Origin of the sequence: Blautia sp. AF26-2 (assembly GCF_003460955.1) — a bacterium.
Taxonomy (GTDB): Bacteria; Bacillota; Clostridia; order Lachnospirales; family Lachnospiraceae; genus Fusicatenibacter; species Fusicatenibacter saccharivorans.
Genome location: NZ_QTWD01000003.1, coordinates 1 through 188,836, shown reverse-complemented (window position 1 = coordinate 188,836; position 188,836 = coordinate 1). Strand labels below are relative to the sequence as shown.

Below are 188,836 nucleotides of genomic sequence, written 5' to 3'. Positions count from 1 at the left end.
TAACCAATGGTGTAGATACCAGGTTGAAGGAACTGCTCACAGAGTATGCTGCAAATCTTTCTGTAGACATTCTGGAAATGGAGATCATGCCGGATCATGTTTATATGCTGCTGGAAGTAGATCCTCAGTTTGGAATCCACAAAGCTGTAAAATCGTTCAAAGGCTATACGTCCAGAATTTTAAGACAGGAATTTCCCTATCTCAAAACGAAAATGCCGACGCTCTGGACAAACAGCTATTTTGTATCTACCGTTGGCGGTGCCCCGCTGGAAGCAGTAAAACAGTATATCGAAAACCAGAAAACATCGCAGAGACAAAAGGATAAGATGGGCTAATGCAAAAAGGGATCAAATTCAGGATCTACCCGAACAGAGAACAGAAAAACTTCATCCACCAGACGCTGGGATGCTGCCGGCTGATCTACAACCGGGGACTTGCCATGCGCAAGGAAAACTGTGAAGAAGGGAAGAAGATTGGATATACCCAGACTTCCGCCATGCTGACCGAACTGAAAAGACAGGAGGAGTTTGCTTTTTTGAAAGCAGCAGATTCCATTGCCTTACAGCAGTCTCTGCGGGATCTCGACCGGAGCTTTGTGAATTTCTTTCAAAAACGTGCTTCCTATCCAACCTTCAAGAGCAAACATAACCGGTTCCAGTCATACAGAACGGTCAATCAAAAAGATAATATCCGTATTGTGGGAAGATATATCAAACTTCCGAAACTTGGATTCGTCAAAATACGCCAGTCGATGGAAGTGGGAAAAATTAATCACGTAACCATTGAGTACACACCGGCCGGAAAATATTTTGCAGTCTTAAATGTTGATTTCGAACCGGAACCACGCCCAAATGCTGGAGGAACGATTGGAATTGATGTCGGAATCAAAGCATTCTATTCTGACAGCAATGGAAATACGGTATCAAATCCCAGATATCTGGAACGCTCCATGCGAAAACTCATAAGAGAACAGCGAAGACTTTCCCGGAAGCAGAAAGATTCCCATAACCGCGGGAAGCAGCGGCTCAGGGTAGCCAGAGTGCATGAGAAAATAGCCAATCAGCGGAATGATTTCCTGCAGAAACAGTCAACGATGCTGGTGCGCGAAAACCAAACCATCTGTATCGAGGATCTGAACGTGAAGGGAATGATCCGGAACCATAAACTGGCAAAATCCATAGCAAGTGTTTCCTGGGCAAAGTTTTTCGAAATGCTGGAATATAAAGTTGCCTGGTATGGAAATGAACTTCACAGAGTACCAACGATGTATCCGAGCAGTCAGACCTGTAGCTCTTGCGGCTACAGAAATCCACGGATAAAAAATCTGAGTATTCGTATCTGGGAGTGCCCGAAATGCCATGCAGTTCATGACCGGGATACGAATGCAGGCATTAATATTCTGAAAAAAGCACTGCAGATGCAGTCTGCATAAAGATGAAAAGCTGTACCGTAGGGCATACGGGAACAGGATAAACATAGCTTGTGGACACTGTGTAAGACATTGCAGTACCGTAAGGTATTCGTCAATGCAGTAGTGGAAGAAACAAGAATCCCCCCTGCTTTAGCTGTGGGGAGTGTCAAGGCGACCTGATGCTGTTTCACCTGGTGATTGGTGCAATGTATCTGGCGAAGGAAGAGATGACATATGAAGGAAAAAATGTTTCTGCGGTCAGAAAGCTGCTGAAACAATATGGGTCAGATCCGTTTGTTCGAAAAACTCTGACGATATGGAATTGCCTGCATTACGTAGTTCAAATCAAATCGGTATTCTGGAAACTATTAAGCTTCACCCTCGTATTATTTTTACGTCTTCACGCATATGGTTTTCTGTCAGCAATCCTCGTTTTCATGTCCGGGCTTGGAATTGACAGTCTGTAGACGATTCCTGACAAATCTTTCTTTTTTCTGAATGTTTTTAACTTTGCTTGTTATTTTTTCATCATTATAGTATGATGAATACAACAGCCAATTTTTTCAGAAAGGGGGAAAAACGCATGGGTATTACAGCTTACCTGCCGGTTTACTGGCTGATCGCACTCGTCGTTTTTTTAGTGATTGAAGCAGCAACACTTGGTCTTGCGACGATCTGGTTTGCAGGTGGGGCGCTTGTTGCTTTGATCGCTGCCATGTGCGGAGCCGGGATTGTAATTCAGATTGTACTGTTTCTTGTTGTATCGCTGGTACTTCTGTTTTTTACACGTCCGCTCGCCGTTCGCTTTCTGAATAAGGATACACTGAAGACGAACGTGGACCGTGTGGTTGGCATGGAAGGAGTCGTGACGGAGGAAATCTCCAATCTTGCGGGAACCGGAAAGGTTTCGCTTGGAGGAAACGTGTGGACTGCGCGTACAGAGAACGAAGGAGGTACGATTCCCGTGGATGCAGTCGTTACGGTGCTCCGTGTGGAAGGCGTCAAGCTGATTGTAAAGGTCAAAGAAAAAGAAGGAGGAAATGAAACATGAGTGGTGGAGGAGTTGCAGGAATTTTATTGATTTTGCTTCTTGTGGTTGCATTGTTTATCGCGGCATCGTGTGTGAAGATCGTACCGCAGGCCAGTGCTTACGTGGTAGAGAGTCTTGGAAAGTACAAAGACACCTGGGCAACTGGTCTTCATTTCAAGGTTCCGTTTATCGAGCGTGTAGCGATTCGCGTGAACTTGAAAGAGCAGGTGGTGGATTTCCCGCCGCAGCCGGTTATCACAAAAGATAATGTTACGATGCAGATTGATACCGTTGTATTCTTCCAGATTACCGATCCGAAGCTGTTTGCATACGGTGTTGTCAATCCGCTGATGGCAATTGAAAACCTGACGGCAACAACGCTTCGAAACATCATCGGAGATCTGGAGCTTGATGAAACGCTGACATCCCGTGAGATCATCAACACGAAGATGCAGGCTGCGCTTGATATCGCGACCGATCCGTGGGGAATTAAAGTAAACCGTGTCGAGCTGAAAAACATTATGCCTCCGGCAGCCATCCAGGAAGCAATGGAGAAACAGATGAAGGCAGAGCGTGAACGCCGTGAAGCAATCCTGATTGCAGAAGGAGAGAAAAAATCGACCATCCTTGTTGCCGAAGGTAAAAAACAGTCGGCCATCCTCGATGCAGAGGCTGAAAAACAGGCGGCGATTCTTCGTGCAGAGGCAGAAAAAGAGAAACGGATCCGTGAGGCAGAAGGCCAGGCAGAGGCAATCCTCAAAGTACAGCAGGCAAATGCCGATGGTATCCGTGCGATCAAAGAAGCAGGTGCGGACGATGCCGTTCTTACCTTAAAGAGCCTTGAGGCACTTGGCGTTCTGGCAAATGGAAAGGCAACAAAGATTGTTGTTCCGTCCGATCTGCAGGGACTGGCAAGTCTGGCTACCACATTCAAAGGTATTGTGGAGGAGCAGAAAGTGCCGGCAGGAAAAGAAGTGCAGAAGTAAAATAGAGATAAATCGATAAGAAAAAGAGAATTCTCCCACAGAAAGCGTGATGCCGGATGTGGGAGATTTTTCATGGACAGCGAACAAAAGTCCGCAGTTACAAGAGCCCCCGGTGACAGCCGTGATAACGGGAAAAATGGAAAGAGAGTGTTTTTAAAGTGCATAAAAATGCATATTATATGAATAATATAAAGAAAATACGTAAAAATATACATTTTCCTCTTGACAGATGAACAGGTCTGTTTCATAATAGAGACTATTCAAGGAAACCAAGGGGCAAAAAACTTTTTGACCCAACATCACAGTATAGGAAATAATAAAATACACCATATGCAGATATAAGGAGGAACAAGCCATGGATTTAAAAGGACGCGATTTTCTGACATTGAAAGATTTTACACCGGAAGAGATTGCCTATCTGCTGGATCTGTCCGCAGAGCTGAAGGAGAAGAAAAAGAAAGGCATTCCGGTGGATACCCTGCGCGGTAAAAACGTTGCACTGATCTTCGAGAAAACCAGCACCAGAACCCGCTGTTCCTTCGAGGTAGCTGCACATGATCTCGGTATGGGAACAACGTATCTGGATCCGACCGGTTCCCAGATCGGCAAAAAAGAGAGCATTAAAGATACAGCCCGCGTTCTTGCCGGTATGTATGAGGGAATTGAATACCGTGGATTTGGTCAGGAGATTGTAGAAGAACTGGCAAAATATTCCAAAGTCCCGGTATGGAACGGACTGACGAACGAGTACCACCCGACCCAGATGCTCGCCGATATGCTGACAATCCAGGAAGAGTTCGGCCACTTAAAAGGCATCAAACTCGTTTACATGGGCGACGCCCGCTACAATATGGGAAATTCCCTGATGATTGCATCTGCCAAGATGGGAATGGATTTTGTGGCCTGTGCACCGAAGAAATACTTCCCGAACGCAGAGCTTGTGGCTCAGTGTGAGGAGTATGCAAAGGAGAGCGGTGCAACCATCACCCTCACCGAGGACGTAAAAGAAGGAACAAAAGATGCCGATGTTATCTATACCGATGTCTGGGTATCTATGGGTGAGCCGGACAGCGTATGGGAGGAGAGAATCCACGATCTGACTCCGTACCGTGTCACAAAAGAAGCAATGGCAAATGCAAAAGATACCGCCGTATTCCTGCACTGCCTGCCGTCCTTCCACGATCTGAAAACAAAGATCGGAAAAGAGATCCACGAACGCTACGGCCTGAATGAGATGGAAGTAACCGATGAAGTATTTGAATCTGCGCAGTCGAGAGTATTCGAAGAAGCAGAGAACCGTATGCATACGATCAAAGCAGTTATGGCAGCGACCCTCGGAGCATAAAGTTTTGGGTGGAAAAACCGGAATAGACTGTGTATAATAGAATAACGAAGAAACACGCACAGCAGCGCTGCGGAAAACTCTTCCGCAGCGCTGCTGTTGATTTTTCGAAATGCATAAAGCGTGCTTCTTATAGTCAGAAAGCAACACAGGGAGTGTGATAATACGATATGCTGGAAAATAAGAGAGCCGAGACGCTGCGTCTTCTGCGGGAATCCGGAAAAAATGTTTCCGGACAGGAGCTGTGTGAACATTTTGGGATTTCCCGCACCGCAGTATGGAAGATGATGAATCAGTTGAAGGAAGAGGGATACGAGATTGAAGCCGTTCAGAATAAGGGATACCGTCTGTTAAATGAGCCGGATCTCGTAACGAAGGATGAGCTGGAAAGCCGCACGCATACGAAATATGTCGGACAGACGGTTTATTACAGCCGTGAGGTGGATTCGACAAACACGTGGGCGAAGCGGTTGGCGGAAGAGGGTGCGCCGAACGGCACACTGACAACGGCCGAGACGCAGACTGCCGGAAAAGGCCGCCGTGGCAGAGTCTGGAAATCGCCGGAGGGAACTTCCGTTTCGATGTCGATTCTGCTGTACCCGGATCTTGAGCCGGCCAAAGCACCGATGCTGACGATTGTAATGGGACTTGCCGTAGTGCAGGGTGTGCAAAGAGCGCTCGGTATCGATACGAAAATCAAATGGCCGAACGACGCGGTGCTGAATGGGAAAAAGCTCTGTGGTATCCTGACAGAGATGAGCGCACAGATTGATTACATCAATTATGTTGTCATCGGAACCGGAATCAATGTCAATCAGATGGAATTTCCGGAAGAAATCGCGGAGATTGCGACCTCACTGGCGATAGAAATGGGTCATCCCGTCAACCGGGCGAAAGTGGTCGCAGCAGTGCTGGAGGCATTTGAGGAGGACTATGAAAAATTCCTGGAAGCAGGGGATCTCTCCGGGCTGAAGGAAGCATATGAGGCTGTGCTTGCAAACAAAGACCAGCCGGTGCGTGTACTCGATCCGAAGGAACCGTTCGAGGGCGTTGCACTTGGCATCACGCCGACCGGTGAGCTGCGCGTGCAAAAAGAGGACGGAACGATCACTGAGGTGCATTCCGGCGAGGTTTCGGTGCGAGGCTTATACAGCTACGTATAGAGAGACCGGAAAAAGGAAGAGAAAGGAAAAATCATGTATTCAGATAATGAAAAAGTAGTGCTCTGCGGAGCAAGTGCATACGAACAGAAATATTATTTTAACCAGGATTTTGCATCCCTGCCACAGTATGTGCAGGATGAGCTTCATGTTATGTGTGTTATGTTTACGGTGGAAATCGGCGGTATTTTTACCATGTGGTTTGACAGCGACGGAAGTCTGCAGTTTGAGACAGAGGCTGTAGACGCGGATGCGATGTATGACGAGATCGGCGGCGCTCTTCGGATTAAGCAGTATCAGGAAGAAAAAAAGGAGCTGCTGGAATCACTGGAGCTGTATTACCGTGTCTTCTTCCTCGGTGAGGAGGTGCCGGAGGAGGCGCTGATGGAAGAGGACGGAGAGAAGCCGAATGGAAAATAAGAAACGTACACTGCAAAAGATGCCGCCGCTGAAAATCGGAAACGTGGAGATGCCAAACCCACTCGTGCTTGCACCGATGGCGGGGGTGACGGATCTGCCGTTTCGTGTTCTGTGCAAGGAGCAGGGCGCGGGCCTGATCTGTATGGAAATGGTGAGCGCGAAGGCAATTTTATATAAGAATAAAAATACCGAGGATCTGATGACGATCGATCCGGGTGAGCATCCGGTGTCCCTGCAGCTTTTCGGCAGTGATCCGGAGATTTTGGGGCAGATTGCCGCTCAGATCGAAGAAAGGCCGTTTGATATTCTGGATTTTAACATGGGCTGTCCGGTGCCAAAGGTTGTCAATAACGGCGAAGGCTCGGCCCTTATGAAGGATCCGCATCTGGTGAGGGAAATCGTGACAAGCATGGTAAAGGCAGTGAAAAAGCCTGTAACCGTAAAGATTCGAAAGGGCTTTAACGAAGAATCGGCGAATGCTGTGGAAATTGCGAAGATCCTCGAGGACTGCGGAGTGGCCGCAATTGCGGTTCATGGAAGAACGAGAGCGCAGTTTTATTCCGGAAAAGCAGACTGGGATATTATCCGCCGGGTAAAAGAGGCAGTATCGATTCCGGTTATCGGAAACGGCGATGTGACAGATGCGGCAAGTGCCGAGGCACTGGTGGAGCAGACCGGCTGTGACGGAATCATGATCGGACGCGGCGCGGAAGGAAATCCGTGGATTTTTAAACAGATTCTTCATTACAGGGAAACCGGAGAAACACTTGCAAAGCCGACGCAGCATGAGGTAAAAGAGATGATGCTTCGCCATGCGCGCATGCAGGTGGAATACAAAGGCGGCGCGATCGGCATCCGCGAGATGCGGAAGCACGTTGCGTGGTACACGGCGGGATTCCCGCACTCGGCGAAACTGCGCGCAGCGATCAACCAGGTGGAGAGCCTGCAGGAGCTGGAACAGATGCTGAATGAGTGGGAACGAGGATAAAAAATAAGTCAAAAAAGTACCTATGATATGCCAATATTGATATATCATGGGTGCTTTTTCTGTGCTATACTGATAAACAGAGGTATTGGGACAAAAAACACTAAAGAGGGAGTGTAGTGTATGACTATCAAGGAACTTTTCGCACCGTCCGACATGACGGTGGGAAAGCCGTGGGAAAAGATTGTAGCTTTTACAATCCCTATGCTGATCGGCAACATTGCCCAGCAGCTCTACAACACGGTTGACAGTATTGTGATCGGAAAATATGTCGGGGACAATGCGCTTGCGGCAGTTGGAAGCGCCAGCCCGATCTTAAACCTGCTTCTGGTTCTGTTCGTCGGAATTTCCGTCGGCGCCGGCGTCATGGTGTCACAGTATTTTGGAGCAAAACAAAGAAAAGAGCTTTCGATGACGATCGGAAACTGCGTCACGCTGACAGCAATTTCCTCCATCATTATTATGATTCTGGGAGCCGTCCTCTCAAGGCCGCTGCTGGAAATGCTGAAAACACCGGATTCCATCATCGACTGGTGTACATCGTATCTGGTGATCCTGATGGTGGGCTGTGCCGGCAGTGCGTACTATAACATTCTATGTGGTATCCTTCGCGGACTCGGCGATTCGATTTCGGCGCTGATTTATCTGCTGGTGGCAACGGTCATCAACATTGTATTGGATATTGTATTCGTTTCCCAGTTCCACATGGGCGTTGCCGGAGTTGCATACGCGACCGTGATTGCGCAGGCAATTTCTGCAGTACTCTGCATGTGGCGTCTGATGCGTATGACCGACATTTTTGATTTCAGACCCAAATACCTGAAAATGAAAAAACAGTATTCGATGGAAATTATCCGCCTTGGTCTGCCGTCCGGTATTACCCAGGCGATCTTCTCCATGGCGATGGTTATCGTACAGTCGCTGACCAACAGCTTCGGTGAAATGGTTATCGCCGCGAATGTTATCATCATGCGTGTCGATGGCTTTGCAATGATGCCGAACTTTTCGTTTGGTACCGCGATGACAACGTATGCCGGTCAGAATGTCGGCGCACGCCGTATGGACCGCGTAGAGCAGGGCGCAAAACAGGGAACACTGATTGCTGTCGGAACCTCAACGACCATTACCCTTTTAATTGTTATTTTCGGCCATCATCTGATGGGAATCTTTACGAATACCACAGAGCTCGTAACATTAAGTGCCAATATGATGAAGATCCTTGCGGTCGGCTATATTGCCATGGCAATAACACAGTCGCTTTCCGGCGTCATGCGTGGAGCAGGCGATACGATGACCCCGATGTGGATTTCGATGGTTGTTACCGTTGTAATCCGTGTGCCGCTGGCATACGGTCTGGCCTTTCTGACCAGAACGCCGGAGCTGCCAAACGGACGATATCAGGTACTCTGGATTTCCATGCTGGTAAGCTGGTGCATGGGTGCGCTTCTGACGCTGATTTTCTATAAAAAAGGAAATTGGAAAAAGAAAGCACTGACAGGAAGCTCATCCGAAAAATAAAGGAAAAATAAGAGAAAGATGCAGGAAGGATTTGTGAAAAAGAAAATCTTTCCTGCGTTTCTTTTTTTCTTGACATTCCGTGGGCAATCCTTTATACTACTTTAATTGTTAGGATAGGCGGAGTCTATCCTTATTTCAACCGGGAATACTGAAAATACAGCGCATTTCCGGAGAGTTTACAGAATAAAATCAGATATGACTGGATACAGAAACGATAGAAAGGGTGTATAAAATGGAACAGAAAAAAACGATTCTTACCTATGCCGGCCTGAAAAAACTGGAGGACGAGCTTCATGACCTCAAAGTAAACAAACGTAGAGAAATTGCCGGTAAAATCAAAGAAGCAAGAGAGCAGGGAGACCTTTCCGAGAACGCCGAGTACGATGCAGCAAAAGATGAGCAGCGTGACATCGAGGCAAGAATTGAAGAGATCGAAAAAATCCTGAAAAACGCAGAGGTTGTTGTTGAGGACGAAGTAGATTCCGATAAGATCAATATCGGATGTAAAGTAGACGTACTGGATCTGGAGTATGACGAAGAAATCGAGTTCCAGATCGTTGGTTCCACCGAGGCAAACAGCCTGGAAGGAAAAATTTCCAATGAGTCTCCGGTAGGAAAAGCTCTGATCGGCGCGCACAAGGATGATATTGTCGATGTAGAAACACCGGCCGGAATTATGCAGTACAAAGTACTTTCTATCCAGAGAAATATCTAATAAAATACAAAGAAAAGGGAGTGAAGAGATTGGCACAGCAGACACAGGAACAGGATATTAACCACTTACTGAAGGTTCGCCGCGAGAAACTCGCAGAGCTGCAGCAGAACGGAAGAGACCCGTTCCAGATTACAAAGTTCGATCAGACACATCATTCGCTTGAGGTGAAAGGTCTTTACGAGGCACATGAGACTGAGCTGTTAAAAGACCGCCAGGAGCCGAACGTAGAGGGAATGGATGAGGAGCAGGCGAAAGAAGCTCTTAAAAAGGATTACGAAGAGAGAAGAAATATCATGGACGCAAGCCCGATCCATGTGGCAATTGCAGGACGTATGATGTTTAAGAGAGTCATGGGCAAGGCATCTTTCTGCAATATCCAGGATTTACAGGGAAACATCCAGGTATACGTTGCAAGAGATGCGATCGGAACAGAGTCTTACGCTGATTTTAAAAAATCTGATATCGGTGATATCTTCGGAGTGGAAGGATTTGCTTTCAGAACAAGAACAGGTGAGATTTCTATCCATGCAGAGAAGGTGACACTCCTCTCCAAGAGCTTACAGATCCTCCCGGAGAAGTTCCACGGTCTGACAGATGTAGATACCCGTTACCGTCAGAGATATGTAGACCTGATCATGAACACAGAGTCTAAAGATACCTTTATCAAGCGTTCCAAGATTCTCAGTGCGATCCGCAAGTACTTAAGCGGAGAAGGATTCATGGAAGTTGAGACTCCAATGCTTGTACAGAACGCAGGTGGAGCAGCAGCAAGACCGTTCGAGACACATTTCAATGCCTTGAACGAAGATCTGAAGCTTCGTATTTCCCTGGAGCTGTACCTGAAGAGACTGATCGTCGGAGGACTCGAGAAGGTATATGAGATCGGACGTGTATTCCGTAATGAGGGTCTTGATACAAGACATAACCCGGAGTTCACTCTGATGGAGCTTTACCAGGCATTTACAGATTACCACGGCATGATGGATCTGACAGAGAACCTGTATCGTTTTGTCGCACAGGAAGTGCTCGGAACGACACAGATCGTATACAAAGGAATCCCGATGGATCTCGGTAAGCCGTTCGAGCGTATCACGATGGTTGACGCAGTGAAGAAGTACGCAGGCGTTGACTGGAATGAAGTTGAGACTCTGGAGCAGGCAAGAGAACTTGCAAAAGAGCATAATATTGAGTTTGAAGAGAGACATAAAAAAGGTGATATCCTGAATCTCTTCTTTGAGGAGTTTGTAGAGGAGCATCTGCTTCAGCCGACGTTCGTTATGGACCACCCGGTTGAGATCTCGCCGCTGACGAAGAAAAAGCCAGAAAATCCAGAATATGTAGAGCGTTTCGAGTTCTTCATGAATGGATGGGAAATGGCAAATGCTTACTCTGAGCTGAACGACCCGATCGACCAGAGAGAACGTTTTAAAGCCCAGGAAGAACTGCTTGCCCAGGGCGATGATGAAGCCAATACAACAGATGAAGACTTCATGAACGCACTGGAGATCGGTATGCCGCCGACCGGTGGTATTGGATTCGGCATTGACCGTATGTGTATGCTTCTGACAGGAGCTGAGGCAATCAGAGACGTGCTGCTCTTCCCGACAATGAAGTCACAGGGTGCTGCTAAGAACGAAGCAAACAATGCTGCACAGGAAACAAAGCCAGTTGAGAAGATTGATTTTTCCAAAGTAAAAGTTGAGCCATTATTCGAAGAAATGGTTGATTTCGATACTTTCAGCAAGTCAGATTTCAGAGCTGTAAAGGTAAAAGCATGTGAAGCAGTTAAGAAATCCAAGAAGCTGTTACAGTTCACTCTGGACGATGGAACAGGCACAGATCGTACCATTTTAAGCGGTATTCACGCTTATTATGAGCCAGAAGAACTGGTTGGAAAAACACTGATCGCTATCACAAACCTGCCGCCAAGAGCTATGATGGGAATTGATTCTTGTGGAATGTTACTTAGTGCAATCCATGAGGAAGAGGGCGAAGAAAAACTTCATCTTCTGATGGTTGATGACCATATCCCGGCTGGTGCAAAGTTGTACTAAAAATCAAAAAATGTGTTTGTAAAAGTTGCATACTACAACAGAAGTACAACAAATTTTTGTTGTATAATACGTGATAACACTTGATATTACGTTGTTGTGCTTATGAATTGAGCTTTATAAATGTATCGCAAGGACATTTTCCTAAGAGAAATTTTAGGGAAGTGTCCTTTTTTTGTTGTAGTCGAAATCCAAATTAAAGTAAAAAATAACAATTTAAAGGAGAAGAAGCAATGGCAAACACAGCGTTAAGAGCAGAGAATAGCAATTCTCGCACAATTACTTTCAAGAGCAAGGAACACGAAAAATTTTATGAGGAATATCTGGAAAAATGCAGATATCAGGATGTTTATCATCAGGCTCTGGTTTATTGCCTGGGTATCGACAGAGACACAAGAGAAAATGTGAATAAAATCTATAATTTTAAAACTGGATGTGTAAAAACGGAATGCCTGCAGGAAGGCTGGCAGACCAGTGGAAGTTTACGGATCGTCCGCATGGCATTTAATCTTTACTGTAATGGGACACCAAGTGTCGGAGATTATGAAGCAGAGGAAGATCAGTTAAAAGAGTGCCAGTATTATACCGTAGAAGATCTGTTTTGCTGCGGATATGCCCGGTATTTTTGGGAAGCCATTAAAATCCGTTATCCAGAGTATTGTTTTTACAAAGACTGGGAGGATATGTATGCTGAAAATTAGATTACAGGGTACTTTAAAGGATATTCAATGGTTCCGCCGTATTTTGGAAAAGCATAAGGAACTGGATGTCCTGGAAGTATCAGAGGCTTATGCAAATAAAGGAACAAGCAAATATTTTCGTGTTTATGTTGAAGTAGAAGAAAAAGAGTAAATCGGAGGAAAGTATATGTGTAAAGTAATTGCTATTGCAAATCAGAAAGGCGGAGTAGCCAAAACAACGACAACAATTAATCTGGGAGCCGGACTGGTGAAGTCAGGGAAAAAAGTAGTTCTGGTAGATGCTGATCCACAGGGGCATTTGACAATGGGATTGGGATTTCCAAAGAATCTCAAGGTAACATTAAAGAGCATGATGGAGAACATCATCATGGGTCTGGAATTTGATCCGAAAGAGGCGATTCTTCACCATGAAGAAGGTGTTGACCTGATCCCATCCAATAAACTGCTTGCAGGTATGGATATGTCCTTATTTACGGTGGAGGACAGAGAAAAGGTGTTGAAAGAGTATCTGGAACTGCTGAAAGATGAGTATGATTATATTCTGATTGACTGTATGCCATCCCTTGGGATGCTGACGATCAATGCGTTGAGTGCAGCGGACAGTGTTCTGATTCCGGTGCAGCCACAATATTATGCGGCAGATGGACTCATGGAATTACTCAAAGTGGTAAAGGGAATCCATCAGAGGTTCAATCCAGATTTACAGATAGAAGGCATTTTATTCACAATGGATAATTGCCGTTACAACAATGCAAAGAGAAATAAGCAGGCAATCATAAGCACATATGGAGATGATATTAAGATTTTTGAGCAGACGATTCCAAGAACGGAAAGCCTTGCAGAAACAGCATCTGAAGGTGTAAGCATATTTGCTTATGATGGAAAAAGCAAAGGGGCAGACAGTTACAGGGAACTGGTTCAGGAGGTGTTGAAACATGCGTAGACCGAAAAAAGAGATTCAGCTTACCTCTTATGATGAGTTACTGGGATTAGAAGAATCACCGGAAAAGAGTATGAACCAGGTTATGGAAATAGAACTGGAAAAGCTCTATCCTTTTAAAAATCATCCGTTCCATGTAAACGATGATGAAAAAATGGCAGAAACCGTAGAGAGCATTAAAACATACGGTGTTTTGACTCCTGCATTGGTAAGACCTCGACCAGATGGCGGATATGAGATGATTTCCGGGCATAGAAGAAAAAGAGGCTGTGAACTGTGTGGAAAGACTACATTGCCAGCTCTTGTCCGAAATTATACGGATGATGAAGCGGTCATTATTATGGTCGATTCCAACATTCAGCGTGAAAATCTACTGCCAAGTGAGAAAGCTCATGCCTATAAGATGAAATATGATGCAATGAAGCATCAGGGAAGTAAAGGTGAGAAATATACAGCAGATATGGTTGGGGAAGCCGCAGGGGACAGTGGAAGAACTGTGCAGAGATATATCCGTCTGGCGGCATTATCAGATGCTTTGCTGGAATATGTGGACAATAATAAAATTCCTATGATTGTGGGAGAAAAGCTGTCTTATCTGAAGCCAGAGGAACAGGAGTGGCTTCTGGAAGTGATTACCAACAGCAGCATTTTTCCGACAAAACAACAGGCAGAACAGTTAAAAGAATGCAGTGCAAATGGAAAATTAAACCAGAGTTATATCTATGCTGTTTTATTAAAAAAGGAAAGCAGTAAGATCAATGTGACGATTCCGGCAAAGAAAATTGGAAATTATTTTCCGGAGACATATTCTAAAGAACAGATAGAAGAAGTCATTTTTATGCTTTTGGATAAATGGAAAGAAAACAAAGAAGGAGTAGCAGATGCAGAAGATACAGTTTGATTATTTTACGGGGATGGAAGCGGAACAATACAGCTTTTATCGTGTCCCTAAAGTGCTGTTTACCGAATCATGCTTTAAAACTCTTTCTTGTGAAGCAAAGGTATTATACGGTCTGATGCTAGACCGTATGAGCCTGAGCATTAAGAACAGATGGCTGGATTCAGAGGACAGAGTATACATTATTTTCACTGTGGAAGAAATTGCAGAGTTGATGAACTGCGGAACTCAAAAGGCAGTGAAACTGGTAAAAGAGCTGGACAGCAGTAATGGGATTGGATTGATAGAGAAGAAACGTCTGGGACTGGGAAAACCGAATGTTATTTATGTGAAAAATTTTATGATCAGAGAGGTTCCAGATCAAAAGCCGACAGGTAATTGTGCAAATCTGCAATCTGAGCAGGAAGATCATAAAAAAAATGCAGATTTGCAATCGAAACAGGAAAGACATAAGGAATGTGCAGATTTGCGACAAGAAGCAGAAAACAAGGGGAAAACAGGCATTTCTCTGAATTGTGAAAATCATCATTCAGGAGTAGTGAAAACCACAATTCAGGATTATGGGGAATCACAATTCCAGAATAGTGAAAATCACAATTCAAGAATGGTGGAAACCACAAATCCAGAATTTCCAGAATCACAATTCCAAAATAGTGAAAATCATCATTCCGGAATAGTGGAAATCACAAATCCAGAATGCCCGAAATCACAATCTAATAATACTGATATTAACAAGACTGATATTAGTGAAACTGAGATAAATCAATCTTATCCAATCACATCAGGTAATTCCAAAAGGAAAAAAGATGTGATGGAGGAGATGAGAGCATATCGTGAAGTAATTCATGAAAACATAGATTATCAATATCATGCCAAAGAAGATGTAGATGAACTGGTAGAACTGATAATTGAAGTTATGATGATGCCGGAGGACAGTATGATTCGGATTGCAGGAGTAGAAAAATCAGTTGCTTTGGTGAAAAGCAGGTTTATGAAACTGAACTATTCACATATCGAATATGTGCTGTTCTGCCTGAACCGGAATACGACCAAGGTTGGGAATATTAAAGCATATCTTTTGACCGCCCTGTATAATGCCCCGGCAACGATAAACAGTTATTATCAGGCAGAAGTTAATCACGATATGTATGGAGGATAAAGGAACATGAAGAAGATGATTAAAAAAGTGATAGCACCAGTGCTGGTGATTACGGTACTGTTTGCAGTATTAAGACCGTTTTGTATCCAGGATGGGGAGTGCAATTATTTCTTGCTGTTACTTCTGATGGGGATACCGTTTGGAATCGGAAAAATGTGTGTCTGGATAGTTCCAAGAGGTTTTGACCTTGGAGGGACACTGGCAGTATGGACAATGAATCTTCTGATTGGAGGATTGATCGGAAGCATCATTCTCCTGGCAATGGTCGGACAGGCGATTATTTATCTCTGCATTTTTCTGATTACGGTTCTTACAGGGGTACATAAAATACCGAGAATAAAATGAAATAGATTTTTTTAAGCAGCTAAGACAAAGATTAGCTGCTTTTTTTCTGGAAACTTTGCGACACAATGGCGTAAAGTTGGGACAAATTGCAGGAAAGGAGACACCGTATTGAGCAATCGTGCAATTTCCACAGAACTTATTGAATTGGGAGAACGGATCAGAAAACGGAGACAGGAAATGAAGTTATCACAGGAATCTTTTGCGGAAAAAGCAGGTATCAGTGTCAATACGGTCAGCAGGATTGAAGGCGGACAAACGGCAATGTCTATTGAGATTTTCAGGAAGATGATTGAGATATTGGAAACGGATGCCAATGTCCTGTTGGGGAAAGAGGAAGGTGGTACAGAAAAGCAGGAATCATTTCAGGAAGTGCTTTACCGTATTCAGAAGATGGAATGGAAAGAGCAGAAAATTATCATGCAGACCATAGATTCTCTGATAGACAGTTTTAATGAATACAGGTGAAATTTCACCATATATGGGGTGCAAAATAAAAAAACTCCCCATATATGCTAAGGATAATAGAACCCTGTGTTGCTAAAATGGAAAACAGAGAGAAAAAGAAACGAGGAAGGGAGATAGGATTGATGACCAGAGAAGAAAATTTACTCTATCGGAGGCAGTGCCCCTATGATGCAATGGGAGATTATTCTGTTTTGGTGGAAAATGAAAAGAACATAAAAGCAGAAAGAAATGCAAAAAAGTCTGATCCAGGCATCCGACGGAAAATAAAATAGAGGATGTTGTAACGATTAGAAAGGGCAGTAAGGAAGTTTCAGGCTCTCGTTAAAAAAAAACGGGTGTACCGGAAGCTGTTTTTTACTGCCCTTTTGTCAGTAGATCAGTAAGAATCCTGTCCTTTCTGCCGATGGGCACCTGTTGCCAGCAGGCAGAAGGGTGGTAATTATGCTGACATTGCAGGAATTGAAACAGGTTGTAAGTAACAGGGAAGAAAGAAGAAAGGTTCCGTCCGCTAAATATTTAAGAGAAAACGGTGTAGCAGTTGCGAGACAGAGGCTGGTGGACTGTGCGGAAATTATCGCATATCAGACAGGATATGTTCTCTACTGTGTGGGCGACTATGCAACGGTATTTCCTTTATTTACCTGTCGAGATTATGTGTATGAAGCAGGAAGAAAAATAGCAGTTGTTGAGGAGAAGTTTTTCAATGATCAGCCTTGGTATGTAAGGCTGATATTAGAAGGCGAAGACCGGCTGTGCAGAAACCGGGAAACACGAGAGCGTAATAATTGCATTTCGTATAGCTGTATTTCCGAAGAATGGTGCGAATTGGCAGATAAAGGACAATGTCTGCTTGAAAGAATCATTGCAGAGGAAACAGTCAGGGAGTTGATGAATCTGCTGACGGAGCGACAGAGACAGATAATCCAGCGTATTTATTTTAAGGAGCAGACACAAAAAGAAATCTCACATGAACTGGGCATTACAGTCCCGGCAGTGTCAAAGTGTATTTCACAGGCAATGCAGAAAATGCGGAACAATTCGGATGACTCTGCCAGAGCATTGGAAAAGGGAGACTGGAAGTATGCCTGGTAGAAAGCCAAAAGAAAGACAACGCTACATGTTGCGTGTAAACGATACTCTTGTTGAAGTTAGCAGGGCAGTATATCTGGCCTGGTACCAGGCTGGAAGAAAAGAGAGATACCAGGTTGAAAAAATGCAGAGGTATGGGGTATGCAGCATGGAGGAATTACAGGAAAAAGGCTACGACTGCTCTTTTTCGGTAGTATCACCGGAAGAAACCGTTATCAGGATGTCAGAGATACAGGAACTCGAAGAAGCTATGAGATGTTTAGTTAAAGAAGAGGCAGAACTGATAACGCTATTGTTTTTTGAAGAAGTTACAGTAAAAGAAACAGCACAGTATTTTGGGTGCTGTCCAAAGACAATCAGAAACCGGAGAAAGAAGGTGTTGGAGAAATTAAAAGAACAACTGGAAAAGCTATAAAAACATATTGGAATAAAAAGTTCTAAGAATTTTTTCAAACAGGTTAATTTTTGCCCTTTCACACATGCGGTTAGTGAAGGGGCAAATGTCTATTTGCAATTCAAGACGAGAAATCCCCTTAAAAATTGCACCTTGACAATTTCATACCAGCAGCGAGAGGATACCCGGAATTTTTCAGCTACGCATTTTTGCGGCGGGAATCCGGTGAAAACGTGAAGGGATACAGATGGGAGGCACCCTTTGCAGGAATGGTTACGAATTACCTCTTGCGGCTTAATGCTTGATCCTGAACTTTACCTGAGTGTCATTCCTGTTTTACAGGATGATAGCAGATACCATGTGGCGGTGTTTCAGAAAAAAGGCACTGCCATATGAATGTGCTGTTATCAGAGTTATTTCTGTGCCAGCAATAAAATGTGGGAGGTGGTTCCAATGATTGAATAATGCAGGTGTGAGCCTGCATGAAAACAGAGTAAATAATAGAAGAAAGAGAGGATTCAGTTAAAATGAAAATGAGATTCAAAAGATTCTTGTCCGGATTTATGGCAGTCGCAACACTGGCTTCTGTCATCATCCAGCCAGTCGCAGTTTCAGCTTCTGAATTAGAACCGGAAGAAATACCATTTGAACAGCAGTATGCAGAGTTAAAAGATGTTCAGGATTCCCTTGATCCAGATGAAATCGTAAAGGCAAATGATATTGAACTTTCCTATGGACAGGAATTTGATGTAGAGGTTGATCTGTCCGGGATTGAGGGCGTAGATGAAAGTAAGATCAAGGTTTTATTCCATGAAGCGAAGAATGAAGCTGGCACAGATTTTGACACACATACACCGGATACTTACAAAGCTGTCTATGCAGTAGAGCCAGTCAGTGACCATCCTGCTTATAGAATCAGCAGAAACATTACAGTGAAAGAACCGGAAACAGAAGTACAGTCAGAGCATTCTTCAGAAAGTGCAGTGAATATTGACGATGACACTGGAGATTCGGAGCAGAGCGAGGAGGATTCGGAGTCGCACCGGGAAATCCAGAATCCGGAAAATACCGTAGAGCCGGAATCCGAATTAACTGTTTCAGAAGCACTGGAGCAGGCTGAAAGTAATGGAATTGACCTGTATGCAATGAATGAAGGCGAAACAGTAACCTTTATGGCTGCGGCAGGTAATGCCAGAAGTTCACAGCAGGTTTCTGTGACAAGAGGGGCAGAATACCGATATGCAGATTATGGATATGGAACATATCTGACTTATCAGTATACTGTAAAATTTGGAAATATATCTGCGACAGCATACTGTGTGCAGCCGTCCAAGCCAGGGCCTGGAAGTGGAACCTATACGATCAATAAAGTTGGCGATGGGAAAGCACTTGCGAAAGTGTGTTATTACGGTACAAAGGCTTCCGGTGATGATGGATTTTTTACAGAAGAAAACGGATACGGAAATTTAAGTACAGGAGCCAGATTTATTCTGGTACATCTGGCAGCATCTTATGCAAATGGAAGCGGGGATGCCTTTTCTGGAGCAAACAGTACGGCACAAAATCTGGCAATGAAACTGTATAATTACTGTATTTCACAGCCTGAAATCCCGGATGTGGCAATGTCCTTTTCGGATGCAGATGTAAAAGCCTATGTGGATGGTAACAGTCAGAGAACAAAGGATATCACATTTAATGCGGATGCGTTACAGACCATTACTATGAAACTTCCGGCAGGCGTACAGCTTCATAACCTGACAACAGGAAAAACAAGTAAAGCCGGAGAAAGCGTAGAAATTAGTGGCGGTACAAAGTTTTATCTGTCCGCACCATTAACACAGGTGAGTGATGTGGCAGGAAGCTGGTCAGCAACCATGAAAGGAAGCATTACCAAGGATTATTCTGCCTACAAGATTTCAACAGGTTCCGGAAACCAGGATCTGGCTCTGGTATTTGGCGAAGGTGTTGATGATGAGAAATATGTAGATTTTAAAGTATCCTGGGTACAGCAGGCAAGTGTTAAGGTAATCAAGAAAGATGCCAAGTCAGACGCAAAGCTGGCTGGTGCTGTGTTTGGATTATACAGTGATGCTGAATGCACCAAACTGATCACAAAGTTACCTGCGACGGATGAAAATGGTGAAGCGTCCGTACAGATCACCAAGACACAGGATACCGTATATCTGAAAGAGATTACAGCTCCAAGCGGATACCGTATCAATGCAACAGCTTACAATGTGAAACTGGAGGTCAGCAAGACCACAACCGTTACCGTTCCAGATGAAGAACAGATGGGACAGCTTACCGTTTATAAAGAAGGTGAGGTTCTGGTTGGTGCTGATGTAACAGAAAATGGCACGACATTTAAGTATGAGAAACGCAGACAGAATGGGGCTGTTTACAATGTGTACGCTGGAGCAGATATTAAAACTGCCTATGGTACAAAGGTTTACAGCAAGGGTGATCTGGTAAAAGAGAATCTGACAACAGATACAAATGGAGCTACTGTTCTTAAAAATCTGTATCTTGGTACATATATCGTAAAAGAGAAACAGGCTCCGACAGGATTTTATAATGGCGGGGAGGAAAAGACAGTAACATTATCCTATGCAGGACAGAACGTGGATGTTGTTTTCTCTGAGACAACCTTTACCAATGACAGACAGAAAGTAGAAGTAATGGTAACAAAACAGGATGAAGACACAGAAAATCCTCTGGATGGAGGAATCTTTGGACTTTATGCTGCAAGTGACATTACCAACGTGGATGGAACCGTCATTGTAAAGAAAGGGACACTGATCCAGAAAGCGACAACAGGAGCAGACGGAACAACGAAGTTTACAGCAGACCTGCCGCTTGGATTTTCTTATGATGTGAAAGAAGTGCAGGCACCGGAAGGGTATGTGAGAAACATAGATGATGTTTATACGTTTGCTTTCTCTTATACGAATGATAAAGAAGCAAAACAGACATTCAAGCATACATTCAAAAATGAACGTGTGACAGCTAAGATTTCTCTGCAGAAGCAGGATAAAGAAACCAAAAAAGCAGTTCCACAGGGGGATGCCACTCTGGAAAAAGCAGTTTATGGACTGTATGCTCGTGAGGATATTGTGCATCCGGACGGTGCTACTGGTGTGATCTATAAAGCAGGAGAACAGGTTGCCACTCTTACCACAGATAAGAATGGACAGGCTTCTGTGAATGGATTATATCTTGGCAATTATTATGCGAAAGAGATCACTCCTCCAACCGGTTATCTGGCAGATGAGGAAGAACATGATCTGGTCTGCAATTATGGGGGAGACCTTGTAGCAGAAGTAAATCGTGAGTGTCTGTCTCTGGAGCAGGTGATGAAACAGCCATTCCAGATCATCAAAGCAGCAAACAATGGAAAAACAGATGCAGACTTACTGAAAGGTGCAGGATTTACTGCTTATCTGGTATCCTCCCTGAAAGTAAAAGAGGATGGTAGTTATGATTTTGATTCTGCAAAACCGGTAGTGATCGGGGAAAATGGTGCAACAGAAATCTTTACAGATGAAAAAGGTTATGCCTGCAGTATTGCGATTCCTTATGGAACTTATATTGTTCGTGAAACCACAACACCTCATAATTATACTCCGGTAGATGATTTTACAGTGCGTATCACTGAGAATAACCCGAACCAGCCACAGACATGGAGAGTGCTTCTGGATGACGAGTTTGAAGCGAAGCTGAAAATCATCAAACAGGATGATGAAACCAAGAAACCAGTATTACAGAAAAATACAGAGTTTAAGATTTATGACCTGGATCATAAGAAATATGTAGAACAGGTTACAACCTACCCGACAACGGTTAAGCATAAATCTTATTTTACAGATGAGCAGGGATATTTGATTCTTCCACAGAATCTGAAAATTGGCAATTACCGTATTGAGGAAGTCAATGCACCGTTTGGTTATACACTGAACGAAAATTACTATGAGGTAACAGTTGATTCCAATACTGCATACCAGATGGATGGAACTTCCGGGGATGTGATCATTGAAGCAGTTTATGAGAACCATCCAGTTAAGGGAGAACTGACTATCGTGAAAAAGGGCGAAGTTCTGGACGGATTCAAGGATGATTTTACATATCAGACAGAAAATCTGGAAGGGGCAGAGTTTGAGATTTACGCTGCCGAGGACATCTATACTGCAGATTTCCAGAAAGATGATAATGGAAACCGTATTCTGGAATATGCTGCCGGAACACTGGTAAAAACGGTTACAACTGATAAAGATGGGAAAGCAGTCCTGAAAAATCTGCCGCTTGGAAGTTATAAGATTGTAGAAAAGACAGCTCCGGATGGATTTGTTTTAAACGGCGAAGCACAGACTATAACTTTTTCTTACAAAGATCAGGAAACACCTGTCATTGAGCAGACAGCTACTTTTGAAAATGAACGTCAGAAAGTAGAAATTTCAGTGGTAAAACAGGATGCTGATACAGAAAAAGCAGTTGCAGGGGCAGAATTTGGACTTTATGCAAAGAATGACATGGAAGCTCATGGAACTGTGATTGTGAAAGCAGACACACTTCTTGGAAAAGCTGTTTCCGGAGAAGATGGAAAGGCTGTATTTACACAGGATCTGCCATTTGGTGAGTATTATATCAAAGAACTGGCAGCACCAGATGGTTATGTATCTTCTGATGAAGTTCTGGAAGTAAAAGCAGAATATCAGGGACAGAATATTAAAGTCGTGCAGTTATCTTCTGTATTTAAGAACCAGCCTACAAAGGTTGTGGTTTCCAAGTCTGATTTAACTACTGGCGTGGAACTGTCAGGTGCGACACTTACTGTTCTGGACAAAGATGGAAATGTAGTTGATACATGGAAATCCGTAAAAGGCGAGCAGCATCTGATTGAACGACTTACCGTAGGGGAAACCTATACTCTCAGAGAAGAGATGGCACCTTATGGATACCTCAAAGCAGAGGAGATCACCTTTACGCTTGAGGATACCGGGGAAATCCAGAAAGTGGAAATGAAAGATGATGTGCCGACAGGAACGATCATTATCAATAAAAATGGAGAATTTCTGGATAAAGTAACTGCACTGGATTCTGTTGGAGGCTGGATCAGCCATTTATTCCAGTATGTAACAGGCAGCCTGAAAGATGTTACCTTTGAAGTATACGCTTTAGAAGATGTGAAGTCTGCTGACGGAGAAAGTGAAGATTATTATAAAAAAGATGAACTTGTAGCAACCATTACAACAGATGATACCGGTATTGCAAAGATATCCGGACTTCCGCTTGGCAAATACTATGTAAAAGAAAAAGCTACAGTGGACGGTTTTGTTCTGGATGATGAAGCAAGAGAGATTGATCTGACATACCGGGATCAGGATACTGCAGAAGTTACCTATTCTGCTGACTGGCAGAATAACCGCCAGAAAGCGGAAGTGGAGGTTGTGAAAAAAGAGAAAGATTCTGATCGTGTACTGGAAGGTGCGGTATTTGCCCTTTGTGCCAAAGAGGATATTACAGGAACAGACGGAAAAGTGATTCTGAAAGCAGATACTGTGATCGAGGAGCTGGCAACAGACAAAGAAGGAAAGCTGACTTTTAAGGCAGATTTACCGATTGGTTTTGCGTATTATATCAAAGAAACGTCACCGGCACCTGGATTTGCAACGACAGATGAAACGCAGGAGTTCACGTTTGCGTATGAAGGTGCAGAAAAGGAAAAAGTATCTTATGCTTTTACCTTTGAGGACGAGCCGACTGTAATCGAGATCACCAAGACTTCCCTGACAGACGGAAAAGAACTGGAAGGAGCTAAGTTACAGGTAACTGACGAAAGTGGTAAAGTTGTAGATTCCTGGACTTCCGGTAAAGAAGCTCATATCATCAAAGAACTGGTAGTTGGACAGAAATATACTCTGACAGAAACAAAACCTGCAGATGGTTATGTGACAGCAGAAAGCATCACATTTACAGTTGAAGATACTGCAAAGTCACAGAAAATCGAAATGAAAGATGATGTGACTAAGGTAGAAATTTCCAAAACAGATATTTCCGGTAAGGAACTTCCAGGAGCAAAACTGACCATTCTTGACAAGGACGGTAAGACAGTAGAGAGCTGGACTTCTGAGGAAAAACCACATTACATAGAAATGCTTCCGATTGGAGAGTATACACTTCGTGAAGAGTCTGCCCCTGACGGATATCTGGTATCTGAAGATGTGAAATTTACAGTGAAGGATACCGGGGAGATCCAGAAAGTAGTGATGAAAGATGAAGTAAAACCGGAAGAAACATCAACACCGGAAACACCGTCTACACAGGTAACAGATACACCGAAAACCGGAGATGATACACACATGCTGATTTGGATTCTGCTTGCGATTGCAGGTATGGCAGGCAGTGTATCAGCAGTCTGGATTGCGAAAAAAAGAAAATAAAAGTTGATGGAGGGGCATTTATGGGTAGCAAAGTCATAGATGCCCTTTTGAATGATGAAAGGGGTATAAAATGAGACAGTTATTGATTATTGCGGGGATTCTTCTGGTGTTAGCAGTCAACTTTGTTCTGTACTGCTGTATCCGGGTAGGAGCAAAGGAAGACCGTCTGTTGGAAGATCATAGAAAGGAACAGATTGATGCAGGAAGAAGTGAATGAAAAAACAGTGTCCCTGTGTATTACCGGTGGAAAAGTGACAGTCCGCTTATTGAAACAGGCAATGATGCGTTTTCTGGCAGCAATGGAGAAAGAAAAAGCAGAGAAAGCAAGAAAACAGCAGGTAAAGGGTCCGCCAGACAAAGATTATCATGGAAAGCAGAGTTTAAAGAAGCTGGCACAGCAGAATGTTCAGCTTTCCAACATTGAGATTACAGATAATAACATTAAGGCTTTTGAAAAAGTGGCAAAGAAATATGGCATTGATTTTAGCCTGAAACGTGATAAGTCCGTAGATCCACCGAGATATTTTGTTTTCTTCAAGGCAAGGGATGTAGATGTTATGACAGCAGCATTCCGGGAATTTACCGGAAAGACACTGAATAAAACGAAGAAACCGTCTGTCCGTAAGAAATTACAGCAGGCAATCGCAGCCCGTAGCCAGGATAAACAGAGAGAACGGGAAAAATCGAAAGAAAAACAGAAGGAGCCGACCTTATGAGTGGGATAAAAAATATAAAGAAGAAACTGAAAGGATTTCAGGTACGTCCCCCGAATGTGGAAGTGGTAAAAAAGGTTTTATTACATATTCCGTATGTGGTTGTGTTTTATGTGGTAAATAAATGTACCTGGCTGTATCAGTATTGCAGGGGCAGTACAGTAGTGGACAGGCTGATGGTTCTTTTTATGAATTATCTGTTGGCATTTAAAAAGCCATTGCCAAGCATACAACTGGAAAGTCTGGCTGCGGGGACAATCGCAGCAGTTGGTATATGGGCAGTGGTATATTTCAAGGGAAAGAATGGAAAGAAGTTTCGTCAGGGAGAGGAGTATGGATCTGCCCGATGGGGAAATGAAAAGGATATAGCTCCTTTTATTGATCCGGTTTTTGAGAATAATATCCTGCTGACACAGACAGAACGCCTGACCATGAACAGCAGACCGAAGAAACCGAAGTATGCCAGAAACAAGAATGTCATTGTAATTGGTGGTTCCGGAAGCGGTAAGACCAGATTTTATGTGAAACCGCAGCTTATGCAGATGCCGGATAATGTGAGCTTTGTGGTCACCGATCCAAAGGGGACGATCATCGTGGAATGTGGTAAAATGCTGGCACGAGGAACGCCGAAGAAAGATAAGAACGGTAAAATCCTGCGTGATAAAAATGGCAGAGTGGTAATGGCTCCGTACAAAATCAAGGTGCTGAATACCATAAACTTTGCAAAGAGTATGCACTATAACCCGTTTCATTATATCCGGTCTGAAAAGGACATTCTGAAACTGGTAAATACGATCATGGTAAATACCAAGGGAGAGGGAGAAAAAGCCTCAGAGGATTTCTGGACGAAAGCGGAACGCCTGTTATACTGTGCTTTGATTGGTTATATTTATTATGAAGCACCGGAGGAAGAGCAGAACTTTTCAACTCTGCTGGAATTTATCAATGCCAGTGAAACCAGGGAAGAAGATGAAGAATTTAAAAATGCGGTGGACTTGTTGTTTGAAGAGCTGGAAAGAGATGAGCCGAACCATTTTGCAGTAAGGCAGTATAAAAAATACAAACTGGCTGCAGGAAAGACAGCAAAAAGTATTTTGATTAGTTGTGGTGCAAGACTCGCACCCTTTGATATTGCAGAGCTGCGGGAGCTTATGTCTTATGATGAGATGGAGTTGGATATGATTGGAGATCAAAGAACAGCATTGTTTATTGTAATCTCTGATACGGATGATACTTTTAACTTTGTGGTTGCCATGATGTACAGTCAGCTTTTTAACCTGTTATGTGACAGGGCCGATGACGTTCATCATGGAAGACTACCTTATCATGTGAGAATCCTCTGTGACGAGTTCGCAAATATTGGACAAATTCCGAAGTTCGATAAGCTGATTGCAACGATCCGAAGCAGAGAAATCTCCGCATCTATTATTCTGCAGTCACAGTCACAGCTCAAGACCATTTATAAGGATGCAGCGGAAACCATCACAGGAAACTGTGATACCATGCTGTTCCTTGGTGGAAAGGAAAGTACCACTCTGAAAGAAATTTCAGAGACACTGGGAAAGGAAACAATTGATTTATATAACACTTCTGATACAAGAGGCCAGAGCAGATCTTATGGTCTGAACTATCAGAAAACGGGAAAAGAACTGATGAGCCGGGATGAACTGGCAGTCATGGACGGCAACAAGTGTATTTTGCAGCTTCGTGGTGTCCGTCCGTTTTACAGTGATAAATTTGATATTACAAAACATAAACGGTATAAGCAATTATCCGATTATGATAAAAAGAATGAGTTTCATGTGGAAGAATATATGAAACATCAGATGGAAGTCCGGTTAAGTCCGGAAGAAGCGTTCGACCTTTATGTGTATGAAGGCAGTGAACTGGAAAAACAATCAAATAATGAAAATGAAGGCATAGAGCATGTAACGTAAAACATACATAGCTCTTTTTTTATGCCCTTTTGGGAGGTAGCGATATGCGTGAGCATGAAAGACCGCCCATCAGGGCGGAACCCTCCGAGTAGTGACCGTTTGAAAATCACAATGAAACAGCAGTTACGAAAGGAGAACATAGATTATGGCGTTTTTTACATCCGCAATTAATATTTTACAGACTCTGGTTGTTGCAATCGGAGCTGGTCTGGCAGTTTGGGGAGTTATCAATCTCCTGGAGGGGTATGGAAATGACAATCCCGGAGCCAAGTCACAGGGAATCAAGCAGCTTATGGCAGGTGGAGGTGTCGTTCTGATCGGTACACAGCTTGTACCATTACTGGCGAATTTGTTTTAGCCGGGGCAGTAGGAAAGGAGAACACGCATGGATAAGATTTTTGAGTCCATAGAAGAATGGATGCGTAACCTCCTTACAGGCATGGTCAGCTCAAACCTGACGAACATGTTTACCGATGTGAATGAAAAAACCGGTGATATTGCAAGTCAGGTTGGGCAAACGCCCCAGGGCTGGAGTGGCAGTATTTTCAGCTTGATCCAAAATCTGTCGGATTCTGTGATCGTACCGATTGCCGGAATGATCATAACCTTTGTGTTGTGCTATGAGCTGATTTCCATGCTCACCGAAAAGAATAACATGCATGATATAGATACATGGATGTTTTTCAAATATTTCTTCAAGATGTGGGTTGCAGTATGGTTCGTAAGCAATGCTTTTACGATCACAATGGCAATTTTTGATGTTGGACAGAATGTAGTGAACCGGGCTGCAGGTGTTATCAACCAGCAGACGGCAATCAATATTGATTCGGTAATCACCTCGATGGAGACAGCAATGGAATCAATGGAAATAGGGGAGCTGATTATACTGGCACTGGAAACGCTTCTGGCGAGCCTGTGCTTAAAGGTTATATCCGTTTTTATAACGGTCATTTTATATGGCCGTATGATAGAAATTTATCTGTATTCGTCAATCGGTGCAATTCCATTTGCCACTATGAGCAACCGGGAATGGGGACAGATTGGCAGCAATTATTTAAGAGGATTGTTCGCACTGGCATTCCAGGGATTTTTTATCATGGTGTGCGTGGGCATTTATTCTGTGCTGGTTGCAAACATACAGGTATCAGACAATGTGCATACGGCACTGCTCAGTGTAATGGCATATACGGTGATACTGTGTTTCAGTCTTATGAAAACAGCTAATTTCTCAAAGAGCATTTTTAATGCACACTAAATGTGGAAAAGGAGACGATGAAAATGGCTTTTGTATCAGTACCAAAAGATCTGACAAAAGTAAAAAATAAAATTATTCTCAACCTTACAAAACGACAGCTTATCTGCCTTGGTATTGCAGCGGCAGTAGGGCTTCCGTTTTATTTCCTGTCAAGGGAATTGATTGGTTCGAGTAATGCGGCAACCGGAATGTGTCTGTTGATGCTTCCGGCTTTTTTATTTGCAATATATGAGAAAGATGGACTTCCTTTAGAGAAAGTCCTCAAAAATGTGATCGTAGTGAAATTTATCCGTCCTCCGGTACGGAAATATGAAGTGGAAAACCTGTATGAAAAAAAGAGGATTGTGACAAAAGCGAAAGGAGGAACCGTTCGTGGAAAAAGAAAGAAACGATAAGAATCTTCCAGGGCAGATAGAGGATTCTTCTTATCCGGATGACTGGTGGCTGGATGAAGAAGATTCTGCTGATGGTTTGCCGGTATTTGATCCGGATAAGGCACAAAATTATGCAAAGTCTGGGGAGCCGATGATTACGGGCTACGAAGCTCTGGAAAGACGCAGAGGTATCCGCAGACCGGAACGCAAATTAAGCAGACGGGAAAAGCGTGCCTGGAAAAAAGCACAGAAATATGAACTGAAATTACATAAGGCACACGAAAAGGAAGAAAGAAAACTTGCGAAGCAGGCGGCAAAACAGGCTGCTCGTGAAGAAAAAGAGGCACAGAAACAGGCGAAGAAAGCAGAAAAGCACATAAAAAAGACAAAGCCGCCTGGCTCATTAAAATCCAATGGGAAAAAGGGCACTGTAAAAAAAGTATCCAGCACAAATAAAAACAGTAAAGGTAAAAATCTTACTGCACAGCAGTCCATTCCTTACAGGGAAATGGGAAAAGACGGGATCTGTCGTGTGGAGGATGGGTATTATTCAAAGACGATTCGTTTTTATGACATTAACTATCAGTTGGCACAAAACGAAGATAAAAATACCATTTTTGAGAACTGGTGTGATTTCCTGAATTATTTTGACAGTACCATCCATTTTCAGTTGTCCTTTATCAATCATTACAGCAATATGACGGAATATGAAGATGTGATCCGTATCAAAAAGCAGAATGACAGTTTTGATGATCTGCGTATGGAGTTTGCCCAGATGCTTAAAAGCCAGTTGGCAAAGGGAAATAATGGTCTTGTCAGAACCAAGTATATTACATTTGGAATTGAAGCTGACAATATCCGGGAAGCAAAACCAAAACTGGAACGTATCGAAACAGATATACTCAATAATTTTAAGGCTTTCGGGGTATCTGCGTATCCATTAAATGGTGCGGAGCGTTTGCAGATCATGTATGAAACATTCAACCAGAATGTCAAAGTGCCATTCAAGTTCAGCTATGATGATATGCTGCGTACCGGGTTGAATACAAAGGATTATATTGCACCATCCAGTTTCCTGTTCAAAAATGGAAAGGATTTTCAGATGGGAGATACCATCGGAGCAGTATCCTATCTGCAGATACTGGCACCAGAGCTGACGGATAAAATGCTTGCCGAATTTCTGGAAATGGACTGTAATCTGCTTGTGAATCTGCATATCCAGTCCATTGACCAGATGAAAGCAATCAAGCTGGTAAAGAGTAAGGTTACGGACATTAACCGTATGAAAATCGAGGAACAGAAAAAAGCGGTACGTTCCGGATATGATATGGATATTATCCCATCTGATCTGAACACATACGGAGGGGAAGCGAAAAGACTTCTGGAAGATTTACAGTCAAGGAATGAGAGAATGTTCCTTGTGACTGTGGTGTTCTTAAATACAGCGAAAAATAAACAGGAGCTGGAAAATGTGGTATTTCAGACCGCAGGTATTGCACAGAAATATAACTGTGCGTTGAAAAGACTGGACTATCAGCAGGAACAGGGACTTATGAGCAGCTTGCCGCTGGGAAGAAACTGGATTCCGATCAAGCGGGCCTTAACTACCACGTCAACAGCTATTTTTGTCCCTTTTACAACGCAGGAACTGTTTATGGGTGGGGAATCTATCTATTATGGATTAAATGCCCTGTCTAATAACCTGATCATGGCAGACCGGAAAAAGCTGAAAAATCCAAATGGTCTGATACTTGGTACTCCTGGATCTGGTAAATCTTTTGCGGCAAAAAGAGAGATTACCAATGTATTTATTATCACAAAAGACGACATTATCATCTGTGATCCGGAGGGTGAATATTTTCCGTTAGTCCGGGCATTTAACGGGCAGGTTATCCGTATTTCTCCGACCAGTCACGATTACATCAATCCAATGGATATTAACATCAATTATGCGGATGATGATGATCCGCTATCTTTAAAATCAGATTTTATCCTTTCGCTTTGTGAACTGGTAGTAGGAGGAAAAAACGGTCTGGAACCAGTGGAAAAAACAATCATTGACCGATGTGTACGTCTGGTATATCAGGACTATCTTGCTGATCCGATTCCAGAGAAAATGCCAATCCTGGAAGATTTATATAATCTGCTTCGCAAACAGGAAGAGGCAGAGTCGCAGAGGCTGGCAACTGCACTGGAAATCTATGTAAATGGTTCCCTGAAGGTGTTTAATCACCGCACAAATGTAGAGTTGAACAATCGTCTGGTATGTTTCGATATTAAAGACCTTGGTAAACAGCTTAAAAAACTTGGCATGTTGATCGTTCAGGATCAGGTTTGGAACAGGGTAACAGTCAACCGTTCTGCTCATAAATCCACCAGATATTATATTGATGAGTTCCATCTGTTGCTGAAAGAGGAACAGACAGCAGCATACAGTGTGGAAATCTGGAAGAGATTCCGTAAGTGGGGCGGTATCCCGACTGGTATCACGCAGAATGTAAAAGATCTGCTTGCTTCAAGGGAAATCGAGAATATCTTTGAAAACTCAGATTTTATCCTGATGCTCAACCAGGCATCCGGGGATCGACAGATTCTGGCAAAACAGCTTAATATTTCAACACACCAGCTTTCCTATGTAACAAACAGTGGAGAGGGAGAAGGGCTGATTTTTTATGGAAATACAATTATTCCATTTAAGGACAGATTCGATAATACCCTTATGCTTTATGCGTTAATGTCATCGAAACCAGAAGATGTAGAGAAGCGTGAAAAACTCGGCATCAAAGGCAGAGACGATAGTTAAAGGGGTGACAGCAGAGCATGAGAAAATGGGTGGCAGGATTGTTACTTTCTATATCTGTTATATTGCTTACGATCAGTCTGGATTTTTTAATGGGATTTTTTATGCAGGAAAGACAGGATAATCAGTTACAGCAGGAACTGCAGGAGCTAATGCAGAAAAGAGAGGATGAACCGGAAGAAGATGTTTCCGGCGATTCTTTGATAGAGGTGGATGCTGGAATTTTGGCATTGCATGAAGAAAATCCGGATTGTATTGGCTGGCTGACCATTGATGGAACGAGAATAGACTATCCGGTCATGTACCGGCCGGGAGATAAAAATTATTATCTGCATCGGGATTTCAACGGGGAATATTCTGCAAATGGATGTTTATTTCTGGCAGAGGAATGTGTACTAGGGGATTCGGACAATCTGATCATATATGGACATCACATGAACAGTGGGAAGATGTTTGCTGACCTTGAGAAATATAAGGACGAAGGATTTTACGAAGAACATCCGACAATCCTGTTCCGCACGATATGGGGAAATGAACAGTATCAGATATTTGCAGCATTTACAACGCCTGTTTATACAGGAAATGATTTTGATTATTACAGTTTTATCAAAGCTGGAACAGTGGCTGATTATAAAAAATTTGTTGTTTCCGTTAAGGAAAAATCACTTTATCAAACAGGAACAACAGCAAAATACAGAGATAAGTTACTTACACTGTCTACTTGTGAGTATTCCCAGAAAAATGGACGTATGGTATTGGTTGCAAAGAAAAATAACGGAAAGGAATAAAACGGAAAATTACCAGAGATCAGGAGATGATGACCATGCAGGAGCATGAATATAAAGCAAGGGATAAGACTGTCCAGAAGATGAGCCGGGATGGACTCCGGGAAAAAAATCTCCGCAGTAAAAAGGAAAAGCGGATTACCGGGCGTGAGGCAGATGAGAAGAAAACAGCCGGACACAGGGAACAGGAGCTGGACTTTGGAAAGGTCAGAAAAACTCATACTGCAGAAGAAACAGTTGAGGGAGTGAAAGAAGGAAAACACAGACTGCAGTCCAGACACGCTTTTCTGGAACAGGAAGAAATTGCGGAAACAGAAGAAATGGAAAACTCAGAAATGAGTGATGATAAAGCAGGCGGGGAGAAACCTCCGCCTGTTTCACGTTCCAGACTTCGGAAAGATAGTATCCGGGGGCATCCGGAACGGAAATTTGAACGTGATTCTGAAATAACAGAACCAGACAGGCAGAACCGAAAGAAAAAGATGGTCACAGCCTATGCAGCAAAAGAGCAGAAACGCTACCATGAAAAGGCAGAAGTTGATGAAAAATCAATGGAAGACTTTCGGGAAGAGATCAAAGGCAAGACAAAAAGGGAACAGATACGAAAAGAACAGAAGAAATCAAAATCCCGGCTTTCCTTTGAAGATGAAAGCAAGGGTGTGATTCCTAGCAGTGGGATGGCAAAAAGGGGAGCTTCCGCCGTTTCGGAAACGGTATCTGGTTATGGTCAGAAAAAGGTCAGAGAAGATACCGATGATAATGCTGCTCTTGATGCGGCTGATCAGATGGAGCTTGCAGGAGAAAGCCTTGCAAGAAAGTCAATTTACGTTCGGGAACGATTGAAAGAGAATCGCCAGAGAAATAACCGGTTAAGGGAATCTGTTCTGGAAGAAACAGAAAAATCCCGCCTGCAGTTTGGCACCAGTGCTTCCAATGAAGCAAAAAGGGCGGTTGAGAAAGAAACGAAACAGAAAAAACAGTCTGCCTTAAAGAAATTATTGCAGAAAAAGCGTTACCAGAAGCAGTATCAGGCTGCGAAACAGGGAAAGGCTGTGAAAGATGCAGTGCTTGTAAATGCACAGCGATTTACAGAAAAAGCCAAAGCTGCGGTCAAGGAGCTTGTGGCACAGAACAGGAATATCCTCCTGTCCATAGGAGTTCTGGTTCTGCTGTTTGCGTTGATGGCGACGAGTCTGTCAAGCTGTGCTGCGTTATTCCAAGGCAGTTCTAATGCTATTATTTCTACCAGTTATTCCAGCGAGGATGCAGATATTTATGCTGCGGAAAATGCTTATGTGGCATTGGAAAATGCACTGAATGAACAGATCAATCAGATGAAAGCAAACCATTCCGACTATGATGAGTTCCAGTTTCAGATTGATGAGATCGGACACAACCCGTATCAGCTTATTTCTTATCTGACAGTCAAGTATGGCGGTTTTACCTATGCAGAGGTTGCAGATGAGATTCAGGAGATTTTTAAGGAACAGTATGGATTATATACGGATTCGACACGAGAAACCGTAACAGAAAAGAAAACGGTCAGGGTTGGAGAATCACTGGGACAGGTTGTAACCAGTGGATATTGTAACTGCCCAATCTGTTGTGGACAATGGAGTGGAGGCCCGACAGCAAGTGGAGCTTATCCACAGGCAAATCACACGATTGCGGTAGATGCCTCCAATCCATTTGTGCCAATGGGAACCCATGTCATTATGAATGGCGTGGAGTATGTAGTTGAGGATACCGGAAATTTTGCACAGTATGGTGTTCAGTTTGATGTATTTTATGGCGATCACGCTTCTGCATCAGCACATGGGCATCAGACCTGGGAAGCATACATAGCAGACAGCAATGGAAGTCAGGAAGTGGAAGTAACGACAACAAGAGAAGTGAACCGGCTGGATGTAACACTTACGAACCATAACCTGGATGCAGTTTTAAGAAAACGTATGACAGATAAGGAACAGGAGCAGTATGACGCTTACAACAAATACTATGGAAATCGTGATTATCTGTTTGACCTTAACACAATTCCGACAGGTGGGGCAGGCTTTGGATATGATATTCCGGCAGAAGCACTTTCTGATCCGCAGTTTGCCAAGATGATCCGGGAAGCGGAAAAATATCTTGGTTATCCGTATGTCTGGGGCGGTGCATCGCCATCTACCAGTTTTGACTGCTCTGGTTTTGTATGCTGGGTAATCAATAATTGCGGAAATGGATGGAACGTGGGAAGAACAACAGCGGACGGGCTTCGTTCTTATTGTTCCTATGTATCTCCATCTGATGCAAAGCCGGGAGATCTAATCTTTTTCCAGGGAACTTATGATACGCCGGGAGCGAGCCATGTTGGAATTTATGTAGGAAATAACATGATGATTCATTGTGGAAATCCGATTCAATATACAAGCATTGCAAGTTCTTACTGGCAGCAACATTTTATGGCATTTGGCAGACTTCACTAGAAGGGAGTAAACAAGAGATGAATATGCGGTTAAAAAAGGTTCTGGATGACATTCAGAAAACTGAAAACAAGATTCTGGAACTGCAGGAGCATGTAAGGCAACTGAGAATCCAGAAAAAGCAGATGGAAGATGCAGAAATCATTAAGGCAATCCGTTCCATGAAGATGGACAGCCGTAAGATGCTGACTTTTCTGGAAGGGATTCAGAATGGAACAGTTACCATGCAGTTTGATGAAGAGGGCAATCTTTCTATGGATAGTTCTGAAACAGGTATAAAGAAAGAAGAAAATATGGACAGAGAAATGTCAACCGAACTGATAGAAGAAAGAGAGGATTTGGAAGATGAAGAATAAAGTAATGAAAAAAATTTTGATGATTATGTTGTCATCAACAATACTGATGGGTTCTGCCAGTGTGACCGCTTTTGCACAGGCAAATGAAAACGCAGAGCAGACTGAAACTGCGGAACAGGTGATAGAAGAACTGCCGGCGGAGCAGCCTGCCACAGAGGGAACACCGTTTTCCACGCCGGGAAACGGACAGCTTGTGGATGATAAGGAGAATGACAGTTCCAAGCAGTTTCTGACGGTACAGACAAAGAATGGAAATACCTTTTATATGGTCATTGACCGTTCCGGTACTTCCGAGAACGTGTACATGATGTCACTGGTAGATGAAAATGATCTGGCAGAGTTCTTAGATGAAAACGAGGAAACCGAGAAAAAAGAGGAACCAGCAGTTGTACTTCCGGAAACGACTGCAACACCAGAACCAGAAACTACCGTACAGCCAGAAACAGAAGTGAATCTAGAATCCGGTGGTAATAAAATGTTGGGTTCTGCAGTCTTGGGCGGCGGCATTGTACTGGTATTTGGTGGTTTAGCTGCTTTTGCTTTAAGTAAATTCCGAAAGAAAAAAGAGGACGGTATTGTAGAGGAAGGTCTGGAATTTGCTGATGACAGTTACATCAATGAAGATGAAGAAAATGCAGAAGATCAGCAGAAATAACAAAAATTTATAAGGTATGGAGAAAGGGCAGTTCTTTATGGACTGCCTTTTTGACAGGAACAGGAGGAAAATATGGCGAAATTTTTAGTAATTGCAGAGAAACCGAGCGTGGCACAGAGTCTTGCAAAAAATTTATCTGCTTATCAGAGAAAGGACGGGTATCTGGAGGGGAACAGTTGCATTGTCAGTTGGTGTCTGGGACACCTGGCAGAATATGCACCACCGGAAATTTATGATGAAAAATATGCAAAATGGCAGTTTGAGGATTTGCCGATCATCCCGAAAGTATGGAAAGTACAGGTATCAGAAGATAAAAAGAAGCAGTTTGATGTGCTATGCAACTTAATAAACCGGGCAGATGTAGCATATCTGGTCAATGGCTGTGATGCCGGAAGAGAAGGAGAACTGATTTTTAAAAGAGTTTATGATCTGGCAGGCTGTCAGAAACCAGTGAAGCGTCTGTGGATCAGTTCAATGGAAGATGAAGCCATTCAGAAAGGATTTCAGTCCCTAACTGACGGGAGAGAATATGCAGGGCTTTGTAATGCTGCGGTATGCAGGGCACAGGCGGATTGGTTGATTGGAATGAACGCAACGAGAGCCTACACAACCAGATATTTTAAGCGTTTGGTAGTTGGCAGGGTACAGACACCGACGCTTGCCATGCTGACGGAAAGAAAAGAGAAGATCGAGCATTTCAAGAAAGAAGCCTATTATAAGGTTTCTCTGTCAGATGGGAAACTTGCGGTAATTTCAGAAAATATTCAGTCTGAAACAGAAGCGGAAGAATTAAGAAAACTCTGTGATGGAACAGAAGCTGTTGTAACCAGAGTGAAAAGAGAACAGAAAAAGATTTCCCCGCCCAAACTTTATGACCTGACCAGTCTGCAGAGGGAAGCAAACCGATTTTTCGGATATACTGCACAGAAAACATTGGATATGCTGCAGGAACTGTATGAAGAAAAGATGGTTACATATCCGAGAACAGACAGTCAGTATGTAACCGAGGATATGAAAGAAACTGTAAAAATGCTTGCTAAAGGCATGACAGATTTTCTTCCGTTTCTGGAATCTGGACAGACTGGAGAAAACATAGATCGTGTGGTTAATAATGCAAAGGTATCTGATCATCATGCAATCCTGCCGACGAAAGAAACAATAGAAAAGGGAATGGGAGGACTTTCCAGTGGAAAGAAAAATCTGCTGATGCTGATCGGACAGCAGCTTGTTCAGGCAACAGGGGAAGATTATCTTTATGAGCAGACAGAAATTTTCGTACAGTGCAAAGAACATGAATTTGCTGCAAAAGGAAAGCTGCCTGTGCAGATGGGATTTAAAGAAGTGGAAGAAGCCTTTCGGAAATATTGTGTAAAGGATAAGAAATCTGACGAACCGGATAATAAGGCAAAACTTCCAGAGGGATATAAAGAGGGAAGGACGCTTGCTTCTGTGAAAGCAGAGAAGAGTACCCATTATACTGCCCCGCCGAAGATGTTTACCGAAGATACCCTGCTTGCGGCAATGGAAACAGCAGGGAATAGAGAATTTGATTCGGAAACAGAGAAAAAGGGACTTGGTACACCGGCAACCAGGGCAAATATCATTGAGAAGCTGGTATCTTCCGGGTATGCAGAACGTAAGGGAAAACAGATTCTTCCTACAGTGGCAGGCTGCGAGCTGATCCATGTAATGCCTGAGAATCTGAAATCCGCAAGTCTGACAGCAGAATGGGAAAATCAGCTTTTGATGATGGAAAAGGGAAAAATCCAGGAAGATGAATTTATGGATGGGATTGTATCCATGATCACTGAGATTCTTTCCGTATGCAGGGCGATTCCGGAAGAAGAACGGAACCGTTTTCAGACTGCAAGGGAAGTGATTGGAAAATGTCCGGTGTGTGGTTCTGACGTATATGAAGGAAAGACAAATTATTACTGTGCTGACAGAAACTGCCCGTTTGCATTGTGGAAGGCGAACCGTTTTCTGGAAAGCATGAAAAAGTCGATGGATAAAAAGATGGCTGTGGAACTTTTGAAAAAGGGGCGTACCCATGTGAAAGGTTTGTATTCCCAGAAAAAGGACAGCAAGTTTGATGCAGATCTGGTACTGGGCGTGGAAGATGGAAAAGCCAGATTCAGCCTGGAATTTCCTAAAAAGAAAAAATAAAGCACAGTCAGAAGGAGGAATAGGTTATGGCTCATTTAGATGAGATACGTGGACTTGCGGAATATCATGCAACCCGTATCAGCAGTTCACCAAGGGACTGGATGAATTATCTGGATACCGCAGCCAGGTTGTACAGGTATCCATTTATGGATCAGCTTTTGATCCACGCACAGCGTCCAAAAGCAACTGCCTGTGCTTCGTTGGAATTGTGGAATGAAAAAATGCTGCGGTGGGTAAACCGAGGAGCAAAGGGAATTGCTCTTTTGGATGAAACCATGCAGAAAACAAGACTCCGATATGTATTTGATATTCAGGATACTCATAAGGTAAAAGGTGGAAGGACACCTTACCTGTGGCAGTTGCAGGAGAAACAACAGGAGGCATTATTAAACCATTTAGAAGAGGCTTACGGACTGGAAGCCAAAGATACAGGAAGTCTTTCTGATGCACTGATGGCAACAGCGAAGTATATGGTAGAAGAAAATCTGGATGAATACCTGGATGGCTTGACGTATGTGACGGAAGGAACGTACCTGGAGGAACTGGAAGAAGATACCATCCGCAGTGAATTTCGCAGCCTGTTGACAGACAGTATTTATTATACCCTGGCGTCCAGGTGCGGATTTGATCCGCTGGAACGGCAGGAAGAAATGGACTTCGTACATATCACAGATTATAACAGTCTTTCGGTGTTGACATTTATTGGAAATGCAACAAGCATGGCCAGTGAGTCTGTGTTAGTGGATATTGGAAGATTTGTACACCGTATTTCATTAGAAGAAATGAAAAAGGGTATTGAAAATACGGAAGAAAAGAATTATAATGAATTTAACACGTTAATTCGTGAAAGTAAAGAAAACAACAACAGAATCATAGAAAACGAATATTCACAGGAAAATCAAGGAGGAAATGAGTATGGAACTGACATATCATCGCAAAGGGGATTATCTGTTTCCGAACCTGACAATCCAGGAGACAGAGGTACAGATCGGGAAATACGGAATGCTGCGGAGGACATTTCTGAAGGAACACAAGAACAGCCTGTATCAGAGCCTGTTACTGACCGGGAAACTGAACAGCCATCTGGAGGAGATCGAGAAAACAGCACAGAAGAGATTGGAAGTACAGATGGAGAAACTGTTGGAGAAGAATCCGGCACCGTCGAAAGAGGAGAATCCGATGGCGTGGACAGCACATATGAACAGTCTGACGGCAACAGCGGAAGAGAGCATCTTGACGGAATTGGTATACAGCTAATTGAAGACACAAGTGAAGATCAGTTAAGTAAAGCAGAGGAAGAAATTGCCTCTGCTTTATCTTTGCCCGAATTTCCGTCTGTAAATGAACAGAAAAGGGAAATTGAAAACAGATTAGCAGCCCTCTATGCCGGGGAGATTGCGATTCCAAGTGAAGTAGTCGATGAGATTTTAAGAACCGGAGGAAACCGAAGCAAGAGCCAGCTTCGTATTATTTATAATTTTATGAGTGAACAGACACCGGAAGAATATACGGAGTTTGTGAAACGAGAGTATGGGACTGGTGGAAAAGGTTTTGAGATCAATGGAATGGAATACTCAGTCTGGTTTGATGAAACAGGATTGCAGATTGCAGTAGGACATACCGTTACCGATCAGATTCTGGATAAGGCGTTTTTATCCTGGGAGGATGTGAGTGGACGTATCCATCAGCTCTTGAAACAAGGGGAATATGCACCGCAGTCCGTACTTGATATTGCAAGGGAAAATACAGTAAAGGAACATGCCCAGGTACTTGCCTATATGAAGGCAGATATGGCAGAGGGTGTAGCAGAACTTGTCTTTGCTGAAGAAGATTTACCGCATCTTCGCAGTATTTATCCAGAGATAACAGACTATCTGGAAGAAAAACTGGCAGATCCACAGTGGCTGACAGATTTGAATGAGCGTCTGGAAGGACTGGCAATGGCTTATGCGGAAGATAAAAGCATTATGCGGTTCCGCACCTATAATCCAATCAGGATATCCGGTCAGTTCCAGAAATTTGCTGCAGAAGTGGTTCCGTACAGTGCCAGGGGTGAATTTGTATGGCAGGAACATAAGGTGTTTATTACTCAGGATGAAATAGATGCTTTTCTTGCCGGGGGAGGTCCGTATTCGGATGGAAGGCTTTCTACCTATTCTTTTTATCTTCTGAATGAAGATGATAAAGCAAGAACAGATTTTATCAAGGAAAGATATGGAACAGGTGGCTGCAGCCATGCTTTATGTGGGGCAGATGATTCACATGCAGATTATGATGGAAAAGGTTTGAAGCTGGAGAGAGGGGACTATGGAAATCCAGATACTTCGGTGCTGCTTCCCTGGGCAAAAGTGGCAAAAAGAATCGGATATCTGATTGATAACCAGCAGTTCTTACATTCTACAGATTATTCCCGTATGCCAGACTATGAGAGGGAAAGGATTGCAGGGAAAGTGATAAGCTTTTATGCAAGACTTCCGGAAGAAATTGAGCGTCCGTTTAAACAGGATTTCTTTAATGAAGAAGCAAGAAAAGAACTTCCTGTTATGCTGAATGATTCAGAGCAGACGCAGAAATTGTTACAGGCGATGGATGATGCCCTGGCAATGCTGCCATTGGATTTTGAAGCAGTGGGATATACCTATGAACAGAAATTACAGCTTTTGACGGAAGTACATCAGTATGTGGAGGGAAGCTACACGATTTTTCCAGAGCAGAAAGTACCAGATCAGGCAGATGGCTTAAATGGATACCAGATGTCTTTATTTGATATTGTGAGTGCTTCCGAACCAGAAGAAAATACAGAAGAACCAGAAGTGGAAGAATCGGCTGCAGAAGTGGAGGAGGTACAAAAAGGAGAACCAGAATCAGAATTTGAGTCGGAATCCGTAATTGTGCAGGAAGAATGGGACGAGAATGTATTTGAATATCAGGGGTATCATTTTGAAGCAGTGGGGGTTCTTCCTCAAGGTCTGGAAGGAAAAGAACTGGTAAACCAGACAAGAGGAAATACAGAATTGCACTTGACTACCTACGAGCGAGAAGATGATATTTTATATTCCTATGCAGGATTCTACGAGGCAAGTGGTTCATCAAAAGCTGATATTTTCCGGTGTATGGAAACTGGACGAAATTATATTCCAGGGGAGAACGAATTATTTGGCTATGAGGGAGAATTTTTACCATATCTGCAGAATGAACAGGTGCAGGAACAGGAACCGCATAATTTCCATATTACAGATGATGACCTTGGTGCTGGCGGTCCGAAAGCAAAGTTTAAAGCAAATATGGAAGCTATCCGGCTGCTGAAAGAACTGGAACAGGATCAGAGATTAGCAACACCGGAAGAACAGGAAGTGTTGTCGAGATATGTTGGATGGGGCGGTATTCCACAGGCTTTTGAAGAGAGAAACAGTGCCTGGGCAGAGGAATACACGCAGTTAAAAGGAATCCTCACACCAGAAGAATACAGTGCAGCAAGGGCATCAACGCTGAATGCCTTTTATACTTCTCCGACAGTCGTCAAAGCAATGTATGAAGCACTTGGAAATATGGGACTGAAACAGGGAAATATCCTGGAACCGTCCTGTGGAGTTGGTAACTTTATGGGACTTTTACCGGAAAGCATGAGTGCTGCAAATATGTATGGTGTGGAGCTTGATCCGGTTTCTGGGCAGATTGCAAAGCAGCTTTACCAGAAGAACAGGATTGCGGTACAGGGATTTGAGGAAACCAGTTATCCGGACAGCTTTTTTGACTGTGTGATTGGAAATGTACCATTTGGGGCATATCAGGTCAGTGACCGCAAATATGACAGATACCATTTTATGATCCATGATTATTTTATTGCAAAATCCTTAGATATGGTGCGTCCGGGCGGAGTGGTGGCAGTTGTCACGTCAAGCGGTACGATGGATAAACAGAATCCGGAAGTCCGACAGTATTTTGCAAACCGGGCAGATCTGCTAGGGGCAATCCGCTTACCGAACAATGCTTTCCAGAGAAATGCCAATACCAGTGTGGTTGCGGATATCCTGTTTTTCCAGAAAAGGGACAGGGCTGCGATCACAGAGCCAGACTGGGTACAGTTAAAAACCACGCCAGAAGGCTATACAGTCAATTCCTATTTTGCAGACCATCCGGAAATGGTACTTGGAGATTTTACAACAGAAAGTACCCAGTACGGAAAACAGGAAGTAACGGTAAAGGCAAAAGAGGGAGCAGATCTGGCAGAACAGTTAAAAGAAGCGGTGAAACATATCCAGGGAACCATCACAGAGCAGGAGATTTCGGATACGGAACTGGAAGAACAGGTGGTATCCATACCGGCAGATCCGAGCATTAAGAATTTCAGCTTTGCACTTGTAGGAGAGGACATTTATTACAGGGAAAATTCTGTTATGAATAAGACGGAAATTCCCATTGTGACAGGCGAGCGTGTCAGAGGCATGGTTGCTATCCGGGATGCAACAAACAGACTTCTGGAACGGCAGTTGGAAGAATGCAGTGATGAAGAGGTTGCCAGCTTACAGGCTGAATTGAACCAGGTTTATGACAGTTTTACCGCAAAGTATGGACTACTCAGCAGCAATGCCAATAAAAGAGCGTTCAGCATGGACAGCAGCTATTGCCTTTTGACTTCCCTTGAATTTCTGGACGAAAAGGGCGAGTTGAAGCGGAAAGCAGACATATTTACGAAAAGGACGATCCACAGGGCAGAGCCGGTAACATCGGTAGATACTGCAAGTGAAGCACTGGCGGTATCTATCGGGGAAAAGGCAAAAGTGGATATTCCTTATATGATGGAGCTTACCGGGAAAACAGAGGAAGAGGTCACAGAGGAGCTTACAGGCGTTATCTTCAAAAATCCCCTTACAGATAAATGGGAGCCATCCGACGAGTATCTTTCAGGAAACGTCAGGGAGAAGCTGAACATTGCAAGGCAGTTTGCAGAAAACCATCCGGAATATATGGTCAATGTACAGGCACTGGAACGGGTACAGCCAAAAGATCTGGACGCTTCCGAGATTGAAGCAAGGCTTGGTGCAACATGGATTTCGCCGGACTATATTACAGAGTTCATGGCAGAAACATTCCATACACCACGACAGCATATCAATTATGAGCGTATCAAAGTACAGTATGCGGAAGTGACCGGACAATGGAACGTAAAAGGAAAGAACGTGGACAGCAGCAATAACCCGCTTTCCACCGCAACTTACGGAACACAGAGGGCAAATGCTTACAGACTGTTGGAGGATGCTCTGAATCTGCGTGACACAAAAATCTATGACACAATACATGATGCGGATGGGGAACACCGGGTACTGAACCGGAAAGAAACCACCCTGGCACAGCAGAAGCAGGAACTGATCCGGGAGGAATTTAAAGAGTGGATCTTTAAGGATATGCGCCGACGGGAAACGCTCTGCAAAATTTATAATGAACGGTTTAACAGCATCCGGCCAAGGGAATATGATGGCAGTCATATCCAGTTTGTCGGAATGAATCCGGAAATTAAGCTGATGGAGCATCAGAAAAATGCGGTGGCACATATCCTTTATGGAAATAATACCCTGCTTGCACATTGCGTAGGTGCGGGCAAGACGTTTCAGATGATTGCAGCCGGTATGGAGAGCAAGCGTCTGGGACTGGCACAAAAGAGCCTTTATGTGGTTCCAAACCATTTGCTGGAACAGTGGGGAAGTGATTTTTTACGGCTGTATCCGGGAGCGAATATTCTGGTGGCAACAAAGAAAGATTTTGAACCTGCAAACAGAAAACGGTTCTGTTCCAGAATCGCAACCGGGGATTATGATGCGGTCATTATTGGACACAGCCAGTTTGAGAAAATTCCGCTTTCCAGGGAAAGGCAGATTGCATTGCTGGAAGATCAGATTGCAGACATTACCTATTCTATTGAAGCAGCAAAAGAGGAAACAGGACAACAGTATACGGTTAAGCAGATGGAAAAGACAAAGAAAACCCTGAAAGCAAAACTGGAAAAACTGAATGATCAGACACGAAAGGATGATGTTGTGACTTTTGAGCAATTAGGCGTGGACAGGCTGTTTGTGGACGAGTCACATTATTACAAAAACCTTTTTTTATACACAAAAATGCGGAATGTGGCAGGCATTTCACAGACCGATGCACAGAAAAGCTCAGATATGTTTATGAAATGCAGGTACATGGATGAGATTACCGGGGGAAAGGGAATCACGTTTGCAACGGGAACACCGGTATCAAACAGTATGACGGAATTATACACCATTATGAGATACCTCCAGTATGATACTTTAATGAATATGGGAATGGGACATTTTGATTCGTGGGCAGCGACTTTTGGAGAAACAGTTACAGCAATCGAATTGTCACCGGAAGGGACGGGCTATCGTGCAAAAACACGATTTGCCCGTTTCTTTAATCTTCCAGAGCTGATATCCATATTTAAGGAAGCAGCGGATATTCAGACTGCAGATATGCTGAATCTCCCTGTACCGGAAGCAGAATATATCAATGAAGTATTAAAGCCGAGTGAGGAACAGAAAGAAATGGTGGAAGCCTTTTCAGAACGTGCAGAACAGGTTCGTGGCGGTGCGGTAGATCCAAGGGTAGATAACATGCTCAAGATTACCAACGATGGAAGAAAATGTGCATTAGACCAGAGGCTTTTAAATGATATGTTGCCGGATGCAGGGGAAAGTAAGGTAAATGCTTGTGTGGAGAATGCTTTCCAGGTATGGGAGGACGGAAAAGATACACAGGCTACCCAGTTGATCTTCTGTGACCTCAGCACACCGAAAACTGACGGAACATTCAATGTTTATGATGATGTGAGAAATAAGCTGGTGGAACGGGGAATCCCGAAAGAGCAGATCGCATTTATCCATGAGTATAATACGGAAGTAAAAAAAGCGGAGCTGTTTGCAAAGGTGCGGGCCGGGCAGGTAAGAATCCTGATGGGTTCCACTCCAAAACTCGGTGCTGGTACCAACGTCCAGGACAGATTACTTGCGCTGCATCATCTGGACTGCCCTTGGAAACCGTCTGACCTGGAACAGCAGGAGGGACGTATTCTCAGACAGGGAAACCAGAATGACAAGGTAAAAATCTTCCGGTATGTAACGGAAAATACATTCGATTCGTACATGTGGCAGATTCTGGAAAACAAGCAGAAGTTTATTTCACAGATTATGACCAGTAAATCCCCGGTTCGTGCCTGTGAGGATGTAGATGATACGGCATTGTCCTATGCAGAGATTAAAGCACTGGCAACAGGAAACGAGTACATCAAGGAAAAAATGGATCTGGATGTGCAGGTAAGTAAACTGAAACTTCTGAAAGCAAACCACACCAGTCAGATCTATCGTCTGGAATCGGATATTGCAAAACGGTATCCGGTACAGATCACAGCATTAAAAGAGAAGATTGCCGGTATGTGTGTAGATGCAGATGTAGTAAAAGGAATAGATTTACAGGATAATGACCACTTTGCAATGACAGTCGGTGGAAAGCTGTATACCGATAAAAAAGAAGCGGGAGTTGCACTGATTTCAGCAGCATCTAGTCTGAGGTCTGTAAAATCAGCCGGACAGATCGGGGAATATCATGGTTTTGCTCTTTTTTCAGAATATAATTTCCTGTCGAATACCTATACCATGACGATCAAGGGAAAATGCTCTTATAAGATTGAGTTCGGAAAGGATACTCTGGGCAATATCCAGAGGATTCATAATGCACTTTCTGCAATCGAGAAAAAGCTGGCAGATACCGAGCAGAATCTGGAAACGGTACAACAACAGTTAAAGACAGCACAGGAAGAGGTGCGGAAACCATTCCCAAAAGAAGCGGAACTGAGTGAAAAAATGGAACGTCTGGCGGAATTAAATGCCATGCTCAATATGGATGAGAAAGGGGGAGAAAATCTTCTGGCAGACGAGGGTATCGGGGAAAATCCGGAAGTAAACGTGCCAGAGGAGCGACAGGACAGAATTGCAGACAGTGTTCATAAAACATCTATTCTGGAAAGACTGAAAGAACAGAAACAGCAGGAGCAGACAGGCGAAACACATCAGAAACCAAAAAAGAAACACGAACAGGAGTTATAAAGGGTATCCCGTCAGAGTAACCAGAGCTTTGGCGGGATTTTTCTATGGAGGATTTGATTATGGCAAACAGAGAAGAACAGTTAAAGCAGATTACAGAGCAGTTGGAACAGGGTGTTGCAGAAATATTCACATCAGAAAAATATACGGAATATCTGAACACAATGGCAAAGTTCCATAATTACAGTTTCAATAATACTCTGCTAATCACCATGCAGAAACCGGAAGCGACACTGGTAGCCGGGTATCAGGCATGGCAAAAGAAATTTAACCGGCAGGTAAAAAGAGGAGAAAAAGGCATCCAGATCATTGCCCCGGCTCCGTATAAAGAGAAACAGGAGATTGAGAAAACAGATCCGGAAACAGGCGAGATTGTGATCAGGGAAGATGGACAGCCGGAAACAGAAGTGGTAGAGCGTGTCATTACAAAATTTCGGGTTACGACAGTATTTGATGTCAGCCAGACCACAGGAGAACCAATTCCAGAGTTTGAGGTATCAGAACTGGAGGGGGATGTTCTGATTTACCATGATTTTATGGAAGCACTGAAAACGGTTGCCCCAGTTCCCATCAGTTTTATTGAAATTGATGGGGAAGCGAAAGGCTTTTATCAGATTGTAGATAAATATATTGCTGTTCAGCCTGGTATGAGTGAGGCACAGACCATGAAAACTGCGGTGCATGAAACCGCACATGCAGTATTGCATGATCGTGACCAGATGGAAGCAGAGGGTGTCGTAAAAGACCAGCTTACAAAAGAAGTGGAGGCAGAAAGTGTTGCTTATGTGGTATGTAATCATTTTGGACTGGACACATCGGAGTATTCCTTTTCCTATATTGCAAGCTGGTCTTCTGGTAAAAATATGAAAGAGCTTCGTGCTTCCATGGACACCATTCGTAAGACTTCTGCTGATATGATCGGACAGATTGAGGAAAAACTCAAAGAATTTCAGATAGAAATACCGGAGCAGGCAGAAGAATTGAGTGCCATGCAGTATGCGGAGCAGACCATCAACCGTCTGGAACAGGAACGGACGATTTTCAGCAATGACCAGAGAAACCTTATCGTGAATTTTGCTTATAAACTGGATAATAGGGAAGCAACGGAAAAACTGTCAGAGAGCCTTGCAGAGTCTATTCTGGATGGAAACAGAGAAGAAGTATTAAAACTGCTTGGAGAAGCGGAGGAGCAGATTGAGAGTCTGCCGGATTCGCTGATCGGCTTATCCGAACTGCATGAAGCTGGATTTTATTCGGAAAGTATGCTTCCGCTTACTAGGGAACGGGCAGTGGAACTGCACCATGAGGGAGTAACGGTTTACGGGCTGACCGGCGCAGTTGACGTTCAGGAGCAGTCGCAAAGAGTTATGAATTTGGAACGGGATATTTTACAGCATGACGGGTTATTCGGAGTGACGAAATTTGAATGGGAAAATTATCGGAGAAGTCAGGAGACGGTTATGACACCGGAAGAAAAGGCAAAAATCAAAGAAACACTTCTTTTAGAGAGTGATGGAAACCGTTATGGTATTTATCAGATCAACAGTGGCCAGGAAGAAAGAGGGTATCAGTTTTTTAGTCTGGAAGCGGCAAAAGAAATGGGATTTACTGTAGATGGCAAAGACTATCAGATGGTTTACAGTGAAAGATTGAGAGATGCTACGACGCTGGACAATCTTTTTGAGCGTTTTAATATAGAACGACCAAACGATTTTACCGGACATTCCATGTCAGTCAGTGATGTGATCATTATGAACCGGGGCGGCAGATTAACCGCATACTATGTAGATTCTTTTGGATTTACAGAACTGCCGGACTTTGTGGCACAGAGAGTCGAGATGTTAAATGCCAATCCTGTAAAAGCGTATCCGGAAGTTTATATGGGAACTTTGGAAAAGGCTATGCAGGAGAGAAATGTAGATGCTTATCTGGATTCCAGAAAACTGAATATTGATTGTAAAAATGCAATCGAACAGGCAATCGCAGAGGGATTCGACGGTATGCGTTTAAATCCAGATGCGGCAGTAAGCGTGGTTGAAAAATATGGGGAAGAACGGGTTGCTTTTGTTCTGGCAAATACATTGAAACAGCTTTCCTATGATGGAAGATTTTCTGATGGTAATAAACGTTGGGCAGATGGCATTGATATTCCGGAAAACATCAGCCGGGGAATGGATCTAAACAGGGACTATATTGTGGGCAGTCATCCTGCAGTCCTGAATGGTTTCATTGATATGGCAAGAAAAGAAATCCGTACCCGGAAACTGGAAGAGGTGCTTGGTGTGAAAAATCAGCATATCACTGAAACTACAAGAGGATATGAAGCAGACGGACATACAGGCACCTGGTATGCAATGGATATGAAAACGTATCATGGGGAGCGATTCTTCCAGATGCGGAATGAGGAATACGGTCAGGACGTGGCAGATATTATCGTATCGGAAAATGGAACACTGGTGGCAGAGGACATCTGGGATGGATTTGATGAAGGAGCCAGGGAAGCTATTTCAGAATATCTGGAAGAAAATGGTGCAACGGTATATGACCTGATGGAGCTTCCAGACCAGGCAACAGTTATCTTAGCAGACGGAACAGTTATGAAAATCATGGAACAGCAGCCAATCAGTACGGATACATGGGAGCCGACACTGACCGGACAGAATCTGCATGGGGAAGAACAGAAATTCAGTTTTTTCGAGATTCATAAAGTCAGAGAAAATAATGGTATTGATCTGAAAATGCCAGAAAATCATTATATTGACAAATATTATGTGATCGAAGATCTGGCAGCAAAAGGTGGAATGAAGATTGAGCGATATAAGGATCTTGGGGCTGCCCTTGGAGCATATTACTCTCTGCCTAATCATAAAATGAAAGCTCTTGGAATTGAAAATACGGCACCGCTGCGAGGCAGTCTTGATTTTATCCAGTGCAAGAATGGAATAGATACGCTGATCTATGATTGTCAGAAAGTGGAGGGATGGCTGAATCCGCAGATATACAATACTTTTAAAGAGATAGGCAACAGTCTGGAAGTGCATGATACAGAGATAGCATACCAGATTGGAGTTCAGTATTTTACAATCCAGACAGCAGAAGATGGTTACGATTATACATTTTATGATAAGGACTATCTGGAACTGGATGGTGGTGTCTACGATAATCCGGATATTTCTATTTCAGAAGCAATGGAGAACATTTTAGAGGAAGAAGGATTGCCCCTGGAAGATGCAAATGTGATGGATTATGAAGAACTGTATGCAGAAATTGAATATGCAGAAGAAGAGAGAATGGAGAAGATACAGTTTGAACGTAATTGTCCAAAGGCTTTTTTTGATGGTTATGACAGGGAAGCGGCATTAAAAAATTATGAGGGAATAACCGTACAATTTAAAATGTCTGGTATGTATTTGACAGTGCAACCGACTGAGGAAGGCTATAAATACCTGGTTTATGATCAGAAACTTCATGAAATTTCAGAAGATGCCTGTGGAAATCCAGAAGATTCTATTCAGAAAGCAATGTATGTCAGTCTGAAAAATGAAGGCTTGGAAGATGTTGAATGTGTAAAAGCTGATGACAGGGAGTTTCGGGATAAGGTAATCAATCATTCTAAAGAAGTGCTGGCTAGTGGAGATGTTCGATTCACTTCGGAACTTGGCAGATGTGAAACAGCATTGAATGGAATGGGCAGGGCAGAAATTGAATATGAAGTTTTATTTCATGCAAGAGCTGTTCTGGAAGAAATGGGACTGGAAAATGAAGTTACATTGATTGGGGCGAGAGTACATGGTTCCAGAAGCAGAGATGACCTGTATCGTGCAGATTCTGATCTTGATGTGGTGCTTTCTTATCGGGGAAATATTCGGGAGGATAGTTTTTTTAACGAATTGAATTCCTATGGTATGGCAATAGCAGGTATTAAAGTAGATATTAACCCAATCACAGAAGAAAGAATTACTCTGGCAGAGTATATAAAGGAATCGGAAATCTATCTTGACCAGCAGGAAATCAAGAAACTCGCAGTGGACTTGGATAATTTTAGTTATGAATATGATACTTATGAATACAAGGATACCGTTGAAAATAGGGAAGAACAGGTTGAAAAACTCGCAGAGGATATTTTGAACAAGGATACAGCAGGTTTAAAAGACTGGCTGACTGAGGTGTCGGAAGAATCGGATATAGACAGTGATGTAGTCACTGCCCGGTCATTACTTTCACGTCTGGAAAATGCAGAAGCATTCTCTGTTTTTACCAGGCAACCAGAGCAGAAACAGCCAGAAGCTACGATTACTTTTTATGTTGCGGAGTGTATGGAATTTCCTGTTATGGGTGAGTATCATGAGAATCTTACCCTGGAAGAAGCCCTACGCATTTATGAAACAATTCCTGCAGATCGCATGAATGGAATAAAAGGTATTGGGTTTGAACTGCATGATGGAAGTGATTATGACGGATCGTATGATCTTATGCGACTGGGAAAAGTTGACCGGGAAGATGTGGATATGATTCAGCATTATAAGGAAAGTCCATTAGTACAAAAAGCAATGGATGATGTGGAAAAATATTTTGCCCAAAAGCAGGAGCTTACGAAAATAGAGGAGAAGACTATACAAAAAGAAAACGTTCCGCAACCAAAGAGCAGAAAAGAATCCGTTCTTCAGGCACTCAGAGAGCGTCAGGCGAAAATAAAAGAGCAGGGGCAGAATACGTCGAAAGAAAAATCCAAGGCACATAAGAAGGGAGATGTAACATTATGATGGTAAGGTTTGAGGAAGATGAATATATAGCAGTGGCAATTTTTGATGCAGGAAACCGGATTCAGACAATGGAAGCGATGGATGAGATTTTTTCCTACCTGGACGAAGATATGAAACTGCTGATTTTTACAACGATTCAGAAGCTCTACTATCTTAGCGATGAGGGATATGAAGAATTGCAGAAAACGGTAGAAATTTATAAAGCAGATCTGGAGGTGGATGGAGAATGAGTACAAGTCAGTTTGCAGTTTATCAGCTAAAAAAGAAACCGGAATTGAGAAATCTTCTTTTCCGAACCTATGAGGAACTTGCAAAGGATCAGATTCCTGTGCAGATGGAAAATTATGAGCAGGTGTATCTGGGAACAATGAAGCCGGGAGAAACACCGGAGCAGATAAAAAAGGAGTTGGGGAAGAAACAGCCACACAATTATAAAGGTCATGCAGTCAGTACCAGTGATGTGCTGATCCTTAATGATAAGGGTGTTATGACCACTTACTATGTAAACAAAGATACCTTTATAGAAATTTCTGATTTTATGAAAGTCACATCTTCAGAAGGCGGTGGACTTACAAAAGATACAGTGGGATATGAAATAGCTGGAAAAGACGGAACATGGGAAGTAATAGATTATCTGCTGGTAGAAGGCAAGAATTATTTCCTTATGGAACATGAGCAGTATGGGAAAGATGTTGCGTATGTAGTCTTAGATCAGAAAGGGAATGTACTTGTAGACGGTACTTACAATGGATTTGATGATGTAGTAAAACAGAAGATTCTTGATTCTCTGTATCCACCAGTGCAGGAGCAGGCAGAAGGCTATAAACCGAAACTGGATAACTGGCAAAAGTACATGGAGAATGGGGAATACCTGCGAAGTGCGGAAATCACAGAGGAAGCAAATTACAATATGATTGATGGACTTAAAAATAATGCAGCACCAAAAGATAAAAAGAATCGTCCAAAAGAATCTGTCCTTGCAAAACTGAATGAGAAAAAGGAAGAAATTGCAAGACGTAGTGGACAGAAAGATATGCAGCAGGTAATGGAAGAAGATATAGAACGCAAGAAAAGATAGGTTCTTTTATTAATGGATTTGAATTATAGATTCGAAGTCTTATATTTAGGTTGATGAAAGATTGTTATGTAGGTAGTCTTTCCTGCACTTTTTAATTTAGCTAATACTTTGTGTTTTCAGAAAATATTATTTTTTTATCAAAATTTGTAAATTAATGTCACTATTATGGGCGGGTATTCGTATTATGATTAAAAGAGAAAACAAAGGGGGTGAATCCAATGGGAAAGATATTCGGAAGTCGGAGCAAAAAAGATAATATTTCTAATAAGGGAGGAATTACATGAAAAAACAAAAGAATGAGTTTTAAACGTTTATTATTCACATTTATGGTTATGGTATGCCTTTGTGTTCCGTCGTCGATTGTTTTTGCACAAACAGATAAAGAGATGACTCAAGAAGCGGATAAAGGTGTTCCGGAAGTGCGTTTTACAGGCGATGTTAACGGACATGAAGAATTTAAATTTGTACCTGTTGCCAGAACAACTCAAGAACCAACATCAAAATGGTCTTGGAGTGATGGAAAATATTATGTAGATGGTAGTAGTAATTATTCAACATTATATACAAATTATTATTTTACGAGCGTTAAAGGTAAAAAATTTAGTTTTTCTGCAGGCTCAAGTAATAAAGTAAAGGTTGATTTGGTACATAAAGGAACTATTGTTCAAACGGTTGTAAGTAGTTGGACAATTAGTGCGGGTGGTAGTAAATCACATACGATTACAGCTGATGATCTTGGCGGATACAGCAATAGTGATAAATTTTATTTTCGTTTTAATAGCAGCCCTATAGGTAACCGTTATTCTATTTCAGGTTATTTTGGCTAATGTTTTGTAAAAGCCCTTCTATGCAATTGATAGAAGGGCTTTTACACTTTTGAATTTATAGGGGGATTTATGGAAAGGATTAAGAACAATATATTTTTTAATTTAAGTAATACAATGCTTAAAATAATAGGATTAGTATGTATGACCATTGATCATTTGTATTTATATGTATTTGCAAACACTACGATAAATGTTAGTATTTTTAGAATTGTGGGTCGAATTGCAGCACCGTTATTTCTTTTTGCTGTGATACAGGCTATGCGGTATTCATCAGATAAAAAAAGTTATATTTTCAGATTGTATAAATATCATATATGTATTTGCATTCTTGAAATTGTTTTATCGTATTTATTACATTCGGAAATCTCATTTAATGTAATTCCAGAATGGCTTTTTACAGCAATTTATATTTATTTGATTGATATGATTATAAAGAAAGAACATATTATAAGGCATATAGTTTTAATGCTTATACCTATTTTGGTAGGGATAGGAAGTCTTATAATAGGGCCTAGTTGTTCAGTAATAAATGTATTTTTACCTAATATTTTTACGATTCAGTATTCTCCATTTTTTCTGATCTTAGGAATTGGATGGTATTATATGAAAAAAAAGAAAAATCAGATTGTAGCATTGATTTTCTTTTCAGTATTTGTATTAATAGGTTCTTATATTGTAAGTGCATCTCAGTATTGGGTTTACCCAGGGTTGTTTAATTATACCCAGGCATGGATGGTTCTTGCAGCACCATTTATTGCATTATATAATAATCGCAAAGGGAAAAATTTGAAAAAATTTTTTTATATATATTATCCAACACATATTTGTATTTTTTTATTGCTTGGGAGATTTGTACATTAAACAATATTTGATGAGTGCAAATTAAAAGGTGAAAAAATACTATATAAAGTTGTCACCTTTTGGAATTCTGAAACGTTTTACTGTAAAGGGACTAAAGTTGGGAGGTGAGAGGCATGATTGAAACATCTTCAGTTGAGGAGATATTTCAGAAATATGGAGAAATGATGTATAAACTATGTATTGTAATGCTTAAAAAAACGTATGATGCAGAAGACACGGTGCAAGATGCATTGATAAAATATATGCTAAAAAAGCCTCTCTTTGAAACCTATGAACACGAAAAGGCATGGTTAATTAGAGTTACAATAAATCTTTGCAAAGATAAATTGCGTTTTTATAAACAACATCCACATATAAATATTGAAACAATTAAGACTACATATCCTGAGGATAGTATAGATAGTCAGATATTTGATGTCCTTTTAGAATTACCATCTAAATATAAGACGGTGCTTTTTTTATATTATGTAGAAGGATATAAATGTTTTGAAATAAGTAAGATTTTGAAAATTACAGAATCGACTGTGAAAAAGCGTTTGGAACGGGGACGAAATCTATTAAAAAAAAATTTGGGAGTGAATGAGTGTGGATAAAAATATAATTAAAAAGGCTGTGACAGGAATCGAATTTACGGAAGAATCGAAGCAGAGAATATTTGAGGGATTTGAAAGAAAAAAAACTCTGAAAAAAATTTTTTATATGAAAAGAATTACAGTTGGAGTAATTGTAACAGCTATGTTATTTTTATGCGTGTTCATGAATATTATGTTAAAAAACAAAATGACAATTACTGTTTATGCAATGACACAGGATGGAAATGTGAAAAGTTCCGTTTTAATTCCGGAGCATAAAGAAACATTAAAATTGATGGAAACACCGGTAGGAAATGGTTATATTTTTCAAATAGATATACCAGAAAATTATATGTATGATTGCAAATCATTAGGAAAAGAAAGCAATATTTTTACGATTTACCAGAATGAAAAAAATATATACTGGATTCCTGAGAAAAATATGCTTGGTCAAATCTATAGTAATGAAAATGAGAAGTTAGCAAATAATACTCCAGATTATGTAGACGAATGTGAATTTGAAATAGTAGTTTATGATGAAAGTAAAGAAATTTCATATAGTGAAATTATAAAATTTGAATTAATAAATGAAGAATGTATTGTTATGTTAAAGAAGTAAACTGCTGTTGGAAATATCCTATTAATACTTTAGAAAGAGAGCTGATTGGTTATGAGAAGAAAAACAAAAGTGTTATTTATGGCATTAAGTATGTGTTGCATGTTGCTTATAAATTCGTCATATGTAATGGCAGCAAATCCCGATAATAACTTTTCAAAAATGGAAGAAAAAGTTGATGGGAAAATATATAATGAAAAAGGAGATGTACTGAATTTATCTTATATTGAATTTAAAAGTAATTGCACGCATGCTTCTGGTAATCGTGTAACTGATACTGTATGGCAGCATAGACATACCGGATCAAGATGTGATGTATATAAAGCAAATGCAACATGGTGTAAAAAATGTAATACTATTTTAAAATATAATAGTGCTTGGGTGTATTCATATACACATTACGGATGTAACAAATAAATATTTACGGATATTTCCTAGTGGAGAAAATAGAATAATATTATTTATATAGAAAAAAGAACTTTAGAAAGATGGTGCATAGCACCATCTTTTCATGTATTACAGAAAAATATAAAAACTTAAGTACCTTACAGATATATGCTACTCTGGTTTGGTGAGATAGTCATATTCTTTCGGAAAGGTAATGGTATCCCAGTCGATTTTTTTGGCCTTATAAACTAATTCCTGATAAGGGGAAGCTGAATTTTTTCGACGATATGTAGCGATTACCTGCTGTGAAATTTTGGTAACTGTGCGAATATCTGTATTCAGTACTGTATTTGGCACATATTCAGCACGATGAGTTTTTACAAAACCAAGGCAGGCTTTTACGCCACCAGCTAATTTTTCTGTATATAATTTTGGATTGCATCCGTTAAAATCTCCAACCATTTTAGCTGATATATTTTTAAGCATAAGTTGTGGAAGAATTTCAAGTTTTAACTGAGTAGTTCCATCAGATGCGAAGGAAAAATCTTCAGGACTTAATTTATGGTTTAAACAGCGCTTGTAAAAATCAGTAGCAGTAGTGCCATCAATTAATTTAATGCCTGTAAGGTGAAGAAAATTATATGGATAAAAACTTACTTCCAGAGAAGAAATATGTTTATGCTTGTCTTTTAAAATAAATAAGAGCTGATAGCCATTGAGATTTTCTTCGTATTTGGCAGCACAATCTATAATGATAGAAATGGCCTGCTGTTTGTTGTATTTTGTCATATTATGACCTCTGCAATATGTATAAAATATTTAAAGGGAGATTACAATACCGTAGCATTGTGCATCTCCCTTATAGACTGATTTTTCTGTTGTCCGCCAACACTCCAGCCCATATGTCTGGCTTTGCTTTCAGGTTTTTCTGTTGCCTGCCAACTCTCCGATTCATGTTCGGCTTTCGTTTCGGATTTTAGGTGTCAGCCACACCAACAGGATGTCGCCTGTTTTCCTACTTGTAGTATATGCGATAAAATGAATTTAGTCAACGGATAAAATGAAAAATAATTTGAAAATTTTTTCATTGAGATTTTTAGCGGAAGTAGGAATGCTCTTGTGAGGTTTCATGTAGAGTTTCTTGGATATGCGGGTGCCTAAGAATAATATTTACATTAGAGCATACTGTACGAAGTTCCCGTTCATATTCCCGTCGGGTGTTAAACTTATCCCGCTGTACTGTCTGCAATTCTGTTAAACGATTCTTTTCTTCACGCAACATTTTCAGAGTAGGGAGTTTTTTGCCCTGTGCTTTTTCTTTGAGTATTCGGAGAGCAGACTCATAAAGGGTGAGTTCTGCCCGGTGATCTTCATAAAATTTTTCTTTATTTCGACTTTTTCGGTAATCGAAATAGATGGATTTATTGGCAAGGTACTGTCCGGTGTAATGAATCTGTTCATTTATACTTTTTAAAGAGTCATCTGTGGATTTCAGAGTATTTCTGGCATCAGTGCTTTGGGCAGAGGCATTGGAAAGGGCAGTATCTAAATCTTCCTTGCTCTGGAAACCATGTTCCTGTATATAGGCAACTGTCTGAGCCATCATCTTAAGATTAGACAGCTTTACTTTTTGTGCGTATGCCTGACTTTGCTGTGCCTTAATACAGTGCTGCAAATCTGTTACAAGTCGTAAATCAGATTTTATAAAAAGGAAAGAGTGTGTAGTTTCGTCAGTTTGGACAGAAGCTGACGATTTTGACTGTTCTGAAAAGTCTGTGACTGGTCTTGGCCTGTCAGTAGAATGTGACTTTTCTGCGTGTTGCCTGTTGGAGTTCTCCTGGAATACCAGCAGAAGATAATTCTCTTCATAAAGCGTTCCGAGATTTCTTCCTGTGATGTATTTTTGACGATCAGGATGGAGGTAGCTGTATCTGCCACGACTGACTTTGAATGTAATATTATATTTTTCAGACAGCAATCTGGAAAATTCTTCTTGTGATGTTGCTTGTGAAGCAACCGTATCAATTGCATCACGAAGATATTGCTTTTCCGTTTGAAATGTTGTCTGTCTTGGAGTAAGTCCTTTCTTTTTCAGTTCTGCATTGTGTTCATCGAGCTTTTTTTGACATCTGCGTTTTGCCCAGTATTCTTTTTCGGATATTTTTCTTTCAGCAGGTGTCAGAAGATCTACCTGGTTTAGTCCATTGGAATGACATATATCCATAACTTTTTGTTTTAAGTAAATTCGGTATCTGTCAGAAAGATGATGTTTATATCCAGCTTTTGAATCCCGGTCAAATTCCATATAGGGCTGTGGCTCTGTATTATATTTTCGCACACTGTTGATTACAATATGCACATGAATATTTCCGCTGCCGTTATGACCATCAGTGTGGGTGCAAACAAGAGCCTGGTGTCCGGGAAAACTCTCTCTGGCATATTCCACGCCAACTTTCTGTGCCTGCTCTCCGGTCAGACCATGTTCTTCCTGATCTTTAGGATCAAAGCTGATGATGTAGTGATGCGACTTAATATCATTAAAAGATTGATTTTTATGAAAGAAAGCGTTAGTTTCCCGGCATTCCACATCAAATGTAAACGGATCACAGTTTATACCATCCAGATAATATTCTTCACGAAGAAGCATATTCCCATTATCATCAAGAATTGGTTTTTGCGTATATTCATCATGTTGGAAAATCAGATAGCGTTCAGCTTCTCCATAGTCGGTATTCTTGCTTGCAATATGTTTCAGGATTGCCATATTAGTTTTCTCCTGTGTTATTTCTATTATTTGCATTGACAGTGGTAAAATCTCCAGCCAGTTTTATTACTTCGTATTTTAATTTATAAATTTCAGCAATGCTCTTTTTGATTTCGTTGCGCATTTCTTGGGAATGGAGTCCACCAGTATTAAAGTAACGAGCTATCTGGTTCAGATTGCTACCAATCTTTCCAAATTCAGCAATTAATTTTTTCAACTCCGGCAGATCTGCCACAATTTCATATTTCACAATTGCTTTTTTATTTGTTATCTGTTTACGGACATACTCTGCTAACGGGAGGCTTGCTGCTTTTGCGTTTTCTGCAATTATTTCATATTCAGTATTGGTGAGACGGAGCATGATATGACGAGTATGTCGTAAGTTTTTATCTTTCTTTGGTCGTGCCATTTTATAGTTCCTTTCAAAATAAAGATATTTCTATATATAAAGCCGATTTAAAAATATCAGGCGGTAACACAATAAAAATATTTATGGATTTTTCGTGATAGATATGATCACGATGCGACTGTTTTTTTACAGGAGCCAAGTATGCATATTAGTGAAAATATATTATCTGAGGGTATGGGGAGCAGAATCCCCATCAAGATTGCCGGAAAATCGAAAGTCACGAAGTGAGTTTTGAGTTACTCAGGCGAAACTTGCTCTTAATTTGTTACAGTAAAAGTACAGATTATTACAGTTATTTATTTTATATAAATTTTGTCTGTTAAAATAAATATGTAAATAAGAAATAGGGTAGGATTTTATAGAGGAAGAAAAATGAAAGCAGTAATACCAGCAGCTGGAGAAGGAAAAAGATTTAATAAGGATTCTACTTATATGCATAAATGTCTTGTACCAATTAATGGTAAAGCTTTATTGCTATACACTTTGGAAAACCTTACAAATATAAAAGAAATAACGGAATGTATAGTTATTATTGGAGAGAATCATGAAAAGATTATAGATACTATTGGAACAAAAGTTAATGATACGCCGATTTTGTTTTGTAAACAAAAACAATCTGTAAAAGGAGTTGTCGGTGCAATAGAAAGTGCAGTGGAAGAGATTGGCAATGATGATTTTATCTTGGTGTTAGCAGATGAATTTGTATATGAAAATAATTATGCAGAGGCGATTGAAAAATTTAAAACAAGTACTAACGAATGTATGGTTGGATTATACTATGAGAAGCACTTGGAATATGTAAAAAAAAATTATACATTTATAAAGTCTCCAGATGGTTTTCTGTATAATTTTATAGAAAAACCTCAGATTGTTTATAATAATTGCAGTGGAACCGGTAATATTATATTTAAAAATACAGTGTTAGGTGCTATTAAGAAAGTTAAAGAAAATAAAGAGCGACATGAAAAAGAATTAGTTGACTTATTAAATTTAATTTGTGCTACGGGGAAAATACAATCTTTTGTTGTGGGAAATTATTATTGTAATGTAAATAATATGAACGATTACTTGCGAATAATTGAGTTTTTAGAAGGTGAAAGAAATGAAAAATAACACTATTTTCTTTTTAACGATTCCGTTATACGGGCATGTATTTCCTGTGCTTGATGTAATAAATAAAGTTGGAAAAGAGGGATATAATACATATTGCTTTGTAAATGATTTTTTTGCAGAGTACATTAAGAATGATAATGTGAGTGTTATTTGCTATCCAGAAAAAGTAATTGCTAATTTTAATACAAAAAGTAGTAATTTACTTGAAGATGAACATATTTCTTATTATCACTTAAATTATACAAGTAATAATATAGAATGGAGTGCTATTTCTTCAAAATACTTATATGAATATATGTATGATTATATGATGAAGTATGTGAAAAAATATAATCCTCAAGTAATAATATATGATTCATTGGCAAAATGGGGCGGTCTGTTAGCAAAAAAATTTAATATACACAGTATTGCAATAGAAGTAGCGACAGATATTGAAGAAGCAAATTGTTTTTATGAAAAATTTTATAATGAGGTGGTTCTTGAAGAAATTAGATTGGATGAGGAACAGGGGAAAATAAAGAAAAATGAACTTTTAGAAATAAATAATTGGAATGAATTTTTAGAATACTATGACAAAGTGCAAATGTATGTCTATAGAAAATTTAAGACATTAATGAATTTTAATGAAAGAAAAATATTACCAGACAAACTATTTGTATACAGTACTAGAAATTTGTATGAATCATATTCAAATCATATGAAAAATGTTGAATTTTGTGGATACGATAGTAATATTTTGTCTCAGCTAGATTTAAAAGAGAAGTCGGGTGCTTATGTGACTAGGGGAACATCTATAGACTATTATTCCCAAAATATATTAAGAAATATTTTAAGTGAAATAAAAAGTATGGAGATAAATATAGATATAACTGTTGGTAATGATAAGAAGGTAATGGAAAGATTAAGCGCAGAGTATGAACATGTAAGAAACATACATTTTTATAATTTTGTGGATCAATGGAAAATGTTAGCAAATCATGAAATATTTATATCACATGGGGGATTGTCTGGAGTACGGGAGGCTATCTTATGTGAAACACCGATGATTGTATATCCGTCAAATTATCATGATTATCAAGTGGGATTAGCTATCGAAAGAAATAATATAGGGATTATGATTAAGGATAGAAAATTGTCACATGGTAATACATGTGAAGTGAAAAATGCAATATATAAGATATTATCAACAGATCGGTATACAAAAAAAATAAAAGAAGTTAAAGAGGAATTTACTGATTTATACAAGAAAGATAAAATAATTAGTTATTTGAATGAAATAAGAATTAATTAATAAAAAAGAAAAAAATGAGTGAATTGCAGAAATGCACTTCATCTCTAAGAGTATAGCATACAGACCTTGGAGATGATCTATAAATACTACTATATTATATGAGGAGGAATAACATGACAAATTTTTTTGCAGCCGGAATTGATGTAACAAATAAGTGCACATTAAGATGTCTACATTGTTTTAATTCTAGTGGAGGTTTAAAAAACCAGAGAATGGATGAAATGAGTGATGAGGAATTAGAAAGAATGGCATATGATGTAATTGATTGTAGGCCAGTTTCTATATGTATGTGTGGAGGAGAACCACTTTTAAGAAAGGAAAGTATTTATAAGATTGCAAATTATTCAAAGAACACTTGTGTTGATGTGAATATGGTAACAAATGGAGAGTTAATGACTAAAGAAATTGCAAAAAAGCTTTGGCAGTCAGGAATATCTAGTATACAAGTTAGTTTAGACGGTAGCACAGAAGAAGTGGTGGACTGGTTACGAAACAAAAAAGGAGCATATAAAAATGCAATAAATGCAATAAAATATCTGGATGATACAAGACAGGAATTGGGTATAAATAGAAAAATATCCGTATCATTTATTCCGCATAAAAAAAATTTTGAGCAGTTAGAAGAAGTTATATATTTGTGTGAAACTCTCAATGTTGACTCGTTTAGAGCACAACCCTTAATGCTATTAGGGCGTGCAATGGATAATTTAAATACATACAAATTGAACTACAAGGAATACCAAATAGTGGCTCAAAAAATAAGTAAAAAAAATAGTGAAAACCAGTCTATGGGTAAAAAAATGGATTTGATATGGGGAGATCCAATTGATCATTTGTTAAATGATGATATAGATCACGGAAAATTTACACAAATTAGTGCAAATGGAGATATATTAATTTCTGCTTATATACCAATTGCTATTGGAAATATTAAAAAACATAAATTTAGTGAATATGTAAACAAAAATTGGGAGGAAGTTTGGAATCATAGATTATTTGCGTATTTAAGAAATAAGATGGTTTCACCTGAAAAAATGAATTTAGGTGGCATAGAAGGAATGCCGGAATTGGGATATGGAAAAATTTTATTTGATATTTTGGAACCTGAATGGAGTCAAGAAATGGACAAGTTTTATTTGAAATTGATAAGTGAAGAGAGGAAAAATGAGAGGTAGTGATATAAATATAGATATAACAAGAAAATGTACACTAAAATGCAGACATTGCTATAATCACAGTGGAGAAATGAACAATGATGAGTTAGCATCAGATGAATTATTTCGCATAATGAATGATTTAGCTTCTACTAGACCTGATAATTTTTGTATTTGTGGAGGGGAACCTTTATTAAAAAAAGAAATAATTTTTCGATTTATTGATCACCAAAAAAAAATAAATAGCGAAATGAATATTGGAATGGTAACAAATGGAGAACTGTTAACGGAATCTATTGGTGAAAAATTAATTTATTACGGATTAAATAATATTCAATTTAGTATAGATGGAGCTACAGAGAATTCACATGATTGGTTGCGTAATAAAAAAGGTTTATTTGAAAATTTATTACATACAATTATGCAATTTAATATTCTTAGAAGAAAAGCTAAATCAGATATTAAAATTTCAGCAGTATGTTGTCTTAATAAAAGAAATTACGAAGAATTGCCAAAGATAATTGAATTATGTACGCGTTTGGGCATTGATATCTTACGTGTACAACCTTTAATGAAGATGGGAAGAGCTAAAGAAGGGTTAGATGCGTATAGTTTAAGTAAAAATGAGTATATACAAGCCGCTAATTATTTGTTGGTTAACCGATATAAAAATATTCAAAAAGACGGAATTTCTATTGAATGGTGTGATTCATTAGAACATTTATTTATGGAACAACTAGATTTTATCCAGGTTAATGAAAAAGGTGAACTTTTGTTAAGTCCATATATTCCAATTATAATTGGGGATTTAAAAAAACATAGTATTTCAGAATATTTAAAGAAAAACTATGGAGAATTATGGAATCATCAATTAATAAGAACTTTTAGAAAAAATATAGGTTCTGCTAATGAAATAATACTAGGAAAAGATTTTCCAGCAGAAGTAGGAATGAATTACATGAAATTTGATGTATTTAGTGAAGAAAATATGGAACAAATAAATAAATGTTATGCAGAGCTAATTAAGAGCTATGGAGGTCAAAATGTATTGTGAAATTTTAAGTGATAAAGTTATTGATATTTCAATGTTTATAAAAGAAAAATGTGTTAGTGAAAATTGTAATTATATATATAGTGTGGATTTTAATTCTAATGAATATAGTTCACGTTGGTTAAGAAAACGTTTTTTTGATCATGAATTGGTTGCATTTGCAGACATTCAAAACGATGAGATTAAGGATATGATTTTAATTGAAAAGAAACAGTGCGAAGACTTGAGCTATTGCAATCTTCTAATTTTTCCGTGGAATAAAAAAACATTATTAAATTATGCTATAGCTGAAATCTATAAAGAAAATCATCAACTAACGAAGTTAAAATTAGTTATAGTGAAGCGGGACTTAAATAAATGTAATATTGAAGAGTTAGGCTTTGAACTGGAATTGTGTATTAGAAGATTCAATAATAGTTGTAGAGATATTGTATCATATGCATATATGATACAGGAATGTTAAAAATATGGGATGATGAAAGTTACGGAATGGAGAGAAATATGAATAGAATTACATCAGAAGTAATGAGAAATTCAAGACCAATCAAAATGGATGAGAATATGCGTAATATTAAAGTAGAAGGAGATAATAGTTTTTCTTTTGTTTCAACATTTTTTAGTGTTTTAGGCAGGATAATGATTAATAAAGCTGCTTTTAATATTCTGGAATACTGTGACGGAGACAATAGTGTGCAAGATATTTGTCATCTGTTAAACACAAAGTACGATATAGATGAAGACATAATTTATAAAGACGTTGATAAAACATTACAGCTATTTTGGAGATTAAAGGTTATTAAAATGACAGGAGAAAATTATTTGCTTGACAGGTTTGTCTACATATCTGACAAACTTAAAATTAAATATTTGCAGTATGAAGAGCTATTAGATCTTGTTTCTAATATAGATAGTTTAAAAGATTCATTGGTTATTGCAGAGGAAGGATTAGGCTTATTAAATAATGAGAATATTCTTAAATTAGTTTGGAGTAGTGGAATTATCAGCGGATTTTCTATGGAAGATAATAATGGAAATGTTGCGAAGATAATAATTCAACCTAATATTAAATATAAAATATTTGAGATTATATACATAGAGGATGAAGATAAGTTACCGGAGAGATGGACAAATATTTTAATAAGTTTCATGAAAAAATTATATCGAGAAACTCTTGAAGCTAAAACATTAGTAGAAGATGGAGAAAAAGTTGTTTTGATATATAAAGCATTTAATAAAGTGGTATTAGATTCTTCATTTAAAGCAATCGGAATACTGAAAAAGGAGTATCAACAAAAAGATGTTTATGTTTATTCCTCTGAACAATAAAAATAAAACATTTTTGATTTAAAAATTATTGAAATATTATAATTTTTAAATAAAAATATTAGAAAGGAGGCTACATATGGAAGATTACGAAAGACCTGAGATCAAAGTAGAAAACTTATCAGGCGATGGACCGTCTACACATTCGGCTGCAATAGGACCTGTAATGGTTGCAGGAGCTGTATATTTAGTGGTTGCCGTGTTTGGTGGAGCTTTTGTGTATTTAACTGCCACATGGAACAATGATTGGGCTTCTGGCTAAAGAAAATTGATTTCAGACATTAAGCAAAGGCGCCTTTTCATTATTTTATATATAGGGAAGGCGTCTTTGATTTTTATTAATAAAGGATTGCTGAGCGTATAGAAAAACAACAATTATTAATTAATAGTGGTGAAAAATATGGAAAATATATCTGATATAAAAAATAATTTATCTTCTTTTTGTGCAAGTATAATAAGATGTAATTTAAAGGGATTTATCTTGATATTATTATTTAGTACCATTATATCAAGTATAGGACTTGCTAATACATATTTGATGTCTCAAATTTTAGATGTTTTATCTCAGGGTGCGACAAAACATATGGTAGTTAATTTTATTATTATTTTTATTATTGTACAATCAGTTAAGGCATTAGTTACATATATATTTCAATATATAGTCATGAAATATAATATGAAGATTTCTAATTCATTAGTAAAAATGATTGTAAACCGCTTACACGGGGTGAAAATTTTAAGTGTGAAAAAATATGATAGCGTCTATTTAGCAGAACGACTTGATTCGGATACAATGTTGATAACTAATTTTGTGATTTCATCGCTTCCCAGTATTTGTATGAATATAATTATTTTATTATTGGTGTTCAATTTAGTCGTGCTGATAGAGTTAAAGTATGGGATAATCTTAGCTTGTATTTGTGGATTGTATATTTTACTGTATTTATTATTTAAAAATGGTTTATATATAAAGATGCTAAATTACAGAAATGCAAAATCTAGATATTTACAGTCTATTAATGAGCAAATAGCATTTATAGATTATGTACAAATTCATGTTATATATAGAGCATTCTTAAAAAGATTAGAGAAATATTATGATGTATTTTATAAAAAGGGGATTTTATTACAGAAAAATAGCAATTTGTATGTTCTTGTTCAAAGTGTTATATATTTAGTAGGATTTAGTTTGGTGATTTATTTTGCAGGAACTGATTTAGCAAATGGTAGGATAACAGTTGGGCAATTTACTATAATATTTACATATATGGGGATAGCTCTCAGTAATACAAATCTGATATTGACCTTTGGGCAAACATATCAAAACACAAAAACTTCATACAATAGAATAAAAGAATTATATCAATTAGAACTGAGAGAAGATGGTTTATTAAAAAAAGAAACAGTTAACTTTATTGAAGCAAAGGATATTTCTTATATTTTTGAAAATGGAAATGGATTAAATAAAATTTCAGCTGATTTTCAAAAAGGTAAAAGATATCTTATTTGTGGATCAAATGGTGCAGGAAAAACAACATTTATTAATATTTTAATAAGACAGTATAAAAGTCTTTCTGGAGACATATTCATTGATAATATCAATATAAAAAAAATTAATTATGAACAATTACGTTTAAACTGTTTTTCTGTAATGAATCAAGAACAGAAGTTTCCTTCTGTATCTGTAGTTGAGTATATAAACCTATCAAATAATACAGAGTATTCTACTCGTGAAATAATTGATAGATTAATTATGAAAGATATGTACAATATAGCTATGGATATACACGAGGTGTTAGAAAAGGAGACTCAAAATATCAATATGCTGTCTGGTGGTGAAAAACAAAAAGTGGAATTGGTAAAGACTATATTAAAAGATGCGGATGTATATTTTTTTGATGAACCAACAGCACATTTGGATCAAGAGTCTCGAGATGAATATTATCAGTATTTAAAAAAACAAAAAGATAAAATTATTGTTGTAGTTTCACATAATAGTCAAGAGAGGCAATATTTTGATGTTATATATGAAGTATGAGTTTCCAATTTGACAAATTTAATATTTACAAAAATGTTTGAATTATCGATAAAAAGATGGTATATTGAAATAAAAATGAGTTTTATACTGGATAAAATTGAAAGCTTTATTTGTTCTTGGAGGAAGAAGTTAAGAAAAGTGCTATTAGAAAAGTATTGTTTTGAATTGTAAACTTTTATTTCTTACAAAGTGTGAGGTGATTATGATGAAAGATGTTATAGTTGAGCTACTTATAATGGCTTTTTTTCTACTTATAGGTTGTTTATTATTTAATGGAAGAGGCGGATGTTTTATACCGATATACAATGCACTCTCAGAAAAAGAACAGAATAGCTATAACAAGAAAGTGCTTTTCAAAGGAGTGGGCATATGCTATTTGGTATGTTCAATGTCTGTAGGATTAATGATTATCAGTAAATTATTTGAGGTTGTATGGTTGCCATATATTTCAGCTATAGTTATAGTTATAAGTGTTGTACTACTCAATATATGGATGTGTTTGAGTAAAAATATAAGAAACTATAAATGAGCAAGTTCGTGATTTTTCATAAAAGAAAGACACCTTAGAGTATGAAAATTTTTTGTGAAATAATGTTTAGAAGGTTCTTCTATGATAAATAAATGTCATTAGGAGAGCCTTTTATTATGAGACTGTGAGAAAAGTCTGTAAATAGGATTCTTCTATGATAAGAAAGGGTGATCAGCTTAAAAACCAGCTTTTCACCCTTGTTTTATATATAACAGTTATTAAATGGTATGTCAGTCAAGCGCAGGCGGCCCTCCGCCTGTTTTTTTTTATTATTCTAGAAGCCGTCCTTCATACAGAATACTCAGTTCACCATGTACCTGCGCCCAATTCCGGATTGTACTGGCCCATTTTTTATAGCTTCAAATGTAGCAAGATACAATGCCTTTAAAAGGGGGGTATCACTTGGAAATACGCTCCTCTGACGGTTCAGTTTCCGGTAGGTAGAATTCAGGGATTCGATGGCATTTGTAGTATAAATCACTTTTCTGACAGTTGCTGAAAATTTGAAAATTGGAGAGATTGCATCCCAGTTATCTTTCCAGCGTTTCATGGAATTCGGATATTTCGGTGCCCATTTTTCTGTTACACGGTCTAAGGCTGCCAGGGCTTTTTTCGTCAGACGCCTGATAAATGGTCTTCAGGTCCGTGTCAAATGTTTTCCTGTCCTTATCAGGGACATATTTTAAGGTGTTTTTTACCTGGTGAACGATACAGCACTGATATTCGGTTTTAGGGAAAGCTGCAGCAATAGCTTTTTTGATGCCGGTTAAGCCATCCGCGCAGATGACCAGTACATTTTTTTCGCTCCGGTTTTTCAGCTCGTTCATAACAGAAAGCCGGTATTTTGCACTTTCATTATCACCCACACTAATAGTCAGAACTTCCTTCTTTCCTTCTGTGTTAATTCCCAGAATTACGTAAGCTGCAAGCTTTCGGATCACGCCGTTGTCCCTTATAGAGTAGAGGATCGCATCGATGTAGAGAATGGGATATACTACGTCCAGCGGTCGGTTCTGCCAGTCTTCAATCTGTGGCAGGATCTTATCGGTCGCATCAGAAATAAAGCTTTCCAAAGTCTCAAATCCATATATATCCTCGATAGTTTCTGAAATCTGCCGGATAGTCATTCCCTTGGCATACATGGAAATGATCTTCTGGTCGATATCGGAAATGTCTTTCTGACGTTTCTTTACTACCTGTGGCTCGAATGTTGATTTGCGATCCTGCGGCATTTCGATTTCCATAGAGCCGTACCGGATGTTGACCTGTTTACGTTTATAACCATTGCGATAATCATCATTATCTGAGTGCTCTGATTTTTCATAGCCGAGATGATCATCCATTTTTGCTTCCATCTTTCCTTAATGGTACCGCCCAAGAGATCTTTGAGTGCGTCCTGAATATCTTCAGCAGATTGGATATCATACTCTTCAAGGAGCTGATAGATAATATTTCGTTTTCCCTCTGTCATTTATACTCGATGTACAGGTTTCTTTTGTCTTGCCATAATAAAAGGCCTCCTATGATTTTAATATTTTATCATAGAAGACCTTGATGATGTTTATTTTACAGAGATTTTTTCACCGGCTCGTTTTTTGAACAATATATTCTTAACAAATCAATTTACATGTAATTTTTTAATTCGCTTAATAAAATTCTCGCAACTTCCATATTTTTCACTGTTTGTTATAAGGTCAATACCTATAATGAGTAAATTCTTTCTAAATGCAATGTTATTACCTTTTTCATCCATAATTGACACCTCTTTTGCTAATGCAATGCCAATAGTTCTTCGTATAATTTCAGTTCCTGCATATGCAGCACTATCAATCATTATAGTTTTATAATTTTTTGGTATTTTTTCTGATAAATCTTTTTCGAAGGTTGATAATATATTGTAAATTATTTTAATAATAAACAAACAGTATTCTTCATTATTTGTCAAATGAAATAAATAATCAATTATTAAATTTGCCAAAAGACATCCAAGATCAAACCCTATTGGTCCCCAACAGGCAAATTCTGGGTCGATTACTTTTACTTGATCATTATTTACCATAAATGAACCCGTGTGTAAATCTCCATGAATAATAGATTGTTCCTCATTTTCAAAAACTTCCCGTAAACTTTCTACTTTAGCGTTCAATCTATCATTATGATATATGTGTTCTTTTACCCAACTTTCTAATTCAGCAGGAACTTTATTTCTCTTTTTTATATTATTGTACGGTTCGATAAAAATAAGTTGCTTTGTTAATTCTGACAACCTATTTCCTCGAAACTTATATCTGAGTTTTTCTAGTTTATCGTTTGGGTTAAATGTTGCATTTTCAATTAATACGCAACGTAAATACATTGATATATTATCAGAAATACATTGGTATTTTTTCATAGAAATAAGAGCTTCTCTCAAACTACAATAATCTACTAAATCTTCCATAACGATTATTCCAGTTTGAGGATTTGCATATAAAATCTGCGGCGAAAAATTTGATTTTTTTACTGTTTCTAAACTATAATAGGAATATTCAAAATAACTTCTGGAAATATCCAATAGTATATCTTTAGATATTCTACTTTCATATTGTGCAACTTTTATTATAATGGATTTTTGGGTCCCTATTTCTTTTATCCTATAGATATAATTTAAATTGCCATCGCCAATTTCGCTTATGAGAACTTTGTTACTTTTAAATGAAATTTGTGGTAATACACTATCAATAATATCCTGAATATGATTATTTGGCATTTTTATCCCCCTTTTTAATATATCGTTTTCTATTTCCAAATACCTAGAAGTATTAACATTTTGTAGTTGCATATAAATTTTTACAATTTTTTTATCTTTAAATTTTGTAGATGACGTGATTTGATTTCTTGGCGATATTTTTTTGCAACATACAATACTTCATTATTTTTCAATTTTAATTGATCACATTTAATGCTGGCAATTTCTGTCAGGTTTACAATGCAAGATATATGAATAGCTGCAAATTTCGACGGATTTAACTGTTCCCAAATTTTTTCCAATGTGATATTACATTGATAAACTCTTGCATCAGTTGTATGGATAAAGGCTTTTCTTCCTAACTTTTCAATATATAGAATAGATTGACATAATATACTATAGTTACATTTGCGATAACTGAATAAAAATAGCCTTTTAGTTCTGTATAAATAATTAAATGCGTTATATAATGTTGTGCTAAATTTATTGTAAGTTAAAGGTTTTAGCAAAAAAGCAAATGTAAAAACTTCGAAAACATCAAAAACGCATTTTGCATCATTTGATACAAAAATAATCAAAGCTTCTTGAGAATCTTCACGTAATTTTCTGGCCACTTCCAACCCCAACATGTCTTCCAATTCTATGCTTAATATATATATGTCAAAGTTTTCATGGTGTTGTGTTTGATACTTATATAATTCTTTTGCGTTTTCAAAAACTTCATAATCAAAATTAAAGAATTTTATATTCTCCAAGTATTTTTCCATTTGTTCGATATCATTTAATGATTTATCACAAATAGCTAAATGTAACATAAGGTTTATCATCTCCATCCATAATATGAATATTCTTGCGTCAAGAAACCTTGATTCCGGCGTAGTGGAAACCAACTTTGATTGGCTTGATTACCTATAATAAGAAATAGAGCCTATGTCAAGTCCAGAACCGCTTTGCGGGGCGTTAGCCGACTTTACATTGGTAACTTGTATTCTATATACTTGCCAATCGGTTTCCTAATCACCGGACAGCATGGACATCCAAGCCGGAATATTCAATAATATAACGATTATAGATATTGTATTGGTGAAATATCTTGCAATTTATTGATAAAATATACACTTATACAAAATCTAACTCTTTAATATAATTTCGAAAATTTTAATGCTTACACTATAATAATACTTTTATAATATGTTGTTTTTTCCTTGATGTAATAATATCGAATAATCATGACATTTTTACATAGTAAGGAAGTGGGGAGATGTATAGGAGAAGAAAATAGAAATGTTTCCAAAGATGAACTTGCAGATATAATTTACACAAGTATTTATTTGGAGTCCATTCAGTTTGTATGGTTGTATGATTAATTAATAAAAATAGTAAGATAATCGAGAAAATGTTCTTGTTTATCTTACTATTTATATTGTTATGGTAAGGTTATGCTTTCTAAACCCATATTTTTGGTTGCTTCCCAAAATGTAGCCTTAGAAAAGAAATAAAACATCTGTTAGTGATGCGACAAGGGAGGTCGCTCAAATTAGCATTGACAGTCTATCATATACAACATGGAATTGTAAATAACATATAGGATAAGGGTATTAGAATTTATAATATATTTAAAATTCAAAAGTACATATATAATTTTCGAGAGATATGCAAAGTTAGAATATAAATATGGAAATAGATATTTTGAGTGTAGTGTGGTGGATATTATGTAAATGTAGTAGAAAAAATGCAAAGAAGATAGAAAGAATATATAGACCCGTTTACGAGTGAGCCAGTGAAAAAAATGAGCCTAGAGCGTGTTTGAAAAATCATTCCCGCAATCTGTACGCCCCACTTTGCGATATATTTTGCCCGAATTCGGTTATCGTAGCCCGCTACGATGCCCTCATCCGAACAAAATCTCCTACAAATTGTGATGCACATCTTGCAGAAAGCCTTTTTCAAACACGCTCTAGGGGAGTTAGTAAATAAATGATATTGTACAGTTGGCAAACATTTTAATGATTTTCAAGATCCGGAAACGTGCTTTATATCAGGAAAAAACAAGCTAGAGGCTAAGACAACAACACTAATCAATGTAAATGAATACTTCTATTATTTGTATCATGAAAACAAGAAAAGAGTAGCATGATATTAGAATAAAAATAAGGAGTATGGGATTATGGAAAGTCGTATAAAAAATCTTCGGGAAAAAAGAGGAATCATACAAGAAATATTAGCTGCAGAATTGGGAATTACTCAGCAGATGCTTAGTAAATATGAGAAAGATGTGACAGTGATTAAAGTTGATATTCTCAAAAGGCTGGCAGAGTATTTTAATGTGACAACAGACTATCTGTTAGGGATGTCAGATGTAAAAAGGGATTTAACAGGACAGATTAAACTCAATGAAACATTGGATGAGTATTATGATATGATTGAAGTCTACAAGACATTAGATCAATATGATCAAGAATTGGTCTGGTCGCTTTTGCAGATTGTTAGAAAAAATGAAGAGAAAAAGAAAAAGGACAGGGAAAATGATAAATGTAGCAATCTGTGATGATGTTGTTTCTACAACAGGGAAAATAGAAACTATGTTGCAAAACATAGCAAAAAGAAATTTTATGCCAGTAGATACGGATGTTTTTTGGAAAGGAGAACATTTGGTTGATTCTGTAGAAATGGGTAATTCTTTTGATATTATCTTTCTGGATATAGAGATGGGACAGGAAGACGGCATTACAGTAGCACGGAGAATTCGGAAGATTGATAAAAGTGTTTTGATTGTTTATGTTACAAGCCATGAAAATTATATGATGGAGTCGTTTGAAATCAGACCTTTTCGTTTTCTGGTGAAGCCTGTCAGTAGAGAAATGATGGAACGGTGTTTGCAAGCAGCCTATGAAGAAATAAGTAGTACTGACAGTTATTTTCGATATAGTTACCAACGGATCAATCATAAAATCCCAATCGGGGAAATCCTTTATTTCGAGAGTAATCGAAGAAAGGTAAAGATAATTACAGAAAAAGAAAATTTTGAACTTTATGGAAAGCTTAATGATATTGAAAAAAGTTTGGAACGGAGTAAAGTGGCATTTTTGCGGGTGCATCAGTCTTTTTTGGTAAGTTATAAACATGTAGAAGAAATAGGATATGATTTTGTAGTGTTGAATAATGGAAAAAGAATACCTATTAGCGAAGACAGGCGGAAGATTATCAGTGGACAGTACTGTGAAATGGAGGACACTTTTTATGTTGATGTATAAATAGATTATGGTAAGGTTGATATACTTCGTATATTATTTTCTTAGTGTATCTGCTTTGGCTTTTTCCATATTTTTAATAGGAAAAAAGGAGTCTCGATAACAGTTAGCATGGACTACTTTGCGGATAGAAACTTTGGTAATAATTCATATGATTTCCATAATGAAAAGAAGATTTCAATTAGTGAAGATAGAAGAATAAACAGTACTGTTCGATGGGGGATACGTTTTATGTTGGTGAATAAAATGTTGCTGAATGTGATAGCGATATTGCTTGTAATATTTGCGATATTGCTTTTTTCTTACTATTTTTCAATGTTTTTTACAAGAAGAAAGAAAAAAATAGCAATTGTGATTGGATACATCATTTTTGTAGTTTGGCAGTTGCTGCTTTTGAATGCTAGTACATTACCGGTTTATATAAATATAATCATTACTATTGTAATAACATTTGTTTCAGTGATGTGTATTTATGAAGGAAGAGGTTGGAACAAATGCATTTTTGTTCTGGCGTTTAACGCAATTTGGATGATGATAGAAACGGTAAGCGGATATATACTCTCAATCTATTGTAATCAATTTATGTATTCTCAGATGTATGGAATCTTGGGATCAATTATATCGAAAATATTATTTTTATTAATTATTTTTGCTTTAAGGAAGGTATTTTTAACAGGTGGAATTACAGAGTTTTCTGTTAAACACAGTATTATGTTAATTCTGATTCCAATTGGAAGTATCTATGTTATGAATGAAATTTTTTTGTTTAGTTACAAAATAAATAATGATCGTGCATATTTTCATTCGGCAATTGCAGCAATTATTTTGCTGTGCTTAAATGTACTGATTTTTTATATTTATGTAAAATTGATGGATGATTTACAACTAAGACGAATGACTTCTGTTTATGAACAACAGTTGGAATTATGTGAACGTCATCAACAAGAAAGAGAACTTTCTATGTTGCAATTAAGGGACATAAAACATAATATGAAAAATAATCTAGTATCTATTCTTGCTTATGCAGAGAAAGGAGAAGATGAGAAAATCATAGAATTTATCCAAGATATAATGGAAGAAAGTGGCTTATCAATATCGGAGGTTGCAAATAGTGGTAACATTGTAATTGATTCTCTACTTGGATATTGGTATGTAACAGCTCAAAAGAAAGGGATAGATTTCTCCTTGAACATAAAGGTTCCTATGAAGATGGAGTTTAAGGGTGCAGATATATGTCTAATACTTGGGAATTTATTAGAAAATGCTGTAGAAGCGGCTGAAAAGGCAAAAAAGAAGAAGTACATAAAAATCCAAATGAAATATGATAGAGGTAATCTGTTGATATTTTTAATGAATAGTTACCAGGGGCGATTAATCAAAATGAAGGATAAGAGACTGAAATCTACGAAATCCGATGCTGGAAATCATGGTGTTGGTTTGCCGTCGGTTTACCGAGCTGTAGCAAAGTACAATGGAACGGTTACAGTTGACGATTCTATACCAGAAAGATTTCTAGTGAGAGTTGTGTTGTATGGAGAAAAGGAATAATTACATGAATAGCGGAATTATTACCACGTAAATAATATTTGAAATAACATGATAAAATATAAAAATAATTTTACGATTTGAATGTCATGGTAGGGTAAAATGAAAAAAATATTATTATTTAGTGACCATAGAGAAATATTTAAAACTACAAGTAAAATAACAAAAGGAAAATATAAATTGAGGTGGTGTACCTATGATTGGTTGAACGATGATAAGCATTTTAATCCAGATGTTATTATTATGTATTTTAATAAAAAAATGGTTGAAAAAGGAACATTTGAATTTATTATCAGAGTAAAAGGAATGTTGGGAAATACAATTCCAATTCTTGCTCTGATTGAAAATGGGACAAAGCAGGATATTTTTTCAATACTGAAGGCTGGAGTGTATGATTATTTGGAGAATGTGGAGGATTTACAGGAATATCAAAAAAAAATAGAAGAGATATTATTGTGGGTATGGTACTTGAAAAAATATGGTTCTCAAAAAGGTTGTAATGATCAATGAATTCATTGCAACCTTTTTTGTTAGGAAATATTGATGTTTGTGGTGTCCCAGGGAAAAGTTACATGAATACTCGTTTTTTTTACAGAAAAAGAAATGGAATGTATTTTTGTAGTATTGTTTTAAAAAGAAAACGAAAGGAGAGTTTTACTATGACTATGAAAAATGTAAAAGCTCAGTCAGCGAAAGCACTGGCAAATGTATCTTTAAAACTTGGAAAAGTGTCAGTGGATAGTGCATGTTGCTATATCTTTCACCAGCCGAAAGTTCCGAAGGACTTGAAAAAACTTAAAAAGATTTGAAATGAGACGGCTGTCAGAAAAATTAACAGAATATGTTATTAAGACCGGCGCAGTTTCTTCGGAATCATATGACATATACCAATATGGCTTTCAGATTGGACTTGAGATGCTATGCTGTTTTGTAACTTGTTTGAGTATAGCAATATATATGCATATGATTCCGGAATTCGCAATATTTACTGGGATTTTTATGTTGCTACGGACTTATGCCGGTGGCGTGCATCTTAACAGTTTTGGATCATGTTTTATATGTTCAGTCACTGTACAGATAATAGCAATGTATTTTAACAGTAAATATAAGTTTACGGTAGGTACAGCGTGGATTCTTATATTAGTAAGTGCGATACTGATATTGAAAGCTGCACCAGTAGAGTGCATTAATCGAGAACTCGATGATGCTGAAAAAGAACACTGCAAAAAAGTAACCATGAAAGTCTTAATTGCTGTTATTGTATTTGCTGGTTGTTGTACACTTGCAAGAATACCAGATATACTTTCCTTAGTTGCACTGACTTCCTTTATAATTTTAATCTCTCAGTATGTTGGTATTTTGAAATATAAAATTGAAAAGAGCAAGAATAAGCGGAGATGATAAAAAATTGTTTCCGCTTTTTTTATTATATGGAATGGAGGGAGAAAATTATTTTTGAATATTAGATTATTTATATGAAAACGTCCAATGGATTTCAATCCATAGGGACGTTTTTTTGTATATCATAAGAACTTTTTATAGAGTTTTTCTTTTAAACCCGAACAATGGGGGCTTCCCAATCGGGATAAGGGTGAAAGGGAAAAAGACCTTTGCTCATATCTGATGGTCGGGGAGGAGGTGAACTCTATGGAGCAATCTTCTTCCTATGATGAGAAAACGGTAATGCACCAGTTTGATCGAAAATGCAAACTGGCATTAAAGGGCGAAATAGTGGATTATGAAAGACATTTAGCCTATCTTAGAAAACATGAAACTTTGTTTTCAGAACTATCCGAACAAGAGATGGAGAGCCTTTCTATATTTGATGAATATGAATTGGAAAAAAGTTATTTTCGGGCAGGTGGTTATGATGTGGAGGTAAAAAATGCTCTATTGGCAGAAGCATTAACTGCGCTGACAGAGAGAAAAAGGGACATTATTCTTTTGTCATACTTTATGGAAATGAATGATGCGGATATAGCAAGAAAACTGAATCTTGTCAGAAGTACGGTACATGAGCATCGTACACGATCGCTTGAAATACTAAAGATTATGCTGGAGGAAAATGCAGGTGAAAACGGAAGAAAAAAGCGTAAATAATAAAAAATTGATACCGTTTTGGGTAATCGAAAGAGCATTGGAGGGTGACATTCAGGCGATAAATAAAATTCTGAAACATTATGAAGGATATATTGCAAAATTATCGGTTAGAAAAATGTATGATGAGTATGGCTGTGTTCATTATTGTGTAGATGAAACACTTCGTAGACGTCTGGAAACAAAATTGATAAAAACAATTATTGGATTTAAAATAGTTCGCTAAAAAACATTTGAAAGCATCCCTTTCTGCTGAAAAGGCTATTTAGCGTTGTTTGTACCTTGAAAATTTAATATTTATCCTGCAGGACATATGAAACAGAGGAGCTGTATAGCAAATACGCCAAGACTGTCTGCATTATAACTTTGCGACATCGTGACGCAAAGTGGAAATGTTGTAAACGAAGAAATATCAAAATGATATTGAAGTAAAGGCACGAGCGATAAATATTTGACTGTAATCAGGAAGTGGGACTTTTGTGGCGAAGATACTGTTTCTGATAATGATACTTCCGGGAAAGCTGCCCGGTCTGGAAAGATGGTGAAATACCAATGAAGCTGTTACCCGATAGCTGCCTGTGGGATTGTTATAAATTGGGAAAGGAGCGAAAGAATGCAAAGACATATTATAAATAGGAAAAGATTTGTTCGTTATAAGGAAGGTGCAGAAATGTACAGCATGTGTCAAAGCAAGTTTGAAAAAATGGCAAAGGAAGCAAATGCTGTCTATAAGCTGGATAAATTGGTACTGGTGAATTGTGATATTTTCGAGGCATATCTGGAAACATTCCGAACTGGTATTTAGTGATGAATAGTATTGCAAGAGTTTTTGTGCTACGAAAAGTATTGACTTTTTGCATGACAAAAAGTATAATGTAATCAAGCTATGAAGGAGGTGCATACGGTGGCTAAAATGGGGAGACCGAAAGCAGAATCCCCTAAGAAGAAAAATGTAAGTTTCCGATTGACAGAAGAAGAATATCAGAAATTGTCAGAGTATGCAGCGAAGCATGAGCTGACTACAACACAAGCGATACAAAAAGGTATTGATCTTTTATATCAGATGCCAGAAAAGTAACACAAGGACTCCTTGCTACATTAGGAAGGAGTTACAGTGGCAAAAGCAAGAAAAGATAACAGAGGCAGAGCCTTACGCAAAGGTGAGAGCCAACGCCAGTCCGACCTGATGTACATATACACTTATACAGATCCATTTGGAAAAAGAAAATATACATATTCCAAGGATTTAATTAAGTTAAGGGAAAAAGAGCAGAAATTGTTAAAAGACCAATTAGATGGTCTTGATGTGTATGCTGCGGGAAATGCCAATCTTAATTTTGTATTTGATAGATATATTTCTACGAAAACAGAGTTGAGGCGAACAACTTATACCAATTATATGTACATGTATGATCATTACGTCAGAGACAGTTTTGGAAAGAAGAAAATCGGTGAAATCAAATATTCAGATGTATTGTACTTTTATTATCATTTGATAAATGAAAGAAAATTACAAGTTAATACATTAGAAACGATTCATACGGTGCTTCATCCAACATTTCAGTTAGCAGTGAGAGATGATATTATCCGAAACAATCCATCTCATGGTGTAATGTCAGAAATAAAAAAGAAACCAGGGAGGAATCATGGAGTGAGACATGCATTGACAGTAGAACAGCAGAGAGCATTTATGAATTATACATCGAACAGTCCGGTATTTAATCATTGGGCACCATTGTTTACCGTTCTTTTAGGTACAGGATGCCGTATAGGTGAGATTATTGGGATTCGATGGGAAGATATTGATTTAGAGAAACGACTGATCAATATCAATCACAGTGTTACATATTATCCACGCAGAGCAGAAACAACCAAATGCGAATTTGCTGTTTCATTACCTAAAACAGAGGCAGGCATTCGTACAGTTCCGATGATGGAGCCTGTATATAATGCTTTTATGGAAGAATACGAATATCAAAAAGAAAATGGATTCAGTACCGTTACACTCGACGGTATGGAGGGATTTATTTTTACAAATCGGTTTGGCAATCTTCATAATCCGCAGGCAGTCAACCGGACGATCAAACGCATTCGGGAAAACTATAATGCAGAAGAAATTTTAAAAGCAAAAAAAGAAAAAAGAGAGCCGATCATTATCCCGCATTTTTCCTGCCATCATTTGAGACATACTTTTTGTACGAGATTCTGCGAAAATGAAACGAATATTAAGGTGATACAGGCAGTTATGGGACATGCAAATATTGAGACAACGATGGATATATACGCCGAAGTCACCGATATGAAAAAAACAGAAGCAATAGAAAAATTATCACATAATTTAGACATATTCTAGGAAAGAGTCCTTGTGGGCTTGATTCTATGAGGTGCAACAGAATTATGTGGTGTGCAACAGAACTACAACAAATACATACTGAATAATACCTTATAATAGGTTGAAGTCTTTTTGAAAATAATGTATAATACCCGACAGTACAGGATAGTATGGTAAGCGAATCAGTTTTCCCGACAATGAAATCACAGGGCGCTGCTAAGAACGAAGCAAACAACGCAGCTCAGTCTGGTGCAGCAGCTCCGGCAGAGACAAAAGTAGCTGAGAAGGTTGATTTCTCCAATGTGAAGATTGAACCAATCTTTGAAGAGATGGTAGATTTCGATACATTTGCAAAATCTGATTTCCGTGCAGTTAAGATTCTGGCTTGTGAAGCAGTTCCGAAATCCAAAAAGCTTCTGAAGTTTGTACTGGATGATGGAGAACGCAAGGATCGCGTGATCTTAAGCGGTATTCATGAGTATTACGAGCCGGAAGAACTGGTTGGTAAGACAGCAATCGCTATCGTGAACCTGCCACCGAGAAAGATGATGGGAATTGATTCCGAGGGTATGCTGATTTCAGCCGTACACGAGGAAGATGGTCACGAGGGACTGAACCTTCTGATGGTAAATGACAGAATCCCAGCAGGTGCTAAGCTCTATTAAGATGATGTAAAGATGTACCGTTTTACCAAATAGACGGGACGTACTTCATTTGATAAAAAACTAAAAAAACAGCGATTTACATCAAACTTACATCAATTGATGCAGAAATCGGTGCAAGCAAGAAAAAATCGCATAATTAGTGCAATGAGTGGGCAATTCCAATCGGAGTTGCCCATTTTCTAAAATGAATGGAAATGCAAATCGGTATTTAATGCTTAACGAGGAGGAATAAACATGGCGAAGAAAGAAGAAAGATTTGAAGTTATATTTAGAGATGGAAGTTCGCTTAAAGATGAAGGGATTCGACAAATTCTTGTAGATAAGGAGACTGGAGTTAATTATCTTTGTTGGAAATCTGGATACGGGGCTGGTATTACACCTCTTCTGGATTCTGAAGGAAAAGTCATAGTTACTAAGTAAAATTAAAGTTTGTAGAATTAAGAAAATCGGAATTTATTAAGGAGGATATGGATGAAACTGTTTTTATGTTCGCACTTTTCAAGTGTAGGAAGTTTGATAAAAGAAGAAATTGATAACAAGAAAGTCGCATTTATTCCCACAGCTTCGCTGCGTGAAGGCTATACCGGTTATGTCGGCTCGGCTCGAAAGCTATTCAATAAACTGGGAGCAACCGTAACGGAAATTGATATTTCAACGGAGGCTTATTTAACGATACAGTCCGTTTTTGAAGATGCGGATGTGATCTATTTTACTGGTGGAAATTCTTTCTTCCTTATGGATCAGCTCCGTAAAACGAGAACGGATGAGCTATTGAAGAAGGAATTGGCAAAGGGAAAACTGATGATTGGTGAATCGGCGGGTGCGATTATATGCGCTCCAACTATCCAATATATTGAACAAATGGATGAAAAGCCGGAGGACTACTCACAAGAAGATGATGCAGGGCTTGATTTGATTGATTTCTATGTTCTTCCGCATTATCTTACAGCACCATTTAAGAAAGTTACTGAGAAAATAATGACTGAATTTTCGGATTTGAATCTATGCCCAATTAACAACCGTCAGGGAATTGTAATCGATGGTGAAGGTTCAAAGGTTATTTGCAAAGACTAATTTGAAAATTCCAGTTTTTGAAACTGAGAAATCGGAATTTGGGGAGGTAAAGAGAATGATTACAAAGCATGTTGTTGTGCTACCTTATGATGAACACTGGACACGGGATTTTTGTGAAATCAAGAGTGAAATCCAGGAAGCTCTTGATCAACTGGCTCTTGTGATAGAACATGTTGGCAGCACTTCAGTGCATGGTTTATCAGCGAAACCGATTATTGATATTGATGTCGTCATTAAAGATTACTCCATGCTTGACGCTGTAATCTCTGCCTTAGAAAGAATCGACTATCACCATGAAGGAAACCTTGGTATTGCCGGACGGGAAGCATTTAAATATGAAGGCAAAACCCATTTGCGGAAGCATCATCTATATGTATGCCCGCGAGATTCTGAGGAACTGAAAAGGCATATTGCTTTCCGTGAATATTTGCGTTCTCATCCGGAAGCTGTGCGTGAATACAGTAGAATTAAAGAAGAAGGCGCTGCACTCTATCCATTTGATATTGAGAAGTATATCGAGCATAAGTCACCGTTTGTCGAAAAAATCTACTCAGAAATAGGGATATGACAAATTCCCGTTTATTGGGAAGTCGTAGAGAACGAAAAATCGGAATTTGTCAAAGAAACTTGATGACAATTAAGTGATAGTATTGCAGAAATGACAATCTGAAATTGAGGAGATAAATAAGTATGAATACAAAACAGAAACAAATTTTAGCATGGGTTCTCCTTAGTTGTGGAGTTATTATCGCCGGTGTAATACTTGGTGGTATTACCGGAAAACTTGTTTTAGACCACATCATATAAGGAGAAATGTCATGTTCAGTACAAATAAAAATCGTAAAATAGGTATGTTGATATTTCTGTTTGTTGTATCCTTTATTGTGGGTATGCTCATCAACATTCAACGTCTTGGGTCTTTACCGATGAAGCTTATCCAAGTTGAATGGAATGATACAGTAGGATGTGTGTATGAAAATCTTGATTATGAAAATCCGAGCGACCACAAATATGATTTATATGTGCCGAAAAATCTTGATACGCCAGAGTCAAAATGCCTGATTCTTTATATACACGGAGGAAGTTTTAATTCCGGGAGCAAAGAAGATGGCGATGCGTGGTGCAAATATTATACGTCAAAAGGATACGTAACAGCAACGGTTGATTATACATTGCAATCAAAGAAGGGAAAAAGTGAAGAAGAATTACTCAACGCCAGTCTTGAGTTAATGAATGAAGAAATTCTAAGCTGTGTTGCCGCAATCAAGGAGCAGGCATCGCAGCTTGGAATTGATTTAACACAAATGGCTACCTGTGGGGTGTCAGCAGGTGGAACACTTGCGATGAACTATGCATATAAAAATGCTGACATTTCTGCAATCCCAGTAAAGTTTGTCTTTCAACTCGCAGGTCCTGCTTCATTTGAGCCATCCGATTGGAGTTTGCTGAAATCGATAGACCATATAACCACAGATGCGGATTTTGCAACCATGATGACAGGGGTTAGAATTACAGATGAAATGATGGCATCAAAAGAGTATCTTCCGTATATTTACTCTGTTTCGCCTACATATTTGGTGGATGCAAACTCGGTGCCGACCTTGATGGGGTATGGACTAATCGACCATTGTGTGCCGACTCAACTTAAATACCCTTTAATAGATGCATTGAAAGAGAATGGTGTGCCATACGATTATGTTGAATTTCCAAAATCGAACCATGGAATGTATAATGATATTGATAAATTGCAGGAGTTTATCAATCTATCACTTGAATACTGTGATAAGTATTTTGATAAATAAGATAAAGACAAATTCCAGTTTGCCGAAATATATTTCTAACTTTCCCTATTTTACAGACATTCCAGCCCATTCATTAGTGAAATGATATGTATTTTCCCTTATTTTTGCCCTTATGAGATAATCGTAAGGGAAATAAGGGAAAGTTTTATTTAGTCGTTGCCTGCCACTTTATCAAGTAACTTTGCGGATTCCCGCTTGGCTTTTCTTGTGGAATGGGCGTAGACATTCATTGTGGTACTGACATCTGAGTGTCCTAACAGTTCCTGTACATCTTTCGGAGCTGCTCCATTTGCCAGAAGGTTGCTTGTGTAGGTGTGTCGCAACTGGTGAAAATGAAATCCTTCAAATCCATCCAGTTTCTGAGCAATCTTCCTGCAAACAATTCCTAACGTGCTTGGCAGTTCCAAACTTCCATCCGGTCTTAAGCAGACAAAGGATATTTCCTTATAATCTTCTGGAACATTCTCTGTTCCGTCCAAATGATAGAACTCATAGTAAACTCTGTTTTTGTCTTTTACTTCTCTGTAGTAGTTTTTGTGGTAAAGTTCTCCGTACTGCATTCGGTTTTTAAGCTGTTCCTTTTGGGCATTACGAAGAATCTCTGCCAGTGTATCTCCAAAATCAACAATCCTTACCTTTTTTCGTTTGGTTGGTCCGATGATATTCTTGTGCCTTGAACCATCATAGCGGATACTGCGTCTGATTGTAAGGCACTGTTCTTCAAGATTTACATCCTGCCATGCCAGACCACAGGCTTCACCGATACGAAGTCCTGCATAATAAGCTATCTGGATTGGAAGTATTGCCGGTGGATTGTAATCCTGTAGAAATTCAATCAGTCTTTCATAATCCTCTCGTGGAATTGGCTGTATATCGCCATCCATGTCATCATCAGAAAACAGGTCAACCTCATCCGTCTGGTATTTCAGCTTAATATACTGCATCGGATTGAAAGTGATATATTGCTTTGGTGATACTGCAAACCGGAATGACTGCTGTAATACTGCCGAGAAAGAACGAATGTAATCTTTGCTATAACCTTTTCTTTCTGAACCATCTGGATAAGTGCCACCAAAGGAAAGCAGATCGAAGAAGGCTTGTAAATGCTCAGATGTTACATTTTTCAACTTTCTCTCTGAAATTGGATGCTTCTTGATGTTGGTAATTGCACCGAGGTAATTCTGGACTGTCCCATTACTGAGAGTACCGGTCTTTAATTCTTCCTCTGCCCATATATCAAGTAATTCTCCAACTGTAATATTTTCCGACTTTGCAATGAATTTTTTGCTTTCGTAATCGTCCATTGCCTGACGGAGCAGTTTTTCCGTTTCACTTTTGCTTTCTGTTCCAGCGTATTCTTTCTGAACTAGATTGCCGCTTGCATCTTCTACATAGAAGCGGTAGTACCATTTCTTTCCTTTTTTTCTTACAGATCCTTTTGCCATAATCGTGTGTCTCCTTTCGATATCAGACAATCGGAACTGATGAAATGCTTCTTGCGTGTAAGTATATCATAACTCCGGTTGTCGTTCTATACCGAATCGGAATCTTCATACAAAACTTCTGATAAAAGATTTTCAAGCCTTTGTTCTGCCATTTCCGGTTTCTTGGAATAGAGCCTTACAATATCTGCCATGTCATTAAAGGCATTAACAGTATGGGTGATCTCCCGGAGAAACATAATCTCGTTATATTCATCATTCGATTCAAACCCCATTACCTTTGCAATATCCGATTCATTCGTGCTGCCCTTGTAATTCTTGCAGGCAAACTGGAATGATTCCAGAAACAGGTTATATTGCTTTAACATTAACAGCAGTAAATCTTTTGAAAAAGCATCTTCCTTTTTACTAAGGTCGAGAGGTAGCTGTTTGAGAATATCGCCCATTGCATCACGAATCTGTAATTCTTTCTTATCCGTAATATCGGTTTCGTATTCATCGGTTTCACCTCTGAGCCATTCAATAGATACATGAAGTGCTTCCGAAAGACCTTCCAGCACCATCTTTTTGGTATTGTCAATCGAACCATTCTCATAACGCAGGATTGTGGAAGCTGTAACTCCCATCTTCTCTGCAACATAAGGCTGTGTCAGATTTAATTCCAGACGACGCTGTTTTGCCCTGCTGCCTATCAGCTTGCGTAATTCTTTATCTTTCATGCTGATTGCCTCCTTTTTCGGTATGTATGAATTATAGCATGTACCTCACGTAATTGCAATATGCAATATAATAATTATTTTTAAAATTTCATAACGCTTGACAACACAATATAAAACCGCTATACTAACAGCACAACAAAAATTGCATAATGCAATTTATAAGGAGGTGACAAGATGACGGAAAGAAAGATTGCATTATCCATCGAGGAAGCAGCCGACTATACAGGAATTGGCAGAAACACTTTGAGAAAGCTGGTTGAATGGAAGAAGCTTCCGGTATTAAAGGTCGGAAGAAAAGTCCTTATTAAAACTGACATTCTGGAAAAGTTCATGGAAGCCAACGAGGGGCGTGATCTGAGGGATAAAGGAAATGTAAAAGCTGTCACAAGAAATGTGGCAACTTAAAAAGGCGGCTTCCTAAGAAACCGCCAAAGGTTCTATCAGACCGAAGCCATGATATACCTACACGCAAGAGGATTATACCATGTGCTTCTCCTGATATGCAACCGGGAACTGTTGTTTATCGGAAAAAGAAAGGATGAAGACGATATGGCGAAATCAACAAAGACTTATGAAGAAAGAATACGTGCATTAGAGAAAAAGGAACAGGAAAGCATTGAAGCTACAAAAAAGCTCATTGCACAGCGGAAGGAACTGGAAAAGCGAAAGAAAGCAGAGGAAAGTAAAAAACGAACCCATAGGCTCTGTCAGATTGGTGGCGCAGTGGAATCGGTTCTTGGCTGTCCGATTGAGGAGGAAGATTTACCAAAGTTGATAGGCTTCTTAAAAAGGCAGGAAACAAACGGAAAGTTTTTCTCAAAGGCGATGCAGAAAGAGCCACTTACAGATATGGAGGAAGTGTAATGGCGGAGGGAGTGGTTTTTCCATTCCCTTCATTGCCTTTGAATGAAGGGCGCACTTATGGACAACCAGAGGTCGTCCTTATAAGTTTGCCACAAGTGGCAACCGGTCTGCGCTTACGCTTGCCGGGCTCGTTCCGTCGGCGGGGCTTTCAGCCAGACCTGCTCATGCCGCAGGGGGCACTCTTGCGCAGAGGGCGTTCCGACAGTTTCACTTCTGCCAAACCAGAAGAAGATGCTGTCGGAAATCAATGCCGGATACGGCAGAAAGGGGGAATCGTATCATGGCGATATTTCACTTTACAGTAAAGATTGTCGGGCGCAGTAAAGGAAAATCTGTCATATCCGCATCGGCATATCTTAATGGAGATGTGATGAAGAATGAGGAAACAGGCAGAATCAGTTACTATACTTCCAAAAAGGAAGTCGTCTACACCAGTCTGATGATGTGCGAAAATGCACCTCCTGAATGGCTGCATGTACCGGAAGAAAATATAAAAAGGTTTCAACAGTCTATCCGTTATAAAAGAGCGGATGATAAAGATGCCGCACTGGAAAAGTTTAAAATCACATTTCAGAAACAGCGTCTATGGAATGAGGTATTGAAGATAGAAAAAAATGCAGATGCACAGCTTGGACGCTCATTTGAATTTTCCCTGCCGAAAGAATGGAGCAGACAGGAACAGATTGATTATACAACCGAATATATTCAAAAGACTTTCGTGGATAAGGGAATGTGTGTCGACTGGAGCATACACGATAAGGGCGATGGAAACCCACATGTGCATTTACTTGTAACCATGCGACCATTCAATCTGGATCATTCATGGGGCAGCAAAGAAGTCAAGGACTGGGATTTTGCCAGAGATACTGACGGAAATATCGTGGTTGATGAATCCCACCCGGACTGGTGGCAGGATAAGAAAAATCCTGACCGGCATGGAATCCGCATTCCGGTACTTGATGAAAACGGAGTACAGAAAGTCGGGGCAAGAAACCGAAAACAATGGAAACGGGTTCTGACCGATGCTACCGGCTGGAATAATCCAAAGAATTGTGAGTTATGGCGAAGCGAATGGGCTGGGATGTGTAACCGGCATTTATCCATAGACAATCAGATTGACCACCGCTCTTATGAAAGACAGGGCAAATTAAAAATCCCTACGATTCATGAGGGTGCGGATGCAAGAAAGATTGAGGAAAAATATCTCACCGGACAGATATGGAATGGTTCATGGAAGGTAGAGGAAAACCAGATGATTAAAAAACAAAATGCACTATTGCAAAAGGTAATTGAAACCTTTGGTAAGGTATCCGGTGCATTGTCGATGTGGAGGGAGTGGTTGAATGACATTAGAAGAAAGCAAAGAAGTAATTCCCATGATGGAAGCAATGATTACACAGATAGAGGAACAGCAGAATATCATGGCAGAGATGCTTCAGGAAATACAGGAAAAGGACGAGAAGCTGATGTGCTTTCAGGAGCAGGAAGAACGATTGCAGCAATTAGAGAGCGAATTATCAGAACTGCTTCAAATCTTGCCGGATACAGAAGAACTGTTGATACTTCTGGAAGAAAAGACAGACCAGATACAGAAGCTTACAGACGAAAATCAGCAATGGCAGGAATTGGCACAGAAATTAAACAGCGAGAACCGGCTATTGCAGAAACAGAACAGCGAATTACTGAACTTGAACAGCAATTAGAGAAAGGAAGGTCGATTGATGAACGAATTAAGAAACTCAAAGAGCGACGATCAACTGGAAGAGTTGCTTCTGCTGACAGAGCAGATGCAGGAAGAACTCGACCAGAAAGACAGGACTATCCGGGAACTGAAAATGCAGCTCGACGAATCGCTGACCTTGAACGAGAGGTTAAACAGCGAGAACAGAGCAGGGAACATTCAAGCCTTAAAGAACGACTTGAGGAAAACAAAAGAATTGTTGCAGAGAGAGAAAGAGAAAACGCACGCTGCCGAAATCATGACAGAGGAATGTCAAGATAAGCTAAGGCAGGCAGAACAGGAACGGGACTATGCACTCTCTCATCAGAAAAAAGTAGAGATACCGGTTGAAAAGCCAGTACTCTATCAAAAGTGTGGGAACTGTAACCTGACAGCTTATCTGAAAGCCAAGGAAAAGTATGATACGCAGAGAGAAAAACTGGCAGGCAGATATAAAACAAAAACAGCCATGTATGAAGCATTGATGTTTCTGCTGATATGGTATTCCGTATCAACTACTCTTTTTCAGATGATACGGTCAAAAATATTTATTTCTGATTGCGTGGTATTCTTTGATACAATCGCCACTTTTATACAGACCATTGCAGGGTGGATTATACTGACAGGAAAGAACATGGCACAGATTAGTAATGGAATATCCAATCCTGTCGTTGCCGGAATTGTATATTGGCTGATAAGAATACTGATCTGCGGTGGATGTTTGGTGGGTGCTGGAATACTTGTAGCATTTATAGAGATAAAGATTGCAGAGTTATATAAGAAGTGCTGTTGGGATATGATTACCATAATGGTAATACTTATAAGCATGGCAACAGCTATCTACTTTGGGAAGTGGATAAAGACAACATTGCCAATCAATCTGCTATTTCTCTTATTATTCGTGCAACTGGTATATGTTGGAATCAGGTGGTATGTAAAGGGATGGCGAGAAACAAGGGGATATCATTAAAACAAAAATACCGATATTTTATTGGTACTATATGTCTTTACTTTCGTGCTAATATATATTATCATATTAGCACGAAAGGAGAAAGCATATGACTCAGTTTGAAAAATTAGATTTGTTGTTGCGTGAATGTGGAGGGACAATTCAGACATTTCAAGTTCTAAATAATGGAATTAGTAAGTCTGTGTTTTATGCATATGTGAAGGAACGAGGATTAGAACAAGCTGCTCATGGTGTGTATGTATCGCCGGATACGTGGACAGATGCAATGTACCTTTTGCATTTACGTTGTGGTCAAGCTGTATTTTCTCATGAAACTGCATTGTTTTTTCATGATTTAACGGACAGAGAGCCTTTGAAATACACCATAACAGTAAGAACTGGATATAATCCAAGTCGTTTGCAGGAAGACGGTTTTCAAGTGTACACAGTAAAAAAGGATTTACATGAAATAGGAATCATAGCTATGCAGACATCATTCGGACATTCCGTTCCCGTTTATGACATGGAGAGAACAATTTGTGATCTGCTTCGTAGCAGAAAAAATGTTGAAATGCAGGTCTTTCAAGACGCATTGAAACAATATGCAAAACGTAAGGATAAAAACTTACGGATGCTTATGAAATACGCAGCTATGTTTCATGTTGAAAACATACTTAGACCATATTTGGAGGTGTTACTTTAGATGATAACAACGGCAAGACAATTAAAGGATTTAATTCGTAATATGTCAAAGAAAAAATCCGCAGATGCACAGATTTTGATGCGGAATTATATGATGGAACGTTTTTTAGAACGAATTTCTTTATCAGAGTATAAAAACCAGTTTATATTAAAAGGTGGAATGCTTGTGGCGGCAATGGTTGGTCTGGATGCCAGAGCTACTATGGATCTGGATGCTACCATAAAAGGCACTAATGTTAGTGTGGAGGATGTAGAAATGATTATATCCCAAATTATATCAATTCCACTGGACGATGGTGTTTCATTTCGGGTCAAACGGATATCGGAAATCATGGAAGAAGCAGATTATCCTGGTGTTCGTGTAAGCATGGAAACGAAATTTGATGGTGTAATCACACCATTAAAGATTGATATTTCTACAGGGGATGTAATTACACCAAGAGAAATCAAGTACAAATTTAATCTTATGCTTGAAGACCGCACTATTGAGGTATGGGCATATAATCTGGAAACGGTATTGGCTGAAAAATTGGAAACTGTTGTTAGTCGAAACGTTACAAATACACGAATGAGAGATTTTTATGATATTTATATTTTACAAAAGTTGTATGGAGAACAACTCCAAAAACAAGTTTTATGGACTGCACTTGTGGCTACAGCCAAAAAAAGGGGAACATTAGACCTGATAGAAGCTGAGGATATAAGAGAAATATTTGATGAAATTGAATCAAGTCCGGTTATGGAGACCTTATGGAAAACATATCAAAAAAATTATTCTTATGCTGCTGATATTTCATGGCATGCAATTGTGAAGTCAATCTGTGCATTATATGGAAGTATATTGGAGAATATGTATGACACATAAAAAACTGATATGTAAATTACGTTAGCATTTTGAGTTGCCTAAATTCGAAAGTTAGGAAAATCTTAATAATTTCTCAGGCAATCCATTGTGAATTTAGATGTTGTATTTGCTATACTTAATTGGAAATATGAGCAAAGGAGTTGAAAATATGTCTGAAAAGATATTGATTATAGATGACGAGCAAGATATAGCGGATCTGTTGGAGGTCTACTTGAAAAACGAAAATTACGTCGTTTATAAATTTTACTGCGCAACGGATGCCATGTCGTGTATTGAAAGCGGCGACATTGATCTTGCCATTCTGGATATTATGCTCCCGGATATGAACGGCTTTTCACTTTGCCAGCTTATCCGAAAGAAATACACTTATCCAATCATAATGCTAACGGCTAAAATTGAGGAAACGGATAAAATAACGGGGCTGACATTTGCTGGGGTTAGATAGCGATACTTTTTACATCTACCATGTTGCGGCGGTCATGGTTGACAACTTGCGTCGGCTCCTGCTCGGTATCAACCTGTCCGACAAAGCTATAATGGATTTCGATTTTCCGGGTGTTGGTTTCCCGGTCTAATTCATGTATCAAAATACGGTCGATAAACTCATGGACGTTTTCATAGGTCAATTCCTGTATGTCGCTGTATTTCCCGACAATCTGAATAAACCTTGATATATCCCTTTTTCGCTCGGTAACGGTTGCGATCTGCTGTTGTAACTCGTCTATCCTTGCGGCAAGGGATTTCTTTTCGTCCTCATAGCCGGAAGTTAGAAACACAAACCGTTCATCTGTCAGTCTGCCTAATGCGTTGTCCTCATACAGCTTGCGGAAAAGCGTGTCAAGTTCGGTCATACGCGCCTGTGCTTTGAAAAGTTCCTTTTGCTGCTGCGCTAATGCCTTTCTCGCTTCCATGTCGCCGTACTCGGTAGCTTTACAGATAAAGTCCTGTTCGTGTTCCTTAACATACCGCAAAACCCGCCGCATATCTTCCAGCACTAAATCAAGAAGTACGTTTTTGCGGATATAATGAGAGGTACACTCGCTGCCTGTCCTTGCCCTGTTGCGCCATGCGCCGCAAGAATAGGAAAACTTGCGCGGCTCGATATTTACGCCCTGTTGGTAATACATCTTATGTCTGCAACCAGCGCAAAACAGCAAGCCGGAAAAAATATCAATCTCCGCTGCTTTTGTCGGGCGGTGGCGGGTAGCAATCCGCTTTTGCGCAAGTTCAAAGGTTTCCTCGTCAACAAGCGGCTCATGGGTGTTTGGGAAGAAATAGCGTTGTTCTTCTTCGTTCTTCCGGGTCTTTTTCGACTTGTAGGATACCTTGTGAGTTTTCGCGGTTATGGTATGCCCTAAATATTCCTGCCTTGCTAATATGTCATAGAGCGTTTTGTCCGGCCAAGTATAGGGGGCGATCATTGCCCGCTGATACCGCGCCTGTCCTGTACGCTGATAGCGCAACGCTCCAATCGTCAAGACTTTGTTTTCCGCAAGCCATTTTTGGATTTCGCACATACGCACGCCGCTAACAAACATAGCGAAAACCTGTTTGACAATCGGCGCGGTTTCCGGGTCGGGTATAAGGTGGTGGCGGTTGTTCGGGTCTGGGATATAGCCGTATGGATATTCCCCGTTGACGCGCTCGCCTTTTTGCGCCTGTGCCTGTTTAACTGCGCGGATTTTCTTGCTTGTGTCGCGGGCGTAAAACTCGTTAAACCAGTTCCGCAAGGGGGTAAACTCGTTATCCTCCCGCGCTGTGTCAACTCCGTCGTTGATCGCGATATAGCGTACTCCGTTTTCGGGAAATACAATCTCTATGAGTTCGCCCGTTTTCAGATAGTTTCTGCCAAGACGGGAAAGGTCTTTGGTAATGACCGTCGCCACTCGTCCGGCTTCCACTTCCTGCAACATCGCTTGCAGCCCCTCGCGCTCAAAACTCACGCCGGAAAATCCGTCGTCCACAAAAAACTTTGTGTTCAAAAAATGGTGTTCGTCCGCATAGCGTTGAAGTATCATTTTTTGGTGCTGTATGCTTCCGCTTTCTCCGGCTTGCATATCCTCTTGACTTAAACGGCAGTAAAGGGCGGTGATTTTATTCGACTGTAACATTAGTCCTCCTTTCCGACAGCCGAATAAACAGGTATAATGTGTTGCTATCATTATACCATATCCCGCCGCCTAATGCACTACTCGGACGCTAAAAATCCCGGATTTCCGGGCTTTTTCTGCAAATCCTTTACAATGAGTTTCTCAATCTTTTTATGGATTGTATCGGTTGCCTTTTCACTCGGCAACGCTTGAACAAGATAGGTGATTTTCCCTATTTTGCGTTCGGTTGTAATTGTCTGTTTTTTATCCATTAGAAAAACCTCCTTTTCCTGTATGGATAAACTATATTCGTCAAAAGGCAAAAACGGGCGGTTGTTAGCTGCAACCTCACGGGAGTTTCACCCCGGCCCATGCTTATGGGTGCGCCGCGCAATACTTTGAGGGTGTTCAACGCGGGAGTATCATTGTGCCGCCTTGTATGTCGTCGCCCACAAGCTGCTAAACCTGTTTTACGGCGCGGTAGTTCTCGCTCGGCTTTTCCCCTATGGGGAAAAGCTGTCATGGCGTACCCGCCGACTGGCTCGGTACAGACGGAATGTACCCGTTTGCCTGTTATGCTGCGCACCAAAGGCCGCTTTCTTTGTCAAAGAACAATAGGCTTTGTCGGCCTGCAAAAGCACATCAACAGCGGATATGCTTTTGCGGAACGACAAATAGCCCATAACGGGAAGCGTGGAAAGGGGACACGCTCCCCGCATGGGCTAAAAGATTATCCTACATGAAAAGCAAGGGTGCGGGTAATAAGGCGCACTTGCAGCCTGTTACGCATTTCCTCGTCCACATAGGAATAGGTATTGCCCGCGTCGTCTTTCAGCGTGCGGGTACAAAGTTTCGCTATGTAACCCTCGTAGTGCTTCAAGATCGCGCACATGGCGGTTGTGTCGCCGTTTGCCGCTGCGGAAATGACAGGGAACGGCAACAGATTTTCAGACTTCCTAACGGTATTCATCATCTGCTTTTCCCTCCAAATACTGTTTGATTTTCGCAAGCGCGGATTTCCTGTGCCGGAAAACCGTCGTGCGTACAACATTCAGCAGTTCGCCAATTTCCGCGTCGCTCATATCCAAGAAGTAGGACAAAAGGATAATGTCGCGTTTCCTTTCGGGCAAAGCGTTAAGGGCTTCGGCAAGCAGTTCATTTTTGACGAGTACATCAAAGCCGGACACTTGAAAACGGAAATAATCGCTTTCGTATTCGTCCGTTGTGAAAAGCTGCGCGAGTTCGCTTTCGCTCAAATCCGAAAAAGTAACTTCGCGTGCTGCGCGTTTCGCAAGAGTGCGGCGGTGGCTTTTCGCTTCGCCGACCAAAGTTTTCTTTGCTAATGCGTCGTACTGATGTTGTATTCTTTCCTTGTCGGAAGAAGATAGCTCCATAGAGTTCACCTCCTTCCCGCGTGGAGTAGAGGACGGGAGTTAAGGGCTTGTCCTCTCTGCCCCTTTCGCTCCGTACCCGTTCGGGAGATGGCTCTTGAGTGCGCTTTTCAGAAAAAAGTTGAAAAAAGCAAAATGCGCCCGTCCGCAAGACGCGGACGGGCGCAAAGGAAATGTAAGCAGTAGCTAAATGTATTGACAGTTCACATTCATAGCCGGAATATCCCGCTTGCGGAGCATAGCTTTTTTTGACCGCAAAGCATTAGGCGGGTTACAGTAAATAAAAATGGACACGGCGATACCTCCCCGATACCGCCGTATCCTTAAAAAAGGGCGACTTTAATACACTACCCGCAATCCATTCTATAATAGGGAACAGCGGCTTTTGCGCAATATTAAATAAAAAAGCCGATAACACATAGGTTTTTTGACCTAATGCGTTATCGGCTCTGCGTCTATGCGTCTGGCACTTTTAATCATTTTTTTTTGAATTTATTATATGTGTTAGCTAACTGTCCACAAGCCGCGTTAATCTCTCTGCCATGAGAAACTCTCATAGTAACTTCAAGTCCTGCTTGCTCTAATTGATGTTTGAATGCAACTATTTCCCGTTTCTGTGGTGCTTTAATTCTTGAATTGCTTGTTGGGTTGTATTGTAACACGTTAATCATAACTTTTTTGCCCCGAAACCATTTTGCAAGTTGTCTTACATCTGAGGGCCGGTCATTTATACCCGGTAAAAGCAAATACGCAAAGACAATTTTGCGATTATGCCTTTCAGAATAGGATAAGGCTTGCTTAACAACATCTTCAATAGCATATATGCGCATGTGAGGAATAATACGATTTCTTGCAGATTGTGTTGCTGCGTGTAAAGATATTGTCAACTGAATTTTAAGATGTTCCTCGCGCAATTTTTTTAATTGATCGACCGGACCAACTGTTGATATGGTAATGCCGTCGGTTGGAAAGTTGAGCCCATATCTATCTCGGAGAATATGGATTGCTTTTATCAAGTTGTCATAATTGAATAAAGGCTCTCCCATACCCATAAAAACGATACGGTTTACTTTTCGACGCAACAATATAATCTGTTGTACGATTTCTGACGATGTTAGATTACGAACAAAGCCATTTCGCCCGGACTCACAAAAAATACAACCAACAGGACAACCGACTTGTGTGCTCACGCAAACAGTTCCACCATCTCGCCGCTTGATAAAAACCGTTTCAATGTATTTGTTGTCTTTCAGTTCGTAAACATACTTTTCAGTATCACTGCTTTTGCAAATATTTTTTACCAACATTGATAGATTTTTTTTGCGTGGTAATTGCTTATATAATTCTTCATATAAGGCTTTTGCTTCATTCTCGCCAATAACTTCCGACATTTCTTTGTAAGTAAATCCGTATGGATCATTCCGTACTTCCGCAGGCGTATATTTAGGTAAACGTTTCATTTTTATATCCTTTCTTCTAAATAATAAAAGTTTGTTTTTCTGTATTTTTGATTACAATCTCTAATTTTTCTACATCAATGATATGCGTCAATTTGCATTTAGGGCAGAAAAGAGGAAAATCTTTTAATACAGTATTATGAAATACTTGAACTCTCGTCTTTCCGTTACAAATCGGACATTTTATCCAATATTTTTTAAGCATTATATTTCACTCGTCCTTTTTACACAAAAAAATGCAGGTCAATCCTCAACATGAGCATTGACCTGCATTTATAATGCACAGAGCAGTACAACAAAACTAAGGCATAGCTTGCACTATGTCTATACTATATCTATACGTCGTTAGTTTTTTGTATAGCATCCGCAAAATAAGCATGACAAAAAAGCCCATGTTGAAAATGGGAAAATCCTTTTTTTCAATGCTTATCTAATACGCATGCTATGCAACATAAACGCCACCTCCTTTTACATAAATTTTATTTTATCAGAAAATCAGTCTACTGTCAATACACAACAGGAAGTATTTAACCTAATGATATGAATTGTGTGGACATATCCAAAAAGAAAGGTGAACTGTAAAATGTAACAGGGTGAATGAAAATGGCAAAAAGACCCGTACCATTGTACGACTTTAAGGCTTTCGGGGCAGCTATAAAAGCCGCGAGAAATGAATACGGCGAGAGCCGCAAAAAGGTAAGCGACGAGTTATATATTTCCCCGCGCTACCTTGCGAATATCGAGAACAAGGGACAACAGCCGAGTTTACAGGTATTCTATGACCTTGTAACCCGGTATCATATTTCGGTAGATCAATTTTTCTTCCCGAACAGCAATGCGGAGAAATCCACCGGGCGGCGGCAGCTTGACGCGCTGCTGGACGGTATGAGCGATAAAGGCATACGGATTGTAACCGCAACAGCAAGGGAGATAACGGAAGTCGAAAAAGCAGAGGATTAACCTCACAATATGAGAAATCGGGAGATTGCAGCGCATGGCGGCTGCAATCTTTTTTTGCGTCCAAAATCAAAGGAACGCGCAACAAATACCGCCTTTCGGTGGGGGTATGGAGTAGATAGCAAGCACAGCAAACGAGTACCCGTTTGCGGAAAATGCTTGTTGGGATAATCCCAAACCCTTATACCGAAAGGCGGTGCGGAAATGGAAAACCGAAAGAGAAATATACAGATGAAGTTTTACGTTACGGAAGAAGAAAAGCGGCTGATCGACGAGAAGATGAAGCAGCTTCCCATAAAGCAGTATGGGGCATACTTCCGTAAAATGGCGATAGACGGGTATATTCTTGTCGTTGACCGAAGCGACACAAAAGCATATATCCGGGAACTGCAAGCGGTGAGCCGGAACATCAACCAAATTGCAAAACGCGCCAATGCGACGGGGACGGTTTACAGGCAGGATATAGAGGACATTAAAAAGGCGGTGGACGAGATATGGCGGTTACAAAGACGCACCCTATTAAATCAACCTTAAAGGCTGCGATAGACTATATCTTAAATCCCGAAAAGACAGACGGGAAGCTGCTTGCGTCCTCTTTCGGCTGCGGGCTGGAAACCGCCGATATTGAGTTTGCATGGACGCGGGAAGCTGCCGGAGATCGCGGCACACATTTAGGGCGGCACTTGATACAATCCTTTGCGGTGGGAGAACAGTCAATGCGGAGCATATAGCCAACAGAGGTGTAAACATCAATACTGTTGCGCTTGGGATTGTATTCTGCAAATATTGTTCTCATCGTATTAAATCTCCTTATCGTTAAATCAATCATTTGTTGCAAAAATCAGAAGCATTTCAATCAGTTCACAATGTCACTTTTATTTTGTGTTATACTGTTTTATATAATTTTCTTGCCCTTGTTTTTGCCCTTATCAGAGTTCGTAAACACTGGTGGGACGATATAACGCAAGGGAAACAATAAGGGAAAGCTCACCTGCGATAAACTTTGTGTTTTCAAGGGATTGAGAGATATTTGATAATAAAATATAACAGTTATTAAATCCCTTGGAATATATGAAATCTCAATTCCAGTTTGTAGGGCAGATAAGCTGTTTATTTGAGTAGAAAAAAGAATTACAATTAATAACGCCGGTGCGGGATTTTGATATCCAGTACCGGCGTTATTGATTCTACAGGGGCTTGGGGGTGTAGCCACCAAATATACTATTCGTTTTCTGCTTCGGCAAGTTTGTTAAGGATCCACTCCCGATTGATAACAATGTCCTCATCATCGCGGAGATCCTTGAAATCATTGCAGTGTGAAGAAGCAAATTCATACATATTGTCAATGTCAACTGCACCAGTGATCTTACCCTTATTAATGATGGTTTATTCCATACGAGAATAAAAATAGAGTAGACGAATTATTTAGCAATCTTCATCAAATCTTTATTTTTTTCTGTTAGGTTATATTTCAGTAAGAAATGAAATATGGAAGGAAGGATAGTAAAGATGGAAATGATGTTGCAGACACAAAATTTGTGTAAATATTTTAGAAAGCAGAAAGCGGTAAATAATGTTTCACTTAATATAGAAAAGAAACAGATTTATGGACTGCTTGGACCGAATGGTGCGGGAAAATCTACCACATTGAAAATGTTGACTGGTATGATGAAACCAACTGCAGGAAAGATTTACTTTGATGGAAAACTTTTGGATAGGAAAGATTTATCAAAAATAGGAGCGTTAATTGAGAATCCGCCTATTTATGAAAATCTTTCCGCCAGAGAGAATTTGAAGGTAAGACAATTATTGCTTGGTACAGATGAAAACAGAATTGATGAGGTCTTGCAGATTGTATCACTTACAAACACCGGAAAGAAGAAAGCAGGACAGTTTTCTTTGGGAATGAAGCAAAGACTAGGCATTGCAATGGCATTGCTTGGAGAACCGGAACTTTTGATATTGGATGAACCTACGAATGGATTAGATCCAATAGGAATCGAGGAATTACGAGAGCTGATCCGGTCTTTTCCGGAACAGGGAATCACTGTAATTCTCTCCAGTCATATTCTCTCAGAGGTACAGTTACTTGCAGATAAAGTCGGGATTATTTCAGGTGGAATCTTAGGATACGAAGGAGCATTAAAGCAGGGAGATAATCTTGAAGATTTGTTTATGAATGTGGTAAGAAAAAACCAGAAAGCAGGTGAAATCCATGGTTAATATTATAAAAGCAGAACATCAAAAAGCCAAAAGAACCATGCGAAAAAAGTTTATCTGGGGATTTCCTCTTCTTACATTTGTCATGGCATTTATATTTACTCTTGGGATGACAAATGCTTATGCAGAAAGTGTTTGGAACTGGTGGTATACACTTTTGCTGCCGGGGATGATTGCTCTATTTTGTTATCTTTCTGTGGCGCAGGAGAAAAAGATAAAATACTATCATTTAATGACTATTCCCACAGATAGAAGAAAATTGTTGCTGGGGAAAATTATTTATATTGGGTACATGATTTTGTTTTCTAATGTGATTGTGTTTGCAGGAGCAACGCTTGGAGGCTTTCTTCTAACGACACATGTTCCAGTTGGAGGAGCGTTGATTGCAGTATTGTTTCTGACGGTTTCTGAGTTATGGGAGATTCCGGTAGCTTTATTTTTAAGTGAACGATTTGGAATGATTGTAAACCTGTTCGTCTGCCTGTTTATTACCGTCAGCGGTGTGGTAATATCACAAACCAGAATCTGGTATGTACTTGTTTCTGCAATCCCTATGCGAATGATGTGCCCGTTGCTTCATGTTTTACCAAATGGACTTGCCGCAGAAGCAGGGAATCCTCTTTTGGATACGGGAGTCATTGTTCCGGGAATGTGTCTCTCAATCATCTGGTTTGTTTTTGTAACGGTTCTGTTTTTGAAATGGTTTGAGAGAAGAGAGGTGAAATAAGATGATTGGAAGATCTCTTAATGCAGACTTGCGAAAGATGAAAGGAACATCTGTGATTCTGGCACACTTACTGATTCCGATTATAACCAGCGTTATATTTTTAATATATTACTTTTTTTCACCATGGAATGAAAATATGAAAGTGATTGCATTTTATCAGGCAATAGGAGCAGGACTTCCGGTACTTATTGGAATTTTTACAGCAAGTGTGATGGAACAAGAACAAAATGCAGGTAATTTTCAAAACCTGTTGTCTTTACCGGATAAACCTGCAGCATTTTTATCGAAACTGTTGATGCTACTGGTTTTGTGTCTGTGCTCTATCCTATTGACAGCAATCATATTCGGAATTGGATTTGGAAGAATCGCATCAAGCGATATCGAAATCATGAAAGGATGTATATTTGCAGCATTGCTGCTGTGGGGAAGCAGTGTTCCACTTTATCTGTGGCAGCTGATTCTGGCTTTTCAGTTTGGAAAAGGGGTATCCATTGGAGCAGGGATTATATCAGGACTAATTAGTGCATTGATGCTTACCGGACTTGGAGATTATGTGTGGAAATATGTATTTGTCTGCTGGACGGGTAGAGTACCATATACTTATCTGCAATCTGTATTGGGAGAAACTAGTGTAGGTGAATGGTTGTCATTCATACCAGGTTGCTTAATATTTACAGGGATTAGTATGGTATACTATTTTTGGTGGGTAAACCACTGGGAAGGAAACAGAATATCGGAATAGAATCGAGGGAAACTATGGCAAAAATACTGGCAGTTGATGATGAACCGGCAATTTTGGAAATGATAGAAAGCATTTTGAATAAGGATGGACATCTGGTTACCAAAGTAAGTAATCCACTAAAAATTAATATGGAAGAATTACATCGTTATGACCTGATTTTACTGGACATTATGATGCCTGGAATTGATGGCTTCGAATTATGCAAAAGAATCAGGGCACTTGTGGATTGTCCGATTTTGTTTCTTACGGCAAAAACGGAGGAAAACAGTCTGGTAAACGGACTTTCTTTAGGAGCAGATGATTATATTTCAAAGCCATTTGGAGTGATGGAACTTCGGGCAAGGATCAATGCACATCTTAGAAGAGAGCACAGGGAACATTCTGTCCGGATGGTTTTAGGGAGAGTCTGCATTCAGATGTCTCAAAAGAAACTGTTGATGGATGATAAAGAACTTCCGTTTACGAAAGCAGAGTACGAAATCTGTGAATTTCTGGCTAAAAACAGAGGACAGGTTTTCTCGAAGGAACAGATATTGGAAGCGGTCTTTGGCTTTGACAATGAGAGTAATGACAGTACTATAATCACGCATATCAAAAATATAAGAGCAAAATTTGCGGATTATGATTATATGCCGATAAAAACAGTCTGGGGGATTGGATATAAATGGGAAGAGTAAAGAGAAGCAATGCACTCAGCAGGATTTTTATGAGATATGTACTGGTCATGCTTGGATCATTAGTTGGTTTGGTGATTGTTGCTTATCTGCTGCTGTGCCTTTTGATTAGTGTGGGCTGTATTTATCCGGCAAATTATGCAGAGCAAAAGATTAATGAAGCATATGATACGATTCTACGTGCAGATAAAGTGACTGCTGAGATGATTCCCGCACTTTGTGATTATGTAATCTTTTCAGAGAATGGAGAGAAAATAGGTGGAGATCTGTCAGAACAATACGAACAGATAGCATGGAATGTTGCAAAGTACGGAAACGCATCCGGGAAATATTTTTATAAAGTAATTGTAAGGGAAAATGAATATGTTGTATTGCAATATCGCCTGACACCTCAATATCATTCAGCTTTTTTGAGGGAGCATTTTATAGGACCACAGAATGTGATGAGTATTATGTCAGTGATTGGAGCGGTAGCGATTATCATCATTCCGTCCATACGTTTTGGAAAAAGAATCAAAAAGCAGATGCAGCCTGTATTAGACGCAATCAGACAAATAAAGGATCAAAATCTGGAATATGAGACATCCTGTTCCGGTATCAAAGAGTTTGATGACTGTTTATCGGCAATCGATGATATGCGAGATGCATTGCGAGAATCTTTAGAAAAGCAGTGGAAAACAGAGCAGGAAAAGAAACAACAGATGTCTGCTTTGGCGCATGATATTAAAACACCTCTTACGATTGTACGGGGAAATGCAGAACTACTTTCAGAGACTGAACTGACCACAGAACAGAAGAATAATATCACTTATGTTTTGAACGGCACAACACAGATACAAAGTTATGTAAAACAGTTGATAGATGTCACAAAATCATGGAATTGCAGTGATGTTACCTATACAACGGTGAGGTTAGAAGATTTTTTCGCAGATATAAAGGAACAGGCACTCGGACTGGTAGAAATCTATCACCAGAAAATAGATTGGAAGGCGGGACAAAGTGATAAAAAGGTAACGATTGCTTATGATCCAATGTTCCGAGCCGTAATGAATGTGATTCAGAATGCAGTGGAGCATACAAAAGAAAATGGAATCATTTATATTGACGCAAAGGAGCAGGATGGCCGGCTGACATTCATTGTGGAGGATAGCGGATCAGGATTTACAAAAGAAGCATTATTGCATGGCACAGAGCAGTTTTTTATGGATGACACAAGTAGAAATGGCGAAGCCCATTATGGAATGGGACTATTTTTTGCAAAAACTGTGGCTGAAAAATATGGTGGAGGTATTAAACTTTCAAATTCTGAAAATACAGGTGGGGCGAGGGTAGAAATATTTTTCCTGAGTAGTCAAGAAACAAGCTAAATGAAAAGTCTAATCCCCCAGCATAGCTGGGGGATTAGACTTTTCATTTATACGGATATTCGCAAACTACAAGATAAAGCCAAAACTTCATATACTCTAACAGTTAGCGAAAGATGCCAGAGCAGTATACCATGTCAAACGAATTGTGTTAGTTAATCTGGATCTTATTGATGAATATCTGGAAGCATTCCGTGATGAAGAATTTTGATGAAAGAACAGGAGGAACAACTATTCCTCGAAAATTGAGAATTACATATGTTCAATTCTTTGTATTAGGTATATATTTTGAAAAGTTATCCGGTTATACTGACAATATCAAAAGGCAGAACTGTTAGAATGAGGTGAGCAGATGGATACAGCACAGAGAATAAGGATAATTCGGATGATTGAAAAAATAGAGAAGAACCCAGAATTCAGTAGTAAAATCGGTGTGAGAAATACATCTGAGTTTATATCAAGTAAACAATCAAAAAAATGAATGATTCAAATCATAACAGGAGTCAGAAGGAGTAGAATATGTTATCGTTATTATTTGCTATATGCATGATCTGGTTTATTGGAAAATTTTTTATATTTGGTGTAAAAGCATCCTGGGGAATCTTAAAGCTGCTCTGTACAGTTGTATTTTTCCCGGTGATTTTGATAGGAATGGTTGTTGGCGGACTGATTTATATTGCACTTCCATTGTTGATCATCGGCGGAATCATTGCACTTATATCATCTAACTCATAAAAATACGAGGAGGGAAGAAATTATGGGATATGATATAGAAAAAGAGAAACGAGAAGCGATTGAAGCAGGACAACGTGCGTTAAGTAGTCTTCGGACAGCAAAAGAGAACCTGAACAGTGCAAAGAATTGGGGCTTGGTGGATATGTTTGGCGGTGGATTCTTTTCTACGATGTTGAAACACTCCAAGATGGATCAGGCCAGACAAAATATGGAACAGGCGAAATATGATCTTCGTAATTTCAGTAGGGAATTAAATGATGTGAACATGGCTTGTAATTTAAACATCAATACTGGAGACTTCTTATCCTTTGCAGATTATTTTTTTGATGGATTTGTTGTGGATTGGATGGTGCAGGATCGAATCAATAATGCCAGACATCAGGTGGAAGAAGCTATCCGCAAAACGGAATACATCATAAACCAGTTACAGCATATGTAAAGGAAAGAGGCAGTGAACCATAAATAGGTTCGCTGCCTTGTTTTTTCATACTTATTTCTGTTTCTTTTTTTCTTCTCTGAGCAATTCGATGTTTAGTCCCTGCTCTCCGGCTGTTTTATCAACCCAGAGATTCAGAGAATCTATTGCCAGAGAAATTTCATCCAGTTTGTTACTGATAAAAGCAAAATCCTTGATCTCATCATCACTGATCTTACCGTCACGGGCAATCTGGATCAGACGTGTGGTAAGAGGATTAATCTCATTCAGACTGGCAATGGTTTCCAGGATTATATTGGACAAGTCAGAAACTTCGACTTCCGGGACATAACGGTGACCGATTTCGCATTTATGAGAGCAGTAATAATTGCAGAGATCTGGTCGCCCGTAAGCGTCTGCCATCTGGATAATATCATAAGGTGTAGGTTCCTGCATTTCATATTCAAATTTTTCAATTTTAGAATCAGAAACAGCAGTCATTTTTTCGCTGGCTTCTAATCTGGTAAGACCGGCTTCTTCCCGGCAAATCTGATAAATTGTTTTATTTTCTCTTGTAGATTGTTTCCCCATGAGAATAACCTCCCCGTATATCGCCGAACATGAGAATTATCAGGTGTTAAGTCCACATGCTGTGCGTGTATTTTCTTTATAGATTTTATTATACTTGAAGCATCAGTAAACAACAAGTGCATTGTTGATACGGAATTATGAAAGGAAGAAAAACATGAGGAAAACTAGAAGTGATTGTAGAGTAGGAACATTTGAAAAGAAGCATGGTCTTCCACCGGGGACTATTAGAAACAAAAATGGAAGAGATACCAGAAGTGACAAAAAAATTGGCACCATTCGCAAAGAAGCAAAGTAGGAACATAATCATGGAAAAGAAAATAAGAAAAAGATATCATTCAGAAGAAGCTGTAAAAAAAGCGTTAAAAATTGAATCATTTCGAAATTTAACAAAGGATAAAGTGATGGAGTTTACATCTATGATTCCATATATGGAAAAGGAAGTGGCGCTTGAAATAATAAAGCAGTTCCCAGTATATGTAGAGTTTGTGGAATCAGCAATAGAAAATTATACACAGTTATGCAAAACAATTTTAGAAACAAATAAAGAAGAATATGAACAAGCAGTTCATGCACATCAGTATGTTCTTGAGACCTTCGCAAATCAGCTGGAACAAGAAAACTTAACAGAGGAGGAAAGAAGGGAATTTTCTGAAAAAATGATGGAAGAAGCTGATAAAATAACGGAATTATATTTACAGCAGCAGAAATTTCATGAGCGAGTGTTCAAGACGATTGGGGGAGTTGTAACATTAGCTTTGGGAGTGACGGTAACAATGTTAGGTTTAAAAGCAATTGGTAGCGATGAAGATTTACCTCAACTAGATGATGAGAATCAGAATGTTGCATAATAGCTTTATCTATAATTGAAAACAACAAGATGGAAAGGCTCAGGAAAAAGTATTCTGGGCCTTTTGTCTTAGAAGGATAGCAGTATAAAAGAGCAGGGATTTTTATACCCCACCTATTGATATACACTGTAACCATCAAAGAAGATTAAATCATAAAATTCAAAGAAATGGAGGAGTTGGCAATGAAAGGTTTTAACACTGGTGATGGTTACATGGGATTGGAGACTGTGAGAAAAAGTCTGTAACACTTTTTCTATGCGAACTCTACAAAAATATTAGAAGAATAACGTATGCAAAACTTCCTGTTTGCCAACTTGCCCTTTGAGAGAGGAAAAATCCTTTTCTCAAAGGGCTTTTTTGTTTATACGGATATTCGCAAACTTACAAGATAAAGCTAAAACTTCATATACTCTAAGCACAAGGAGGTTGAGGTTTATGAGCCAAACAGCACAGTGTCTAAGGCATATAAGCCACGAACCTGGTATACATTCTGCCAAATGGGAACAATGACGCAGGGTATCTGTAAATTAAAAAATAATGAAAAGAAGAATAAAAAAATACAACACGAAAGGATGCGTCAAGGTAATGCAAGAATTATCGTGATACATCCTTTTGTATTTGGATTGAGTATTTTTCTTTCCCTGCTTGTCAAAAGTAATGGATGGAATGTATAATATTGTTAATGATCCAGAGATATTTATTTTGGAAACAGCTTAATCAATTTGGAGGTATAAAATGAAAGCACATAAGTATTGGTCAATCGGAGCGTTAATTACTATGATTGGAACTTTTTATACTGGATATAAAGGATCCAAATCAGGTCATAGGTATTTTGCGTGTAGCACTCTTATATGTATGATCATGTCTATGTATACGGGACATAAAATGATTTCAGGTAATAAAAGAACAAGAAAACAGGTGGAAAATACAAAAGCGGAGGAATAGTAAATGTTAGAGTTAGGAAAAAAAGCACCGGACTTTGAATTGCCGGATCAGAATGGAGAAATGCATAAATTAAGCGATTATGCAGGAAAAAAAGTGATCTTATATTTTTATCCAAAGGATAATACACCAGGATGTACGAAGCAGGCATGTGGCTTTTCTGAGCGTTATCCACAGTTTACTGAGAAGGGAGCTGTTATTCTCGGAGTAAGCAAGGACTCTGTAGCGTCTCACAAGAGATTTGAAGAAAAATACGGACTGGCATTTACGCTATTAGCAGATCCGGAGCGTAAAGTTATTGAAGCATATGATGTCTGGAAAGAAAAGAAAAATTATGGAAAAGTATCTATGGGTGTAGTAAGAACTACATATCTTATTGATGAGCATGGAATCATTATAAAGGCAAATGATAAAGTCAAGGCGGCAGATGATCCTGAAAATATGCTTAAGGAATTGGCATAATGAAGATTATTTTATCACCTGCAAAAAAGATGATTGTAGATACCGATAACTTAGCACCGGTTGAACTGCCTGTCTATATTGATAAGACAGCAGAAGTATTAAACTGGATGAAAAGCAAATCAAAAGAAGAACTGAAAGCTATCTGGAAATGTAATGACAAGATTGCAGAGCAGAACTTTAACAGATTGGAAAATATGGATCTTTATAACAGGCTTACTCCGGCTGTTTTAGCATATGAAGGGATTGCATTTCAATATATGGCACCATCTGTGTTTGAAATCCAGCAGTTTGAGTATTTGCAAAATCATTTAAGAATCTTGTCCGCGTTTTATGGCATTTTAAAACCAATGGATGGTGTGACTCCTTATCGTCTTGAAATGCAGGCAAAGGTTGGAATTGGAGATGCAAAAAATCTGTATGAGTACTGGGGAGAATTGTTATACCGCTCAATAATCGATGACAGGAGGATTATCATTAATCTTGCATCAAAAGAATACTCAAAATGTATAGAAAAGTATCTGACATCACAGGACAGATATATTACGATTGTATTTTGTGAGTTATCCGGAGATAAATTGGTAACAAAAGGTACCTATGCCAAGATGGCTCGTGGTGAAATGGTCAGATTCATAGCGGAAAATAATATTGAAAATCCGGTGGAGATTCAGAAATTTGACAGACTCGGATATTCGTTTAGGTCTGATTTATCTTCAGATTCAGAATATGTATTTGAACGCAAAATAAAATAGTTATTCAGGTAAAAGATGCTCAGTTTGGCAGTTTTTGTAATAATGAGAATTATTACTATTTTTATTGATAGCAGGATGATGGTGGTATATAATCCTTATTAAGAACTAATCCTAATAAGGAGGACGAATGACAAGTAGGAGAAATACCATTCAAAAAGATCTCGTAAGAAATACCGTATACGAAATGAGAAGACACGTTACGGCAAATGAAGTGTATGAATTTATAAAAGAAGCATATCCAACAATTGGAAAAGGAACTGTATATAGAAATCTTGATATATTGGTAGAGGAAGGTGCATTAAGAAAGGTTGAAGTTCCGAATGGACCGAACCGATTTGATTTTACATTGAAAAATCATTACCATGTAAGATGTATAAAGTGCGGTGAAATTTTTGATGTGGATATGGATCAAATACCGGATTTACTGGAAAGAATTCATAACACTCATGGAATTGAATTTGTGGATTATGATATTTCATTTAAAGGCATTTGCCCGAAATGCAGGGAGAAGGTAAAGGAGGAACAGCATGGATAGGAAAGCAATGTATAAGTTGAGTTATGGACTGTTTATATTGACCGCTAAAGAAGCAGAAAAAGATAACGGATGCGTCATTAATACAGCCATTCAGGCAGCTTCGGAACCAAACCAGTTAAGTATCTGTGTAAATAAGGCAAATTATACGCATGATATGATTCAAAGAACCGGAAAATTTACTGTATCAGTTTTAAGTCAGAAGGCACAATTTGAATTGTTCAAACATTTTGGCTTCCAATCAGGAAGGGATACCAATAAGTTTGAAGCATTTGAGCAGTGTGCCAGGGGCACAAATGGTATTTATTATATTACAGAAGGTACAAATGCATACATTTCTGTGACAGTTACTAAAACAGAGGACTTGGGTTCACATACGATGTTTATCGGTGAGATAACCGATATGGAAGTTTTAAGCAATGTTCCTTCAGTAACATATGATTATTATCAGAATAATATTAAGCCTAAGCCACAGGAGGTTGGAAAAACAGAGGACAGTCAGACAATATGGCGTTGCAGAATTTGCGGATATGAATATGTAGGCGAGGAATTACCAGATGACTTTATATGTCCTTTGTGCAAGCACCCGGCATCAGATTTTGAAAAAGCAGTAAAGAAACGGAGGTAAAAGAGATGGCGGCAAACGAATATGCAGGAACACAGACAGAGAAGAATTTACAGGAGGCATTTGCAGGGGAATCACAGGCAAGAAATAAGTATACCTATTTTGCTTCTGTAGCGAAAAAGGAAGGTTAGTATAAGAAGGTATGATGGTATGAAGATATTAGTAATTCCTGATGTTCATCTTAAACCGCAGATGTTTAAACAGGCTACAGCTCTTATGCATCAGGGAATTGCCGATCGAGCGGTATGTCTGATGGACATCCCTGATGATTGGGACAAGCAATATAATGTCGGACTTTATGAAGAAACTTATGATGAGGCTGTTCGGTTTGCAAAAGCATTTCCGGAAACAGCCTGGTGCTACGGGAATCACGATTTGAGTTATCTGTGGCATTGTCTGGAGAGCGGTTATAGCTCCATGGCTTCAATGACAGTGCAAAGAAAGTTGTTGGATTTGCGAGAGGCTGTTCCAGAAGATAATCCCATTAAATATGTTCAGAGAATAGACAATGTTCTCTTTTCTCATGGAGGCGTACTGAATTTCTTTGTAGAGGAATATGTTCCGCGAGCAAAATATAATGATGTGGATGCTGTGCTAGAGACGATTAATCAGCTCGGAAGAATCGAGATGTGGAATGATGCATCGCCGATCTGGCTGAGACCACAGCATTCAAAAATGAGATTATATAAGCCACGTAAGTTGTTGCAGGTTGTAGGTCATACACCTATGGATGCAATTACGAAAGAGGGAAATCTGATTAGCACGGATGTGTTTTCAACTTACAGAGATGGAAAGCCAATTGGAACAGAGGAGTTCCTCTTGCTCGATACAGTGACATGGGAATACTGCGGAATTAAGATGTAGAATCCGATACGTAATTGGATGCATATTATGTCTGCGTCTCAAATACGCTGCTTCTTTTTCATACTCTGTAATGGAAAACCAACGAAAATCTCTTTTTACCTCAAAAGAAAGTAATAGCCACCAAAAATATCGGAAAAACTTTGTGAAAAAATAGAATTGTGTTTCGCAAGGGTCCCCTGTAAAATAGCGGCAGGAGGAAAAGAGAGAAAAGGAGCTTCTTAATCTTATGGGAACAAATGAAAAGAATATGACTGCGGGATCCCCCGGAAAACTGATCATAACGTTTGCCATACCACTGATGCTCGGAAATATTTTCCAGCAGTTTTATACGATGGCGGACACCATGATTGTTGGCCAGGTGGTAGGAGTAGAAGCGTTGGCGGCAGTAGGCGCCGGAGACTGGCTGGTCTGGCTGGTGCTGGGCATCATGACAGGTATCACACAGGGCTTTTCGATTCTTGTATCGCAGTACTATGGAGCAGGGGAAAAGGAAAATCTGAAATGTGCGGTGGCGAAAAGCTATATTATGACAGCATTACTGTCTGTGATTGTACTCGCAGTAAGTGAAGGAGCAGTTTATCACGTTCTTTTATTTTTGCAGACACCGGATAATGTTATTGATCTGACGATGCTATATTTACGGCTGATTTTTGCGGGAGTCCCGATTATAGCTGCCTATAATATCTTTGCGGCGATCCTGAGGGCACTTGGAAACAGCAGATCTCCATTGATTGCAATGACCGTGGCAGCAGTGATCAATGTGGGACTTGACTTGCTGTTTGTGGCAGTTTTTGGCTGGGGCGTAGCCGGAGCAGCCATAGCGACCGTTATTGCACAGGGATTTTCAGCCTTGTACTGTCTGCTTGTATTACGGAAAATCAGGGATATCCGACTGGAAAAGGAGGATTTTTACAGGCAGCCGTCTATGAGTCTGCGGCTTTTGAAGCTGGGGACTCCTCTTGCCATACAGAACGTGATCATTTCTGTGGGAGGACTTACGGTGCAGTATGTGATCAATGGCTTTGGCTTTCTGTTTGTAGCCGGATTTACGGCAACGAACAAGCTGTATGGAATTTTGGAGATGGCAGCCGTTTCCTATGGATATGCGATTACAACGTATGTAGGGCAGAATCTTGGCGCAAAGAAATATCAGAGAATCCGAAAAGGTGTGCGCAGCGGTACGTATATGGCAGTGCTCACTTCTGTTTTCATTTCCGGTATGATGGTGCTGATTGGGCGTAATATATTGTCTCTGTTTGTATCCGGTGAACCGGAGCAGATCCGACAGGTGTTAGATATTGCATATAAGTATTTGTTTATCATGGCTGTCTTTTTGTGGATACTGTATTTGCTGCATGTGTATCGTTCCGCGATCCAGGGGCTGGGCAATACTTTGATTCCGCTTGCCAGCGGCATTGCGGAATTTGTGATGCGTGTCAGCGTTGCGCTGCTGCTGCCGAAATGGATCGGCGAAGAGGGAATATACTATGCCGAGATCTGTGCATGGAGCAGTGCAGCTGTTTTACTGATCATAAGCTATATGATTCTGATGCGAAAATATAAAGATGCTAAAACGTCAGAAAGCTGATGCAGTCTCGCCTGCAAGAGGATTTTAGAGCTCTTACCCCGCTTAAAGCATAAGTAAGAAATAATACAAAAAAAGCAGTGCTGCAGAACGCAAACTACAGGAAACAGATTGGAAGGCGTACCCGAGGTACGACGAAAATCTGTCATGCAGTAATTTGCGCTCTGTGGGACTGCTTTTTTGCATGATTCTTGGAGTTTTGGGGAATTACGACAAGAAATAACCAAAAATTTCAATAACTAATCCAAAAATATTCTATTTTTTTTCAGACCGCTTGTGATTATAATGAATTCATCAGCTAGGAACGAAGCGAATCTAGCAAAATCACCAAACGGGAGGAATAAAAATGAAAAGAAAAGCATTAGCAGCAATTATGGCAGTAGCTATGGCAGTATCCATGGCTGGTTGTGGCGGATCCCCATCAGAGTCTAAAGATTCTACCCAGAAAACAGAAACAGCAGATTCTACGGCATCAACGGGCGGAAGCGTAGAAAACAAGGACAAACCTCTGTGCTGGTTCAACCGTCAGCCATCCAGCAGTGCTACCGGCGAACTGGACAAAGATGCTCTGAACTTCAACGGAAATACTTATTATGTAGGTTTCGATGCAAACCAGGGTGCTGAACTGCAGGGACAGATGGTTCTGGATTACATCAAGAAAAACGCAGACACGATCGACAGAAACGGTGACGGCGTAATCGGATATGTTCTGGCAATCGGTGATATCGGACATAACGATTCTATCGCCCGTACACGTGGTGTTCGTTCCGCACTTGGAACAGGTGTAGATGCAGACGGCGGAGTAGATTCTACACCGGCCGGAACAAACGTAGACGGAAAAGCAAAGGTTGTGCAGGATGCAACTCTGGATGTAGACGGAAAAACATATACCATCCGTGAGCTGGCTTCTCAGGAAATGAAAAACTCAGCAGGTGCAACATGGGATGCTGCAACAGCTGGTAACGCGATCGGAACATGGACAGCTTCCTTCGGTGATCAGATCGATGTTGTAGTTTCCAATAACGATGGTATGGGAATGTCAATGTTCAATGCATGGGCAAAAGACAACAAAGTTCCTACCTTCGGTTACGATGCAAACAGCGATGCTGTAGCAGCAATCGGTGAAGGATATGGCGGAACAATTTCTCAGCATGCAGACGTTCAGGCTTACCTGACACTGAGAGTTCTGCGTAACGCACTGGACGGTGTAGACATTGATACCGGTATCGGTACAGCAGATGAAGCCGGCAACTGCCTGACAGGGGGTGAAGATTACAGATACAGCGAAGAAGAGAGATCTTACTACGCATTAAATATTGCTGTAACAGCCGATAACTACAACGATTTCACAGATTCCACAAAAGTTTACGATAAAGTTGCAAAACAGCTGGATGAAAGCAAGAGCCCATCCAAAAAAGTATGGCTGAATATCTACAACGCATCGGATAACTTCCTGAGCTCTACCTATCAGCCTCTGCTGGAGAAATATGATGATCTGCTGAACCTGAAGGTAGATTACATCGGTGGAGACGGACAGACAGAGTCCAATATCACAAACCGTCTTGGAAACCCGAGCGAGTATGATGCTTTTGCAATTAACATGGTTAAGACCGATAATGCAGCAGCATATACATCACTTCTCTCCAAATAATTTGAGACAGAATAAAAGTGTAAATGGCAACGGTTCAGAGCCATGCGAAATCGAGATGAGGTTTCTGAATCGTTACCGTAAATGAATGAAATTATAGAGGGGTGTCAGCAATGATACCCTTCTTTACTAAGAAAAGGAAGCGCAGCTATGACAGAAGATAAGAATAAATATATCTTATCGATTAACGGCATGAGCAAATCGTTCGGTAGAAATAAGGTTCTGAAACATATTAGCATGAATGTCAAACCTGGAACCATTATGGGACTGATGGGTGAAAACGGTGCCGGAAAATCGACAATGATGAAATGCCTCTTTGGAACCTATCAGAAAGATGAAGGAACCATCGTATTGGACGGAAAAGAAGTGAATTTCTCCGGTCCGAAGGATGCACTGGAAAACGGAGTGGCAATGGTACACCAGGAGTTGAACCAGTGTCTTGAAAGAAGTGTTGTAGATAACATGTTCCTTGGAAGATACCCAAAGAATTCCGTTGGAGTGATCGACGAAGGAAGAATGAAAAAAGAAACATCAGACCTGTTCAGAAAACTGGGAATTACAGTTGATCTGACGCAGCCAATGAAGAAAATGTCTGTATCTCAGAGACAGATGTGTGAGATCGCAAAAGCGATTTCCTATCATTCCAAAGTCATTGTACTGGATGAACCTACATCATCCCTGACTGCACCAGAGGTTGAAAAACTCTTTAAGATGATGCGTCAGCTGAAGGCGCAGGGAATTGCCCTGATCTACATTTCACATAAAATGGATGAAATATTTGAAATCTGTGACGAAATATCCGTACTGCGAGACGGAAGCCTGGTCATGACCAAGCCAAGTAAAGAAACGGATATGAACGAACTGATCGCCGCCATGGTTGGACGTTCTCTGGACAACAGATTTCCGCCTGTAGACAATACACCGGGAGAAACGATTCTTTCCGTACAGAATATATCAACAAAATATGCACCGAAACTGCAGAATATTTCTTTTGATATCAAAAAAGGAGAAATTTTCGGATTCTATGGTCTGGTCGGTGCCGGTCGTACGGAACTTCTGGAGACAATCTTCGGAATTCGTACAAAAGCAGAAGGAAATATCGTATATGATGGAAAAGTACTGAACTTCTCCTCCCCGAAGGATGCCATGGATCACGGATTTGCTCTGATTACAGAGGAAAGAAAAGCCAATGGTCTGTTCCTGAAGGGCGATATTACATTCAATACTACCATTGCGAATATGAAACATTATAAGAGCGGAATCGCATTGTCGCATGACAAGATGGTGCGTGCAACGGCTGAAGAAATCAAGATCATGCATACAAAATGTATGGGACCGGATGATATGATCGCCAACCTTTCCGGTGGTAATCAGCAGAAGGTTATCTTTGGTAAATGGCTGGAACGTTCACCGAGCGTATTCATGATGGATGACCCGACACGAGGAATCGATGTTGGAGCAAAATATGAAATCTATGAACTGATTATCAATATGGCGAAACAGGGAAAAACAATCATCGTTGTTTCTTCCGAAATGCCGGAGATTCTTGGTATTACCAACCGAATCGGTGTTATGTCTAACGGACGTCTGGCCGGAATCGTAAATACCAAAGAAACAAACCAGGAAGAATTATTGAGACTCAGTGCTAAATACCTGTAACAGGAGGAAAATTGGAAATGGCAGAAAACAGCGTTATTATTTCGTCGGAAGAAGAAGCAAAGCTTTTGAAGCCGATCGATGAATATGTGGAAGAAATCCAGAAAAAAATCGATGCATTACGTGCAGACGGCTTTGACAAAGTGAGCGATCTGAAAAAACAGATCGCGATCGCAAAAGAAAACAAGAACTTATCCGCAACACAGAGAGATAAGATCATTGAAAACAGCAAAAAAGAGCTGGAAAATGCAAAAAAAGTAGAAGCAGACAACAAAGAAGAAATCAAAAAGCTGATCGCAGAGGCAGAAAGCTATCTGGCCGCGCATTACAAAAAGGATTATTACGACGTAGTAAACAAAAGCTGCAAAGCTGCAAAAGCAGAAGAAAACAGCAGATATGAGAAGGTCAAAGCAGATCTAAAGAGCGAGCATCAGAAAAAGGTTGCTTCTCTGAAGGATGCAGAAGAGATTAAGGCTGAGAAATATGTGCTCAAAAATAAATTGTTTGATGCACAGATGGCTCACGAATCGAAGCTTCAGGAGATCAAGGACAGAAGACATGAAGCATTCATGCATAAATATCACCTGATCGACCTGTTGCGGGCTTCCAAATTTACATTCCCGCAGCAGAGAATACAGAAACTGGAAAATTACAGATATACCTTCGATTTATCTCAGTTCCTGTACAAAAACGGTCTGTATATCGTAATCATTCTGATCTTCATCGCACTGTGTATCATCACACCGATCGTTAAAAATACACAGCTGCTGACTGTTACCAACATCCTGAATATCTTACAGCAGGCATCCCCGCGTATGTTCCTTGCACTTGGTGTTGCCGGTCTGATCCTGTTAACAGGTACCGACCTTTCCGTGGGACGTATGGTTGGTATGGGTATGGTTACAGCAACCATCATCATGCATAACGGAATCAATACAGGTGCCGTATTCGGACATGTATTTGACTTCTCCGCTATGCCTGCTACAGCGAAAGCACTGTTTGCACTGTTAATGTGTGTAATCCTTACGACAGCATTTGCCATGATTGCCGGATTCTTCATGGCGAGATTCAAAATGCATCCGTTTATCTCTACCATGGCGAACATGCTGATCATCTTCGGTCTGGTTACCTATGCGACCAAGGGTGTATCCTTCGGTGCGATTGATTCTGCCATCCCGAATACTTTCATTCCGCAGATCGGAAAATTCCCGACCATCATTCTGTGGGCTGTTGCAGCAGTTGCCATTGTATGGTTTATCTGGAACAAAACAACTTTTGGCAAAAACCTGTATGCGGTAGGTGGAAACCCGGAAGCGGCAGCAGTATCCGGTATCTCTGTATTTAAAGTAACAATGGGAGCATTTATGCTGGCAGGTATCCTGTATGGCTTCGGTTCCTGGCTGGAATGTAACCGTATGGTTGGTTCCGGTAGTGCAGCTTACGGACAGGGATGGGATATGGATGCCATCGCAGCCTGCGTAGTTGGTGGTGTATCCTTTACCGGTGGTATCGGTAAGATCTCCGGAGTTGTAACCGGTGTACTGATCTTTACCTCCCTGACATACGCACTGACAATTCTTGGTATTGATACTAACCTTCAGTTCATCTTCGAAGGTATCATTATCCTGGCAGCCGTAACACTTGACTGTCTGAAATATGTACAGAAAAAATAATGAAAGATTCATAAACAGATAGAATATAAGACAGCCCGGTCGTCCGATGGATGACTAGGGCGGTCTTTTATTCTGTTCTGGCAAAATTTGTAACTATTCAGAGCCATGCGAAATGGAAGAAAAATCGCGAATCATGTTTACATGAATGAGCTATTTTTCTGGAATTTCATATGGCGAGAAGCAACATCGAGATGCAGCGTAAGCGGAATCGAGATGGGGCTCTGAATAATTACAAAATTTTTGTAACTATTCATTCAGCAGAGAGCAATCTTCTGCTATAATGAAGGAACAACAACGTACTCCGGAAAACAGGGGGATAAGAATGGAACAATATAAAGTGATTCTTGTCGATGATGAAGTAGAGGTCATCGATGTTATGAAAAAAAAGATCCATTGGAATGATCTGGGATTTGACGTAGTGGGAAGTGCCACCAACGGCGTGAAGGCTTTGGAGCTGGTGGAAAAACTTCAGCCGGATGTGGTACTGACGGACATTAAAATGCCTTACATGGATGGACTGGAGCTGGCAAGAAAACTGAACCAGGACTATCCCAATATTTACATTATGCTTTGCACCGGTTTTGACGAATTTGAATATGCGAAAGAGGCCGTCCATCTGGAGATCAAGGAATATATGCTGAAACCCATCAGCGCCATCGAACTGTCAGAAAGCCTGATGAAGCTGAAAACCACACTGGACAGGGAACGGGAAGAAAAGTTAAATGTAAAAAAACTGGAAGACTATTTCCAGGAGGTATTACCAAAGCTGCAGTCCAATTTCTTTATTTCCCTGATCGAGGGAAGGGTCAGAGAAGAGGATTATGAACGATTCCTTTTGGACTATCGGGTGGATATGAAGGGACCTTTGTTTTGCTGCATGATTTTTCATACATCGGAAAATGATGTGCCGGATGGCATGAATCCCTTATTGTTATCCATGTCCGTGGAGCGGGAGATCAAACAGCGGCTGATGGAGAACTGTAATTGCCAGGAGTTCATCTATATGGGTAATACCATTCTGATTATGGAACTCCATTCAGAAGATGAGATAGCTCAATTGACGGACAAGTGTGACCGGTTCTGCCGCTGGGCATGGAGAATTATGGGGGCGGCGGTTACCGCAGGGATCGGAACCGTCTGCAACAGTCTGTACGATATCAGTATTTCCTACGAGGGAGCCAGAGAGGCGGTATCCTACCGTGTCCTGTACGGAACGAAAAGAGCCATCAATATCGCGGAGATCGTTCCCAAAGAGTCAAAAAAGGCGGTTCCCTTAGAAGAGACAAGGATGCAGGAGCTGTTTCGTGCCATCCATGTAGGGGATCAGGAGAAGATCCGGAAAGAAGCCATCAAGGAGACAGAAAAGCTCCATAAGAATGCAGCCACCATCAGCCAGTACAATCTGGCTACCATGGAGATTGTCAGCGGCTTTTTCAAATTTTGTGCCAATAATTCCATGGATTTCAATGAAATTTCCGGAAATGTACAGAATCTTTACGAAAGAGTGACTCAGCTGGATGAAAGCTCTATGACAAACTGGATTATCAATATGTCTATGGCGATCAGCGAAAAACTGAGAAGTACCAGAAACAGTACCTCCAGACGGATCATCACCGATGCACAGAACATCGTAAAAGACAGATATATGGAACCGGCGCTCTCGCTGGATGATGTGTGCGCAGATCTTGGTGTGTCCAATTCTTACTTTTCGTCCATCTTTAAAAAGGAAACCGGTCAGTCCTTTGTCTCCTATCTTACCGATTACCGAATGGACAGGGCAGAAGAAATGGTGCTGAACACCGATGAAAAAAGCTATAAGATCGCAGAAAAAGTGGGATATCAGGATGCGAACTACTTCAGCTATGTATTCAAAAAGAAATTCGGTGTTTCCCCTTCCAAATACAGAGCTTCCGGAAAATAGGGAACAGGTGAAAGGGAAAATACATGAAAGATAGAAAAAGAAAGCCGGATTCCAGGAAGAACATCGTATTTAACATACAGTCGATTATCCTGTCTGTCCTTATGGCGATTTCACTGGTTACGATCATTGTAATGGGATTGCTGCTTTACCATCGATTCAAGCTGGCATTGGAAAAAACAGCAGTGGACAACACGGAAGCTACTGTAGAGGCTACCGTGGACCGGTTAGATGCAGACCTGCTGGATATCCGGCAGATTATAAACGGGGCAAACTACAACGTGGTCCAGCAGTTTGATATATCCAGCGGGGAATTCTCGGAGCAGTTCAGTCTGCTCTATGAGACCAACTCCGATAAGATCCAGAGCCTGGCTTTGTATGACCCCAAAGGAAATCTGATTGCATCGGAGCCGGTGGCGGCAGAAAAGAAAAATGTGAAGGTGCAGACGCAGGAATGGTATAAAAATGCGGAAGATGCCATTGAAAATATACACTTTTCCACACCGCATATCCAGGAGCTGTTTGAGGACGGCTCTTATCGGTACCAATGGGTCGTTTCCCTGAGCAGGTATGTAGATGTCAACAAGGGAGAGACACCGGAAACCGGTATTCTTTTACTGGATATGAAATATTCTGTGATCAGGGACGTGATGAAGCAGATCAATGACTGTTCCGGCGGAATCTACTATTATCTGACCAGTCAGGACGGAGAGATGATCTATCATCCACGGGGAACGGAGTTAAACCGCGGATTATTTGAAGAAAACAGTCTGGACGCGGCAAAATACGAGGACGGAACCTACGAGATCCGTTCCGGCGGTCAGAACGAGACCGTGATCGTCGGCAGCGTAGCCTATACAGGCTGGAAGATGATCGGTGTTGTGCCAGAGAGCGTGCAGGCGGCAAACTACAAGAACTTCCGTTACTATGTATTTGCCACGATTCTGGTTCTTCTGGTCATGCTTTTGGAGGGAAATCAGCTGGTATCCCGGAAGATATCCAAACCGATCCGGGAGCTGGATGCTTCCGTCAAGGCCCATGAGGCAGGAGGAAAACCGGATATCTATATCGGCGGCTCCTCGGAGATCCGCCATCTGGGACATTCTGTGCAGAAGTCCTATGAACAGATCGAAAAACTGATGGACGAGATCATCCGGCAGCAAAATGAACGAAGAAAAAGTGAACTGGATGCCCTGCAAAGCCAGATCAACCCCCATTTTCTGTATAATACACTGGAGTCCATCACATGGATGGTGGAAGCCCAGGAAAATGAAGCAGCGGTTCGTATGATTTCCGAACTGGCAAAATTACTTCGTGTCAGTCTGTCACGGGGTAAGACCATCATTCCCATTAAGGATGAGCTGCAGCACAGCAGAAGCTATATGAATATCCAGCTGGCCCGGTACAAAGAGCGATTTAAAACAGAATTCCGGATTGAGGAAGAGATTGAAAACTACTGCATTGTAAAGCTGGTGATCCAGCCTATCCTGGAAAATGCCATCTATTATGGCGTTGGCAATATGGATGAGGATGATGGCGGCATGATCATCGTCAGCGGAAAAAAGAAAGACGAGGACATTCTGATCACCATCGAAGACAATGGGATGGGCATGCGGGAAGAAGTCCTGGAAAATATTCTGACGGATAACAGCAAGGTTCCGAAGCACGGTTCCGGCGTGGGTGTGATCAATGTGCATTCCAGAATCCGGCTGATGTTTGGCGAAGAATACGGACTTTCCATAGAAAGCGAACCGGACGAAGGAACAAGGGTTACGATCCGTATTCCGGCAATCCCATATACACCGGAAAACGCAGAAGCATTGGAATTACAAAAATACATACAGAGGAGACCGGGCGGATGAAAAAGAACAGAATGAAATTTCTTATAATTGAGTTTCTTTTGCTGCTGCTGGCAGTATTCTTTGTATGGAAAATTTTCGATCAGAACGTAGCAGAGCCCCGGATTGCGGTGATTCTTCCGGAGTCCGGTGACAAACGCTGGGATGCCCTGATCAAGGGAATGAAGCAGGCTGCGGCAGAGAACAACGTTCATATGATCATCTGCAATACGGAAGAGATCGACGGGCCGGAGGCGGAAAGAGAATTTATCAGGGAACAGAAGGACAACGATATTGATGGCTTTATCATATATCCGGCACCCGGTCATGAGACGGAAAATATGCTGAAAAAAGAGTGTGGAAATAAACCGTATCTGCTGATTGCAGATGGTCTGGCGGTAAAAGAAGGGAAAACTGCCAGTCCCACGATCCAGCCGGATTACCGGGAGATCGGAAGATGGCTGGGAGAACGGCTGAGAACAAAAAAGCAGAAGATCGGAATTATCGCCGACTGGAAAATGTCCGAGGCTGTACAGGCGGAGATTTGTGGATTGAACGAGGCGCTGGAAGGCAGCGAAAGCAAGATCAGCTGGTGTATTTACCGGAGAAAAGAACAGGACATTGTGGAGCGGATGAAGAAGGAAACAGAGGCGGATGCTCTTGTCATCCTGGATGCAGGAATATTGGAAGAGTTTGGAGAGCAGGCAGAAAATGGAACATACGAGGGCGCGGAGCTTTATGGAGTGGGTTACAGTCTGAAGACGATTGCACTTCTGGATAACGGAAACATTCAGGGGCTGGCTGTGCCGGACGGATATGAAATCGGCTATAAAAGTGTGGAAGAAATAACCAAAAGGATCGAGCACAGGTCTTATAAAATGCAAGGATATATAACCGAATATCAGGTACTTGGCAAGGAAAATTTCTCTATGGACGAAGATTTAGAAAGGTTTTTATATTCCTATGAATAAAAAGAAAAGAAGGGTGGCAGTATTATTATCTGCCACGATAGGGAGTGCGGTGCTTGTGCTGTCGGGGTGTTCCGGCAAGTCGGACCAGACAGAGAAAACCCTGCGGGTCGGAGTGATAACCTACACTCAGGATGATCCTTTTATCAATGGATTGACGGATGAACTGAAGGCGCAGCTGAAAGCCATGGAAAACAAAGAACGAAGGATTATCGTATCGACAAAAAGCGGAAACGACGATCAGCAGGAACAGAACGAAAAGGTGGAAGAGATGATTGATGCCGGCTGTGATGTGCTCTGTATCAATCTTGTGGACCGGACAGCTCCGTCCCGGATCATCCGAATGGCAAGGAATGAAGACATTCCTGTGATCTTTTTTAACAGGGAACCGGTAAGGGAAGACCTGATGCAGTGGGAAAAGCTGTATTATGTGGGCTGTGATGCAGAACAGTCCGGGATTATGCAGGGCGAGATTGCAGAAGAATACATCAAGAGCCATCCGGAAGTCGATAAAAATCAGGATGGAAAGATCCAATACGTGCTTCTGGAAGGAGAAGCAGGCCATCAGGATGCCATCAGCAGAACAGAGTATTCCGTAAAGACACTGATGAAGAATGATGTTATACTGGAAAAGCTAAGCTATCAGTTAGCGGACTGGAACCGGGGACAGGCGGAAAACCGCATGAACCGTCTGATCAGCCAGTACGGAAAAAAGATTGAACTTGTTATGTCCAACAACGATGAGATGGCACTTGGGGCTGTGGAGGCCTATCGGAAAGCAGGCTATGTCCGTGAAGAATGGCCGGTGATCTTCGGAATTGATGGCCTGGAAGAGGCTCTGGAAGCCGTAAAGGCAGGAGAGATGCAGGGCAGCATCCTAAATGACAGAGTGGATCAGGCAAAGAAAATGGCGAAAATGGCAGTGGAGCTGTTCGAGGGAGAGGAATTTGACCAGGAAAGCCTGAAAGAAGGCCGGTATTATTTTTCAGAATATCAGAAGGTAGACGGCAGCAACATCGATGAGTACCTGAACGCAGAAGAGACGATTTCCCACTCCGAAATGTAAGCAGGAAGACTGCGTTTGCAGGCAGAAAGAGTAAGTGAAGACGTGTCTTTATTTTAAACCAATCAAGCAAGCAGCGAAGCGGATTGCGAATATCCGCCTGACAGAATGAGGAAAAACAGATGGAACATACATGGACCAAAGATTTTTATCAGGAGACAGATCCGGCAAAACGGCAGCAGATCTTAAAAGAATATATCGGAGAGGAGGAAGCCTGGGAAGAAGAATACCGGGCTCGGCTCTGGACGGCTCGATACGGAAAACGGAGGCTCCAGAAGGATGAATTTGTCAAATGCCTGATGGAACTGAAGTATCTGGCGGAAGGAACCTCTCTGGATCTGGGAGGCGACAGAAGAAAGATGGGAGCCCGGATTCTCTCCACGTTGTGCCTGGCGGAAGCCATGCAGTCAGAGGAGAGATATCAGAAAATTCTTGAGGATGAACTGTACAATGTATTCCTGAAGTTTATTCAGGTCAGCAGAGGAGGCAGAGGATTCACCTCTCTGGTATTCGGCATGGGACAATTATCCGAAGAAGGAATCGCGAAAAAAATCGCCGAGCAGATCAGTGTGATCGCCTTTAAGGCGCCCCGCCTGCTTCGTATGGAAAAAGAATTCACCCTGCTCCGGGAAGCCGCGCTCCGGGCATATCGGCAGGAGTATCCGAACAGGGAGCATTTCCTGAACAAATATTGAGATGATTGCAGGAAATATCTGAAAAGTGGCAGACGGAAAGAGAAAGGAGAACAAAATGGAATACAGAAAATTTGACAATGTCATAGTAGCAAGGATTGACAAAGACGAGGAAATACTGGAGCAGCTGAAGGTAATTGCCATAAAGGAGAATATAAAGCTTGCCAGTATCCAGGCTCTTGGAGCGATCAACGATTTCACAGTTGGAGTATATAAGACAGACAAAAAGAAATATGATGCAAACAGCTTCCAAGGGTATTATGAAATTACATCACTGACAGGTACAATCAATACAATGGACGGAGAATATTATGCACACCTTCATATGAGCGCCGGAAATCAGAACGGCGAGGTGGTTGGAGGACACCTGAACAGAGCGATTGTCAGTGCAACCTGTGAGATGGTCATCACGGTAATTGGCGGAAGAGTGGACAGAGTTCATGATGAAGAAACCGGACTTAATATTTTTAAGTTTAACTGAAGCTGCAAAGCAGCTATTCGGTTATGAGCAAGTAGCGAAGCGGATTGCGAATATCCGCTTGACTTAAAAGCCTGAGAGGAAATAGTGAGAAGCAACATCGGGATGCAGCGTAAGCGAAATCGAGATGTGATCTGAAGAGATAATACAATTTACGAAAAAGTGGATTTTCCACATAAATACCTGAACTGGAGGTGTAGGGGCTATGATAAAAGAACATTATTCGATCCTGTTTTGCAGCTTAACGGGTAATACAAAGAAGCTGGCTGATGCAATCTATGAAACGTTGCCAAAGGACAAATGCGATTATTTTGGCACAAACGATTCGCAGGTACCGCAATCCGACGTATGCTATATCGGATTTTGGACGGACAAAGGGAATGCAGATCAAAAGACATTAGAATTGTTGTCGAAATTAAAAAATAAAAAGATTTTCCTGTTTGGAACAGCTGGATTTGGCGGAAGTGATGCCTATTTTGAAAAGATTCTCGGACAAGTCAAACAGTCGATCGATGCAAGCAATACGGTCATCGGTGAGTATATGTGCCAGGGAAAGATGCCACAGTCTGTGCGCGAACGGTATATGAAAATGAAAGAAAACCCGGAACATCCGGCCAATCTTGATCTGCTGATTCAGAATTTTGACCGTGCTTTGTCACACCCGGACAGCGAAGATTTGGAAAGACTGAAAAAGTCATTATGAGATAGAAAAGTATGTTGTGCTTGATAAAAATAATCAGATAAGAGCAAGATTCGCGAAATAATTGCAATGGATCGTCAAATGGAATAGAATGGAGAGAAAAAAGAAAGGTGTGGAAAAGGCAGGGCTGGCAAAGCATATCCGGCAGATGAGGTCATGCAGAAACAAAAACAATGAAAACTACAACAAAACAAACTCATTTATACAGTAACACGGATCTTCGCAAGCTTTTAATTCCAATCATCATTGAACAATTGCTTTCTTCCCTGATGGGAACTGTCGACACGATGATGGTCAGCAATGTCGGGTCTGCCGCAATTTCGGCAGTCTCGCTGGTGGATTCCATTAATATCTTAGTCATTCAGGCGCTTTCTGCGCTGGCGGCAGGAGGAGCGATTCTCTGTTCGCAGTATATTGGAAGCGAAAAACGGGATGGAGCAATCCGTTCGGCACAACAGGTGCTTTTTGTTATGACAGTTTTGTCCGTCGCATTATCCGCGGGCTGTCTGATTTTCCGTGTTCCGCTGCTGCGCGTGATTTTCGGGGCAGTGGAAGCGGATGTTATGAAAAATTCACAGGTGTATTTCCTGTTTACGCTGCTGTCATTCCCGTTTATCGGTCTTTACGATGCGGGCGCATCCATTCTGCGGGCGCAGAACAACAGCCGCAGTCCGATGGTGATTTCGGTGATTTCCAACTTTATGAACATCGGCGGAAATGCCATTCTTATTTTCGGCTTCCATATGGGTGTCGAAGGAGCCGCGATTTCGACTTTAATTTCGCGTATTTTCTGTGCGGTTGTCGTACTGTGGAAGCTTCGGGATGAAAGCAAACCGATTTTTGTGAAGCAGTATCTTTCCATTCGGCCGGACTTTGGTTTGATCAAAAAAATACTGTTCATCGGTATTCCATCGGGAATCGAGAACAGTATGTTCCAGTTTGGAAAGCTGGCGATTCAGTCCACTGTGTCCACACTTGGCACGGTTGCCATTGCCGCACAGGCGATGACGAACATCCTTGAGAACCTGAACGGTGTCGCTGCGATTGGTGTCGGCATCGGACTGATGACGGTAGTCGGTCAGTGTCTCGGCGCGGGCCGGAAGGATGAAGCAATCTACTATATTAAAAAACTGTGCTGGCTGTCAGAAGTGGTTATCGTTGCAAGCTGTCTGCTGGTATTTGTGCTGACAAAACCGATTACGATGATCGGCGGTATGGAGGCAGAGAGTGCAAAGCTCTGCATGCAGATGATGATCTTTATCACGATTGTAAAGCCGCTCTGCTGGGTCATGGCGTTTGTCCCGGGATACGGCATGCGGGCTGCCGGAGATGTAAAATTCTCCATGATCACGTCCTGCTGTACGATGTGGCTGTGCCGTGTGAGTCTCTGCATTTATCTGTGCCGCGTATGGGGATTCGGCCCGATCGCGGTCTGGATCGGTATGGCGGCAGACTGGAGCCTGCGGTCCATTCTCTTTACCATCCGGTTCAAATCAGGAAAATGGCTGAATCATCATTTAATAGAAGAAAAGAAACAGGAGAGCTAAACATCTTCTTCCGGTAAAAAGGAAAGCGCATATGCAAGAGAGTCGTTGAGATGAGATTTTTGACCGCGGCTGGAAGCCGTACCGGATCAATCACCTGAGCTGGTGGAAAGAGGAGCTTGCATCCGAAGAAGAGATGGAAGAGGGACGGAACAATCTTGCAGCACATGACAATCGGAATGTAGATGAAAAGAAAATCCTTTTGTACGAACAGATCACTCGGGTTGTGTAGAAACAGGAAGAAAAAACTGGATTTTTCCAGTACCGGATGATAAGATAAAACTGTGTTTCGGGATGGCTTAAACATATGGAGGTGCAGGATGGAACCAATTTATTTGTCAATCCAGCAGAAAGAAACTGGCAGCCGCATCAAATCCCTTCTTCGTGAAAGCGGATACACCGTGAGAGACATTCAGAATGCCATGGGTTTTGAAAATCCACAGGCGGTCTATAAATGGATTTCCGGCAAGTGCCTGCCAAGTCTGGACAACTTTCTCATTTTAAGCAGATTATTAAACACAAGCATCGAAGATATCCTCGTCATTGACGGGGATATTCCTCGCTTCAGGATAATTTTAAACTACACACAACGGTGGCAGGAAAGTCTCCACCGGCTCCGTTGACTTTATATGTGCAAACTGATAAGATACTCATAAGTATGTTCTTATGGGTATCTTATTTTTGTATTTCAAAAAGAAAAGGGGAAATTAAATAATGACAAAAAAGAAAATCATTGGCCTTTGCATCGGCGCTGTCGTTCTTGCCGTGGCTGCGGCCGGTGTGAAGGAAGGCAGCTGGCTGATGAAGCATCGCCGGATGCAGAATGAGTTTACGCATGAGATGAATGCATTCACGACTAAAACAAACGCTGAGCTGATCCAGCCGACGATTGTTGCGGAGGATGATATCTACGGCTGGCTTTTCCATGAGGAAGATGACGGGCTGTACATGAATCTCTATTACCGGATCAAAAACGAGTCCAATCAGCACGAAATTGCATCCAGTGAATTTCCTGTGAAGATCAAAAAGGAGCTTCTTGCGGATGATGAAGTGTGGAGCAGAACGACGCGGACCGCGAAAAATCAGGTTCACGCGGAATACCTGGAAGGAGAAGATGACATGACGGTTTCGTTTGACGTCTATTACCAGTGTGAGGGTTCCTGCGGGGAATATTTTGCGGATATTACCGTGACGGACAGTGAGACCGGAAAGCTCTACTACAGCAGTGAAGCAGAAAATGAAGCGGCAGAATAGGAGGAGCGATGGCCGAAAAAGAAAGCAAAAATAAATGGCATACACCGGCGGAGCGGATTATGATGCTGGGGTTTGCTGCGGTGATTCTGCTGGGGACAATTCTTCTTTGCCTGCCGGTTTCTGCGGCGGACGGAAAAAGCGTTTACTGGCTCGACGCCCTGTTTACCGCAACGACATCTGTCTGCGTGACGGGCCTTGTCACCGTTCCGACGGCGACGACATGGAGTACCTTTGGAAAAATTGTGATCCTCGGGTTGATTCAGTTCGGAGGTCTTGGCATCATGGCGTGCCTGACGATGGTGTTTCTGATCCTGCGCCGGAAAATCAGTCTGCAGAGCCGTAAACTGATCCAGGACACTTACAATCTGCCGGTTTTAAAGGGCAGCGTCGGTATTGTGCGGAAGCTGCTGATCGGCACGGCGGCGGTGGAGCTGGCGGGAGCCTTTTTCTACAGCTTCTGGTTTGTGCCGGAATACGGTTTCTGGAAGGGAATCGGCTACAGCCTGTTCCACTCCGTATCCGCCTTCTGCAACGCCGGAATTGACCTCGTCGGGGAATCCTCGTTCGCCCCGTTTGTGACGAACCCTCTCATCAACTTTACGACGATGGGCCTGATTTTCTTAAGCGGCCTTGGCTTTCCGGTCTGGTGGGAAGTTCTGGAGCGCGTGCAGGATCTTGTAAAAGGAAAACGGACCCGGAAAAACTTCGTGCGCGGCTTCACGCTCCACACCAAACTGGTTCTGACGACAACCGTCATTCTTCTGTTCGGCGGGGCGCTTCTGATCCTCGCGCTGGACTGGAACAACGCATCCTCGCTTGGCAGCTTAAAACCGGCGCAGAAGGCTATGGCGGCCTTCTTCCAGTCCGTGACGACGCGAACCGCCGGCTTTGAGACGATCCCGCAGGCAAACTTCTCGGACGGCTCCGCGATGGTAAGTATGATCCTCATGTTCATCGGCGGCTCTCCGATGGGAACGGCGGGCGGTGTCAAGACGACGACTGTTGCGATTCTGCTCGTGGTCGTCGCATCCTACATCCGCGGCGATTCCGACACCGTGGTCTGGGGACGGAAGGTCATGGAAGAAAACATCCGCACCGCGGTCGTTATTTTCTTCTTCGCACTGACGATGGCATTCACCGCGACGGTGCTTCTGATCTCTGTCACCGGAAGTCCTCTGCTGGACTGCCTGTATGAGATCGTTTCCGCTGTGGCAACCGTGGGACTGACGCGGTCGCTTACGCCGACACTTCCGGCGGCGGGAAAAATCATCGTAATTCTGGTCATGTTCATGGGACGTCTTGGACCGGTTACGCTGGCCATTGCACTGCGGCGGAGAAGCGGAAGAAAAGATGTGGATATCCAGCGCCCGGAACAGCGGGTGCTGATTGGATAAAAGAGGAGAAAAAACATGAGTAAACAATACGCAGTCATCGGACTTGGAAAATTCGGCTTCGCCGTGGCGACGACACTGGCGCAGGCAGGAAAAGAAGTGCTCGCGGTCGATAAAGACCCGGAGCTGGTACAGGAGATCGCCGATCTCGTCACATATGCGGCGCGCGCGGACATCACCGACAGCCGTGTTTTTGCATCGCTTGGCATCAGCAACATGGATGTCGTGATCGTCGGCATCTCTGAAAATATGGAGTCGAGCATCCTCGCCACCCTGCAGGCAAAAGAGGCGGGCGTGCCGCTCGTCATCGCAAAGGGCATGAGCCAGATGCATGCCAATATTTTGAAAAAAGTCGGCGCGGACCGCGTCGTGATGGCGGAGAGTGAGACGGGCATCCGCCTCGGAAAAAGCCTGATTTCCGGCGGCTTCCAGGACTTCTTCATGCTGTCGGATTCGTTCTCCATGGTAGAGCTTCCCGTGCCGGAAGAGTGGACGGGGCATAACCTCGAGGAGCTGGATCTGCGGAAGAAATACAGTATCAACGTAATCGCCGTCAAGGACGGGGAAGACATCCGTGTCACGGTCAATCCGAAGACGCTGCTCCGCGCAGAGGAAGTGCTGATTCTGATCGGCGAAAACAAAGAACTTGCCAAATTGATGAAAAACAGGAAATGAGGGGACCATTCATGATTACAAGCAGCAGCAATGCACAGGTAAAAAACATTATTGCGCTGAACAAAAAAGCAAAAGAACGCCGGGAGCAGGACGTTTTCGTGGCGGAGGGCTGGAAAATGTTCCAGGAAGCGCCGCGGGAATGGCTGAAAAAAGTATATGTGTCTGAGAGCGGCAGCAAAATGCATGAAATGCCGTCCGACGGGACAGAATACGAAGTAGTGGACGACCGCGTGTTCCAGTCCATGTGCGACACGAAGACGCCGCAGGGTGTTTTAAGTGTGATCCGCATGCCGCATTACACCGAAGAGGAGGTGATGGACAACGGAAAGACACCGCTTCTGATGGTACTTGAGGATCTGCAGGACCCTGGAAATGTCGGAACAATCATCCGCACCGCAGAGGGCGCAGGAGTCACCGGCATCATCATGAGCCGCGGTACCGCGGATATCTTCAATCCGAAAACGATTCGCTCGACGATGGGCTCGATTTACCGTATGCCGTTTCTGATCGTCGACGATGCGGTCGGATTTGTAAAAGGCTTAAAAGCGCGGAAGATCTGTACGTACGCGGCACATCTGCACGGCGTGCATTCCTACCGCGAGGAGGATTACACAAAAGGAACGGCATTCCTGATCGGAAATGAGGGAAACGGCCTGACCGATGCAATGGCAGAGGCCGCCGAGTGCCTGATCCGTATTCCGATGGAAGGAAAAGTGGAGTCGTTAAACGCAGCGATTGCATCCGCCGTTCTCATGTATGAGGCACACGGCCAGCGCGCATAAAAGAAAGAGCGTTACCGGTTTTCTTACATTTCTCTTAACCTGCCGGAAACCTACTCGACAGAACCGGTATTTTGAGCTAAAATAGAAAGAGCAGAGTCCGGGCTGAATTTCTGTCAGTCCGGTAAAACTGTAATATTTGCCAGAAAAGCAAAAGCTGTTTTGGGAGGAAGGAAAAATGAGTGAGAAAAAAAACATCAGTAAAAAGGAGCTCCGAAGAAGAAAGCGGAAGCGTGCGCTGATGATCAAAACAGGAATTCTATGTGTTCTGCTTGTCATCTTCGGCATTGGAATCTGGGCTTTGGCCGGAGGAACAGAAAAAATCCAGCAGAAAGCACAGGAAAAAGAGGATCAGAAAACAGCAGAGGTGGACGGTTCCATATCGTCGGACAGCACGGGAAGTGCTGAAGCGCCGACAACGAAAGCACAGATTATGGCGGAAGCCGATGCACTTGCGCAGACATACGATTACGATGGAGCCATTGAAAAGCTCCAGAGCGTAGAGGGCGCAGCGACCGACGCGGATATCATCACAAAAGTAGCAGAGTACACCAGCACGAGAGATGCCTGTGTGCGCGTCAACGTCAACGAAGTAACCCACATTTTCTATCATTCTCTTGTAGTCGATCCGCAGAAAGCGTTCTATCAGGACAACGCACAGACCGCAGGCTTCTGCCAGTGGATGACCACCGTGGATGAGTTCAACGCGATCACCCAGCAGATGTACGACAGAGGATATGTCATGGTTTCGATCAACGATCTCGTGAAAAAGACCGTAGATGATGACGGAACCGTTCATTACGAGGAAGGGGACATTTACCTGCCGGAGGGCAAGAAAGCATTCGTTCTTTCTCTGGATGACCTTTCCTATTACCACTCTTACGACGGACGCGGCATTGCCAGCAAGATGGTAGTCGGCGACGACGGAAAACCGACCTGCGAATATATTCAGGATGACGGAACTGTTGTGACCGGTGCTTACGACTGCATCCCGCTGATGGATCAGTTTATCGAAGCGCATCCGGATGCCGTATACCACAATGCGCGCGGAACCGTAGCACTGACCGGCTACGATGGAATCCTCGGATACCGCACCGACGGTGATTACAAGACGAGAGAAGATCTGACGGATGATCAGGTAGCATGGCTTGATGCACACCCGGATTTCGACTGGGATAAAGAGTGCGAGGAGGCGAAAAAAGTAGCCGATGCGATCAAAGCAGACGGCTGGACATTCGCAAGCCATACCTGGGGCCATATCCGTGTCGGCGACAAACCGATCGAGACGATCCAGGCGGATACCGAGAAATGGCTGACGTATGTTGCACCGCTCATCGGCGGAAGCGATATCATCATCTTTGCACATGGACAGGATCTTTCCGACTGGCACGATTACACGATGGACAATGAGAAGTTTGCTTACTTAAAGAGTCAGGGCTTCAACATCTACTGCAACGTAGATTCCTCCCAGTATTTCGTTCAGGTAAGAGACAATTACCTGCGTATGGGACGAAGAAACCTGGATGGATACCGTCTGTACCAGAACCTCTACGGAGGCGGCGAGGACAGAACAAGCGATCTGTTTGATTCTGCCTCTGTTATTGATCCGCAGCGGCCGACAGATCCATCTCTTTACAATTTAGGTTAAAGAATTTTGAAAATGAAAAAGATCTCACAGAACTTTCTATTATTTATAGAAGAAAGTCTGTGGGATCTTTTTTTCAGCAGGGCGAACCGTTTACAGATATTTTTCTACGAGCGGAAACGGCAGAGGCCCGAGACGGAGCAGTTTTTCATGGAAACCGATCAATGAGAATGAGTCACCTTCCTGTTCCTGCACTTCCGAGAGGAGCTGTGAAAACGAGAGCGATCCGACACAGTATTTCAGATAGTTCGCCGGTGTCTCGAGAATATACTGATATAAAGAGGCAGCGGCCGACGCATCCGTGATGCCGAACTGCGCCAGAAAGGCTGACGCATCCGAGAGGAGCCATCCCTGGCTGTGGATTCCGAGATCCAGCAGCGAGCAGAGGGTAAGATGCACCGAGCGGTTCAGATACCAGAGACGGCAGAGCGCCTGCGTGTTTGCATCGAGATTACGTGCGGCGTAGCGGCAGGCATATGATTCAACGTAGGTTGCCCATCCTTCCACATAACCCGACGGCGCGTAGAGATGGCGGATCAGAAGCGGGTCGGAGCGCGAGAACGAGACGGTCTGGTACAGATGGCCGGGAAAGCCCTCGTGGGCAAGTGTGGAATACAGTTCGATGCCGGTCATCTCATCCGCGGGATTCAGGTAAATGGAGTTGGGTGAATTGATATCGGCGGGCGGTGTGAGATAAAAGGCGGGGCTTAAAAAATCCTTGAGGGAGTCATCCACGGTCTTTACTTCGTATGCGATACCCGAAAGAACGGGAAAATCTTCAGAAACGGCATTCTGCAGATCGGCAAGCATTTCCTCCGGCGTGGAGAACGGCAGCACGAGCGCCTGCTCGGAGAGGGAGAGCGACGGATTCTGATCGAGAATGATCTGCATTTCGGCACACTGGTCCGCAAGCTGCTGTGTTAAAAGGCGGGTCAGCTCCTCCGGTGAAGCATCAACACCGACGCGGCTGCGGAGAAGATACGCATAGTAGGAAAGTCCGCCTTCCTGCCGGGAAAGACCACCGGCGTTCTGTGTTCCTTTGCCGCGGAGTGAAGAAAGCGCATCGGAAAGAGAGCGGTAGGCGGGAAAAACACAGGAGGTAAGGAGTTTTTCATGCGTCTGCAGACAGAGATTCCTTTCCGCCTCAGAAAACAGTGAAGACGCCTGCAGTTTATTCTGAAAAACGGTGTGGAGCAGATGGATTTCCGGTGTATCCGCGTCGGCGAGAAAAGCACTGCACTGGTGGATAATGCCATCGACCGCAAGGTCATTCTGAAACACGCCCTGCCGGGATTTTTCCTGCTCGAGTGCGATGAGGTCGGAGAAATAGCGCGGGAGATCCTGCAGAAGATGGAGGTAGTCGGCGATATCCTGCTGTGTGCGGAACGGGTACTCCGCGAGCAGAATGGGAAGCTGTGCCTGAATCCCGAGCGACGGACCGAGCGGTTCCGCAAGAAGGCTGGTGCTGCCCGGCATTTTCTCGCAGTCCAGCTCGTAGAGCAGAAGATCGAGCGTGATCTGATTTTCCGCGGAGAGGCGGTTGCGATGAAAGGATGTGAGCGTTGTTTCCACACTCTGCAGCAGGGCATCATACGAGGTGCGGTCAGGGATGGAAACCGTGCCGAACGAGGCGGTGCCGGGGGCAATTCCGCGGGAAGCCGGATCGGCGAGGGTATAGTGGAGCGTGATGGCAGAAGAGGTTACCTCGGAGTGGAACCGTTCCTCCACATACGCGGAAAACCGGCGGTTCTCACCAGGGGAAAAGAACGGGGAAAAATACCAGAACAGCAGGGCGAAAAGAAGTCCGCCGCACAGAAGCAGAGGGAACAGGATGCGGCGGTGCAGAGAAGCTGGTTTCATAGAATAGGCTCCGGTGCGGACAGTTATCATAAAGTATGTAAAAAATGCTGATTTTATGCGCTTTTTCCGTGGCCTTTCATTTGACTTTCCAAAACGGCTTTGCTATAATCAGTAACGAATGAAATAAGGGACTTTTCAGTGCAGAACGGATTTGAAAAAGAATCCGCGAAGGTAAAAGAGAATCAGGTGGAAATCCTGAGCGATCCGGTCACTGTAAGCAGGGAGTGTTAGCTGCAGAAATGCCATTGTGCGAAACGCATGAGAAGGCGCGGCTGCCGTGAAGATCTGCGAGTCAGGAAACCTGCTGGAAAGGTTAGTGAATCGCTTCCGATGAAAGCATATATTCATGGAAAGATGTACGAAGTAAAATCGGACATCTGCTTTTTTGTCGCCATGCGTCCGAAAAAGAGCTCCGGTGGAGAAACTCTTTTGCAGAAAAAGCAGATGTCTGTTTGTCTTTTCGCAGAAAAAATGTGTCCTCAAAAACAAGATTACTTGCAGGGAGACATCATTGACGGGGACAGGCACCGCCCAGCTGCCTGAAAAAGTCAGACGGAATCCGGAGCAGATGCGCGAAGGAGATCCGAAGAAAAGGAGAAGTTATGAAAGGAAATTCAAGCAAATTTCTGGCACTGCTGCTGTCGGCGTCCATGATCATGAGCCCGACTGCCAGCGTATTAGCAGATACGCAGGAAAAAGCAGCACAGACAGAAAGCAGCGCAGCCGCAGAGGAAGCGCCGCAGAGCGAAGAAACAGCAGAGACGGCAGAACCGGAAACAACACCGGCAGAAACCGAGAGCAGTGAAAGCACTGCAGAGACTCCGGCAGAAGAGCCGACGGAAACACCGGCCGCGCCTGCAGAGGATCAGACACCGGCAGGATCTGACGAGACCGAGACACCATCCGCAGATGAGGATGCTTCGGAAGATACTGCAGAGGACACTGCAAAAGACGGTGAAGAGACTGCCGATACCACAGAAAAAGAGCCGGAAGCAGCAGATGAGACTTCCCAAGATGCTGAAAAAGAAACACCGGCAAAAGAAGAAACCAAAGATGCTGTAAAAGAGAATACCAGTCCGGCGGCAGAACAGCCGAAAACGGAAGTAAAAGAAACAACCAAAAATGAGGCATCCAATACAGCCGAGGAGAAAGAAACAAAAGCAGCGGAAGCAGCAAAACCGGCAGATGGTGAGTATGAGACTTCTGCAGAAGCAACCGGAAGCATGTTCCGTGTGATTTCTTCCAGACTCATCGTAAAAGATGGAAAACTGAAAGCATCCATTCTGCTGAGTGGAACCGGCTATGATTACCTGTATACGGGAACAGCAGCAGAAGCTGCCGCAGCAGATGAAAAGAGCTGGATTGCTCCGACAGGAAGCGAAACCTATACGGATACGAAGACCGGTGCAGAAAAGACCGGATATCGTTTTGAAATTCCGGTGGAAGAGCTTGACAAACAGATGGATGTTGCCGTTCGCTCAGCCAAGAAAAAAACATGGGCTGATAAAACCGTTACGATCCACAGCACCGATGCAATCCCGACGGTAACACCGGAACCAACCGAGACTCCAAGCGAAAATCCAGGTGAGGATTCCTCGAATAAGCCAGCCAGTGTAGAAGCACCGGTTACCAAAGAGGACGGCAGCGTATTCAAAATGTTCGTCATCTCCGAGGCAACAATGATCAACAAGGGCGATAAACTCGTTCTTACACTGAAAACAAACAACGTATCATTTGATAAACTGTATCTTGGAAAGAACGATGACCTTGCAAAAACACCGGCTATCCAGGGAATGCAGGAAGCAAACGGCGGTTATTCCTTTACATTTGAAGTAGATGCGGACAAAGCCGGCACAACCGTTCCGATCGTTCTTGGAAAGAAAGACGGAACCTGGTACACCAAACAGCAGCTTTATCTTGCAGTTCCGGGAAGCAAAACACCGGAAGTAACTCCGATACCGGAGCCGACCGAGACTCCGGTCCCGACTGCAACCCCGACTCCGAGTGAGACTCCGGTTCCAACCGCAACTCCAACTCCGGAACCGGCGAAAGTAGAAAACGGTATCTACAGCGGAACCGCGGAGACCGGCGCAGCTATGTTCAAAGTAGTCGGCGTAGAGCTGACCGTAAAAGACGGCGACATGAAAGCACGCATCACGTTAAGTGGTGTTGCCTACGATTATCTGTACATGGGAACACCGGAAGAGGCAGCTGCCACAGACAAGAGTGCATGGATTGCAGGCGTCGGCACCGTTGATTACACAACAGCAGACGGCGAGACGAAAACAGGAATGCAGTATGATATTCCGGTAGCAGCACTCGATCAGGCACTTGTTGTTTCTTCCCATTCTGCAAAACGGGATAAATGGTATGCAAGAACCATTACTATTGCATCTTCCAGTCTGAAAAAGACCGCAGATCTTCCGGCAGATGAGACCAATAAAGTAGCAGATGGTATTTACAGTGCAGAGGCAACAACTAATGCAGCAATGTTCAAGGTAGTCGGCGTAAAACTGACCGCGAAAAACGGAAAAATGACAGCAGTTATCACCTTAAGCGGAAGCGGCTATGATTATCTGTATATGGGAACCGGAAAAGATGCGGCAGCAGAGAGCGGCGCATGGATCGCTTCCACCGGAAAAGTGGACTACACCTTAGACGGTGAAACCAAAACCGGAATGCAGTTTGAAATCCCGGTAGAGGCACTTGATCAGGAATTTGCTGTAGCAGCTCATGCAGTAAAGAGCGGCAAATGGTACGACAGAGCCATCACGATTGCATCTTCCAGCCTGAAAAAGACCGGAGACCTTCCGTCGGATGACAACAAGGGCGATACTCCGAAACCAACCCTCGTTCCGACCAATACCCCAACCGTATCTCCATCTGAGACACCGGTTGTAAAACCCACCAGCACCCCGACTCCGGCACCGACCCAGAAACCGGCCGATACCAAACCGGAGCAGGAATCCAAATATGAGTCTGACTTAAGCGGCGGCACATCCAAAGTAGACAGTGCAACCACACTGGCAGACGGCGTTTACACACCAGACGGGTTCTCCTTCTCCGGCGGATCCGGAAAGGTAACCATCTCCTGCAGCAAGATTACTGTAACGAACGGACAGGCTTATGCAACGATCGCATTCAGCAGTCCGTACTACGGATATGTAAAAGCAAACGGAAATAAATACATGGCAAATGTCAGCGGCGGAAGCAGCATCTTCACCATTCCGGTTGAGCTGAACAAGAACAATACCATCATCGGTATGACCACCAGAATGTCCGTTGCCCATGAGATTTCCTACAACATCTTCATCTCCTTGGCAGCAGCAAAGAAGGGCGGCAGCACTTCTTCCAGCACAGGATTTGTAAAAGCAGACGGAACAATCTCCACGATCAGCACCGATAACTCCAAGCTGGATACCACCGCTCCAGAGATCATGGGACTGGAATACAAAGCAGAGACAAAACTTGCTTACGCAGAGTACTTCAAGATGTATCATTACGACGAAGGCATCACCCTGCTGGAGATCGATATGACAAAAGATACCGAGCGTGATCCGGAGAAACAGAACGAGGACGACAAGAAAGCAGAAGATACCGATACCGCAGCAGCGGAGGATACCGCAGCAGCAACCGACGAGGAAGAAGCGGCAGCAGCATCCGATTCCAAAAAGACCAGCACTGAGAAAGCGAAAGATCTGACCGAAAAGACAAAAGAGCTGTACGAAGGCAATGTTGTCAAATATCTGATCGTTCCGAAAGATGTTGAGATTCCGGCAGGACTGGACAAAGATATGATCGTGATCCAGCTTCCGGTTGAGAAAACATACGTAGCATCTGAGGATGCCCTGAAACTTCTCGATGAGCAGTTAGACGCAGCAGAGAGCATCAAAGCAGTCGGCATGGAGCAGAAAGACTGCCAGATCGAAAACATTGCAAAAGCAATGGAAGACAAAAAAATCTCCTTCGACGGAGCATTCGATGATCTGGACTACAAAGCTCTGGTAAAAGACGAAATCGATTTTGCAATTCTTCCGTCTGAGTTCCTTCCGGGAAATGCAAAAGATGAGGAAGATGCTGATGCAGCCGACGAGACCGCAGATACCAAAGCTGAGGATCAGAAGGACGATAAAGACGATAAGACAACGGATGAGAAAGCAGACGAAGACAAGACTCCGGAAGAACTTCTGAAAGAGGAAAATGAGCGTCTGTCCGACACCGCAGAGCGTCTGGCAACCCTGACCATTCCGATGCTGGTTGACCGTTCCGCAGACGAGAAGACCGATCTTGCGAAAGCAGAGTGGCTGAAAGTCTACGGCGTGATCTTCGGATGCGAGGATCAGGCAAACGAGCTGTTCCAGCAGATGGTAAAGGCAGAAGAGAATAAATAAGTACAATAATTTGCAGCAAAAAATGAGAAAGGGCTGCTGCCGTATGGCAGCGGCTTTTTCTTTAAGAAAGGAATATCAAATGACAGGAAAAAACGAAAGAAAGCTGAAAAAATGGGCTGCACTTTTTCTTGCAGCAGCGATGTCACTGACGGCCTGCGGCAGCACCGCATCAACGGGAAGCAGCACATCGTCCGCGTCGGGCACTTCGGCAGTTTCTCAGAGCAGCACATCCACAGCATCCGCAGCAGATGTTTCCGAAAGCCAGACGGAGAGCACATCCGTCTCGGAAAGTACGGCTGAAAGTGAAAGCACCTCCGAAGCCACTGCTGCGAGCAGCACCTCCGGGAGTGATACCGCATCCGCGGATGGTTTCGCAACGACAGACGATGTCAGCGACGCACCGGACATCACCGGAATCACCATCGAGAGCAAGATGGTCCTGAATTACGCCGAGTGCTTTAACGTATACTACTGCACAGACGGCTATAAACTGATCGATGTCAAAGACGGCGCGCAGTATCTGCTCGTCCCGGACGGAAAAGAGGCGCCGGATGACCTCGATTCCGACGTAATTGTAATCCATCAGCCGCTGGAACGCATCTACATGGCAGCAACCTCTCCGATGGCGCTGTTCGATGCCATCGACTCCCTCGATACGATTCGTCTCTCCGGTGAAACCGCAGACAACTGGTACGTACAGGATGCCGTTGACGCGATGAATGCCGGAACGATGATCTTCGCCGGAAAATACAGTGAGCCGGATTACGAACTTCTGGTCAGTGAGAACTGTGACCTGGCCATTGAATCCACGATGATCCTCCATTCCCCGAAGGTACAGGAGATGATCGAGATGCTCGATATTCCGGTCTTCATCGACCGTTCCAGCTACGAATCCCAGCCTCTTGGCAGAACCGAATGGATCAAACTCTACGGTGCCATGCTGGACAAAGAGGAGGAGGCAGCCGACTTCTTTGCAAGTCAGGCAAGTGTTGTGGAAAATCTGAAGGATTTCCAGAATACCGAAAAAACGGTCGCTTTCTTCTATATTAATACGAGCGGAGCTGCCGTTGTGCGGAACCCGGAGGACTATATTTCCAACATGATCGAGCTTGGCGGTGCGCGCAACGCCTTCCGTGATCTCCAGGACGACAGCGGAAAAACATCCGTGCCGATCACGATGGAGCAGTTCTACGATACGGCCGAAGATGCGGACTACCTGATCTACAACGCAAGCATCGATTCCACCGTCAAAACCCTGGACGACCTGCTGGCAAAGGATTCTATGTTTGCCGATTACAAAGCAGTCAAAGAGGGCAATGTCTGGACAACCGAGAAATCGATGTATCAGGCAACCGATAAAATTGCACAGTTTACCAACGACATTAACCTTCTGGTAACGGGCGGCGATCCGGATCAGATGGTATTCTTAAGAAAATTATCCTGATGGAGGAACGTATGTCAGAGAAAAAAAATATGACAGGAAAAGAGAACAGTTTCCATATGGAAAACTTCCGGCGCCGTTCGCGGTATGCCGCTGTGTTCCTGGTGCTGATTCTGGCGTTCGCCGCCATCACCGTGCTGAATATCAATTCCGGAAACGTAAATATTTCGATTCCGGAAATTTTCCGGATTCTGCTGCGGCGGACCGGAGAGGGGAAAGCGTACAATATTATCTGGAAAATCCGCCTTCCGCGTATTCTGATGGCGGCAATCCTGGGCGGTGCTCTGTCCCTGTCGGGCTTCCTTTTACAGACTTTCTTTGAAAACCCGATTGCCGGTCCGTTTGTTCTTGGAATTTCCTCGGGAGCCAAAATGGTCGTGGCGCTGACCATGATCTTTTATCTGGAGCGGGCGCGCAATATCACATCTTACACGATGATTGTTGCAGCATTCTTAGGATCCCTTCTCTCCGTCAGCTTCATTCTGCTGATGTCCCGGCGGATCAAAAATATGGCAGGACTTCTCGTCGGCGGTATTATGATCGGTTACATCTGCTCGGCGGTCACGGATTTTGTTGTCACCTTCGCGGAGGATTCCGATATCGTCAACCTCCACGGCTGGTCACAGGGAAGCTTCTCCGGCATGAGCTGGAGCAACGTAGCGATCTCTGCGGCTGTGATCGGCATCACCTTTGTCATCACGTTCCTGATGGCAAAACCGATCGGTGCATATCAGCTCGGTGAGGCGTATGCGCAGAGCATGGGTGTCAACATCAAAGTATTCCGCATCGCGCTGATTCTGCTTTCGAGTATTCTCTCCGCATGCGTCACCGCATTTGCCGGTCCGATTTCGTTTGTCGGCATTGCCGTCCCGTTCCTCGTTAAACAGAGCCTCGGCACATCGCGTCCGCTCGTCGTAATCCCGGGAACGTTCCTCGGCGGAGCCGTCTTCTGTATGATGTGCGACCTGATCGCGCGTATGGCGTTTGCACCGCTGGAGCTGTCCATCAGTACGGTCACATCAATCTTTGGTGCGCCGGTCGTCATTTTCATGATGCTGCGCCGGAAAAGGGGGTAAGAGAATATGAATGAATATTATTTTCATCTGGACCACCTGACGGTCGGCTATGATAAGAAGCCGCTGATCAAAGATATCTGCATCGGCATCGAAAAAGGCGAGATCGTTACGCTGATCGGACCGAACGGTTCCGGTAAATCAACGATTCTGAAAAGCATCACCCGCCAGTTAAAGCTGGTCGGCGGAAATGTGGAGTTTGACGGGAAAAACCTGCATGAGCTTTCGTTCCGCGAGTTGTCCACGAAGATGGCCGTTGTGCTGACGGAGCGCATGAAGCCGGAGCTGATGACCTGCCACGATATTGTGGCAACGGGCCGCTATCCGTACACCGGACGGCTCGGCATGCTGACCCGCGAGGATGAGGAGAAGGTCGAGAAGGCGATGCGCGCCGTTCATGCCGAAGAGCTCGGCGGCCGCGATTTCAACGCCATCAGCGACGGCCAGCGCCAGAGAGTGCTTCTTGCGCGTGCGATCTGTCAGGAGCCGGAGGTCATCATCCTCGACGAGCCAACTTCTTTCCTCGATATCCGCCACAAGCTGGAACTGCTCGCGATTCTGCGCCGCATGGCAAAGGAGAAGGGCATCACCGTCATCATGTCGCTGCATGAGATCGATCTGGCACAGAAAATTTCAGATAAGATCATCTGCGTCAAGGGCGATGCTATTTCCCATTTCGGCGCACCGGAGACAATTTTCCGCGAGGATATCATCCGCGAACTATACGAGATTGACAATGGTTCGTTTGACCCGTGCTTCGGAAGCATCGAGCTGCCGCGGCCGGAGGGAACACCGCGCGTCTTTGTCCTCGCAGGCGGCGGAACGGGAATCCCGGTGTTCCGGAAACTGCAGAAGGAAAATGTCCCGTTTGCGGCAGGCGTCCTGTATACGAACGATATCGATTACCAGCTCGCCCGCATTCTGGCGATGGAGACGGTAACCGAAGCACCGTTCCAGGAGATCAGCGACGAGGCATTTGCCCGCGCCTGCGAGCTGATGAAGAGCTGTGAACGTGTCATCGACACCGGCGTCCCGGTGGGCATGTGCAACCGCCGGATCGAAGAGCTGAGGGCAGAAGCAAAGCGGCTTGGAAAGCTGGCAGAGTAAAACAAAGAAAAATCCAATCAAAATCTCCTGTCTGGGAACGAAACAATCGTTTTCCGAACAGGAGATTTTCTTTTTGCAGCCATTGTAAAAACAGCAAAAGAACACGAAAAATGTAATATTAAATTGTACGAAAAATTCACACAATTCAAGTCAAAAACCAACAGAGATTGACACTTAAAAAGTCAAGTGCTTTATAAAATCTTTTGGCGAAATAACGGTTTTCTCTGTTATGACCAAAACACGCGTTCTGATTTCGCAAGATTTAAACACATGCTTTCCACACCGTTTTTCGTGGATAATGTGGATAACTCGGTGTATAACTTGTTTTTAGGCATGTTTTCGGTGGTTAACTATGTGGATAACTTGTGGACGGGATGTTTATAAAATTGGCCCGTGTGGGAAAAAACCGGTTTCTTTGTGCAATTTCGACAAAAAGAGGTTTTAAAGTTTTACACGACTGACATGAAAGGTTTTTCAGATTTCAGAAACTACGGAAAAACAGAAAAAAGCAGGCAGTTCTCCGTACAATACGAAGAATGCCTGCTTTTGCCGTATTCTATTCGAAAGAAGCCATCAGTGGCTGATCAGATATTTCTCTACCGAAGTCACACAGTTCGCGCCGTCGGCGGCTGCAGTGATGATCTGACGGAGCTGCTTCGTGCGGACATCGCCTGCGGCGAACACGCCCGGCACGCTCGTCACACCGTCTTCGCCGGCTTTGATGTAGCCAGCCTCATCGGTTTCTACGATGCCTGCGATCAGTGCGGAGACCGGAACGATGCCGACGGCAATAAACACGCCGTCTACCGTGATCACACCGGCTTCCCCTGCCTTTTTGTTCGTTACCTTCACGCCGGACACCATCTCGTTTCCTTCGATGGAATCCACAACCGTATCCCACACCATTTCCACATTCGGCAGTGCCAGCAGTGCATCCTGGAGAACACCGGCTGCCCGCAGTTCATCGCGGCGGTGGATCACGTAAACCTTTTTGCACGTTCTGGCAAGGAAAATCGCATCCTCCACGGCGACATCGCCGCCGCCGATAACGGCAACGGTTTTGTCTTTGAAAAATGCGCCGTCACACGTTGCACAGTAAGAGACGCCCATGCCGGAGAGCTCCTTTTCACCAGGTACATTTAACGCGCGGTGCTCCGCACCGGTTGCAAGAATGACCGTTTTGGCATGATACTCATTTTTTCTCGTGCGGACAATCTTGATCTCTTCGTCAAGAACAAGCTCCTTCACACGCTCACGGGAAAATTCCGCGCCCATTTTTTCAGCGTGTGCGCGCAGCGTGCTTCCGAGATCCATGCCGCTGATGCCCGGAAGGCCGGGATAGTTGTCTACTTCATAGGTATTCAGCACCTGGCCGCCGCTTGCAAAGTTTGCCTCAATCGTAAGAGAGGAGAGCTTTGCGCGTTTCGCATAAATCGCGGCAGAAAGACCCGCCGGGCCGGAGCCGATGATGATAACGTCGTATAAGTTTTCCATAAAAATCCTCGTTTTCGTCTGTAGTAAGCTGCCATGCAGCCATTTTTCTGAAAGTATCGTTACGGAGCCGGTGTTTCGGACGGTTCCTGACTGTCGGAAACGGAAGATGAATCTTCCGCGGAAGTTTTTTTGGCTTCTTCTTCCGGCGCTTCCGGCTGGTTGTGAACCACCTTGATGCTGCGTACCAGCTTCAGATCGTTGTCGATGCCGATTTCAGTGTAGTCCAGCTTTTCGTCATCACTATAGAATGTGTAGAGTGTCAGGTTACTATCCTCTTTTTCCGTTTTTTCTGATTTGGCATCCCCTGCCTTCGCCAGAAAATCGCTCTCGGAAGTGCCGAGCGTGATGCCGTTTGTGATTGAAATCGGAATCTTTGTCGTATCGAGATCGCCGTACAGCGAAGTAACAAAACAGTTGCGTACTGTCGTCGCCTCCGCGCCGTAATTATGTACGGTGCAGTAAAGCTTCTGACCGCCCTTTTCCAGCGTGACGTAGCCGTATTTTCCGTTTAAAACGGCCGTATCGGACTCTTTCGTATTGACGGTCCAGTCGTGGTCCAGAAGTTCACTGACCGGAACGGGAAGATGATAGAGTACATCGTCAAAGCGGACGGTCCAGTCGTTGATTTTACTGCTGTCGGCTTCCGGTGCCTGGTAGGCCTCCACTTCCGGTGTTGTGGCATCGCTGACACCATCGAGCGCTTCTGCATCAGCCGTGGTCGTAAAGTTCTGCATATCGAGGGAATACAGAATTCCCGTTTCGTTATCGAAGCCGAGCGTGATCGTCTGGTACAGCCCGTATTCATACGTGAACTGCACAGAGGTATCGGCCTCATAACGGTCCTTTGGCGCACCGTAGATGCTTTCCACATCCTCCATCAGCGACTGCTGCAGGGTGACGCCGTTCGGCAGGCCGACATAGATATTCTGACCCTCAGCGGTCGAGGTATCGATGTGAATGCCTCCGATCAGGCATTCCGCCACTGGCTTTGCCGTGGTGTCCGGATTGGCAATATCGACGGTAATCTGGTTTCCGTCCTTTTCAAAGCTTTCGCCCTCTGAGAAGGATTCCGGCTGGATTTCCTTTGTGTCGTCGCCGCTGTAGACCCAGCCAAGCGCTGTAAAATCCGCGTAGGATTCCGGAACTTCGTATGTATCGCCCCAGATGGCAAGCTGAAAACTGTTCAGGTTCTTCGAGAGATCCACATCGTATTCCGGAATCTCATCGGAATCGCCGGAGGCCGCCAGATTGTCTTTGGGGTCGTCATCGTCGGTACTCTGACTGATGGTTGTGATCGGAATCGTTTCTGTTTTCTTTCCGCAGCCGCTCGTTCCCACGAGGAAAGCGGCAAATACTGCTGTTAAAACCCAACGGTATTTTTTCATCAAAACCTCCTCATAATAAATGGTTAAAAATATTTGAGAGTTACTTCATGTAAGTAACGATATCAGTTCCCCCTATTCTATCACATTCCGCTTCGTTTTCCAATGTCTGAAGCGGATTTGAGAAAAATGGTTTTTCAAAAGCGCGGTACGGAATACATATTTAGTAAGGAACTGGAAAGGGCAGAAGTCTGGGAGGAGGCTGTGTATGCGTTTTACAAAAATGCAGGGCTGCGGAAATGATTATATCTATGTAAATGCCATGGAGGAGCGGGTGGAGAGTCCGGGACGGCTGGCAAAAGCGGTAAGTGACCGCCATTTCGGCATCGGCGCGGACGGGCTGATTCTGATCGGGGCATCCAAAACAGCAGATTTTTCGATGGAAATGTACAACGCCGACGGCTCGAAGGGCGCGATGTGCGGCAACGGCATCCGCTGTGTGGGAAAATACGTGTACGAGCATGGGCTGACGAGAAAAACGACGCTGACTATCGAAACCGGCAGCGGAAACCGTGTGATTCATCTGCAGACGGGGGAGAATCCGAATAAGATCTGTCAGGTGACAGTGGAGATGGGAACGCCGGAATTCCGCGCCGCACAGATCCCCGTTGTTTCTCTGGGGGAATATGTGCTGGAGCATAAAATTACCGTGTGCGGGGAAAATTATACGATGACCTGCCTTTCGATGGGAAATCCGCATGCGGTGATTCCGGTGGAAGATGTGGAAAAAATATCCATTGCAAAGACCGGTTCCGCTTTTGAACACCTTTCCTGCTTCCCGGACCGTATCAATACAGAGTTTATCCAGACTTTAGATCAACACACAATAAAAATGAGAGTCTGGGAACGTGGGAGCGGTGAAACGCTGTCCTGCGGAACGGGAGCGTGTGCGGCAGCCGTCGCGGCGAGGCTTTCCGGCTGTGTTTCGGAGGGAGAAACTGCCGTAGAACTGCGCGGCGGCAGGCTTTTCGTTACATGGGACCGGACGAAAAATAAGGTCCTTCTGACCGGCCCGGCCGAGACCGTTTTTGAAGGAACGCTTGCAGAACGAATTTGAAAAATGCAGATTTCTGTCTGCACGAAAGAGCAGTATGCAATATTCTGAAAATAAAAACTTACAGGAAATGCCTTTTCTTTTCAAAAGAAACATGCTACAATATGTGGTGCCCGCTACAAGAAAAGGGTGGGGGACACACAAGATATAGTGTTTGAATTGGAGGACACCACAATGGTTTATATTATCAAAAAGGACGGCACCAAAGAAGAATTCGACGCGCAGAAGATCGTCCGTGCCGTAAATAAATCCGCACAGAGAATCCTGTATACCTTCTCACAGCAGGAGATTGACTTTATCTGTAAGTTCGCAACCGAGCACGTATATTCCCTTGGAAAGACCGAAATTCCGATCAGCGATATGCACAATATCGTGGAGGGAGCACTCGAAAAAGTAAACCCGGCTGTGGCAAAAAGCTACCGCGATTACCGCAATTACAAAACTGATTTTATCCATATGATGGACGAGGTCTACACGAAGAGCCAGTCCATCCGCTACATCGGCGACAAGAGCAATGCCAACACCGACAGCGCCCTCGTTGCAACGAAGCGAAGCCTGATTTTCAACGAGCTGAACAAAGAGCTGTACCGCAAGTTCTTCATGAACCGCAACGAGCTGCAGGCCTGTAAGGACGGTTACATCTACATCCACGACCAGTCCGCACGTCTCGATACCATGAACTGCTGTCTGTTCGATGTCGGAAACGTTTTAAAAGGCGGTTTCGAGATGGGAAATGTCTGGTACAACGAGCCGAAGACACTCGACACCGCATTTGATGTCATGGGCGATATCGTCCTCAGCACCGCTGCACAGCAGTACGGCGGCTTTACCGTGCCGGAGGTGGACAAGATCCTTGCTCCGTACGCACAGAAGAGCTACGATTACTACGTAAAAGAGTTCCTGAAATATACCGACGCATCCTGGGAGGGTGCACAGGAGAAAGCCATCGAGTATGCGATCGACAAAGTAAGAAGAGAGTGCGATCAGGGATGGCAGGGAATTGAGTATAAACTGAACACTGTTGGATCTTCCCGCGGTGATTATCCGTTCGTTACCGTGACCCTCGGCCTTGGAACGAGCATGTTCGAGAAGATGATTTCCATCTCCCTTCTTGAGGTCCACAAAAACGGACAGGGCAAGAAAGGCCACAAAAAGCCGGTGCTCTTCCCGAAAATCGTCTTCTTATATGACAAGGCAATTCACGGAGAGGGCGGCATCGCAGAAGATGTCTTTGAGGCAGGACTTGACTGTTCCTCTAAAACCATGTATCCGGACTGGCTGTCGATGAGCGGCGAGGGCTACATCGCCGAGATGTACAAGAAATACAAGAGAGTCATCAGCCCGATGGGATGCCGTGCTTTCCTTAGCCCGTGGTACGAGCGCGGAGGCATGGAGCCGGCAGATGAGAACGACAAACCGGTCTTTGTCGGACGTTTCAACATCGGAGCCGTTTCCCTTCATCTTCCGATGATCCTGGCAAAATCCCGTTCCGAGAACCGCGATTTCCACGAAGTGCTTGATTTCTACCTCGAGATGATCCGCGATCTGCACAAACGGACCTACGATTACCTCGGCGAGATGCGTGCATCCACGAACCCGCTGGCTTACTGTGAGGGAGGTTTCTACGGCGGCCACTTAAAACCGTCCGACAAGATCCGCCCGCTGTTAAAGCCGATGACCGCATCGTTCGGTATCACGGCGCTGAACGAGCTGCAGGAGCTGTACAACGGAAAATCTCTTGTTGAGGACGGACAGTTCGCACTTGACACGCTGAAATATATCAACGACAAGGTTGCCGAGTTTAAGAAAGAGGACGGCATCCTCTATGCGATCTACGGCACACCGGCAGAATCCCTGTGCGGCCTGCAGATAGAGCAGTTCCGCAAACAGTACGGCATCGTCCGCAACGTTTCGGACCGCCCGTATGTGAGCAACAGTTTCCACTGCCACGTAACCGAGGACATTACCCCGATCCAGAAACAGGATCTCGAGGGACGTTTCTGGGAGCTCTGCAACGGCGGAAAAATCCAGTACGTGCGCTATCCGGTCGGCTATAACAAAGGCGCGATCAAGACACTGATCGAGCGTGCGATGGAGCTTGGCTACTACGAGGGCGTCAACCTGTCCCTGGCTTACTGCGATGACTGCGGCCACCAGGAACTCGACATGGATGTCTGCCCGGTCTGCGGTTCCAAGAACCTGACAAAGATCGACCGTATGAACGGCTATCTTTCCTACAGCCGTGTCCATGGCGACACACGTCTGAATGAAGCAAAGATGGCGGAAATTGCAGAGAGAAAATCCATGTAATCATCCATGAAATAATCAATGGAACAATCAATGGAATAATCAAAAGCCTCTGAGAAAAGTCCGGTGTGAATGTGACTTTCCTCAGAGGCTTTTTGGGTATTGTATCCGGTGGAAGCTGCCGGCGGCAGGGACTGCAGATGATGTGAGAATTAATCTTCGACATCGCGGGTAATATTTCGAACCCAGATGTACTTTTTATAATGATGATAAACGGCAGGAAGCTTTACAATTTCATCGAGATTTACAATGCAGTAAACCACCATAACCGGAAGCTTCAGCCAGAATGCGGCAAGAAAGCCAAGCGGTACAGAAAAGCACCACATAGCGCCGATGTTTCCCTGCATATCAAATTTCGCATCGCCTCCGGCACAAAAGATACCGTCGAGAACGGTGGTGTTGACCGATTGTGCCATCAGGTTCAGACCGCAGAAGAGAAGCATGTACTGCAGGTACTCGGCTGCGGTATCGGAAAGTGGGGCAAAATGAACGATGGCTGGGGAAATAAGCATCAGCAGGCCGCCGGTCACAATGCCGATGGCAATGGAGAGATGGCTTAAACGTCCTCCATACTCACGGGCTTTTTCCAGCTCGTTCGCGCCGAGCAGATTTCCGATCAGAACCCCGGCACCACCGCTCACACCGCGGATCAGGCAGGAGAGAAGGCTCTTGGCAATCGAGGCGATGGAGTTTGCCGCAACGGCATCGCTTCCCATATGTCCCATGATAACGGAGTACAGAACGTAGGCAATTCCCCAGACGAGGGAGGCCGCAAGCACGGGAAGCGTGTAGCGCCAGAAGTCTTCTGAAAGTATTTTCCCTGCGGAAGAGAAGAGGCGGTTCCAGAGAATCCGTACACGCTCCGGTTTCTTTGTCTCGAGATAAGCCCAGATCAGTTCCACAACGCGGGCAGCTACCGTTGCATAAGCTGCTCCGCGGATCCCAAGTGCCGGAGCACCGCAAAGACCGTAGATGAGGATGGCATTTAAAATGATGTTCAGTACAACCGCAGTGGAACTGATGCGGGAGCTGACTGCTGCATGACCGGTGTTTTTCAGCAGGATCAGATAGACCTGCGAAATACCGCAGAGTACGTAGGAGAGTGCAACAGCGCGTAAATACTGGCTTCCGCTTGCAACCAGGGCCGCATCATTTGTAAAGATGCGCATCAGCATTTCGGGACAGAAACCGGCAAGGATGGTAAACAGGCCGGAGAACAGCAGGTTGGTGCGAAGTGCGATCGGAATCACTTTTTCGATCGAAGCGGCATCCTGTTTCCCCCAGTACTGCGCTGCCATAATACCGGCGCCCGCCGCGATGCCTGAGATAAAAAGGCTCAAAACAAACTGCACCTGCCCGGCCAGCGAAACCGCCGACAGCGAGGTCTGGTCAATCCATCCCAGCATGATTGCGTCCGTCGCGCTGACGAGAGCCAGCATAAAGTTCTGAATCGCAATCGGGAGGACGAGGAGCTTTAATTTCTGGTAAAACTCATCCTTGAAATTCATTCGTGTTTTCATAAAATTCCCCCAAAATAGTAAGTGATATTAGATGGTATTCTGCTGTATTATAACGGAAAGAAAATGGGAAAACAATGGCTAAAACAAGCTATTTTCTGGTCATTTTTGACATTCCCTGTATAATATAGAAGAAAAAGAACTTTTCCGGTGCCCGTGTCCGGTACGCCGGAAAGTGGAGAAGAAGTTTGATCAGAAAATCAGGTTTCCTTCAGCAGAAACTCCAGGATTTCTGCTATCAGAATAAATATGCCGGCAGCGGCTGTCTTTATAAAATCCAGAAATCCATGCAGGAGCTGGAGAAGCTTTTGAAAAAGAAAGATAAGAAACGGAAGTAGGTTCGGCTGCCATTGGAGCCGTCATCGAAACAAACGGAAATATACGAAAAAATTGTGAAATTTAATAGAATTATAAGACCTGTTTTCGCTGTTTTTAACAAAAGTAAAGAAACAGTGAAAAAAAGGTTGCTTTTTTCGGCAGAATCCTTTATAATCTTATTTGTGTTCAGCGAGTGGATCATCCAATGAAACACAGAAAAACAAAAGTAAGCGCCTTTAGCTCAGTTGGTAGAGCAGTAGACTCTTAATCTATTTGTCCAGGGTTCGAGTCCCTGAAGGCGCATCGAAAGCACTGTTTTTGCAGACCTGAGAGCTGCGGGGACGGTGTTTTTCTTGTTTTACAAGCAAAATACCAAAAGTCTGTGTATCAACTTTTTTACATTGCGATAGAAACAGAGAAAAACCGGCAGCGGAGCGGTCTTACTTTTCAAGAGACCGTTCTGCTGCCGGTTTGTATTTTGGATGGGAATCAAATCATTTGCGAAAGCATTCCGCTACAGAAACCGTGCCTCCATCTTACAGATCGGGTTTCCAATTGAGGAAAACTTCTCCTCATATTCCGTCATTACATTTCCTTCTGAGAGAACCACATCGTGGTGCAGATCGTATGTGAATGCAGTGAGTTCCCATCCCTCTGCATTTTTCATCTCTTCAAGAGAGAAGTCAAACAGATCTTTATTATCGGTTTTGAATTCCAGTGTTCCGTCCTTCTTTAAAATCTTCTCGTACCGTGCAAGAAACTCATGTGACGTCAGTCTCCGCTTCGCATGGCGGTCCTTCGGCCACGGATCGGAGAAGTTGAGGTAAATGCGGTCTACCTCGCCCTCAGCAAACACTTCCGGAAGCTGGCGTGCATCCATGCGGATAAAGAACAGGTTTTTGATTTCCGTCTCCAGTTTTTCCCGTTTCTGTACTGCGCGGAGCAGCACGCTGTCGTACATTTCAATGCCGACGTAGTTGATTTCCGGATGCAGAACCGCCATATCCATCAAAAAGCGGCCCTTTCCCATACCGACCTCAATATGAATCGGATTTTCATTTCCAAAAATTTCAGCCCACCGTCCCCGGCAGCTCTCCGGCTCCTGCACAACGAACGGACAGGAAGCAATCACATCTTTTGATCCTCTGATATTTCTAAGGCGCATATGCGTAAAATTCCTTTCTTAAGTGATAAATATTAGAATAAAAGCCGATCATATCCAGTATATCATAGCTCCCGAAAAAGCAAAACAGAAAAATCCCGTTTTCAAATTTTCAAAGTTTTCAAAATACTGTATACAATATCAACCTGCACATAGCATTTCTTATCAGCAATATGACAATCGGATTGGATCCATATCGAAATCATATGAGGGACCATCTTTTGGCTATTGAGATTGGAAGAAAAAATATGACCCATTGTCTATTTTTAATTAAAAAGTCGATCGAAATCCCACTTTTTTTTACGATTTCAATATGTCAACTTTGGAAAAAAAGGTGTAGAATACTAACAGCAAAGATGCGGGGAGTTTTCCTCGTCTTTGTTGTCTTTTAAATAAATAAGGAGGGAAAGCGATGCTATGGAATCTGTAATTAACAAACTTGCAGAGATCGAAACGGCTGCTACTAAGATTATGCAGGCTGCCGAGAATCAGAAGAAGCTCCAGGACGAGCAGCAGGAAGAGCGGATTGCAAAATTCGATGCAGATCTGGAAGCGGAAACGGCAAAGCGGATTGAAGAGATCACAACAAAACTTCATTCTACTACAGATGCGGATCAGAAAAAGCAGCGGGACTCTGCCGCCGAACTTCTATCTTCACTGGACGCTTATTACGAACAGAATCACGGAACACTGTCCACGCAGATTTACGAAAACATTATAAGGAAGTGAAACGATGAGCGGTCTATTATCCTACAGCGGCCTTACCACAAAGATAAGAGCCATGCAGAGCCATCTTTTAAACGACCAGAATTTTCGGGAAATCGTGGAACTGGAGAGTGTACCGCAGGCAGTTTCTTACCTCAAGCAGCATAAAGGCTATGAGGATCTGTTTGAGGGCTACAACGAAGCTGACCTTCACCGAGGTCAGATCGAGAAAATGCTGCGCCTGACGGTATACCGGGATTTTTCCAAGCTGTACCGTTTTGCAAATGTGGAGCAGAGAAAGTTCCTTGCGCTCTACTTTAAACGATACGAAGTGTCCGTTATCAAAGAATGCCTGAACACGGTATTTGATCACCGTGATGTGGTATTGAACCTGTCCATATTCGACGAGTTCTTTAACAAGCATTCCCAGCTGGACATCAATCTTCTGGCGTCCTCCAGGACGATCGAAGAACTGATTGCGAACCTGAAAGGGACAGAATATTATGCCCCGTTGTCGCAGCTCGCGGATATCGAGCGTCCGACCCTGTTCGACTATGAGATGACCCTGGATCTGTATTACTTTGCACAGATGTGGAAAGACAGATCAAAAGTAGTGACAAAGCGGGATCTGGAAGAGCTGACCGCTGCATGGGGAAGCAAGTTTGACATGCTGAACCTTCAGTGGATCTACCGTTCCAAACGCTATTATCACATGACCAGCGCACAAATCTACGCCCTGCTGATTCCGGTTCATCACCGGCTGAAAAAGGATGTGGTAAAGGCACTGGTAGAAGCCGAGAATATGAGTGCATTTTCCCAGCTGCTGGAACAAACCTATTATGCGAAACGGTATGATTCCTTCAAGGTCGATACGCTGGAATCCATGTATGCAGCCATTATGAAGCACATACTTTCCAGTGAATCCAGACAGGATCCTTATTCCGTTGCCACAATATACTCATACCTCTATCACAAAGAGCACGAGGTAAACCGGCTTATTATTGCACTCGAGTGCGTACGTTACCGTATCAGCGCTGACGAGGCAATGCAGCATATCGCAAAAACTTAATACACGGGGAGGTGTACTCATTGATTGTCAAGATGAAATTTTTGAGCATCACCGGGCCGAAAGCCGACATTGACCGTGTGGTCAACACTTATCTCTCAAAATATGAGATACATCTGGAAAACGCTCTGACGGAGCTGTCTACGATGCAGAATATCACACCGTATATCCAGATCAACCCATACAAAGAGACCTTAAAACAGGCGGAAGATTTTACAGCACTTCTGCCGGAAGACAAGCGTACCACCACGAAAAGACTTTCCCTGGAAGATGCCATCAACTGTGTCCATGGTTTGGATCACACCCTTGGCCAGTTGAACCAGGAGCGTACAGAACTGGAAGCAAAAAAGAAAGACTTGATGGAAAAAGCACAGAAAATCGAGCCGTTCCAGGATCTGCACTGCAATCTTTCCTCCATTCTGGATTTCCACTTTATTAAATTCAGATTCGGAAAGATCACAAAAGAGTATTACAACAAATTTGAGAGCTACTGCTATGAGAACAGCGATACGGTATTCTACCGCTGCCATTCCGATGAGCAGTATGTATGGGGCATTTACTTCTGCCCAAGAGATCAGGTCACGAAAGTGGACGCCGTATTCTCATCCCTGCACTTCGAAAGAATCTACGTTCCGGACGAGTACAGCGGAACGCCGGAGGATGCTTACGCAGCACTTCAGGCAGAAATCAAAAAGACAGACGATGCACTCAGCGAGTGCTCACGGAAACTGGCAAAATGCCTTTCGGATTCCGCAGAGGATCTGGTTGCAGCAAAAGAGCAGCTAGAGCAGCTCTCCGGCAACTTTGATGTCCGTCGCCTGGCAGCCTGCACGAAATCCAAGAAGGAAACCTTCTATATTCTGTGCGGCTGGATGTCGGAAAAAGATGCCGCTTCCTTCCAGAAGGACATCGAAAATGACACAAATCTCTTCTGCTTCATCGAGGATGATGCAAACAACGTTCTGCGTCAGCCGCCGACAAAGCTGAAAAATCCGAAAATCTTCCGTCCGTTTGAGATGTACGTGAAGATGTACGGACTGCCAAATTACAATGAAATTGACCCTACGATTATCGTAGGACTCACCTATGCCTTTATTTTCGGAATCATGTTTGCCGATGTAGGACAGGGATTGTGTCTGCTGATTGGCGGCGCACTGCTGTACCACTACAAGAAGATGGATCTGGCAGCGATCATGAGTACCTGCGCGGTATTCTCTGTGATCTTCGGATTCTTGTTCGGCAGCTTCTTCGGATTTGAGAATGTCATACCGGCCCTCTGGCTGCATCCGAAGGAAGCGATGACAACGCTTCCGTTCATCGGTTCGATGAACACCGTATTTGTCGCAGCGGTTGCATTTGGTATGTTCATGATTCTGACAGGAATGGTTCTGCATATGATCAATGCAGCAAGAAACCATAAGCTCGGCGAGCTTCTGTTCAGCCAGAACTCCCTGGCAGGCTTCATTTTCTACGGAGCCCTTGCCGTTACACTCGTTCTCCTGTTCAGCGGCCATAAAGCTCCGGCTGTCGGCGTGATGGTAGTCATGTTCGGTATTCCGCTTCTTGCGATCTTCTTAAAAGAGCCACTGGAGCGTATGGTAGAGAAGAAGGGCAATGCATTTCCGGAGACCGGAAAGGGAATGTTCTTTGTACAGGCATTCTTCGAACTCTTCGATGTGCTTTTGAGCTACTTCTCCAACACAATTTCCTTTGTCCGTGTCGGCGCATATGCAGTCAGCCATGCGGCTATGATGGAGGTTGTCCTGATGCTCGGCGGAGCAACAGGCGGCGGCAGCATCAGCTGGCCGGTTATTGTTCTCGGAAATGTCTTCGTTGCCTGCCTTGAGGCACTGCTGGTAGCGATCCAGGTACTGCGTCTGGAGTATTACGAGATGTTCAGCCGGTTCTATGAAGGAGATGGAAAACCGTTTGTTCCGTTTTTGAAAAAAGGCGAGAAATAAAAGAGGATTCAGAGCCATGCAAAATGGAAGCGAATATGGCGGGAAGCTGTATCGGGAAAAAGTGAAAATGGCTCCGGATCGCAGCAAAGAGTAAATTTAATGAATTAACTTCAGGAGGAAAACTATTATGAACTCAGCATTTGTACAGGTACTTACTGCAATCGCAATGGTATTAACCATCGTTGTTCCTATGACTTATTACTTCAAAGGTGAGCACAACAAAAATCGTTACAAAAAATCTCTGGCAGCCAATGTAAGCGGCTTCTTCGGCCTTCTGCTGATCGCAACCGTTGTTTCCTTCGCAGGCGCAACAACTGCATCTGCTGCAACAGAAGCAGGCGCTGGTCTTGCAACCGGTCTTGGTTACATCGGTGCAGCTCTTGTTACAGGTCTTTCCGGTATTGGTTCCGGTATCGCCGTTGCATCTTCCGCAAGCGCAGCTCTTGGAGCAATCAGCGAAGACGGCAGCATCTTTGGTAAATCCATGATCTTCGTAGCTATGGCCGAAGGTATCGCTCTGTATGGTCTGATCATCTCCTTCATGATTCTTGGTAAACTTTGATTCCAAAACCGGAAGGTATTGATCTTCACCTTAAGTTGGAGGAATCATAAATGAAAATGTTCTTGATCAGTGATAACGTAGACACTCAGACGGGCATGCGCCTGGCCGGAGTGGAAGGCGTTGTCGTTCATGAGCGCGAGGAGCTTTATGATACACTGCAGAAAACACTGGCAGACAAAGAGATCGGAATTATTCTCCTTACAGAAAAGTTCGGGAAGGAATTCCCGGACATTCTGGAGGATGTCCGCCTCAACCATAAGCTTCCGCTGCTCATTGAAATTCCGGACCGTCACGGTACCGGAAGAGCGCCGGACTTTATCACTTCCTTTGTAAATGAATCTATTGGATTAAAACTGTAAGAATGCCCTGGAGGTGACACACATTGACTACTGAGGAAAAACTTCAGAATTTTTATAATCATTCCCTGGACAGTGCAAACCGTGAAGCAGAACGTGTGATCGGCGATCACCAGAAAGCTCTGGATAAGATCTTCGAGGAGCATAAAGCAACCGCAAGACGTCAGGCAGAAGAAGAAGTTGCTGCCGAGACCGAGAAAGCAAAACGTGATGTCAACAAGACACTGTCTGCGGATCAGCTTCATATCAGACGGAAGCTGTCCCGTAAAAATCTGGAATTAAAAGAAAAACTGTTTAAAGAAGTTCGTGAAAAACTTACCGCTTATAAAAAGGATCCATCCTATGAGGAGTATCTGGAGCGCAAAATCCGCGAAGCCGTTACGTTTGCCGGAAATGACAAACTGACCTTATATCTGGATCCGTCAGACGAAGCTCATAAGGCTTCCCTGGAGCAGAAACTCTCCGTAACCCTTACCATTTCGGCCATGCCGTTCCTTGGCGGCGTGCGCGCGGTCATTCCGGAGAAAAATATTCTGATCGATAATTCCTTCGAGACCCTTCTGAACGAAGAGCGGGAGAATTTCATCTTTCACGGAGGTGTAGAGCATGAATAAAACCGGAGTTATCTATGGAATCAACGGTCCGGTCGTATATCTGAAAGGAAACACCGGATTTAAAATGTCCGAGATGGTTTACGTTGGTAAAGAACGTCTGGTCGGCGAGGTTATTGCCCTGACAAAGGATACCACTACAGTACAGGTTTTCGAGGAAACCACAGGACTGAAACCAGGCGAAACAGTTACCGCATCCGGAGATGCCCTCTCTGTTACACTGGGACCTGGAATCCTGAACAACATTTTTGACGGTATTGAGCGTCCGCTGTCCGAGATTGCAAAGCAGTCCGGTAAATATATCAGCCGCGGTCTTACCGTAGATTCTCTGGATACAGAGAAAAAATGGGATGTCCATGTAACTGTTTCAGAAGGCGAAGAGCTGATGGGCGGCGCAATCATTGCAGAGACACAGGAGACCCGTTCCATCGTACACAAATCGATGGTTCCGCCGGATGTCAACGGCACGGTTATCTGGGCTGCCAAAGACGGAAAGTACACCATCCTTGACCCGATTGTAAAACTGAAACTGGAAGATGGCACCGAAAAAGAGATCACACTGGCACAGAAATGGCCGATCCGTGTACCGCGTCCAACCCTGAAAAGATATCCGGCATCCGTTCCGCTGATCACAGGACAGCGTATCCTGGATACGATGTTCCCGATCGCAAAAGGCGGCACAGCAGCCATCCCTGGCGGATTCGGTACCGGAAAAACCATGACCCAGCACCAGATCGCAAAATGGTCTGATGCCGATATCATCATCTATATCGGATGTGGAGAGCGTGGAAACGAGATGACACAGGTTCTGGAGGAGTTCCAGGAACTGATCGACCCGAAGAGCGGCAACCCGCTGATGGACCGTACCACCCTGATCGCCAACACATCCAACATGCCTGTTGCAGCCCGTGAGGCATCTCTGTATTCCGGACTGACACTGGCTGAGTATTACCGCGATATGGGCTACGATGTAGCAATCATGGCAGACTCCACATCCCGTTGGGCAGAGGCACTTCGTGAGCTGTCCGGCCGTCTGGAGGAAATGCCTGCCGAGGAAGGTTTCCCGGCATATCTGGCATCCCGTCTGTCCGCTTTCTATGAGCGTGCCGGCATGATGCAGACCCTTTGCGGCGCAGAGGGAAGCGTATCTATCATCGGAGCCGTATCTCCGCAGGGTGGTGACTTCTCCGAGCCTGTTACCATGAACACCAAACGTTTCGTCCGCTGCTTCTGGGGACTGGACAAATCTCTGGCTTACGCCCGTCATTTCCCGGCGATCCACTGGCTGACCAGCTACAGTGAATACCTGCAGGATCTGTCGCCGTGGTACAAAGATCACGTAAACAAAAACTTTGTAGATATGCGGAACCAGTTAATGGGAATCCTGAACTCCGAGAGCTCCCTGATGGAAATTGTAAAACTGATCGGTAGCGATGTTCTTCCGGATGACCAGAAGCTGACCCTGGAAATCGCCAGAGTTATTCGACTGGGCTTCCTGCAGCAGAACGCATTCCATCCGGATGACACCTGCGTATCTCTGGAAAAACAGTACAAGATGATGGAAGTTATTCTTTATCTGTACAAGAAATCCAAAGCGCTCGTGACGATGGGCATGCCAATGTCCGTACTGAAAGAGGACAAGATCTTCGACCGCGTCGTTTCTATTAAATACGATGTACCGAATGACCGTCTGGATCTGTTTGACACATACAAAAAAGATATCGACACCTTCTACGATAAGGTACTCGAGAAGAATGGTTAAGGAGGGAATTCATCATGGCAATTGAATATTTAGGCCTTAGTGAGGTCAATGGCCCTCTGGTTGTTCTGGAAGGTGTAAAAAATGCTTCCTACGAGGAAATCGTAGAATTTACCGTAGACGGCAATGAGAAAAAACTGGGACGTATCGTTGCCGTATACGAAGATAAAGCCGTTATTCAGGTATTTGAGGGAACTTCAAGCATGTCTCTTACCAATACCCATACCCGTCTGACCGGACATCCGATGGAGATCGGACTTTCCGAGGAAATCCTGGGACGTACCTTTGACGGTATCGGAAAACCGATCGACCGCATGGGACCGATTGACGCAGAGGTAAGAAGAAACGTCAACGGCCTGCCGCTGAACCCGGTTACCCGTAAATACCCAAGAAACTATATCCATACCGGTATCTCTGCAATCGACGGTCTGACCACCCTGATTCGTGGACAGAAGCTGCCGATTTTCTCCGGAAACGGACTTCCGCACGACCAGCTGGCAGCACAGATCGTACAGCAGGCATCCCTGGGAGATTCTGATGAAAAGTTCGCAATCGTATTTGCCGCTATGGGTGTTAAATACGACGTAGCAGAGTTCTTCCGCCGGACCTTCGAGGAAAGCGGTGTATCTGACCACGTTGTTATGTTCCTGAACCTGGCAAATGACCCGGTTGTAGAGCGTCTGATCACTCCGAAGGTAGCGCTGACAGCTGCCGAGTACCTTGCATTCGAGAAAGGCATGCATATCCTGGTTATCCTGACCGATATCACATCCTTCTGCGAGGCTATGCGTGAGGTTTCCTCCTCCCGTGGAGAGATTCCTTCCCGTAAAGGTTATCCTGGATACTTGTACAGTGAGCTGGCTACGCTGTATGAGCGCGCCGGAATCGTACAGGGCGTAGAGGGATCCGTAACACAGATTCCGATCCTGACCATGCCAAACGATGATATCACGCACCCGATCCCTGACCTGACCGGTTACATCACCGAGGGTCAGATCGTACTGGACCGCCAGCTTCACGGCCAGTCTATTTACCCGCCAATCAGCGTGCTGCCGAGTCTTTCCCGTCTGATGAAGGACGGTATCGGTGAGGGCTACACAAGAGCCGATCATCAGGACGTAGCGAACCAGCTGTTCTCCTGCTATGCAAAGGTAGGAGATGCGCGTTCCCTGGCATCCGTTATCGGTGAGGATGAGCTTTCTCCGATCGATAAACAGTACCTGGTATTCGGTAATGAATTCGAGCATGAATTCATCGGCCAGGGAATGGATGAAAACCGTTCCATGGAAGATACGCTGAACAAGGCATGGGAGCTTCTTGGACTGCTTCCGAGAGAAGAGCTCGACCGTGTCAACACCAAGGTTCTGGATCAGTATTATCATCCGACCACCATTGATGCAGTAGCAAAAGCAAAGGCAGAAGCCGATGCCATGAATGAGTAAGCGAGAGGAGTGAGATCGGAATGGACCCGAATACCTTTCCTACCAAGGGAAACCTGATTCTTGCAAAGAACTCTCTGAAACTTGCCCACATGGGTTACGAGCTGATGGACAAGAAGCGGAATATTCTGATCCGCGAGCTCATGGGCCTGATCGATGAGGCGAAGGATATTCAGCGTCAGATTGATGTGACGTTCCGCGAAGCATATGCGGCGCTGCAGATTGCTAACATGGAGATCGGTATCACCAACGTACAGACCGTGTCCTATACCGTTCCGGTGGAGGAATCCATCCGGATCAAGACAAGGAGTATCATGGGCGTGGAAATTCCGCTGGTAGAGGCTGATACGTCCGGACAGGCCCCGACGTATGCTTACTACAGCACGAAGGAGTCCCTGGATCAGGCAAGACAGGCCTTTGAAAAAGTAAAAGACCTGACCTTAAACCTTTCCATGATAGAGAACTCGGCGTACCGCCTTGCTGCGGCAATCAAGAAAACACAGAAGCGTGCCAACGCGCTGAAGAACATCACGATTCCGCATTACACCCAGCTGTCCAAGGATATCGCGGACGCACTGGAGGAGAAGGAGCGCGAGGAGTTCACACGACTGAAGGTCATCAAACAGAGAAAGAACAAGGCAAGCTGATAAGGCTTTCCCGGAATAGAGATGAAAAACCCGCTTGGGCCGCGAAGAGATTTGCGGTGCCGGGCGGGTTTTTATGTGTCATGCAAAAAATATGTTTTTGGCTGTACTTTTTGTGCAAAAATTTTATAAAAATTTTCTATCTTTTTAAAACGGTCTTTGCTATAATACGTAAGGCGATTGTAAAAAAAGTTAAGATTTTGTAAGCTGTAATGCTTTTTGGAGGCAGGAAGATGAAACACAAGAAACAGAAAAAAACGAAAAAAGCAGGGCGCATTCTGCTGGCTGTGTTTGCAGTGTTGATCGGAACGCTTGGCGTGCTGCTGTTTACGTCCGAGCGCTGGATGCGGAAAACATGGCCGAATCTGAGCATGGAAGAGCTTGTTTACCAGTTAAAGGCCCCGATTGCCGGAACCAGCCATGATCTTCTGATGAGTTATGTCTGCTCAAGTGCGCTGATCGCAGCGGCAGCACTCATCCTTCTGATTCTGGTCAGCATTTTTCTTCGGGAAAAACGCAAAGCCCATGTGGCGTTCGGGATGATCTGTATCGCGGCAGGAGCCGCCAGCATCGTCTATTCCATCAATGACGTGTGGGCAGCACTGGACGTAAAAGATTATCTGAAAAATCAGAGCACGTACAATACCGTGGTAGAAGACAACTACGTAGATCCGGACCGCGTGAATATCACGTTCCCGGAACAGAAACGAAATCTGATCTATCTCTATCTGGAATCCATGGAGAGCACCTACGCAGACAAAGCCTCCGGCGGAGCATTCGATAAAAACTATATCCCGGAGCTGACCCAGCTTGCCGCAGACAACATCAGCTTTTCCAACACGGAGCTGCTTGGCGGCGGCCAGCCTACCGTAAACGCAACCTGGACCATTGCCGGAATTTTCGCACAGACCTCCGGTCTGCCTCTCAGCATCGGAATCCAGCGAAATGAGATGGCATATCAGGCCAGCTTCTTCCCGGAAATCAATACCCTGGGTGATGTCCTGGCGGATGAAGGCTACAAGCAGTATTTCTTCATCGGTTCAATCGGACAGTTCGGCGGCCGGGAAGAGTACTTTAAAGAGCACGGTGACTACGAAGTAGACGATTACAGCTGGGCTATGGAAAAAGGCCTGATCCCGGAAGGATATTACGAATGGTGGGGCTATGAGGATGAAAAACTCTTTTCCTTTGCCAAAGACCGCCTGACCGAAATCGCAGCAGAGGGAGAGCCGTTCAACTTCACCATGCTGACCGCAGACACCCATTTTGAGGATGGCTATCCGTGTGAGCTCTGCGATGAAGAAAACGACGGTGACAACCAGTACGGAATGGTTCTGCACTGCTCCAGCAAGCAGGTCACCGAGTTCGTTTCCTGGATTCAGCAGCAGGATTTCTACGAGAACACAACGATCGTAATTTCTGGCGACCATCTGACGATGGATTCCGATTTCTGTGAGAACATTGATCCGGACTACACCAGAACCGTATACAACGTGATCATCAACTCTCCGATCCAGCCGCAGCAGGAGAAAAACAGAAGTTTCACCACCATGGACATGTTCCCGACCACGCTTGCCAGCCTCGGCGCCACCATCGAGGGCGACCGCCTCGGCCTTGGAACCAACCTGTTCTCCGGCGAGCAGACACTTGCTGAGAAGCTGACCTTTGACCAGTTCAATGATGACCTCTCCCAGAAATCCAAATTCTTCGAGAAAATGGAAGAGCAGGTAACCTCCATCTGGACCAAAACCGATGAGGGCTGGAAGTTCTACATCGAAGACGAAGACCGCTGGGCCAAAGGCGAATGGGTATCCCTGAACCCGCACCGCTATGCGAATGACACCGAGCAGAGATACTACATCGATGCAAACGGCTATGCTGTCAAGGGATGGAAGCTGATCGACGGAAAGTGGTACTACTTCTCCGTCAAGGGAAGCTACCGCCTCCTTGAAGGACCTTGCGACGAACCGTTTGATGTGGATGAGTCGCAGTATTCTTAAAAAATAGAACATATAAAAACACCGGCTTCCCGGAGACAGATAAAAATCTGTTTCCGGAGAAGGCCGGTGTTTTTTGTTAATTCAGAGAGAGACTACAAAAGAGTGATGTATGATTCGATTATCTTGCCTGGAAACGGTCATAAACGGTTTGCACAATTTCTACTGCACGATCAACATTCATCTGCTTCAGCTGAGCGATAAAATCATCATATTCATCCATAGAAATAACACCTGTGATAAACTGAGATGTTTTTTCGTTTACAATTGTCGTAACATCAGTCATGATTTTGCTGTATTCTTTGTTTTCGTCTGAAGAAATACCCATAGCACTGACATCAGGCAGACAGTTTTCGGTGCCAGCTTCTGCCCAGATATCATAGGAAACAAGATCTTTTTCCGGAACGGCGGCAAGCTCACGTTTCCAGTCCTGCAGGCAGACACGGGAAGGTGGCATAGTGAAATAAGCCATTGCCTGTGCAAAAGTATAATCTTCGTTGGCAGTTACTTTGGAGGTGAAAACTGGAGTTCCGTCTTCCTGATATTCAAAAGTATCGCCCTCGGTACCATAGTTGGCTAAAAGAGCACCTTCCTCGCTGAAGAGATAATCCAGCCATTTTACACAGAGCTCGGCATTTGGAGAATCTGCGGAAACTGTGATGCACGGACCGAGCAGATAATACATATTTAATTTTACAGTATCTTCAGCATTTACTTTCGGGGCAGGAACAGGAACGTACTCGGCATTTGGATCTGAGTTTGCACCTTCGTATGCTGCGATTAATGTGTAAATAGAGCAAAATGCACCGGTTTTTCCTGTGGTAACCATTGCATTGTCCGGAAGGACTGCGTTTGTAGACATAAAGTCAGGATCAATTAATCCCTCACTGTACCAGCGATGCATCATTTCAACATAATCTTTCCAGCCGCTTTCAATCGGTCCGTATTTAACAACGCCGTTTTCCTGATAGAAAGTATTGGAAACTCCATAACCGGCATTTAAGGCATTGGCAAATACATCATATCCAGTATAAGAAAGCGTCAGCGGAGCAGTTGCACCTTCCTGGTCTTTAAAAGCAGTAAGCATGGTTTCCCAGTCATCGTAGGTGACCGGAGTATCCATACCGAGGTCATCGAGCCAGTCTTTGCGGACATACATGCCGGCATATGGTCCCTGCTGTTCTGACATGATCTGATAGATACCGACCATACGTCCGTCATTGGTATAAGCACTGCGCTTCAGATTTTCATCTTCTTCTCCGGCCTTTTCGAGAGCAGCCATATAATGAGGAGCATACTTCTGGATGAGATCTGTCAGGTCCATATAATAGCCATCGTCTACAGCGGCATCAAGACCGTCAGGATAAACATAGGAAGGGCCACTGTTTTTGATCATATCCGGCAGTTCGCCGCCTGCGATCATAAGATTGTAAGCAGATGCTTCGTCTCCAATGGCGGGATGCTGAAATTCAATATGTACATTCGTTTTTTCTTCCAGCTTTTGAAAAAATTCTGTATCACCGAGAGAATCTACAATACTTGCAGCATTGGCATCCATAGGAGTCCAGAGAGTTAATGTTGTTTTCTCATCCACTAATGGAAGAGAAACTTCAGTATCTGCAGCAGAAGTGTCAGAACTTACAGAAGAAGCTGCAGAAGAAGTATTAGAAGAAGCAGAGGTGGAACTGCCGGAAGAAGTGCTGCCGTTAGCACCGCATCCTGCCAGAAGAACAACGCTCTGTAATAAGGCGCCCATGCGTATAGCCTGTCGTATTCTTTTTTTCATACTTGAAATCTCCTTTTCTTTTGATTTTCGTTCTAATGTTCGTGCACGTTACCTGTATTATAAGAGAAAGGTGGGAAAAAAGAAAAGAACCAGTTTTTGCGTCAGGTGCAGTTTGCCGTCAGAATCAGAATTGCCAGAATGTGTTTTGATTGCCGTTTTGCGTGATCCTTGGGCAATTTTGAGACTTTTCCGGGGGTGCGTGCTATAATTTAAGGAAGAAAATGCATGGGGGATGCAAAAGATGAAAGAGAAAAAAATATTTTTATCCGTGATGAAAACGTATCTGGTGTTGGTGATGATCCTGTTGATTGTACTGATTGGCTGTTCTTTTTATTCCTATCAGAGTTTTAAGAGCAATACGAAAAATGCGCAGGTTGCATTATTAAATCAGGTACAGCATGAGATGGACATTCGGCTGGAAAATATTTCAAAGATCAGCCAGCTTCTGGCGGATCATCCGATTGTTCAGGAAATAGCGGAACTGGAAGATGAGCAGCCGGAGTATCAGCTGAAGTATACAGAATTGAATCAGGTTCTGCGCAATGAAAATACGATGCAGCAAAGTGAAGCAGAAACGGTATTGTATTTTAAAAACAGCAACGCTGTGTTTACTGGAAACTATCGGTACCAGGACGAAAATTTGGATGCATTTTTGAAAAAGAAAGGAATTTCTGAAGAAGAATTTCAGAATCTGGTTTCCCTGGAAAGAAATAAGGGAGCATATCAGATTTTAAAATCGGGCACAAAAAGTGCGGTACTGATCCATTTAAACCCAATTTTGGATAAAAGCTATCATCGGGCTGGTGTAGTTATTACGTTTGTTTCTGTCAGAGAGTTTGAAAAAATATTAAACCTGAGTGACTATATTGAGCAGAGTATTTGCTGCATGGCAAACGGAGATCGCTCCCTGATGATTGGTACCGTTCCGGAGGGACAGGATGTGCTGCAGCAGAACAGTTATGAAGAGATTGTGTGCAATTCCGAACCTGTGATGCAGGAAATACAGGGAAAACGATATATTACAATGGGAATATCTTCCCAAAGCGGAGTATGGAACTATTATTTTTCTATTCCAATGTCGATTTTTTATCAGCAGAACAGAACATATTTTATCATTATTGCGGGTGCTGTTCTGATGAGCCTGTTGGCAGGCGTTTTTCTGGCATGGCATTACAGTAAAGCATTTTCAGAACCAATCCAGGAGATTCTGGATACGTTTCGGATGGATGGAGCAGACAGTTATCCTGAAATGATGAAATCCTTGGAAAAAACAATGCTTGTCTATGTGTATAGGCTGCATGACATACAGAAACAGTTAAGAGGAAGTATGCAGCAGCAAAAAGATGAGTTTCTGTTTTCCATGTGCAGAGGTAATATCAATGAGAAAAAAGTACAGGAAAAACTGAGTAAATATGAGATTTCATTAAAAAATGCTCCGTTCGAATTTATGATGTTCCAATACAGGGAGATCGAAGAATCTACATTTTGTGTGAATGGTACGGTAGATTATGATCTGCTGTTGTTTGTAAGTCAAAATGTTATTGAGGAGTTGCTTTGTAAGAACGGAGGGGCTGCATTTCGTCATGACAGAATGATCTTGTGTATCTGTCAGCCGGTGGAAGAGGCTGATGTACTCAATCAGCTGCTGAACCAGATCGTTGATTTCCACAAGGATGTTATTCATGCAGAACTGTGTGTGTTCCGCGGAGGCCAGGGCAGTGAGCTAAGCGATATTCCAGAGCTGTTTTTAAATGCGGAGGAAATGGCAAACTATAAGACTTTCTGGGAAAAGGATATTCCGAATATTTTAGACTATCGTGACAGCAAATCCAGGAAAGCGCTGGAAGAAGATTCTATTTCGCTGGATATTCAGAAACGCTTTTTAAATCTGCTGTCCATCAAAGACTACACGAATGCGTATGAACTGCTGACAGAACAGTTAAATATGGTGGAACAGGGAGAAATCAAAAACTTTCAGTTGGAGCGATACAAAATTTATGGTTTGGTAAGCAATCTGTTGGAAGGAATTCCACATGTGGATCAGCTCGAGAAAAACAGCACGGAAGAAGCAAGACAGATCGGTGAGATTCTGGAATCACTTTCTAATGTAAGATCACTGCAGGAGATCAGGGAAAAAATTGATCTTCTGTTTGAAAAAATTATTTCCTATCAGAAGGGAACGGAGAAAGAAGGCTTTCCATGGGTATGGGAAGTGCAGAGTTACATTGAGAAAAACTATGCAGACCCGCAGATGGATGTGCAGTATCTGGCGGAAAAGTTCCATCTGTCAACATCACATCTGAGCAGAAACTATAAAAAAGTAACGTCAATTGGTGTGAGAGACAACATTCATATCGTGCGGATTGCGAAGGCAAAAGAACTTTTGATGCAGGGAATGAGCGTGCAGGAAATTGCGGAAAAGGTAGGATATGTGGAATCCAGAGCATTGATTCGTACGTTTAAACGGTATGAAGGAGTGACTCCGGGCCAATATCGGGAAACTATGGTGCAGAAATAGCAGAAAATGAGTACCACCACAAGAAAAGGCCATAAAAAAGCAGCAGAAAAAGGAGGGAAGCCACAAAAAGTGGTTCTTTCGAACCGGCAGGGAAGACGATACAATCAGATTAATGATAAGTCCGGCGGGAAGAAAGGAGCACATATGAAAACAAAAAAATTTACAAGGAAGGAAATCGTAAAAGACTGGAAGAAAAACAAACTGCTGTATCTTATGGCGGTTCCGTTGATTGCATTTTTTATCGTATTTGCATATCTTCCAATGGGAGGCATCCTGATGGCATTTGAAAATTACAAGCCAAAACTTGGAATTCTCAGAAGCCAATGGGTAGGTCTGGAAAATTTTAAAGACTTTTTTCAATCGGTATTTGCGTGGCGTGTCATTCGGAATACGGTTGTGCTGAGTATGTTGCAGCTGATCATTGAGTTTCCGCTCACGATCATTTTTGCGCTGCTTCTGAATGAACTGAAGGATTCCATTTTCAAAAAAGGTGTACAGATGATTACCTATATGCCGTATTTTATTTCCATGGTCGTTCTGGCAGGTATCATTGTAGACTTTACCAAAAGTACAGGTGTCCTGTCGCAGATCGTTACCTTTTTTAGTGGAAAACAGGTAAATCTGTTATCCGATCCGGCGTGCTGGCGTCCTTTGTACATTGTTTCGGATTTATGGCAGGGACTTGGCTTTGGAAGTATTATTTATGTAGCAGCACTTTCCGGCGTGGATCAGGAACTGTATGAGGCAGCAAAAATTGACGGAGCAAACCGCTGGAAACAGACACTGCATGTAACACTGCCTGGAATTTCCTCCACCATTATTATTATGTTGATTCTGCGAATCGGTTCCATCATGTCGGTTGGATATGAGAAGACCATTCTTTTATATAACCCTCAGGTTTATGAAACCGCAGATATTATTTCCAGTTTTGTTTACCGAAAAGGTCTGGAAGAGTTTAACTATGGATACAGTACGGCTGTCAGTCTGTTCAACTCTGTGATTAACTTCATTATGCTTGTAAGTGCAAATGTTATCAGCCGGAAGTACTCGGAAACAAGTCTGTTTTAGGAGGAAAAAACATGAAAAAAACAAAAACGTCTCTGGCGCGAAAAATATTTATTGTATTTGACTATCTGGTTCTAATTTTTCTTGCAGTTGTATGTTTGCTGCCGATTCTTCATGTGGCGTTTGCATCGGTTTCTGATCCCAACTGGGTCATGAACCAGAGCGGATTGATTTTAAAATCACATGGTTTTACGCTGGAGGGATATAAGCTGGTATTTCAGACAAGACAGTTGATGGGAAGCTATGGAAATACTCTTTTTTATGTGTTTGCATCGACAGCACTTGGAATGCTGATTACTGTATTGGGAGCGTATCCGCTTTCGAAAAGCGATCTGCTCTGGTCGAATGCACTGATGCTGATTATTTCCTTTACCATGATGTTCAGCGGAGGAATTATCACGTTCTATATGGTAGTAAGAAGCCTTGGAATGTACAATACCCGCCTTGCGGTTATTCTTCCGACGTGTGTCAGCGCATTTAACCTTATTCTGGTCAGAACGGCAATGGCAACGCTTCCGAAAGAACTGGAAGAATCTGCGCGTCTGGATGGGGCAGGACCAATTGCTGTACTTTTTAAGATTGTTCTTCCATTGATAAAAGCAACGCTTGCAACAGTAACGCTGTACTATGTAGTTGCAAACTGGAATTCCTGGTTCAATGCATCCATTTTCCTGACAGACCGGGACAAATATCCACTGCAGCTGATTCTGCGGGAAGTACTGATCCGAAACGATACAAGTTCGGCAACATCCGCATCTTCAGGAGAACTTGCAGGACTTGCGGATTCTTATAAGCAAATTATAAAATACTGCACCATTATGGTGGCATCTGTTCCAATTTTATGTTTTTATCCGTTTGTTATGAAGTATTTTAAAAAGGGTGTTATGGTAGGATCAATCAAAGGCTAAGGAGGAAGATCATGGAATTTTACGAAAAAGTCAATCGAATTGCGAAAACAGAAAAAGGAGAAATTGAGGGGATTCCGGGAAATATTCCACAGTATACGGTATTTAAAGGGATTCCTTATGCAAAAGCCCCAGTTGGAGAGCTCCGCTGGAGAGAGCCGCAGGAAACAGAAAAGTGGGAAGGCGTTTATCATGCAGATCATTTCGGACCGATTGCGCCGCAGATGCGCCACCCGAAAGGCAGTTTGTATGGTGATGAATTTTTCCAGTCCGCAGAAGATATGAGTGAAGACTGTCTGTACCTGAACATCTGGACGCCGGAAGTGAAGGAGGAGAAAAAACTGCCGGTTCTGTTCTGGGTACATGGCGGCGGACTCACAGGTGGATATGGATTTGAACCGGAGTTTGACGGAGAAGCTTTTTGCAAAGAAGGCGTGATTCTGGTAACGTTTAATTATCGTCTGGGCGTTCTTGGATTCCTCTGCCACGAGGATCTGGCAAAAGAAAGTGAGCATGGTGTTTCTGGAAACTATGGTCATCTTGACCAGATTGCCGCACTCAAATGGGTAAGAAAAAACATTGGTGCGTTTGGCGGAGATCCGGATAATATTACAATTTTTGGACAGTCTGCGGGTGCATTCAGTGTGCAGACAATGCTTGTGTCACCGCTTACCAGAGGAGATATTGCCGGAAGTATTATTATGAGCTGTGCGGATATCAACTGGCCGGATCCAGGCATGGGGCAGAAACCGATGGAAACAGCAGAAAAACAGGGCGCTGAATTTATGAAAGATGCAGGATGCCATTCCATAGACGAACTGCGCGGCAAGAGTGCAGATGAGCTAATGGCAGTTATGATGAAGGGATTTATGAAATATCCGATGGGAACGGTGATCGATCATTATCTGCTGGATGAGGCAGTATCCGACAGTTATTATCAGGGAAATTACCCGGATCTGCCGATGATGATTGGAAACACCGCCGGGGAATGGACTCTGGTATTCGGCGTACCGGAAGACCCGGAAGTCTGGAAAGAACAGCAGCGTCAGATGATGGGACCTGCAGCGGAAAAATACCTGGAACTGCTGCAGGTAGAGAAAAAAGAAGACATTATGCGCGCGATTCAGGAAAGCCATTCCTGGATGGTAAAAAACAGAGTATTGTGTGAGCTGAATATCAGACATGATCATAAACCGTGCTATCTGTATCTGTTTGACCACGATCTTCCAGGGAACGAGGCAGGATCCTTCCATTCCTCCGAGCTGTGGTATGTATTTGGAACTGTTGCACGCTGCTGGCGTCCAATGACGGGAATGGATTATGATATTTCCAGAGTTATGACAAAAAGCTGGGCGAATTTTGCAAAACAGAAAAATCCAAATGGAGAGGGTGTACCGGAATGGAAGCCATATCAGCCGGAGAATCCTCAGAACATGGTATTTTCGGAAAAGACAGAATGCAAAGAAATCAAAGAACTGGAAGTACAGCGGTATTTAAAAGAAATTATGCTGGAACATGCATAAAAGGCTGAAAGAAAAGGAACCTGGGCAGAAAAAGCAGGTTCCTTTTCTACATAAAAAGACAAATTCCAGGGAAAAATTCTCCGCTCCGCCTTTTGGCGGAATTTTCTGCATTTTTTGGTACAAAACGTATAAAGATTGTGAAATAAATAATTATCAATTGAATCATCTTACAAAACATGGTAAAATATGGCTATCAATCGGCGGACAAAGCGGAAAAAAGAAAGGGGATTTGAAAACAATGGGTTACAAATCAGACATTGAAATTGCACAGGAATGTACCATGCAGCCGATCACAGCGATCGCAGAAAAAGCAGGTATTGATGACAAATATCTGGAGCAGTACGGAAAGTACAAAGCAAAAATTGATTACAACCTGTTAAAAGACACCAATGCGGAGGATGGAAAACTGATCCTCGTTACAGCCATCAACCCGACACCGGCAGGAGAAGGAAAAACAACAACTTCTGTAGGTCTGGTAGACGGACTTTCCAGAATCGGTAAAAAAGCAATGGTTGCACTTCGCGAGCCATCTCTTGGACCGGTCTTCGGTGTAAAAGGCGGAGCAGCAGGCGGCGGATACGCACAGGTTGTTCCAATGGAAGATATCAACCTTCACTTCACCGGTGACTTCCATGCAATCGGTGCAGCAAACAACCTGCTGGCAGCTATGATCGACAACCACATTTTCCAGGGAAACGCTCTGAATATCGATCCGAGAAAGATCACCTGGAAACGATGCGTAGATATGAATGACCGTCAGCTTCGAAGCGTTGTAGACGGCCTTGGCGGAAGAACAAACGGAATGCCGAGAGAAGACGGCTATGACATCACCGTAGCATCTGAGGTTATGGCAGTTCTGTGTCTGGCAAGCGACATCACAGATCTGAAAGAAAGACTTTCCAAGATCATCATCGGATATACCTACGGAAAAGTATCCGAGCAGAAACCGGTAACCGCAGGTGACCTGCACGCAGAAGGCGCTATGGCAGCACTCTTAAAAGATGCCCTGAAACCAAACCTGGTACAGACTCTGGAAGGAACTCCGGCTATCGTTCACGGCGGACCATTCGCAAACATCGCACACGGCTGCAACTCTGTAACAGCAACCAAAATGTGCCTGAAATTAGCAGATTACACTATCACAGAGGCAGGCTTCGGTGCTGACCTTGGTGCTGAGAAATTCCTCGACATCAAATGCCGTATGGCAGGCCTGAAACCGAATGCAGTTGTAGTCGTAGCAACTGTTCGTGCCCTGAAATACAACGGCGGCGTTCCGAAAGCAGAACTGAACGGCGAGAACCTGGAAGCTCTGGAGAAAGGTATGCCGAACCTTCTGAAACACGTAAGCAACATCACAAACGTATACAAACTGCCATGTGTCGTTGCCATCAACGCATTCCCGACCGATACCGAAGCAGAGCTGAAGCTGGTTGAGGAGAAATGCAAAGAGCTCGGTGTCAACGTTGTTCTGTCCGAGGTATGGGCAAAAGGCGGCGAGGGCGGCGTAGCCCTGGCAGAAGAAGTTGTCCGTCTTTGCGAGCAGCCGAACGATTTCACCTATGCATACGATCTGGAAGGCTCCATCGAAGAGAAACTGAACGCCATCGTTCAGAAGATCTACGGCGGAAGCAGAGTTGTCCTGACCGCAAATGCACAGAAACAGGCAAAACAGTTAGAGGCTCTCGGATTTGGCAACTGCCCGATCTGTATGGCAAAAACCCAGTACAGCTTGACCGATGATCAGACCAAACTCGGCGCACCGACCGGATTCGAAGTTACCGTACGTAACCTGAAAATCTCCGCAGGTGCAGGCTTCATCGTAGCCCTGACCGGTGACATCATGACCATGCCAGGTCTGCCGAAAGTTCCGGCAGCAGAGCGTATCGATGTAGACGCTACTGGAAAGATTACAGGATTGTTCTAATAACACAGGATATTGTCTTGAAAAGACAGAATAAAGCGTGAAATAAAACACAGAAAAAAAGAGACATTCCTTCGTGAATGTCTCTTTTTTTACGTTTTTATTGCAAAATATTACAAAAGATAATATAATTTCTAATGATAACATGGAGAGAAAAGCAGATATAATATAGTAAGGGAGTTACTTGCCAATGACATCGAAGAAAAAATTGAGAAGTCTTCTGGGCGGTACACTTTTTATGGTGCTGATGCTCAGCGTACATCCGACGACTGTTTCCGCGAGTGCTGTGGGGAGCAGCACGGTGATGGACCAGTCTGTGGAGACAGAGGATCAGCAGAGCGGGATACAGAGTGAAACGCAGACACAGGCTTCACAGGACAGCGGTGCTGCTGTGCGGGCCAGTCAGAATGGCTGGGTTAAGGCAGGCGACGGCGGCTGGTATTTTTATGAGAACGGACAGCTGAAAACAGGATGGCTTTACCGGAATGGAAACTGGTACTGGCTGGATCCGGACCGGAACGGCCGCATGGCAGAAAACAGCTGGTTCACATACGATAATAATTTTTATTATGCCAAGGGAGACGGAGCAATCTATAAAAATGGTTTTCAGGAAGTAGATGGAAACCTTTATTATTTCCAGAGCTGGGGCGGCATTCAGAGAAATGTGTATCTCAGCATCAGTGGAAAAATGTACTATGTACAGGAAAATGGTATCGTTGCCCGTGGAATAGTCAGAACAATGAATGGACATGGTGATCTCTGCGCATTTGATGATACTACGGGAGCGCAGATCACACAAAAAGGCTGGCTGAAAAAAGGCACATCATATTATTGGGTAAGAGAAGACGGCGTCCTGCAGACCGGCTGGCTGCTGTACGATGATAACTGGTACTGGTTTGATGATAATGGTGTCATGATGGCATCCGGCTGGAAAGAAATCAACAACAATCTGTATTACTTCCAGAGCTGGGGCGGCATTTATAAAAACGGTTTCCAGAGCATCGGAGGAAACGAGTATTATTTCCGGAGCTGGGGTGGTGTATATCGAAACACCTTCTTTACCGTAAAAGGAAAAACCTACATAGCGCAGAATGACGGATCGATCTATCATGCCAGCCAGACCGGCTGGGTTCAGCTGGGAGATCAGACTTACTGGATCAATCAGGATGGTTCTGTTCAGACCGGCTGGCTGAAGCTGGAAGGCAAATGGTACTGGCTGAAAGCGGACGGCACACGTGCTGCATCTGAATGGATCACGTATGACAACAACCGATACTATTTCGACGGTGACGGTGTGATGTACACCGGAATGAAAGAGGTTGACGGAACAAGATATTATTTCCACAGCTGGGGCGGCGTTTACCATAACGAATCTTTTACTTGGCAGGGAAAGAAATACTGGGCAAAGGATGACGGAACCTTCTATACAGGTGTCTGCGATATCAATGGAAAGAAATACTATTTTCTGGAAGACGGCGAGCAGATTACAAAAGAGGGCTGGTATCTGACCAACGGAACGTATTACTGGATCAACAAGGATACGTCGCTTCAGACCGGCTGGGTGAAATATGACAACAACTGGTACTGGATGAAAGAAGACGGTACGATGGCATCGTCTGAATGGATCACCTACGACAAAAACCGCTACTATTTCCGAAGCTGGGGCGGCATGTACACCGGAATTCATACCATCGGCGGAACAAAATACGCATTCCAGAGCTGGGGCGGTCTGTACCATGATCAGACATTTACCATCGGCGGTAAAACATACTATGCCAATTCAGATGGAACATTTGCCACCGGCTGGGTGCAGAACGGCGGAAAAACGTATTATTTCGATGAGGACGGCACAAGCCATACGGGCTGGCTGCTTCTGGACGGAACGCATTACTGGATCAACGCCAATGGAACCAGAAGAGATGACGAGCTGTTTCAGTACGACGGAAACTATTATTATGTAGACAAAAACGGCGTTATGGCGACAAGCGGCTGGGTATACTGGGATTATAACTATTATTATCCGAGAAGCTGGGGCGGCATGTACAAGAATGCGTTTATTACCTATGATAATAACCTCTATTACCTTGGATCTGACTCGAAAATGGCAATCGGCTGGCAGTCGATTGGCGGAAATACATACTATTTCCGAAACTGGGGCGGCATGATAACCGGAAAACAGGTGATCGACGGAAAAACGTATGTGTTCGATGAGGACGGCAAGCTGGTACAGAGTCCGGACGGATTTGAACCGTCCGCGCAGATCGGTGTCCGCACCGTACGGAACTTTCTGAAAAATGCACTGCTTCCGCTTGGAAACACCCTGTATATCTGGGGAGGCGGCCACACAGACGCAGAGGCAGAGAGTTACGGCGTCAATGCGCAGTGGAAACAATTCTTCAATACACAGAATTCCACCTACAACTATTCCGATCATCTGTATGAGTACGGAAAAGGTCTTGACTGTTCCGGCTATGTCGGATGGACCGCACATCAGGTGACGAAAGAGTATGCAACGACAACCTCCACTGGAATGCCGGCCTACTTTGCAAGAAAAGGCTGGGGAACCTGCGTGACAGGCGATACGTCCCAGAAATTTACGCCGGGTGATGTGGTCAGCAAGAGCGGTCATGTCTGGATTGTCATTGGCCAGTGCTCGGACGGCAGCGTGGTTGTCATTCATGCGACACCGCCGTATATTCAGCTTGGCGGAACCGTTTCTTCAACAGGAAGCATTAACAGTGAAGCTATTGAGCTGGCAAATGAATACATGAAAATGTATTATCCGGTTGCGTATGAGCGGTATGGTGTAAAAGTTCTTGACCGGTCCTATCTGACCGGTGTGAATCATTTCACCTGGGGCAGCAGTATCTTAAGTGACAGTGAAGGCTACCGCAGGAAGAAACCGGCAGAAATCCTGAACGATCTGTTCCAGTAAAATATCTTCTATAAAAAATAAGAGAGAATACAAAAAAACTTTGTAGTTCGTGTATTCTCTCTTTCTTTTTGCGCTGGAATTGTCTATACTAGAAGGTGCGTGAAAGACGCAGATCAGAAATACAAAAGAAAAAATCTGGAAAATAAAAATACAAGGGGAGTAAACATGCGAAAGAGCTGGAAATGGGCGCTCTGTCTTGGCGCAGTGTCGTTGCTGCTGCTGGGCGGCTGCGGAAAAGAAAAGACGGAACCAGTGGATCTGGTGCTGGTAACCGACGGCAGTGAGGTAGCTTCCGATGCCGTGTATCAGTCAGCATGGAACGGTCTTGCGCAGTATGGAGACGAGAGCGGTCTGAAATATGAAGCAAGTGTTCCGGCAGGACGGACAACAGAGGACTATGAAAACACCATCAAAGAGGCGGCGCAGAAGGGAGCATCCGTTATCGTCTGTGCCGGAACGAGCATGAGCCGCGCCGTTTACGATGCACAGCGCGACTGGAAGGATGTCCGTTTTCTGCTGCTGGAGGCAGAACCGGTCAGTGAGAGCGGCCGCAGCCGTCTCCGCGGAAATACAGAAAGCCTGGAAATTGATGTATCAGAGGCCGGCTACCTGGCAGGATATGCGGCAGTACAGGCCGGCTACACGCACCTGGGCTATATCGGACAGAAAAACGAAGAGAACGGAACAAAGTACGGGACAGGTTATGCACTCGGTGCAGAGGCGGCCGCTGCGGATCTGGGACTTGGAGAAAACAGCATCACGCTGGATTATACGTATCGGAAAAGCAGCAGCGTATCACCGTCGTATTTGGAAAAAATCAAAAGCTGGTATGGTGAGGGCGGACAGATTCTCTTCTCGGACGGTGCATCGTATCAGAATGTACTTGGCGCAGCAGCATCTGCGGCAGGCGGAGCACTGATCGCAAACGGCGGCGTGGAGGAGTACGCCAATGCCGTGTTGAAAGTACGTCTGGATTATGGAACTGCAGTTTACAATGCGTTAAAAGAAATGAAACAAAAGGATTTTGAAGGCGGGAAAATTGTAACGCGCGGCGTGACCGATCAGGAAATCAGTCTGGAATGGAATCAGGATGCGGTGCCGTACTTTACAGAGGATCAGTACCGGGCACTCTGTGCGAAATTCTCCGCAGAGGACTTTTCAATCCCTGACGGCGATGCGCTTTCCTCGCCGGATCAATACAAATTGAGTTGTGTGAGTGTACAGAAGGTAAAATAACATGTATCGTTACTGTTCACGAATTGTTTACAAAAAGTCGGGATATTTTTCCTTGCATCCATTTGTGAATTGTGATATTATGTAAAAGAATTGGGAAAAATATTTCAAAATTGTTACAGAATAATTGAATTTCTAAGAAACAGGGAAACCTGAAACAAAGAAACCTACATACAACGAATCAATTTGGGAGTGAAAGAATGAGAAAAAAATTTCTTGCCTTAAGTTTAGCAGTGATCGTAAGTGCAGCTCAGGTAATGACAGTAAGCGCCTCGAAACAGGAGCAGTTACAGCAGCAGCAGGCAGCACAGGCAGAGACCAGCGCACAGCTTGACAACGCAAAAGCAGAAATCGACGATCTGGAAACCAAAAAGAATCAGATTACCGGCGAGATTGATGACCTGGACGCACAGCTTGTCGTAACCATGGCATCCGTGGAAAATCTGAAAAATGAAATTGCAGAGAAACAGACAGAAATTGAAACAACACAGGAAAAACTGGCACAGTCCCAGGCTGAAGAGGACGAGCAGTACGAGCTGATGAAAAAACGAATCCAGTTCCTCTATGAGAGCGGCGGAGACAACGGCTGGGCAGCACTTCTTCTGGAGGGAAAAGATTTAAGCAGCATTCTCAACCAGGCTGAGTACACCCAGAAATTATACAAATACGACAGAGAGTGCCTGCAGGAGTACATGGATCTTGTACAGCAGGTAACAGACTACAGCAATCAGCTTGCAGATGAAAAAGCAGATCTCGAAGCTAGTGAGGCAGAGCAGGAAGCACAGCAGCAGTCCCTTGAGGCAATGCTTGAGCAGAAAAAAGCCGTTTCCGATGACTACGAAAACCAGATCGCAGACCTGAACGACATGGCTGCACAGTACAACGCAGTACTGGCAGAGCAGAACGCAAAGATCCAGCAGATCCAGGAGGAGATTGCAGCCGAAGAGGCAGCAAGAAAAGCCGAAGAGGCCCGTCAGGCAGCAGAAGCAGCCGAGGCAGCCCGCCAGGCAGAAGCAGCAAGACAGGCAGCAGCAGAAGCAGCCGCAAGCAGTGCTGCAAATAATACAACAACGGCAGACAACACACCGTCCAGCACAGGAAGCTCCACCACGACAACAACACCGTCTAACGGAGGAAGCTCTTACGATGATTCTTCGTCCAGCGATACCAGCAGCTCGGATGATTCCAGCAGCTCCAGCAGCACCGGAAGTGCAACAGGAAGCGCCATCGTATCCTATGCAACCCAGTTTATTGGAAATCCATACGTATGGGGCGGCACAAGCCTTACCAACGGAGCTGACTGCTCTGGTTTTATCATGAGCGTTTACGCACACTTCGGATACGACCTTCCGCATTCCTCCAGTGCACTGCGTGGTGTAGGACGCGGTGTATCTTATGCAGAGGCTCAGCCGGGCGATATTATCTGCTACAGCGGCCACGTAGCCATCTACATCGGCGGCGGTGCAATCGTACACGCAAGCAATGAGCGCGACGGTATCAAGATCAGCAGCAACGCAGCGTATACCACGATTCTTGCGGTAAGACGTGTGGTTTAAAAAAGAATTACATAGTAAGAATTTTCAGATCCCGGGAGAGAAAAATCCCGGGATCTTTTGCGTTTTGCTTAAAATTGAGTGCATTCGCGTTAAAACTGTGATATACTAAAGCACATCGGAGATACAAGGGCGTATTGACCAACAGAAGGTCAGTATGCCCTTTTGCTTGTTAGGAAGAAGGGAGAATCGTTATGAAACTGGAAAATTATTTTCGTCGTTTCGGTATTCGGAACGGATCTGGTGCGGAAAGTAGCGTCAGTGCTGTCCATCTGCATTATTGCCGGTCTGCTGATCGTCTACGTCCCGAACATCATCGCCGGAGCCGGAAAGATCGGCGATACTGTAAACGCCATGAAAACCGCAGACCTCCCATTCGGCAAAGCCCTGTACGCCGCATTCCTCTACGGAACCTTCCAGCTTGCCAATGTCGCAGTCTTCGTCCAGCATGCCAAATCCTTCGAAAAACCGCAGGATGCCGGAAAGAGCATGGCAGTCGGTGCCGTATTAAATGCCCTTCTGATGATCATGGTCGTCCTCGGAATCATGACCGTATACCAGAACCCGGAAATGATCCAGCAGAGCGTCCCGACATTATTTATGGTTCAGCAGGGCGTCGGCAGTAAATTCATGACACCGCTGATTTCCGTACTGATCATCCTCGGTGCCGTATCCACAGCCGTCAACATGGTTGCCGCCATGGTCAAACGAATCCACGCCGGTCTCGCTGAACGAAGCAGCAGAACAGAAACCGCAGGCAAAATCAGCCGCACCCAGATCCTTGCCGCGCTTGTCTGCTGCATCGCGGACTTCCTTATCGCACAGTTTGGTCTGCTGACGCTGATCCAGAAGGTGTACAGCATCCTGGCATACCTGGCAATCCCGGTCATCTTGGTGCCGTACGTGGTGCACATGGCGGTGATGCGGTTTGATACGAAAAAATAGAAAAGAACAATAAAAAATTTGTAACAAAAATTTACACCGCAGAAAGAGAGATTTGCTTCTGGAGAATGGAAGTATTTCGCAGACAGCAGAAAAAAGAAGATTCATGCAGAGCAGATGTGAGTCATAAAGAAATGACATGCGTCTGCCTTTTTTCTGTGCGTCTGGCAGAGTATGTGTCGGTGACAAAGCAGAAAACAGGAACTCTTCTTTGGGACTCGATTGTGCCGTCAAAATATGGTATACTGCAAAAAGGATCAAAAAGCGGATATTGATATTTCACGGGAGGGGAAGAAGATGAAAAATGCACCGGCTTATGTGAAGGTTTACAGCAGACTGAAAAACGAGATCAATAAGGGAACATATCCTGTCGGGGGATTTCTGCCGAAGGAGTGTGAACTGGAGAAAATCTATCAGGTCAGCCGTACTACGGTACGGAATGCAGTAAAGATGCTGGTGCAGGAGGGACTGGTTGAGGTTCGCCAGGGTTCTGGAACGAGGGTGCTGAATCATAAGGCAATTCAGAATTATAACAAGGTCACATCGGTCACGGAATCCCTGATGAAAAAAGGATATCGGGTAACGACGTCAGATATGATGATCGACATCATTTCGGCGGACAAACAGCTCGCCGATGAACTGGAAATTCCGGAGGGAACCAGCGTGGCGAGGATTCAGCGGCTGCAGCTTGCGGATGAAGAGCCTGTTACGCTGATGGAAAATTATATCGAATATGCGAAAGTCCCTGGCATCGAGGCGTATGAGAATCAGTTTGTAGCGCTGTATCAGTTTCTGGAGGAGAAATTCGGCTTGCAGATTGATGAGACACGAGACAGAATTTCAGCGAAATCCGCGACCTTTATGGAAGCCCAGGTTCTGAAAACGGAGCCGAAGGATGCGCTTCTTGTGGTGCACAGAGTCACCTACTGGCAGAACCGGCCGGTGAGCATTGACCACGTGCGGATCATCGGAAGCAAGTACGAGGTGGAGATTTCGGGAAAAGGACGGAGTAAATGAGCGATGAGACAGAAGAACAGAAGAAACTGATGCGGCAGATTGATATCAGCTGTGTACAGGCATTTCATACAATGGATGAAATTGATGCGATGGTGGAGCTGGCAAAGAAATATCGTCTGGCTGCTGTGTTTACCTTGCCGGCGTTCAGCGCCCATGTGGCAGAACGGCTGCAGGACACCAGAGAAATCCATGCGGGAGGCGTGGTAAGCTTTCCGGGCGGCGGAGATACGACCGGACAGAAGAAGCGGCAGGCAAAAGAACTGTGGGAGGCTGGCTGCCGGGAAATCGACATGGTGATGAATCTTACGGCATTCAGAAGCCACGAATTTTCTTATGTAAAAGAAGAACTTCTGGCCATCCGGGAGCAGGTGCCTTCGGCGATTTTTAAGGTGATCATCGAGGCACCGCAGCTGACGGAGCAGGAAATCTGCCAGGCAGTGGATCTGTGTGTGGAAGGCCGTGCGGATTATGTAAAGACGAGCACCGGATGGTATCCCGGCTGTCCTTCCACCGTGGAGCAGGTTCGAATCATGAGCCGTGAAGCCGCCGGTCGCATTCAGATCAAGGCCGCCGGTGGAATCCGCAGTCTGGAAACTATACAGGAAATGCAGAAAGCCGGCTGTAGCCGTTTCGGTATGGGAATGCGGTCGGTACAGAATTTGATAAAAAGTATCTATAAGTAATCTATTGTGCAAAAGCTATAAAAAAGTCACGGAATATTCTACGATATTCCGTGACTTTTCTGTTGAATTAGTAACCTATTAGTGATATATTCGAATCATAGGAATCGATAAATCATTAACAATCTGAAAGGAGAGCAAAAGATATGAAAGGTTATGCAATGCTGAAAATCGGTGAATCCGGATGGATCGAGAAAGAACGCCCGAAATGCGGGCCGATGGATGCCATTTGCCGTCCACTGGCAGTTGCCATCTGCACATCAGATGTCCACACTTTATGGGAAGGGGCCATCGGTGACCGTCATAACATGATTCTGGGCCATGAGTGCTGTGCAGAGGTTGTGGAAGTCGGAGAGCTCGTAAAAGATTTCAAACCGGGAGACCGGGTTCTTGTGCCGGCCATCACTCCGGACTGGAATTCTCTGGAAGCACAGGCTGGTTATTCCATGCACTCCGGCGGAATGCTGGCAGGCTGGAAATTCTCCAACTTCAAAGATGGTGTCTTTTCTGAATTCTTTCATGTAAATGATGCCGATGGAAACCTTGCGCTGCTTCCGAAAAACATCAATGTTGTCGACGCGTGCATGCTTTCCGATATGGTGCCGACCGGATTCCACGGCGTAGAGCTTGCCGATGTACAGTTTGGTGATACAGTTCTTGTCATCGGAATCGGACCAGTTGGTCTGATGTCGGTAGCCGGAACGAATATGCGCGGCGCATCGAGAATCATTGCTGTCGGAACGAGACCGGTCTGCGTAGAAACGGCAAAAAAATACGGCGCAACGGATTTTGTCAGCTACAAGAACGGACCGATTTTCCAGCAGGTACTTGATATGACAGATGGAAAAGGTGTTGATAAAGTAGTCATCGCCGGCGGTGGTGTAGAAACCTTTGCAGAAGCAGTAAAATGCCTGAAACCGGGCGGAAAGATCGGAAATGTAAACTATCTTGGATCCGGTGACAACATTGATATTCCGCGTGTAGAGTGGGGCGTTGGAATGGGTCACAAACAGATTAACGGAGGCCTGATGCCTGGCGGAAGACTCCGCATGGAAAAACTGGGAGCTCTTGTTTCGGCAGGCAAGCTGGATGTCAGCCCGCTGTCCACACATGTGTTTGATGGATGGGATCATCTGGAAGAAGCACTGTTCCTCATGAGAGATAAACCGAAGGATTTAATCAAACCAGTCGTTAAATTGGCTGACTGATGATTTGAAAATTTGACTGAAAAAGGAAACGTATGAAAATATTGATCGTATCCGGCTTTTTGGGCGCGGGAAAAACAACATTTATCAAACGGCTGGCCAGGAACGTCGATCAGCGGTTTGCCATACTGGAAAATGAATATGGAGCCGCAGGAATCGACGGCGCACGTCTTGGCCAGAACCGGCAAGGAACGCAGAAAAATGTATGGGAAATGACAGAGCAGTGCATCTGCTGCATCGGGAAAAAGGATTTTGCAGCATCCGTGCTGACCATTGCCAATGTGGTAGACCCGGAATACCTGATCGTAGAACCGACAGGCGTCGGAAGTCTCGCCCGGATTATAGAAAATCTGCGTCAGATCGAGTACGAGAGAATTCAGCTTCTCTCGCCGGTCACTATTGTGGATGTTTACAGTTACCGCCGCTATATGGCGGAATATCCCGAGCTGTATCAGGATCAGATCCGAAGCGCGGATACGATCATTGTTTCCAAAACAGAAGCATGCCAGGCGGAAGAAAAACAGCGCATCCAGAAATTTCTGCAGGAAATTAACCCGCAGGCAAAAATCATCACGGATTATGCATCCACGATGACACGGGAAGATTACCAGAGCCTGCTGCTGGGCGGCCGATATGAGAAAGAAGTACAGGATACGCAGAGCGGCGAAAAGATGCCGGAGACCTTCTCCTTCGAAAATATCCGAATGGAGGCACCGGAAACCCTGTGGTGTTTTCTGGAACAGATCATTCGCGGAGCGTTTGGAAATATCATCCGTGCAAAAGGACAGTTCGCAGCCGGAGACCAGTTTCTCCAATTTGATGTCGCCGATCACCGCTACAGCATCACCGGCACAGAACAGAAAAACGCCGGCCAGGCTGTGTTTATCGGAAACGATATGAACGAAGATGCGATCCGGCAGTATTTTAAGAAATGCGCCGGAAACCAGAAAATGAAATATGCTGCCCGTCATGTATCATAAAGTAAATAGGAAAAAGAGATTGCGGAGTCCTGCCAAAACAGGGTTTCGCAATTTTGGTTTTTACAGAAAGATTCAACTGAAAAACGAAGGATAGGCAAAAACGAAAAATTACGCTAAAATAAACATACAAGTATTTCAAATAAAACAAAAGAAAAATCAGGGGGATCTGATATGGAGGAACAGAAAAGAAGACGGGAAAGAAAATCAGCGGCATACTGGTTGAGCAAAAGCTCGATTTTATATCCGATCTGTATCTTGTATGTGATGTATGTGAAACAGGTTGAGGTATATATTACAGAATGTTCCGTCCATATTTCGTCGGGGACAATGCTTTTTGCCTATGCGCTGTGCCTGATTTTGTGGCTGGCCTCACCCATTCGAAGCTACTGCGCAGATGGAACTGCAAATGAAGTTTTATTCTATACATTTCCGCCGAGCATACTGATGCTGTTTTTATTTGCCCAATATTCACTGAAAATTGTGTTGTTTCTTGCAGTGCTGGATGGGATATTTCTTGTTACGGTTTTAAGAGATTTACATAGAAAAAAACGAAAATATTCTCCGAAAAAATTCTGGAGATTAAAAAGAAGTGACTTAAACGCATTTCTGTTTGTTTCAGTATGCGTGAGTATGGTACCGACTTGTATGATGATATATTGGAAGCTTGAGTCTCCGTCCGGAGTGGCAGAACTTTACGAACGAAAAAAGGACTATAATCTCGTCCAGAATCAGGAGAACATTTTTCAGGAAAATAAAGAATTTCTGCTGAGCTTAAAGGAGAGCGAATGGAGGCAAAAAACACTGGAAGAAAGAACAATTGCAGCGCAGAAGATGGTACGGCTTGAAACAGAACGACTTGGAATTCCCGAAATTCCGCTGTATGTGAAAGAGACAGGATCATCGAATTGCGTTGCATTATATAATAATGAAGAGAACGAAATATGGTATGCTCCAGAGCATTTAACATCTCAGACAGCAGAAGAATTTTTTACGGGAATTTGCGAAGAATGTTATCATGGAATGGAGTATTATCTGCTGGAGCGAATGGACTGGAATTCGGAAATGGCGAATACTGCTTATTTTGAAGAAATGAGGAAGTGGAAACTAAATGATAATCGCTACATATCTGGACGCGACGAGGGCGATTCGTTTGAAGCATATCAATCACAGCCGCTGGAAGCATCTGCCAAAAAGTATGCCAGTTCCGAAACAGAGGCACTGATTCATTTTATTGCTGTGTACGGCGATGAATAAAAATCTTTTAGGGGGGGGAGGGAGAAAAGGAGCGTCGGGAAAAATAAAAAAAATTAGCACTCACCTCTTGACAGTGCTAATAACTAGTGTTATAGTACGACTAGAACAAAGAAAGAAAAGAAAATTCACATCAACGCTCTTTTTGTTCGGAGCGAATGTTAGCACCCAAATAGATAAGGAGGAAGCCGATTATGAATATCAGTAAATTCACACAAAAATCGCTGCAGGCTGTACAGGACCTGGAAAAGACCGCATACGATTTCGGCAACCAGGAAATAGAGCAGGAGCATCTGTTGTATAACCTCCTGCATCAGGACGACAGCCTGATTCTGAAAATGATCGAAAAGATGGAAATCAACAAAGATCATTTTCTGAACCGTGTCGAGACGGCGCTGAACGACCGCGTCAAAGTATCCGGCGGTCAGCCGTATATCGGTCAGTATCTGAATAAAGCATTGATAAATGCTGAGGATGAGGCGAAAGCCATGGGAGACGAGTATGTTTCCGTAGAACACCTCTTCCTGGCAATGCTGAAAAACCCAAGCCCGTCCATGAAAAAACTGTTTCAGGAGTACGGCATCACAAGAGAACGTTTCCTGCAGGCATTAAGCACCGTGCGCGGAAACCAGAGAGTTACCACCGACAACCCGGAGGCAACATACGACACCCTGGAAAAATATGGACAGGATATCGTAGAAAAAGCCAGAAACCAGAAAATGGACCCGGTTATCGGCCGTGATACCGAAATTCGGAACGTTGTCCGTATCCTGTCCCGTAAGACAAAAAACAATCCGGTTCTGATCGGTGAGCCTGGTGTTGGTAAAACCGCAGTCGTAGAAGGCCTGGCCCAGCGAATCGCCAACGGCGATGTACCGGAGAGCCTGAAAGATAAAACCATTTTCTCCCTCGATATGGGAGCCCTGGTAGCCGGAGCAAAATACCGCGGCGAATTCGAGGAGCGTCTGAAAGCCGTTCTGGAGGAAGTCAGAAAGAGCGACGGAAAAATCATTCTGTTTATCGATGAGCTGCACCTGATCGTCGGCGCCGGAAAGACCGACGGCGCGATGGATGCCGGAAACATGCTGAAACCTATGCTGGCACGAGGCGAACTGCACTGCATCGGTGCCACAACGCTGGATGAGTACCGCCAGTACATCGAAAAAGATGCCGCCCTGGAGCGCCGTTTCCAGCCGGTTCAGGTTGATGAGCCGACCGTAGAGGATACGATTTCCATCCTGCGTGGCTTAAAAGAGCGCTACGAAGTTTACCACGGCGTAAAAATCACCGACGGTGCCCTCGTTGCAGCCGCAACCCTTTCGAACCGTTACATCAGCGACCGTTTCCTGCCGGATAAAGCAATCGACCTGGTCGACGAGGCATGCGCTCTGATCAAGACAGAACTGGATTCCATGCCGGCCGAGCTGGATGAGCAGCGCCGTAAGATTCTGCAGATGCAGATCGAGGAAGCCGCACTGAAAAAAGAGACCGACAATCTGAGCCGCGAGCGTCTGGAAACACTGCAGAAAGAGCTGGCTGAGTTAAAGGATACCTTCAATTCTGCAAAGGCACAGTGGGAAAATGAAAAGAGTTCCGTTGAGAAACTGTCCAAACTGCGTGAGCAGATCGAGGACATGAACCGCCAGATCCAGAAAGCAAAGAATGATTACGATCTGAACCGCGCCGCTGAACTGCAGTACGGTGAACTCCCGAAATTACAGCAGATGCTGGAAGCAGAAGAGAAAAAAGTTAAAAATGAAGATCTCTCACTGGTACACGAGAGTGTAACGGATGAAGAGATTGCCAGAATTGTCTCCCGCTGGACCGGAATCCCGGTTGCAAAACTGACCGAAGGCGAGAGAACTAAGATCCTCGGCCTGGAAGATGAACTTCACACGAGAGTTATCGGCCAGAATGAAGCAGTCACCAAGGTTTCGGATGCGATCATCCGTTCCAAAGCCGGAATCAAGGATCCGACAAAACCGATCGGTTCGTTCCTGTTCCTTGGACCTACCGGTGTCGGTAAAACAGAGCTTGCGAAAACGTTGGCAGAAAAGCTGTTTGATGATGAGAACAACATGGTTCGAATCGATATGAGTGAATACATGGAGAAATACTCCGTCTCCCGTCTGATCGGAGCGCCTCCGGGATATGTAGGCTACGAGGAGGGCGGCCAGCTGACTGAGGCAGTGCGCAGAAAACCATATTCTGTTGTTCTGTTCGATGAGATCGAGAAAGCGCATCCGGACGTCTTCAACGTTCTGCTGCAGGTACTCGATGACGGCCGTATCACCGACTCCCAGGGCCGTACCGTAGACTTTAAAAATACGATCCTGATCATGACCTCCAATATCGGATCCCAGTATCTGCTGGACGGCATTCAGGATGACGGCAGCATCTCCGAAGAGGCGAGAAACCTGGTCATGCAGGATCTGCGTGCACACTTCCGTCCGGAGTTCCTGAACCGTCTGGATGAAACAATTATGTTCAAACCATTGACAAAAGACAACATTGGTCATATCGTAGATCTGTTGCTGAAAGGACTGAACAAACGTCTGGCAGACCAGGAGCTTACCGTCGAACTGAGCCCGGCTGCAAAACAGTTTGTCATTGAGGGCGGCTACGACCCTGTTTACGGCGCCCGTCCATTGAAACGTTTCGTACAGAAAGAGGTAGAAACCAGCACCGCAAAACTGATCCTTGGCGGTCAGGTCAGCGAGGGCGATACGATCCTTCTGGATGTGGAAAACGGCGGCCTGAAGGCAATGATCAAACCAGGTGTGGAGGTAGTAGACGAATGATGCCGAAAGATCCCGTAATGCTGCTGAGCTATGTCAATACGCAGTTAAGAGATTTTTACCCGTCGCTCGCAGAATTCTGCGCGGCCATGCAGACAGAGGAATCCGATCTGCGGGAAAAACTGGCGCTCATCGACTATGAGTACGATGAGAAAACGAACCAGTTTGTGTAAGAATAACCAGGCCCTGAAAAAAATGGCGGAAAAAGGCGTTCCGTATGTGGAAAAAACACATACGGGGCGCCTTTTTTACGCAAAGCGTGTTTCTTATAACTGACAGGAAAAATCATATCTATAATAGAAGAAATGTGGTAAAATGGAGGAAAAGAAAATCCGCTGAAAATGGGGAAACAGCGGATCTGGAGAAGGAGGAAACCAATATGTATTTTGGTGTACAGATGTATGGGGTATCCAAAGAATGGAAACAGGATCCCGAAGGATTTTTAAAGAAAATCTATGAGGCAGGCTACCGCCAGATCGAGCCGTGTCTCGGATTCCGTGTTGATGCCAGGGACTACGGTTTCTGGATCCCGGAGGATCTGGAGCAGGCAATGCCGTTGCTTGCAAAATACCACATTGAGGTTCATGCGGTCCACATTTTCCTGGATGAATACCACTATGAAAGAGAACTTGCCATTCTTACAGAACTGGCGCAGAAATACCACATTTCCTGGTTTGTCGTAAAGAGCCCGGCACGCCTGACAAAAGATGTTCTGGACGAAACCGCTGCAAGATACCGCGAACTGGCAGAAGAACTGGAAAAAGCCGGAGCAGGTCTTCTGATTCACAACGAAAAAGAAGATATCTGTATCCGCGTGAATGGAAAAACAGCGTACGAATATCTCCTGGAAGCCTGCGGTGAAAAAGTCGGAGCAGAAGTAGATGTCGGCTGGATGTACTGCGGCGGCGTCGACCCGGAAGAGTTCCTCTGGGCGCATGCGGACCGAGTCAAAGCCGTTCATTATAAAGATATGAAAATCACCGGCCAGGAAGCGCCGCTTGGAAAAGGCATGGTTGATCTGAAAGCCTGCTTCCAGTTCGCCCGTGCAAACGGTGCACTGCAGATTGTGGATATGGATGCGGCAACACTGGAGGATACCTGCCGCGCCGGAAAAATGCTCTCCGGATGGACAGGGGACAGAGACAACACCGACAGCATTCTCTGCACGATGGATGTGGAGACCGGAGAAGAAACCGTGCTGCATGAGTTTCCGGGAATCATCGAGGCACCGAACTGGCTGAACGATGGAAACACCCTGCTTTATAATGCGGATGGAAAAATCTACCGCTATGAGATCGACAAAGACCATGTGGAGCAGGTTGATACCGGTTTCTGCGTGCAGTGCAACAATGACCACATTCCGTCACCGGACAACCAGCTGCTGGCGGTAAGCTGCATGCCGCCGGAACTCACAGATGGAACGTATGAATCCCACATCTACGTGCTCCCGATGACAGGCGGTGAACCAAAAGACCTCACCGGACCGGGTCTCAGCTATCTGCACGGCTGGTCGCCGGACGGAAAAGAGCTTGCGTACTGTGCCTTCCGCAAAAAGCCGGAGGAGGAGACTATGCGCATTGAGATCTGTACGATTCCATCAGACGGCGGCGAGGAAACCTGCCTGACGGACGGCAAAGGCTACAACGACGGTCCGGAGTATTCACCGGACGGAAAGCACATCTGGTTCAACAGCACCAGAAGCGGTCTGATGCAGGTATGGCGGATGAACCGTGACGGCAGCGGTCTCACCCAGATGACCGATTTCGATGCCAACAACTGGTTCGGCCACGTTTCGCCGGATGGAAAACACGTCATTTACCTGACCTTCGCTAAAGGTGAGCTGGAACCGAATGAGCATCTGCCGAACATGTATGTATCGCTTGGAATGATGGATTATGACGGACAGAATAAGAAAAAAGTGCTGGATCTTTTCGGCGGCCAGGGCAGTATCAACGTCAACTCCTGGGCACCGGACAGCCGCAGAATTGCGTATGTGAAATATGTGCTTCATCACAAATAAAGGAATATCTTAAGAAAATCTGACGGGCCGTAAAAATTCATGGAAGTATTGTGAAAAAACGTTGAAAGTATTTTAGCGGAAATGCACAAGAATTCTTACGAATTTTTACGGCCCGTTGACTCTTTTTCTGACACACGTATAATGAAAGTAACAAGAGAAACTGTGGCCCCTGGCGGCTGCAAAACAATCAAAAGGAAAGGAGGATTTGTGTTATGAAGAAAACGAAAAAAATGCTTTCGTTTGTACTGTCCATGCTTCTGATCGTGACGATGTTCCCAACCATGGCATTCGCAAAAGAGGAAGCCAAAACGTGGAAGTTCGGAGAGCTTTCGCTGAAAGCAGGCGACGTTCTCGGCAAAGATACGGAGATTAAAAATGATGCAGAGAACAGAGAAATCCGAATACTTTCAGAAAAAACAAATCCGGATGAAAAGAAAGATCAGAAAGATGACAAAGAAAGAATAAAAACAGAAAAAGAGGCTGTGATCGCAGCGGCGGCTTCCTGGAATCTGAAGGATCTTACGGAAAAGGCCAAAAAGGCTCCGGCAGATTATCTGCTTAAAAAGGCAGACAGCTGGAACGGAAGCTGGATTGTAACAAAGATCGCAGAAACGGAAACAAAAGATGCCATTGAAATCCAGATAAGAACCTATGAGTACGCAGCTGTAACAGAAATCCAGGGCATACCGAAAGAAATCCCGGGAACCACCGCACTGACGGGCAAAGCAGTTCCAGAAAATGCAGATCAGAAACAGATCACATGGGAAATCACGGATGCCGGAATGACAGGTGCTGTTTTAGACGGCACAAACCTGAAAGTAACGAATGCCGGAACCGTAAAACTTCTGGCGACAATCAAAGACGGAAAGAAAACCGGCGTTGACTTCACACAGGAATTCACTGTGATTGTAAAAGCCGCAGATTACACCAAAGTAACAGAAGCGCTGGCGCTGATACCGGAGGACATGGGCCGGTATACAGAAGAAAGCGCGGCAGCTGTTCAGAAAGCAAAAGATGCGGTAAAAGAGAACCTGCCATCAGCTGAACAGGAAACCGTAAATGGTTATGCGGCAGCCATTCAGACAGCAGTAAACACACTGACGCTTCTTGGCGCAGATTACACAGAAGTTGATGCAGTACTTGCCAAAGTTCCGGGAGATCTTTCTATCTATACGGAAGAGAGCGTGGAAGCACTGAATGCAGTCATTGCATCCATCGACCGCACCAAAACGATAGAAGAGCAGCAGGCAGTTGATGCTTATGCGGAAGCACTGGAGAATGCAATTGCAGCACTGGTACGCAAACCGGTTCCGGCAGATTATCAGGGAGTGGAAGAACTCCTGGGAAAGATTCCGAAAGACTTATCCATTTATACCGAAAAGAGTGTAAAAGCACTGAATGCGGCAAAAGAAGCCATTGTATGGGATCTGGATGACAGCAGGCAGGAGGAAGTCGATCAGTTTGCAGAGAACCTGAAAGCAGCTCTTGACGGACTGACCCTGAAACCGGCGGACTACAGCACCGTAGACGCGGCTCTTGCCAAAGTTTCGAATGATCTGAGTATTTATACGGAAGAAAGCATTCAGCCGCTTCAGACAGCGATCAACAGCGTAGAAAGTGGAAAAACCATTCTGGATCAGGCAGAAGTAGACGGCTGGGCAGCAGCAATTGAAAATGCACTGGCAGGACTGCAGGTTCGGAAAGCAGATTATTCCAAAGTAGAGGAAGCCATCAAAAAGATTCCGGCGGACCTCCGTCTGTATACCGATGCGTCTGTAAAAGCACTGGAAGATGCAAAGAACAGCGTCGTAACCGAGCGGCCGGTCACAGAGCAGGAGAGCGTAGACGGTTACGCAAAAAAGATCGAGGCAGCGATTGCCGGCCTTACGTATAAAGATGCGGACTACAGCAAAGTAGATGCCGCAGTGAAGAAGATTCCAAACGATCTGAAGAAATACACGGACGAGAGCGTAAAAGCAGTCAATGATGCAAAAGCAGCGATTGTACGCGGAAAGAATATCACGGAGCAGAAGACGGTGGATGGTTATGCGGCAGCGCTGGAAAAAGCGATTGCCGGCCTGAAACAGAAACCGATGACTGCGCAGAATCTTCCGAAGATTACCAAAGGAGTCAATCAGTCAGGTATGCAGGGCAAGGAGCTTTCCTTCACCGCAGATTTTGAAGCAAAGGATCTCAAAAAGGTTCTCATCGACCAGAAAGAGATTGATGCGAAGAATTATGTGACGGCTGGAAAAGAGAATACGCAGGTTACGCTGAAGGCAGAGTATACAAAGAGTCTGGCAGAAGGCAAGCATACGATTTCGATCGTTTCAAGCAAGGGCCAGGCGGATACCGTATTCTATCTGAAGAAAGCAACAAAGAGTCCGGACACGGGAGACCGCACACAGGTGATGCTGTGGGTGATCCTGCTCGGCGTTTCTGCAGCAGCAGTGGTCGGAGCAGTTGTTTATCGTAAACGTGAGAAATAAGAGTTGAAAGGGAAAGGGCGCCGGAAGGCGCCTTTTCTTTTGGACGGTTTCGGATAGATTGTAAATAGTCAGATAAAATACAAAATATGCAGAATTAACTATATTTTTCTAAAAATAAGAAAATTCGAAAAAAGGTGTTGACTTTTGCTTTGGGCGGTGTTATTATAACTAAGCTGTCAGCGAGAGCTGATGCGAATGAGTTTCTTTGAAACAGAAAAACCTAGTTCGGAGCCGGGTGGCTGCCGCGGGTTGGAAAAACTGCTTCAAAAAAACCTGAAAAAAGTTCTTGACAAAAGCAAACGAGTTTGATAGAATAAACGAGTTGCTGATCGAGAGAACAGCAAAGAAGTTCGAAAGAGCTTCAAAAAATAAATTAAAAAAGTTCTTGACAAACGAAAAGCTCTGTGATAAAATAAACGAGCTGATCCGAGTCGGAACGGCAGAGATCCTTGATAATTAAACAGTGAAACACATCCTCGAAAGTTCTGAATAAGTAATTCAAAACGATCGAAAGATCCTTTAAAACAGTAAAAGGGATAAATTAGCTAGTATGTTGATTTTGAACTTGGAACAAATCTTTTATCAGAGAGTTTGATCCTGGCTCAGGATGAACGCTGGCGGCGTGCTTAACACATGCAAGTCGAGCGAAGCGGCTGAATTGATTCTTCGGATGATTTTCAGTTGACTGAGCGGCGGACGGGTGAGTAACGCGTGGGTGACCTGCCCCAT

167 protein-coding genes, 1 tRNA gene, 1 rRNA gene, 7 pseudogenes and 1 riboswitch are annotated in these 188,836 nt (G+C 43.0%); of the genes and pseudogenes, 153 read left to right on the top strand and 23 right to left on the bottom strand.

Translation table 11 applies throughout. The features are described 5' to 3' along the window. The 44 genes from tnpA to DWY63_RS17860 all read left to right on the top strand — a co-directional run. Positions 1–335 (top strand): IS200/IS605 family transposase (gene tnpA, locus DWY63_RS06045; RefSeq protein ID WP_243001851.1); only part of this gene is annotated, 335 nt, incomplete at its 5' end. Next, positions 335–1,432 (top strand): IS200/IS605 family element RNA-guided endonuclease TnpB, encoded by a 1,098-nt coding sequence (gene tnpB / locus DWY63_RS06040; protein ID WP_117801613.1) that lies wholly within the window; start codon positions 335–337, stop codon positions 1,430–1,432. The genes tnpA and tnpB, both read left to right, overlap by 1 nt. Positions 1,433–1,590: 158 nt before the next feature. Then, complete coding sequence (locus DWY63_RS06035) at positions 1,591–1,878, top strand: hypothetical protein (RefSeq protein WP_117801612.1); 288 nt, start codon at positions 1,591–1,593, stop codon at positions 1,876–1,878. A 116-nt stretch (positions 1,879–1,994) separates the two neighbouring features. Further along, complete coding sequence (locus DWY63_RS06030; RefSeq protein ID WP_117761277.1) at positions 1,995–2,462, top strand: NfeD family protein; 468 nt, start codon at positions 1,995–1,997, stop codon at positions 2,460–2,462. Next, positions 2,459–3,427: an SPFH domain-containing protein gene (locus DWY63_RS06025; protein WP_117510131.1), complete on the top strand. Its 969-nt coding sequence runs from the start codon at positions 2,459–2,461 to the stop codon at positions 3,425–3,427. The genes DWY63_RS06030 and DWY63_RS06025 overlap by 4 nt, the downstream gene beginning before the upstream one ends. Before the next feature lie 355 nt (positions 3,428–3,782). Next, complete coding sequence (gene argF, locus DWY63_RS06020; protein ID WP_117801611.1) at positions 3,783–4,772, top strand: ornithine carbamoyltransferase; 990 nt, start codon at positions 3,783–3,785, stop codon at positions 4,770–4,772. A gap of 167 nt (positions 4,773–4,939) precedes the next feature. Beyond that, positions 4,940–5,932, top strand: coding sequence for a biotin--[acetyl-CoA-carboxylase] ligase (locus DWY63_RS06015; RefSeq protein ID WP_117801610.1), 993 nt, complete (start codon positions 4,940–4,942; stop codon positions 5,930–5,932). A gap of 33 nt (positions 5,933–5,965) precedes the next feature. Next, positions 5,966–6,349, top strand: a complete 384-nt coding sequence (locus tag DWY63_RS06010) for a DUF6145 family protein (protein WP_117801609.1) — start codon at positions 5,966–5,968, stop codon at positions 6,347–6,349. Further along, the gene (dusB, locus tag DWY63_RS06005; protein WP_243001850.1) at positions 6,339–7,337 is read left to right on the top strand and encodes a tRNA dihydrouridine synthase DusB; all 999 of its coding nucleotides are present in this window, start codon (positions 6,339–6,341) and stop codon (positions 7,335–7,337) included. Before DWY63_RS06010 ends, dusB begins: the two co-directional genes overlap by 11 nt. 120 nt (positions 7,338–7,457) lie before the next feature. Continuing rightward, positions 7,458–8,852, top strand: coding sequence for an MATE family efflux transporter (locus DWY63_RS06000; protein WP_055267420.1), 1,395 nt, complete (start codon positions 7,458–7,460; stop codon positions 8,850–8,852). A gap of 232 nt (positions 8,853–9,084) precedes the next feature. Continuing rightward, positions 9,085–9,567 (top strand): transcription elongation factor GreA, encoded by a 483-nt coding sequence (gene greA / locus DWY63_RS05995; protein WP_022461080.1) that lies wholly within the window; start codon positions 9,085–9,087, stop codon positions 9,565–9,567. Between the two features lie 29 nt (positions 9,568–9,596). Then, complete coding sequence (lysS, locus tag DWY63_RS05990) at positions 9,597–11,621, top strand: lysine--tRNA ligase (protein ID WP_117801608.1); 2,025 nt, start codon at positions 9,597–9,599, stop codon at positions 11,619–11,621. Positions 11,622–11,851: 230 nt separating this feature from the next. Next, entirely contained in the window at positions 11,852–12,319 is a 468-nt protein-coding gene (locus tag DWY63_RS05985; protein WP_117801607.1) for a DUF6075 family protein, read from the top strand. After that, positions 12,306–12,470, top strand: a complete 165-nt coding sequence (locus tag DWY63_RS18130; protein ID WP_199607190.1) for a hypothetical protein — start codon at positions 12,306–12,308, stop codon at positions 12,468–12,470. Before DWY63_RS05985 ends, DWY63_RS18130 begins: the two co-directional genes overlap by 14 nt. Positions 12,471–12,485: 15 nt before the next feature. Beyond that, positions 12,486–13,262, top strand: a complete 777-nt coding sequence (locus DWY63_RS05980) for a ParA family protein (RefSeq protein WP_117801606.1) — start codon at positions 12,486–12,488, stop codon at positions 13,260–13,262. Further along, complete coding sequence (locus tag DWY63_RS05975) at positions 13,255–14,160, top strand: ParB/RepB/Spo0J family partition protein (protein ID WP_117801605.1); 906 nt, start codon at positions 13,255–13,257, stop codon at positions 14,158–14,160. The genes DWY63_RS05980 and DWY63_RS05975 overlap by 8 nt, the downstream gene beginning before the upstream one ends. After that, positions 14,141–15,316 (top strand): DUF6017 domain-containing protein, encoded by a 1,176-nt coding sequence (locus tag DWY63_RS05970; protein ID WP_117801604.1) that lies wholly within the window; start codon positions 14,141–14,143, stop codon positions 15,314–15,316. Before DWY63_RS05975 ends, DWY63_RS05970 begins: the two co-directional genes overlap by 20 nt. A 6-nt stretch (positions 15,317–15,322) precedes the next feature. Further along, positions 15,323–15,661 (top strand): DUF6050 family protein, encoded by a 339-nt coding sequence (locus tag DWY63_RS05965; protein WP_117801603.1) that lies wholly within the window; start codon positions 15,323–15,325, stop codon positions 15,659–15,661. A gap of 177 nt (positions 15,662–15,838) precedes the next feature. Next, the gene (locus tag DWY63_RS05960) at positions 15,839–16,126 is read left to right on the top strand and encodes a helix-turn-helix domain-containing protein (protein WP_243001849.1); all 288 of its coding nucleotides are present in this window, start codon (positions 15,839–15,841) and stop codon (positions 16,124–16,126) included. A 122-nt stretch (positions 16,127–16,248) separates the two neighbouring features. Next, on the top strand, positions 16,249–16,398 hold the full coding sequence (locus tag DWY63_RS18125; protein WP_199607188.1) for a hypothetical protein: 150 nt from the start codon (positions 16,249–16,251) through the stop codon (positions 16,396–16,398). A 169-nt stretch (positions 16,399–16,567) separates the two neighbouring features. Further along, positions 16,568–17,218, top strand: a complete 651-nt coding sequence (locus DWY63_RS05955; protein WP_117801601.1) for a sigma-70 family RNA polymerase sigma factor — start codon at positions 16,568–16,570, stop codon at positions 17,216–17,218. Beyond that, a complete protein-coding gene (locus DWY63_RS05950) occupies positions 17,208–17,630 on the top strand; it encodes a sigma factor-like helix-turn-helix DNA-binding protein (protein ID WP_117801600.1) in 423 nt (140 codons plus the stop codon). Before DWY63_RS05955 ends, DWY63_RS05950 begins: the two co-directional genes overlap by 11 nt. A 506-nt stretch (positions 17,631–18,136) precedes the next feature. Continuing rightward, complete coding sequence (locus DWY63_RS05945) at positions 18,137–24,046, top strand: SpaA isopeptide-forming pilin-related protein (protein WP_117801599.1); 5,910 nt, start codon at positions 18,137–18,139, stop codon at positions 24,044–24,046. A 70-nt stretch (positions 24,047–24,116) separates the two neighbouring features. Then, entirely contained in the window at positions 24,117–24,263 is a 147-nt protein-coding gene (locus DWY63_RS18120) for a hypothetical protein (RefSeq protein WP_015543446.1), read from the top strand. After that, positions 24,244–24,762, top strand: a complete 519-nt coding sequence (locus DWY63_RS05940; protein WP_015543447.1) for a PcfB family protein — start codon at positions 24,244–24,246, stop codon at positions 24,760–24,762. Before DWY63_RS18120 ends, DWY63_RS05940 begins: the two co-directional genes overlap by 20 nt. Continuing rightward, on the top strand, positions 24,759–26,696 hold the full coding sequence (locus DWY63_RS05935; RefSeq protein ID WP_117801598.1) for a VirD4-like conjugal transfer protein, CD1115 family: 1,938 nt from the start codon (positions 24,759–24,761) through the stop codon (positions 26,694–26,696). The genes DWY63_RS05940 and DWY63_RS05935 overlap by 4 nt, the downstream gene beginning before the upstream one ends. A gap of 145 nt (positions 26,697–26,841) precedes the next feature. After that, a complete protein-coding gene (locus tag DWY63_RS05930) occupies positions 26,842–27,054 on the top strand; it encodes a Maff2 family mobile element protein (protein ID WP_005421639.1) in 213 nt (70 codons plus the stop codon). Between the two features lie 27 nt (positions 27,055–27,081). After that, entirely contained in the window at positions 27,082–27,951 is an 870-nt protein-coding gene (locus DWY63_RS05925; protein ID WP_117801597.1) for a VirB6/TrbL-like conjugal transfer protein, CD1112 family, read from the top strand. A gap of 23 nt (positions 27,952–27,974) precedes the next feature. Then, positions 27,975–28,346 carry a PrgI family protein gene (locus DWY63_RS05920; RefSeq protein ID WP_117801596.1) on the top strand — a complete coding sequence of 124 codons (372 nt, stop codon included), beginning with the start codon at positions 27,975–27,977 and terminating at the stop codon, positions 28,344–28,346. After that, positions 28,324–31,128 (top strand): VirB4-like conjugal transfer ATPase, CD1110 family, encoded by a 2,805-nt coding sequence (locus tag DWY63_RS05915; protein WP_117801595.1) that lies wholly within the window; start codon positions 28,324–28,326, stop codon positions 31,126–31,128. The genes DWY63_RS05920 and DWY63_RS05915 overlap by 23 nt, the downstream gene beginning before the upstream one ends. A gap of 17 nt (positions 31,129–31,145) precedes the next feature. Continuing rightward, on the top strand, positions 31,146–31,913 hold the full coding sequence (gene srtB, locus DWY63_RS05910) for a class B sortase (RefSeq protein ID WP_117801594.1): 768 nt from the start codon (positions 31,146–31,148) through the stop codon (positions 31,911–31,913). A 35-nt stretch (positions 31,914–31,948) separates the two neighbouring features. Then, the gene (locus DWY63_RS05905) at positions 31,949–34,378 is read left to right on the top strand and encodes a CD1108 family mobile element protein (protein WP_117801593.1); all 2,430 of its coding nucleotides are present in this window, start codon (positions 31,949–31,951) and stop codon (positions 34,376–34,378) included. A 17-nt stretch (positions 34,379–34,395) separates the two neighbouring features. After that, the gene (locus DWY63_RS05900) at positions 34,396–34,731 is read left to right on the top strand and encodes a DUF4315 family protein (protein ID WP_117801592.1); all 336 of its coding nucleotides are present in this window, start codon (positions 34,396–34,398) and stop codon (positions 34,729–34,731) included. Then, entirely contained in the window at positions 34,721–35,386 is a 666-nt protein-coding gene (locus tag DWY63_RS05895; protein WP_117801591.1) for a CD1107 family mobile element protein, read from the top strand. The genes DWY63_RS05900 and DWY63_RS05895 overlap by 11 nt, the downstream gene beginning before the upstream one ends. Before the next feature lie 72 nt (positions 35,387–35,458). After that, complete coding sequence (locus tag DWY63_RS05890) at positions 35,459–37,552, top strand: type IA DNA topoisomerase (RefSeq protein ID WP_117801590.1); 2,094 nt, start codon at positions 35,459–35,461, stop codon at positions 37,550–37,552. Positions 37,553–37,578: 26 nt separating this feature from the next. Further along, positions 37,579–45,660: a DEAD/DEAH box helicase family protein gene (locus DWY63_RS05885; protein WP_117801589.1), complete on the top strand. Its 8,082-nt coding sequence runs from the start codon at positions 37,579–37,581 to the stop codon at positions 45,658–45,660. A gap of 59 nt (positions 45,661–45,719) precedes the next feature. Then, positions 45,720–50,420, top strand: a complete 4,701-nt coding sequence (locus DWY63_RS05880; protein WP_117801588.1) for a DUF3849 domain-containing protein — start codon at positions 45,720–45,722, stop codon at positions 50,418–50,420. Then, positions 50,417–50,650, top strand: coding sequence for a transposon-transfer assisting family protein (locus DWY63_RS05875; RefSeq protein ID WP_005421654.1), 234 nt, complete (start codon positions 50,417–50,419; stop codon positions 50,648–50,650). The genes DWY63_RS05880 and DWY63_RS05875 overlap by 4 nt, the downstream gene beginning before the upstream one ends. Further along, on the top strand, positions 50,647–51,498 hold the full coding sequence (locus DWY63_RS05870) for a YodL domain-containing protein (protein WP_117801587.1): 852 nt from the start codon (positions 50,647–50,649) through the stop codon (positions 51,496–51,498). The genes DWY63_RS05875 and DWY63_RS05870 overlap by 4 nt, the downstream gene beginning before the upstream one ends. 296 nt (positions 51,499–51,794) lie before the next feature. Next, positions 51,795–52,325 (top strand): hypothetical protein, encoded by a 531-nt coding sequence (locus DWY63_RS05865; protein WP_117801586.1) that lies wholly within the window; start codon positions 51,795–51,797, stop codon positions 52,323–52,325. A 69-nt stretch (positions 52,326–52,394) separates the two neighbouring features. Then, positions 52,395–53,186 carry a conjugal transfer protein TraX gene (locus DWY63_RS05860; RefSeq protein WP_015543470.1) on the top strand — a complete coding sequence of 264 codons (792 nt, stop codon included), beginning with the start codon at positions 52,395–52,397 and terminating at the stop codon, positions 53,184–53,186. A 113-nt stretch (positions 53,187–53,299) separates the two neighbouring features. Next, positions 53,300–53,779: an RNA polymerase sigma factor gene (locus DWY63_RS05855; protein ID WP_117801585.1), complete on the top strand. Its 480-nt coding sequence runs from the start codon at positions 53,300–53,302 to the stop codon at positions 53,777–53,779. Beyond that, positions 53,772–54,377, top strand: coding sequence for a hypothetical protein (locus DWY63_RS05850; protein ID WP_117801584.1), 606 nt, complete (start codon positions 53,772–53,774; stop codon positions 54,375–54,377). Before DWY63_RS05855 ends, DWY63_RS05850 begins: the two co-directional genes overlap by 8 nt. 51 nt (positions 54,378–54,428) lie before the next feature. Beyond that, positions 54,429–54,791, top strand: a complete 363-nt coding sequence (locus DWY63_RS17860; protein ID WP_117963932.1) for a hypothetical protein — start codon at positions 54,429–54,431, stop codon at positions 54,789–54,791. A gap of 141 nt (positions 54,792–54,932) precedes the next feature. Here DWY63_RS17860 and DWY63_RS05845 read toward each other — a convergent pair whose 3' ends face one another. The 3 genes from DWY63_RS05845 to DWY63_RS05835 form a co-directional block, all read right to left on the bottom strand. After that, positions 54,933–55,550: a PBECR4 domain-containing protein gene (locus tag DWY63_RS05845; protein WP_015543473.1), complete on the bottom strand. Its 618-nt coding sequence runs from the start codon at positions 55,548–55,550 to the stop codon at positions 54,933–54,935. Positions 55,551–55,857: 307 nt separating this feature from the next. Continuing rightward, positions 55,858–57,525 (bottom strand): relaxase/mobilization nuclease domain-containing protein, encoded by a 1,668-nt coding sequence (locus DWY63_RS05840; protein ID WP_117801583.1) that lies wholly within the window; start codon positions 57,523–57,525, stop codon positions 55,858–55,860. Position 57,526: 1 nt separating this feature from the next. Further along, complete coding sequence (locus tag DWY63_RS05835; protein ID WP_117801582.1) at positions 57,527–57,934, bottom strand: plasmid mobilization protein; 408 nt, start codon at positions 57,932–57,934, stop codon at positions 57,527–57,529. A 372-nt stretch (positions 57,935–58,306) separates the two neighbouring features. Between DWY63_RS05835 and DWY63_RS05830 the strand changes: the two genes are divergently transcribed. The 9 genes from DWY63_RS05830 to DWY63_RS05790 all read left to right on the top strand — a co-directional run bounded on the left by DWY63_RS05830 (position 58,307) and on the right by DWY63_RS05790 (position 66,433). Further along, a complete protein-coding gene (locus tag DWY63_RS05830) occupies positions 58,307–59,047 on the top strand; it encodes a sugar phosphate nucleotidyltransferase (protein ID WP_117801581.1) in 741 nt (246 codons plus the stop codon). Beyond that, positions 59,037–60,338: a glycosyltransferase gene (locus tag DWY63_RS05825; RefSeq protein WP_117801580.1), complete on the top strand. Its 1,302-nt coding sequence runs from the start codon at positions 59,037–59,039 to the stop codon at positions 60,336–60,338. The genes DWY63_RS05830 and DWY63_RS05825 overlap by 11 nt, the downstream gene beginning before the upstream one ends. Positions 60,339–60,451: 113 nt before the next feature. Then, positions 60,452–61,513, top strand: a complete 1,062-nt coding sequence (locus DWY63_RS05820; protein ID WP_158568332.1) for a radical SAM protein — start codon at positions 60,452–60,454, stop codon at positions 61,511–61,513. Further along, positions 61,503–62,546 carry a radical SAM protein gene (locus DWY63_RS05815; RefSeq protein WP_117801578.1) on the top strand — a complete coding sequence of 348 codons (1,044 nt, stop codon included), beginning with the start codon at positions 61,503–61,505 and terminating at the stop codon, positions 62,544–62,546. The genes DWY63_RS05820 and DWY63_RS05815 overlap by 11 nt, the downstream gene beginning before the upstream one ends. Further along, positions 62,536–63,006 (top strand): hypothetical protein, encoded by a 471-nt coding sequence (locus DWY63_RS05810; RefSeq protein ID WP_117801577.1) that lies wholly within the window; start codon positions 62,536–62,538, stop codon positions 63,004–63,006. The genes DWY63_RS05815 and DWY63_RS05810 overlap by 11 nt, the downstream gene beginning before the upstream one ends. Before the next feature lie 38 nt (positions 63,007–63,044). After that, the gene (locus DWY63_RS05805) at positions 63,045–63,869 is read left to right on the top strand and encodes a PqqD family protein (RefSeq protein ID WP_158568331.1); all 825 of its coding nucleotides are present in this window, start codon (positions 63,045–63,047) and stop codon (positions 63,867–63,869) included. 76 nt (positions 63,870–63,945) lie between these two features. After that, entirely contained in the window at positions 63,946–64,128 is a 183-nt protein-coding gene (locus tag DWY63_RS05800) for a hypothetical protein (RefSeq protein WP_117801575.1), read from the top strand. A 138-nt stretch (positions 64,129–64,266) separates the two neighbouring features. After that, positions 64,267–65,904, top strand: a complete 1,638-nt coding sequence (locus DWY63_RS05795) for an ATP-binding cassette domain-containing protein (protein ID WP_117801574.1) — start codon at positions 64,267–64,269, stop codon at positions 65,902–65,904. A 202-nt stretch (positions 65,905–66,106) separates the two neighbouring features. Further along, positions 66,107–66,433: a DUF3784 domain-containing protein gene (locus tag DWY63_RS05790; RefSeq protein WP_117801573.1), complete on the top strand. Its 327-nt coding sequence runs from the start codon at positions 66,107–66,109 to the stop codon at positions 66,431–66,433. Between the two features lie 269 nt (positions 66,434–66,702). Here the strand turns inward: DWY63_RS05790 and DWY63_RS05785 are convergent. The 4 genes and pseudogenes from DWY63_RS05785 to DWY63_RS18865 all read right to left on the bottom strand — a co-directional run. Then, positions 66,703–67,904, bottom strand: a pseudogene (locus DWY63_RS05785) (IS256 family transposase). A 147-nt stretch (positions 67,905–68,051) separates the two neighbouring features. Further along, a complete protein-coding gene (locus DWY63_RS05780) occupies positions 68,052–69,182 on the bottom strand; it encodes a phosphotransferase (protein WP_158568330.1) in 1,131 nt (376 codons plus the stop codon). Positions 69,183–69,262: 80 nt separating this feature from the next. Beyond that, positions 69,263–69,976: a LytR/AlgR family response regulator transcription factor gene (locus DWY63_RS05775; protein ID WP_158568329.1), complete on the bottom strand. Its 714-nt coding sequence runs from the start codon at positions 69,974–69,976 to the stop codon at positions 69,263–69,265. Between the two features lie 895 nt (positions 69,977–70,871). Then, a pseudogene (locus tag DWY63_RS18865) lies at positions 70,872–71,051 on the bottom strand (DUF6783 domain-containing protein); the annotation flags it as partial. Here DWY63_RS18865 and DWY63_RS18860 point away from each other — a divergent pair. The 17 genes and pseudogenes from DWY63_RS18860 to DWY63_RS05690 all read left to right on the top strand — a co-directional run bounded on the left by DWY63_RS18860 (position 70,989) and on the right by DWY63_RS05690 (position 81,927). Continuing rightward, positions 70,989–71,138, top strand: a complete 150-nt coding sequence (locus DWY63_RS18860; RefSeq protein ID WP_334294730.1) for a DUF6783 domain-containing protein — start codon at positions 70,989–70,991, stop codon at positions 71,136–71,138. The pseudogene DWY63_RS18865 and the gene DWY63_RS18860 overlap by 63 nt on opposite strands. Before the next feature lie 190 nt (positions 71,139–71,328). Then, entirely contained in the window at positions 71,329–71,709 is a 381-nt protein-coding gene (locus DWY63_RS05770; protein ID WP_117801570.1) for a helix-turn-helix domain-containing protein, read from the top strand. Beyond that, positions 71,687–72,415, top strand: a complete 729-nt coding sequence (locus tag DWY63_RS05765; RefSeq protein WP_117801569.1) for a LytR/AlgR family response regulator transcription factor — start codon at positions 71,687–71,689, stop codon at positions 72,413–72,415. The genes DWY63_RS05770 and DWY63_RS05765 overlap by 23 nt, the downstream gene beginning before the upstream one ends. A 108-nt stretch (positions 72,416–72,523) precedes the next feature. Further along, the gene (locus DWY63_RS05760; protein ID WP_243001847.1) at positions 72,524–73,960 is read left to right on the top strand and encodes a sensor histidine kinase; all 1,437 of its coding nucleotides are present in this window, start codon (positions 72,524–72,526) and stop codon (positions 73,958–73,960) included. Positions 73,961–74,059: 99 nt separating this feature from the next. Beyond that, positions 74,060–74,467, top strand: coding sequence for a response regulator (locus tag DWY63_RS05755; RefSeq protein WP_117801568.1), 408 nt, complete (start codon positions 74,060–74,062; stop codon positions 74,465–74,467). Beyond that, a complete protein-coding gene (locus DWY63_RS18325) occupies positions 74,464–74,766 on the top strand; it encodes a cyclic lactone autoinducer peptide (protein ID WP_243001846.1) in 303 nt (100 codons plus the stop codon). Before DWY63_RS05755 ends, DWY63_RS18325 begins: the two co-directional genes overlap by 4 nt. Before the next feature lies 1 nt (position 74,767). Next, positions 74,768–75,358: an accessory gene regulator ArgB-like protein gene (locus DWY63_RS05745; RefSeq protein ID WP_117801566.1), complete on the top strand. Its 591-nt coding sequence runs from the start codon at positions 74,768–74,770 to the stop codon at positions 75,356–75,358. 246 nt (positions 75,359–75,604) lie between these two features. Further along, positions 75,605–76,057, top strand: a complete 453-nt coding sequence (locus tag DWY63_RS05740) for a sigma factor-like helix-turn-helix DNA-binding protein (protein ID WP_117801565.1) — start codon at positions 75,605–75,607, stop codon at positions 76,055–76,057. Then, complete coding sequence (locus DWY63_RS05735; RefSeq protein WP_005421685.1) at positions 76,023–76,280, top strand: helix-turn-helix domain-containing protein; 258 nt, start codon at positions 76,023–76,025, stop codon at positions 76,278–76,280. Before DWY63_RS05740 ends, DWY63_RS05735 begins: the two co-directional genes overlap by 35 nt. A gap of 387 nt (positions 76,281–76,667) precedes the next feature. Further along, positions 76,668–76,859, top strand: coding sequence for a DUF6462 family protein (locus DWY63_RS05730; RefSeq protein ID WP_015543500.1), 192 nt, complete (start codon positions 76,668–76,670; stop codon positions 76,857–76,859). A gap of 108 nt (positions 76,860–76,967) precedes the next feature. After that, the gene (locus tag DWY63_RS05725; RefSeq protein WP_243176484.1) at positions 76,968–77,132 is read left to right on the top strand and encodes a CopG family transcriptional regulator; all 165 of its coding nucleotides are present in this window, start codon (positions 76,968–76,970) and stop codon (positions 77,130–77,132) included. 36 nt (positions 77,133–77,168) lie between these two features. Beyond that, a complete protein-coding gene (locus tag DWY63_RS05720; RefSeq protein WP_117801563.1) occupies positions 77,169–78,407 on the top strand; it encodes a site-specific integrase in 1,239 nt (412 codons plus the stop codon). A gap of 164 nt (positions 78,408–78,571) precedes the next feature. Beyond that, positions 78,572–79,051, top strand: a pseudogene (gene metG / locus DWY63_RS05715) (methionine--tRNA ligase subunit beta); the annotation flags it as partial. Positions 79,052–79,285: 234 nt separating this feature from the next. Next, a complete protein-coding gene (locus DWY63_RS05705) occupies positions 79,286–79,471 on the top strand; it encodes a DUF6440 family protein (protein ID WP_055267402.1) in 186 nt (61 codons plus the stop codon). A 51-nt stretch (positions 79,472–79,522) separates the two neighbouring features. Then, positions 79,523–80,125, top strand: a complete 603-nt coding sequence (locus tag DWY63_RS05700) for a Type 1 glutamine amidotransferase-like domain-containing protein (protein WP_055267400.1) — start codon at positions 79,523–79,525, stop codon at positions 80,123–80,125. A 55-nt stretch (positions 80,126–80,180) separates the two neighbouring features. Next, positions 80,181–80,693 (top strand): GrpB family protein, encoded by a 513-nt coding sequence (locus DWY63_RS05695; protein ID WP_117510125.1) that lies wholly within the window; start codon positions 80,181–80,183, stop codon positions 80,691–80,693. 250 nt (positions 80,694–80,943) lie between these two features. Beyond that, positions 80,944–81,927 (top strand): alpha/beta hydrolase, encoded by a 984-nt coding sequence (locus tag DWY63_RS05690; RefSeq protein ID WP_117801562.1) that lies wholly within the window; start codon positions 80,944–80,946, stop codon positions 81,925–81,927. A 149-nt stretch (positions 81,928–82,076) separates the two neighbouring features. Here DWY63_RS05690 and DWY63_RS05685 read toward each other — a convergent pair whose 3' ends face one another. Together DWY63_RS05685 and DWY63_RS05680 are read right to left on the bottom strand one after the other, a co-directional pair. Continuing rightward, positions 82,077–83,372 (bottom strand): tyrosine-type recombinase/integrase, encoded by a 1,296-nt coding sequence (locus DWY63_RS05685; protein WP_015520977.1) that lies wholly within the window; start codon positions 83,370–83,372, stop codon positions 82,077–82,079. 86 nt (positions 83,373–83,458) lie between these two features. Then, complete coding sequence (locus DWY63_RS05680) at positions 83,459–84,088, bottom strand: helix-turn-helix domain-containing protein (RefSeq protein ID WP_015520978.1); 630 nt, start codon at positions 84,086–84,088, stop codon at positions 83,459–83,461. Between the two features lie 174 nt (positions 84,089–84,262). Between DWY63_RS05680 and DWY63_RS05675 the strand changes: the two genes are divergently transcribed. The 8 genes and pseudogenes from DWY63_RS05675 to DWY63_RS05640 form a co-directional block, all read left to right on the top strand. After that, positions 84,263–84,493 (top strand): helix-turn-helix domain-containing protein, encoded by a 231-nt coding sequence (locus DWY63_RS05675; RefSeq protein ID WP_003505382.1) that lies wholly within the window; start codon positions 84,263–84,265, stop codon positions 84,491–84,493. A gap of 144 nt (positions 84,494–84,637) precedes the next feature. Continuing rightward, positions 84,638–84,952 carry a hypothetical protein gene (locus DWY63_RS05670; protein ID WP_014080633.1) on the top strand — a complete coding sequence of 105 codons (315 nt, stop codon included), beginning with the start codon at positions 84,638–84,640 and terminating at the stop codon, positions 84,950–84,952. Then, positions 84,952–85,257 carry a hypothetical protein gene (locus tag DWY63_RS05665; RefSeq protein ID WP_005345966.1) on the top strand — a complete coding sequence of 102 codons (306 nt, stop codon included), beginning with the start codon at positions 84,952–84,954 and terminating at the stop codon, positions 85,255–85,257. Before DWY63_RS05670 ends, DWY63_RS05665 begins: the two co-directional genes overlap by 1 nt. After that, entirely contained in the window at positions 85,233–86,954 is a 1,722-nt protein-coding gene (locus DWY63_RS05660; RefSeq protein WP_117607065.1) for a MobA/MobL family protein, read from the top strand. Before DWY63_RS05665 ends, DWY63_RS05660 begins: the two co-directional genes overlap by 25 nt. Then, positions 86,932–87,642: a DUF6040 family protein gene (locus tag DWY63_RS05655; protein ID WP_003505369.1), complete on the top strand. Its 711-nt coding sequence runs from the start codon at positions 86,932–86,934 to the stop codon at positions 87,640–87,642. Before DWY63_RS05660 ends, DWY63_RS05655 begins: the two co-directional genes overlap by 23 nt. A gap of 88 nt (positions 87,643–87,730) precedes the next feature. Then, positions 87,731–88,324 (top strand): type IV toxin-antitoxin system AbiEi family antitoxin domain-containing protein, encoded by a 594-nt coding sequence (locus tag DWY63_RS05650; RefSeq protein WP_003505367.1) that lies wholly within the window; start codon positions 87,731–87,733, stop codon positions 88,322–88,324. Further along, positions 88,325–89,188 (top strand): nucleotidyl transferase AbiEii/AbiGii toxin family protein, encoded by an 864-nt coding sequence (locus DWY63_RS05645; RefSeq protein ID WP_003505363.1) that lies wholly within the window; start codon positions 88,325–88,327, stop codon positions 89,186–89,188. Positions 89,189–89,336: 148 nt separating this feature from the next. Beyond that, positions 89,337–89,615: pseudogene (locus DWY63_RS05640) on the top strand (response regulator); the annotation flags it as partial. Positions 89,616–89,625: 10 nt separating this feature from the next. Here the strand turns inward: DWY63_RS05640 and DWY63_RS05635 are convergent. The 6 genes from DWY63_RS05635 to DWY63_RS05605 all read right to left on the bottom strand — a co-directional run bounded on the left by DWY63_RS05635 (position 89,626) and on the right by DWY63_RS05605 (position 94,331). After that, complete coding sequence (locus DWY63_RS05635; protein WP_002604471.1) at positions 89,626–91,299, bottom strand: recombinase family protein; 1,674 nt, start codon at positions 91,297–91,299, stop codon at positions 89,626–89,628. A gap of 77 nt (positions 91,300–91,376) precedes the next feature. Then, positions 91,377–91,550 carry a transposon-encoded TnpW family protein gene (locus tag DWY63_RS05630; RefSeq protein WP_002604472.1) on the bottom strand — a complete coding sequence of 58 codons (174 nt, stop codon included), beginning with the start codon at positions 91,548–91,550 and terminating at the stop codon, positions 91,377–91,379. Between the two features lie 458 nt (positions 91,551–92,008). Next, positions 92,009–92,251, bottom strand: a complete 243-nt coding sequence (locus DWY63_RS05620) for a helix-turn-helix domain-containing protein (RefSeq protein ID WP_002604473.1) — start codon at positions 92,249–92,251, stop codon at positions 92,009–92,011. Further along, positions 92,235–92,672 (bottom strand): sigma-70 family RNA polymerase sigma factor, encoded by a 438-nt coding sequence (locus DWY63_RS05615; protein WP_002604474.1) that lies wholly within the window; start codon positions 92,670–92,672, stop codon positions 92,235–92,237. The genes DWY63_RS05620 and DWY63_RS05615 overlap by 17 nt, the downstream gene beginning before the upstream one ends. A 473-nt stretch (positions 92,673–93,145) precedes the next feature. Then, positions 93,146–94,129, bottom strand: a complete 984-nt coding sequence (rlmN, locus tag DWY63_RS05610; protein ID WP_002584956.1) for a 23S rRNA (adenine(2503)-C(2))-methyltransferase RlmN — start codon at positions 94,127–94,129, stop codon at positions 93,146–93,148. A 16-nt stretch (positions 94,130–94,145) separates the two neighbouring features. Beyond that, the gene (locus DWY63_RS05605; RefSeq protein WP_003431289.1) at positions 94,146–94,331 is read right to left on the bottom strand and encodes a cysteine-rich KTR domain-containing protein; all 186 of its coding nucleotides are present in this window, start codon (positions 94,329–94,331) and stop codon (positions 94,146–94,148) included. Positions 94,332–94,729: 398 nt separating this feature from the next. On the opposite strand from DWY63_RS05605, the gene DWY63_RS05600 reads away from it, so the two are divergent. The 3 genes from DWY63_RS05600 to DWY63_RS19060 all read left to right on the top strand — a co-directional run bounded on the left by DWY63_RS05600 (position 94,730) and on the right by DWY63_RS19060 (position 95,814). After that, positions 94,730–95,086, top strand: coding sequence for a helix-turn-helix transcriptional regulator (locus DWY63_RS05600; protein ID WP_002584957.1), 357 nt, complete (start codon positions 94,730–94,732; stop codon positions 95,084–95,086). Between the two features lie 201 nt (positions 95,087–95,287). Then, positions 95,288–95,617, top strand: a complete 330-nt coding sequence (locus DWY63_RS05595) for a plasmid mobilization protein (protein WP_002584958.1) — start codon at positions 95,288–95,290, stop codon at positions 95,615–95,617. Then, positions 95,578–95,814 (top strand): relaxase/mobilization nuclease domain-containing protein, encoded by a 237-nt coding sequence (locus tag DWY63_RS19060; protein WP_416386143.1) that lies wholly within the window; start codon positions 95,578–95,580, stop codon positions 95,812–95,814. Before DWY63_RS05595 ends, DWY63_RS19060 begins: the two co-directional genes overlap by 40 nt. Here the strand turns inward: DWY63_RS19060 and DWY63_RS19055 are convergent. Next, positions 95,775–95,879, bottom strand: a pseudogene (locus DWY63_RS19055) (DUF6061 family protein); the annotation flags it as partial. The gene DWY63_RS19060 and the pseudogene DWY63_RS19055 sit on opposite strands and share 40 nt — an antisense overlap. A 713-nt stretch (positions 95,880–96,592) precedes the next feature. On the opposite strand from DWY63_RS19055, the gene DWY63_RS05580 reads away from it, so the two are divergent. From DWY63_RS05580 to DWY63_RS05550, 8 genes and pseudogenes are all read left to right on the top strand, one after another. Continuing rightward, positions 96,593–97,306: a lantibiotic protection ABC transporter ATP-binding protein gene (locus DWY63_RS05580; RefSeq protein WP_044999424.1), complete on the top strand. Its 714-nt coding sequence runs from the start codon at positions 96,593–96,595 to the stop codon at positions 97,304–97,306. After that, a complete protein-coding gene (locus DWY63_RS05575) occupies positions 97,299–98,030 on the top strand; it encodes a lantibiotic immunity ABC transporter MutE/EpiE family permease subunit (protein WP_004853398.1) in 732 nt (243 codons plus the stop codon). Before DWY63_RS05580 ends, DWY63_RS05575 begins: the two co-directional genes overlap by 8 nt. A 1-nt stretch (position 98,031) precedes the next feature. Further along, positions 98,032–98,772, top strand: a complete 741-nt coding sequence (locus DWY63_RS05570; RefSeq protein ID WP_055040007.1) for a lantibiotic immunity ABC transporter MutG family permease subunit — start codon at positions 98,032–98,034, stop codon at positions 98,770–98,772. A 14-nt stretch (positions 98,773–98,786) separates the two neighbouring features. Continuing rightward, complete coding sequence (locus DWY63_RS05565) at positions 98,787–99,449, top strand: response regulator transcription factor (protein WP_015512795.1); 663 nt, start codon at positions 98,787–98,789, stop codon at positions 99,447–99,449. Beyond that, positions 99,437–100,813 (top strand): sensor histidine kinase, encoded by a 1,377-nt coding sequence (locus tag DWY63_RS05560; protein WP_055267396.1) that lies wholly within the window; start codon positions 99,437–99,439, stop codon positions 100,811–100,813. The genes DWY63_RS05565 and DWY63_RS05560 overlap by 13 nt, the downstream gene beginning before the upstream one ends. A 112-nt stretch (positions 100,814–100,925) precedes the next feature. Next, a pseudogene (locus DWY63_RS18320) lies at positions 100,926–101,021 on the top strand (DUF6462 family protein); the annotation flags it as partial. A gap of 308 nt (positions 101,022–101,329) precedes the next feature. Further along, entirely contained in the window at positions 101,330–101,545 is a 216-nt protein-coding gene (locus DWY63_RS05555) for a hypothetical protein (RefSeq protein WP_055221652.1), read from the top strand. Positions 101,546–101,567: 22 nt separating this feature from the next. Continuing rightward, positions 101,568–101,984, top strand: coding sequence for a hypothetical protein (locus DWY63_RS05550; RefSeq protein ID WP_117801561.1), 417 nt, complete (start codon positions 101,568–101,570; stop codon positions 101,982–101,984). A 51-nt stretch (positions 101,985–102,035) separates the two neighbouring features. Here the strand turns inward: DWY63_RS05550 and DWY63_RS05545 are convergent, their stop codons facing one another. Next, complete coding sequence (locus DWY63_RS05545; protein WP_055182202.1) at positions 102,036–102,551, bottom strand: helix-turn-helix domain-containing protein; 516 nt, start codon at positions 102,549–102,551, stop codon at positions 102,036–102,038. Between the two features lie 305 nt (positions 102,552–102,856). On the opposite strand from DWY63_RS05545, the gene DWY63_RS05540 reads away from it, so the two are divergent. The 26 genes and pseudogenes from DWY63_RS05540 to DWY63_RS05410 all read left to right on the top strand — a co-directional run bounded on the left by DWY63_RS05540 (position 102,857) and on the right by DWY63_RS05410 (position 129,083). Beyond that, the gene (locus tag DWY63_RS05540; RefSeq protein ID WP_070103728.1) at positions 102,857–103,399 is read left to right on the top strand and encodes a hypothetical protein; all 543 of its coding nucleotides are present in this window, start codon (positions 102,857–102,859) and stop codon (positions 103,397–103,399) included. A gap of 735 nt (positions 103,400–104,134) precedes the next feature. After that, positions 104,135–104,344 (top strand): DUF6219 family protein, encoded by a 210-nt coding sequence (locus tag DWY63_RS18315; RefSeq protein WP_021737557.1) that lies wholly within the window; start codon positions 104,135–104,137, stop codon positions 104,342–104,344. A gap of 3 nt (positions 104,345–104,347) precedes the next feature. Beyond that, positions 104,348–104,803 (top strand): thioredoxin-dependent thiol peroxidase, encoded by a 456-nt coding sequence (gene bcp / locus DWY63_RS05525; protein WP_117801560.1) that lies wholly within the window; start codon positions 104,348–104,350, stop codon positions 104,801–104,803. Then, positions 104,803–105,552 carry a peroxide stress protein YaaA gene (gene yaaA / locus DWY63_RS05520; RefSeq protein ID WP_055267392.1) on the top strand — a complete coding sequence of 250 codons (750 nt, stop codon included), beginning with the start codon at positions 104,803–104,805 and terminating at the stop codon, positions 105,550–105,552. Before bcp ends, yaaA begins: the two co-directional genes overlap by 1 nt. 127 nt (positions 105,553–105,679) lie before the next feature. Continuing rightward, complete coding sequence (locus DWY63_RS05515; RefSeq protein WP_055225693.1) at positions 105,680–106,087, top strand: Fur family transcriptional regulator; 408 nt, start codon at positions 105,680–105,682, stop codon at positions 106,085–106,087. Next, positions 106,080–106,712 (top strand): flavin reductase, encoded by a 633-nt coding sequence (locus DWY63_RS05510; protein WP_117801559.1) that lies wholly within the window; start codon positions 106,080–106,082, stop codon positions 106,710–106,712. Before DWY63_RS05515 ends, DWY63_RS05510 begins: the two co-directional genes overlap by 8 nt. A 5-nt stretch (positions 106,713–106,717) precedes the next feature. Next, positions 106,718–106,837: pseudogene (locus DWY63_RS05505) on the top strand (ferritin family protein); the annotation flags it as partial. Positions 106,838–106,859: 22 nt separating this feature from the next. Beyond that, entirely contained in the window at positions 106,860–107,573 is a 714-nt protein-coding gene (locus tag DWY63_RS05500; protein WP_117510120.1) for a metallophosphoesterase, read from the top strand. 226 nt (positions 107,574–107,799) lie between these two features. Continuing rightward, the gene (locus DWY63_RS05495) at positions 107,800–109,161 is read left to right on the top strand and encodes an MATE family efflux transporter (protein ID WP_117801558.1); all 1,362 of its coding nucleotides are present in this window, start codon (positions 107,800–107,802) and stop codon (positions 109,159–109,161) included. Between the two features lie 343 nt (positions 109,162–109,504). Beyond that, positions 109,505–110,809 carry a substrate-binding domain-containing protein gene (locus DWY63_RS05490; RefSeq protein ID WP_117801557.1) on the top strand — a complete coding sequence of 435 codons (1,305 nt, stop codon included), beginning with the start codon at positions 109,505–109,507 and terminating at the stop codon, positions 110,807–110,809. Between the two features lie 147 nt (positions 110,810–110,956). After that, complete coding sequence (locus DWY63_RS05485; protein ID WP_117801556.1) at positions 110,957–112,465, top strand: sugar ABC transporter ATP-binding protein; 1,509 nt, start codon at positions 110,957–110,959, stop codon at positions 112,463–112,465. A 17-nt stretch (positions 112,466–112,482) separates the two neighbouring features. After that, a complete protein-coding gene (locus DWY63_RS05480; protein ID WP_117510117.1) occupies positions 112,483–114,135 on the top strand; it encodes a galactose/methyl galactoside ABC transporter permease MglC in 1,653 nt (550 codons plus the stop codon). Between the two features lie 322 nt (positions 114,136–114,457). Beyond that, positions 114,458–116,056: a response regulator gene (locus DWY63_RS05475; RefSeq protein ID WP_117510116.1), complete on the top strand. Its 1,599-nt coding sequence runs from the start codon at positions 114,458–114,460 to the stop codon at positions 116,054–116,056. Positions 116,057–116,079: 23 nt separating this feature from the next. Beyond that, positions 116,080–117,915: a cache domain-containing sensor histidine kinase gene (locus DWY63_RS05470; RefSeq protein WP_117801555.1), complete on the top strand. Its 1,836-nt coding sequence runs from the start codon at positions 116,080–116,082 to the stop codon at positions 117,913–117,915. Beyond that, positions 117,912–118,862, top strand: a complete 951-nt coding sequence (locus DWY63_RS05465; protein ID WP_055267736.1) for a substrate-binding domain-containing protein — start codon at positions 117,912–117,914, stop codon at positions 118,860–118,862. The genes DWY63_RS05470 and DWY63_RS05465 overlap by 4 nt, the downstream gene beginning before the upstream one ends. 13 nt (positions 118,863–118,875) lie before the next feature. Then, a complete protein-coding gene (locus tag DWY63_RS05460) occupies positions 118,876–119,925 on the top strand; it encodes a galactose ABC transporter substrate-binding protein (RefSeq protein ID WP_330411482.1) in 1,050 nt (349 codons plus the stop codon). A gap of 119 nt (positions 119,926–120,044) precedes the next feature. Further along, positions 120,045–120,617: a DUF6553 family protein gene (locus DWY63_RS05455; protein ID WP_117801553.1), complete on the top strand. Its 573-nt coding sequence runs from the start codon at positions 120,045–120,047 to the stop codon at positions 120,615–120,617. A 55-nt stretch (positions 120,618–120,672) separates the two neighbouring features. Continuing rightward, on the top strand, positions 120,673–121,095 hold the full coding sequence (locus DWY63_RS05450) for a PPC domain-containing DNA-binding protein (RefSeq protein ID WP_117801656.1): 423 nt from the start codon (positions 120,673–120,675) through the stop codon (positions 121,093–121,095). Positions 121,096–121,297: 202 nt separating this feature from the next. Beyond that, complete coding sequence (gene bilS, locus DWY63_RS05445; protein ID WP_022461714.1) at positions 121,298–121,795, top strand: flavodoxin family protein BilS; 498 nt, start codon at positions 121,298–121,300, stop codon at positions 121,793–121,795. Between the two features lie 170 nt (positions 121,796–121,965). After that, a complete protein-coding gene (locus DWY63_RS05440) occupies positions 121,966–123,339 on the top strand; it encodes an MATE family efflux transporter (RefSeq protein ID WP_117761992.1) in 1,374 nt (457 codons plus the stop codon). 317 nt (positions 123,340–123,656) lie between these two features. Then, on the top strand, positions 123,657–123,959 hold the full coding sequence (locus DWY63_RS05435; protein WP_055220202.1) for a helix-turn-helix domain-containing protein: 303 nt from the start codon (positions 123,657–123,659) through the stop codon (positions 123,957–123,959). 91 nt (positions 123,960–124,050) lie between these two features. Continuing rightward, positions 124,051–124,590: a hypothetical protein gene (locus tag DWY63_RS05430; RefSeq protein WP_055267721.1), complete on the top strand. Its 540-nt coding sequence runs from the start codon at positions 124,051–124,053 to the stop codon at positions 124,588–124,590. Between the two features lie 8 nt (positions 124,591–124,598). Further along, positions 124,599–125,984 carry a TrkH family potassium uptake protein gene (locus DWY63_RS05425; RefSeq protein WP_117801552.1) on the top strand — a complete coding sequence of 462 codons (1,386 nt, stop codon included), beginning with the start codon at positions 124,599–124,601 and terminating at the stop codon, positions 125,982–125,984. Between the two features lie 15 nt (positions 125,985–125,999). Next, positions 126,000–126,656, top strand: coding sequence for a potassium channel family protein (locus DWY63_RS05420; protein ID WP_055267716.1), 657 nt, complete (start codon positions 126,000–126,002; stop codon positions 126,654–126,656). 11 nt (positions 126,657–126,667) lie between these two features. Further along, positions 126,668–127,438 (top strand): TrmH family RNA methyltransferase, encoded by a 771-nt coding sequence (locus DWY63_RS05415; protein WP_055228546.1) that lies wholly within the window; start codon positions 126,668–126,670, stop codon positions 127,436–127,438. Positions 127,439–127,613: 175 nt separating this feature from the next. Continuing rightward, the gene (locus DWY63_RS05410; RefSeq protein WP_117801551.1) at positions 127,614–129,083 is read left to right on the top strand and encodes a polysaccharide deacetylase; all 1,470 of its coding nucleotides are present in this window, start codon (positions 127,614–127,616) and stop codon (positions 129,081–129,083) included. Positions 129,084–129,173: 90 nt separating this feature from the next. On the opposite strand, the gene DWY63_RS05405 is transcribed toward DWY63_RS05410, so the two are convergent. Beyond that, complete coding sequence (locus tag DWY63_RS05405; protein WP_158568328.1) at positions 129,174–130,940, bottom strand: DUF885 domain-containing protein; 1,767 nt, start codon at positions 130,938–130,940, stop codon at positions 129,174–129,176. Positions 130,941–131,059: 119 nt separating this feature from the next. Further along, positions 131,060–131,263, top strand: a riboswitch (cobalamin riboswitch). Positions 131,264–131,542: 279 nt separating this feature from the next. Between DWY63_RS05405 and DWY63_RS05400 the strand changes: the two genes are divergently transcribed. The 4 genes from DWY63_RS05400 (at position 131,543) to DWY63_RS05385 (ending at position 138,952) form a co-directional block, all read left to right on the top strand. Continuing rightward, positions 131,543–135,331 carry a hypothetical protein gene (locus DWY63_RS05400; RefSeq protein ID WP_117801549.1) on the top strand — a complete coding sequence of 1,263 codons (3,789 nt, stop codon included), beginning with the start codon at positions 131,543–131,545 and terminating at the stop codon, positions 135,329–135,331. 79 nt (positions 135,332–135,410) lie between these two features. Continuing rightward, a complete protein-coding gene (locus DWY63_RS05395) occupies positions 135,411–136,775 on the top strand; it encodes an ABC transporter substrate-binding protein (protein ID WP_243001845.1) in 1,365 nt (454 codons plus the stop codon). 11 nt (positions 136,776–136,786) lie between these two features. Then, positions 136,787–137,848 carry a FecCD family ABC transporter permease gene (locus tag DWY63_RS05390; protein WP_243001844.1) on the top strand — a complete coding sequence of 354 codons (1,062 nt, stop codon included), beginning with the start codon at positions 136,787–136,789 and terminating at the stop codon, positions 137,846–137,848. A gap of 6 nt (positions 137,849–137,854) precedes the next feature. Next, entirely contained in the window at positions 137,855–138,952 is a 1,098-nt protein-coding gene (locus DWY63_RS05385) for an ABC transporter ATP-binding protein (RefSeq protein ID WP_055220215.1), read from the top strand. 573 nt (positions 138,953–139,525) lie between these two features. Here the strand turns inward: DWY63_RS05385 and trxB are convergent. Continuing rightward, entirely contained in the window at positions 139,526–140,446 is a 921-nt protein-coding gene (trxB, locus tag DWY63_RS05380) for a thioredoxin-disulfide reductase (RefSeq protein WP_117510103.1), read from the bottom strand. Positions 140,447–140,505: 59 nt separating this feature from the next. Then, a complete protein-coding gene (locus DWY63_RS05375) occupies positions 140,506–141,831 on the bottom strand; it encodes a hypothetical protein (RefSeq protein WP_117801548.1) in 1,326 nt (441 codons plus the stop codon). A gap of 205 nt (positions 141,832–142,036) precedes the next feature. On the opposite strand from DWY63_RS05375, the gene dapF reads away from it, so the two are divergent. Both dapF and nrdD read left to right on the top strand, forming a co-directional pair. Then, positions 142,037–142,885, top strand: coding sequence for a diaminopimelate epimerase (dapF, locus tag DWY63_RS05370; RefSeq protein ID WP_117801547.1), 849 nt, complete (start codon positions 142,037–142,039; stop codon positions 142,883–142,885). A 171-nt stretch (positions 142,886–143,056) separates the two neighbouring features. After that, positions 143,057–145,192: an anaerobic ribonucleoside-triphosphate reductase gene (nrdD, locus tag DWY63_RS05365; protein ID WP_022461695.1), complete on the top strand. Its 2,136-nt coding sequence runs from the start codon at positions 143,057–143,059 to the stop codon at positions 145,190–145,192. Between the two features lie 149 nt (positions 145,193–145,341). Here nrdD and DWY63_RS05360 read toward each other — a convergent pair whose 3' ends face one another. Next, positions 145,342–146,709, bottom strand: coding sequence for an MATE family efflux transporter (locus DWY63_RS05360; RefSeq protein WP_117801546.1), 1,368 nt, complete (start codon positions 146,707–146,709; stop codon positions 145,342–145,344). 185 nt (positions 146,710–146,894) lie between these two features. Here DWY63_RS05360 and DWY63_RS17940 point away from each other — a divergent pair, with 185 nt between their 5' ends. Beyond that, complete coding sequence (locus DWY63_RS17940; RefSeq protein WP_156327623.1) at positions 146,895–147,044, top strand: hypothetical protein; 150 nt, start codon at positions 146,895–146,897, stop codon at positions 147,042–147,044. 210 nt (positions 147,045–147,254) lie between these two features. Then, a tRNA-Lys gene (locus DWY63_RS05355) sits at positions 147,255–147,327 on the top strand. A 211-nt stretch (positions 147,328–147,538) separates the two neighbouring features. Here the strand turns inward: DWY63_RS05355 and trmB are convergent. After that, positions 147,539–148,189 (bottom strand): tRNA (guanosine(46)-N7)-methyltransferase TrmB, encoded by a 651-nt coding sequence (trmB, locus tag DWY63_RS05350; protein WP_117801545.1) that lies wholly within the window; start codon positions 148,187–148,189, stop codon positions 147,539–147,541. A 414-nt stretch (positions 148,190–148,603) separates the two neighbouring features. On the opposite strand from trmB, the gene DWY63_RS05345 reads away from it, so the two are divergent. The 10 genes from DWY63_RS05345 (at position 148,604) to DWY63_RS05300 (ending at position 159,289) form a co-directional block, all read left to right on the top strand. Continuing rightward, on the top strand, positions 148,604–148,915 hold the full coding sequence (locus DWY63_RS05345) for a hypothetical protein (RefSeq protein ID WP_022461691.1): 312 nt from the start codon (positions 148,604–148,606) through the stop codon (positions 148,913–148,915). 4 nt (positions 148,916–148,919) lie between these two features. Then, on the top strand, positions 148,920–149,960 hold the full coding sequence (locus DWY63_RS05340; protein ID WP_022461690.1) for a V0D/AC39 family V-type ATPase subunit: 1,041 nt from the start codon (positions 148,920–148,922) through the stop codon (positions 149,958–149,960). Between the two features lie 11 nt (positions 149,961–149,971). After that, positions 149,972–151,918 carry a V-type ATP synthase subunit I gene (locus tag DWY63_RS05335; RefSeq protein ID WP_308054128.1) on the top strand — a complete coding sequence of 649 codons (1,947 nt, stop codon included), beginning with the start codon at positions 149,972–149,974 and terminating at the stop codon, positions 151,916–151,918. Between the two features lie 127 nt (positions 151,919–152,045). Next, on the top strand, positions 152,046–152,480 hold the full coding sequence (locus DWY63_RS05330) for an ATP synthase subunit C (protein WP_022461688.1): 435 nt from the start codon (positions 152,046–152,048) through the stop codon (positions 152,478–152,480). A 50-nt stretch (positions 152,481–152,530) separates the two neighbouring features. Continuing rightward, on the top strand, positions 152,531–152,839 hold the full coding sequence (locus DWY63_RS05325) for a V-type ATP synthase subunit F (protein WP_055220228.1): 309 nt from the start codon (positions 152,531–152,533) through the stop codon (positions 152,837–152,839). 23 nt (positions 152,840–152,862) lie between these two features. Further along, positions 152,863–153,450 carry a V-type ATP synthase subunit E gene (locus tag DWY63_RS05320; protein WP_055220230.1) on the top strand — a complete coding sequence of 196 codons (588 nt, stop codon included), beginning with the start codon at positions 152,863–152,865 and terminating at the stop codon, positions 153,448–153,450. Next, positions 153,443–155,209, top strand: a complete 1,767-nt coding sequence (locus DWY63_RS05315; RefSeq protein WP_022461685.1) for a V-type ATP synthase subunit A — start codon at positions 153,443–153,445, stop codon at positions 155,207–155,209. The genes DWY63_RS05320 and DWY63_RS05315 overlap by 8 nt, the downstream gene beginning before the upstream one ends. Before the next feature lie 14 nt (positions 155,210–155,223). Then, the gene (locus tag DWY63_RS05310) at positions 155,224–156,648 is read left to right on the top strand and encodes a V-type ATP synthase subunit B (protein ID WP_022461684.1); all 1,425 of its coding nucleotides are present in this window, start codon (positions 155,224–155,226) and stop codon (positions 156,646–156,648) included. Positions 156,649–156,668: 20 nt separating this feature from the next. After that, entirely contained in the window at positions 156,669–157,292 is a 624-nt protein-coding gene (locus DWY63_RS05305) for a V-type ATP synthase subunit D (protein ID WP_117801544.1), read from the top strand. A 230-nt stretch (positions 157,293–157,522) separates the two neighbouring features. Beyond that, positions 157,523–159,289: a sulfatase-like hydrolase/transferase gene (locus tag DWY63_RS05300; protein ID WP_117801543.1), complete on the top strand. Its 1,767-nt coding sequence runs from the start codon at positions 157,523–157,525 to the stop codon at positions 159,287–159,289. Between the two features lie 118 nt (positions 159,290–159,407). Here DWY63_RS05300 and DWY63_RS05295 read toward each other — a convergent pair whose 3' ends face one another. Continuing rightward, on the bottom strand, positions 159,408–161,072 hold the full coding sequence (locus tag DWY63_RS05295) for an extracellular solute-binding protein (protein WP_055267699.1): 1,665 nt from the start codon (positions 161,070–161,072) through the stop codon (positions 159,408–159,410). 241 nt (positions 161,073–161,313) lie between these two features. Between DWY63_RS05295 and DWY63_RS05290 the strand changes: the two genes are divergently transcribed. The 20 genes from DWY63_RS05290 to DWY63_RS05190 form a co-directional block, all read left to right on the top strand. Continuing rightward, positions 161,314–163,590, top strand: a complete 2,277-nt coding sequence (locus DWY63_RS05290) for a helix-turn-helix transcriptional regulator (protein WP_158568327.1) — start codon at positions 161,314–161,316, stop codon at positions 163,588–163,590. A gap of 144 nt (positions 163,591–163,734) precedes the next feature. Then, the gene (locus DWY63_RS05285) at positions 163,735–164,658 is read left to right on the top strand and encodes an ABC transporter permease (protein ID WP_055267750.1); all 924 of its coding nucleotides are present in this window, start codon (positions 163,735–163,737) and stop codon (positions 164,656–164,658) included. A gap of 11 nt (positions 164,659–164,669) precedes the next feature. Further along, complete coding sequence (locus DWY63_RS05280; protein ID WP_117801541.1) at positions 164,670–165,563, top strand: carbohydrate ABC transporter permease; 894 nt, start codon at positions 164,670–164,672, stop codon at positions 165,561–165,563. Positions 165,564–165,574: 11 nt separating this feature from the next. Further along, complete coding sequence (locus DWY63_RS05275; protein WP_117801540.1) at positions 165,575–167,083, top strand: carboxylesterase/lipase family protein; 1,509 nt, start codon at positions 165,575–165,577, stop codon at positions 167,081–167,083. A gap of 238 nt (positions 167,084–167,321) precedes the next feature. Then, positions 167,322–169,007, top strand: a complete 1,686-nt coding sequence (locus DWY63_RS05270; protein WP_022461681.1) for a formate--tetrahydrofolate ligase — start codon at positions 167,322–167,324, stop codon at positions 169,005–169,007. A gap of 187 nt (positions 169,008–169,194) precedes the next feature. Next, a complete protein-coding gene (locus DWY63_RS05265) occupies positions 169,195–171,939 on the top strand; it encodes a hypothetical protein (RefSeq protein WP_117801539.1) in 2,745 nt (914 codons plus the stop codon). Positions 171,940–172,104: 165 nt separating this feature from the next. Then, positions 172,105–173,175 carry a BMP family ABC transporter substrate-binding protein gene (locus DWY63_RS05260; RefSeq protein WP_147343055.1) on the top strand — a complete coding sequence of 357 codons (1,071 nt, stop codon included), beginning with the start codon at positions 172,105–172,107 and terminating at the stop codon, positions 173,173–173,175. A gap of 197 nt (positions 173,176–173,372) precedes the next feature. Continuing rightward, positions 173,373–174,728 carry a C40 family peptidase gene (locus DWY63_RS05255; protein ID WP_117510092.1) on the top strand — a complete coding sequence of 452 codons (1,356 nt, stop codon included), beginning with the start codon at positions 173,373–173,375 and terminating at the stop codon, positions 174,726–174,728. Positions 174,729–174,968: 240 nt separating this feature from the next. Continuing rightward, positions 174,969–175,670, top strand: coding sequence for a hypothetical protein (locus DWY63_RS05250; protein WP_173816457.1), 702 nt, complete (start codon positions 174,969–174,971; stop codon positions 175,668–175,670). Positions 175,671–175,964: 294 nt separating this feature from the next. Continuing rightward, the gene (locus DWY63_RS05240) at positions 175,965–176,684 is read left to right on the top strand and encodes a GntR family transcriptional regulator (protein WP_055220242.1); all 720 of its coding nucleotides are present in this window, start codon (positions 175,965–175,967) and stop codon (positions 176,682–176,684) included. Further along, complete coding sequence (deoC, locus tag DWY63_RS05235) at positions 176,681–177,367, top strand: deoxyribose-phosphate aldolase (protein ID WP_055220244.1); 687 nt, start codon at positions 176,681–176,683, stop codon at positions 177,365–177,367. Before DWY63_RS05240 ends, deoC begins: the two co-directional genes overlap by 4 nt. Before the next feature lie 143 nt (positions 177,368–177,510). Further along, the gene (locus DWY63_RS05230) at positions 177,511–178,572 is read left to right on the top strand and encodes an NAD(P)-dependent alcohol dehydrogenase (RefSeq protein ID WP_055220247.1); all 1,062 of its coding nucleotides are present in this window, start codon (positions 177,511–177,513) and stop codon (positions 178,570–178,572) included. A 32-nt stretch (positions 178,573–178,604) separates the two neighbouring features. Beyond that, entirely contained in the window at positions 178,605–179,549 is a 945-nt protein-coding gene (locus DWY63_RS05225) for a CobW family GTP-binding protein (protein ID WP_055267686.1), read from the top strand. 171 nt (positions 179,550–179,720) lie between these two features. Next, on the top strand, positions 179,721–180,803 hold the full coding sequence (locus DWY63_RS05220; RefSeq protein WP_117510090.1) for a hypothetical protein: 1,083 nt from the start codon (positions 179,721–179,723) through the stop codon (positions 180,801–180,803). 191 nt (positions 180,804–180,994) lie between these two features. Continuing rightward, a complete protein-coding gene (gene clpB / locus DWY63_RS05210; protein WP_055220290.1) occupies positions 180,995–183,601 on the top strand; it encodes an ATP-dependent chaperone ClpB in 2,607 nt (868 codons plus the stop codon). Beyond that, positions 183,598–183,771 (top strand): DUF4250 domain-containing protein, encoded by a 174-nt coding sequence (locus DWY63_RS05205; protein WP_022461670.1) that lies wholly within the window; start codon positions 183,598–183,600, stop codon positions 183,769–183,771. Before clpB ends, DWY63_RS05205 begins: the two co-directional genes overlap by 4 nt. A 206-nt stretch (positions 183,772–183,977) precedes the next feature. Further along, a complete protein-coding gene (locus DWY63_RS05200; RefSeq protein WP_158555011.1) occupies positions 183,978–185,618 on the top strand; it encodes a TIM barrel protein in 1,641 nt (546 codons plus the stop codon). 212 nt (positions 185,619–185,830) lie between these two features. Continuing rightward, complete coding sequence (locus DWY63_RS05195; RefSeq protein WP_117801536.1) at positions 185,831–188,107, top strand: hypothetical protein; 2,277 nt, start codon at positions 185,831–185,833, stop codon at positions 188,105–188,107. A gap of 286 nt (positions 188,108–188,393) precedes the next feature. Further along, positions 188,394–188,567, top strand: coding sequence for a hypothetical protein (locus tag DWY63_RS17935; protein WP_158568326.1), 174 nt, complete (start codon positions 188,394–188,396; stop codon positions 188,565–188,567). A 119-nt stretch (positions 188,568–188,686) separates the two neighbouring features. Then, positions 188,687–188,836: ribosomal RNA gene (locus tag DWY63_RS05190) — 16S ribosomal RNA — on the top strand; the annotation flags it as partial.

Excerpts from the sequence above, each read along its gene's own strand:
- tnpB (WP_117801613.1), top strand. The coding sequence starts at position 335 with ATGCAAAAAGGGATCAAATTCAGGATCTACCCGAACAGAGAACAGAAA.
- DWY63_RS06035 (WP_117801612.1), top strand. The coding sequence starts at position 1,591 with ATGCTGTTTCACCTGGTGATTGGTGCAATGTATCTGGCGAAGGAAGAG.
- DWY63_RS06030 (WP_117761277.1), top strand. The coding sequence starts at position 1,995 with ATGGGTATTACAGCTTACCTGCCGGTTTACTGGCTGATCGCACTCGTC.
- DWY63_RS06025 (WP_117510131.1), top strand. The coding sequence starts at position 2,459 with ATGAGTGGTGGAGGAGTTGCAGGAATTTTATTGATTTTGCTTCTTGTG.
- argF (WP_117801611.1), top strand. The coding sequence starts at position 3,783 with ATGGATTTAAAAGGACGCGATTTTCTGACATTGAAAGATTTTACACCG.
- DWY63_RS06015 (WP_117801610.1), top strand. The coding sequence starts at position 4,940 with ATGCTGGAAAATAAGAGAGCCGAGACGCTGCGTCTTCTGCGGGAATCC.
- DWY63_RS06010 (WP_117801609.1), top strand. The coding sequence starts at position 5,966 with ATGTATTCAGATAATGAAAAAGTAGTGCTCTGCGGAGCAAGTGCATAC.
- dusB (WP_243001850.1), top strand. The coding sequence starts at position 6,339 with ATGGAAAATAAGAAACGTACACTGCAAAAGATGCCGCCGCTGAAAATC.
- DWY63_RS06000 (WP_055267420.1), top strand. The coding sequence starts at position 7,458 with ATGACTATCAAGGAACTTTTCGCACCGTCCGACATGACGGTGGGAAAG.
- greA (WP_022461080.1), top strand. The coding sequence starts at position 9,085 with ATGGAACAGAAAAAAACGATTCTTACCTATGCCGGCCTGAAAAAACTG.
- DWY63_RS05985 (WP_117801607.1), top strand. The coding sequence starts at position 11,852 with ATGGCAAACACAGCGTTAAGAGCAGAGAATAGCAATTCTCGCACAATT.
- DWY63_RS18130 (WP_199607190.1), top strand. The coding sequence starts at position 12,306 with ATGCTGAAAATTAGATTACAGGGTACTTTAAAGGATATTCAATGGTTC.
- DWY63_RS05980 (WP_117801606.1), top strand. The coding sequence starts at position 12,486 with ATGTGTAAAGTAATTGCTATTGCAAATCAGAAAGGCGGAGTAGCCAAA.
- DWY63_RS05975 (WP_117801605.1), top strand. The coding sequence starts at position 13,255 with ATGCGTAGACCGAAAAAAGAGATTCAGCTTACCTCTTATGATGAGTTA.
- DWY63_RS05970 (WP_117801604.1), top strand. The coding sequence starts at position 14,141 with ATGCAGAAGATACAGTTTGATTATTTTACGGGGATGGAAGCGGAACAA.
- DWY63_RS05965 (WP_117801603.1), top strand. The coding sequence starts at position 15,323 with ATGAAGAAGATGATTAAAAAAGTGATAGCACCAGTGCTGGTGATTACG.
- DWY63_RS05960 (WP_243001849.1), top strand. The coding sequence starts at position 15,839 with ATGAAGTTATCACAGGAATCTTTTGCGGAAAAAGCAGGTATCAGTGTC.
- DWY63_RS18125 (WP_199607188.1), top strand. The coding sequence starts at position 16,249 with ATGACCAGAGAAGAAAATTTACTCTATCGGAGGCAGTGCCCCTATGAT.
- DWY63_RS05955 (WP_117801601.1), top strand. The coding sequence starts at position 16,568 with ATGCTGACATTGCAGGAATTGAAACAGGTTGTAAGTAACAGGGAAGAA.
- DWY63_RS05950 (WP_117801600.1), top strand. The coding sequence starts at position 17,208 with ATGCCTGGTAGAAAGCCAAAAGAAAGACAACGCTACATGTTGCGTGTA.
- DWY63_RS05945 (WP_117801599.1), top strand. The coding sequence starts at position 18,137 with ATGAAAATGAGATTCAAAAGATTCTTGTCCGGATTTATGGCAGTCGCA.
- DWY63_RS18120 (WP_015543446.1), top strand. The coding sequence starts at position 24,117 with ATGAGACAGTTATTGATTATTGCGGGGATTCTTCTGGTGTTAGCAGTC.
- DWY63_RS05940 (WP_015543447.1), top strand. The coding sequence starts at position 24,244 with ATGCAGGAAGAAGTGAATGAAAAAACAGTGTCCCTGTGTATTACCGGT.
- DWY63_RS05935 (WP_117801598.1), top strand. The coding sequence starts at position 24,759 with ATGAGTGGGATAAAAAATATAAAGAAGAAACTGAAAGGATTTCAGGTA.
- DWY63_RS05930 (WP_005421639.1), top strand. The coding sequence starts at position 26,842 with ATGGCGTTTTTTACATCCGCAATTAATATTTTACAGACTCTGGTTGTT.
- DWY63_RS05925 (WP_117801597.1), top strand. The coding sequence starts at position 27,082 with ATGGATAAGATTTTTGAGTCCATAGAAGAATGGATGCGTAACCTCCTT.
- DWY63_RS05920 (WP_117801596.1), top strand. The coding sequence starts at position 27,975 with ATGGCTTTTGTATCAGTACCAAAAGATCTGACAAAAGTAAAAAATAAA.
- srtB (WP_117801594.1), top strand. The coding sequence starts at position 31,146 with ATGAGAAAATGGGTGGCAGGATTGTTACTTTCTATATCTGTTATATTG.
- DWY63_RS05905 (WP_117801593.1), top strand. The coding sequence starts at position 31,949 with ATGCAGGAGCATGAATATAAAGCAAGGGATAAGACTGTCCAGAAGATG.
- DWY63_RS05900 (WP_117801592.1), top strand. The coding sequence starts at position 34,396 with ATGAATATGCGGTTAAAAAAGGTTCTGGATGACATTCAGAAAACTGAA.
- DWY63_RS05895 (WP_117801591.1), top strand. The coding sequence starts at position 34,721 with ATGAAGAATAAAGTAATGAAAAAAATTTTGATGATTATGTTGTCATCA.
- DWY63_RS05890 (WP_117801590.1), top strand. The coding sequence starts at position 35,459 with ATGGCGAAATTTTTAGTAATTGCAGAGAAACCGAGCGTGGCACAGAGT.
- DWY63_RS05885 (WP_117801589.1), top strand. The coding sequence starts at position 37,579 with ATGGCTCATTTAGATGAGATACGTGGACTTGCGGAATATCATGCAACC.
- DWY63_RS05880 (WP_117801588.1), top strand. The coding sequence starts at position 45,720 with ATGGCAAACAGAGAAGAACAGTTAAAGCAGATTACAGAGCAGTTGGAA.
- DWY63_RS05875 (WP_005421654.1), top strand. The coding sequence starts at position 50,417 with ATGATGGTAAGGTTTGAGGAAGATGAATATATAGCAGTGGCAATTTTT.
- DWY63_RS05870 (WP_117801587.1), top strand. The coding sequence starts at position 50,647 with ATGAGTACAAGTCAGTTTGCAGTTTATCAGCTAAAAAAGAAACCGGAA.
- DWY63_RS05865 (WP_117801586.1), top strand. The coding sequence starts at position 51,795 with ATGAGTTTTAAACGTTTATTATTCACATTTATGGTTATGGTATGCCTT.
- DWY63_RS05860 (WP_015543470.1), top strand. The coding sequence starts at position 52,395 with ATGGAAAGGATTAAGAACAATATATTTTTTAATTTAAGTAATACAATG.
- DWY63_RS05855 (WP_117801585.1), top strand. The coding sequence starts at position 53,300 with ATGATTGAAACATCTTCAGTTGAGGAGATATTTCAGAAATATGGAGAA.
- DWY63_RS17860 (WP_117963932.1), top strand. The coding sequence starts at position 54,429 with ATGAGAAGAAAAACAAAAGTGTTATTTATGGCATTAAGTATGTGTTGC.
- DWY63_RS05845 (WP_015543473.1), bottom strand. The coding sequence starts at position 55,550 with ATGACAAAATACAACAAACAGCAGGCCATTTCTATCATTATAGATTGT.
- DWY63_RS05840 (WP_117801583.1), bottom strand. The coding sequence starts at position 57,525 with ATGGCAATCCTGAAACATATTGCAAGCAAGAATACCGACTATGGAGAA.
- DWY63_RS05835 (WP_117801582.1), bottom strand. The coding sequence starts at position 57,934 with ATGGCACGACCAAAGAAAGATAAAAACTTACGACATACTCGTCATATC.
- DWY63_RS05830 (WP_117801581.1), top strand. The coding sequence starts at position 58,307 with ATGAAAGCAGTAATACCAGCAGCTGGAGAAGGAAAAAGATTTAATAAG.
- DWY63_RS05825 (WP_117801580.1), top strand. The coding sequence starts at position 59,037 with ATGAAAAATAACACTATTTTCTTTTTAACGATTCCGTTATACGGGCAT.
- DWY63_RS05820 (WP_158568332.1), top strand. The coding sequence starts at position 60,452 with ATGACAAATTTTTTTGCAGCCGGAATTGATGTAACAAATAAGTGCACA.
- DWY63_RS05815 (WP_117801578.1), top strand. The coding sequence starts at position 61,503 with ATGAGAGGTAGTGATATAAATATAGATATAACAAGAAAATGTACACTA.
- DWY63_RS05810 (WP_117801577.1), top strand. The coding sequence starts at position 62,536 with ATGTATTGTGAAATTTTAAGTGATAAAGTTATTGATATTTCAATGTTT.
- DWY63_RS05805 (WP_158568331.1), top strand. The coding sequence starts at position 63,045 with ATGAATAGAATTACATCAGAAGTAATGAGAAATTCAAGACCAATCAAA.
- DWY63_RS05800 (WP_117801575.1), top strand. The coding sequence starts at position 63,946 with ATGGAAGATTACGAAAGACCTGAGATCAAAGTAGAAAACTTATCAGGC.
- DWY63_RS05795 (WP_117801574.1), top strand. The coding sequence starts at position 64,267 with ATGGAAAATATATCTGATATAAAAAATAATTTATCTTCTTTTTGTGCA.
- DWY63_RS05790 (WP_117801573.1), top strand. The coding sequence starts at position 66,107 with ATGATGAAAGATGTTATAGTTGAGCTACTTATAATGGCTTTTTTTCTA.
- DWY63_RS05780 (WP_158568330.1), bottom strand. The coding sequence starts at position 69,182 with ATGCCAAATAATCATATTCAGGATATTATTGATAGTGTATTACCACAA.
- DWY63_RS05775 (WP_158568329.1), bottom strand. The coding sequence starts at position 69,976 with ATGTTACATTTAGCTATTTGTGATAAATCATTAAATGATATCGAACAA.
- DWY63_RS05770 (WP_117801570.1), top strand. The coding sequence starts at position 71,329 with ATGGAAAGTCGTATAAAAAATCTTCGGGAAAAAAGAGGAATCATACAA.
- DWY63_RS05765 (WP_117801569.1), top strand. The coding sequence starts at position 71,687 with ATGATAAATGTAGCAATCTGTGATGATGTTGTTTCTACAACAGGGAAA.
- DWY63_RS05760 (WP_243001847.1), top strand. The coding sequence starts at position 72,524 with ATGGACTACTTTGCGGATAGAAACTTTGGTAATAATTCATATGATTTC.
- DWY63_RS05755 (WP_117801568.1), top strand. The coding sequence starts at position 74,060 with ATGAAAAAAATATTATTATTTAGTGACCATAGAGAAATATTTAAAACT.
- DWY63_RS18325 (WP_243001846.1), top strand. The coding sequence starts at position 74,464 with ATGAATTCATTGCAACCTTTTTTGTTAGGAAATATTGATGTTTGTGGT.
- DWY63_RS05745 (WP_117801566.1), top strand. The coding sequence starts at position 74,768 with ATGAGACGGCTGTCAGAAAAATTAACAGAATATGTTATTAAGACCGGC.
- DWY63_RS05740 (WP_117801565.1), top strand. The coding sequence starts at position 75,605 with ATGGAGCAATCTTCTTCCTATGATGAGAAAACGGTAATGCACCAGTTT.
- DWY63_RS05735 (WP_005421685.1), top strand. The coding sequence starts at position 76,023 with ATGCAGGTGAAAACGGAAGAAAAAAGCGTAAATAATAAAAAATTGATA.
- DWY63_RS05730 (WP_015543500.1), top strand. The coding sequence starts at position 76,668 with ATGCAAAGACATATTATAAATAGGAAAAGATTTGTTCGTTATAAGGAA.
- DWY63_RS05725 (WP_243176484.1), top strand. The coding sequence starts at position 76,968 with ATGGGGAGACCGAAAGCAGAATCCCCTAAGAAGAAAAATGTAAGTTTC.
- DWY63_RS05705 (WP_055267402.1), top strand. The coding sequence starts at position 79,286 with ATGGCGAAGAAAGAAGAAAGATTTGAAGTTATATTTAGAGATGGAAGT.
- DWY63_RS05700 (WP_055267400.1), top strand. The coding sequence starts at position 79,523 with ATGAAACTGTTTTTATGTTCGCACTTTTCAAGTGTAGGAAGTTTGATA.
- DWY63_RS05695 (WP_117510125.1), top strand. The coding sequence starts at position 80,181 with ATGATTACAAAGCATGTTGTTGTGCTACCTTATGATGAACACTGGACA.
- DWY63_RS05690 (WP_117801562.1), top strand. The coding sequence starts at position 80,944 with ATGTTCAGTACAAATAAAAATCGTAAAATAGGTATGTTGATATTTCTG.
- DWY63_RS05685 (WP_015520977.1), bottom strand. The coding sequence starts at position 83,372 with ATGGCAAAAGGATCTGTAAGAAAAAAAGGAAAGAAATGGTACTACCGC.
- DWY63_RS05680 (WP_015520978.1), bottom strand. The coding sequence starts at position 84,088 with ATGAAAGATAAAGAATTACGCAAGCTGATAGGCAGCAGGGCAAAACAG.
- DWY63_RS05675 (WP_003505382.1), top strand. The coding sequence starts at position 84,263 with ATGACGGAAAGAAAGATTGCATTATCCATCGAGGAAGCAGCCGACTAT.
- DWY63_RS05670 (WP_014080633.1), top strand. The coding sequence starts at position 84,638 with ATGGCGAAATCAACAAAGACTTATGAAGAAAGAATACGTGCATTAGAG.
- DWY63_RS05665 (WP_005345966.1), top strand. The coding sequence starts at position 84,952 with ATGGCGGAGGGAGTGGTTTTTCCATTCCCTTCATTGCCTTTGAATGAA.
- DWY63_RS05660 (WP_117607065.1), top strand. The coding sequence starts at position 85,233 with ATGGCGATATTTCACTTTACAGTAAAGATTGTCGGGCGCAGTAAAGGA.
- DWY63_RS05655 (WP_003505369.1), top strand. The coding sequence starts at position 86,932 with ATGACAGAGGAATGTCAAGATAAGCTAAGGCAGGCAGAACAGGAACGG.
- DWY63_RS05650 (WP_003505367.1), top strand. The coding sequence starts at position 87,731 with ATGACTCAGTTTGAAAAATTAGATTTGTTGTTGCGTGAATGTGGAGGG.
- DWY63_RS05645 (WP_003505363.1), top strand. The coding sequence starts at position 88,325 with ATGATAACAACGGCAAGACAATTAAAGGATTTAATTCGTAATATGTCA.
- DWY63_RS05635 (WP_002604471.1), bottom strand. The coding sequence starts at position 91,299 with ATGTTACAGTCGAATAAAATCACCGCCCTTTACTGCCGTTTAAGTCAA.
- DWY63_RS05630 (WP_002604472.1), bottom strand. The coding sequence starts at position 91,550 with ATGGATAAAAAACAGACAATTACAACCGAACGCAAAATAGGGAAAATC.
- DWY63_RS05620 (WP_002604473.1), bottom strand. The coding sequence starts at position 92,251 with ATGATGAATACCGTTAGGAAGTCTGAAAATCTGTTGCCGTTCCCTGTC.
- DWY63_RS05615 (WP_002604474.1), bottom strand. The coding sequence starts at position 92,672 with ATGGAGCTATCTTCTTCCGACAAGGAAAGAATACAACATCAGTACGAC.
- rlmN (WP_002584956.1), bottom strand. The coding sequence starts at position 94,129 with ATGAAACGTTTACCTAAATATACGCCTGCGGAAGTACGGAATGATCCA.
- DWY63_RS05605 (WP_003431289.1), bottom strand. The coding sequence starts at position 94,331 with ATGCTTAAAAAATATTGGATAAAATGTCCGATTTGTAACGGAAAGACG.
- DWY63_RS05600 (WP_002584957.1), top strand. The coding sequence starts at position 94,730 with ATGGCAAAAAGACCCGTACCATTGTACGACTTTAAGGCTTTCGGGGCA.
- DWY63_RS05595 (WP_002584958.1), top strand. The coding sequence starts at position 95,288 with ATGGAAAACCGAAAGAGAAATATACAGATGAAGTTTTACGTTACGGAA.
- DWY63_RS19060 (WP_416386143.1), top strand. The coding sequence starts at position 95,578 with ATGGCGGTTACAAAGACGCACCCTATTAAATCAACCTTAAAGGCTGCG.
- DWY63_RS05580 (WP_044999424.1), top strand. The coding sequence starts at position 96,593 with ATGGAAATGATGTTGCAGACACAAAATTTGTGTAAATATTTTAGAAAG.
- DWY63_RS05575 (WP_004853398.1), top strand. The coding sequence starts at position 97,299 with ATGGTTAATATTATAAAAGCAGAACATCAAAAAGCCAAAAGAACCATG.
- DWY63_RS05570 (WP_055040007.1), top strand. The coding sequence starts at position 98,032 with ATGATTGGAAGATCTCTTAATGCAGACTTGCGAAAGATGAAAGGAACA.
- DWY63_RS05565 (WP_015512795.1), top strand. The coding sequence starts at position 98,787 with ATGGCAAAAATACTGGCAGTTGATGATGAACCGGCAATTTTGGAAATG.
- DWY63_RS05560 (WP_055267396.1), top strand. The coding sequence starts at position 99,437 with ATGGGAAGAGTAAAGAGAAGCAATGCACTCAGCAGGATTTTTATGAGA.
- DWY63_RS05555 (WP_055221652.1), top strand. The coding sequence starts at position 101,330 with ATGTTATCGTTATTATTTGCTATATGCATGATCTGGTTTATTGGAAAA.
- DWY63_RS05550 (WP_117801561.1), top strand. The coding sequence starts at position 101,568 with ATGGGATATGATATAGAAAAAGAGAAACGAGAAGCGATTGAAGCAGGA.
- DWY63_RS05545 (WP_055182202.1), bottom strand. The coding sequence starts at position 102,551 with ATGGGGAAACAATCTACAAGAGAAAATAAAACAATTTATCAGATTTGC.
- DWY63_RS05540 (WP_070103728.1), top strand. The coding sequence starts at position 102,857 with ATGGAAAAGAAAATAAGAAAAAGATATCATTCAGAAGAAGCTGTAAAA.
- DWY63_RS18315 (WP_021737557.1), top strand. The coding sequence starts at position 104,135 with ATGAAAGCACATAAGTATTGGTCAATCGGAGCGTTAATTACTATGATT.
- bcp (WP_117801560.1), top strand. The coding sequence starts at position 104,348 with ATGTTAGAGTTAGGAAAAAAAGCACCGGACTTTGAATTGCCGGATCAG.
- yaaA (WP_055267392.1), top strand. The coding sequence starts at position 104,803 with ATGAAGATTATTTTATCACCTGCAAAAAAGATGATTGTAGATACCGAT.
- DWY63_RS05515 (WP_055225693.1), top strand. The coding sequence starts at position 105,680 with ATGACAAGTAGGAGAAATACCATTCAAAAAGATCTCGTAAGAAATACC.
- DWY63_RS05510 (WP_117801559.1), top strand. The coding sequence starts at position 106,080 with ATGGATAGGAAAGCAATGTATAAGTTGAGTTATGGACTGTTTATATTG.
- DWY63_RS05500 (WP_117510120.1), top strand. The coding sequence starts at position 106,860 with ATGAAGATATTAGTAATTCCTGATGTTCATCTTAAACCGCAGATGTTT.
- DWY63_RS05495 (WP_117801558.1), top strand. The coding sequence starts at position 107,800 with ATGGGAACAAATGAAAAGAATATGACTGCGGGATCCCCCGGAAAACTG.
- DWY63_RS05490 (WP_117801557.1), top strand. The coding sequence starts at position 109,505 with ATGAAAAGAAAAGCATTAGCAGCAATTATGGCAGTAGCTATGGCAGTA.
- DWY63_RS05485 (WP_117801556.1), top strand. The coding sequence starts at position 110,957 with ATGACAGAAGATAAGAATAAATATATCTTATCGATTAACGGCATGAGC.
- DWY63_RS05480 (WP_117510117.1), top strand. The coding sequence starts at position 112,483 with ATGGCAGAAAACAGCGTTATTATTTCGTCGGAAGAAGAAGCAAAGCTT.
- DWY63_RS05475 (WP_117510116.1), top strand. The coding sequence starts at position 114,458 with ATGGAACAATATAAAGTGATTCTTGTCGATGATGAAGTAGAGGTCATC.
- DWY63_RS05470 (WP_117801555.1), top strand. The coding sequence starts at position 116,080 with ATGAAAGATAGAAAAAGAAAGCCGGATTCCAGGAAGAACATCGTATTT.
- DWY63_RS05465 (WP_055267736.1), top strand. The coding sequence starts at position 117,912 with ATGAAAAAGAACAGAATGAAATTTCTTATAATTGAGTTTCTTTTGCTG.
- DWY63_RS05455 (WP_117801553.1), top strand. The coding sequence starts at position 120,045 with ATGGAACATACATGGACCAAAGATTTTTATCAGGAGACAGATCCGGCA.
- DWY63_RS05450 (WP_117801656.1), top strand. The coding sequence starts at position 120,673 with ATGGAATACAGAAAATTTGACAATGTCATAGTAGCAAGGATTGACAAA.
- bilS (WP_022461714.1), top strand. The coding sequence starts at position 121,298 with ATGATAAAAGAACATTATTCGATCCTGTTTTGCAGCTTAACGGGTAAT.
- DWY63_RS05440 (WP_117761992.1), top strand. The coding sequence starts at position 121,966 with ATGAAAACTACAACAAAACAAACTCATTTATACAGTAACACGGATCTT.
- DWY63_RS05435 (WP_055220202.1), top strand. The coding sequence starts at position 123,657 with ATGGAACCAATTTATTTGTCAATCCAGCAGAAAGAAACTGGCAGCCGC.
- DWY63_RS05430 (WP_055267721.1), top strand. The coding sequence starts at position 124,051 with ATGACAAAAAAGAAAATCATTGGCCTTTGCATCGGCGCTGTCGTTCTT.
- DWY63_RS05425 (WP_117801552.1), top strand. The coding sequence starts at position 124,599 with ATGGCCGAAAAAGAAAGCAAAAATAAATGGCATACACCGGCGGAGCGG.
- DWY63_RS05420 (WP_055267716.1), top strand. The coding sequence starts at position 126,000 with ATGAGTAAACAATACGCAGTCATCGGACTTGGAAAATTCGGCTTCGCC.
- DWY63_RS05415 (WP_055228546.1), top strand. The coding sequence starts at position 126,668 with ATGATTACAAGCAGCAGCAATGCACAGGTAAAAAACATTATTGCGCTG.
- DWY63_RS05410 (WP_117801551.1), top strand. The coding sequence starts at position 127,614 with ATGAGTGAGAAAAAAAACATCAGTAAAAAGGAGCTCCGAAGAAGAAAG.
- DWY63_RS05405 (WP_158568328.1), bottom strand. The coding sequence starts at position 130,940 with ATGAAACCAGCTTCTCTGCACCGCCGCATCCTGTTCCCTCTGCTTCTG.
- DWY63_RS05400 (WP_117801549.1), top strand. The coding sequence starts at position 131,543 with ATGAAAGGAAATTCAAGCAAATTTCTGGCACTGCTGCTGTCGGCGTCC.
- DWY63_RS05395 (WP_243001845.1), top strand. The coding sequence starts at position 135,411 with ATGACAGGAAAAAACGAAAGAAAGCTGAAAAAATGGGCTGCACTTTTT.
- DWY63_RS05390 (WP_243001844.1), top strand. The coding sequence starts at position 136,787 with ATGTCAGAGAAAAAAAATATGACAGGAAAAGAGAACAGTTTCCATATG.
- DWY63_RS05385 (WP_055220215.1), top strand. The coding sequence starts at position 137,855 with ATGAATGAATATTATTTTCATCTGGACCACCTGACGGTCGGCTATGAT.
- trxB (WP_117510103.1), bottom strand. The coding sequence starts at position 140,446 with ATGGAAAACTTATACGACGTTATCATCATCGGCTCCGGCCCGGCGGGT.
- DWY63_RS05375 (WP_117801548.1), bottom strand. The coding sequence starts at position 141,831 with ATGAAAAAATACCGTTGGGTTTTAACAGCAGTATTTGCCGCTTTCCTC.
- dapF (WP_117801547.1), top strand. The coding sequence starts at position 142,037 with ATGCGTTTTACAAAAATGCAGGGCTGCGGAAATGATTATATCTATGTA.
- nrdD (WP_022461695.1), top strand. The coding sequence starts at position 143,057 with ATGGTTTATATTATCAAAAAGGACGGCACCAAAGAAGAATTCGACGCG.
- DWY63_RS05360 (WP_117801546.1), bottom strand. The coding sequence starts at position 146,709 with ATGAAAACACGAATGAATTTCAAGGATGAGTTTTACCAGAAATTAAAG.
- trmB (WP_117801545.1), bottom strand. The coding sequence starts at position 148,189 with ATGCGCCTTAGAAATATCAGAGGATCAAAAGATGTGATTGCTTCCTGT.
- DWY63_RS05345 (WP_022461691.1), top strand. The coding sequence starts at position 148,604 with ATGGAATCTGTAATTAACAAACTTGCAGAGATCGAAACGGCTGCTACT.
- DWY63_RS05340 (WP_022461690.1), top strand. The coding sequence starts at position 148,920 with ATGAGCGGTCTATTATCCTACAGCGGCCTTACCACAAAGATAAGAGCC.
- DWY63_RS05330 (WP_022461688.1), top strand. The coding sequence starts at position 152,046 with ATGAACTCAGCATTTGTACAGGTACTTACTGCAATCGCAATGGTATTA.
- DWY63_RS05325 (WP_055220228.1), top strand. The coding sequence starts at position 152,531 with ATGAAAATGTTCTTGATCAGTGATAACGTAGACACTCAGACGGGCATG.
- DWY63_RS05315 (WP_022461685.1), top strand. The coding sequence starts at position 153,443 with ATGAATAAAACCGGAGTTATCTATGGAATCAACGGTCCGGTCGTATAT.
- DWY63_RS05310 (WP_022461684.1), top strand. The coding sequence starts at position 155,224 with ATGGCAATTGAATATTTAGGCCTTAGTGAGGTCAATGGCCCTCTGGTT.
- DWY63_RS05305 (WP_117801544.1), top strand. The coding sequence starts at position 156,669 with ATGGACCCGAATACCTTTCCTACCAAGGGAAACCTGATTCTTGCAAAG.
- DWY63_RS05300 (WP_117801543.1), top strand. The coding sequence starts at position 157,523 with ATGAAACACAAGAAACAGAAAAAAACGAAAAAAGCAGGGCGCATTCTG.
- DWY63_RS05295 (WP_055267699.1), bottom strand. The coding sequence starts at position 161,072 with ATGAAAAAAAGAATACGACAGGCTATACGCATGGGCGCCTTATTACAG.
- DWY63_RS05290 (WP_158568327.1), top strand. The coding sequence starts at position 161,314 with ATGAAAGAGAAAAAAATATTTTTATCCGTGATGAAAACGTATCTGGTG.
- DWY63_RS05285 (WP_055267750.1), top strand. The coding sequence starts at position 163,735 with ATGAAAACAAAAAAATTTACAAGGAAGGAAATCGTAAAAGACTGGAAG.
- DWY63_RS05280 (WP_117801541.1), top strand. The coding sequence starts at position 164,670 with ATGAAAAAAACAAAAACGTCTCTGGCGCGAAAAATATTTATTGTATTT.
- DWY63_RS05275 (WP_117801540.1), top strand. The coding sequence starts at position 165,575 with ATGGAATTTTACGAAAAAGTCAATCGAATTGCGAAAACAGAAAAAGGA.
- DWY63_RS05270 (WP_022461681.1), top strand. The coding sequence starts at position 167,322 with ATGGGTTACAAATCAGACATTGAAATTGCACAGGAATGTACCATGCAG.
- DWY63_RS05265 (WP_117801539.1), top strand. The coding sequence starts at position 169,195 with ATGACATCGAAGAAAAAATTGAGAAGTCTTCTGGGCGGTACACTTTTT.
- DWY63_RS05260 (WP_147343055.1), top strand. The coding sequence starts at position 172,105 with ATGCGAAAGAGCTGGAAATGGGCGCTCTGTCTTGGCGCAGTGTCGTTG.
- DWY63_RS05255 (WP_117510092.1), top strand. The coding sequence starts at position 173,373 with ATGAGAAAAAAATTTCTTGCCTTAAGTTTAGCAGTGATCGTAAGTGCA.
- DWY63_RS05240 (WP_055220242.1), top strand. The coding sequence starts at position 175,965 with ATGAAAAATGCACCGGCTTATGTGAAGGTTTACAGCAGACTGAAAAAC.
- deoC (WP_055220244.1), top strand. The coding sequence starts at position 176,681 with ATGAGCGATGAGACAGAAGAACAGAAGAAACTGATGCGGCAGATTGAT.
- DWY63_RS05230 (WP_055220247.1), top strand. The coding sequence starts at position 177,511 with ATGAAAGGTTATGCAATGCTGAAAATCGGTGAATCCGGATGGATCGAG.
- DWY63_RS05225 (WP_055267686.1), top strand. The coding sequence starts at position 178,605 with ATGAAAATATTGATCGTATCCGGCTTTTTGGGCGCGGGAAAAACAACA.
- DWY63_RS05220 (WP_117510090.1), top strand. The coding sequence starts at position 179,721 with ATGGAGGAACAGAAAAGAAGACGGGAAAGAAAATCAGCGGCATACTGG.
- clpB (WP_055220290.1), top strand. The coding sequence starts at position 180,995 with ATGAATATCAGTAAATTCACACAAAAATCGCTGCAGGCTGTACAGGAC.
- DWY63_RS05205 (WP_022461670.1), top strand. The coding sequence starts at position 183,598 with ATGATGCCGAAAGATCCCGTAATGCTGCTGAGCTATGTCAATACGCAG.
- DWY63_RS05200 (WP_158555011.1), top strand. The coding sequence starts at position 183,978 with ATGTATTTTGGTGTACAGATGTATGGGGTATCCAAAGAATGGAAACAG.
- DWY63_RS05195 (WP_117801536.1), top strand. The coding sequence starts at position 185,831 with ATGAAGAAAACGAAAAAAATGCTTTCGTTTGTACTGTCCATGCTTCTG.